Consider the following 230,686-nt stretch of genomic DNA (forward strand, 5'->3'; position numbering starts at 1 on the left):
AGCAGTGCCTCCCTGCTTTACCTTCGTATACATAGCTTCATTCGAATCAAAGGTTTCATAAATTACATGATAGCCAGTTTGCTTTTCGAATTTTTTTATCAGCTTAGGGTCAATATAGTCGCCCCAATTATAAATAATTAGATTCTTACTATTGGCGCTAACACCACTATTATCTAGCTTCTTAGCCCAGGCCTCTAACCCCAAGCAAACTGCTAAAATAGCTAAAATTCCAATCAATAACTTTTTCATTGTGCACGCCCCTTACCGATATGGGATTTGTGATTAGTAATTACATAATAAATTAATACCAAAACCATTACGAAGATAAACATTAAGGTACTTAAGGCATTGATCTCTAAATTAATCCCTTGCCGTGCGCGTGAATAAATTTCTACAGATAATGTTGAAAATCCATTTCCAGTTACAAAAAAAGTAACTGCAAAATCATCTAATGAATAAGTCAAAGCCATAAAAAAGCCAGCCAAAATTCCCGGTGTAATAGCTGGAATCATTACTTTGCTATAAACTTGCCAAGTCGAAGCACCCAAATCTCTAGCAGCATCGACTAAAGAGTAATCAAATTCTTTTAAACGCGGTAAAACCATTAATACAACAATCGGAATTGAAAATGCGATATGACTTAATAATACTGACCCAAAGCCCAAACCAATTCCTAAAAAAGTAAAGAAGATCAAAAAACTGGCACCAATAATTACATCTGGTGAAACCATCAAAACATTATTTAATGCTAATAAAGTTTTTTGTCCTTTTTTATTCTTAGTCTGACTAATTGCAATTGCACCAAAAGTTCCAATTACTGTCGCAATCAAACTAGATAAGAGAGCTAATAAAATTGTTTCTAGAAAAATTGCTAGTAGTCGATTATCGTTAAATAAATCCTGATAATGACTTAAAGTAAATTTTTCAAAATGATCCATATTATGACCACTTGAGAAAGAATAATATATTAAATAAAAGATGGGTAAATACATCAAAACAAGGACAAAAGCAAAATAAATCCGAGACCATTTTATTTTTTTCATAGCTTGATCTCCTTTTTACGACGATGATCAGACGAAGTAAATAGCATAACAATTACCATTAGGACTATTAATACAACCCCAATTGTCGATCCCATTGACCAATTCATTGTGGTCATAAAATATTCTTCAATTGCAGTACCAAGCGTAATTACTCTGTTTCCGCCAATTAATCTTGTCAACATGAATAAAGAGAGTGAAGGAATAAATACTGCTTGAATTCCTGACTCAACTCCAGATTTAGAAAGTGGCCATAAAACCTTCATAAATGTTTGCCACTTACTTGCACCCAAATCATAAGCTGCTTGAATTACAGCCGGATTAATATCACAAATTGCATTATAAATCGGTAAAATCATAAATGGAATTTCAATATAAGCCGCTACAAAAATAAAAGCGAAATCAGTAAATAAAATATTTGCCGGTGCTATACCAAAAAGCTTTAAAAAGTTATTTAGCAATCCATGCTTGCCGAAAATTCCGATAAATGCATAGGCTTTTAAAAGCAAATTAATCCAAGTTGGTAAAATAATCAAAAGTAGCCAAAATTGCTGATTTTTCATTTGACTTAAAATATATGCAATCGGATAGGAAATTAACAAGGTAATTAAGGTAATTAAAAATGCATACCAAAATGAATTTAGCGTCATTCTCAAAAAAGTTCCATTAACAAAAAATTGTTGGAAATTTTTCAAGGTAAAACCATCATCACCTTTAAAGGCATTAATAGTAATTAAAATAATCGGAGCAATAACAAATAAACCAAGCCAAAGTACATAAGGCACAAGAAAAAATAGCCTACTCTTTTTCATATCTTACTCTTCTCCTTCATATGCCTCTAAACGTTTATCAAATTCTGCTTCGCTTTCACCAAAACGCATCACATGAATGTCCTCAGGATCAAAATATACCCCTACTTCTTTTCCAATGCTAGTTGGATTAGTCGAGTGAATCAGCCATTCATTTTCATCACTATCAATGGCCTTAATTTCAAAATGATCTCCCAAAAAGAGCTGACTTTCAACCATAACTCTTAACTTTCCATGTTCAATATCAGTAATATCTAGATCTTCAGGCCTTAAAACGACCTCTACTTTTTCTCCTGGTTTAATTCCTGCATCAGCACATTCAAAACGGTGATTACCGAATTCCACTTCATAATCTTTAATCATTCTTCCGCTCAGAATATTTGAATCACCTATAAAGCGAGCTACGAAATCATTAACTGGTTCATCATAAATATCAACTGGACTTCCACTTTGTTGGATTTTTCCTTCATTTAAAACAAAAATTTCATCACTCATAGCCAAAGCCTCTTCTTGATCATGAGTAACAAAAATAAAGGTAATTCCTAACTTTTTTTGGATTTCACGCAATTCAAATTGCATATCTTTTCTTAAACGCTTATCTAAAGCAGATAAAGACTCGTCTAAAAGTAGAACTTTTGGCTGATTCACAATTGCTCTTGCAATTGCAACACGTTGTTGCTGCCCACCACTTAATTCAGAAATTTCGCGATTTGCAAAGCCATCTAACTGAACCATATGAAGAGCTTCTTTAACAGCTAACTTTATTTCTTGCTTATCTTTTTTCTTGATTTGCAAACCAAAAGCAACATTTTCAAAAACATTCATATGCGGAAATAAGGCATAATTTTGGAAAACCGTATTAATTTTTCTCTTGGCTGCATCCAAGTTGGTAATATCTTTTCCATCAAAAAATACTTGACCACTTGTTGGTTCACTAAATCCAGCAATTATTCTTAAAATAGTTGTCTTGCCTGATCCTGATGGCCCTAATAAAGAATAGAATTTCCCTGATTCAATCGTTAAATTAATATCTTTTAGAGCCACAAACCCATCGTCATACTCTTTACGCACATGCGTTAATTTAATAATATCGCTCAACTTTTTCACCATCTCATCAAAAAAGCTACAAGCCGTTACTTGTAGCTTTGTCGTAGTATCTAATCTTTTTCTTTTCCTATAATTCTTACTTCAGTTTGCAAATCAACATCAAAATCTTTTTTGATCGTCTTTTGAATTAAATGAATTAAATCTAAATAATCAGTAGCTGTAGCACCACCAACATTAATAATAAAGCCAGCATGCTTCATTGAATCTTCGGCACCACCAATTCTTTTTCCCTGAAGACCCGCTTTAATTATCATTGGACCCACAAAGTGGCCTGTTGGACGCTTAAAGACGCTTCCACATGAAGGATATTCAAGTGGTTGCTTTGCTCTACGTAAGCCATTAAAGTATTCCATTTTAGCCTTAATGGCCCACTTATCTCCTGGTTCAAGTCCAAAAGTAGCACTGATTACTATATCTCCAGTTTCCTGAACTAGTGAATGACGATAGCCAAATTCCATTTCATCGTGAGTATAAGTTTTAAATTCGCCTTCACGAGTTAAGACCCGAACAGATTTAATGACAAATTCTGTCTCGCCACCGTAAGCACCAGCATTCATGAAGACAGCTCCACCAACACTACCAGGGATACCAGCTGCAAACTCTAAACCACTTAAGCCGGCCTCACATGCTGCTTCAGATGTATCAATAATTCTAGCGCCAGCATCTGCAGTAACTGTTGCTTCTTCTTGGTTAGCAACAATTTCATCCATCTTAGTAAGAATTAAAACTAGACCTGAAATTCCTCCATCTCTAATAATTAAGTTAGAAGCATTTCCAATAACAGTCAAAGGTAGGTTATTAGTTTTAACTGTTTCCACTAAGATTTTTAATTCATCTAAATTTTTAGGAAAAGCAAGATATTGCGCAGGTCCACCGGTCTTAGTAAACGTAAAGCGGCTCAATGGAATATTTTCTTGAATATCAATTCCCTGTTTTTTTAAGTCCATTAGTTGCATTTTCAATCTCTCTTTTCCTTAAATAATCGTCCCTTTAATCATACCGCAATAAATAGCTAGTTTTCTACCTTAAGTGTTATACTAAAAAGAAAAATAATATTTTATTTAGGGGATAAAAATGAACTTTACTGCAATGGATTTTGAAACGGCAAACAGTCATCCTGAAAGTGCATGTTCTCTTGCCTTGGTTATGGTTAGAAACAATGAAATTGTCGACCGTTTTTATACAGTTATTAATCCGCAAATGCCTTTTGATGGTCGAAATATCAGAGTTCATGGTATTACTGCCGAAGACGTTAAAAATGCACCAACAATGGCTGAAGTTTGGCCTAAAATAAAAAAATTGTATCAACCCGGAATGTTAGTAGCTGCTCATAATGCACGGTTTGACTGCCGGGTAATGGAAAAGTCGCTCGCCCGCTATAATATTCCAGCTCCTCACTACTTTGCAATTGATACTTTAGCAACTAGCAAGGCGTTCGAACCTGATCTTCCTAATCACAAATTAGACACAGTGTCAGAAGCTTTAAATATTAACTTATGGCATCACCATAACGCTTTAAGTGATAGTGAAGCTTGTGCGGGAATTTTAATTGAAGAAAATAAACGTGTTGGAGATGATCCAATCAAAAAAATGGTTAAGCCAATCTAAGCTTAACCATTTTTATTATTCAAAAGATCTTTTTATATCTGATAACCAAGCTTGGTTTCTCTTACCAACAGCTTTAAATTCAACTATTCGTTTGGTTGAATCCCATGAATCATCAATCCGCTTAATCGTTACTTCAAGATAATCGTTTGGCAAATCACCAATAATAAATTGTGGCCACTCAATTACCACTAATCCGTCTTCGGCTAGATATCCAGGCATATCAATACTTGATAAGTCACCATCTTCTAGTCGATACATATCCATATGAAACAGTGGCATTTTACCTTCACGATATTCTCTAACAATTGTAAATGTTGGGCTTTTAACAGGACGTCTAATACCTAATGACCGAGCAATTCCTTTAGTCAGAGTGGTTTTTCCAGCACCTAAATCACCAGATAAGAGGAGCAGGTCATGTCCCTGGCTACTTTTTCCAATTGCCTGACCTAATTTTTGCATTTGTTCATCAGAATTTATTTCTAATGATTCCATTTTACTTCTCCATGTTTGCTTGAGCAGCAGTTAAAATAGCTAATAAGTATACATCCTCTGTTTTACATCCACGTGATAAGTCGTTAATTGGAGCAGCTAATCCTTGCAATACAGGCCCAATTGCACTAAAGCCACCTAAACGCTCAGCAACCTTATACGAAATATTACCTGACTGAAGTTCAGGGAAAATAAAAACATTAGCATGTCCAGCAACTGCAGAACCTGGAGCTTTTGCTTCTCCTACGCGCGGAACAATAGCGGCATCAAATTGTAATTCGCCATCACAAACTAAATCTGGATATTTTTGATGTACTAAATTAGTCGCATCTTGGACTTTAGTTACCATTGCTCCTTTTGCTGAGCCCTTAGTCGAAAAACTAAGCATTGCAATTTTAGGATCAAGCCCAATCATTTCAGCTGTTTTACTGGATTGATAAGCAATTTCGGCTAATGTCTCACTATCAGGATCAATATTAATTGCGCAATCCGCAAATATATATTTTTCGTCTCCACGTTCCATAATCATCGCACCTGAAACACGGCTCATTCCCTTTTTAGTTTTAATAATCTGCAGAGCTGGACGAACAGTATTAGCTGTTGAATGAGTAGCACCAGAAACCATTCCATTAGCTTTTCCTTCATATACTAACATGGTACCAAAATAAGAAACATCTTGTAGAATTTTTTTTGCTTCTGCTAAAGTATTCTTTCCTTTTCTTAATTCCACAAAATCTTGGCACATTTTTTCAAAATCTGGGTAGACAGCCGGATTAATAATCTCAATTGAACCTAAATCAACATTTAATTTTTCAGCAGATTTTATCACTTCATCGGGTTTTCCTAACAAAAGTGGTTCAACAATTCCCTCTTCTGCAAGACGAACAGCAGCCTTAATTATTCGCTCATCATTTCCTTCAGGAAAAACAATCACTTTTTTTGATTCTTCTGCTTTTTTCTTAAGTGAGTCAAATACTTTCATAACAAATTAAGCCTTTCTTTTTATCTCTAGCTAATATTTTACAATTTCAAAGCTTTTTCTCAAAACAAAAACTATGCCATATCTGATTGGCTTACTTCCTGTGGCAATTGCCAATCAATTGGACTCTCACCAAATTTAGTCAAGGCATCATTACATCTCGAAAACGGACGGGAACCAAAGAAACCACGGTCTGCTGAAAAAGGACTAGGATGCGCAGACTTGATAATGACATTCTTTTCTTCATCAATTAACGGAATTTTATTTTGAGCAAATCTTCCCCACAAAATAAATACAACTTTTCCGCGATCGCTAAGAGCTTTAATAGCTGCATCAGTGACTATTTCCCAACCTTTTCCCTGATGTCCATTGGCATTTCCATAAGGCACTGTTAATACTGCATTAAGCAATAAAACTCCCTGATCTGCCCACTTTTTCAAATAACCATGATTTACTGGAATGGCACCAACATCATCATACAATTCTTTATAGATATTTTTTAACGATGGCGGCAAAGCAACACCAGGATTAACACTGAAACTCATTCCCGTAGCTTGTCCTGGGTTATGATAAGGATCTTGGCCTAAGATCACAACCTTAGTATCTGCAAAAGAAGTCAATTTAAAAGCAGTAAAAATATGATACATATCTGGAAAAATCTGCTTTGTTTGATATTCACTTTTTAGAAAATCATGTAATTTTTGATATTGTTCACTCTCAAAAGCGGGTGCTAAAATTTCATCCCAATCATTTCCAATTAATTTTTTCATATTTATTCTATCCTCTTGTATCTCTAAGAAATCCAAGTTCATGATATCATATAGATAAAAGATCGGAGGACTTAAAATGATTAAACTTATTGCAAGCGATATGGATGGCACACTATTAAATAAACAAATGCAAATTTCATCTGAAAATATTTCTGCTATTAAAGAAGCACAAGCTAAAGGAATCGAATTTTTAGTAGCAACTGGGCGGGCACCTTCTGAGTCGCAAGGAATATTGGCAAAAGCTGGACTTCACACTGGTTTCATTAACTTAAATGGTGCAATGGTTTTTAATACGGCGGGCAAATTAATTGTAAATGAGCCAATACCTAAAGAAGAGAGCTTCAAGATTAATAAGTTACTTAAAGATTCTGGCTTCTATTTTGAGATAGTGGGAGCAGATCATGTTTATTCTGATTCTCGTTTGCGAAGGATTGCTAACTTTTCTGATCTTTTAGTTGACCTTAATAAAAAACTAACTTTCAAAAAAGCAGTTTCTTTTGCTGCTGGCTCCGACGAAATCATGAAAATCAAATACGTCCCTGATTTTAAAGACCTACTTAAAAAGCCATCATTTGAAGTAATGAAATTTGTCGCTTTTCATCCAGATGGTCCAAAAGTCTTTAATCATATTCGCGAAGAAATTAAAAAAATTGGTGATTTAATTGTTACTGCAAGTTCTTCAACTAACATTGAAATAAATAATATTAAGGCTCAAAAAGGAATTGCTTTAATGGATTACGCAAAACTGCAGGGCTATCAGCCTAATGAAGTGATGGCTATTGGTGATAATCTTAATGACGAATCAATGATTCAAATGGCCGGTATTGGTGTTGCAATGGAAAATGCCGCACCTGAAATCAAAAAAATTGCTAATTTTATTACTAAAACCAATAATGAGAATGGTGTTGCATATGCAATTCGCCATTTCTGTAAATAAACATAATTTTCCCTAAAGGCAGATGAAATTATGCGTTATACTGTCCAACTTACCCAAGGTCAAACTTGTGGTCAAATCCCGGTCAAAAACCACCAGGGAGAGATTGTCTATATTTTAAAAGGAAACCTTAATGAGTTTAATCAACCGATCATTCTCACTGATATTAATCATGTTGAGATTGGGCGGCTCTATTTAGACTCTAATCTTCTTCTAACTAGCTATAGCGTTGATGTAATCAACCACTCCCTAGTCAAAGTAAAAAAAATAAATAGTCGGTTTGCAAATTTATTCTATATTACTAGATTAAACTATTGGATTAAAGGAAGTTTAAAACAAGGCAGATATAGTTTTTATTCAGGCATTAAAAAAGTGGCTAGCGTTTGTTCGCTAGTCACTGATGCTGGACTTACTTGGAGCTGTGATATTTCACGTCCCGAAGATGTCCCTTTTATTATTTTAATTAGTCTGCTCTTCACACAATGGCATACTAAACCTTTATTCCTACCAACTTTTAATTTTCAAAATAGAGTTAACGCTCTCTCTTAGTCGTAGTTTAAGTAGTAGTGTGAGAAATTAAAGACTTGAAATTTATGAGAACAAATTTGTTTTTGAAAATCAATCAATTCAATAATAATCGCTAATTCTTCCAGTAAGAAACTATAGTTTTTATTACATCCATGGCTAATCCAAAAACAAATTCGATCATATAACAAGTTGGTCAATTGTTTAAGTATAAGTTCTGAAAAACTTCCTCTTTTATAAACATAAGATCGAATATACCGAAAGAAATGCTCTTTCATCTTTTCACACATACAATCTTGTTCACTTAAATGATAAGCATTATAAAAATACTGTTTATTTTTCTGAATATATTCACATAAAACATTAAGAAGTTGATTTAGACTTTCTTTTTTGTTTTTGCGTAATTCTTTTCTTAATTCAAACAAAATACAGGCTTCGATACAGTTATTTATCTTTCCATATCGTAAGTAAAAAGTTTTTCGACTAATTTTTGCTTTACTACAAAGTTTCGAAATATTTACTTTCTTTACATTTGGTTCAGATAACATACTATGTAAAGCTATTTTAACTCTTTCCAATTCTGCCAACATCTCATTTTTATTTCCTTTCTAAAAAAAGGATCACGCTACCTTTCTATGACTGACAGTTTTATTACTTTATCAGGTTTTATCAATCTAGACAATAGTAATAATGTAAATAGTGTTATTTTTAAATATTTCTTTAAATTTAATAATCAAAAAAGAGAATTAATCTATTTAACCTACGATTAATTCTCTTTTGATTTAATTAACTTTTTTAACCATATGATTATACATACGGTCTCCTATCGTCATTGTCGAAGTTGTTTTAAAGCCCATGTAATCATACAGACGAGCTGCTCTAGGATTATCTTGATCAACGTTCAAACTGATCTTTTTATATCCCTTCTGCTTAGCAACTTCAGGAGCAAACTTAATTAATTGCTGTCCAATACCTTCTCCCCAATGTTTGGGAGAAACTGCAATAGCATCCAGATACCATTCATGTGGCAATGCTTCTTTATCTGAAAAAATGATTGCATCAAGAGGCAGTCCGACCTTAGGATATGAACTTTTTAATGAAATATCAATTAGTCCTTGATCATCATAACCATACATTACCATTATCCCAACTGGACGATCCATTTCATCTGCTTCTACCCACATTCGATTATGAGAATACCGATAATGAGGTGAATAGAAGCCATGCTTCATCAAATCATAGAATTGACTTTCTGGAAGTGCTTTAATGGTATCCATATCCATTTCATCAAAAATTTGTTTTAAAATTGGAAAAACTAACGGGAAATCAGTTAATTTTGCCTTTCTAATCATTTTACCTACCTACTTAATTAAATTCCATACTTGCGGTGAATTTCTCGATCTTGATCACGTTTTTTAATTGTTTGTCGCTTATCGTATTGCTTCTTCCCCTGACCAACGCCTATTAATACTTTGGCAAAACCATGCTTCAAATAAACTTTCAAAGGAATAATTGTCATTCCTTGTTGAGCTTGAATTCCAGCTAGACGAGCAATTTCTCTTTTATGAAGCAATAAGCGCCGTGATCTCAAAGGATCATGATTGTAGCGATTACCTTCTTTATATTCACTAATATGAACATTTTCTAAAAAAGCAGATCCATTAATTATTTGAACATATCCATCACGTAAATTAATTCTGCGAGCACGAACTGATTTAATCTCGGTACCAGTTAAAGCGATTCCTGCTTCAAGAGTATCTTTAATAAAATAGTCATGATTTGCCTTTTTATTCTGAGCAATCAAGTTATCTGCTTTTTGTTTCATCGTTTTCTTCCTAATTACTTTTTATTAGTTTTAACAGTTGTATTCTGACGATGGCGAATCTTAAAATTATGACCATTATTTACATGGAAAGATTTATTATTCTTACCATTATTATTTCTATGTCCCTTATTAAAGCTACGCTTACCGCGACTATAACCTCTTTGTGGACGTTTTTTGGCATTTGGATCATAAATTTCAAAGTCTAATTGATGTTGCTCAACATCTGCATTGATTAACTTAACCTTAATTGGCATTCCAATCTTAAATTGCTTGTGAGAATTGCGACCTGTTAAAGTCAATGACTTTTCATCAAAGTTGTAATAATCATCGTTTAAGTTAGAAATATGAATCAAACCTTCAACAGTATTTGGCAATTGAATAAACATCCCAAAACTTGTTACTGATGAAACAATAGCATCAAAAGTTTGACCAACTTTATCAGCCATGAATTCCGTCATCTTCAAATCATTTACACCACGTTCAGTATCAATTGACTTTCTTTCTTGTGTTGAAGTTTGTTCAGCAACATCAGGAAGTTGTGACTTGAAATGCTTTTGGACATCCTTATCCATCTTTTTATCAGCATATTCATGAATCATTCGGTGGACCATTAAGTCAGAATAACGACGAATTGGAGAAGTAAAGTGAGTGTAGTATTTAGCCGCCAAACCGAAGTGACCAAGTGGTTCTGGAGAATAATGTGCTTGTTTCAAACTACGAAGCATCATCATTTGCACAACTGCTTCTTCAGGTGTACCTTCAGTCTTAGCTACCACCTTCTGTAAATCTTTTGGTTTTACATCATTTGGATCAGCTTTTACATTTAAGCCAAATGCACTTACAAATTCAAAGAATGATTGCATCTTTTCTTGATCTGGAGTTTCGTGAACACGGTAAAGAAAAGGAACATGCTTCTTGTAATAATCTTCAGCAACTGTTTCATTCGCCATTAACATAAATGATTCAATCATTTTTTCAGCAGTACCACGTTCATGAAGAACAATATCAGTTGGCTTACCTTTATCATCAACAATAATCTTAGCTTCTGGTTCTTCGAAATCAATTGCACCGCGTTGATGCCGTTGCTTATATAAAATACTGTGTAAGTCAGCCATATCATGAAGCATTGGAGCAACGTCTTCATATTTTTGTTCTAGTTTTTCATGATTATTTGGATCAAGAACTTTATTAACGTTGTTATATGTTAAACGACCATGTGATTTCATAACTGATGGATATATTCTATAACCAACACGCTTACCTTCTGGTGTAATCTCCATATCACATGAAAGAACCAAACGTTCAACGCCTTCATTAAGCGAACAAATACCATTTGATAATCTGAATGGAAGCATTGGAATAACACGATCAACTAAGTAAGTACTATTGCCACGAGCAAAAGCTTCCTTATCTAAAGGACTTCCTTCTTTTACATAATGGGACACATCAGCAATATGTACACCTAGGTGATAATTACCATTAGGAAGCTTCCAAACTACTACAGCATCATCAAAGTCTTTCGAATCGTCCCCATCAATTGTTACAGCAGGTTGATCAGTAATATCAACACGTTTTGCTTTTTCTTCCTCTGTTACATGATCTGGAATATTATTTGCCTGATCCATAGCATCTTCAGGCCAATCAGTTCGAATATCATTGTCAACTACAATTGACATGATATCAACACCAGGATCATTCTTATTACCAATAGTTAAAAGAGCTACACCTTGCATTTCATCAGGTTGATCTTCGTTAGGATATTTGGTAATAGCAATTTTTACCATATCACCCATTTGTGGCTTAACACCGTTATCGGTGATATTAATCTTATATTTCTTTAACTTACGATTTTCACTAACAACATAACCGTAAAAGCCACTTGATTTTACTACTTCATCAGCATACGGATGAAATTCACCAACTAAAGTTTCAACTCCACGTTCAGTAATTTCCTCAATTTTACCCTCGGGTCCTCTGCCATTCCATGGATTTGCACCTGCGATGATCTTTACTTTAACATGGTCTCCATCAATTGCAAACTTAGTATTGTGCTTATCAATGAAAGCATCTTCCATACTTTCATCATCAAATTTAACAAAACCAAATCCTTTATCATTTGCTTTAAATGTACATTCAGCAACAGTATTCAATTGATTCAACTGATATTTTCCTTGACCATCAGTTACAATTTTTTTACTGTGCTCTAAAAAAGTTAAAGCTTTAACTAAATCTGGAAAATTTAGTCTTTGATTACGGCTAAGATCATTTTCAAGTTGATCTACATCGTATTGCTCTTGAGGATTATGTCTGAATGTCTCATAAACATCAGCTAAAACTCGTTCATTTTGTGTCATTATCTAATTTGCCTCAATTTCTTTATAAGATAAGTTAAGCTAAAAGAAATTAAAAAGCCCTCCTATGACCGGAAGGCTTTTTTTACTTGGATGAAAGTATTGCCAAGATCAAAGCAAGAGCGAAAAAGAGAACCAACAATACAGCGGTAATTCTTTCCATTAATGCTTCAAATCCACGCTTTTTTGTCTGGCCACTAAATACTGCACCGCCGGACAATGCGTTTAAGGCATCTTGTTGCTTTTGCGGCTGCATCAATGTAGCAATAATAATTAAAAAGCTCACAATGATGAGTAGCGTCATGACGATATTATACAAAGCGCTGCCTCCATTACCTAAATTTCTTACTGTACTGATTTTACCATATTTAACTAACGAATGCTAAAAGAAAAAGGGAGCCACCTTAAGCGACACCCATTTTTCTTTCACTTTAAATATTAATTAAAATTGTTTGTGTAAATTATAGAAACTGTGAATTCCCTTGTATTGAGCAGTTGAACCCAAAGCTTCTTCAATTCTCATTAATTGGTTGTATTTAGCAATTCTGTCAGTTCTTGACATTGAACCAGTCTTAATTTGACCAGCATTAGTTGCAACAACTAAATCAGCAATTGTAGTATCTTCAGTTTCACCAGAACGGTGAGAAACAACAGCAGTGTAACCTGCTTCCTTAGCCATTTCAATAGCTTCAAAAGTTTCAGTTAAAGTACCAATTTGGTTAAGTTTAATTAAGATTGAGTTGGCAACACCCATCTTAATACCTTTTTCAAGGTAACTAGTGTTAGTAACAAATAAATCATCACCAACAATTTGTACCTTATCGCCTAAACGTTCAGTAAAAGTCTTCCAACCTTCCCAATCGTTTTCGTCCAAAGGATCTTCAACGGAAATAACTGGGTACTTATCAACTAAATCTTCAATTAATGAAGTCCATTCTTCAGCAGTGTATTCACGACCATCAGCAACAGTTACATACTTCTTAGTATCCTTGTTGTAGAATTCAGAAGCAGCACAGTCAAAGGCAATAGCAATGTCTTGACCTGGTTTGTAGCCAGCACGTTGAATAGCTTCTACTAAAATTTCAAATGGTTCTTCGTTGTTCTTCAAGTTAGGTGCAAAACCACCTTCATCACCTACGGCAGTTGATTCACCACGTTCTTGCAATAAGCCCTTCAAAGTATGGAAAGTTTCTGCACCCATACGAACAGCTTCATGAAGTGATTTAGCACCAACTGGCATAATCATGAATTCTTGAATATCAACGTTGTTATCTGCATGCTTACCACCATTGATAACATTCATCATTGGAGTTGGTAAAACATGAGCATTTGGACCACCTAAGTATTCGTATAAAGGCAAGCCTAATTCATCAGCTGCAGCGCGAGCACTTGCTAATGAAACAGATAATATTGCATTAGCACCTAAACGACCTTTATTTGGAGTACCATCTAAATCGATCATAGTTTGATCGATTAAACGTTGATCAGTAACATCTAAACCGATAACAGCTTTAGCAATTTCGCCGTTAACATTTTCAACAGCAGTTAAAACGCCTTGACCACCAAAGCGAGACTTGTCACCATCACGTAATTCTACGGCTTCATGTTCACCAGTAGAAGCACCAGATGGAACAATAGCACGACCAAAGCCGCCTAATTCAGTATAAACTTCTGCTTCAACAGTTGGATTACCACGAGAGTCAAGAACTTCACGTGCGTGAATATCAGTAATAACAGACATGGAGATTCTCCTTTTTCTAATTCCGTTTAAATAAATTGTTAATTAATCTTGGTAGTTTACTAATGCTAAGAATGATTCTGGATCAAGTGAAGCACCGCCAACTAAACCACCATCAATATCAGGTTTAGACATTAATTCTTTAACGTTAGCTGGTTTTACTGAACCACCGTATTGAATACGAACGTTTTCAGCAGTTTCTTCGTTGTACAAGTCTTTTACAGTTTCACGAATAGTCTTGCACATTTCTTCAGCTTGATCAGCAGAAGCAGTCTTACCAGTACCAATAGCCCAAATTGGTTCATAAGCAATAACAAGCTTAGAAACTTGTTCTGCAGTCAAACCATCTAAAGCAGCTTTGATTTGAGCAACTACCCATTCTTCTTGCTTATTAGCTTCACGAGTTTCAAGAGATTCACCACAGCAAATAATTGGAGTTACGCCATTAGCAAATAAAGCTTTAGCTTTATTGTTAATGTCTTCATCAGTTTCGTGGAAGTAGCCACGACGTTCTGAGTGACCAATAATACAGTAGTCAATACCCATTTCGTTTAAAACTTTTGGTGAAGTTTCACCAGTAAATGCACCTTCAACTTCAAAGTATGCATTTTCTGCACCAGTATGTAAGTTTGAGCCTTCAGCAGTTTTCTTTAAAACATAAAGATCAACTGCAGGTGCAGCAATAACTGATTCAACTTTACTTGGATCTGGTAACTTACCCTTAACTGCATTTACAAATTCAACAGTTTGTTCTGGGTTCATATGTAATTTCCAGTTACCAGCAATAATTGGTGTACGCATTTAAAAATTCCTCCTAATTTTACTTGTCAGAAACACAAGCGATTCCTGGTAATTCTTTACCTTCAAGGTAGTTAAGTGAAGCACCACCACCAGTAGAAATGTGGCTGATCTTAGGAGCAATTCCCAATTGCTTAGCAGCAGCAGTTGAGTCACCACCACCGATAATAGTTACAGCATCCTTCAAGTCAGCTAATGCACGACCAACTTCCAAAGTACCTTCTGCGTAGTTTGGCATTTCGAATGCACCCATAGGTCCATTCCATACAACAGTCTTAGCATCCTTTAAGATGTCTCTAAATTTTTCAACAGTCTTAGGACCAATATCAAGACCCATTTCATTGTCAGGAATATCATCACCAACAACTTCGTGAGGAGCATCGTTTGAGAATTCAGTTGCTGCAACATTATCTACAGGCAATACAATCTTATCGCCAGCTTTTGCTAATAATTCTTTTGCGAGTTCAACTTTATCAGCTTCAAATAATGATTTACCAATCTTGTGGCCTTGTGCAGCTAAGAATGTGTAAGCCATACCACCACCAATTAAAATGTGATCTGACTTAGGAATTAAGTTTTCAATAACACCAATCTTATCTGATACTTTTGCACCACCAAGGATAGTTACAAATGGATGAACTGGGTTTTCAACAGCATCACCTAAGAACTTGATTTCCTTTTCAAGTAAGAAACCAGCTGCTGCAGGTTTACCAGCCTTCTTCATAGCAGTTGCAATACCAACATTTGAAGCGTGACTTCTGTGAGCAGTACCAAATGCGTCGTTTACAAATACATCGCCAAGACTTGCCCAGTATTCGCCAAGTTTTGGATCGTTCTTAGATTCACGTTTACCAAAGTCATTGTCAATATCTTGGAATCTAGTGTTTTCAAGAACAATAACGTCGCCATCTTTCATTTTATCGATGGTTTCTTCAACTTCTTTACCTTCATTTTCTGGTACAAAAGTTACAGGCTTCTTTAATAACTCACTTAAGCGTTCTGCTACTGGACGTAATGATAATTCCTTCTTGTCAGCATCTGACTTTACACGGCCCAAGTGGCTCAGCAAGATTGCTTTACCACCATGTTCAATAATGTACTTAATAGTTGGCAAAGCAGCAACGATACGGTTGTCATCACCAATAACACCATTTTTAATTGGAACATTGAAGTCAACACGAACTAAAACTTTTTTACCTTTAAGATCAAGGTCTGAAACGATTAATTTAGCCATTTAAATTAATTTACCTCCGATAGATTATTTGAAAAAAGGCGGAGGAAGTAATTCCCTCCGCCTTCTCTCGTCTGCTTACTAAAATCAATAATTAATTAATGATTAAAGAGTAGCAAATTTCAATAAAGTACGAACCATTTGGCAAGTGAATGAGTATTCGTTGTCGTACCAAGCAACAGTCTTAACTAATTGCTTGTCACCTGCAGTAGTTACCATGGTTTGAGTTGGGTCAAAGATTGAACCAGCAGTCATACCTAAAACGTCGCTAGAAACGATGTTGTGGTCGTTGTATGCAAATGAAGGACTTTCGTACTTCTTAACTGCTTCGTTAACTTCGTCAGCAGTTACATCCTTGCTTAAGATTGAAACTAATTCAGTTACAGAACCATCTGGAACTGGAACACGTTGTGCGTGACCGTTCAACTTACCGTTCAATTCTGGAACAACAAGACCAATAGCCTTAGCAGCACCAGTTGAGTGAGGAATAATGTTGATAGCTGCAGCACGAGCAGAACGTAAGTTACCACCACGTACAGGACCATCCAAAAGCATTTGAGTTGAAGTGTAAGCGTGGATAGTAGTCATAGTACCAACTTCAATGCCGAATTCCTTTTGTAAAGCATTAACCATTGGTGCTAATGAGTTAGTAGTACATGAACCAGCTGAAACAATCTTGTCGTCAGCAGTCAAAGTATCATCGTTTACGCCGTAAACAATGGTCTTCAAGTCTGAACCAGCAGGTGCAGAAATTAATACACGCTTTGCACCAGCCTTAAGGTGAGCTTCTGACTTAGCTTTGCTAGTGTAGAAACCAGTACATTCAAGAACGAAGTCAACGCCATCATTCTTAACCCAAGGAATGTTTTGTGCTTGTGGTTCAGCGTAAACACGGTACTTCTTACCGTCAACTACGATTGAGTCATCAGTTGCTGAAACTTCGTGGTTGAAAGTACCATGAGTTGAGTCATACTTAAGTAAGTGAGCTAAAAGTGCTGGAGTAGTCAAGTCGTTGATTGCAACAACTTCAATATCTGAAGACTTTTCGCCTAAATCCATAATACGACGGAATGCTAAACGACCAATACGGCCGAAACCGTTAATACCAATTTTAACTGTCATATCCTATATTCCTCCTTAGGAAATATGTAAGTAACAATTTATTTTAAACGGGAATTACTTCCCCTTTAAAACCAAGTTTGAGGCTCCTTCATCCGTGATCAACCACGTCTGTTTGGGAGCATGATGCATGTAAGCCGCAATTGCTGCAGCCTTGCTGGCACCAGCAGCAATTGCGAATACATGAGGTATTTTATCTAAATCTTCTAGTTGAAGACCAATACGTGGGATACGTTTAACAAGTCTACCTTGTTGGTCGAAGAAATACCCGAAACATTCGGCCACAGCTCCATCATTTCGAAGCTTAGAATTAGTCATAACATCTAAGCCACGTCTCTTTGACATGACATCTGCTCTACCAATTCCATGTATCACCATATCACTATTATAAATGTTTGAAATCGCATTCGCAATATCTGTGTCTTGAAGTAATAAAGTCAAGGCTTCAGATGATACATTTTCTGGTAGATATAGGCCTTTATGCCTACCTCCCGTTTCAGATGCCATCATCTGAGCTACAGTATTGCTTTGAATTTCAACACTTTCTCCAACTGCTCCCCTTCCAGGAACAAACAACAAATCGCGATAGCGACTTAATTTAGGAGAAAGATGACGAGCTACTCCAGCAACGGTAGTACCACCCAATACGGTAATGATACTTTTTCCTAGCGGTAAAAGAAGATCCAGGGCAGAATTAAGTTGTTCACCCATCAAATCAACTACACGCTCTTGCCGATCCATATCACCAGGAACAATAATTGCTCGATCAATACCCAACTTCTGTGCCAATTCAATTTCAGTTTGGCTTGCATTGAATAAACGATCAATTAATGGAGCAGCTTCTTTTAAAGTTCTCTTTCCTTTATCAGTTAATTCCATCCCATAGCTCTGAATATTGATCAGACCTAATTGTCGCAAATAATCAGTTTCAGTTCGCACATTGCGCTCGCTTAATCCTAATTTTTTAGCAACAACTCGTCGCCCAACTGGAGCTAACAGCGAAATCTGTTCAAGAACAAGAAAACGTTGCCGAATTATTTTTAAAACATCAGGAACTAAGCTTTGCAACAAGGTTAAATCCGAGTCCATTGCTCGCTCCCTCTATTGGGTCAAAATTGATACCGCCATATGACGGTCAGCGACCCAAAAAGCTTAAAAATATTAGAGAGACGCGAATTGATTAACTTCAGATTCACATTTCTCTCTCGACATTTTTTAGTATAGCAATATCTTTTTTTAAATTCAAGATATATCCTTCAGAATAATTAATTTGTACTTTCTTCTTTTTTTGATATACTTATTTTAGTTTGTCGTGCCCTTAGTGTAATGGATCGCACGTAAGATTCCGGTTCTTAAAATCTGAGTTCGACTCTCAGGGGGCGCATAGTACGAGACAGTCAGTCAATCTGGCTGTCTTTTTTTGTATTTTGTCACTTTATTTAGAAAAAATCTATCATCTGTAAGCATTTTCGTTATAATTAAATTTGATGTTAATTATGTACATAGACAGAAAGGTTATTTTATGATCGAAGAAGAAAAAAAGTCTAATGCCAAAAAAATGCTCTGGCCAACGCTAGCGATGATGGCATTTTCAACTGTCTGGGGCTTCGGTAACGTTGTTAACGGTTATGTTTACTTTGACGGTACCAAAGTTATATTCAGCTGGATATTAATGTTCCTGTTATATTTTGTTCCCTATGCATTAATGGTTGGAGAACTAGGTGCAACTTTTAAAAATGCTAATGGTGGTGTTTCCTCATGGGTTAATGCTACTATGGGTGCAAAGTGGGCCTATTACGCTGGGTGGACATATTGGGCATGCCACGTAGTATATATTTCAAGTAAAGGTACTGGTGGCTTAAGAGCCATGGCTTGGGGAATCTTCGGCAACACTAAATGGTATGATGGTCTTCCAACTGCTTGGACTCAATTTGCCACTTTAGTGGTCTTCCTCTTTTTCTGCTGGGTTACTACTAAAGGTATCCCAGTACTTAAAAGTTTAGCCACTATCGCTGGATCATCAATGTTCATCATGTCAATTTTATTTATTATTATGATGTTTGCTGCACCAGCAATTAACCCCCATGCTGGTTATTACTCAATCAATTTTAATTGGAAGAGTTTAATGCCCACATTCAACCTTAAATATTTAACATCTCTTTCAATTTTAGTTTTTGCTGTCGGTGGATGTGAAAAGATATCTCCTTATGTAAACAAAGTTAAAAATCCAACCAAAAACTTTCCTAAAGCAATGATGGCTTTAGCAATTATGGTCATGGTTTCTGCAATTTTAGGAACTTTTGCTATGGCTTTAATGTTTGATCCTAAAGTTGTTAACAACAATCTAAACGAATATATTTCAAATGGTGCTTACATGGCCTTTCAACGTTTAGGCGAGTATTACCATGTTGGTGGTTTATTTATGTATATTTATTCATGGTGTAACGTTATTGGCCAATTCTCTACTTTAGTTATTAGTATTGATGCTCCTTTAAGAATGCTACTAGGTAGTAAAGAAGCTAAAAACTTTATTCCTAAGAAGCTTCTTAAGATAAATAAACATGGTGCCTACATTAACGGTATCTGGATGGTTGTAATTCTTTCAGGTGGTTTAATTGCAGCACAAGCTTTATTACCTGATGCACAGGCAGTTATGGCTCAATTAGTTAAATTAAATTCAACTACAATGCCAATGCGTTACTTATGGGTATTCGCAGCATATATTGCACTTAGAAAGCAACAAAAGAAGTTTGATACTTCTTACCAAATGACAAAGAATCAAGGATTAGCTTATACAGCTGGGATATGGTGTTTTATTGTTACAGCAGCATGTTGTATTTTAGGAATCTACTCACCAGATCCATTTACCCTATTTCTTAACATCATTACTCCAATTATCTTGATTGTTTTAGGCTTAATTTTGCCAGCAATCAAAAAAAGAGAAGATGGAACTAACCCATTAATGAAGTAACTTTAAATGAACGATATGCTTGCTATATCGTTCATTTTTTCTACATAAAATTAAGTTTGATTAGTTGACATGATTAAAAGTAAGTGATTTAATTAGCACTGTACTTATTAGAGTGCTAATTTTGTTTAGGAGGTAAAATTAATGCTCGTACCTACAGTTATTGAACAAACTGCACGTGGTGAACGTGCTTACGACATTTACTCAAGATTATTAAAAGATAGAATTATTATGCTTAGCGGTGAAATTAACGACCAAATGGCCAACTCAATCATCGCTCAACTTTTATTCTTAGATGCACAAGACAATACTAAAGATATTTCTCTATACATTAACTCTCCAGGCGGTGTTATTACTTCTGGTCTCGCAATTATGGATACAATGAACTTTATTAAGTCAGATGTATCTACAATTGCAATTGGTATGGCTGCTTCAATGGCTTCAATTCTTTTGACTAGCGGAACTAAGGGTAAACGTTTTGCATTACCAAATTCAACAGTTCTTATTCACCAGCCTTTAGGTGGTGCACAAGGTCAACAAACCGACATTCAAATTGCAGCTAATGAAATCTTGAAGAGTCGTAAGAAGCTTAACCAAATATTACATGAAACTACTGGGCAACCTCTTGATAAGATCCTTAAAGATACTGAACGCGATAATTACTTATCTGCAGAAGAAGCTAAAGACTATGGTCTAATTGATGAAATTTTGGTTAACCAAAAGAAAGACTAGTTTAATTTAACAAAAAATAGAGCTCACGATAGATGTGAGCTCTATTTTTTTTGACTAATTTTCTTCTTTTAACTGTTGCGCCATTTCACGAATTTTTTGAAAACGGTGGTTAACTCCTGACTTTGAAATTGGGCCATCTGGAACCTGAGCTGCAACTTCTTTGAGTGAAAGTTCAGGATGCATTAATCTAAAGTGTGCTAGGATTGCCAATTTTTCTGGCAAATTTTCTAACCCCACTTTTTCTTCAATTAATTGAATATCCTCAACCTGCTTAGCTGCTGCATTCGCGGTTTTCTTCAAATTTGCTGTATCGCAATTTACTAACCGATTCACCGAATTACGCATATCCCGCATAATTCTTAAGTCTTCAAATGCTAACATTGCATTGACGGCACCTACAATATGTAGAAAATCACCAATTTTTTCAGCTTCTTTTAAATATACAATATATCCATTACGTCTTTTTGTAGCTTTTGCATTTAAATAAAAGAAACTATTCATTAATTCCAGTAAATCATTATTATGATTTTCATAAAGAGAATAGATCTCTAAATGATATCGACTCGTTTCAGGATTATTCACACTTCCAGCTGCTAAAAAAGCTCCTCTTAAGTATGACATTGCCCTTTGTTCCGATGTCATAATCTTCTCAGGAATTCCGGTAATCAAGCCATTATCACTGTCAAATATCTCTAGATCACTTAAAATTTCATGAACTTGTTTTTGAAGCCTAACTAAATATTGATAATTTTTCTTTAACTTCATTTTCTTAGAAACAATTAGCAGCGGCTCGATTCCATAGGCTGTTTTAATTAAAGAAAATATTCTTCTAGCAATGGCTGGATTTTCAGTTGTGATATCTAGACTAAATTGATGGTCATGAAGACTAAGTACTCCGTTCATTCGCAAAAAAGCTGCTAATTCTGCCTTAGCATGTTCTGGATGAACTGGCAGACTAGTAAGTTCTTTTTTTACATCACTTGCGTATGAAACCATTAACTAATCCTGTTCCTTTTTTCTTCGGCAATATGCTTCAAAAGCCAAATTTAAAATTTCATCGGCTACTTTTTTACCATCATGAAAAACTAATCCACTATGCTGATCAATAAAGTCAGCCGTAATTACGCGGCAATCTTGAGCCCGTAACCCAGCAAAATCATTTCTTACCGGTTCAAGATAAGCATCATAATCTGCCGGATTAAACTTACTCATATCAATTTTAGCTCCGTTAACTAAGGCAGTATTAATATAATGACCACCTAAATGATCATTAATAACTTGAACATGTTCCGCTGCTGTGAAATGATCTGTTTCACCTTGCTGCGTCATGATATTACAGATATAAATAACTTCAGCCTTAGTTTGTCTCACAGCATCACCTAAATTAGAAATCATCAAATTAGGTAAAATTGAGGTAAATAAACTACCTGGTCCTAAAACCACTGCGTCTGCTTGCATAATTGCAGCTAAAACAGGTAAAACTGCCTTTGGCTCATCGTCAGAATCAGTATCAGTTACCCATACTCGTTTAATGCGCTTATCCTTTGAAGTAATTTCTGTTTCACCAGCTTCAGTTGTCCCATCAATAAATTCTGCATTTAAAGTTAAGGGTTCGTTTGAAGCAGGGAAAATTCGCCCATCAATTCGCATCATTCTTGATAACGATTGAACAGCATCAAAAATATTCCCTTGCATTTCATCTAAAGCGGCAATAATTAAATTTCCAATTGCATGACCTGCAAAAAATGAGTCAGATGAATTAAAACGGTATTGAAAAATATCTTTTTCTTCCTGTGGTAAGTCGGATAAAGAAACTAGCACATTTCTAATATCGCCTGGCGGCACCACATTAATATAATCTCTAATTGCACCTGATGATCCACCATCGTCTGCCACAGTTACAATAGCTGTTATATCGGCATTTTGTTCCTTTAAAGCATTCAAAATAACAGGTAACCCTGTTCCACCACCAATAACAACAATTTTAGGGCGACGTCCGCGAATGACACGTACAATTTTATTTTCTCCGTACGCCATCTCCCAACAATCTCCTTTATTGTCCAATATAACGACTAATTTCTCGATGAGAAATATCAACAGGATATTTCTTAGCCAAATCAACTGCTAATTGGCGAGCGATTGAAACGCTCCGGTGTTGACCACCAGTACATCCAATTGCAATAGTTAATTTTTCTTTTCCTTCCGCAATATATCCGGGAATAGCCGTCTCTAACATGTCTAAAAACTTAGCATAAAACTTTTTAGTTTCTTTCTTGCTCATTACATAATCAAAAACTCGACGATCTAAGCCAGTAAATGGTTTAAGTTGAGGAATATAGAATGGATTCGGTAAAAATCTCACATCCATTACAATATCAGCATCAATTGGAATACCATACTTAAAGCCGAAACTCATTACTTCAATTGAAAAAGTCCGAGTTTGATTATCTCCAAACTTATCTACTAATTTAGCTTTTAATTCCTTAGTAGTTAAACGGGAGGTATCAATAATTATATTTGATATATTTTTAGTTCTTGATAAAATAGCTCTTTCTTCTTGAATTCCATCCAATAAGCGTCCTGTATGAGCTAATGGTGGCAAACGTCTTGTTTCCTTATACCGAGATACTAATACATCATCTGAAGCATCTAAAAACAAGACGGTCGACTGAACATTTTGACTATCTTCTAAAGATTTAATTTCGTCAACCAAATCTTTGTAGAAGCTTTTTACTCTCAAGTCAACAACTACTGCTGCCTTACTAAAATCTGATGAATTGTTAATTAATTCCCAGAAACTTCCCAATAATTCTGGTGGTAAATTATCTACCACAAAATATCCCATATCTTCTAAAGCTTTGATTGCCACAGTTTTACCTGCGCCACTCATACCAGTAACAATCAATAATTGTTTCTTTTGTTCAGCCATAGCTATCCCTCCTTAATCGCTATTATAACATACCGGGTGTTTCATTTTTTGAATAAAATAAAAAGTCGTTGTCACAAGTAGTTATCACAATCAACTACTTTAAAAACGACTTTTTATTTTATCTGTGCATCCATGAAACAAAAATTTCATTGATTCCAAATACCATTAACCAAAATGCTACCAAATAAACCAAAGTAATAGCAGCAAGCACTGGATTAAATAGCAAAGCAAAAGCAATAATCAAACTAACAATATTCAAAATTAAGCAGAGAACAAAATAGCCAGTTGAATATTCGCGCAAGTGCCATGAAAAGATAATACCGATAATTGAGTCGGCTAAGAACCAAATAGCAAATAAAATAGCTAAGGTTAATCCACCAATTTCACGTGAACATAAGAATAAAACTCCGATTACAATATCGACAATTGCTGAAATTAACGTAACCCAGCTTAAATCAAAAATATTATGGAATTTTACATATGCGGAAATCCAAATAATTCCTTGTAAAATTGACAAAATACCAAATACAAATACAAATGCGCTTAAACCACGACCAGGGTAACGTAATAGTAAGAATGATGCAACAACAAACAAAATTCCTGCTATAAATGAACCCCAATCAAAGCCTTGGTGTCTAGAATTATAAATATCGTTCATTTTTATATCCTCCTAGATAATATTCTACACTTAATTTTCTAAAACACCATTAACTTTATTCCTGCTCATCTTTGCTATTCATTAACTTTTTAGTTAACTTAATATCTCGCTTGAGAACTGGTTTTAAGTATTGTCCCGTATAACTTTCTTTAACTTCAGCAACTTCTTCTGGAGTACCAGTAGCCACAACTTGACCACCGCCATCTCCACCTTCAGGGCCTAAATCAATCAACCAATCAGCGTTTTTAATAACATCTAAGTTATGTTCAATAATTAAAACAGTATTTCCCTCATCGACTAAGCGCTGCAATACTTCTAATAACCGCTTAATGTCATCAGTATGTAAACCCGTTGTTGGTTCATCTAAAATGTAGAAATTATTACCCGTGGAAAGCTTCTGTAATTCAGAAGCTAATTTCATTCTCTGTGCTTCCCCACCAGATAAAGTTGTGGCTGACTGCCCAAGTTTTACATAACCCAAACCAACATCAACGATTGTTTGTAGCTTACGATGAATTTTAGGAATATTTTCAAAAAATTTGCAAGCTTCATTAATTGTCATATTCAAAACTTGCGAGATATTTTTTTCACGGTAAGTTACTTCAAGAGTTTCTGAATTGTATCTTGTCCCATGACAAACTTCACAAGGTACATAAACATCAGGTAAGAAATTCATTTCGATTTTAATAATTCCATCACCATGACAAGCTTCGCATCTACCGCCCTTAACATTAAAAGAAAATCTCGCTTTAGTATATCCACGCATTTTTGCTTCATTAGTTTGTGCAAATAAAGCTCGAATATCATCAAATACACTAGTATAAGTTGCAGGATTACTACGTGGTGTCCGCCCAATAGGGCTTTGATCAATATCGATAATTTTTTCGATGTTTTTATATCCCTTAATTGACTTATACTTTCCTGGTTTAGCTGAATTATTATTTAATTTTTGTGCTAAAGCACGCTTCAGAATCAAGTTTACAAGAGTTGATTTTCCAGAACCTGAAACGCCGGTTACTACAACAAATTTCCCTAGAGGGAAATCTACTGAAATATCCTTCAAGTTATTTTCAGCAGCACCAGTAACAGTAATTTTTTTACCATTACCCTTTCTTCTCTCTAACGGTACAGGAACGATCTTTTTACCTGATAAATATTGTCCAGTTAAAGATTTAGGATTCTTCATCACTTCTTCTGGTGTACCAGCAGCCATTACTTTTCCGCCATATACACCTGCTCCTGGTCCCATATCAACTAAGTAATCGGCCTGTTTCATCGTTTCATCGTCATGTTCGACTACAATTAAAGAATTACCAAGATCCCGCATCTTTTTCAGCGAAGAAATAAGTCGATCATTATCTCGCTGATGAAGACCAATTGATGGCTCATCCAAAATATACATAACGCCAGATAAATTAGAGCCAATTTGGGTTGCTAGTCTAATTCTTTGTGCTTCTCCACCGGATAAAGTTCCAGCAGAACGAGATAAAGTCAGATAGTCTAAACCAACATTCTTTAAGAAAGTTAATCTATCACGTACCTCTTTCAAAATTGGTTTAGCAATCATCTTTTCTTGTTCACTTAATTTTACTGAATTAAAAAAGTTCAATGACTTAGAAATTGACAGATCAGAAGCTTCAGCAATATCTTTGCCATTTACTTTTACTGCTAATGCCTTTTCATTTAATCGCTTACCGTGACAAGTTGAACAAGTAAGTTCAGTCATATACTTACCCATTGCATCACGCATAAATTTTGACATTGGATGATGATAACGACGATTGATATTATTTAAAATTCCTTCAAATTCTTGAACAGTATCATTTACACCAAAGTCACCTTCAAGATGAAATTTGATTTTTTTCCCTTTAGATCCATTTAAAATTAGATCTTTTTGCTTTTTAGTTAATTTTTTATATGGCTTGTCCACAGGTATTTTTAAAGCCATACATGCTTGCTCAAGCATGGCAGTATAGTATTTTGAATTAGACCATGGCACTAAAGCTCCCTCTGCTAAAGTTTTATCCTTATCAGGAATAACTAAATCTTCATCAACTGATAATTTCATCCCCAATCCATCACAATCAGGACAAGCTCCAAAAGGCGCGTTAAATGAAAATAAACGAGGCTCCATTTCGCCGACCGTAAAGCCACATATTGGACAGGCATAGTATTCAGAAAAGTTAATACGTTCACCCTTAATCACATCAACATCCATGTAGCCATCTGCCAAACGAAGAGCAGCTTCAACAGAATCAAATAAACGACTTCGAATATTTTCTTTAACAATTAAGCGGTCAACAACAATATCAATACTGTGCCGTTTATTTTTGTCTAGGTCAAAATCATCAGTGATTTCATGCATTTCACCGTCTACAATTACCCGTACATAACCCGCACGCTGGATTCGTTTAAATACTTCCTTATGTTCTCCTCTTTTAGCGCGAATAATTGGAGCTAAAATCTGAATTCTGCTTCTTTCAGGTAAATCCATTACGCGATCTACCATCTGATCCACGCTTTGTCTCTCAATCAAAGTTCCATCATTTGGACAAATTGGATGACCAACGCGTGCCCACAATAAACGCAAATAGTCATTAATTTCTGTTACAGTTCCAACTGTTGAACGCGGATTATGAGACGTCGTCTTTTGATCAATGGAAATTGCGGGATTTAAGCCATCAATTGAATCAACATCAGCCTTATCCATTTGGCCTAAAAATTGTCTAGCATAACTTGATAGTGACTCAACATATCTTCTTCTACCTTCAGCATATAAAGTATCGAAAGCTAATGAACTTTTTCCTGAGCCTGATAAGCCGGTAATAACTACTAATTTATCTTTTGGAATCGATAAACTTATATCTTTTAAATTATGTTCACGCGCTCCATGAATTACAATTTTATCATTTGCCATTTAGCTTTCCTCCTCTACTTTTTCTTTTCATGTACTTGCTTTTGTAAATCCATAATTGCATCACGTAAGTTAGCTGCTTCTTCAAAATCTAGTTTCTTTGCAGCTTCTTGCATTTGAGCAGTCAAAGTTTTAATCATGGTTTGCTTTTGTTTCTTAGTCAATTCATCAAAGTTTAGATCAGCAAAACTTTCTTTATTTTCCTTCTCATCACTATCTTTAGTAATTGAAATAACATCCCTGATAGGTTTAACAATAGTTTTAGGTGTAATGCCGTGTTCTTTGTTAAACTTCATCTGCAAACTACGTCTTCTTTCTGTAGCATCAATTGCTTCTCGCATCGAATCCGTAATTGAGTCTGCATACATAATTACCTTACCATTTGAGTTTCTAGCAGCACGTCCTATCGTTTGAACTAAAGGTCTAGTTGAACGTAAAAATCCTTCCTTATCTGCATCTAGAATTGCAACTAATGACACTTCCGGTACATCGATTCCTTCTCGCAAAAGATTAATTCCGATTAAAACATCAAATTTACCAAGCCTTAAGTCTCTAATAATCTCTAAACGTTCTAATGTCTTGATATCTGAGTGTAAATAGCGAACTTTGATCCCCAGGTCTTTCAAATAATCAGTTAAGTCTTCTGCCATCTTTTTAGTTAAAGTCGTAACAAAAACACGTTCATCACGATCAATTCGTTTATTAATCTCACCAACTAAATCGTCAATTTGTCCCTTAATTGGTCTAACTTCAATTTCTGGATCAAGCAGTCCAGTAGGACGAATAATTTGTTCAACTTTATGATCAGTCTGATTTAACTCATAGTCTCCAGGAGTTGCTGAAACATACATAATTTGGTTTACATGCTTTTCAAACTCTTCTAATTTTAGTGGTCGGTTATCCAGAGCTGAAGGTAATCTAAAACCATAATCAATCAAAGTTTGCTTACGAGCTCTGTCTCCGTTATACATCGCCTTTAATTCTGGCATTGTAGCATGCGATTCATCAATTAAAATTAGAAAATCATCAGGAAAGAAATCAAGTAAAGTATGCGGAGGCTGACCAGCTTTACGTCCTTCCATGTGCCTAGAATAATTTTCAATTCCGTTAGTGTAGCCAACTTCACTCATCATTTCCATATCATAGGTAGTTCTTTGATTAATTCGTTGAGCTTCTAAAAGCTTACCTTCTCCCTCGAATTTTTTAACTTGAATATTCATTTCATCTTTAATTGAAGCCAAAGCTCTTTGCATAATTTGTTCATTAGTAACAAAGTGTGTTGCCGGGAAAATAGAAACTTGTTCGCGTTCACCAATTACCTCACCAGTCAAAGAATCTACTTCAACAATCCGATCAATTTCATCACCAAAAAATTCAACTCTAAATGCATGATCAGAATAACCAGCAGGAAAGATCTCTACCACGTCACCGCGGACTCTAAAACGACCACGTTGAAAATCAATATCATTACGATCATATTGAATATTCACCAAGTCCCGTAGTAATACATCACGGCTAATTTCTTGGCCTTCAGAGATAGATACTACACTTGCTGCATACTCTCTTGGATCACCTAAACCATAAATACATGAAACTGAAGCAACGACAATTACATCATTTCTTGACATTAAATCACTGGTAGTTTTATGACGCAACTGGTCAATTTCATCATTAATTGATGAATCCTTTTCAATATATGTGTCCGACTGTGGCACATAAGCTTCAGGCTGATAATAATCATAGTAAGATACAAAATAATCAACGGCATTTTTAGGGAAAAACTCTTTGAATTCACCATAAAGCTGACCAACAAGAGTTTTATTATGCGAGATTACTAAAGTAGGTTTATTTAATTTAGCAATTACATTCGCCATAGTAAAAGTCTTACCTGTCCCAGTAGCACCCTCTAAAATTTGGGCCTTTTCACCGTTTTCAAAACCATCAGTCAACTTTTTAATTGCTTGCTCTTGATCACCTGCTGGTTGAAATTTAGAAACAAGTTCAAATTTTTTGTTTTTTTGTCGTCTAATCATTTTCGATCCTCCGCAAAAAAAGTTGGACTAAAATAGCCCAACTTCTATTAACGTATTCATTTTACTACAGCGAACGTATTTTCGCACTATTTTTGCATTACTTTAATAAATTTGCTAATGCATCTTGATATTCTTCAGCTGCCTTTTCCGCAGTTTCAATATCCTTCTTGTTTACACCAACATAAGCCTTAATTACAGGCTCTGTTCCAGATGGACGAAGAGCAACCCAAGTTTCATCATCTAAGAAGTACTTCAAAACATTAGATTTAGGGAAGCCAGTTAATGGAGTCTTTTTGTTTCCTTCAATGGTTTCTTGAGTTTCAAAGTCTTGGATTTTTACAACTTTGGCACCATTAATTTCAGTTAAGTGCTCTTTACGTAATTTACTCATTAATTCAGCCATTTTCTTTTGACCACCAATACCTGGCATTTCAATAGCCTTGGTAATTTCGTAAGCCACACCATACTTTTGCCAAATTTCTTGCAAACCATCAAAAACAGTCATGCCTTTAGATGCATAGTAACTTGCTACTTCTGCAAACATCAATGCACCTTGCATAGCATCCTTATCTCTAGCAAATGGTTTAAATAAGTAGCCGTAACTTTCTTCAAAGCCCATTAAGAATTTACCGTCATTTTCTTTGTTCATGCGGTCAACTTCTTCACCAATGTACTTAAAGCCAGTTAACACATGCTTGGTCTTAATACCAAAATCATCAGCAATCTTAAATGGAAGTGCACTAGAAACTACTGAGGTTACTAATTCATAATCAGATGATAAAGTTCCGTTTTCTTTCATGTGAATTAATAAGTAGTATGCCATTAAAGTAGCAATTTGATTACCAGTTAGAACTTGGAAGTCACCATCTGATTTTCTAACAGCAGCACCCATTCTATCGGCATCTGGGTCGGTTGCAATAATAACATTTGCATCTACTTCATTAGCTAACTTAAAGCCTGGTTCAAACACATCACGGTATTCGGGATTTGGCTTAATAGTTGTAGGAAATTCAGGATCAATAATTGATTGACTTGGAACTGGAATGACATTGTCAAAACCGCCTTGTCTGAATGCGCGATCGTAGAGCATTTTACCAGTACCATGCAATGGAGTATAAATAATCTTTAGCTTATTAGCGTTAGCTTTAACCATTTCAGGATCAACAGTAACATCCTTCAAATGAGCTAAGTAAGCTTCATCCACATCTTCACCAATTAATTGTAATGTACCCTTAGCACGCAATTCTTCTACTGGAGCAGCTTTAACGCCAAAAATATCATCAACTTTTTGAGCGTAAGCAAACAAGCGATTTGCATTTTCTGGAGCCATTTGAGCACCATCTTCACCATATACCTTGTAGCCATTATATTGCTTAGCATTATGGGAAGCAGTGATATTAATTCCAGCAAAAGTATTTAAATGACGAACAGCAAATGACAATTCAGGAGTTGGTCTTAAATCATCAAATAAATAAACATGAATTCCATGTGCACCTAAAATACGAGCAGCATGCTCAGCAAATTCTCTTGAGTGATAACGTGAATCAAAAGAAATTGCGACACCACGTTTTTTAGCTTCTTCACCATTTTCATCAATTAATCTTGCAAGTCCTTCGGTTACTCTTCCCACAGTAAACAAGTTAATTCTGTTAGTACCTGGTTCAAGCCGTCCTCTCATTCCAGCAGTACCAAAATTAATATCTTGTCCGAAAGCATCTTCAATCCACTTTTCATCTTTACCTAATTTGTTTAATTGATCTTTTAAATAATCAGGTAAATTATTTGCATTAGTCCATTGACTATAAATTTCTTTTGCGTTCATAATTTCCTCTTTACGTAAATTTTATGGTTTCATCTGCTATTTTAACGCAAGTTATAATGAAATTGCTATCATAATTAACAATTTAATTATTCTGCTCGCAAAAGATTTAACGTCTTCTTTTCTATTCGATATTTGAAAAAACTCTTAATTAACTAAAGTTCCAGTTAATCTTTCGCTCAAACTTTTCATAAGGAAGTAAAGTGATTTCACCTAAGTTTATCCCTTCTGCTGGTGGGCATTGTGCTTCTAAAGTAATTCCGTCATATTGACCAATATTGTTTGCAATACCAGTATGATTAAAGTGGTTAGCTGTATAGGTAACAATTGCAGGAGCATTAGTTGTCATAACCATTTTATGTTTATCAGATGTTAAAACTGCTGCTGGTTGCATCCCATTTAAGATAAAGGGATGATCTAAGCCATTGCGTAACTTAATTTGACTATTATCACTGTTTAATGTTTCAGCTATTCTCTTACCTTTTCGAAAATCAAAAACTGTATTTTCTACGCTTTGCATTCCTTGATTTGGTAGTCCATCTTTACCAACTGGTAAATAGTAATCGGCTGCAAGTTGTAATTGTAAATCAGTTGCTCGTTCACCTAAATTAAAATAAGTATGGTTTGCTGGATTAAAAATAGTTAATTGATCACTAACCGCTTCAAGCTTATATGACACATTATTTTCATTATCTAGCTTGTAAGTTACATGTAATTTCATATTGCCAGGATAGCCATTATCACCATCTGAATCAAAAAGGAAAAGATCAGCTTGAGATTCTTGATTGGAATTTTTTAATTTAAAATTCCAAACTTTCATGTCAGTACCAATACCACCATGAATATGATTTTCTCCATCATTTTTAGGTAGTTGAAAAATATGATTTCCATGTTTCCATTGTCCTAAGCGAACACGACCACAAATTCGACCAACTGTTCCACCTAGAAAATTTCTCTCTTTTGAATAGTCTTCCGGACTGTTTAATGACAAGATCATATTTTCACTATTGAGTAGAACTTTTTCTAAAGTTGCTCCGTAATTAAGAAGCTTAACTTGCATCCCATGATCATTTTCAAGGCTAATCTCGCATAGATCTTGCCCATCTTTTACACCATATTTTACAAAACTTGTTTTCATTTTATTTATCTACCTCGCTTACTAAAGCCTTGGTAAATTTTTGCCAACCAGCTTCTCCATCTTTATTATTTTTAAAGACACCAGCACATTCAAGAACTTGATCAAACACTTCGACTAGAGCCTGTTGCAAAATACTATCTACATTCTCTCTAGTAATCTGATGCTCTGCTTTGATTTTCTTGGCCCAATCAAGATGGCTATCAGCTATTTCATTATCTTCATTAAGTAAATATTTTTTAACTTCTTCTAGTTCTTTCTTAAGTCTTCCTGGGAGAATGGCTCTTCCCATAACTTCGATTAAGCCAATATTTTCTTTTTTAATGTGCCAAAGCTCAGCATGTGGATGAAAAATTCCTAATGGATATTTAGCACTAGTATTGTTATCACGAAGAACTAAATCTAAAACGAAATCTTCTCCTTCACGATGCATAATTGGAGTAACCGTATGGTGTCTAGTTTCACCATCAAAGGCTTTAATTTGACGATCTTGGTCACTATAGTGATCCCAAAAATCAATAATTTTACTGCCCAAATCAATTAAATCTAAGGAATTTTTACTAATTAAGCGTAAATCACTCATAGGCCAATCAACTACTCCAGCTTTAACTTCTGGGTATTGATCAAAATTAATCACTTTTTTTATTTTCGCCTTCATCATTGGAAAGACGTGACGACCACCTTGATAATGCTCATGAGCAAGCATCGAGCCACCAACAATTGGCAAATCAGCATTTGAACCAACAAAATATTCTGGTAGTTGTTTCTCAATATCTACTAAATTAATTAAAGTCTGCTGATTAATGATCATCGGAATATGCTTTTGATCTAAGAAAATACAATGTTCATTAAAATATGCATATGGTGAATATTGAAAGCCCCACGGACGGCCACCAATCATTATACGAATTATTCGCAAATTACTACGTACATTCTTTCCATATCCGCCAACATAGCCTTCATTTTCAAGACAAAGTGCACATTGAGGATATTTATTACCGGTACTATGAGCTGCCGCAGCAATCGCCTTAGGATCTTTTTCAGGTTTTGAAAGATTAATCGTAATTTCTAATTCATGATTCTTAGAGCTCTTTCCTGAAAAGACAATATTTTTGGCAATAGCTTCTTTTTTTACATAATTATTATCAACGCAAAGCTTATAAAACCAATCAGTTGCTGCATTAGCAGATTTTTGCATTTTTTGCCAGAAAATTTCATTTACTTTTGAAGGCGTCGGCGTTTTTAAATCATATAACTTATCATTTAAAACTTCGCGTGAAGTATTGTCATCAGGAATAATTTTGCGATCAACGGCTATTTGAACAAGTTGTTTTACTGGAGATTGTTTTCCATCATATTCTTGATCTTCATCACCTACTAAAGCTTTGATCTTATTAATTACATATACACGATCTAATTCTTTATATGCTCCACTCGCAATGACTTCATCTGCAAATTTCTCAATAATTTTCATTTCTGTAGCTCCTTAAGCTTAAATTCTTTTTGTTCCATCTACAATTTCCGCATCATAGAAACTTGCATCGTACCCAACTGCATCACGATAAATTTTTCCAATATTTTGCTTAAATTTTTCAGCTTCATCCTTTTTTACAATTGCAATTGCGCTACCGCCAAAACCGCCACCAATCATTCTAGCGCCTAATACACCATCTTGTTTCCAAGCTGCTTCAGCTAAAGTATCAAGTTCTTTACCAGTTACTTCATAGTCGTAATGAAGAGAAATATGAGATGCATTGATTAAACGCCCTAGCTTTTCTAGATCATTATCTTCCATTGCTTTAGTTGCTCTGATAGTTCTACCATTTTCACTAACAGCATGGCGAGCACGTTTTAACTCTGTTTCGTCATTAATTAAGTATGAATATTCATCAAAAGTATTATCGTCAAGTTCACCTAAAGCTTTAATATCTAGTTTAGTTTGTAATTTTGCTAAAGCGTTGTGACATTCGCTAACACGATCGTTATAAGCAGAGTCTGCTAGGGTATGCTCTTTGTTAGTCGACATAATAATAATTTCATAATCACTTAACTTAAGTGGTTTATATTCGTATTTCATTGTGTTGCAATCAAGAAAAATAGCACTATCTTTTTTTCCCATAATGCATGCAAATTGGTCCATAATTCCTGAGTTTAATCCCACGAATTCATTCTCAGTTTTTTGACCCAGTCTTGCTAAGCTAGGACGATCCACATCTAAATCAAATTCATCCTTCAAAATCATTCCCATTAACATTTCAATCGCAGCACTCGAAGATAAGCCAGATCCTGATGGTAAATCAGCTTTAACATATAGATTAAAACCATGATTAATCTTTTCTCCATCTTCTCTTTGACGAAGATAGGTGATCATTCCCTTAAAGTAATTAGCCCAAAAGCGATCATCTTTTTCTACTGAATCATCATTTAAATCAAATTCGACAATATCGCCATCGACATTACCTGAATAAAGACGAACTTTATTATCAGTCCTTGGACCATAGACACCATAAACACCTAAACTAATTGCTGCTGGAAAAACATGACCACCATTGTAATCTGTATGCTCTCCAATTACGTTAATTCGACCAGGTGAGAAAAAGACATCCTTTCCTGCTTCACCAAATATTTCTTGATAATCTTTAAGTAATTCATCTTTATTCATAATTTTTACCTCGTAAATCAATTATTTATTTGTAATCGTTTTCATAAACGATTATAAAACTATTTATTAATTTAGTAAATATATTTACTGGTTTTCATAATAAAAAGTGTATTGAACTAGTTCAATACACTTAGTTAAAGCTCTTTCTTATAATTAAATTAGTATTCATCGTAACGTGGACCTTGGGCAAATCTGAGTTGGTTATTCTCATCAATAAAACAGAAATGGCTAACTTGCTCAAAGCAGTTTGATCGATATTATATGAAGTAAGCGGGGGTGAGATGTATTTAGCTACTTCACTATTATTAATACTAATAATAGCAGTATCTTTTGGAACCCTAATTCCTACCTCATTGAAGTATTGTAAAACCCCAACACTTAAGGTATCCGAAGCAATAATAAAGGCATCTGGTAAATTTCTACCTAATTTTTTAACTACTTCTTTTGCTAATTGATAACCATTTTTTACACTAACAATTCCTTTAGCAAAAACTTCAGTCTTTTTTATTCCTTGTGTTTTACAGAACTCTGTAAATGTAATTTCACGAATATCACGTTGAGGTTGATGGTCTAAAGTAAAACTTTCAGCCCCAATATAACCTAAATTTGTATATCCTTGAGCAATTAATTTCTTAACTGCATCTTGTACAGTCAATTCAAGATTAGGTTGAACCGAATCAAATAATTGCGGTGCTGGATTGATATCAATAAATACACCGCTTGGCAAAACATTATGCAGTCTTTTCAGTTCCTTATAGTTAAGTTCAGCCGTACCTACTCCAAGAAAGCCCTGAAAAAGTGAAGCTTGCTTTATCAATTCATCTACTTCTGTAAATAATGTTAGCTTAATCTCTTTCTCTATCGCTACCTTTCTAATGGCATCACGCAAGAAAGAAAAATACTCATCCTGCAGTTGCTCATTTCCATTTACACGATAGAGTACAGCAATTTCTGGTTTTAGGTTATTAACTTTATTGCTGTTCTTTTTAAAATATCCTAGTTCATTTGCAACCCTTAAAATTTTACTTTTTGTTTCAGAAGTAACTGAAAGACGTGGATCATTACTTAATAAACGCGATACAGTCGCTGGGGAAAAACCGGATTTAGCAGCGATTTCTTTAATTGTTGTCATATTTCCACCACTTTTCTCTATTCACAATTACTTTATCACAGTCTTAATAATTGTGCTATTACTAAATTATTTACTAATTAAATAAAGCATTTATTGATTTTCGTGCTATAATGTAATCGATTTCAAATAAATAATTAAGTAAAGGAGCACACCATGCGAGTATTAGTTATTGGTGGGGCCGGTTATATTGGTTCTCACGCTGTTAGAAAATTAATTGAAGAAGGTAACGATGTCGTTGTCCTTGATTCTCTCTATACTGGCCACAGAAAGGCTGTTGACAAGAAAGCCAAGTTTTACCAAGGCGATATTGAAGACACTAATTTAGTAAGCAAAATCTTACGTGATGAAAACATTGATGCTGTAATGCACTTTGCCGCTTACTCATTAGTTCCTGAATCAGTTAAGAAACCACTTAAGTACTACGACAATAACGTTTCAGGTATGATTTCTCTTCTGCAAGCAATGGATGACGCGAAAGTTAAATACTTAGTATTCTCATCTTCTGCTGCAACTTACGGTATTCCAAAGACTTTACCAATTACTGAAGATACACCGCTTGATCCAATCAACCCATATGGCGAAACCAAGATGATGATGGAAAAGATTATGCACTGGGCTGACAAAGCTGACGGCATTAAGTCAATCGCTCTTCGCTACTTTAATGTGGCTGGTGCTTCAAGCGACGGTTCAATTGGTGAAGACCATGGTCCTGAAACTCACTTAATTCCAAACATCTTAAAGAGTGCTATTTCTGGCGATGGCAACTTTACTATCTTTGGTGATGACTATGACACTAAAGACGGTACTAATGTCCGCGACTACGTTCAAGTTGAAGACTTAATTGACGCTCACATCTTGGCACTTAAGCACGTGATGGGAACTAACAAGTCTGACGTCTTCAATCTAGGTACTGCTCAAGGCTACTCAAACTTAGAAATCCTTGAAGCTGCTAAAAAAGTTACTGGCATTGACATTCCTTACACTATTGGACCAAGAAGAGGCGGAGATCCTGATTCTTTAGTTGCTGACTCAAGCAAGGCTCGTAAAGTCTTAGGCTGGAAGCCAAAACATGAAAATGTTGATGATGTAATTGCAACTGCTTGGAACTGGCACAAGAGCCATCCAAAGGGCTACGAAGATAAGTAAAGGTAATATTTTATAACATATATTTTAATTTTACATACACAAAAAGCTGTCTATCAACAAACTAATGATAGACAGCTTTTATTTGATAATTTACTTTTCATTCAAGCCTTGGTAGTAATTATATACTTCTTGACCAGCAATACTTCCCTCACCAACTGCAGTTGCAATTTGGCGAAGTTCCTTAGCACGTACATCACCCAAAGCAAAAATACCCTTAACTTTAGTACGCATATTGTTATCTGTCAAAATCCAGCCTTGTTCATCTGTAATACCAAGATCTTTAAAAACAGCAGTTTGTGGTTGAATACCAACATAAATAAACACACCAGCTACTTTAACTTCTTTTTCTTCACCAGTTTCTTTATCTTTGTATTTAACTGCAGTTACTTTATTGCCATCGCCAACAATTTCTTCAGTTTGAGCATTCCAGATAAACTTCATTTTCTTGTTTTCAAAAGCCTTTTGTTGCAATTCGGCCTTGGCACGAAGTTGATCACGACGATGAATAACAGTTACAGACTTAGCAGATTGAGCCAAATATAGCCCTTCTTGAATAGCTGAGTCACCGCCACCAATTACTGCAACATCTTCGTCTCTAAAGAAAGCAGCATCACAAACGGCACAATAAGATACACCTTTTCCAGCATATTCTTCTTCTCCTGCAACGCCAAGATGCTTATGAACAGCTCCGGTTGCAATAACTACTGCACCTGCTTCATATTCACCTGAATCAGTCTTAACAATCTTTTTATTACCATCCTGCTCAATACTTTGTACATCGCCATAAGCAAATTCAGCCCCAGCGTTCATAGCAGTTTGATACATCTTTTCACCCAATTCAGGTCCTTGAATATCAACAAAGCCAGGATAATTATCAATACCAGCCGTATTATTCATCTGACCGCCATAAATCCCGCGATCAAGAATAACAACTTTTAAGTTAGCCCGAGCAGCATATAATGCAGCAGTTAATCCACCAGGACCTGCTCCAATCACAATTACATCATAATTTTTTCTCTCAGACATATTTTCGCCTCTATTCTTACTTTTTGTAAGTATATATTACTATGAGAAAATAAAAATTGCAATCCTTTTGCTTAAAGTTGAATTTCTGGCTTTGGAGTTCTTCCCATCATTTGTTTAATTTCATCTTCAACATTGGCATTTTCATATAAAACACGGTAAATTGCTTCACTAATTGGCATATCAATTTTCTTTTCTTGAGCCAATTCGTGAACAGCTTTAACAGTAGTAGCTCCTTCGACAACTTGTCCCATATTTTCTAAGACATAATCTAAGCTCTTGCCTTCACCAATTTGCTTACCTGCACGCCAGTTACGAGAGTTAACTGAGGTACAAGTAACGATCAAATCACCGATACCAGACAAGCCTGAGAATGTCATTGGTTTTGCACCAAAATAATTTACTCCTAAACGTGTGATTTCTGCTAAACCACGAGTCATTAAAGCTGCCTTAGCATCATCGCCATATCCTTGCCCAACCAAGATACCAGCCGCAATTGCAATAACATTCTTAACTGCTCCGCCTACTTCAACACCTACTAAATCGTCATTAGTGTAAAAACGAACATAGTTATTTGAAAATACTTCTTGGATTCTCTTTGCATTTTCTTCGCTAGTTGATGCACAAGCAATTGCAGTCAAATCTTTTTGAGCAACATTTTCAGCATGACTAGGACCTGAAATAGCTACAATTTTTTCACTATTATTAGGATAAATTTCTTCAGTTAAAATATCTGAAATTAATTTTTTGCTTCCTGGTTCAATTCCTTTAGTTGCAGTCACTAATAAAGGAGTTGCCCCACTTTTATCTAATACTTTACGTACATTTTTAGCAACAATTCGAACTGCTTTAGTTGGTAAAACAAATAAAACAATCTCTGCACCTTCTAATGCTTTTTCTAGATCTCCAGTAGCTGGTACATTAGGATTAAGTTTCCAATTTTTCATATAATGAGTGTTCGTATGGTGCTCGTTGATTTCCTGATTAACACTATCAATATTTCCATATAACACTACATCATTTCCATTATCAGCTAACATTGAACCAAGAACTGAACCCCATGATCCATTACCTAAAACTGCAATTTTTGCCATTTTCTTACTCAAACTTTCTATAAAAAATATTTCTTTCAATCTCTATTATACGGGTATTTTAATCCGCTACCAGCTAAATACCACTTCGGCTTTATAACCTTTCGACGATAAATCCAAAGAATAATCGCCCCAAAGAACAAAATCAAGCTTAATGCCTGTGAAACTCGAATCGTATTAGCGATATATAAACTATCCGTTCTCATTCCTTCAACAAAGAATCGGACAGCAGAATACCAAATTACATAACTTAAAAAGATTTCCCCCCGCTTAAACAAATGTTTTTTATGCCTTAAACTCAAAATTAAAATTAAACCAATCAAATTTAAAGCCGATTCATATAAATAAGTTGGTTGATAATATGAACCATTAATATACATTTGTTGAATAATGAAGTGCGGTAAATGTAAACTTTCTAAAAATGATAAGGTCGTTTTAGCGCCATGTGCTTCCTGATTCATAAAATTGCCCCACCGTGCAATTACTTGAGCAGCCATCACGCCAGGAGCAATAATATCAAGCATCAAAAACGGAGGAAGCATTCTTTGATGACAAAAAACTAATAACACTATTAAGCCAGCTATCAAACCGCCATAAATAGCAATTCCACCATTCCAAATAGCAATTATTTGATCAGGATGTTGCGAAAAATATCCCCATTCAAAAACTACATAATAGATTCGAGCACCAATAAAACCAATTGGAACTGCCCAAAGAAGGAAATCAATGAAGTCATCAGGCATAATTTGTCTTTTTTTTCCTTCATTAATTGCCATTAAAGTGGCAACCAAAACACCAGTAGCCATTAAAATGCCATACCACTTAACCTGAATTGGTCCCAAATCAAAAGCCACCGGATTTAAAGCTAAACTCATTTCTTGCTTTCACCTTCGTCTTTTTTAGAATTATCTGAGATTAATTCAGTAAGATTTTGTTCAAATTTTTGGCTTGCGTCATATCCCATCTTCTTAGCTCTAAAGTTCATCGCAGCAACTTCAATAATAATTGCTAAGTTTCGTCCAACTTTAACAGGAACCGTTACTTGAGGAACGTCTACTTCAAAAATCTCACGTGTCTTTTCATTGAATCCCAAACGATCATAGTTAGCCTTAGGATCCCAATTTTGCAAGCAAATTATTAATTGTATTTCAGTACTATCCTTAACCGCGCCAGCACCAAAAAGATTCATCACATCAATAATTCCAATTCCTCGAATTTCCATTAAGTGCTTCAAAATTTTGGGAGCTTCCCCAACTACAGTCTTATCATCTTTTTGGTAAACATCAACTCGATCATCCGCAATTAAACGGTGTCCTCTTTTAACTAAGTCTAAGGCAGTTTCTGACTTACCAACACCAGAATTTCCAATAATTAAGACACCCATTCCGTAGATTTCTACTAAAACACCGTGAATACTCTTTCTTGACGCTAATTTTTCATCTAAAAACTGAGTAATCACACTTGATAAATGCGTTGTAGCCATATTGCTAGAAAAAACAGGGATATTCTCTTTCTCAGCAGCCTCAAGCATTTCGGAAGGAATTGGTAAACCACGAGACACAATAAAACAAGGGGTCTCAGGAGTAGCCATCTTATTAAAAACCCGCTCGCGTAAATCATGGTCTAAACGTGCACTATAAGAAATTTCGGTTCTTCCTAAAAGTTGAATTCGATTTTTAGGATAAAAGTCAAAATATCCTGTTAATTCTAACCCTGGTCGCGAAATATCTGAAGTATCAATTAACTTTTGACTTAAATATTCTTTTCCTTCAATAATCTTAAGTGAAGGTACATCTTTTACTAATTCGCTAACTTTAACTGCTTCAACCATTTTTGTTGTCCTCTTTATCTTCTACATCTTTGACTGAAACATCTCGTGCTTTCTTTCGCTTTTGATTATTGCTAGTTGGCTGCACTGGATTATGAATACCAGAATCAGTTGAATCTTTCTTATTACCTGAAAACTTAGCTATCAACCAAATTATCAAGGCAACAATTAATGCGGCCGGTAAAAGTCCAATAAAGAACTTAAACACGGAAAATAAGATACTTAAAATAACTAATGCAGCTAATACTAATATTAAAATAGTTACAAATCCCATAAGCTTTTTTCCTTAACATTTAGTTTGGATTTTTTTGACTTAAAAGCCACTGTAAATAAGCATAAATAAAATTATCTAATTTTCCATCCATTACGCCATTCACGTCACTTGTTTCAAAATTAGTTCGATGATCTTTCACCATATTATAGGGATGGAAGACATATGAACGAATTTGAGAGCCAAAACCGATTTCTTTTTGATTGCCTTTGAGTTCTTCTGTTTGCTTCTTTTTCTTTTCCTCTTCCAGCTGGAACAATTTAGCACGCAGCATATTCATTGCAGTTTCTCGATTTTGTAATTGAGAACGTTGAGCTTGTGATGATGTAACAATTCCAGTAGGCAAGTGAGTGATTCTAACAGCACTTGAAGTCTTGTTAATATGCTGACCACCTGCACCGCTTGAACGATAAACATCAATTCTTAAATCATCTGGATTAATATCAACCTCAATGCTCTGATCAATCTCGGGTATAACCTCAACCGAAGCAAAAGAGGTATGGCGTCTTTTAGCGGAATCAAAAGGAGAAATTCTGACTAGCCGGTGGACGCCATTTTCTGACTTAAGTAAGCCAAAAGCATTCTTACCTTGAATTCTGACACTTACACTTTTAACTCCCGCTTCCTCACCAGGCTCATAATCTTCAATTTCAAATTTCAAATCATGATTAGCTGCATAGCGTTGATACATTCTTAAAAGCATATCAGCCCAATCCATGGCCTCTGTGCCACCTGCACCAGGATGGATTTCCATCAGAGCATTATGTTGGTCATATTTATCTGATAACAATAATGATAATTCATAATCATGAAAACTTTGTGATAATGAAAACATCTCTTTAGCTAATTCTTCACTTAACTCAGGATCTGGATCAGTTTTAAGCAATTCTAAGGCTGTTTGAGCATCTTCAAACTTTTCTTCAAGTTGCTTGAAATTTTCGCTCTTTTCTTTCATCCGATTAGTTTCATTAATTAAACTTTGTGCTTGTTCTTGATCATCCCAAAAACCGGGTTCCGCCATTTTCTGCTCATTGATTGCAATCCCCTCGTTTAATGAATCAAAGTCAAAGAGACCTCCTAAAATGTTCTAACTTAGGATTTAATTCATTTAGTTTTGCTTGAATTTCACTAATCTCCATTTTTATATTCCTCACATCATCTAAATCACTTTTACTTTAATAATAGCAAAAAAGAGAGACATTATCTGCCTCCCTTTGTTTTATCGACTAATGTTTTGTCGTATTTGAGCCTTCATGAATAGACGGGTGGCATCAAATTCGATATCACTGATCATTTCTTCAAACATTCTATAGCCTGCTTCTTGATATTCAACTAATGGATTAAGTTGTCCATATCCTCTCAAACTAATAGATTGACGTAGTTGATCCATCGCATCAATATGATCAGTCCAGCGTTCATCTACGACACGCAAGATAACAACTTTTTCAAATTCTAGCATTTGCTCAGGATCAGCCAGTTGTTTTTCTTTTTCGGCGTAATTATCTTCGGCAATCTTGTAAAGACGCTTTTTAAGTTCTTCAGCACTTAAGTGCTTAATATTAAGTTTCTTAGTAGTTTCTTCATCAGTAATAGCAGATGAAATAAAGTCCCTTAATTGATCGTTGCGCCAGTCCTTTTTATCGCCTTGCGTATACATATCAACTTGATGATCGATAGTTCGTTTAATCATTGGCATCAGCACAGGTTTTAATGATTTTTCTTCAGAAATAACCTGCATTCTTTCCCCATAGATAATTTCACGTTGAGTACGCATAACATCATCATACTGCAAGGTCTGCTTACGAGTATCGTAGTTGTTACCTTCAACACGTTTTTGAGCTGATTCAACCTGCTTAGTGATCATCCGTGATTCAATTACTTTATCATCATCATTATCAGAGATTCGATCAAGGAATAATTTTACACGGTCCCCACCAAAACGCTTCATCAAATCGTCTTCTAGAGAAAGATAAAATCTTGTTACACCAGGATCTCCTTGACGACCAGATCTACCACGTAGCTGATTATCAATACGACGAGATTCATGACGTTCAGTACCAATAACTGCCAAGCCACCTAACTCTTTTACACCAGGCCCTAACTTGATATCTGTACCACGACCGGCCATGTTAGTAGCAATAGTTACTGCTCCTCTTTGACCAGCATTCATAATAATTTCTGCTTCTTTAGCATGGTTCTTGGCATTCAAAACAGCATGCGGAATACCAGCTTGATCAAGCATCTTACTTAAACGCTCAGAACTTTCAATTGCCACAGTACCAACCAAGACAGGCTGTCCTTTAGCATGACGTTCCTTAATTTCTTTTACTACAGCTTCAAATTTAGAATCTAAAGTTGGATATAGGATGTCAGGCAAATCTTTACGAGCAATTGGTCGGTTAGTTGGAATAGTAATTACTTCCATGTTGTAAATTTCACGGAATTCTTCTTCCTCTGTTTTAGCCGTACCAGTCATACCAGCAAGTTTTTTGTACATTCTAAAGAAGTTCTGGTAAGTAATGGTTGCTTGCGTTTTTGATTCTTCTTGAATCTTAACTCCTTCTTTAGCTTCGATTGCTTGGTGAAGTCCATCAGAATAGCGACGTCCTTCCATTACACGTCCAGTAAAGGAGTCAACAATCATAACTTCGCCATTTTGAACTACATAGTCAATATCTTTCAACATAATGTAGTTAGCTCTCAACGCTTGGTCAATGTGGTGAACTAAAACCTGATTATCAATATCATATAAGTTCCTTAAGCCGAAATGTTCACAAGCTTTTTTAATTCCTTGGTTGGTCAAATTAATAGTTTTAGTTGGCCAATCAATCTTGTAATCACCGTGATCTTCATCGTCATCCGCATCATCATCACTTTTATCTTCAGTTAAAGTCTTAACAAAGCGGTCTGCACGAATATATTCACTATTAGCCTGCTCTGCTTGTCCAGAAATAATTAAAGGTGTTCTAGCTTCATCGATTAAAATTGAGTCAACCTCATCGATAATTGCATAGTTAAGTGGACGTTGCACCATTTGATCCTTGTAGACAACCATGTTATCTCTTAAATAATCAAATCCTAACTCAGAGTTAGTGGAGTAGGTAACGTCGCAGTTATAAGCGTCTCGCTTTTCATCAGCAGACATAGAATTAAGGTTCAAACCCACAGTCAAGCCAAGCCACTTATATAGTTGACCCATTTCACTTTCGTCACGGCTTGATAAGTACTCGTTAACTGTTACAACATGAACGCCTTTTCCTGTTAAAGCATTTAAATAAACAGGTAGAGTAGCTGTTAAGGTCTTACCTTCACCAGTCATCATTTCTGCGATATTCCCGTAATGAAGTGCAATACCACCAATGATCTGAACGCGGAAAGGATATAATCCTAAAACTCTCTTAGCTCCTTCACGTGCTGTCGCAAAAGCTTCTGGCAAAAGATCGTCTAACGTCTCGCCCTTTTCTAAACGTTTGCGAAATTCGGGCGTTTTTGCTTGTAATTGTTCATCAGACAATTTTTCATATTCGTCTGCTAAAGATTCTACCTTAGTTGCTAATTTTTCAAATTTTTTTAATTCTCTTCTGTCATTGTCATAAATTTTTTTAAGAATATTAGCCATTTAATCGGTCCTTAAGTTTAAATTTTGTGCACAAATCTAAAATAATACTATGTAATTTTAACATTAATTTGGAAAAATGAGAAACCTACTATTGCAAGAAAAAGCCTCTTAAGCTAATTCATTACTTAAGAGACTATCAATTAATAAAATTGTTTTAATTATTCGTTAGTTTCAATTAAACCGTAACGACCATCATTTCTGCGATATACAATACTTGTACCATTAGTATCTGCATCTTCAAAAACAAAGAAGTCATGACCCAATAAATCCATTTGCAAAACTGCTTCTTCTGCGTTCATTGGTTTCAAATCTAAGTGCTTATTACGAACAATATCAAATTCCTTAGGTGTCTTCTTTTCTTCTTCTAAGTCTTCATAGAAGAAGTCTTTCAATCCCTTTTCACGGCTCTTTCTATTAATACGAGTCTTGTATTTTCTAATTTGACGCTCTAATTTTTCAGAAACGAAATCAATGCTCTTGTACATATCATCAGTTGTATCTTCAGCACGTAAAACTAAGTATGGAAGCGGAATTGTCACTTCAACTTTAGCAGTGTGATCTGGATAAACTTTTAAATTGATATGAGCAATTACATCGGAATTAATTTCGAAGTACTTTTCGAGCTTATCCAATCTCTTTTGAACATAATCTCTTAAGGCATCAGAAACTTCGATATTTTCTCCACGAACATTGTATTTTAACATTGTAGATTCTCCTTCCAACGTCTTATGACGTTTTTCTTTACACATCTAGTATAGCAAATTGTAAGCGGTTTTACTAATCATTTATCTACTAATTGTAAAACTATTTATTTTACAATTAGGATAAGCTTCTAATACCGCATCCCGAGCATGATATAAGGTCCGTCCCGTTGTATAAATATCGTCTAACAACAAAATTTTTCCTCGGACATTCTTGTTTCTAATTGCTGAAAATGTCTGCTTAGTTAGCAACCGCTCTTGTCTATTTTTTTCACCTTGGGCTTTTTCAGTCTCCGCCTTAACCAATAAATCTGTTAAAGGGACAAATTTTTGATAAATAGAAGCAATTGTTTCAAATCCTCTTTTTCGTAAATGGCTGGGAGAACTAGGAATCGGGACATAATAATCTGCTTTTGGCAAAGAATTAACTAATTCAGCTAGTACATAGCTCAAAACGTAGTCGCCATAGCGTTTATACTGCACCATCAAGTCATGAAAAGCTTCATTATATTGATATATGGCTTTATTGTCTAATATATTGCCTGCGTATTTTTGCTGCCATTTAATACAATCAGAGCACAATCCTTTTTTATTTATTTCTTTGTTGCAGCCTGAACATACGATGCCTTTCTTTTTGACAAACTTTTGTAAACAATCAGAACAGGCATACTTTTCTTTAGATTTAACAAATGAAAAAATTATTTCGTAATTAATTTGTCTCTTAAAATTAGACTTACACAGTAGACATTTACTCATCTATTCATCATCCTAATCTGTCTCATTGCTTCTCGGATACTTTTAGTATATTTGTGATAACAAAACAAAACTAATCCATCTCGATCATCAGCACTTCTCCCAACTCTTCCTGCAATCTGAACTAAGCTTGGCGTATTATAAATTGGATCATCGGCAGCAAGCACAATTACTTGAACATGCTTAAAAGTTACCCCTCGTTCTAAAATTGTTGTCGTCAGTAAAATATCTATCTCTCGCTTGCGAAAGCTAGCAACTTTTGCCTGTCGATCCTTATCACCTGCATACACACTAATAATCTTACTTGCTTTAAAAATCGAGCTTATATATTCTTCATAAGCCGGTAATTCTTTAATTCGAGGAACAAATATTAAAAGTGGCTTTTTCATATCAAGAATTTGCTTAATTTGTTTAATCAAAACCGGATGAACTTTTCCCTTATTTGAAATAAAAGACTTAAAAAAATATTTTTCTTTGGGGACTGGTAACAAACCTTGATGAAATCGCCTCTTAAGTAAAGAATAATTTATTGTTTTATTTTTCGCTTGCCTTAATAACTTTGAATCTGGCGTTGCTGTTAGAAAAAAAGTGCAGCCTGCTTCCTTTACCGCGTTTTCTGCCGCAAAATGCAACATCTTATTTTCATAAAAAGGAAAAGAATCTACCTCATCAATTACAATTAAGTCAAACGCATGATAAAACTTTAAAAGTTGGTGCGTTGTACAAATAACAAATTGTTCATCACTTATCTCATGATGTTCACGTCCATGGTATTTGCCAATTTCTACTTTTTCAAAAGCCGCTTGAAAACGTGGAAACAATTCATCAACTACGTCAATTCTTGGAGTAGCAATTGCTATTCGAAAACCGCCTTTTAAAACTTCTTCTACTACCTTAAATAGCATTTCAGTCTTACCAGCCCCAGTTACTGCATGAATCAGATGATTACGCCTATCTTTAAAAGAATTCACTAATTCCTTGGAGATCAATTCTTGCTGTTCAGTTAGCGTGCCACTCCAGCTTAAAGGCATAAGTACTTTAGGATAATTGACATTCTCAACGTTTCGTTCTAACTCATCCCCTTCTGTTATTCTTCCTAGCCCAATACACTCTCGGCAATACCGTCGCCCATCTGGTAATTTCGATACTGCTTTGGTGTTACATCGCTGACAAATTCCATTTATCATTGCAGGAACTTTTGTAGTTTCGCCGTTTATGTTATGGTTATTCTGATCAGATATCCATTGGCGTCCTTTTAATTCGGTCATCAATATCACCCTATGTTAATTACGCATTTGGAGGCGATTTTTTGTCATCAAAACCATTAAATTATTTAACAATTGGTAAAACTGGGCAGCATGAGCTAATTATTAAGAAAAGTAAATTTATTTGTTCTTTAGCCCGGACTGAAACAGTAGAAGAAGCTCAAGAATTTATTGAACAAGTTTCTAAAAAATATCATGATGCTACACACAATACTTATGCTTATACTCTTGGATTAAATGATAACCAAGTTAAAGCAAGTGACAACGGTGAACCTTCAGGAACAGCTGGAATTCCAGAACTAAAGGCTCTACAACTAATGAAGTTAAAGAATGTAACAGCCGTTGTCACCCGATATTTTGGCGGCATTAAGCTAGGAGCTGGTGGCTTAATTCGTGCTTATTCGAATTCAGTAACCGAAGCTGCGCAAAATATTGGCGTTGTTAAGTGCGTTATGCAGCAACTAATTCAATTTTCAATTCCATATAACCGAATAGATGAAATCAATCATTACTTAGAAGAAAATCGAATTTCAATCGCCAGCCAAAAATATACTACAAATGTCACTATTCAGATTTATTTAGACTTAGATCAAATTCAAAAAGTTGAAGACAGCTTAATTAATCTATTATCTGGAAAAGTAGAATTTAATAAACTAGATCAAAGATTCAACGAAATTCCTGTTAGTGATTTTAATTTTCATGAGCAATAAAAAAAGATTTACGTTAATATCAACGTAAATCTTTTTTATCTGGATTCTTTTTATTTAATCGTCTAACCTTTACTTCAGGATCTGCACGTTCCATTTTATTAATAGTTCGTTGCAAAAAATGCAAAAGTGGCTTATATTTTTCACCTAATAATCCAATAGTTTCAACAAAAAGTTCAACTGCAAACAACAAGCCCAAAATTAATAACCAAATCCCCCATCTAGGTGAAACTAATGAAAGAAGTGACACAAAAGAAAAAATAAGTGAAATTCCATAAATGGCTAAAACCGTTTGACGATGTGTCAGTCCCATTCGCATTAACTGATGGTGTAAATGGTGCTTATCAGCCTGAGAAATATTCTTTTTATTCAATTTCCTGCGGATCATTGCATATACTGTATCAGTAATTGGAACACCTAAAATAAGGATTGGTACTAATAACGATACAAAAGTTACATTCTTTAGTCCCTTTAAAGAAAATACCGAAATCATAAAGCCAATATACAGTGCACCTGTATCTCCTAAAAAGATCTTAGCAGGATGGAAATTATATGGTAAAAATCCTAATAAACAAGCTGCGAGCATAATACACATAATTGGAACATAGTGCTGCCAACTCTTTAGGAAGAAAAAGCCGACAATTCCCATCGTTACAAGAGAGATCAAAGTAACTCCTGTAGCTAGGCCATCGAGCCCATCGATTAAATTAACGGCATTAGTTAAAGCTAAAATCCAAAAAATAGTAAGAGGAAAACTCCACCAACCTAGTTGAAGATGACCTAATAATGGCAAACTTAATTCTCTAACTTTAATTCCAGCTAAAAAGTAAACAACTAGGGATGCTATAAAGATTCCAAACATTTTTTGTCTGGGTTTTAGTTCTAAAATATCGTCAATCAATCCAGTCAAAATAATGACACTAGATGCTAGTAATACTGAAAAAAGCTCATGTGTGGGAAAATCTTTCCTTAACAAAACAAACTCTCCAATATTAAAAGCTACAAAGATCGCTAAGCCGCCAATAGTTGGCATTGGCTTTTTATTAATTCGGCGAGCATTTGGATTATCAACTGCACCTAATACGAAAGCTAATTTTCTAATAAAAGGAGTTATAGCAGCAGTAATAATTACTAATAAGAATATTTTTACAATTGTCTGAAACATAACAATCTACTTTCTTAAACTTCTTTTTCTCATTATACCTAGACCCCAATCCAAACACAATAAAGCAATAAACAAAAAAGACGAATCTTAAGATTCGTCTTTATTTTGCTATTGCAACAGCACGTTTTTCTCGAATAACTGTAACTTTAATGTTACCAGGATATTCCATATCTTGTTCAATTTGGTTTCTAATATCATGAGCAAGAATAGTAGTTCGAGCATCTGAAATTTTATCAGGTTCGACCATCACTCTTATCTCACGACCTGCTTGAATTGCATATGCTTGTTTTACGCCAATATGTCCTTTAGCTATTGTTTCCAGTTGCTCTAAACGACGAATATAATTCTCTAGAGATTCGCTTCTAGCACCCGGACGAGCTGAAGAAATTGTATCAGCGGCCACAACTAGTTCTGCAATAAATGATAATTTAGGAACATCATCGTGGTGAGCAGCAATCGCATTCACAACCAAATCTGGTTCATGATATTTCCGTGCAAGTTCAACACCAATTTCTACATGGGAACCTTCAATTTCATGATCAATTGACTTCCCAATATCGTGTAATAATCCTGCGCGTACCGCTATTTTTTCGTCTAAACCAAGTTCAGCAGCCATCACACCAGTTAATTTGCCTACTTCAATAGAATGAGACAAAACATTTTGTCCATAAGACGTACGATACTTTAAGCGTCCCAAAATTTTTACTAATTCTGGATGCATCTTATGAATTCCAAGTTCCATTAAAGCACTCTCTCCAGCTTCGTAAATGTCATCATTCACTTCTTTACGAGCTCGATCAACCATTTCTTCAATCCGTGCTGGGTGAATTCGACCATCCTTAATCAAACGCTCTAATGCTCTTTTTGCAATTTCACGTCTAATTGGATCAAAACCACTTAGGACTACTACATCCGGTGTATCATCAATAATCACATCTACACCAGTTAAAGCCTCAAATGAGCGAATATTTCTACCTTCACGGCCAATGATACGACCTTTCATATCATCATTTGGTAAATTAACTACTGAAACAGTCTTTTCCGAAACTGTATCAGCTGCACTACTTTGAATTGCATCGACAATTACTTTACGAGCAAAATGATCCGCTTTTGCTTTAGCAAGTTGATTACTTTCTTCAATCATTTCTGCTCTCTCTTTAACCAGTTGGTCGGAAAGCTTGTCTAAAACGATCTTTTTAGCATCTTCTTGACTTAACTCTGCAACTTCATAGAGCTTTTGCTCTCGCTCGGTCACTAATTGATCAGCTCTTTTTTCTTTTTCTAAAACTTGAGCCTGCAATTTTTTAATTTGGTTTTCTTTTTGTGTGAGTTGTGAATCTTTTTGATCCAGCAAACTATCTTTATGATCAATAGCATCTTCACGTTGCAGTAAGCGATTTTCTTGTCTAGAAACTTCTTGTCGCCGCTCATTCAATTCATTATCTACTCTTTCACGATAATGATGAATTTCTTCTTGTGCTTCCAAGATCTTTTCTTTTTTGGCATCAGCTGCAGCTTTTCTCATCGCTTCTTTTTGAGAAGCAAGATCAGCCTCTACCGCTTTAGCCTTACTTTCTGCATCTGCCAAGATGTGTTTTGCATCATGGGCTGCATTCTGAGCTTGAGTCTCCCATTTATTCTTACGAAGACTATAACCCGCACAACCTCCAACTAAGACAGAAACAATAGCGACAGCAACAGGAACTAAAATTGTATTTATCATATCTTTTACTATCGCCTTTTTTATAGAATTATTTCACACATTATTAATAATAAAAGTATCCGGAAGTGATGTCAATCATACAAAAAACCTTGACTTTTAAAAGCCAAGGTTTAACTGTATTTGTTTACTAGTTTTTTTTACTTTTCTCATTGGAAGCATCATCTTTTACCGCTGCTGCTTCCTTCTCCTGCTTTATTTTTTCGGGGTTTTCACGCTCTTCAATAGCTTTAGCATCAATTCCATATGCTTTACGCACTTTTTCTTTTACTTCATCATACACATCTGGATGTTCTTCAAGGTACTGCTTAGCATTCTCACGTCCCTGACCAATTCGATCATCACCGTATGAATACCATGAACCAGCCTTCTTAATGATATCCTTGTCAGCAGCCATATCAATTAATTCACCAGTTTGAGAAATTCCTTTACCGTACATGATATCAACTTCTGCCACTTTAAATGGTGGAGCAACCTTGTTCTTAACAACCTTTAGCTTAACACGGTTACCAATTACATCGGATCCTTGCTTGATCTGTTCTGCGCGACGAACTTCTAATCGAATAGTAGAGTAGAACTTTAAAGCGCGACCACCAGGAGTAGTTTCTGGATTTCCAAACATCACACCAACTTTTTCACGAATTTGGTTAATGAAAACGGCGATTGTCTTCGTCTTAGAAATATTTCCAGAAAGTTTCCGCAAGGCCTGACTCATTAATCTCGCCTGTAAACCAACGTGAGAGTCTCCCATATCACCATCAATTTCAGCTCGTGGTACTAATGCAGCAACTGAATCCACAACCAAAATATCAATTGCACCACTGGCAATCAAAGTATCTGCAATTTGTAATCCTTCTTCACCAGTATTTGGTTGAGATAAAATTAATGAATCAATATCTACACCTAATGCCTCAGCATAAGCCGGATCCATAGCATTTTCAGCATCAATGTATGCAGCCGTTCCGCCACGCTTTTGAACTTCTGCAACAGCATGAAGTGCTACTGTAGTTTTACCAGAACTTTCTGGTCCATATACTTCAATAATTCGTCCACGTGGATAACCACCAACTCCAAGAGCAGCATCTAAAGCTAGTGAACCGGAAGGAATAGTGGAAATTTGAGTGTCTACTTTTTCACCCATACGCATAACTGCGCCTTTTCCAAAGTCTTTTTCAATCTTCTTTAAGGCAATGTCTAAGGCCTTCTTTTTATCATCTTTAGCCAAATCTCTTCCTCCTTATTCATTTATAATAATTATACTTGGTTTGACTACCTAAAAGCAAGAGAAATACGAACTAGCGTTCATATATATTTCTCTAATTTTTATTACGCAAACTAACTTTATTTTTTTCAAAAAAAAGAAGCATTTCTGCTTCTTTTCATTTTAAATTTCACCTTTAAATACATCGCCACTTTGCTTAAAGTAATCATAACCTGAGTAAATTGTAAAGATTAAGCAAATATACAATAAAATGGTACCGATGCAGTAAACGTCACCAAGCAATAAGAAAATGATGGACAACATTTGCGTAGTTGTTTTAATCTTACCTGGCATTTTGGCAGCTAAAACTTGGCCTTTATTCTCAGCTAAAATCAAGCGTAAGCCAGTAACAGCCAATTCACGACAAACAATAATAGCCACTACCCACGCAGGTGCTAGATTTAAAGAAATTAAAAATACAAAAGCAGTCATTGTTAGCATCTTGTCTGCTAATGGGTCAGCAAATTTTCCAAAATTGGTTACCAAATTTCTTGAACGAGCGATATGACCATCTAAAAAGTCAGTTATTGATGCCACTGCAAAAATCACTGCAGCTAATACATGAGACCAGTAAATATGTGCACCTAAAACAATTGCACCACCAGCCGGCCAGTTAAAAATTAAAACTAGCATAAAAACTGGAATCATAAAAATTCTAAACATAGTTAATTTATTTGGTAAATTCATTAACGGTTACTTTGACCTCCATTATTTTGATTGGTATTCGTTTGCCCTTGAGTATTTTGAGTGTTTTGAGTGTTTTGAGTACCTTGTTGATTTTGCTGTGTCTGCGTATTCACATTATTCGTAGTAGTAGAACTTTGAGTAGTTGCGCTACTTTGTTGAGTACTAGTAGTTTGACTATTTTGTCCACTAAAAGTAAATCTGACAGTCATTGGTGAAGCAGGATTCGTTGAATTATGGACATTCACCTTCTTACCAGCTAAAGTCAAAGTAGTCGAAACGCTATTACCCATTTGCACAGAAACACTATTTACATTCTGCGGTAATTGAACTGAATGCTTACCGTTTGCCTTTAATGTTCCTTGCCAAACTGAAGAACCATTAACTAAAATTTGTGCCCAAACTTCATTCTTAGTGGTGCCTAAAGTTAAAGTACGGTCATCTTTCATCCCGCTAACACGATAACTATTATTACCTAAACTAGCAATTTTAACTTCTGAAGTCTTAGACTTTGGAGTTGATTTCTTCTTTGATGAAGTTTTAGATTTTGAAGATTTAATACGAGAAGAAGAAACAGTTACGTTCTCAGCTTGATTTGCTGATTGCTGATTAGTTCCAGTAAAGAAACGAGTATAAACAATATAAACTACCAAAATTACTAAAACAACACCAACTACGGTTGCAATCTGAGGTAGGTAACTACGCCACATTCCTTTACGACTATTTGTAGTTTCTTTAATTTTCTCACTTTTATTGTCGATGGAGTTTTCAACGTATTCCTCAGGCTTTGCTTCAGGAACCTCTGATTTATAGTCCGCTAATAGTTCTTTACCATTAAGACCAACCACATCGGCGAATTGTCTAATAAAGGCTCTAACATAAAAATCTCCTGGCAATTGATCAAAATCATTATTTTCGATTGCTGTAAGATATCTACGCTGAATCTTTGTTATTTTTTCAACATCTTCAATTGACATGCCCTTTGCCTTACGAGCACTGCGTAATTTATCTCCAATATCTGCCATAATATCCTCTCAACTTTTTGCAATAATTCAAATATGAGTATACCAAACTAATCAACCATTAAACAAGCCAGCCACCATCAACATAAATAGTTTGGCCAGTCAAATAGTCTGAACGTTTATCAAGTAAGTTTTCTACCCAAAAAACTATATCACTAGGTTCAGCTAATCTCCCTGCGGGAATTTCATTTTTTACTTCATTTAAAGTTTCTGCATCAAAAATTGCATTCATTGGTGTATCAACTGCCCCAGGAGCAATCACGTTTACCGTCAAATGAGCTGATGCGACTTCACGTGCATATCCTTGTGCAAAGCTAGATAAACCACCCTTACTGGCACTATATACGCTTTCTAACGCACCTGCTTGGCCGCCATATACCGAGCCAATGAAGATAATACGTCCATGTTTTCTTTTTAAAAGCTGTGATTCTAAAAGAGAAGTGATCTTTATTGGCACTAATAAATTAATTTGCATAATTTTTTCTATTTGAGTCAATTCTTGACTACCAAGGAATTGATAGTTAGTTATCCCTTGAGTGAAAATAGCCGCATTTAATGGTAAAAGGCTAGCGACTGTAGTTTTAATTACTTCATCTTCAGCCAAGAAATCTAACTTTAAAGGAAAGAATTCTTGACTTGGATATTTATCAATAAACTCTGCCACCATTTTTTCAGCTTCTTGACTGCTATGATTAAAGTGAATGTATAAAGACCAGCCTTTTGCAGCAAGCTGGGCTGCAATGGCCTTACCAATTCCTCCTGTTGCACCAAAAACTATTGCACGTTTCATTTAATCAGCTTCCTCTTTGCCTTTTAAAATTGTAGTAAATATATCACTTTTAGCTAAAATATTATCAATTGCTGTATAAAATTCATTAAAACTTAAGGATTGAATTACGTGAGCTGCAGTATTAAAGTCTTCATTTTCTAAACCATATTCAGCTTCTTCGATTGCAACTGTACTTAAATCATCAAATTCTCTAATCGTCTGTGCCAAGACCTCTTTCTTTTGGAATACGAATGCCTCTTTTGATATTGGAACTTCTAGTAGCTGATTTTTGGTATTTTCTAAAAATAAATCTGGCTTATTCGAAGCGCCAATAATCGTAGCAAAATTTCCTTCAGTAGTATAAGAAACTTGAAGCTCCATCGGAGAATTTAAAATTCCCTGCTTTTGCATTTCTTCAAACCAGGGACTGGTTACTCCCAACTTAGCTTGGAGCATCATTTCAAGAATTGTTTGTGCAGTACTATTTTTTAGACCAACTTTTTCAAAGTTAGGCAGCCTGATCCCTATACCAACGCGTGAAGTAGCTAGATCAGAATCAATAATGGTATTATGCTGTTTTTTTGGACTTACAAGAGTTAATTTTTTAGGAGCAACTTTTTTAGAAATTAAATATTTACTCTCAAGTTTCCCTACTTCACGCAGGACTTCTCTTGTTTGATTTTCGCTAAATCCACCACATGCGACAAATTCCATTCGACCACTAACATAATTATTATCATAAATTTCCTGTAAAATTTCTGGCGTCATCTTTTTTAAACTAGCTTTGGTTCCAGTTAAATCCTCCGCCAAATTTGTCTTAGGAAACATCATCTGCATCAGTTCATAATTTACTTGCCAATTCGGATCGTCTTGATACATCGCTAACTCTTGAGCAATGATCTTTGCCTCTTTTGTAACGTTGCTTTTAGTAAAATACGTTGTTCCTACTAATTCAAAAATCAGTGGCAACACTTGCCGCCAATGTTCAGTAAAACTAGCATAAAACATTGTTTCGTTATACGTAGTAAATGCATTAGTAGAAACACCAACTGCTTCAAATTGCTGCGATATATCACCATTCTTTTTGGCAAATAATTTATGTTCCAAAAAATGAGCTCCGCCACACAACTTCTGAGGATCACTTCCACCAAAATCCACAATAATTCCCATAAATTTTTGTGCAAATAATGGCCTTCTAATTACCTTTGCTCGAAATCCAGACTTATAATCTCTGGTAGTTACATCTAATTTTTTCATTTTAAACAATAGCTTTCATTAAAGTACAATTTTTGACTAAAGTCGATTAACTTATCTATTTTAAATTGCTCAACATCATTAATTCGTTGTACAAAAGTATAGTCGCGACCTCTTAAAGCATTTGCCAGCATTTGAATTAAAATTAAATCCTGTCGATCAGCACTTATTTGATAATTACGCTTCAAAGCAGCTTTAGCTTTATTAAAAACATCTTTGTCCACTTTTCCTTCTTGGACCGCCTTCACACCGTTTTTAATTGCCTTAGAAGCAACTGCAATCTTTTCTTTAGAAATTCCTGTGCTAATTAAAAAAAGTGAATTATTAACATAATTAGTTGCATCAATGGCATACGCTGCTCCTAATTTTTTTCTGACCTCAGTAAACAGCTTAGATGACTCATCCCCAGCAAGATATTCTCCTAAGAACAGACCTCCAAATTGTTTAAAATACACTGGCAAGGACTGATCATAACCATAACCAATTAAAAGCTGCGCTTGTTCACTCTTAAATTGTACTTCTTTTTCTACTGGATCTTCCGTAGTCGCTAAAGATAATGTTGGCACAACAAAATCATCAAAATAACCGGCCCAATCAATTCGATTTTGAACTAAATCAGTTAAACTATCAGGATCTTGTGCTTGTCCCAAACAAAAGGCAGGCGCATTTTTTAGTGTATTAAAAAATGACTTAATTTCTTCTAAGCTAGCATCTTTTAATGTCTTCTCATCGCCAAAAACACTATCTTGATAATTAGGTGTATTTCGATACCAAGTATTAAAAAAGCCGTTCAAAGCAAAGTTTGCAGGTAGTTCATAGTATTGTTTTCTTTCCTGTTCAAGCTGTCTTTTGGCTAGCTCTAATAACTGACCATCAAAAAGCGGCTCCTTTACCACCTTGAAAAAGGCATCCATTACTACTTGATAATTATAGTCTGGATCAAGAATTTCACGAGGCTCAACAAAATTTATAGTGTAAAAAACTACAATTTGATTTCCAAATACTTCAGGAAAAACTTGTAAACTCGCATTATATAGATTAGAAAAAGTCCTTGCCTGAATATTTATACCCGGAAAACTTTTACTAGCATTGCTCTGCATACAAGCTAAAATATTTGCCAAAGCCAATGTCTTCTTATCTAAAGGCAAACGCAAAAAACAGCCTAAAGTGGCTGTTTTAAATTTTAAATTATGGTCAATTCTAATATTCGTCATAATTACTGATCATCATCCTTTTCTGGTGGAATAAGTACTTGTCTCGGTTTAGATCCTTCCGAAGGTCCTACAATTCCCTTTGCTTCCATTGCATCCACAATTCTTGCTGCTCGATTATAACCAATTCTAAATCGACGCTGAAGCATCGATACGCTTGCTGACTGCTGTTTTCTGACTAAGGCTACCGCTTGATCATAGAACTCATCTTCAGGCTCATCTTCGCCATCAGTTTGATTTTCAGAATCATTCTTTGAAGGAATCATGTCTTCGTTATACACCGCTTCTTGCTGCTCTTTTACCCACGACACTATTTTTTCTACTTCATTTACAGAAATAAATGCTCCTTGAACACGCTCAGGCTTAGCTGCTCCAATTGGTAAGAAAAGCATATCTCCACGTCCTAAAAGCTTTTCAGCTCCAACTTGATCTAAAATAGTCCGTGAATCTACTCCACTAGAAACAGCAAATGAAATTCGAGATGGAACATTTGCCTTAATTAAACCTGTAATAACGTCGACACTTGGTCTTTGCGTTGCCAAAATCATGTGAATACCAGCCGCACGCGCCATTTGTGCTAAACGAACAATTGCGTCTTCTACATCATGACCAGCAACCATCATCAAATCGCTTAATTCATCTACAATTACTACAATATAAGGCAATTTTTCCATTACTGTATTAGTCTTATCGGCATTATTTTCAGCTACCTTTTGATTATATTCAGTAATATTGCGAACTCCCCCAGCTGCAAAAAGCTGATAACGTCTTTCCATTTCTTTAACAGTTTTACGTAAGGCATTTGTAGCTAGCTTTGCATCTGTAACAACTGGAATTAATAAATGAGGAATCCCATTATATACAGAAAGTTCAACCATCTTCGGATCAATTAAAACTAGCTTGACATCCTCTGGGTAAGACTTCATTAAAATACTAGTAATAATTGTATTAATTGCTACTGATTTACCAGACCCAGTAGAACCAGCAATTAATAAGTGCGGCATCTTGCGTAAATCTGCCGAGATTACTTTTCCTTCAACGTCTTTACCTAAAGGTACATCAAGTGAAATATCTTTTGCTTTTGAGTCTTGATGAAGCATTACGTCTTTAAAAGAAACAGCCGAGGTAGTTCGATTAGGCACTTCAATCCCAATTAATGGCTTTCCTGGGATTGGGGCTTCAATACGAATATCTTTAGCAGCCAAAGCTAAAGCTAGATCATCTGCTAAGTTTACAATCTTGCTTACCTTAACTCCCACTGCAGGCTGTACTTCATAACGAGTAACAGTTGGTCCTAAGACTGCTTTTTTGACAATAACATGTACACCAAAACTCTTAAAAGTAGATTCTAAAACTTCAGTATTTTTCTGAATTAAAGATTTATCTTGACTCTGATCAACGCTTTTTATCGGTGCTAACAAATTAATTGGAGGCTTCTGATAATTAGCATTTTTTGTTTGAGCGTGTTGCTTAGTCTCTAAATCACCATGATCAACATCCTGAAGTTCCTGCTTCATCTTTTGATCTTCTTCGGCATAAGAATGTGAAATTGGCAAATCATCAGTTAAATTATCTCCAACTTCTGTCTCTGACGCAGCTGTATTTTCTTGAGAAACCTCAATTGGAGGATCAAAATGAGGTGTTTCTTCAAGATCTTGAGTTTTATTTGAAATAGGTGCATCTTCCGTGAAATCAGCTGTACTTGGGAAAGTATCATCATGATTATCTAACGGATCCGTCAATTTTTCACGATTATTTAATTTTTCTTGCTTACTCTGCTCATGCTTTTCGACTAAATCATTATATTTATTCTTTAAAGCATCTCCAGCATCTTTATTTTTCTCAATTACTAATTGTGAGCCTTTTTGAAAACCAGATAGTAAAGTAGCAAACTTGACATTACAGATCATCAAGACCCCAACCAGCATCATTAGTAAAGATATTACTTCTGAACCTACGGTACCTAAAATTGGAAAAATAAGTTGATAAAACATACTTCCAATAAAGCCGCCACCAACTTTGGTCGTGATTTGAGCACGAGAAAATTCTTCACCAATTGATGTTAAAAAGGCGTTGACAAATCCTTGATGGATCATCATTTGATTGAAAACACGAGAACTTTCCCAAAGGAGTAAACCTAAATAAAAAATCCCTAATCCGCTTCCTCTTTTTAGGCCAAAACGAGGTGGCTGATTATAAATTACCATGACCAAACCAACTAAACCTAAAACAATACTAGCTAAATAGTGACTATCGCCAACAAAAAAGCGAATTAAGTTAATTAGTTGTTGACTAAACAAGCCGAAATGAACGCAACTTAAAACTGCTATTAAAACAAGTACGATTCCAGTGATGACCCATTCCATACTTTGCTTTTTCTTCTTAGTAGTTGTCTTTCTCTTTCTTTTTGTCCTGCGTTTTCGCTTTTTAGCCATCAAGACACCTTCTCAATCTTTTTACTTATCATCTTTGTCCTTTTGGTTGTCTCTGTTTAATTCGTTAAAGTTTGATTTAAAACTAAGGTTAACTGGATGATCTAAAGTTAATTGGGTAATTTCATAAGTTAAAGTTTCAATTTGTTCAACTAATGGTCTAGAGAGTAACTGGTAATCTGATGGTTCCAAATCAGTCCCATCGCCAAAATAATCAACAAATTGAACAACTCTCGTAATTACACCACTAACAGTAAAATCACCAGGTGCGGGAGAAACCTCGAATGGAACGGCAATTTCAAAATACTTACCAGTTTTCCCCTCATCTTGGCTACCATCATCTAAATCTTGGTAAACCTGTCTTAATGAAACATTAACTTCATTTTTTACCTTTTGTTCATCATTTAAATCATAATGAAAAGAACGAACAACAATTGGAGTCATATTTTTAAAATCCATTTTAATTCTCTCCTAAATTTCTTTCATAACGTTCAGGACGGTTGTAATTATCTTTTAACTTATCATTTTCATAATGATGGCTCGTTTCCATATTTGGAAAGCCTTGCTGTCTCAAAGCTTCTAAAAGGACCATTGCTACTGAATTTGATAAATTATAACAACGAATATTATCGGACATAGGGATTCTAAGATTACGATCATAATATTCTCGCATGAAAGTTTCTGGTAAACCAGTCGTTTCTTTTCCGAAAACGAAATAATAATCTTTATTAGGATCAGTATAGTCTACTTGAGCATAATTTTTTGAAGAAAATTTTGAAATTAAGTACATTTCATCATTTGGACCAAGAGTCTTTAAAAAGGCATCTAAGTCATCATGCATTCTAATATCAACTTTATCCCAATAATCTAATCCTGCACGTTTCATTTTTTTATTATCAATTTGAAAGCCGAGCGGTTCAATAAGATCTAAGACTGTATTCGTACCCGCACAAGTTCGAGCAATATTTCCCGTATTTGCAGGCATTAATGGCTCATAAAGTACAACGTGGTTTGTCATAAAAAAGCTCCTCTTGTAAAAAAACGTAGCACCTGTAATGAGGCAAGTACCACGTTTAATTTTCTACCTAATTCTACTCTTTAGACTTTAGATTTGCATCATCTGATTCCGATATCTCATCATAAAGAGTTGAAATCTTACGATAATAATTAAATAGTCTAGTCACAATAATCTTAATTACAGCATAGACTGGGATCGCAAAAATTACGCCCCATAAGCCGGCAACAGCGCTTGCGCCAATTAATAGCAAAATAGTAGTAACTGGATTCATGTTCATCTTATTCCCCATTACCAATGGCGAAATAACACGTCCCTCAAGCGTTTGTTCAATTGCAAAAACGATTAAAACCTTCACCAGCATCATGGGTGAGCTAATTAATCCCAAAATAATTGCTGGAATAAAGGCAATAAAGGTACCGAAATAAGGAATCATGTTTAGCACACCAGCTAGAACAGCTAATGTTATACCATAATTTAGGCCAATTACCGAATAGCCAATCGCAAACATCACTCCAACCCAGAAAGCAACTGTAATTTGTCCTCTAATATATGATGCTACAGCTCCATTAATATCACTAAGTAAACTTGAAAAACTAGGTTGTAATTTTTGCGGAGCGAATTTAGTCACATAAGGATTTAGACGATGACCATCTTTTAACATAAAGAATAAAACAAAAGGTGCTGTTAATAACGTCATAAAAATCATTGTAATAACATTAACAGCCGACGACAAATTACTCAAAGCTAAGTTAAAACTATCTTGACCAGTTTTAAACATCTTTGTCTGAGCATCAGAAATGACCTGATTGATTCCACTACGAACTCCATTTAAACGAGGATCGTGGATCATCTTTTCAAAGCCTCTTTGTGCATCTTGCCAATAAGCTGGCCAGTTCTTAATTAAAGAATCAGTTTGATGTTGAATAATTGGGATCAAAGTATTAATGATCCAAATTAATCCTCCCAAAACAATTACAAATAGCAAAATAATTGTAATTATACGTGGTACTTTTAGCTTCTTTTCCATCCAGTCAACAACTGGATCCATTAAGTAATATTGGATTGATGCAACCAAAACTGGTGGCAAAATTGCATTAAAAAATGTCCAAAAGGGATTTAACACAAAAGAAATTTGGTTAAACACCCAAATAATTAAGAAGAATAATAAAATATTAAGTAATACTATGCTAAAACGATTATTTAAAAACCATTTAACAAAAAAATTATTCTTCTGATGATGTTTTTCTACTTCCATAGCTTCCCCTCTTATCTATGTTCGTAGGTGATCCAGTCTCCCACTTTAAATTCAGGCATTTCTTCTTTTGGATCTTTATCTAAATAAATTGCATTAGTCATCGGCTTTTTCGGAACTTCATTAGTAAATACTAAAGTTGCATGTCCAATAGCCTGCATGTTCATTTGAACCATTGGACCAACGTACAAAGCTAAATAAGTAGTGCCGTCAATTGTAATTGAGTCGTCTTTTTTAAAAACAAACTTTTCAACTGGCGTTGCCTCATCAAATTTTTGTAAAACAGCAACATCTCGCAACTTATCAGTTGCTTTATTATCAAATAAAATTACGATATTATCATTTGGATCTAACGCTTCTGATCCAATAGCAGTAATTGTAGAATTCCACTTCATTTTTATCAACCTCTTTACTAAATTTTACCATATCACTTTGCCTAGCTGATAACACTTAATAACAATTGCCTATTCTAGCCAAAAGGTAGAGAATAAATATGTTACGGAAAGCTTTTATCAGGAGGTAAAACTATGAAAGTTTGGTTTGGTGGCTATACTAGCCATGACTCAAAAGGAATTTATACTGCTAATGTAGAAAAAAAAGAGGATGATATTAAACTAGTTGATGTTAAAAATATTGTTGAAATTGATCGTCCAACTTATTTTCAACTAGTTGGTGACTTATTATTTACCATTATTCAAAATGGTGACCAAAGTGGAATCGCTACTTACCGCATCAAAGATGGAAAAGCAAAACAGTTAGATACCTATTTCCATGAAGGAGCAGCACCTTGTTATATCAGTGTCGACTCACAAAAGCACTTAGTCTTTACTGCAAACTATCACTTAGCCACTATTAACGTTTTTTCTTACGATGAAAATGGAAAATTAACTTTTATTACTAACGATACACATGAAGGACATGGACCAAGAGCAGAACAAGATCAAGCCCACCCACATTTCTTTGATGAAACTCCAGCTGGTAATCTAGTTTCATGTGATCTAGGAATTGATGCCGTTGATTTTTATAAATTAGATGGAGATAAATTAAAACATTTAGCTCGCTATCAGATGGAAAACGGCTTTGGTACTCGCCACCTCGTCTTCTCACCTGATGGAAAAACTATGTATATTGTTGGTGAGTTATCAAGTCAAGTTAACGTTGCTCGTTTAAATGAAAATACTTGGAAATTTGAAGATGTTGCAACTTATAAGACTATCCCTGACGACTTCAGTGATCACAACGGCGCGGCAGCTATTAGAATTTCTAAAGATGGTAAGTTTATTTATATTTCTAATCGCGGTCATGATTCAATCACTGTCTTCAAAGTTCTAGACGATGGAAAACTAGAATTAGTACAAAGAATTTCCGTCTTTGGATCATTCCCACGCGACTTTAACTGGGACAAAGACGAAAAATATCTTGTAGTGGCTAACCAAAATACTAATAATGCCACCTTATACCGTCGTAATTCCGAAACAGGTAATCTAACACCTATCCAAAAAGATATTCCTGTGCCAGAAGCTACACGCGTTTTATTTGAAGAAGATTAGTCTTATAAATAGTTATCATAAATTATTAAAATTCTATTTTGCCATGATTTTCATGGCTTTTATTTTATCCTACTTAGAAGGCAAATTTTACATGCAAAATAATGCTACTGATAAACTTTCACCATTAAAAAAATTAACCACTGAGCAACAAGATTTAGTTAATCAAATTATTAATTTTACCAATCAACATCTTCAAAATAACTATCCCGCCATTTTTACTATTTATGGCGACGCTGGAACTGGAAAAAGCGTAGTTCTTTCTGCACTTTTTGATCAAATGCAAAAATTACGTCACGATAAGAATAGCAATTTTTATCAAACTAATAATTATTTTCTAGTAAATCATCCTGAAATTCTTAAGGTTTATAAACAAATTGCAGGTTCTCTTCCAGAATTACTAAAGAAAAATTTTCAAAGACCAACTAGCTTTATCAATCAACTAGATAAAAAACAAAAAAAGGCAGACATTGTCATTATTGATGAGGCACATTTACTTCTATCAAAGCCAGACCACTACAATAATTTTTATCATGATAATCAATTAGTTGAAGTTATTAAACGAAGTAAGGTAGTCATTCTAGTTTTTGATCCCTATCAAGTGCTTAAAATGAAGACACTTTGGACCAAGGACCGACTAGAAAAAATTACTCATTCTTATCCATATAAAAAATACTACTTAAAGCATCAATTTCGAATGAATGCTTCCTCAGATCTGATCGATTGGTTTAATTCTTTTACTGAAAATATGATTATCAAACCAATTCCAGATAATGCAACAAAGAATTATGACTTTCGTATTTTCGATGATGCAGAAAAAATGCGGAAAGAAATTGTCAAACGTAACAAAGAAGTTGGATTAAGCAGAATTCTTTCTACGTCTGGTTATCCTTCAACATTAGATGGTGGAAAACACTATATTCAAGAAGGAAAGTTTAAAATGCCATGGGATCAATATAATTACACCTCAACGCCTTGGGCAGAAATACCTGAAACAATTAATGAAGTTGGGTCAATATATACTTGCCAAGGTTTTGATCTAAATTACACAGGTATCATTATTGGACCACCAATTAGTCAGGTCCCTGGTCAAAATAAAATTCAAGTTAATTTAGATAAAATTACCGATATTGAAATGTTTAAAAAAAGAAAGGATTTGACCGATCCAACTGAAATTAAAAAGCTAGAAGAAAGAATGGTACTTAATTCTTTAAACGTACTTTTTAAACGAGGAATTATGGGAACTTATCTTTATGCACATGATCCTTTACTTAGAAAAACGCTAGTTTCGCTATTTAAAAATAAGTAAAATAAGTCAAAATAAGTAATAAATTATTACTTTCGACACAAAAAAGGTTACGGCTTCAAAGCGCCGTAACCTTTTTTCTTAATTCTCATTCAAATAAATTGTTACAATTTTAAATCAAGTTTGCTTCTTCAAGCAATTCCTCAATCCATGTTCCCTTAATCTTCTTCATCCCTGCTTTAACGGCAAGTTTTTCAGGAAGAGGCATTTCTTGATCTGCTAGCTTCTTCTTGTCAGCCATATAGTACATTGCACGGAGCAATTCACGAATATCATAGACAGAATCCCAAACTTCTGGAACTCCGCGGTCTACATTAAGTAAGGTGTAAACTGACTCCATCGCAGTTCTAACTGAATATTCAGTAGTAAAGACAGTATCTCTAGTAGGACTTTCAGCAAAGTTACCAATAAAGGCTAAATTCTTTGAACCTTCTGGTACAACTGCTGGACGGTCACCATCATGACGAGGCATGAAGTAACTAGTGATATAAGGCATATATACTGGAACAGTATTCATATTTTCTTCTGAAGAAAGTTCTTTAATTTCACTTTCTGGAACACCTAAGTGATACAGCATTTCTTCAGCAATTTCTTGTCCGGTACAGTCAACTACTTTTTTCTTAATATAATTTCCTTCAGTATCTGAATATAAAGCATAAATCCAAACTACGATTTCGTTTGGTTTTTGCGTTGGGAAGTGCGGTTGACGGTGGATAGTAAAGCTTAAGCCCCAGTTAGAATCAGTAACTGTGATAATACCACCAGTATTTACTTTGCCATCATACAAACTACGTTTAGTTAATCTTTCAAAGTAAGGTGCAACCTTTTTATTCTTCAAGGTTGTAGTTGCAGAAACAAACCATGATCTTTCTGGAAGATTTTCACTAAAGACATCAGGATGACCAAATGCTGGGTCTTGCTTAGCTAAGTTCTCCCATAATCTCCATGAACCACCTTTAGCATGAGTAATTGGTGCTGGCGTAGTTTGATTACCATAAGTTGAACTTTCAGTAATCGAACCGTTAGTCACAAAGACAAGATCATTTTCAGTTAAGTCGATATCTTCTTGCTTACCGTCTTTCTTCATAACAATCTTTTTAGCAACTTTTTCGTTACCTTCATGATCGACTAGCACGTTTTCAACTTGAACGCCGTACTCAAACTTAACGCCATGATCCTTTAAGTACTTAAGTAGTGGCTTTACCATCGAATCATATTGGTCATATTTGTTGAACTTCAAAGCAGTAAAGTCTGGCAAACCATCAATATGGTGAATAAACCGCATGCAGTAGCGTCTCATTTCTGCAAGAGAGTGCCACTTTTCAAAAGCAAACATTGTTGACCAATAAGTCCAGAAATTAGATTCAAAGAATTCTGGAGAGAACCATTCTTCAATAGTCTTTCCTTGAATTTCAGATTCCGGTGTCAAAACTAGTTTAACTATTTCACTAGCATGTGAACCTAGTTGATACAAACCATCAGTTGGCAATTCATTACCACGTTTATGAATTAAACGGCAATTTGATGAGTTCGGATCTTCTTTATCAAGCCAATAATACTCATCTAAATAGGATGCTCCTGGTATTCTCAATGAAGGAACAGAACGGTACATATCCCACATACATTCGAAGTGGTCTTCCATTTCACGACCACCACGAACTACAAAACCAGCATTAGGACGCTTAGTTCCGTCTAAAGAGCCCCCAGCAACATCTAATTCTTCTAAAATATGAATCTTGTCACCAGCCATTTTAGCATCTCTAACTAAGAAAAATGCTGTTGAAAGACCAGCTAATCCACTACCAATAATATAAGCAGATTTTTTATCTACATCTGCTGGCTTTTTTGTGTCTGCAAAAGCTTCATAATTTCCCTTTGAATAATACATACAAGTGATCCTCTTTTCTATATTAGGATAGTATTAACACTTCTTATATTCAATTCTATGTAAAGCGGTTACAATAGTCAATGTATTTGACTATTATATTTATAATTTATTACTTATTAGCCTTTGCCACAAACATTTCATATCCACTGGTTCTGAAATAGTAACCTCCTGCTTACGTTCCGAAAAAGGATCATCAAACTTAAGATAAAAGCAATTCAAAGCTTGTCGTTTAAAATTATCTTTAATCCCATACAAGGGATCACCAAACAAGGGATGGTCAAGATACTGCATGTGAACTCTAATTTGATGAGTTCGACCAGTTAATAACTGTAATTCAACTAAGCTTGCACCATTAACTTGGTCTAAAACACGGTATTTTGTAATTGAGCGTTGACCATTAGCTACTATTCCGCGTTTAACGCTGGCATCTAGTTTACCAATTGGCGCATCGATAATCCCTATTTCTTGTTCTTTACTAAAATTGCCATGCACAATTGCATGATATTTTTTAATAAAACAATCCTTCCCCATTTCGCTAAATCGAGCATGAGCAACTGCATTTTTTCCAACTAAAACTAACCCTGATGTATCACGATCAAGTCTTGTAATAACATGTGGCTTAAGATCTTTCTGCCCATTTTTCTGAAAATAATATAGCAATCTGTTAACTACTGCATCATTATCTTCATAGCGAGATGGGATTGACAAAACGCCAGCTTCTTTATTAATGACTAAATAATCATGCTGTTCAAGAACAATATTCAGCTGATTAGTAGATGGTTTTAGCCATTGATTTTTCTTCTCTTCACCTAAGATAAAGATTACTTCATCCCCTGAATGTAAAAGATAGCTAGTATAGCGGCGATGGTGATTTACCAAAATCATCCCACCATTATGCTGGCTATTAGTTAAAGCTCTTTTAGAAAAACCATTTCTTAACAAAAAACGCCCCAATTTTTGAGGTGTTTTATTTTCAAATTTTAATTTAAAATATTGCATAATTATTTATTTTTAGGTTGCCCAATAAAGGCATCCTCTACCCGATTCCAAAAATGAGTATGTTGATACTTATCAAACCGAATAACATGTTGAGAAATACGGTATTCAATTTTCTTAATATGCTTATGATTAAATTCATATCCATCATAGGTTACTACGTAGTGATCATCACTTTCTGGTTTAATAGTTATCCATTCATCTGGAGCAATAACTATTGGCGATGACAAAGTTCTGAAAACACGGTTATTAATCGAAGCTATTTCAGTCATCTGCAGGGCTTTTAAACGGGGGTGAATAACTGCGCCGCCTAAAGATTTGCTATAAGCGGTAGAACCTGTAGGCGTTGAAACACATAAGCCGTCTCCTTTAAAGCTCTCAAAGAATTGATCTCTAATATAAACATCAGCCTTTAAAGTCTTTGAAACTCGTTTAATTGTTGCTTCATTCAAAGCGAGCAACTTTTTCTTTTCACCTGAACCAGTAGTAATAATTAACTCTAGCAGTGGATAAGAAGCGGAAGAGGGTTGCTTCTTAGTTAAATTATCAACCATCTTGCCAATTTCAAAGTTACGCCAATCAGTATAAAAGCCTAAGTGTCCTGTATGTACACCAATAAACCTTATTTGATCAACTAAATTTTGATATTTGTGAAAACCCGAAATTAAAGTTCCATCTCCCCCAATTGTGATTACCACATCAGGATTCTCAGGATCAATTTCAATCTTTCTAGAATCAAGTAATTTTTCTAATGCCTTAACTACTGCCAAGGTTTCAACTTTTTCATTATAAACGAGTGCGACTTTCATTATTGTTCTTTTCCTTTAGATTTAGTAAAAATTCTCTGTGCTTCCTGCACTTCATCTTTAATTGATGACATTTCTTCATCTAACTTATAAGCAGCTTCAGCTGTTGATTTAAGTCGCTTAGAAATATCTTCTGGGTACTTCCCTTGATATTTATAATTTAAAGTATGCTCTACTGTTGCCCAAAAATTCATTGCCAAGGTCCGAATTTGAATTTCGGCAATAATCTTTTTTGGTCCATCAGGTAAAAAAACAGAATATTCAATTACCATATGGTAAGAACGGTATCCAGATGGTTTTGCGTTTTGAATATAGTCCCTTTCTTCAATTACCTGCATATCTTGACGCTGGTGAATTAGGTCAACTACTCGATAAATATCATCCACAAATTGACACATAATTCGAATGCCAGCTATATCTTGCATATCGTTCTCAATGACATCAGGAGCAATAACTCGCCGCGTCATTTTTTCTTTAATTGAATCGACGGTTTTTACGCGTCCGACCACGAATTCAATCGGCGAATGCTCACCCTTGTTTAAAAAACTTTGTCTAAGTGATCGAAATTTAACTTTTAATTCAGATACAGCCTGTTGATAAGGCCATAAAAATAAATCCCAATCTTTCATGTATAAATCCTTTCCGTTTCAAACAAAATTATTCTACCATAGAGAGGGATAACATTAACTAGTGAAAGGATAAAATTATGAGTAAAAATTTAGAAATTGAATCAAAAACACTCCTAGATAAAGATACCTACGAAAAAATGCGTGATGCATTTACCGCTAAATCAGATTTTATTCAAAAGAACTACTACTTTGATACACCTGATTTTGACTTAAAAAATAGTGATGCCAGTTTAAGAATTAGAATTCTAGTTGATCACGCTGAACAAACTATTAAGGTTAAGGAAACCAAACCTAAAGAAAATAAATATAGTGAAAGAGTAGAAATTAATGATCTTTTGTCAGTAGCCCAAGCCGAGCAAATGGCTCAAAGTGCATATGAAGGTACTTTTTTCTTATTTGGCGGTGATGTTGGTAATTATTTACAAAAACATTATTCTAAAGAATCCATTCACTCTTTAAAATTAATTTCTTGGAGTCAAACACGGAGAATATTAGCCGTTGGACCAGAAAATTGTGAATTAACTCTTGATTTAACAGAATTTCCAGATGGCTATTATGACTTTGAATTAGAAATTGAAAATGATGATCCAGCAACTATAAAAAAAGTACTTGCTGAATTAGAAAAGCAGTTTGATTTCAAAGCTAACAAGGAAAATACTAACCAAAGTAAAGTAAAACGTGCTTGGGAACACAAAAAATAAAACAAATTTTTTCCCATTTCGTTCATTTTCTGATACAGTATTCATGAACTTGGACGGAGGAAATAGCAAAATGTTTGAAATATTTTTCTTTGTTAATCCGATTGGAATTAACTGTTATCAAAATGAACAGGAAATAATTGCTGCAGTCAGTGTTTATAAACAAAATATTTCTTACCACTTTATTCCCATGACTACCATGAACACAATTCGTAACGATATCAGAGCGAGACATCTTTCATCAAGTAATGTCGAAATTTTTAACACTTTTAGTCAAAGTGCTTACAATGCAACCAAAGATTATCACACCCTAAAATTAATAGTAGGTAATAAAAAGGCTAGACAATATATCATTAAATTGCAACATGCTATTAATGATATGGGCAAAATTTATTCATCAGAGCTTATTAATGAAATTTTGAGCTCACTAAATGTTTCGATTAAGAGCTTCAAAAAGAATCGAGAATCGAATTACATCAAGCTTTCAATGGATAAAGACTTAAAACTTGCCGATGACTTGAATGTTGTAACTACTCCAACTACGATTATTTTTAATTATGATAATGACCGTGGAGACTCAGGAATGATGATTGAAGGTTGTGCAAATCGAGAAGAAATTGAGTCAGCAATTACTGGGGATAGACAAACTAGTAGTGATAATAGTTTACGCTTATTATAATTTATTGAGCTAACTGGCTTTTAAGTCAGCTAGCTTTTTTTGTAGAAAAATTATTATTGGACTTTTTTCCTTCGGCTCTCGTAATTTTAAGAAGAGTTCATCTGGAATATCTGCCACAGAATAATGTAACTGATATAATAACGAAGCAATTTTCAGTCCCAGTTTACTTTTTTGATTAATTTGCTTTTGTAGATATATTTTTTGATCTTGAATATAGCTTATTTTATTTTTTCTAGTAGATGGAATGAAAGTAAACAAGCTTGCCACGCCTCTTTCATCTAATGAAAAAGTTTTAATTTCATAACTTAGTTCAGAACTAAGTGCTGCCATTAAAATATTATATTTTAATGTAATCACACAACTAAATGGATTAATTTCTAAATAATACCATTGCCATTGTGTACTGTATCTTAAAAAGATTTTTTGAGAACGATTAATTTTATTTTTCAAATAATGCCTTTTCCCGACAATCCAAATATCTTTAATCTGCAATTTTTTATATAAGGCATGGCGATGTGCAAATTCTGCCCCACTCAAGGGTGCGCATTGCACTTCAAAAGATAATCTATTTTCTACTAATACATCTGCTCTCAATTGTTGATCTAAAAGTGGAACTTCAATATCTGCTCGAAGTCCATTTGCTTTTAACGCAGTGCACAATAACTGTTTTGCCTGTAAATGCTCTTCCTTTTCCCCTGTTCCCTTTACCTGATAAAAATGTTTAAAAAATGGCTTTTTTTCTTCCGATAAAATCAGAATCATTCGATGCCGACAAGATGGACAAAGATAAGATTCTTGATTCAACTTTTTTAATCCCTTACTAACTTGTTCTGCTTCATTAATTGCTAAGACTAATTTTTGATTTAAAATAGCAGCATACATTTTATCGCCCATTATTATATACGCAAAAAGGAGATGATTTTTTTCATCTCCTTTATTTTTTAATCAAAATATTGTCTTAGATTTCCTAACGCGTCTTGCCTAATCAAACACTTTGCATTTTTCTTTATTTTTTGGAATTGCTTTTCTGTCATTCCATTTCCATATTCATTAGCAATTACCCACGTATCTTCAGGCTTTAATTCAACATAATTGTCATCTAAGTAGGCTAAATCTAAATAATATTCATGATGGTAAGTATATAAACTAGATGCTAAGCCATCAACTTTTAATGCATCCGCTAAGGCGGCAACTAAATCAATACTATCAATCTTAAAGACTCGGCGATTATCACTAATTAATTTATCTTGATTATTAATTTTTGTTTTACGATCATCATTATCCGATCCGGCGCCTAATCCCTTTAACAGATCACGTAATTGATCGTTAGGGTTATCACCGACATCTTCATCACTATCAGGTACTTTAGAAATTAGTAACTCTAATCCAGAACTACTTGGCATAACTTGAAAAGTAACTGGATCGCCTTTAGCAAAAGTATGATCTGTATCGACTTCACTTAAAATTTGATAGAAGAAATGTTGAATTTGACTTTTATTTCCTAATAAATCGAGCATTGTTATTCCGCGCTCTTTAAGTTCATCTGCATCCATTGTTACACGAATGGTGTTCTCACTTATTCTGTGTACTTCCACTTGTTATCACCTCGAAGTCTCTTGTCTTTAATACATTGTAACCTATTTTCTTGCTCATACAAAAACGCTAGCTTAAAAAGGCTAACGTTTTTACAATTTTTAATTAAAGATCAGCTGTCATTGCTTGGATTTCTTCAAGCTCTAAACGACGAACCTTTCGAGGAAGAAATCTTCTAATTTCATCTTCGTTATATCCTACTTGCAAACGTCTGTCATCCATAATGATTGGACGTCTTAATAAACTTGGATTTTTTTCAACAAGATCAATTAATTGATCAATTGATAAGTCATCTAAATTGATTTTTAAATTTTGGAAAGTACGAGAACGAGTAGAAATTATTTCTTCCGTTCCATTTTCAGTCATACGTAAAATTTGCATGATTTCTTCTTTGTTCAATGGATTAGCAAAAATGTTTCTTTCCTTAAAAGGAATATCGTGTTCTTTTAACCATGCTTTTGCCTTACGACATGACGTACAACTTGGTGATGTATATAAATTTAACACTTAACTCCACACTCCTTTGCGTGTAGAAAAATAACTACTGTTTCACTTACAATTATTATTGTATCACAAATACTTGTTTTTTGTAAGTTGTAATTAGATTTCTTCTTATTATCTTACAAATATTACTTTATCAGTAAATAATGAAGTTTGTGTGAAGTTTTGAAAGAAAAAAGAGTACTTACGTACTCTTTTTCTATTAATCATTAATGTTAAGCTTCTTCATAGTTTCTTCAACTAACTTCTTGTTTTCATCGGCAGTTTCTGAAACAAAACAAGCTTTATTAGCTAATTCTTTAATATCTTCAGTATTGATCTTCTTCATCAAACTTCTGATACGTAAGATTGAAGTTGCACTCATCGAATATTCATCAAGTCCCATTGATAAAAGAATTGGGAACATGATATCATCACCAGCAGCTTCACCACACATACCACACCAAATACCGTTTTCATGAGCACCATCAATAGTGTGCTTAATCAAACGTAAAACAGATGGGTTATATGGTTGATAAAGATAAGAAACATTATCGTTACCACGATCGGCAGCCATAGTATATTGGATTAAATCGTTAGTTCCAATTGAGAAGAAATCAACTTCTTTAGCAAATTGGTCAGCTAACACTGCAGCAGCTGGAACTTCGATCATCATACCAACTTGTAGGTCGTCACCGACCTTCACGCCTTCTTTAACAAGTTTATCTTTTTCTTCAGCTAAGATTTGCTTAGCTTCACGTAATTCTGCCAAAGTACCAATCATTGGGAACATAATTCCTAATGGACCATATGCAGAAGCACGAAGTAAAGCTCTTAATTGAGTTATAAAGATATCCTTGTATTGCATTGAAAGACGAATAGCACGAACACCTAGGAATGGGTTCATTTCTTCTGGAAGATCCCAATAATCTAAGTGCTTGTCACCACCGATATCACAAGTTCTAATGATAGTTTGCTTACCATCCATATCTTTGATAACTTCCTTATAAGCATCGAATTGAGCTTCTTCAGATGGGAAGTCTTTTGAATTCATGTATAAGAATTCAGTTCTGTACAAACCAATTGCTTCAGCACCGTTTTCTTTTACACCCTTCATATCATTAGGAGTACCAATGTTAGCGGCAATGATAAACTTCTTATTATCTGCAGTTACAGATGGTTCATTCTTTAACTTCTTCCATTCTTCCTTTTGCTTAGCAAAGGCTTCACCTTTCTTGGTGTACTCTTCAACTTGAGCATCAGTTGGGTTAACAATAGCATCACCATCTAAACCGTCAGCAATAAGCATATCACCATCTTTAACGTCTTTAGTAATGCTTTCAGTACCTACAACAGCTGGAATTTCTAATGAACGAGCCATGATTGCTGAGTGAGCAGTTCTACCACCAATATCAGTTACAAATCCCTTAACATACTTTTTGTTAAGTTGAGCTGTATCACTTGGTGTTAAATCATAAGCCACAACAACAACTTCATGGTCAATAGCTGCAGGATCTGGTAATTTCTTACCAAGAAGGTGTGCCATAATACGTTTTGAAACATCACGTACGTCAGCTGCACGTTCTTGCATATATGCATTATCAGTCATGCCTTCAAAGATGGTAATAAACTTTTGAGCAGTTTCATCTAATTCAGCTTCAGCATTAACTTTTTGATCTTTGATTTCTGTTTCAATGGCACCAGTAAATTCTGGGTCACTTAGGAAGAGAAGGTGAGCATCAAAAACTTGTGCTTCTTCTGCTCCTAAACTTTCCTTAGCCTTATCACGAACTTTTTCCAGTTCTTTAGTTGATTCTTCAACAACTTTTTTAAAACGAGCTACTTCAGCATCAACATCGCTAACTGAGGTTTTAGAAAACGAAAGGTCAGGTTCTACCAAAAGGTAGGCTGGTGCAACTGCAATACCATCACTGGCAGCAATTCCCTTTAAAGTTTTCGACATTATTCAGCTAAACCTTCCTTTTTCATAGTGTCAGCAATAGCTTCGATTGCTTCTTTAGCATCGTCACCATCAGCAGTAATAGTTACATCTGCACCTTGGCCAACACCTAAAGACATAACACCCATAATTGACTTCAAGTTTACTGATTTACCGTTGTATTCCAAGTTAATATCTGAATTAAACTTAGATGCTGCTTGTACCAACAAAGTAGCTGGACGAGCATGAATACCAGTTTCAGCAACAATATGAAATTCGCGTTTTTCCATTTTAAATTATCTCCTTTAAAATCAAAAATAATCGGGAGTTTTATACCCACTCGTTTATTAGGTTATCATGTTTTTTAAATGAAAACAACACAAATGTAAATGTTTACATTATAAGTTGCTTAATTTTCATTATCAGATAAGGTATAGATTATATCCCCACCACGTTGAGCAATTCCAGTTATACTTTGCCTTTTACCATAGCTTCTAAGTGCCAATTGAAATTGAAAGGCATCTTTAGGACTAACTCTATATTCTTTTAGTTCGCCACTCACGATTTGATCTAGTATTTTTTTATAATCCATATCTTATAAATTTCACTCCTTAAATTTTGTTAGTCTAGTAAAAAATTAATTCTTCACCTATTGTAGCAATTATTCATCAAAAATCTAATCTAACTACTTGCAATTAGTAAGTATCCGTACTATGATATTACCAAGTTAGCACTTGAGTATCAAGAGTGCTAAAATAACAATATAGCCTGTATATTATAAGAAAGGCGGAAATATTAATGCTATGCGATAACTGTCATGAACGTCCTGCCTCAATTCATCTTTATACAAATGTTAATGGGCAAGATCGTGAAATATCATTATGCCAACAATGTTATCAAGAATTAAAAAATCAACAAGGACAAATTAATAATATGAATAATAACAATGCTTTTTTTGGCGATTTTGATGATTTATTAAACGCCTTAAACAATAGTAATAACGAACAAAATAACTCTCAAGAACGGGATCCACGAATGCAAATGGGTGGTGGACGTCGCGGTGGTAATAACGGTGGTCAAAAATCATTATTAGACCAATATGGAACTGACTTAACTGATCTAGCAAAGAAAGGAAAAATTGATCCAGTTATTGGACGTGATAAAGAAATCGCTAGAGTTATTGAGATCTTAAACAGACGTACCAAAAACAATCCAGTTCTAATTGGAGAAGCCGGCGTTGGTAAAACAGCCGTTGTTGAAGGACTAGCACAACAAATTGTCGACGGATCCGTTCCTGCTAAGCTACAAGATAAGCGTATTATTTCACTAAATATGGTTTCGATGGTTCAAGGTACTGGCATTCGTGGTCAATTTGAACAAAGAATGCAGCAACTAATTAAAGAACTTGAACAAAATGACAATATCATTTTATTTATTGATGAAATTCATGAATTAGTCGGTGCGGGTAACGCTGAAGGTGGTATGGACGCTGGCAATATTATCAAACCAGCCTTAGCTCGTGGAGATTTCCAACTAATTGGTGCAACTACCATCAAAGAATATCGAAACATTGAGAAAGATTCTGCTTTAGCACGTAGGTTTCAACCAGTTGAAGTTAAAGAACCAACTACTGAAGAAACAGTTAAAATTTTACAAGGTATTCGTAAACGCTACGAAGATTATCACCATGTTCATTATACTGATGAAGCAATTCAAGCTGCCGTTGCCCTTTCATCTCGTTACATTCAAGATCGTTTCTTACCTGATAAAGCCATTGACCTTCTAGACGAAGCTGGTTCAAGAATGAACCTTACCATTCCTTATGTCGATAGCGAAAAAATCAAAGAAAGATTAGATGCAGCTGAAAACTTAAAGCAAGAAGCCTTGAAGAATGAAGACTATGAAAAAGCAGCATACTATCGCGATCAAATTGAAAAATATGAAAAATTAAAAGATCAAAAAGTAGATCCAGATCACACACCTCAGATTACCGAAAAGATCATGAATAAGATTGTTGAAGAAAAAACTAATATTCCTGTTGGCGACCTACAAAAACAGGAAGAAACTCAATTAAAGAACTTATCAACCGATCTTAAAGATAATGTAATTGGTCAAAATAAAGCTGTTGAAACTGTTGCTCGCGCAATTCGTCGTAACCGTGTTGGTTTTAACAAGTCCGGCCGTCCAATTGGCTCATTCCTTTTTGTAGGACCAACTGGCGTTGGTAAAACAGAGTTAGCTAAGCAATTAGCTAAACAAATCTTTGGTACTGAAGATGCGATGATTCGTTTTGACATGAGTGAATATATGGAACAATATTCAGTATCTAAGTTAATTGGCTCTGCTCCAGGTTACGTAGGATACGAAGAAGCAGGTCAATTGACTGAGAGAGTACGTCACAATCCTTACAGCTTAATTCTATTTGACGAAATTGAAAAGGCTCATCCGGATGTACTTCACCTTTTCTTACAAATTCTTGACGATGGTCGCTTAACTGATTCACAAGGTCGTACTGTTTCATTTAAAGACACAATTATTATTATGACTTCTAATGCTGGTCAAGGAATTAAAGAAGCAAACGTTGGTTTTGCTGCTGAAAACAGTCATCAAGAACAATTTAAGAATACCCTTGGTCAATACTTCAAACCTGAATTTTTAAATAGACTAGATGATATTGTTGAATTTAATTCACTTGATAAGAAGGACTTAATTAAGATTGTCGACTTGATGCTTGCTAATACTAACAATATGGTTAAAGATCAAGGTCTTCATATTGAAGTTACTCCAGAAGCAAAGGAACTACTTGTAGAAAAAGGCTATGATCCATCTATGGGTGCTCGTCCTCTTCGTCGTACAATCCAAGAAGAAATCGAAGACAAAGTTGCAGATTACAAGTTAGACAATCCTGCAGCTAAAAAATTAAAGGCTAGTGTAGTAGATAACAACATTGTAATCAGTGAAAATTAAGTCTCCCAATACTAAGTAAGAGCCACATAAATGTGACTCTTTTTTTATTTATTTTTATAAATCTTCTAAAAAGGTTATACTTAAGTTGGGATTTTAAAGACACATTTATATTATCGAGGTTATAAATATGATGCATTTAATTGATATTACAAATAGCTACCGTGATTTAGTTCAAAGACAGCTAGCAGCTACCAATAGTCAATTCGTAAAGGTTTACTCTTTAGGTAATACCACAATAGTATATAGCGAAACTACTGATAAAATCGAAATCGTAATGGAAAATCATAAACGTCCTATTAGACAAGACGAAGTAGAGTTTGTCATTAAGCGTTTAATTCATGAAGATCGCATTTACGATATAACAGTTGATAAGAGTAGAAAGATTATTTCTATTACTTGCGATCGATAAAATCGCATTTAAAAAGCCATGGAAAATTCCATGGCTTTTTATTTGGGCTTTATTATAATCTTGAAGTTAATTCAACATCTGGATATTTATCTTTAAACCATCTTTCTGCAAAAGCATTTTCAAACAGAAATAGTGGCTCACCATTTCTATCTTTTACTAACAAGTTACGCGAAGATGACATCTTAGGATCTAACTGATCTGGATTAATCCAGCGTGCTACACGATTACCTAAAGTATGAAGCTCTACTTCTGAATTATATTCGTTCTTCATTCTAAAAGAAAAGACTTCAAACTGTAATTGACCAACTGCACCTAGGATATAATCATCAGTTGCATAACCACGATAAAGCTGAATTGCACCTTCTTGAACCAGTTGGTTCATCCCTTTATGGAAAGACTTTTGCTTCATAACATTCTTAGCAGTCACACGCATAAAGATTTCTGGTGTAAATTGCGGCAAAGCTGGATAAACAATCTTTTTCTTACCAGCGTAAATTGAATCACCAATTTGAAAGTTACCTGTGTCATATAAACCAACTATATCGCCAGCAACCGCATCAGAAACTTGAACTCGTTCGCTAGACATAAATTCAGTTGCATTATTTAATCTAACTGGCTTTCCAGTTCTAGCTAAAGTTACGTCAATCCCCTTTTTAAATTCCCCGCTTCCGATTCTTACAAAGGCAATTCGATCACGATGGTTAGGATTCATATTAGCCTGAATCTTAAAAACAAACCCAGAAAATTCAGGATCGTCTGCAGCTAATTTTTCATCATCATTAACAACATGTTCTTGAGGAGCTGGGGCTAAATTAACAAAACTATCTAAAAAAGTCTCAACACCAAAATTAGTTAAAGCAGATCCAAAGAAGACTGGAGTCTGGTCTCCTTTTAAGATTTTTTCTTTATCAAAAGTATTTCCTGCTTCTTTTAACAAATCAATGTCATCTAAAGTTGATTGATATAAACTATCTTGTGCTAAAGGTTCATCTTCTGATAATTTTCCATTTTTATCTAATGGTAAATAGCGATCATCATCATCTTTTCGATAAAGTTCAACACGATTATTTGCAATATCGTATAATCCTTTTAATTGCTTTCCCATACCAATTGGCCAGTTCATGGCTACGCCTTCAATACCGAGCAAATCTTCTAATTCAGCAATTAAATCTAGCGGTTCGCGTCCATCACGATCAAGCTTATTCATAAAAGTAAAGATAGGAATGCCACGCTTTTTTACAACCTTAAATAACTTTTTGGTTTGAGGCTCAATACCCTTAGCTGAATCAATAACCATTACCGCAGCATCAACTGCCATTAAAGTCCGGTAAGTATCTTCAGAGAAATCTTGGTGTCCAGGAGTATCAAGAATATTGATTCTCTTTCCCTGATATTCAAACTGCATTACTGAACTAGTTACTGAAATACCACGCTTCTTTTCAATTGCCATCCAGTCACTAGTTGCATAATGTCCACTTTTACGTGCTTTAACCGTACCTGCACTTCTAATTACTCCACCAAAAAGAAGCATTTGCTCAGTAATTGTTGTCTTACCCGCATCAGGGTGAGAAATAATCGCAAATGTGCGTCTTTTTTTCACTTCATCAGTTAACTTTGTCATTAATCTTTAGCTTCTTCCTTTTCTTGTTTTTCTGGAATTGTAAGTAACAGCGTTAATAAACGCGAACCCTTCATGCGTCTAGTTGTTAAAACCATCCCATTATCAAGTTTGACGCTTAGCTTTTCTCCTTTAGCTGGAATCATCCCTAATTTAGTGATTACGTAACCAGCAACAGTATCCACGTCTTCCATTGCTAAATCGGTTCCGAATTCTTCATTAAAATCAGCTAAAGGCATCTTCCCGTAAATTACATATTCTCTTGGAGAGATTTTTGAAAATAGGACTTCAGCCTTATCAACCTCATCATCAATGTCACCAACAATTTCTTCAATTAAATCTTCAATTGTTGCTAGTCCTACGACACCACCATATTCATCAGTTAAAATTGCAAGCTGCCTTTGAGTTTGCTGCATCTCAACTAACAATTCACCCAATTCAATTGTTTCAGGTGCAAATAAAGGCTTAAACATTACCTGATCGTAATCTAACTTATCAAAACCGATCTTATGGGCTTTTCGTAAAACCGTTCTAATATGAATGACGCCAACAATCTTATCCTTGTCACCATCATAGACCGGTACTCTTGAATAAGGTTCTTTTAAGATTTGATCTAAGTTTTCTTGAAAATTATCATTGATATCAACCATAAAGGCATCTGTTCTAGGAACCATTACTTCTCGAGCCATTTTTTCTTCAAACTCAAGAATACCTTCCATCATTGAAAATTCACGATCACTAATCTCTTTTTGTTCATGTAATTTATTTAAAATTTTATTTAGCTTGCGTTGTCCATCAATATCTTCATCGCCGCGAAATTTAGCTCTTAATTTGCTAAATATATCACCCGCACCGGGATCACTACTCATCTTAAATTCTCTCTTTCTATTACTGCCTTAATCCCTATTTTAATCATAATTATCGGTAATTATATCATACGGTAATCTATGATAAAATAAGGGACAAGAAATGGGGTCTTATAGATGAAAAAACAAAATATCTACTTGGTATTTACATTCTTATTATTAATTCCGTATCTTTGCAGTTTAACCTTAATCGGCATCTGCTACAATGCTTTAGTTAGACACTCTAGCGATCTTTTTCGAAGTTTTATTGGTGCCTTAGTTGGAACAATTATCATGTTTGCTATCAAGGCAACCATTCAACGACCACTTGATTTGGTCTCCGCTAAAGTACCAGATAACTTCTTTAAGCAAATCCTACGTTTCTACAGCATTCGTAGACGTAAACTTTTTCTAATTGGCAACTGTTTAGTTGACTTTGTGCTTTGCTGGCTTGCGATGGATCTTGTGAGAAGTTGTTTCTCATTATCCTTTATTATTGGTAACTCGGTTGGCATTGTTTTATTAATCATGCTAATTTCGACATGTATTGGTGCTTATATCGAATATGACAACCTATCTATTGACCCCAAGCAGAAATAATTATTATTTAGCATTACCGTCAGAACTGGCATCCAGATATAAAATCTGTGCCAGTTCTTTTGTTTCTAAGTTCAACTTTGCTAAAACATACGGTTTTTCACTATCTCCCAGATTCTCATACATTGTAATACCATCTTTAGATAATTTATCTAAAAAAGTCGGAATCACAAAATTTAAAGGTTGACTAAAGAAAGCCAAATTACTATTAGGCGTATCAATTTCCGCAATTTCTGAAGCGGGCAATTCAAATTTATTTAATCCAGCACCAGGCATCTGCTTATCATCAGCTAAAACACCATACCAAAACATAAAGTTCTCTGGTCCAAACACCACCAAACTTGCACGTTCATTTTCATAGCCATTGTCTTTAATAAACTTTTGAAAGCCTGTATCATTTTCCATTTCTTGAATAGCTGCTGTATAAGTTTTATTTTCATCAATTTGGTTTGGCATAAAAACCTTACCAATAAAATTATGTGCCGAGTATTTTTCTTTCTTCATTTTCTCTCCCCTTAAAAAAACTACGATCTAAATCAGGACGTAATTGGTTATATCTTTCATACCAAATTTGTGCGAATTTTTTAGCAAACGGGCCCTTCCTTTGATCAATCCAATCTAATAATTCAAAACTAGTACTACGCAAAATACTATCAATCTCTTCACTATAATGCCAGCGTTTTTTGTTCATTGCATACTCGTCCGCATCAAGCAATCTAATCTCCCCATCAGGAAACACCTTAATATCTAAATCATAGTCAATATATTTCAGTGCTTCTCGATCTAATATAAAGGGACTAGCTAAATTAGCATAATATGCAACTCCATCAGGTCTGAGCATTGCAATCACATTAAACCAAAGTTTACGATGAAAATAAACAATTGCTGGTTCACGGCTAATCCACTTTCTACCGTCTTCTTCTGTAATCAAAGTTCGATCATTAACGCCAATAATAATATTTTGCTCTGTTTTAACTACCATAGTGTCACGCCAATTTCGATGCAACGTGCCATTATGCTTATAACTTTGAATTGCGATATAATCGCCTTCACGAGGCATTTCCATAATGTGCGCCTCCTCACTAAACATTATACCAGCAAATTAATATTCATCTATTTCTTCTAAATCTACTACTTCGCCATTTAAGAAACTATCAATTTCACTACTTGAAAAGCCATGTTGAAACAGATATCTTTTAACCTTCTGCTTCCTTTTAAAATCTTCATCTCTGCGATAGCGACGCCATGCCTTACTTCCTTGTCTTTTTAAAGCTTCGATTTGTTCATCCTCATCGTTTTCTAAATCTAATTTCTCAATTACTAATTCACCTAGCTCTTGATCAAATCCGTGAGCTCGCAATTTGGTCAACGCCTTTTGCTTAATATCCTTATATGAAAGTTTACCTACTTGATGAATAAGTGAGTGCACTAAGCGAAGACCAGCATCAATCCACTCTTCATCTTCAATTTCATAAAGTGCCTCTTGAATAACGTCAGCTGCAAGACCTTTTTGCTTTAATTTTCTATCAACAGCTCTTGGTCCATCTTTTCCAACTCGAAGATTATTCTTGATAAACAAACGAGCAAAATTGTTATCATTTAAATAATTCAACTTAATCAAATTCTTAACGGCGGCTTGACTAGCATCCTGACTAATTTCATGTTTATTTAAATACTCTAAAATTTCATATACACTACGTGGCTGATAACTTAAATAAGACATCGCTAGCTGAATAGCATGACTATCTGATTCAGCTTTTTTAATTTCTTTAATGTCTTCAGTACTTAATTCTGTTCCCTTTAAAAGTCTTTTTTCCGCTAGGGTCCTTTCACTTACGCTAAAAGCATACTCATTATCAATAAAAATATTATAGCGTCCTTTACGTTTTTGCGTGCTTATCTTAGTTATAATTGGCATTATCGCACCTTCTTCATTTTTTGGTTTCTTCTATATTATAATAAATTAAATACTTGTATCACTTGAACATAACGCTTATGCTTATTGTGACACTTTTTTCATGAATCAATCGAAATGAGGGCCTTATTTTGACAAAATTTATTAAAAACAAGCAAGAAAAAGATATTATTATCACTATTAAACGGCTAGGTATTAATGGTGAAGGGATCGGATATTATAAAAAGAAAATTATTTTTATTCCCGGTGCTCTTCCAGGTGAAGTTGTTGTTGCAAAAATCATTGATAGACACCCACATTATTTAGAGGGCGAATTAGTTCGAATTAAAGAAAAGTCTCCAGATAGAGTGGCTTTCCCGAAGGGCGTAAATCCGGCCGTTGGCGGCTTAGAATTAGCTCATCTTTCTTATCCAAAACAACTTGAGTTTAAGCAACACCTAATTCTAGAATCTCTTAGAAAATATCATCCAAGAGACTACATTAAGTATAAAGTCAAAAAGACTATTTCAGCTCCAAATGCCTGGCACTATCGCAATAAAGCTCAATACCAAATTGAATTCAATAAAGGAAAGAGTAAACTTGGCCTGTACGCTCCTAACTCACGTCGTTTAATTGATCTTCCTGAAATGCCAACTCAAACAAAAGAAACACAAAAAACAGAGCGTGAAATTAAAAAGTTAATCGATAAACTTCATATTCGAATTGCTGACTTTAGACGTCATAATGATGGTATTAAAACTATTGTAGTTCGTCAAAGCCATGCTAGTGGGGAAATCCAAGTAACTTTAATTACAATTGGTAAAAAAATTAGAGACCTTAAATTACTAGCCAGCCAAATTATGAAACTTCCTAATGTAGTTTCTGTTTTTCAAAATGAAACACAATGGCAAAATCCTCAAGTTTGGGGCAACAAGACAATTAAATTGTTTGGAAAATCACATATTATCGAAGAAATACTAGGTAAGAAATTTAAACTCTCACCTCGTGCATTTTTCCAGTTAAATCCAGAACAAACTAGTACGCTTTATTCAGAGGCACTTAAATACCTAGACTTAACTCCAGATCAAACTTTAATTGACGCTTATGCTGGGGTTGGTACTCTAGGGATTCTAGCAAGTGACCAAGTTAGACAAGTCATTGGGATTGAATCTATTCCTGAAGCTGTAATTGATGCCCAAGAGAACTGCCACTTGAATCATGTGAGAAATGCAGAATATATTCAAGGAAATGTTGAAAAGTTACTTCCTGAATTAAAAAATCAAGGTGTCCCAATTGATGCTTTGATCGTCGATCCTCCACGTACAGGATTAAGCAAAAAGTTAATTAAGACTCTACTTGAAGTAAAACCAGAAACCTTTGTTTATGTTTCTTGTAACCCAGCTACACTTGCAAAAGATTTAGTTCTTTTAAGCGAAGCTTACGACGTTCGCGTTATTCAACCAGTTGATATGATGCCTCAAACTCCACGCTGGGAAGGTGTTACAAAATTAGTTTTAAGAAAAAATAAGTAAGTAAAATAATATTATTTTTAGCAGTCCTAGGGACTGCTTTTTTTGCTCATAAAAAAAGGTTGTAGACTGCCTGGTCTACAACCTTTTTTCAAGTGGATGAGGTAAATACTATCTAGCGCCATAACATCAGTATCTGGGTTCAATATTATGACTTGATCAACATCACTTGTTTGCATCTGTATTGAATAACGACTATTTGATCTTACTAAGAGAATCTTGTCTTTAAAACACTACAATCTGGAGATAAAAACTTTTTACAATATTATTCTACCTCTCCACATGTCTTATTATAACAACTATGTAAGCGAATACAAGCTATTTAACTTTATATTGACGAATATCATCACAAATTCCCGCAAAATAATATCTCCCTTTTTCTTCATCACTAGTAAGTTCAACATTATTTTGGGGATCTACTAAACTCGCTGAAAAGATTTTCTCATATTCAGGAACACTTAATTTCTTTCTTTTATCTAATAAAGCCTCATCAGCATCCTTATCAAGCTCATTCTCATATCCTTCAACTACATTTGCTGAATAAAATTCGGCCATGGCACCTGAGCCATAAGAAAATAACCCAATTAAATCGCCAGCTTTTAAACCACCATTTTCAAGTAAACTAAGTAAACTCAAATACAAAGATCCAGTATAAATATTGCCAACATTAGCATTTAATTCTTTAGACGCAGTAAACCTATCCATTAAGCGGGCATTTGTTTCTTCATCTACTCCCTCAATGGCTAAACGATTAGCCTTCAACCCCATTTTAGTAAAAGGTAAGTGATAAATAATAGCAGCAAAATCTTTTGTTTCAAGTCCCTTTTGCTTCTTATAATCAGAAAAAGTATGTTTAAAAAAATTTAAATAAACTTGAGTTGAATATTTTCCGTCTACTTTGGCAGTTTTAGAATAATTTGGTCGCCAGAAATCATTAATATCTTCACTATAAGCGCTATGGCCTTCATTAATTTCTAGAATTCTTGGATTGCTAGAGATTAATAAACTAACGCTTCCTGCTCCCTGAGTTACTTCGCCAGCAGTATTGATTCCATAGCGAGCAATATCACTACCAATAACAATTGCAGTTTGATCAGGATGAAGTCGTACAAAATCTTGAGCAATCATTACCCCTGCTGTTAATCCAAAACATGCTTCTTTAACTTCAAACGCTCTAACGGTTGGATCAAGTTTTAAAGCTGATTTTACAAATAAAGAACCTGATTTAGATTGATCAACACTACTTTCAGTACCAAAAATCAAAAGCCCAACTTTAGATTTGTCAATTTTGTTTATATACCGTAATGTAGCATTAATTCCCATTGAAACCGCATCTTGAGTTGGATCAGCCACGCTCATCCTTTTCTGCCCAATTCCAATTAAAAATTTATTTGGATCTTGGTTTCGTGCATGAGCCAAATCTACCATATCTACATACTTATTTGGAGTAAAATATCCAATTTGATCAATTCCAACCTTCATTTAATTCTTTTCCTTTCTTATTTCATCTAAAAATCTCACAGCGGCTTCTTGAGTATATTGTTTACTTTCTTGCAGCTTTTCTAAAACCTTTGCCTTCTCATCTTCATTAGCCTTTAAAGTAGCAACCAAGTTTCTTGCTTGCAATTTCATATGACCAGCCTGAATTCCCTTAGTAGAAATTGCTAATAGTGCTGAAAAATTATTGGCTAAACCAGTTGCCGCAATGATCTCGGCTAATTGTTCAGCAGACACCTTACCTAATAAGTTAAAACTCTGCTGAATATCTCGACGAGCCTTGATAGAACCACCAACTACACCAATTGCTAAGGGGATCGTTACTGTTCCAATTAATCTATCATTTGCGATGCTCCACTTACTAAGTGAAGTATAGCTACCATCTTTATTCGCCCATACGGCAGTTGCTGCTTCTACTCCGCGATAATCATTACCTGTTGCTACTAAGACGCTATCAACACCGTTCATTATTCCTTTATTATTAGTTACGGCTCGATAAATATCCGTTTGACCAATTTCACTAAGTAAAACTATTTTTTTAGCTACCTTGGGTCCACCAACGCTATTAATATCCAAACTTACTTTGGCTGTAGTTAATTGAGTCGGATAGTTAGATAAAATCGCATACATGGTTTGTTCAACATTTATCTGCTTTTCTAACTTGTTTCCTAAGAATTCTAAAATAGCATTTGTTTTATTTGCTCCCATTGCTTCTGCAGGATCAACTAATACTTTAAGAAAAACCAAATTATCTTTTCTAGAAGCTTCAATTTTTCGAACACCGCCACCATGCTTAACTAAACTAGCAAATTTACGATTAGCTAATTCAATTAACTCAGGAAATTCTTCAGTAAATCTAACTAAATCAAAATCATGTGCCACTTCTAAAACGATTTGCCCGTAGATTCCATTTCTAATGCTAACTGCTTCTACTCCACCATTTTGATTAAAAATTTTACTTGCATGATTAGCTGCTGCAACAACTGATGGTTCTTCCACCGCCATTGGCACACAATAACTTTTTTCATTGACAATTAACCTCGGTAAAATTCCCAAAGGAAGTCGAACCTGACCAACTACATTCTCACTGAGTGTATTCAATCTTGTTAAAGTATCAGAAGCTATTTTACTTAATTCAATTCCTTCTTCTTCAAGAAAGTTTCTTCTCTCTTCTGGCAACCATTGATAAAACTTCTTTTTAGATAATTCTTCTGATTTCATATGCAATTCCTTGACCGCCACCAATACATAACGAAACAATCGCTCTTCGACCATTGATCTTGCGTAAACTATTCACTGCACTTATTACTAACCGCGTACCTGTCGCACCCAATGGATGTCCTAAACTAATTGCTCCACCAGCAATATTTAGCTTTTCTTTTGGAATATTCAAATCACGAGCTACAGCATAAGCTTGCGCCGCAAATGCTTCATTAATTTCAACTAAATCATAATCATCAATTGTACTATTAGTTTCTTTTAGCAATTTTTTAATTGCAAAATATGGTGCATATCCCATATAAGCAGGATCACAGCCAATTTCCGCATAAGCACCTAAATAAGCTAATGGCGTTAAGTTAAATTCATCTAATTTTTGTTGATTGGCAAGAAGCACCATACTTGCTCCGTCAGTCAATGGAGATGAATTTCCTGCTGTAACACGACCATTTTCTTTAAATACAGGTTTAAGCTGTCCCAAGGCATCTAAACTAGTATCTGGTCGAATCGTCTCATCATGATCTAGTACTTTCCCGTTTAACTTGATAGGGGCATACTCTTCTTCAAACCAATTATTCTCTTGAGCCGCATAAGCCTTGGCATGAGAATCACGTGCGAATTCATCCATATCTTGACGAGTAACTTGGTATTTATCAGCAACATTTTCAGCAGTAATTCCCATTGGCTTTTCAGAATAGGCGTCACCAATGCCATCTATCATTAAACTATCTTGATATACTGGATTTTTATCATGCTTTTTACTCTTATTGAGTAAAAGAGGAGCATTTGTCATGCTTTCAGCTCCGCCAACAACAGCAATTTCATAATCACCAAGTAACATTTGCACTTGTGCAAACCGTAAAGCTTTTAAACTAGAACCACAAACATCGTCAATGCTTGTAGCAACAATAGACTCAGGTAATCCTGATTTTAAAGCAATTTGACGTGCAACATTTTGCCCTAAACCAGCACTTAAAACATTGCCAATTAGAATGTTATCGATTTTATCTTGCGATACTATATTCTTTTTTAATAAGCCTTTCAGTGCTAAGACACCTAAATCAACAGCATTTTCATCCTTATAAAATCCACGATATTTGCCAAAAGGAATTCGATTCATTCCTACAATATAAACATCTTGTAACACGCTTCCACCTCTTAGTAAAAATTATTACAATAACTATGATAGCTCACAAATCTAAACAGAAACAAAAAGCGCTATATTTTTTAATTAATTCTAAAAAAAGATTGCTAATCAATCTTAGCAATCTTTTACAAATATCTATTTAGAAAAGCTTTGACCTTTTTCTGATACTGAGCAGGCTCAGTTGCAAATGACTTTGCATGTTTAGCACCTGGAACAATCCAAAGCTCTTTTTTACCTTTAGAAGCTTGGTAATTATCATATACCATTTTAGTTGGAACAAAAGTATCCTTTTCTCCATGAATAAAAAACATTGGTCGCTTATTCTTTGCGACTTGTCTTATACTGCTACCATCCCCTAAGAAATATCCAGCTCTAAGTCTAGTAATTCCGCTTAACACTTCAACTAATGGAAAACGTGGAAAAGTTGGTAAATGGTACAAGTCCTCTGCTTCGTGTTCAACTTCATCCTTAACATTAGTATAACCGCAATCTTCAATATAGGCTTTTACTTGTCTCGGCATTGTTAATCCGCTTGCCATCATGGTTGTTGCTCCTCCCATACTGACACCGAAAATAGCAATTTTACTATCAGAACCATTCTTTTGAATAACTTCTTTAGCCCATTTTTTAACATCTACTTTTTCACGCCAGCCATATCCAATATAGTTTCCTTGACTTTGTCCATGTCCACGAGCATCAGGTAAAAGCGTATTATAGCCAAGTTTATGAAACATAGCTGCATAAGCTCCCATTGTATCTTTATTATTCATAAAACCATGTAGAATAATCACTGTCTTTTTAGAATTTGCAGCTGGAATATAATTTGCATCTAACTTTAAATTATCATCCGCTGACTTTATAACCCATTTTTGTTTATGAACATCTTGATACCATTTTTTCTCCCTGTAAAGCGGATCAGACTTTACTATCTTAGTATCATTACTGATAAACGACTTATGACCAGGAACGACAGCAACCTGATAAAAATATAGCCCTGCAGCTATAAAAATGCCGCAAACTGCTAAAATAGAGATAATAATAATTTTTATTTTCTTACTCTTTATCTTCATTGGAAGACCTCTATTTCAAAAATATAATCTATATTATCTCTAGTAAATATAGAAATCAAGAGCTGGTGAAATATTATGTATCTAGATGATCTTTTAACTTTAATTTCTGATCTTCATCCAAACTTTCAATTTTTTTACCAAACCAGTAAAACTGGTCCTTTATACCCTATCAGTAAAATTCAAGTCGAAGGAGATCAATGTTTGTTATTTATAGGGAAAAAGGCAAAGACAGTTACCCAAATCATGCAACTGCTTGGTAAATTAAAGTCTACTCATATTCCAGTATATGTTTATTTAAATAATTCAAATAAAAAAGCAAAAATTTTTGGTGTGCAAATTAACTTAGAAAAGGGACAAGCTTATACACTATAAAACTATATAAAAAAAGAATGAGGCTCAGCTTGACCTCATTCTTTTAGTTTTTATCTAGGTATCTATTTAAGACCTGCAATACCCCATTATCATTATTGCTAGGAGCAAGATATCTTGCATGCTCTTTCGCGATCTCCATGCCATTCTCCATCGCATAACTATATTTGGCAAAATCAAGCATCTGAATATCATTACCACTATCGCCAAAAGCAATCAAATCTTCACTAGTCAAATTAAAACGAGCAAGTAGATTCCTTAATCCAGTAGCCTTATTAATCCCATACTTAACTGCATCTATAGCTATCGGATTAGAAGCGAACGTAGTGACAAGATTTCCGTATTGTTCATTAAAATCTTGCTCAATATCTTTTGCAATTTTACTATCATAGTGAAAAGTTAATTCAATAAAAACGTCATCAGGTAAATTCTGCCAGTCACTAATTTCAGTACTTTCCTTAGCAAAATATTGCAGAAATTCTTTATCTTTTGCAGGCGCTTCAGTTCCAATATAGGCCTTTTTTCTGCCATAGGCCATTGTTGCCATACTGCCATATTTATTATGAACAAAATTAATTAAATTGATAGCTTGTTGTTTACTTAATCCTTCAACAGCAACTTCTTTCCCTTCGACAATTAATCTAGAACCATTAGCAGTTACAAAATCCATTCGATCAATAAACTCTGGAAAATCATTTTTTAACCGAGCAAATGGTCTTCCACTAGCTACAATAAATCTAATATCATGTTTTTCAAGTTTAGTTAAAACTTGATCAAATAATTGATGATCATAACTTCTCTGGTCATTCAAAAAAGTCCCATCCATATCAACAGCAACAGCTTTAAAAGGAATCTTCATCTTTTTCTCCTTACTAACGACGGCTCAAAGCACCATTCAATTTCTTACGATATACAAAATAAACAATTAAAATTATTGGCACAATAACTAATAAGACAGGATAAAAGTAAGCTGGAGCTAAATTTTGAGCAGTCACGCCACCAATCATTGGGCCAGCAGCCATTCCAATATCAAGTCCTAGATAGAATGTTGAACTAGCTAACCCCTGTTCTTCAATTGGAGCTAACATCAGAGCAGTTGACTGATTAACAGAATAAATAACCCCATAACCAATTGAAAGCATAATAGCTGCGAAACCCATCAACCAATTATTAACCATAAAAGCTGCAACAATTAAAAATAAAATTGTTGCTATTAGGCTTAGCCAAAACCAAAATCCAAAGCGAATTAAATCGAAATATTTTTTTAAACCAATTCTAATCAAGAGTAAAGCAATTGCATAGATAACAAAGAAATACCCTACCGCAATTGAAAAATGTTGTCTTTCAACATACACGACAATATCAGCTTGCGTAATAAAATATGGGATTGCAAAGAAAGTCGTTAGCAAAGCAATAGGAATAGCATCTTTTTGAATAATTTTAATTTTTCTTTTCTTGCTACTATTAATCTTAGGCTTAGCGTGATCTCCAACAAATTGGATAGAAATAATCATTAAGATTGCAGCGACTACGGCAAGCCAAAGGGCGGACTTATAACCAATAACTTTATATAGATTGATTGCTAAAGCAGGCGCAAGAGCCATTGCTAACGCATTCATCAGACCATAAAAGCCCATTGCCTCTCCAACATGACTACGCGGTACTAAAAATGCTAACCAAGTTGTCATACAAACAGTTGCTAAAACAAAGCCAGTACCGTTAATTAATCTAAAAATTAGCAACCAATTACCTGACGGAGAGAGGCAATACCCGGCAACTCCGATCAAAATCAATACTCCGCCAATAAATGATAAGCTATACTTTGAAAAACGGTCAGTTAAATTACCAGCTACTGGGCGTAAAAACATTGACACTACACTCATAATTCCAGTTATGATGCCAGCAAATACTGCACTTGCACCTAAACTGATTGCATAACCATTAATTAGCGGCGTTACAAACATTACTGAAAACATAAAAAAGAAAGACGCTGCCATAACTAAAATAACGTCTTTAGTATAAATCGATTGCTTTTTTTTCAATCACTTAACCCCTCTCTAACATACCCCTTAACTTTATCACATTTTTCAAACAATCAAAAAAGCCAGTTGAAATTACTCAACTGGCTTGATTATCTTTTTCAGTTAATTAATAACCCATGTAGCGATCTCTTTCCCAATCAGAAACTGATTGATTATATTTAGCCCATTCAAGATTCTTAGAATCAATAAAACTTTGAGTTAAATGTTCACCTAAGGCTTTTTGAATTAATGGATCAGCCTTAAATGCCTTAACAGCATTATGCAAAGTAGATGGAAGTGGTTTAATACCACGTTTAGCTCTTTCTTCTTCAGACATTTCAAAAACATTAGAAGTAATAGGTGCCATTGGTTTCTTTGCTTCTTTAATACCATTTAAACCAGCACTTAAGCATGCTGCAAGCAAAAGATATGGGTTAGCTGTTGGGTCAGCTGAACGCATTTCAAGACGAGTATTAATCTCTTCAGCATCAGGAATTCTAACAAGTGGTGAACGGTTCTTTGAAGCCCATGAAATATAAACAGGTGCTTCAAAACCTGGAATAAGACGCTTATATGAGTTAACAGTTGGATTACCAATTGCTGTAATTGCACGAGCATGTTCCAAAATACCGTTTAAGAAGTAAAGAGCAGTATCTGATAAGTGGAATTCACCATCTTTATCGTAGAAGACATTCTTGCCATCCTTAAACAAGGACATGTTAGTGTGCATCCCGTTTCCTGCTTGACCTTCTACTGGCTTAGCCATAAATGTGGCATATAAACCATGCTTTCTTGCTACTTCACGTACAACCATCTTAAAAGTTTGAACACGGTCAGCAGTTGTTAAAGCATCATCAAATCTAAAGTCAATTTCTTGTTGACCGTCTCCTACTTCATGGTGAGCTGCTTCAACTTCAAAGCCAATACTTTCTAATGTTTCAACAATATCACGACGGCATCTTGCACCTTCGTCATCAGAGGTCATATCAAAGTATGAAGCATGATCAGGAACTTCAGTAGTCCAGTTGCCATCTTCACCTAACTTAAATAAATGAAATTCTGCTTCAAAACCAATATCAAAATCAGTAAAGCCCATATCATTCATTTCTTTAAGGATACGCTTCAAGTTATTTCTTGGGTCACCTTCAAATGGTTCACCATCGGTCTTATGAACAGAACATACTAAACGACCAATCTTTCCGCCCTTTTCATCTCCCCAAGGTAAAACTGCCCAAGTTGAAAAGTCGGGATATAAAACCATGTCACTTTCTTCTAGACGAACAAAGCCATCAATTGAAGAGCCATCAAAACGGATATCGTTAGTTAAAACTTTATCTAATTGACTAGTTGGAACCTCAACAGCCTTAGAAGTTCCATTAATATCAGTAAAAGCTAATCTTAAGAAACGAACATCGTTATCCTTAACACTCTTTTTAATATCTTCTGCAGTAATAGTTTTACTCATTGTACACACCTATTCTAAAGGATTATACCTGTTCCAAGCGATTGGTATAGTCCTTAAAAATCTATTAACTACTTGTGCTAATGCACACTGAAAACAATAACAAACTAGATTGGTCTCGTCAATCAGTATTAATATTTTTTTAGATATATTTTAAACCGTTTGTTATGAATATACCAGTAATATCCTATCATAACCATAACTTTTTTATTTATTTAAAAAACTTTTTATTTCATTTAGAGCTTTTTCTGGCGTCTCCCTATCATGTAGAGGATCTAACCAGACAACAGGCAATTGATGTTTAAAATACGTTAGCTGACGTTTGGCATATTTTCGCGATGCTTGTTTTAGTTTATTTACGCATTCATCAAGCGTTTTTTCACCTGAAAAATATGGGAAAAATTCTTTATAGCCAATCGCTTGAATTGCTTGATGCTCACGAGCACGGTTGTCATAAACAAATCTTGCTTCTTTAAGTAACCCAGCGGCCATCATTTTATCTACACGTTTATTTATTCGCTGATAGACTTCTTCTCGATCACTATTTAACCCAATAATCAAGGCATCATATCTAGGAGAAATTTTTGCTTGCTGCTGACTAAATAACTTACCTGTTCGACTAATCACTGTTAATGCTCTAAGAGTTCGACGACTATTTTGTGGAGCTATTTTTTTAGCAGCATCAGGATCCTTTTCATTAAGAAGCTGCCATAATTTTTCTGCACCATTTTCTTTTAAATATTTTTCCCACTTAGGATCTACACTTGTTTGATAATCTCCAGGTTCACCTAATTGCAGCTTATTTACTAAGGCATTAATATAAAAACCCGTTCCGCCAACAACTAGTGGAATAGACCCCTTAGCTACAATTTGATTAACAGCTTTTGTACCTTCAGCAACGAAATCTTTAACAGAATATTCTTCAAAAATGGAACGCTGGTTAACCAAATAATGTTTTACTTGTCTTAGTTCTTCAGCTGTTGGCTTAGCAGTACCAATACTTACCTCTTGATAAATTTGCATTGAATCTCCAGAAATGATTTCTGCATTAATTTTAGGGGCAAGTTTCAATGCTAGGTCGGTTTTCCCAATTCCAGTGGGTCCAATCAGGACAATAATTTTTTGCATAAATAATTCCTCTTATTTCTTGATATCCATTCTAACAAAAAACTACTATTTCTTCAGACTTAATATAGCAAAAGGCTTTATCGAAATAAGAATTATTGCTAAAATTTGAATTGATAAAATAATTTTTAGGGAGGCATTAACCATGGCAAAGAAATTTGGTGCTGGTGTCGTAACTGGCGTTTTAGCAACTGTTGGCGCACTTGCTGCAGGACTTGCTACTTATAAAAAAAAGGTAGTAGAACCTGAACAAAAAGAAGCTGATAGAATTGAACAAAATAGAATTAAAGCCAATAGAAAGAGTTACTCAGCTCATCAAGGTTAAATAAAAAAGAGAGATTAATCCCTGTAATAAGGATTGATCTCTCTTTTAGTATTTAGAAGACTTAGTTTGGCCATCCCATTTTTCAAAGCCGTCTTTCAGCCAATATACTTTTTTATAGCCTTTTTTCTGCAAAAAGCGTGCTGCTCTTACAGTTAATGCACTTGAATCAGAATAAAGATATACGGGTAAATCTGGACGGATTTCTTGATATTGATACTTAAACATTGTGTAAGGAATGTTACGTGCTCCTAGAATATGTTCTTTCTTAAATGGGCCCTTTTCACGTACATCAATAATTTGTGCTTTTCTCTTACCCTTTTCAAACTCTTCATTAGTTAGCGCACCACCGACACGCTTCGATTGAATCCATGTCCAAAGCCAGCTTAAAGCAAAAGCCAAAATAATGATAATTAAGACAAAATTGCTGATCCCAAAAATATTCATTAATTACTTACTCCTAATATAAGAATTTCTATAGTACTATAATAATCCATTACTATCTTTTGTGCTAGTTTCCTTTTCTTCTTCAATTTCATGCTCGTGACTCAAAATTAACTTAGCATTCATGTATTCTTTTTTAGAAACTACACCGGCATGATATAAATTATCTAATTCTATTCCCATTAATTCAATATCCCATTTACGTTTACCAACATAAACAATAATATTAAACTTTTTAAGTAGCTTTTGAACATCGTGTAAATTTTTCATTATTAATTATTAATCACTATTCCTTGATGTAAGCAAAATACAACATAAATAATTGTAATAACGGCTGCAATAACTCTTAATTTATGATGGTATTGTCTTAAGTGCGCACTACCAAAAATTATTCCCAATAGAAAACCAGATACTAAACCACCTAAATGACCTAAAATATCAATATGACTTGCAAATAAATCAAGTGCCAAATTGATAATAGCTAGGGCTAAAGCCTGCTTTCCTAAATAATTAATTGCAGGAATTGCACGGTTAGCTAAATAAAGTGCGATGACTACTCCAAAAAGTCCAAACAACGCTGTTGAAGCGCCAGCACTAACTACAGAATCACTGCCATACGCATAGCTTAGTAAATTTCCACCAATTCCTGACAGCAAATAGACGCTTAAAAATCGCCAATGCCCTAACAAAGGCTCCATAAATTGCCCAATATAATAAATCATCACAGCGTTAGAAGCAATATGTAGCCATCCAATGTGTAAAAATTGAGCAGTAAACAGCCTCCACCATTGATGTTCAACGGTAACTAGCTGATTATTCATTGCACCTAAGCGAAGCAAAGTATTAATATTAGTCGATCCACCCATTATTGTTTCAAGAATAAACACAATAAAGAGCACTATTAAAATAGCATTTGTAATAAATGTGCTAGAAAATCGACTAAATTTCAATTTTTGCATCTCGTCTCCTCTTTCTTATTTAACTAAAATTAACTTCTCAATCGGAATATCATGTTCTTCAACCTGCCATGAAGTTCGCTTAAAAAGTTGGACTGAATTGACTAAACTAAGCGTTCTAGTTGGATACTTTTCTAAAAAGCGATCATAATAGCCCCCACCAAAACCAAGACGACTATTTTTATCTAAACCGTAAGCTAGACCGGGAACAATCATTAAATCTAAGTTATTATTCACGATAGCTTTTGAATCACGATTTTCTAAAACACCAAACTTAGTTTTAACTAATATCGTATTTTTATCATAAAGTGTAAATTCCATCTTCCTCTTTGGCAAGCATCGCGGAATATATACTCTTTTACCCATCTTCCATAAAGAAGCAATAATAGGCACTGTACTGACTTCTAGAGGCATTGAAACAGAAATACCTATCGATTCTGCGCTAGCTAAAAGTGAATTTCTAAGTAGCTTTTCTTTTAAGATCTTATCTTCAGATAATTTTTGCGTACTATTCGCAAATTCAGTTAATCTCTTTATTTGTAATCTTCGTAATTCGTTTTTACTAATTAAATGCATTAAATAATATCTCTGGATACAAAAAAACAACAGGAATTGCCTGTTGCTTTGATTACTTAGTTTCGCGGTGAAGTGTTACCTTTCTTTCAACTGGGCAATACTTCTTTAAAGCTAAACGTTCCGGATGCTTACGCTTATTCTTTTCAGATAAGTAACTTCTATCGCCACATTCGGTGCATTCAAGGATAATATGTTCTGCCATCTTTTCCACCACCTACTTATTTAGTTAACTGTTAAACTATACCATGTTTTGCGTACTTTTACCAGTACTTTTCTATTTATTAAGCTTGAAGTAGTCTTCAACCATTGCCTTGGCAACTTCAAGGGTATATTTACCTTCCTTATCAGGATCAAGTCCTGGGAAAACAACCGCAACAGCAAGTTTAGGATCCTTTGATGGTGCATAACCAACAAAAGTAGCGTTAATAACTTCTGGAGCTTTAGGATTCCCCGGGTTATCTTCATCATAATAGAAAGTCTGAGCAGTACCAGTCTTACCGGAAATTGAAGGCTTAACATCCTTCAATGAGTGAGCTGTTCCCCATGAGTTAGTACCATGAACAACACGATAAAATCCTTGATGAATAACATCAAGTTGATCTTGCGTCCAAGGAATACGCATTTGAACCTGTGGCTTATTGTTATAGAGAATAGAAACTTTGTTTCCTTGAGCGTTAGTTTCACCAACCGATTGAACTAAATATGGACGCATACGATATCCACCATTAGCAATAGTTGAAACATATTGAACTAACTGAATTGGAGTATAAGCATCATAGTTTCCATAAGCTAAGTCAAGCACAGAACCACTAAGTAGTTGCCCCGCCGAATTATATGAGCGACCTTGAATACCAGATACTTCACCTGGAAGATCAACTCCTGTCTTCTGCCCTAAACCAAACATTGCAAAGTTACGTCTTAACTTTGTAAATGCATCTGAAGGCATAGAGATAAAGCTATGTGGTGTATATTTTGCATTAACCCATCTTAGAGCAAGCTGCATCATATAGATGTTACTTGATACTTCAAGCGCCGTTGGAGCATCTAAGCTACCAAACGTACCAACTGGATAAACAGATTTTTTAATTGGTGACCCTGGTAAGTAAATTGGCGTATCAGGCATCACACTGTTAGTCGGCGAAATAATACCATTCATTAATCCACCTGCAACAGTAGCACCCTTGATTGCAGATCCCATAACAAATGATTTATTAATTACACCTAACGCATCATCTGTATTCTTACCAGTTTTCGCATTATGATCAATACCTGCAATTGCTAAAAGCGCACCAGTTTTAGGGTTCATTGCCACAGCATATGCACCGTTAGAGTACTGAGTAGCGCCAGCAGCTTGAGCAGAAGCATATACTTTTTTCAGAGTCTTTTCAACTTCTTGCTGGTACTTGGCATTCATTGTCAAAATTAGGCTTGCGCCGCTTTGGCCCTTATATACAGTTTTAGTTTGTTCAACCCCATCTTTAGCCTTAGTTACTACTTGTGACTTAGATTTTGTACCCTTCAAAAGTGGTTCATACTTTTCTTCAAGGTAACTAGTACCAACTCGGTCGTTACGTGAATAACCTTGAGTTAAATAGTATTGTAAGTTATCGCTTGGTAGACCTGCTTTTTCTGAAGAAACTGAACCAATAATACTCTTAATCGATTTTCCGTTTGGATAGCTTCTTGACCAGTCTGTTCCAATACCTACACCAGGTAATTCAGACAAGTGTTCTCCAACCAACGCCATTTCACGATCAGTTAAGCCCTTGTTTTTAATATAAATAGTCGAAAGTGTATATGCACCGGAAATCTTATTAAAAATTAAAGCAGCTGTTTTTTGACGCTTAGTAAAATGAATATTTTGTTTTTCTACACGTTTTAAGACATTATTATATATTTGACTTGAACTTAGCGCATCACCATTACTGTCATAGCGTTCAGATTTAGGTAATTTTGCTGTTTCCTTTTCTGAAATTTTGCTATTAGCTAAGTAATAATCATATAACTGCCTTTTTGTAGGTTTTTCATCATCAAGTGTTATATATTGACTTAAATGATTAGAAACTTTATATATTTGACTAGACGTAATGCTAGAATTTTTGGTATAAGTAATTGCGTTATTGGCTTTATTACCTACCAAAATCTTGCCACTGCTGTCATACATCACACCACGTGGTACGTTATTAGATACAATTTTTTGGTCTGTTTGTTGCACTTCCGCTTGAAAACGACCACCATAGAAGAGTTGCAAGTAAGCTAATTGACCAATTAATAATAAAAATAAAACTAAAATGACGCCCAAAATAATTTTCATTCTTAGGGGCGTCGAAGTGGAATTTCTATTCGAACCTTTACTTTGTTTTAAATAATTCAAAATTCTAACCTCACTAAACTAGAATTGATTTTAGCAAAAAACGGATCTAAATTCTATTTTTCTATCAATGAAAATCGCAATAATTATATATTCTTAAGAAGTAGGGACTCTATCAATGTTTACCAACCAAGTTAAAACATATTTCAAAAACAATTATCTATATTGGCTTTCCTTTTTACTACCTGCCTGCATTTTTGCAAGCTACTTTATCTATCGCAATTATGAAATTCTAACTGTTGATTTAGGGCAGCAATATATTGATTTTCTAGCTTTTTATAAAAACAACTTATTTTCTAATCCGCTAAATCTTATTTTTACATTCAGTAGTGGCTTAGGTAATTCCTTTATTGGAACCTGGGCTTATTACTTAACTAGTCCCTTCAACTTTTTATTATTTATTTTTTCCAAGTCGCAATTACCCGAAGCAATTCTTTTAATTATTAGTTTAAAAATTGGAAGCATCGGACTTAGCAGTTTTTATTATTTTCAAAAATTCTTCAATGGCGATAACAAAGTTTTTGCTCTTGCAGCTAGTCTAGCCTTCTCATTAAGCGGATTTGTTGTTAGTTATAACTTAAACTTAATGTGGCTTGACAGTTTAATTTTGCTACCTCTGTTGCTTGACTCTATTGATAAATTAGGAAACAAAAGGCAACACTACTTCTATCTTACCATGATCACTTTTTTATTATGGTTTACTAATTTTTATACTGGTTTCATGGTGCTTTTCTTCGGCTTACTTTACTTTATTAATACGCTATTCAATTCTTCTTTTTCTAAGAGACAAATTATCTTTCAATATTTTACTAAAAGTTTTCTTGGCACCAGTTTAGCTGCAATCATATTACTACCATCTTTCTTTGAAATATTAAATGGAAAAATTCATTCAGATACTACTTTATCAATGGGGTTTCAATTTGCTCCATATCAAACATTTTATAAATTAACTGTAGGTGCTTTTAACTTTACTGAAATGGAAAAAGGGTTGCCTAATATCTTTTTAACTAGTATCTTTACTCTTCTTTGCATCCTCTATTTCATCAACCACCATTTTTCTATTAAAGAAAAGGTAGCCTCCGCGTTATTACTAGTATTTTTATTCTTTTCCTTTAGTTTCAATCCTCTTATTTTACTTTGGCACTTAGGTCAATACCCAGTTTGGTACCCAGCTCGCTTTAGCTTTATCTTTTCTTTTTACGCAATTTATCTCGGAGTTCAGGTTCTTGCTCACACACATAAATTTAATATTAGCAGCAAAATAGTGTCTTTTCTTCTAGTAATTAGTTTAAGCTCATTTCTTTCTCTAAATCTTCATCAAAAAGAGTTTTTAAATCAAACAAATATTACTTTAACTATTCTCTTTTTATTATGTAGTTTGTTAATTCTTTTGTTTTTCAACTATAAATGGATCCCAGTAATTTTCTTTGGCATTGTTGGTCTTGAAGTAAGTATCAATTTGTTAGCTAGCCTTGATAATATTTCTTATCAAAAAAACTTTGACTATACCAATTTCACTAAAAACATCTCTGAAAGTACATCATATTTACACAAATATGATTCTAGCTTATATCGAACCGAAAAAACTTTTACGCGTTCAGATGACGATCCTTTAAGCAATAACTATTATGGTATTAGTAATTTCAACTCCATTTCTGACCGTTCAACTATTAATTTGATTGAGTATTTAGGTCTTGAAAATAATGACAATTCTTTTACTAATAATTTTGCTACTCCCTTATCTGATAGTATTTTAGGCGTTAAATACAATATCGTTCCGATTAAGAATCGGCGAAGCCTTCCTTCAAAACAACAAATAGTTTTTACAAGTGCATTTTATCGACCCGATTTAATTACGAATAAGGTTGTCAAAAGTTTTAAACAAGTACAAATTAGAAAAAATTCTTCAGCTTTACCTCTTATTTTTATCTCTCCATCACATAAGAAAACAAACTTTTATGCCAGTATGCCATCTGCTAATCAAAATACTCTTTTTAATAGCATTGTTGGTAAAAAAATTAATCTCTTTAATAGCTTGTACCTAACAAATCCTAATAAACTAGAAAATATCAAATCCACTAAAAATATTAATGAATATCAAAAAATTAACAAAAGCAGAATTGCAACGATTTCTTTCAAAATTTCTTCCTTTCAAAAAGGACCTTATTATTTAGAACTTCCTTCAAATTTAGATGCAAATTCTGTTTCCATTACTGTCAATGGACATCATCTTAATAATCAAGATTTAGGAATTTCAAACAAATTATTAAATATTGGTTATTATTCTCCAAATGCTCCAATCAAAATTACTTTTAATTTACATAATGAAAAAACTAATCTGAGTGGAATTCGAGTACTACAATTTAAAGAACATGAATTTATCCAAATTATTCGTAAATTTAACAAAAAACAGCCTATTACTTGGCAAACTAGTCCTATTTCTTTAAAGCTCACTTACATTGCTAGAAGAAATAAACTGCTTAATTCTACTATTCCTTATTCAAAAAACTGGCTAATTTTAGATAACGGCAAATTTCTAAGAACAGAAAAATTTGCTCATAATTTTTTGAGTGCCAAATTAAGCAAAGGAAACCATCATTTAATTTTGATTTATATTCCCTTTGCCTTTCTAATCGGTCTTATAATTTCACTCATTTCACTTATAATTATATTTATTTTCAAACCAAAAAATGCTTAACTTGCAAGAGAGCAAGTTAAGCATTTTTATAAACGATTCAGAGTTAGTTCAATGTTTTAACATCATTGATAGTTACATCAAATGTTCCACCAGGAGTGTTAATAGTTACCTTTTCACCCTTTTTCTTGCCAAGTAAAGCTTGAGCAATTGGTGAATCATTAGAAATTTTTCCGTTAAGCGGATCAGATTCATCAGATCCAACGATAGTATAGGTTTCTGGATCATCAGTACCTACTTCAGTGTAAGTAACAGTCTTACCGATAGAAACTTCGTTAGGATCAACGCTATCTGCATCAACAACTTGTGCATACTTAAGCATTTGTTCAATTTGAACAATACGTTGTTCTACAGCACTTTGCTCATCTTTTGCAGCATCGTATTCAGAGTTTTCTGATAAGTCACCGAATGATCTAGCAACCTTAATTCTCTCAATAACTTCTGGACGTTTTACTAATTTTAAGTTTTTTAATTCCTTCTGAAGTTTTTCCTTACCTTCAGCGGTCATTGGATAAACTTTTTCTGCCATACTAAAAATTCTCCTTACCTATACCTATTATTCTTTGCACCAACCAGCTTATGTTTTCTACTAAAAAAAGTCAACCATTTTTACTGGCCTAAACTACTATTCCGTTTCAAGTGTTCGTCATAGTTTTCATTGTAGTAAACCTTACCAGTCTTAAGATTTGCAACAAAGTAGAGATAGTTAGACTTGATTGGGTTTAATACAGCACTAATTGAATCTAAACTCGGATTATTAAATGGTCCCGGACCATATCCCTTGTGAACATACAAGTTATATGGAGATTTTACCTTAATATCCTTTAGGGTCAAAGAATGTTTATGCTTATTCAGCGCATACATGACTGAAATATCAGATTGAAGTGGCATATTTGCTTTAATTCGGTTAAAGAATACCCCAGCAATCATGCGGCGATCCTTAGACTTAACACCTTCACGCTCTACTAAAGAAGCTAAAGTTAAAACTTCCTGCACAGTCAAATGTTTTTTCTTGATAGAACTATAGTAAGGTTGTAAAACTTGATCAGTCTTATCAACCATTTGGTTAACTAGTTCTTTCAAAGAAGCACCTTGATAGACATCATACTTAGCCGGAAAGAGATATCCTTCTAAGTGATAGCGAACACCTTTACTGTTCATTGAACTAGTTAAGAGCTTAGGATATTGCTTTTCTAGACTCTTCATAAAGCTTTGATCTTTCATTAGCTTCAAGAAGTCTTGACGGCTATATTTCGTATTCTTACCAACTGTCGTAGCAATACTATCAATCGTTTGTCCTTCTTTTATCAAAACGTGACCGACAACTGGACGACCGCCTCCACCTTGCAATTGACTAACGATTTCCTTGTTATGCATTGAAGGTGAAAGATAGAAATTACCTGCCTGAAAATTGGTTGCACTATGACTCTTTAACCAAAAGTTAAAGATGATCGCATTTCTAATAATCTTTTTCTCCTGTAAAATCTGAGCAATCTGACTATTAGTTGCACCTGCAGGAATATGAACACTAACGACATCTTCATCATGACGGTTGGCAGGCTGAAGTGCATAGCCAACATAACAGCCTCCAATTAAGATAAACAAGACTAAAATAGCACCTAATCCACTAAGAATCCAACGGGTAACTTTTTTAGATGCCTGTTCTTCTAACTCATGATTTTTCTTTTTGTCCTGATTTAGCAAACGCTTTTCCTCCGAAAATCACAAAAATCTAAGACAATTATAGCAAAGCTCCCTAGAAAAGAATTAACGAACTTTAATCTTTAGACTTTCTTTCAGATCTGCTTCAATTTTTTCCATTGCTTTAGTAACTACTTCATCAGTTAATGTATCTTTTTCATTCAAGAAAGTTAATGAATAAGAAATTGACTTATGGCCTGCTTCAATTTGACTACCAGCATAAACGTCAATGACTTGTATACCATGAAGATACTTGCCACCATTTAATTTAATTTGGGCTTCAATTAGGGCATTAGTTACTGCATTAGGTACTAATAATGATAAATCACGTTCAATTGCTGGGAACTTAGGAGCAGCTTTGGCCTTCATTCCCTTATGAAGCATTGAAACAATCGTATCTAAATCAATTTCGTAGCCATAAATTTCACTTCCACGCAATGCCTTATCAAGGGTAGTAACTGTATGAGCAATCATCCCAATTAAACCAACATATTGATCATTAAGGTAAATACCAGCTGTTCTAGTTGGATGCATACCAACTATGATTTCTGGACGATACTCAATATCTGTATCCTTAATTCCAATTGCTCTAAATAAATTAGTTAATTGGCCTTTTACAAAGTAGAAATCAATCTTTTGATCTAAATGTTGCCAATTTGCTGACACAGTATGTCCTGAATAAAGAGCAGCTAAATGTTCATGTTCATTAAAAGTATTATTTTCATGATCATAAACTCTACCTTGTTCAAATAAGGCTAATTCCTTTTGCTTACGTGCCATATTATAGCTTGCAGCATCAACTAAACCAGTTAATAAGTTTTCTCTCATCGTTGAACGGCTTGAATTCAATGGCCATTGAACTTCTACAACTGGCTTAGGATCTTTGGTAAATGAAATTGCTTTTTCCGGAGAAGTCAATGAATAAGAAATTGCTTCCATCATGCCTTGCCCTTGAACAATATCTTTGATTCTGCGCATAGCAGTTTCTTTTTCTGAATATCCACCATGAGTTTCAGCTAAAAGAGGTTGAGTAGACTTTAAGTTATCATAGCCATAAATTCTACCTACTTCTTCAACTAAATCTGCTGGAATAGAAATATCCCATCTTCTATTCGGAACTGTAACAATTAATTCATCTTTTGATCCATCAACAGTAAAGCCTAAGCGATCAAAAATCTTTTCCATTTCTGATCTACTTAATTCTGTTCCTAATACCTTGTTAATGTATGAAACAGTAGTTTTAACTACTGAAGGATTTCTTTGCACATCAGCTGCCTTAATTTCACCTTCGTTAACAGTACCATTTGCATCATTACGTAATAACAGAGCAGCAATATCTAAAGCTTTTTGCGTGTTATCCCAATTAACCCCTTTTTCAAAACGACTTGAAGCTTCAGTACGATTAGCATGACGTAAAGCAGATTTTCTAACACTAGTTCCATCAAAAATAGCAGATTCTAAAATTACATCAGTCGTATCATCTTCTACTTCTGAATTTTTACCGCCCATCACACCAGCCATCATTACTGGCTTTTGACCATCGGTAATAATAATATCGTTTGGATCTAAGTCAACTTCTTTATCGTTTAGTAAAGTAAGCTTCTCACCTTTCTTAGCTTTTCTAACCTCTAATTTACCATCTTTAAAAGTACGAGCATCATAGGCATGTAGTGGTTGTCCAGTCAATAGCATTACATAGTTAGTTACATCAACCACATTATTAATTGGCCGCAATCCTGCATTCCAAAGACGTCTCTGCATCCATAATGGACTTTCGCCAATTTTAATATTTGAAACTTTTCTTAAGTAAAACTTAGGCGCTAATTTTTCATCAACTTTAACATCTAATTCATTAGTCCATTCAGGACCATCTGCTTTAAGAACTACTGGTTCAACCTTAGGCTTTTTATCGACAATTGCACCAACTTCATATGCTGCACCTTCCATTGATAAAGTATCAGCACGGTTTGGGGTAATATCAAAGTCTAAAATGTAGTCATCCATACCAAGTGCTTCATAAACTTCTTCACCTGGTTTTACATCGGAATCTTTAGGGAAAACAAAGATTCCATCAATATATTTTTGAGGAACAGTCTTATCTGCAAAACCAATTTCTTGAAGACCACAAATCATTCCATTTGATTTAATTCCGCGAATTTTACCACGCTTAATCTTTTCATTGCCTGCGATTCTTGCACCGTGTAAAGCAACAATCACATCTTCACCCGCTGCAACATTTGGAGCTCCACAAACAATTTGAATTGGTTCATCTTCACCTACATCAACTTGACACTTATGTAAGTGAGTTCCCTCAATATCTTCACATTCTAAAATGTGACCAACTACTAACTTCTTTAAGCCTTCTGCTGGATGGTCTACTGATGCAATTTCGACACCAGTTCTAGTAATTTTTTCTCCTAAATCTTTAGGATTTTCGTCTAAATCAAGAAAATCTTTCAACCAGTTATATGAAACAAGCATTAATCTTCCTCCTTACGGAATTGTGCTAAGAAACGAACATCGTTGGTGTAAAAATCACGAATATCAGAAATACCGTATTTCAAAATTGCAAAACGGTCCAAGCCTAAACCGAAGGCAAAACCACCATAAACTGTTGAATCAACGCCAGCATTTTCTAAAACGTTAGGGTGAACCATTCCAGCACCAAGTACTTCAATCCAACCAGTATACTTACAAATTGGACATCCCTTACCGTTACAGTTGAAACAAGAAACATCCATTTCAACAGATGGTTCAGTAAATGGAAAGTAGGATGGACGAAGACGAGTTTTACGATCCTGACCAAAGACATGCTTGGCAATCATTTCTAAGGTACCTTTAAGGTCCGACATAGTAACATTTTTATCAACTACTAAACCTTCCATTTGTTGGAATTGGTGAGAGTGAGTCGCATCATCATCATCACGACGGTACACCTTACCAGGACCCACCATCTTTAATGGTCCTTTAGAAAAATCATGCTTTTCTAAGACTCTTGCTTGATCTCCTGAAGTTTGAGTTCTAAGCAAGTCTTCACTATCAATATAGAAAGTAGCTTGCATATCACGTGCTGGGTGATCCTTAGGTAAGTTCATCATCTCGAAACAGTAGTGATCTGTTTCAATTTCTGGACCTTGTACTACCTTATATCCCATACCAATGAAGTAGCTTTCCAAATCATCCAAGATAATATTGATTGGGTGCTTTGAACCTAAATGTCCTTCACGTCCTGGTAAAGTCACGTCAATCTTTTCTTCTTCTAATTTTTGAGCAATTACTGCTTGTAAGAAATGATCTTTTGCCTCATCTAATTGCTTTTGAAGAATATCACGAACTTGATTTACTTCTTGACCTACTTTTGGTCTATTTTCAGGTGCGATATCTTTCATTGAGTGTAGAATTTGAGTTAATTCACCCTTACGCCCCATTAATTCAACTCTAATCTTATCAAGCATCTTTTGATTTTTAGCTTGCTTGATTTGATCTAATCCTTCTTCTTTTAACTTATTTATTCTATCGAATAAGTCCATCTCATTTTCCTTTCCAACAAAAAAAGCTCCGTCCCAAAAGGGACGAAGCTTCGCGGTACCACCCTAGTTTGAACTAGCACAAAAAGTGCGTGTTCACACTCTCTTCATATAACGGTGAAATACCGGAATTGATTAGATTCTGCTCCTAAGATGAAATTCATGCTTCTATCTTAAGTTTTTTCCACCAATCAAACTCTCTCTAAAAAGATATCTACATTACTAATCTTAATCATTGCATTTAAGTATAATAGTATCTTAAATCTTTTTACTTAACTTTGCAATTATCTTTAGGCCCATTTATCTGCCCAATTATGAACTTGTTCAAAAACAGGTTGTAAGTCTGCTCCTTTTTGAGTCAGAGTATAGCTAATAATACCGCTCTTTTCATCAACTGTACGATTAACAATACCGTCCTTTTCTAGTTCTTTCAATCGCTCAACTAAAACTCGATCAGAACACTTACTAATACAACGTGCTAAATCTTTAAAACGCATTGCATTAGTATCGCACAAAGAGCTAATAATTAAACCATTCCATTTTTTTCCAATAATTGCAAAAGCATCAATAAAATGCGAACACAGTGAGTAATCTTCTGGATCTGGACAGTCACCCATTTTAGTTTTGCTTTCAATTTCTTGGGACATTTATAATTCCTCCTAAAAAATCAAAATATTTTTAGATCAATCTATACTAAAGATTATAGTAATATTACTTACTTAAAACAAGCTGTAAGCTTATGAAAAATGATAAATCATGATTCCAGCTGCTACTGCTGCATTTAATGACTCTGCCTTACCTTTTATTGGAATATAAATCTTTTTATCTGCTGTTTCAATTACATCTTTACTTGCCCCATGAGCTTCATTGCCAATTACTAAGGCTAATTGAGGAACAGAAATGCAATTATTCAATGATTTGGCTGTTTTATCTAGAATACTTACATAAACTGGAATTCCATTTTCCTTAAAGCTACCAATTGCTGCTAAGATTGGATTCTGAACAATTTGAATGTGAAATTGACTGCCCTGCATACTACGCTGAACTTTGGGATTATACAAGTCTACACTTTCTTCAGATAGAACAACTCCATCAAATCCAGCTGCATCAGCTGTACGAATAATAGTGCCTACATTTCCTGGATCAGTTAAGTTGTCCAAAACAACCCATTTTCCATATTCAAAACTAAATGATTTAGGCTGATTAATCGGTAAAACCATAAAAATATCTTGACTATTCTTAGTACTGCTCAAATGCTCTGCAATTGCATCAGTAATTTGAATTACCTTGTCATCCTTCAACTTATAATGAGCAGTAAGTTTTACTAAAGCTGCTGAAGTTCCTAAAATATATAGATAATTTTCGTGATTCTTGAGTGCTTCTTCAACTAAATGAAAACCTTCGATTAAATAAGTTTGAGTCTTTTTACGATATTTTTTCTGTTCTAGCTTTCTAAGACTCTTAATTGTGGGATTGTTTACTGAATTAATTTCTATCATAATTTCTACTTCCTTCTAATCTAATATTTTAAATTACCTCGCTCAAAATTAACATGTTAAAATTTAAGTTAGAAGATAAAGAAAAGAGCGATATTTATGAAAACTGTCACAATGAAAGTTACCGGTCTTGTCCAAGGTGTTGGCTTTAGATGGACCACGCAAATGATTGCACAAGAATTAGGAATTACCGGCACTGTTAAAAATAATCCTGATGGATCAGTTTCTATTGTAGCTCAAGGGGAGGAGCTTCCTTTAGAACATTTTATTAAAAAAATTAAAGCTTCACCATCAGTAGCTGGACATGTGGATCATGTTGATTTAAATACAATCTCCAATGCAGAAAAATTTACTCGCTTTAGTGTGGTTTATTGATACTTTAACAAATAACTAGTAAACTTTATTCCAGTAACAATAAAGTAGGAAAGGTTATAGTTAATGAAATCAAAAACTAAATATTTTAGTCTATTTGCCATGCTAACTATCTTGGCATTAGTCTTAACTGGTTGTGCTAACAATAGTCAAAGTATCTATCAAGCACCTACTAGTGGACCATATGCTTGGGTTTTTAGTCTTTTTGGTAAGCCAATTCAAAATATCATGTTAGCTGTTGAGCATCAAATTGGTGGCTCAAATGGTGCTGGCTGGGCAATTATTATCATTACTTTTGTTGTTCAGTTAATTGTTATGCCGCTTCGTCTTGCATCTCAGCGCAAAATGACTACACAGCAAGAAAAGACTCAAAAACTTCAACCACAAATGAAGTTGATTCAAGAAGCACTGAAAAAACCTGGCTTAACTCAACCGCAACAAATGCAAATTAGCCAACTTCAAATGCGAGTTTATAAAGATAACAATATGTCCATGATGGGTGGAATGGGATGTTTACCATTACTTATCCAACTGCCGATTATGATTGGGATCTATCAAGCAGTAGCTTATTCTAAAGAATTAGCTGCTTCAAGTTTCTTTGGTATTTCTTTGGGGCAGCGCTCAATTGTTCTAACCATCATTGCTACCTTGCTTTATGTAATTCAAGGTTATCTATCAATGGTTGGAATTCCTGAAGAACAGAAGAAAGCCATGCAGATGACTTTGATTTTGAGTCCAGCAATGACTTTCTTCATCAGTATTTCAGCTCCTGGCGCCTTAGCTCTTTACTTCTTAGTTGGTGGTTTAATTGCTATCTTGCAACAAGTAATTACTACATTCATCATCATGCCAAAAGTAAAAAAGGATGTTGCAGCTGAATTAAATGAGCGTCCACTTAAGGTGGTAGTCACTCAAGAAACAATCGATAGTATTCTTAATACTACTACTTCATCAAATACTAATAACGAAACAGAAAAAGATCTTCATCAAGATTTACGTGCACGAAATGCTGGTAAGCAAAAACGTCCTCATAACTCTGATAAAGATTAATAAGCAAATAAAAAAGGAATCCAATTTTTGTAGGTCACTACAAAATGGATTCCTTTTTATTATCATTTATTTTCTTGTTTAGACTTTAACAAAGGAAATTCAATCATAAATTTACTACCTGAACCAAGTGTCGAACTAACACTAATTTTTCCATGGTAGCTTTCAACTAATTTTTGAGCAATAGCTAAACCTAGACCATTACCACCTTTTTCACGAGTTCGAGCTTTATCTACACGATAGAAACGATTGAAGATCTTATCTTGCTCATCAGGCGCAATACCTTCACCAAAATCTTGGACGGAAATTTTAACTTTATCTTTTTCGGTAGCTGCATCAACTAATATTTCTTTACGATCCGTAGAATACTTAATTGCGTTGTCAATTAAAATAATCAAAATTTGCTCTAAGTGATTACGATAGATCTTGATAATTGTATCTGGTGCTAAGTCACTGTCATCATATGTAATTGTAAAATCTTGATGAATCATTCTCATATCATTAACTGTTCGATTAAGAACTTCGTTAACATCAGCCGTTTTATCAGGATACTGTAAATCAACTTGTTCAGCCCTAGTTAAGTCAAGCATCTCCTGAATTAAATGTTTCATCCGTTTGCTTTCTTGAAGAGAAGCTTGAATTGATTCTTCTAGGACCTGCGGATCATCTTTTCCCCATCGTTCTAGTAAGTTCAAGTGTCCTTCAATTACAGCCACCGGTGTACGTAACTCATGAGATACATCCCCAACGAATTGCTTCTGTTGCTGCATATACGCCTGCATTCGATCTAGCATTTCATTAAATGAGGTAGCTAATTCACCTAACTCATCATTTCGATGGAGATCTGGAACTCTTCGTTTATTAGTTGGATCTTCATTAATATCATGAGAAATCTGTGACATCTTTTTGATCGGTTGGACAACACTATTAACAATCAAATATGATAAACCGACAAAAACAATAATTGCAATAATCGACAGACCAATCATCCAATTACGAATTGATTTCAAAACATGATTTTGTTGATCCATCGAATTATCAACAATTAAGTATCCAGTTAATCGATGTGTTTTATCAGAAAAAATCTTCTGATAAATTTTCATATGGATTTTTCCTTTTGTGTTTTCTACCTTTAAAACATGATTCTCTGTCTTGCTAAAATGAGGCATTCCATTATCAGGAACATTTCCATTACTAAAGACCACATCTCCGCTTGGATTATAAATAGTAATACTTGTATCTCGATTCGACAAAGTCGCTAAAACATCATCATTAAAGACATTTCCCCCATCATTTGAAGTAATAGGGGTTTGCCCTTCCAAAATTCGATTAGTATTAGGCGAAAGCTGAGGAACAACATTTGAAATCTGGAGACTGGTCGGAATTTCGACCAATCTTCTCTGAAAGGTGGTGGCAACACTTTCAGTCAAATTTCTTTCCTGCGAAACAATTTGCTGCTTTACTAAAGAATAAATTGCAATTGAAAATATAACAAAAGAGACCGTAATTGTCGCTGCAACTAAGCTTACCCACTTAAAGGTTAGCGAGGACTTGGGGGTCTCTTTGGTCGATTTATTTTGCTTCTTCACGTGCTTCATCATTTTCATCCGTTCTTACCATATAACCGGTACCACGAACAGTCTTGATGTATGAAGGACGGCCCGGTACATCGATCTTATTACGTAAATAACGTACATAAACTTCGACAACATTAGTTTCAATTTTAGATTCAGGTCCCCAAATCTTATTTAAGAGTTGCTCTCTAGTAACAACGTTATTTTTGTTTTCAATTAATGTCATTAACAAGTTGTACTCACGCTTAGTCAGATCGACTGTACTATCTCCGCGATGAACGATTCTATTGGCTGTTTCAATGGTTAAATCATTAAAATGAACAACTTTTTGAACCCCCATCGTGTCGCCCATAGCTCTCTTTTCAATTTGTACTCTTCTTAAGACTGCACGTAAACGAGCCAATAATTCTTCGATTGCAAAAGGCTTAACAATATAGTCATCAGCACCATGATCTAAGCCAGAAACTCGATCAATCACTGAATCTCTTGCAGTCATCATAATAATTGGAGTATTTTTTTCTTGGCGAACGCGACGAGCAATTTCTAATCCATTAAGATCTGGCAACATTAAATCAAGTAAGATTGCATCAAAATCTTCGTTTAATGCTAAATCTAATCCTTTTCGACCATTTCCTTCAACTTGAGTTTCATATTTCTCATGTCTTAATTCTAGTTCTACAAAACGGGCAAGATTTTTTTCATCTTCAATAATCAGAATTTTACTCATTATTTTCTCCACACTATAATTAATCTGGTTAAAAATTTTATTAATAAATTAATATTAAATTTAAAAATACATTAATGCAAGGGTTTATTCCTTGTTTTTTTCATCTTTGAATAAATCTTTAAGCTTAGCAAAGGCTGGATTTTCCTTATTTGATTGTTCTTCTTGATAAGCCGCTTGAGAAATAACCTTCCATCCCTCTCCTTCAGGGAAATCACCTTCACTTTTTTCTTGGGGCGTTAGAATAACTGATGGTAAGCTTAATAATAAATTGTCTTCTACAGCTTTTTGAAGATCAATTTTATCATCCTTAACAGTTACGATAGTATCTTCTTCATCAAGCTGCTCTTGAGTTGGCTCAACTTCACTATAATTTTCAGTAAAATTAAACTCTTGATGCAGTTTTACCGGCTTCAAACTTCGAGTAGATGGGGCAATTACATCTGCTTCTACAGTGAAATTCCCAGTTACAAAGGGTTCATCATAAAAGAAATCGCCACTAACATGCACATTTTTGGCATCTTCAAGTAATTCTTTACTTCTATCAAAAAAATCTTTACTTAACTCGACATCTTCATCAACGTGAGTCAAGGGATTACGGCTATTTTTAATTTGTGAATATGAAAAATTTAACATTATTTTACCTCGATTGGTCTTCGACCAAAGTTTTGATCTTCACCCATAATTTGTTCAAAAAGTCGATCTACTCTTACTTGCAGACCTAAAGTTCCACTCGCTGCATTTTTCTTATCGACTTTAGAAATAATTGGGAGTTCAACATCTTTCCGAATTTTCTTAAGATAATTTCTTCCACGACTATTATAGCCAAGCAATAGCGTTGAAACATCTTGATATGAAGTCTGTATTTCCTTTTCGGTTACGTTTAAAAGAGTGTAGAGACAAAGTCTTCTTAGGCGCGCATAAGTATAGCGTTTAGACTTAATCTGGCGTAAAAATGAAGTAAAATCTTCCGCAGTATGAATTTCTTCTTTCATTTTGTACTCTAAACCCTCGCTCATTTGATAGATTGAGCGTAATTCTTCTAAACTGGCGCTTTCAATCCGATACTTTAAAAAATTAAATAAAAGATTCCAATTGGGGTAGACTTTTTGTTTTTCTAGTGCTGCTAGTTCTCCTTTAGGAAGATACTTTTTCAATTCAGTTAAATCATTTGGGTGATGTAAACAATAGTTTCTAATTGCAGTAGCAGAAGAAATAATCTTGTCTTGCAAAAGTGGATCATCGTGCCCACTCCCTAGTCTTGTCACGGGATGCAGATGAAGCGGAGTTTCTAGTTGTTCACTAGCTACAGCATAAGCAACAGCTAACATCATGTTAGGCTGGTTTACTTCATGACCTACTTCTCTAGCAACCATTTCATTATATTGCGTAGCATAAGTTTGAGTATAATCTCTAAAATCCATTCGATTTTTAGGAATTTGATTTATTTTTTGTCCTAAATAAGAGAAATTTAAATTAGCATCTTCCACTCCAAAAAATAATTCTGATACTCCTAAATTGCTTAACATCCTGATGCTACCGTTAGCAAAAATATCAGCTGGTTGAACTGCAAAAGAAAAAGGTAGTTCAAATACCAAATCAGCACCTGAATTTAAAGCTGCTTTGGCTCTTTGCCACTTGTCCATAATCGCCATTTGTCCACGTTGAACATAATTGCCTGACATTATAACAATTATTGGATCATTTTCGGCAACTAAACGTGCTTGATTTAATAAAAATTCATGTCCACTATGAAAAGGATTATATTCGGCTACAATGCCAATTACACTCATACGTCTTCCTTTAATCTAAGTTTAATTCTAACTTCTTACCATTGCTCCAGAGCTTTTCCAAGCCATAAAAGTCTCTAGCATCCGCAGTGAAGACATTTACAACTACATCTCCCATATCTACTAAAAGCCAGTTAGAATCACGTGTTCCTTCAATACGGTAATCTTCTTTTCCTTGTTCATGAATTTTATCAATAATGCTATTAACAATTGCATGAAGTTTACGATTTGAGCCTGCAGTAGTTACAACATAGTAATCTGCTAAAATACTAATTCCTTGCATATCATATGCTTCAGTATCTTCACCATGTCTCTCATCAATTGCTTCTACGGTTAAATCTAATAATTTCTTGCTATCCAATTTTATTTTTTCCTTTCAAAATTCTAATCTTTCACAGCCCATTTATTATATGCGGCAAAAGTCTTAGGATATATCTTTTTTCTATTAGTTATTAAAAAGTCAAGCGTATGAGCTAGTTCAAAACCTACTCCATCATCTAAATTAGCAAAAGCTACTTTTCTGGCTTCTTCTACTCCAGGAAAATCACGTCCAGGTTCAATAAAATCAGCCACAAAAACAATTTTATCCAAAGTAGACATTTCAACATCTGCTGTTGTATGACGTCTAATTGCAGTTAAAATTTCAGGATCAGTTATCTTTAACTCTTTCTCAATAAAATATGCCCCAACAATGCCATGCCAAATAGCACGATTATAGTTAAGTAAGTCCTGATCAAAGTGTTGTTCCTTAATTACCTTAATAAATCGTTCTGGAGGTACTTGCTTTGCATAATCATGAATAAATCCAGCTAAAGCTGCTTTATCCGGATCATAATCATTAAGTTCAGCTAACTTACGGCTCGTTTCACTTACACCAATACAATGCTTAAATCTTTTTTCATCCATGTTGCTTTTTTCTTGAGCAACAATTTCAGCAGAAGTTAACGGGGAATATGTTTTTGCAAAATTAATTTCAGTCACGATATAAGCCTCTTGATTCAATATATAAACGAACACTTTCAGGCACTAAATACCGAATAGAATTACCGGTAGCTACATTTTTACGAATTAGAGAAGACGAAATATCTAAATTTGGAGCATCTACCCAAATCATAGGGAATCTCGGATTTTGTGGATAGTTTGGTCTTCTAACTCCTACTAATGTCGACAAAAGGGCAATTGTTTCAGGTTCACGCCAATTTTCAAAATCATTTACTTCATCACTCCCCATAATCAAATAATATTGATTACGTGGTGCTCTTTTTTTCAAATAACGCAAGGTATCAACTGTATATGAAGTACCGCCCCGCATTATCTCAAAAAGTTTAACATGAAAATATGGATTATCATGCGTAGCTAATTCAAGCATCGCACAGCGGTCTTTAGCACTGACATTACCTGCTAATTGTTTATGAGGTGGAGTATTATTGGGGATAAACCATATTTCGTCTAAGTGAAGTTGCTTTCTAACTTGCTCTGCCATTACTAAATGAGCAAGATGGACTGGATTAAAAGTTCCTCCCATAATTCCAATTTGCTGAGCAGAACTTGTAGCTGGTTCAAATTTTACTTGTGGCTTTTCTTTTACAACGCACTGCATTATATCAACGCTCTTCTAATTCCTAAACCAATGCCTTCCGGCGTATAAGCCTTCACTACAACATTAGCTGGTGTTGTAATAAATCCTACGCCTCCAAACAAAATATCGCTTTTTTCTTTTGGTGAAAATGTTTGTCCTTTTAATGGTCCTAAATTATCTTCCTTACTTGGTGGAAGTAATAAGTCATCTTTATGCTTTTCATAAAATGTATCAGCATTCTCAGTCTTGGTTCTATGAACATAAAGGTCTCGTGCCACATAAATTGTAAAACCAGCTGATGGGCCATCAACATAATCAAAGCGCCCGAGGCCAGCTAAGAAAATTGTTTGTCCCGGTAATAACTGGTAAGTTGCAGGCTTTAATGGTTTCTTTGGTTCAACAACTTCTAATTCTTTGCCACTCAAGTGACTAGCCAATTGATTAGCGTTCAGGATTCCTGGGGTATCAATTAAATAATGACCATTAGAAAGAGGTATTTTAATTTCATCTAAAGTTGTTCCAGGAAACTTAGACGTAGTAATGACATCTTTTAAATCACTATTCATATTGATAATTGCATTAATTAAAGTCGATTTACCAACATTAGTAGTTCCAACAAAATAAATATCTTTCTTTTCACCCTTTTTTGCTAAAAAAGCCATCAAATCAGCTAAATTTTTCTTTTTAGCAGCTGAAACTAAAAAGATTTTTTCTGGCTTTAAACCATTTCGGTTGGCTTCTTGACGCATCCAGTCTTTGATTTTTGACTCTTTAGAGTTTTTCGGAAATAAATCTACCTTATTACCAACTAAAATATATTCATTACCGCCAATAAAACGTTTAATCGAAGAAATTAATGAATTGCTAAAATCAAATAAATCAACTACGTTAACAACCAAGGCTTTTTTTTGACTAATTGAATTGAGCAATGCCAAGAAATCATCGTTATTTTCTTTAACTGGCATAATTTCGTTATAATGTCTTAATCTAAAGCAGCGCTGGCAATATACCTCATTGTCATCACTTGTTAAAGCTTTTTTTAAGGCAGAAGTTGGTAAATAGCCTGACTTTTTAGGATCTTGATCCTGCAATATACTTCCACAACCAATACAACGCAATTCTTCACTCATTCTAATTTCTCCTTAAAAACTACTGGCTTTCTTAAATTCAAAAAGAAGAAGATAAATTTTTCAAAAAAACGATTAATTCTAGTATTCCACTTATCGGTTTCAACTAATGGCTTTACCAAAACTGTAGCTACACCAGCTAAATTACCAGCCTGCATATCAGTAATCAATTGATCGCCAACCATTAGAACCTGATCTTTTTGTAAATTTAGTTCTTTTAATTCCTGATTAATTCCGATGGGAAGAGGCTTTCTAGCCTTTGCAATAAAAGAAATATGATATGGATTCAAAACTTTTCCAATCCGTTCAGCATTATTATTCGAAATAACAACTAAACGAATTCCAGCTTTTGCTAAACGGCGATTAAGTTGATCCATTTCAACTGCTGTATCAGCTTTGTTCCATGCAAGCAAAGTATTGTCTAAATCGCTAAAAACAGCCTTAATCCCCATCTTTTTTAACTGTTTTGGATCTAAATGATAGATAGTATCTATTGTACAACGAGGTCTAAATAACATTAAAAAATCTCCACTTTTTTCTCACATCTATAGTATCAGAAATCTTTAATCTTTAGAAACATTTGCTGATTAAAAAATTAAAATTTTACTTTTCTTTAGCACAAAAGATGGTAAAATAAGAACAATTTAAACTTTTCCACCGTATTACACAAAGGAGTTAAAAATGAAGAATTTTATTGATCTCCATCTTCACCTAGATGGTTCTTTGCCATACACTACCGTTAAAAAGTTAATGGAAGTACACAATTTTTCCAATTTAACTGACTCGCAATTGAAAGAAAAGTTATCTGTTTCTGAAAGATGTGCTGATTTACAAGAATATTTAACTAAATTCGACTTTCCATTGTTATTTCTGCAAACAAAAAAAGATCTAGAAACAGCAACTTTTGATCTTTTACAGAAACTCCGCTCTCAAGGTTTAGTTTATACAGAGATCCGTTTTGCTCCACAGCTCCACACCCAAAAAGATCTTACTCAAGAAGATGCAATTAAGGCCTGTATTTTAGGATTAAAGAAATTCTACAACTGGCAAAATAACCATGAAGATAATTTTTATCCTCTGCACGCCAACTTAATTCTCTGCCTTATGCGCTTGCCTGATCGAGAAAAAGAAAACTACTTAACTGTTAAACTAGCTGCTAAATATGCTAAAGAACACGTTGTTGGTATTGATCTAGCAGGGCCAGAAGGACCAATTCCAAATAAAAAATTTAAGCCTTTCTTTGATGATGCTAAGGAAATGCACATTCCTTTTACAATTCATGCAGGAGAAGCTGCAGGTCCTGAATCAATGCAAGAAGCATTAGACTTAGGCACTAAAAGAATTGGTCACGGAATTCGCTGCTTAGAAAGTGAGCAACTAGTTCAAGAATTAATTAACCAACATATTACCCTAGAATGTTGCGCCACTTCTAATCTTAATACTAAAGTATTTAAAAAAATCGACTCATATCCGATCAAAACTCTGCTTTCAAGAAAAATAAAAGCAACTCTAAATTGTGATAACATGACCGTTTCAAATACCAATTTACCTAAAGAGTTTAAATTACTTGAAACTAAAACTAATCTTACAAATTTAGATGATCATCAATTATTATTAAACTCCATTAATGCCGCCTTTGCTTCTAACCAAGAAAAAAGTCGCTTATTACATATCTTCAATCAAATTTGAGAAAAAAATGCTCCGCTTATGCGGAGCATTTTTAATATTTTTAGTTCAAAGCTTTCTTAGCAGCATCTGCTAAATCAGCAAAAGCTTTTTCGTCGTTGTAAGCAATATCAGCTAACATCTTACGGTTCATGTCAATACCAGCTACCTTTAAGCCGTGCATTAACTTAGAGTATGAAAGACCATTTTGTCTTGCAGCAGCGTTGATACGAGCAATCCATAATTTTCTGAATTCACTCTTACGCTTCTTACGGTCACGGAAAGCATATTTACGAGAAACAAATACTTGAGTACTTGCAGCTTTAAATTGTAAGTGTTTTGAGCCACGGTAACCCTTGGCTAACTTCATGATCTTCTTACGACGAGCGCGTGTTACGGTTCCACCTTTAGTTCTTGGCATCTAAAATTCCTCCTCAAAAAGTCTTCTAATAATTAACGCATTTGGGAAAGCATCTGTTTGATGCGCTTTAAGTCACTTGCTGAAACCATAGCAGCTTTTCTCAAATGACGACGTTGTTTCTTAGTCTTACCGTGGAAACGGTGTCCAGTGTAAGCATGGTGACGCTTTAAACCACCATTAGCAGTTCTCTTGAAACGCTTTGCTGAAGCGCGGTGTGTTTTTTGCTTTGGCATATCTATTCCTCCAATTAACTACTTTTTCTTTTTATCTTTCTCACTTAATGGAGCAAGCATTAAGAACATTGAACGGCCTTCCATCTTAGGCTTAGTAACTACATTAGATAAGTCACTAGCTTCATCAGCCATCTTCTCTAAGACCTGTTTACCTAACTCCTTGTGAGTAATTGCCCGGCCTCTAAAGCGAATAGAAACTCTAACTTTAGCGCCCTTGGTCAAGAATTTACGAACATGCTTTAACTTAGTGTCAAAGTCATTGCCTTCGATTGTTGGACTTAAACGAATTTCTTTGACAGCCATAACCTTTTGATTCTTACGGTTTTCTTTGGCTTTCTTTTGTTGTTCAAAACGGAATTTACCATAGTCCATAATTCTAGCAACAGGTGGCTTAGCATTAGGAGAAAGCAAAACCAAATCAAGGTCAGCGTCAGCTGCTTTACGTAAAGCTTCATTCTTAGAAACGACACCAATTTGTTGGCCATCAACTCCAATTAAACGAACTTCACGAGCACGAATATCTTCGTTTAAGATCATATTTCTTGGTATGAGTATTCACCTCCACGTTAATTTCGAGGACAAGAAAAAAGCGGGCAAAGTTAACGCCCGCTTTTAATCAACAGATATTATCGATCAGCCCAGAGGTAATATTAACTTAGGCGAGAAGCGGGAGCTTCTTCTTGTTCTCAACTTCTAAATTATACCATCTAATTAATCTACGTCAAGAACTAATTGAATGCAACTGCTTATTTTAATAAAACTAATAGAAAGAAAGAGAGCCTTGCTTCTTCACAGCTTTATTAACTTTTTCAAAAATAAATAGTCCAAGCAACAACCAAAATATCGAATTAAAGGCTGAAAAAGATAAATAATATTTAAAATTATAAGCTGATCCACTGATAATCATTCTCATCCAACTCACCATTGGTACAAGCGGTAAAAGATTGGCCATATCCTTTACTAACACTTCCGCTTTTTCAAATTGCGTTAGTAAAATTCCCAAATACAAATATTGACAAATTGCTAAAAAACTTCCTATTCGTTTAAATTTTAAAACTAAACTAATTATCAGATACCCCAGGCCAAAAAGAGTGACTAAAGAAAAAATAATCGGCCAAATAATCCTAATTGTAAAATTTATCCATTGTCCTGTAAAAAGCATAAGCGCTAAACACACAATGATAGACTGTCCAAGTGAAATAGTAATATTTACCATGCTTCTATTAAAAAATAATTTTTCACTTGAAATTGGCATCAAATATAATTGCTGTAAAATCCCACTTTTCGCATTATTCATAGTATTACTGCCTAACATTGATACTGTATTTTGAATTGTTGTCCACAATGTGAAGCCAATAATTAAAGCTGAAAGTGATTGTCCGATAATACCCTTACTAATTGAGTTACTACCCCAAAAGATACCCATAAACATTAAAATAGTTAAAGCTAAGTCTGAGACAGAGCTAAATAAATAGCGTCGGTATATGATTAATTCACGCTGAAATTCCGCTTTTAATGCTACCATCTTCATTCTTTCCTTTCATATAAAAATCAACCACTTCATTTAAACCTTTATTTTTAGTTTTTAGATCCATCAATTTAAATTGAGTTAAAAATTTTAATAAATGCGATAAATTTTTTCGATTAGATAAAATCAATTGATAAGTAGTATTATTAATCGAAATAATCTTAGCAATACTTTCTAAAACTGCTCGTTGATTGTTTGACAGAGCTTGTGAAAATTGAACTGTGATAAATTTTTCTTGATTGAATTTATCTAAACAATCAGCTTTACTACCGCTATAAATTAACCGTCCTTTCTTTATTAGGAGAATCTGATCTGCAATTCTTTGAGCAAATGCCAATTCATGCGTAGTTAATAAAATTGCAACTCCTTCAGAAGCTAATGTTTTTAATATTCGTTCCACAGTTTCTACCGCTTCAATATCTAAACCAAGAGTCGGTTCGTCTAAAACTAAAAATTTAGGCTTAGAGATTAACGCACAGCAAATAGTAATAATCTGCTGCATCCCTCGACTTAATTCAAAAATAACCGTATCCTTTTTAGACAAGAGATCAAATTTTTCTAATAGTTCTAAGCCATTTTTTCGTGCTACTTTTTTATTTAGTCCACGTTGAGCTCCCCAATAGATAAAATTTTCCATTGGTGTCAAAGCATAAAACATATTACGTGCACTCTCTAAAACTACCCCGGTTTGTTTTAATAAAGGCGTAAAGTCATTTTTTAGCAATTTATTTTCAAAATATATTTTTCCTTCATCAGGAAGCAATAAGTTCAAAATTATTTTTAAACTTGTCGTTTTTCCCGCTCCATTAAATCCTAAAAAAGTAGTTATTTTTCCAGCGGGAATATCAAATGATAAATCTTCAATTGCCTTTGTTCCATTTTGAAAACTTTTGCTTAAGTTTCTTACTTTAAGTAACATTTTAAGTCCTCTTAAATTTCTTTCAGTTTCTTATTAATTCGCTTAACCTCATGCCATAAATGATAAAAATAAATTCCGTATGCTAAAGCATACATAATAATAAAATCAACAATCGCTTTTAGTAATGCTGATCCAGAATAGTTAAACTTATTTAAAAAGAGATAAAAGCTTAACCATGCGCCAAGACAAATGAAAAAGTTTATAAAGATTTGTTTTTTTAAAGACCAATTATCATGCTCAAAAACCAAACTGGCAAAATAAAAGAAAATTCCAATCAAAAACGAAGACCCTAACCAGAAAAGAAAATATTTTACCGAAATAGTTGTCTCTAATCCATTCTTGAAAAACTGATTTTGTAAAATATCAATTCCCAGCCAAGTCATCCCAATTCCTATTCCTACTAATCCACTATTAATTAAACGTACAATATGTTTCATAATCCCAGTCTCTCCTTTAATTTTTTTATTTTTCGACGGGCAATTTGCACACGTAATCCGTTTTTCATCAAGGCATCGATATTACCATTACTGATAATTTCTAAATGATCGATAAAACGATAATTTAGAATTGCACTTCGGGATGCTTCAATAAAATCAGTTGGTAAGTTAATGCTGGCTTGATAAAGTCTACCTTTAAAAAGATATGTTTTATCCTGCGTATAAATTATTGTCTTTTCATTTTCTACTTGAATTAAATATATTTTTGAAACTTCAATCGCATATGCTGTTTCTTTTCGATATCCCCATAAAATTTGAGGATCAGACTGCAATTCTTGAGTGATTTTTCTTATCTTGTCTGTCATCTTCTTTAGCCAAAATTCAGCTTTTTCTTTTTGTAAATCTTTATCGATATTAAACTTTATTTCCATATGCTCACTCCTTATATTGCCTATAAGTATACTCATTGCATTTTCTAAAACCAGTAATTTTCGGTAAACGGTTAAAAACTTGTGGTGAATGGTCATATCTCAAATAAATTTGAAGTTTTTGATAATATAATGATTACTAATTGGACTAACTGGGAATATTTAGTACCTACTATTCTTAAAGAATATACTGACAACGAATCAGCAGACTCTATCTATCAACGCAGTCATTCATTACCCGAACAAATTCTTGATAACATTATTAAAATCATCAAGAATACAAAAAAGCGAGAAGACCCAGTCTTCTCGCTTTTATATTAAAAACTATTATTTTAATTATTTTTCTCTTGAGTATGACTTAACATCTGCATCAATTTCAGCAATAAAGTCATCTAAACTCTTAGAAATTTGTTCTTCAGTACCATAGCGACGAACATTAACACCATTGGCATTCATTTCATCGTCACCCAAAACTAAAGTATAAGGAACTTTTTGAGTTTGTGATTCACGAATCTTGTAACCAAGTTTTTCGTTTCTGTGGTCTACTTCTGCTCTAAATCCGCGCTTAGCTAATTCTTCACGAACCTTATCAGCATATGCGCCATGAGCTTCCTCGTTAACTGGGATAATTTCAGCTTGAACTGGAGCAAGCCAAGTTGGGAAGGCACCCTTGTAAATTTCAGTTAAGTAAGCAATGAATCTTTCCATAGTACCAACAATACCACGGTGGATCATAACTGGACGGTGTTCTTCACCATCTTGACCTACATAAGTTAAGCCAAATCTTTCTGGAAGCATAAAGTCAAGTTGGATAGTTGACATAGTTTCATCGTTACCTAAAGCAGTCTTAGTTTGAATATCAAGCTTAGGACCATAGAATGCTGCTTCACCTTCTGCTTCAACATAATCAAGGCCAAGATCATCCATAGCTGCCTTAAGCATTGATTGAGATTTCTCCCACATTTCATCATTTGCGTAATACTTATCAGTGTTCTTTGGATCACGGTATGAAAGTCTGAAGTAGTAATCAGTAATATCGAAGTCTTTGTAAACATCCATGATCAACTTCAAAACTTTAGCAAATTCTTCTCTGATTTGGTCAAGTGCAACAAAAGTGTGACCATCATTCAAAGTCATTTCACGTACACGTTGTAAACCTGATAGAGCACCTGACTTTTCGTATCTGTGCATCATACCTAATTCAGCGATACGGATTGGCAATTCACGGTATGAACGAATGTGGTGCTTATAGATTTGAATATGTGAAGGACAGTTCATTGGGCGAAGTTCAAGCATTTCACCATCACCCATGTCCATTGGTGGAAACATGTCATCACGATAGTGTGCCCAGTGACCAGAAGTCTTGTATGCATCTACGTTCATCAAAACTGGAGTATAAACATGTTCATAGCCATCAGCAACTTCTTTATCAACAATGTATCTCTCGACAACGCGACGAATAGTAGCACCCTTTGGCATCCAGTAAGGAAGACCTGCACCAACTTTAGGATCAACAAAGAATAAGTCTAAGTCTCTACCAATAGTTCTGTGATCTCTTTCCTTAATTTCAGCGCGACGCTTTAAATCTTCATCTAAAGCTGCCTTCTTAAAGAATGCAGTACCAAAAATTCTTTGAAGCATTGGGTTAGAAGATTTACCTAACCAGTATGCACCAGCAACTGATAAAAGCTTAAAGTTCTTAATCTTACCAGTATTTGGTAATAAAGCTTCAAAACCAAAGTCAACAAAGTCACCTAATTTGTAAACTGCAACTTCGTCTTTTTCGTCCTTTAAAAGATCTAATTTGAATTGGTCATCTTTAAAGATATCTTCCAATTCACTCTTTTTCATTGAAGTATATTCGATCTTTTCGCCATTCTTGATTGCCTTTTGCATTTCTTTTTCAAGTTCTGGCAATTCAGTAATTTTAATTTGATCTTCCTTATCAGTATCTACAAAGAAGCCACCCTCATCTGCTTCGTGCATTCCCAAACGTAATTCTGGATACTTACGCTTAGCAATAGCTTCAAGCAAAAATGCAGCAGTAGCACGTAAAATGTCTAAACCTTCTTCATCCTTATCAGTGATGATAGCTGCTTCTACATCTTCATCAACAACGTAATCTAAAGGCTTCATTTCGCCGTTAATTTTTGCACCAACAGCAGCTTTTCCTAGAGAAGTAGCAATTGAAGATGCTAGTTCTTTAACAGAAACTGCCTTGTCAAAATCTTTCTTTGAGCCGTCTGGCAAAGTTACAGAAAAACTCATAAAATTTTACCTCCAAATAAAAAATCCCAGCACTAAAAGTAGCGCTGGGACGTTAAAATACGTGGTTCCACCCGAAATTCGAATTAATTACCAAGAATTAATTCCTCTAAAGGTCGTTAATGATACCTAACCAAATTATAAAAATTTCAGGAATGAAATTGGGGTTTTCCTCTAATCAGGAGCTTCCAGAACTAGGCTCCTGTCTCTGAGTTGAAGAAAATCATGTCTTTCATTGACTTTCATTATACTAGCTCATCAAATAGATGCAAGCAAAATTTGAAATTAATTTCTACGATTTTTACCGCCAACAAAAACCTCTTTACTCAAGAAACGAACCCGCTCCATTAAGCGTCTTGCCTTAACCTCATCAACATTATTTCTTGTTTCAGCAAAATGTTCAGCCAAATCATCCATTGTCATATTTGAACTAAAAAATGTTGGTAAAACATTATCCATGCGTTTTTGCAAAATAACGCCTAACACGTCATCACGTGACCATTCACTTAGAGTCTCTGCTCCAATATCATCAAAAACTAAAACAGGAGCTGATGCAATACGATCAATCTCGTCACTTAAGCTATTATCTTGAAAATGGCTCCCCAAACTGGCAATAAAAGAAGGTACATGTAAAAAGACTACTCGACTTCCTTGACGCGCAATAGCGTTAGCTAACCCAGCTAAGATATACGTTTTTCCTACACCAAAATCACCAGTTAGATACAAACCTTTGATATGTTTGTTCTTCTTAAAACTGGCTAAAAACATAGCTACTTCATTTAATGCAGCATCCCGTTCAGGAGTTGAATCAACATTTTCTAGTTCAACATGACGTAGTTTTCCTGGTAGATCAATCAATTCAATCCTGCGTTCTGCCCGCATTTTAGCTTCTGAGTTTAACTTTGCCTCAGTTGGAACATAGGTAATATCAATTACCTTTCCATTAAGAAAAAGCTTTGGCGTATATCCTTCCATCACAGGGTTTGGCGCCTCAATTTGCTCAACATAGTTAAAAATCGTAGGAAGAGAAGCCTGCACAATTTCTTTATTCAATTTGTCTTTATTTTGTGCGAGAAAGGCTTGAACACTGGGATGCTTTATTGCTGTTTTAGCAATCTTTTTTCCATCTTCGCTCAATTTTCTTTTCTTGATAATACGTGTGATTACTTCAGAAATATCTTCCACCAGTACAACACTTCCTATTCATTTTTACCAAATTCACGAAAGATTCGATTTCTTTCCTCAGCTGACATGGTTGTTTTCTTATTTTGATGCTGTTTTTCATACTTCGACCAATCAGTTGTCTTACGAATATTCTTTTTGGGAGCACGATAATATTGATGACTACGTTTATTCTTTCGTTCCTTAAGATATGCGATAGCTTCAGTTGGCGTGGTTATTCCTTGCTGAAGCCAATCATTAGCAATTCGATCAGCTAAATTATTAGTCAACACAGCATCATATTCAAAACAAGTATGAACAATCAAATTAATTAAAGGTGGTGTTAACCCCATTTGATCTTGCAAACGAAAGATAACTTTCTTTTCATTTGCAGTTACATAGCCACCTTTTTTCTCTTTTAATTCGTATAAATAATCAGTTGGCACCTTACTATCTACTTCACGAATTAGATCTGCATCTGCTTTTGATAATTTTTTAATTGCATGATCAGCATCTTTAGGAGTTTGACGTAACTGCTTTTTAACCATTTCTTTATTGCGATTAAGTCCAAAGTTTTCATTAACTGCATTTTGAATTGCATACATATTGAGTTTATCTGTCCCAGCTGACATCGTAATCAGCGCAGTTTCGACAAATTCTTGCTCAGTTAAATGGTAAAAATCAATAATCTGTTTAATTTCTACCTGGTGCTTTAAAACTTCTTCTTTCTTAATATGATAGCTCTCAAACAAATCAACCAAAAAGCTCCAGTCAACTTTTACCGGCTCATTACCTAACTTAATTTCACCTTTGGCATCCTTAGGAACTTCACCAGCCGCTTCTTTAACTTCAACTGGTGCATCAATCGCATTTTCAGCACTCAAGTGAAAAACATCAAAAAAGCCACTAGTAACTTCCTTAGCATCTTTTAAACCGACAAAAGTTCGCGGAGTAAATTTTTTTACCAAACGATCAAAAGCTACATTTCCTACTCGTTCAAGCAACAAACTTGAAAGTAAAAAGGTGTGAAAGAACTCACCTGCTGAAGGAACTTTTTCTACTTCAAAAATCAAAACCTCGCCTAAAACAGGATTTGAACCTAAAAATGTCTTAATTAAGCCTGTTGCCTCTAAATGATGCAAAGTTTTAAATAAGTCCTCTAATTTTAAGTTTGTTTGATCTTGAAGTTGATATAAAGTTTTATAATCTTTGGCAAAAGGTACTTCATCAAATTCTTTTGTCAATGTTATATATAATCCTACTCCACGAATACCCACAAGAGGCTCAAAAAGAGTAGTTAAAACTTTTATATTTTCTTCACTAACAGCTACTTGATTAGCCACATAAAAAGGCTGCTTAGGGTCAGCACTTTCAAACACAGGCTACCTACTCCTTATCATGTTTAGCCATCATATCTTCCATGGCTTCCATAAATCCTGAAACATCTTTAAATTGGCGATAAATACTTGCAAATCGAATGTAAGCTACATCATCTAAATTAGCCAATTCCTTCATCACCAAATTACCAATGTCTTTAGATGAAATTTCATTAAGACCTTGCTTTCTAATTTCATTTTCTACATGATCTACTAAAGTATCTAGTTGTTCGCTTGAAATTGGTCTCTTTTGCGCAGCCATCATTACGCCATGCAAAATTTTATCGCGGTTAAAGGCCTCACGAGTCCCATCATTTTTGATTACCAATAGAGGCGAGCGCTCTACTCTTTCAAAAGTAGTAAAGCGAAAACCACAATTTTCACATTCTATGCGTCGTCTAATTGCTCTATTTTCATCGCTTGGACGAGAATCAATTACTCTTGAAGCATTCTTGTGGCAATTTGGACATTCCATCTTCTCTACCTGCCTATCTTTTGTAATAAATCAGATAATCTTTTCTCTAAGTCATCTATTGTACCAGTATTAGCTACCACATAGGTAGCTCTTTTTTCTTTTTCACTTAGTGGCATTTGATTATTTATTCTAACCAAAGCTTCTTCTTTAGTGAAATTATTTCGTTTCATCAGACGTTTAACCTGCAGTTTTGGTGAAATAGAAATAACCAAAACGCCATCGCATAAGCTTTCAAAACCAGATTCAAATAGTAAAGGCACATCAACTACAACTAATTTTTCTTGATTTAAACGGTATCGCTCCATTTGTTGTTTAATTTCCTGATGAACAAGTGGATGAGTTATCTCATTTAATTTTTTCAGCTTAGTTTTATCATTAAAAACTATTCCACCTAATTTATGACGATTAATTGTTTGATCATCATTAAGAATATTGCTGCCAAAATAATTAACTATTGCCTGATAACCCTTTTGGCCTACTTCCATTATCTGATGAGCAATTAAATCGGAGTCGATAATCGGAATATTTTGCTTTTCAAAAAATTCATCAGCTGTACTTTTACCACTGGCTATTCCGCCAGTTAATCCTAAAAAATATGTCATTTATATAGTACCTGACAATGCGGACAGAAAGTAGTTCCGCGTCCATTTACTTTGATCTTCTCTAAAATAGTGCCGCACTTACTACACTCTTCACCAGCATGTCCATAAACCTGCAGCATCTTTTGATAACCACCAATTTGGCCATTAGCATCTAAATAAGTATGAACAGTAGTTCCGCGTTCCTTAGTTGCTATAGCGATAGTACGGTTGATATTTTGATATAAATTCTTCACCTTATCAGCAGGAATAGCTTGAGCGCTACTTAGGGGATGAATTTTACTCTTCCAGAGTACTTCATCTACATAAATATTTCCTAAACCACACACAATTGTCTGATCCAATAAAGTGTTCTTTATATTCTTTTTCTTCCGGCTCAAAGCATTAATGAAATAGGTTAAGTTAAATTCAGCAGTATTAGGTTCAGGTCCAAGATGCCGAATTCCAGTCGTCTTTCTTTCAGTTCCTGTTTCAACTAAATGCATCCTACCGAATTTGCGCACATCATCATAACGTAAGGCAGTCCCATCAGTAAAAATAAATTCTACATGTTCATGCTTTCCCTTAGGTGTATCAGGACTAACTAAATGATATTTTCCTTCCATGCGCAAATGCGAAACCATTGTTAAGTCGCCATTGAACCTAAAGAGTAAATACTTGCCATAACGATCAATTTTCAAAATCGTTTTATTTGTCAATTTTTTAATAAATTCAGCTGGATCGTTAACTATAATTTTAGGATACCAAATATTTATTTTAACAATTGTTTTTCCCTTTACTAAGGGAGTTAAAGTCCGTCTAACTGTCTCAACTTCTGGCATCTCTGGCATTAAATCACCTACTTTTTACTTAGCATCATACCAATTATGACCCCAGTTAGAGTCAGCTATCAGTGGAACATCTAGTGTTACAGCTGACTGCATAACTTCTGGCACAATTTTCTTAATTGTATCTAATTCAACCTTAGGTACATCAAAAATAAGCTCATCGTGTACTTGTAGAACCATTTTAGTCTTTAAATGCAATTCATCAAGTTTCTTTTGCATATTAATCATGGCAATTTTAATAATATCAGCAGCTGAACCTTGAATAGGAGAATTAATTGCAGTTCTTTCAGCAAAGCTTCTAACGTTGAAATTTTTTGAATGAATATCTGGTAAATAGCGTCTTCTATGCATAATAGTTTCTGCATAGCCTTTTTCGCGAGCTTCCTTAATTGCCTTATCCATGTAATTCTTAATTTGCGGATATTGTTCAAAATAATTATCAATAAATGTCTTTGCTTGTTTACGACTGATGCCTAAGTTCTTAGACAAACCATAATCAGAAATACCATAAACTATTCCAAAGTTGACCGCCTTAGCATGCCGACGCATTAACGGCGTTACTTCATCAGGTGAATCCAAATGGAAAATCTTCATTGCAGTGTGGGCATGAATATCGTAACCAGATTTAAATGCCTCCTGCATATGTTCATCCCCGGAAACATGTGCCAAAACTCTTAATTCAACCTGTGAGTAGTCGCAAGAAAAGATATAGCCGTCTTTAGTTGAAGGTACAAAAGCCTTCCTAATCTGTTTTCCTTCATCAGTTCTAGTTGGAATATTTTGTAAATTAGGATCAACCGATGAAAGACGACCTGTTGCAGTTAAAGTCTGTAAATAACGGGTATGAATTCTTCCATCTGGTTGAATACACTCGAGTAGTCCCTTAACGTAAGTATTTTGAATTTTAGCAATTTGACGATAATCTAAAATTTCCGAAACAATTGGACTCTTCATTTTCAATTGCTCTAATACTTCAACAGAAGTTGAATAGCCAGTTTTGGTCTTTTTAATTGGTGGTAAGTTTAATTTTTCAAAAAGAATATGACCTAGCTGTTTTGGCGAATTTAAATTAAATTCTTCACCAGCTTGTTGATAAATCTTATGTTCTAGTTCTTGTAATTTAAGTGCAAAGTCATTGCCTAATTGATTTAAAACTGATGCTTCAACCTTAATTCCAGTAATTTCCATTTTAGCTAAGACAAAAGCAACTGGAATTTCAATTGTTTCATATAAATCATCTTGCTCATGATCTTTTAATTTCTCTAGAAGTGGCTGCTTTAACTTCTCAATTACAACGACTTTAGCTGCTAAATGTTCAAAGAACTCATCATCCTCAGGTACAGCTTTCTTTTTACCTTTACCATAAACTTCCAAGTCAGTTTTTACTGAATAATCGCCATATAAATGCGCTACTTCACCAAGATCGTTAGAATTATTCTCATTATTAACTAAATAAGAAGCTAGAAGCATATCATAGTCTAATCCTTCTGCATCAATATCTAGCCGATGTAAACCTACATAGGTTCTTTTAATATCGAAAACATTTTTCTTAATCTTCTTATCTTCTAGCATTTGACGAAGTGGAGTTTCTTGCAGTAAAACCACATCTTTAGAAACATAGATTTTATCGCCAACTTTTAATGAAAATCCTTCAAGTGGAGCTAAATGGTAGTTATCACCCAACATTGCTAGATAAAATGTTACTTCTTTTTCATTAGTTTTACCTAGTTCAGTGATATTTTCTTTTGTCAGCTCTTGATACTCGTACTTCTCGCTTTCTTGCTTGTCAGCACTCACTCCACTTACGCCTAACTCAGCTAAAAACTTCTTAAATCCTAATCTTTCATATAAATTACGTAAGTCTTCAATATTAGGTTTTTCCAGCTTAGTATCAGCAAGGGTCACTTCTACTGGAGAATCACGATCAATTGTGGCCAGTTTTTTAGCTAAAAAAGCCTTATCTTTATCATTAATTAAGTTCTCTTTTAACTTGGATTTTTTCATTTCATCCACATGTTCATAAAGTTTTTCAACAGAACCATACTTCTGAATTAAACGTGAAGCTGTCTTCGGACCAACTTTCGTTACACCTGGATAATTATCAGAATTATCTCCCATCAGAGCTTTCATATCAATAAATTCAGTTGGAATTACGCCATTAACTTCTTTCATATGTTCTGGCGTATATGCCTCAGTATCACCAACTCCATTCTTAGTTATTAAAACCGTGGTTTTATCAGAAGCAAGCTGTGTTAAATCACGATCCCCAGTTACAATATCAACAGTATAACCAGCTTCTTCTCCCATTTTAGAAAGTGTGCCAATAATATCGTCTGCTTCATAATTCTTTAGTTCATAGCTCTTAATACCTAAGTCTTTAAGCATTTCACGAATTACAGGCAGTTGCTCTGATAATTCACTTGGAGTTTTTTGTCGACCACCTTTATAGTCTTGATACATTTTAGTTCTAAAAGTAACTTTCCCTGCATCAAAAGCAACTAATACATTGCTTGGATCAGTCTGCTTCATAATCGCATCAAGCATATTTTTAAAAGTAAAAATTGCATTTGTATGCAAACCATCTGGGCTAGTAAAGCGATCCAGCTGACGGTACAAAGCATAAAAGGCACGAAAGGCCACAGAGTTACCGTCAATTAAAAGTAATTTCTTTTGTGCCATCTTTTTCTCCTTAAATAAAAAACTGTCAAATAGTCTCTTACCTATTTTAGCAGTTTTTCTTACATGATTTAATTATCTACATTTGTTTTGAACTTTAAATCCTAAAATGGATTGTTTTCGTCAACAATTTTATGGTAATTATCAGGATCAGTATTACCTTCTGTACTTAAAACAATAATGCGTGAATTTTGGTCAAGACCTAATTCGGCGCGATCCTTGGCTAAAACTGGATTAGATAAAATTTCATAAACATAGGCAAAACCAGCAGCACCAGATTCACCAGAAACGACTTTAGGATCTCCTTCAAGAGGATGACCTAAACGTGCCATTCCTTCTGCATCAACGTCTTCACTCAATGTTCCATAAAACTTTGCACTATCACGAATTATTGGCCATGCAGTGATACTTGGAGTCTGACAGTTTAAGCCAGCCATCATTGTCTTAGTTAGTCCCTCTAAGTGGTGACGCTTACCATCAGCTTTTTGAGCTGAGAGATAGTAACAAGCTACTGTCTCAGGTTCAACAATTGTAATGACTGGTAATTCTTCAGGTTTCATTCTTTCTTCTAAACCTAAAATAATCCCAGCTGCAAGAGAACCCACACCAGCTTGTAAAAAGATATGAGTTGGTTTTTCTTTCATTTGATGTAAAAATTCATCAACAATTAAGCCATAGCCCTTAATAATCCAACCTGGGATCTTCTCATAGCCTTCCCATGCAGTATCTTGAATCATAATTCCATTAGGATCTTTTTCGCAGAGTTCTTTAACTTCTTTGACGGTATTGTCATAATTTTTATCAGTAATCTCAACTTCTGTATTTTGAATCTTGCGGATATGATCAGCACGAATTTCTTTTGAGCCTTTAGGCATCTTGATTACTGCATGAGTTCCAAGCTTACTTGCTGCCCAAGCAATTCCACGTCCGTGATTACCATCAGTAGCAGTATAGAAAGTAATTTTTTCTGCTACCTTTCTAACCTCAGGCTTCATTAATTCATTATATGTAAGCTTATCTACATCAAGACCAGCTCTTTCAGCAATGCAGCAAGCCATAGCATAAAGACCACCTGCACCTTTAAAAGAATTAATGCCAAAGCGACTACTTTCATCTTTAACAGCAATTTCTGCAACATTTAAGTGCTTGGCCAAATTAGTCAAATCTTTAAGTTCAGTTGGCTTGTAATAATGAACTGAATTAAAGAAAGTCTCTACTTCATGGTCATCTTTTAACTCTGGAGCTTTAAATGAGAAAGGTGACTTTAATAACTGAATATTTTTCATAATTACACCTCATAAACGTTAACTAATAACTTTAAGTCCAGTTTATCATTCTTTATTTACGCTTAATCATTTTTATTGTGTGCTTGAGTATATTTCATAAAAATAGCAATGATGACTAACACGAGGACTAATAAAAAAATATAAGCTAAATGGGTACCATGAGCAGTAGGAATTGTGCCTTTTGATCCAGCATTTCTTTGCGCAAATGCCACAAAAGCAGCAGTTATTGACGTACCAACCGCACCAGCAAATTCTTGCAAAGTATTCAAAATTGCATTTCCTTGGGTTACTTCACTTTTTTCAAGATGATCTAGCGCATCTGTCATAACGCATCCCATCATCATTCCCATTCCACCCATATAAAAGATGTAAATAAATAGAATAAGAAAATTACTTAAATTACTTGTGAAAATAGTAAAAATAAGCAATTCTAACAACATAAAGCTAGAACCAATTAAAATCGGTCTTCTTGCACCATATCGATCAAGTAAACTCCCACCAAATGGAGCTAAAAATGCACCAGCAAATCCTGCTGGTAAAACAACTAATCCAGCAATCAAAGCGGAACTGCCATTAACTAATTGAATATAGTTTGGTAATAAAAATGCATTTCCTAATGAAATAATCTGAATTAAGAAAAATCCAACAGCGTGAGCAGCAAAAAACTTATTTTTAAACAAATTTAAATCTAAAACTGGGTCGTTAATTCTATTTGACCGATAAACTAACAATCCCAAAGAAATTAAAGCAATTAAAATAGCTCCTAAACAATTGAAGGCAAAATAATTTCCAGTGCTTAAATTGCTAAATCCTAAAATCATTCCAATAAAAAAGACTGCGATTAATAGAATACTTAAAAGGTCAAATTTAACCTCTCTCAGTTGTGATTTTTGTCTAATTCCTCCAATTCCAAATACCAATGAAATCAAGATAAAGGGAATCATAATATAAAAGATCCAGCGCCAACCTAAGTGAGTTACAACGAGACCACCAAAAGTTGGCCCTAAAGCTGGTGCAATCCCAGTAATCATATTTCCAACGCCCATCATTACGCCAACTCGACTTTTTGGAACTTGCTCCATAATGATATTAAACATTAAAGGAAGAGCAATCCCAGTTCCTAGTCCTTCAACAATTCGACCAATTAATAAAAATTCAAAATTAGGTGCACAGGCACCAATAATTAAACCACTTAAATATAATAAATTAGCTGTAATAAACAGCTTTTTTGTTTTAAAGTGCGCCTTTAAATTTGCTGATAAAGGTACAATGATCGAAATAGTTAACAAATAAATTGATGTCAGCCACTGAACTGTATTAGTAGCTAAATTAAATTCTTTCATTAAAGTTGGAAAGGCAATATTCATTGAAGTCTCAATAATTACCCCACTAAAGGAGAGGATGCCCGTCGCAAAAATTGCTGCAAGTACATGCTTAGGAATTTTTTCCTTAGTCATTTGCTTTTCCCTCCTTTATGCCCCTTAGAAACGCTGTAATGGTATTTACATCTTTCATCGATAAATTGTCTAAAACTTCTTCATTATCTTGTTTCATATACTGCCTAATTTTAGGCACTATTTTTAAAGCAGATTCGGTTAATTGCGCCTGCTTTTTTCTTTTGTCTTTAGGATCATCAACTCTAACAATTAATCCACGTTTCTCCATCCGTTGCAACATGATTGTAGTTGTTGATCGTTTAATATTAAATTCATGTTCAATTTCATTTTGCGAAGCAAGATTGTTTTGATGATTAGATAAGAAATCAATTACTGACATTTGCACGCCCGTTACGCCTAAACTATTAGCAAAGTTTTCACGTTCACGATCAATTTGAGTAGTTGCTTGTTTAATTAATTTTTTCAGTGTCTCCATATTTATCTCCTTAATTTAGTTAGCTGTCTAACAAATATATTATAAAATAAAATTGTTAGATATCAAACATATTTCAAAAGATAAAAAAAGAATCACATTGTCCGCTATCAATGTGATTCCTTTAAGTAAGTATCTAAGTAAAAATTTTATACGGGGGAAAAGGTTTTTATTTAGATTCTACATTTTTCGTGAAAAAAGTTACTTTTTGTTGATAATCATCTATCAACAAGTTTAAATTCTGTCGACCCTTCCATTGTCCATAGCCAAAGATCGACATACCTAAAGCTCCTAAAACAAAGAGAACTATACCAGTAATAAACAACCAAAGAGTTTTTGCATGGTAGTAATAGATTAAAACAACTCCGATTGTACTAATCATAAAAAACAAATTAAACCAAGACTTCAAATTCTTTAACATCTTTTTTTGATAATTAACTTCGTTGACATAGCCTTTTTTTAATTCTTCAATTGTCATTACTAATCCCCTCCGAGCTTTTAATTAGTATGATAAACCTGGGTTGAAGAAACCAACTAATACACCTAAGAAGGCAACTCCAATTAAAATGATCATCGTCCAAATAGCTGAAACATGCTTTTTAGCCATTAACCACCAACATAAGAAGGTAACAATAACAGTAAGCAAACCAGGATAAATATTATCAAGTTGCTTTTGCAAATCCATAAATACACGACCACTTGAGTCACGTAGTTTCAATGAAGTCGTTACACTTACCCAGCTTGCAAGAACACCACCAACTACCATTCCACCGACAATGGAAATAGCTTTACGAATTGCCTTACCTTGAGTACCAACTAAGATATCAACAGCTTTATCACCTAATTTATATCCACGGAAGTATAAGAAACGTTGACCAAAGTAAGCAATTAAACTCCAAGCAATAATGTAGAAAATTGCACCAACTGGTGAACCATTTCTAGACATACCAAGGGCAATACCCAAAAGGATAGGAATTAAAGTACCATCAATTAATGAATCACCGATACCTGCAATTGGTCCCATCAAACCAGCACGCATATCATTGATAGTTTCGCCGTCAATCCCCTTACCATTTGCACGAGCTTCTTCCAAACTAGCTGTCGTACCAATAATAACTGAACCTAACATTGGGTTAGTGTTAAAGAATGCGGTATATGCATGAATATTTTCTTGTTGCTTTTTCTTATCAGGATATAGTTCCTTAATAATTGGCAACATTGAAGCTAAATAACCAAATGTCTGCATTTGTTCTTGAGAGAAACAAGTTAATGCTCCCCAGAACCATAAGTTAAAGGATTTATTTAAAGTCTTTTGACTAATCTTTTTCTTATCCATCATTAAATATCCTCGTCTTCCTCATCGTCATCATCTACTGGTGTATTCGTATTAGCAGCTACTGGAGTAGTCTTACCCTTGCTCATTTCAATTTCGTACATAATTACGGCGAAGAGTAAAGATACTACAGTAATTGATACCAAGTTTAACTTTAATGAAGCAGCTAATGTAAAACCAACTAAGAATGGAATAAAGTCTACTGACTTATTAACAATCTGACGAAGTAAAATAGCAATACCAACACATGGAAGCATAGCACCTACAGTGAACAAGGTTTTCATTGGAATACCATCCATTGGAAGTGCGTTACGTAAAGCAGTAACACCTTGTGCTCCAAAGTGAGTCATTAAAACTGTTGGCAAGAATGAAAAGATTAAGTGAGAAACCCATGGCCAACCAAAGTTAACTGCGTATAATCTATCTAATTTATTGTTTTCAATATCTTTCCAACCAAATGATTGCCAAACCAAGTTAAGGAATGCAACTGAGTAGAACAAAACTGAACCGATAGTACCAACTAAAGTACCTAATGATTTAGCCATGTTAGCTGCTTGGCTACTGAAAGGACTTAAACCTCTAGAACTAATCGCAACCATTGCTAAAGGAATACCAATATAAGAAATAGCACGTACATCGGCTGAAACAGTACCACCTGGAGTTACCAAGGCAATGTAAACAAGCTGTGTAGCCACACCACAGGCAATACCTAATGGAACATTCCCCATTACGAGTCCACAAATTAATCCTCCGACTAATGGACGACCAATCATATAATTACCAATGGCTTGTCCAGCCATACAAGAGTTTGAACATAAACATGCTAGCAAGCCAAAAATACAAGCTTGTAACCAACTTATAGTCATTTTTCTACCTCTTTTACTTTTATCTATACTTATAAATTATTTTTAATAACCAAACTTGCCTTTAAACTTATCCCAGTAACCAATTTGCTTATCAGGAAGAAGTGCAAAGTGGATCTTATATCCCTTATCGGCGATTGCTTCAAAAGCATCTCCTTCTTCTTGAGTAAATGATTGGTTATCACCTAATTTAATAGCACCGGGACGGTCGTTACCTGGTCCAACAATCACTTCATTTACATCACTCGGCTTAAATCCCCAATCAACTAAAATAGTTTTCATATCAAGTGGGTTTTTAGTAATTAAAAAGTAACGAGTGTTTGAAGCTAAAACTTTGTCTTGTACTTTCTTAAAGTGATCCATTGTCCAAACAAAGCACTTCTTACCTTGACCTTCAGCTGCTGATTTATAAGCTTCTTTCAAGATTGGATTATCGTGGGCTTTATCATTTACAGCAATAATTCCATCACATGGAACTTCCTTTGCCCAACGAGTAGTGATTAATCCATGAATCATACGGTCATCAATTCTAACAAGTGATACAGTCATTTTTATTTCCTCCTAAATATCGTCATCATCATCTGAACTATTATCTGATGTGATTTCATATTGCTTTAATGCTTGTCTAGCTTCATCTAAAGCATTTTTAGCAATATCTTCTTTACTCATTGCGTCTAAAGAAACAGTTGCAGTTAAAGCCATAGTGAAGTTCATTCCACCCAAAACAACACTTTTATCCATTAATCCTTTTTCAGAAAAAACACTTAAAAATGTTGTTAACGGACTTCCACCAATAATGTCAGCTAAAACTATAAATTCATCTTCTGAATCAAAGTTTTGTTTATCGAAAAAGTCATTAACCTTTTTCTTAAAATCATCAGCTGACTCTCCGTTATATAGACACAAAGTATGGACTCTGTTAATTGCGTCTCCAGCAAACATATCTAATGAAGTTTTAAGACCTTCAGCGAATTTACCATGAGAAACTAAAATTAGATTTTTCACTTTTGCACCCCTTCTCTTGATTACAGGTATAATTTATCATTATGAAAGCGTATGCATAAGTGCCAAATGTAATCGTTTTCTAGCTAGGTAATATGACATTTGTCACATTTTTTCAACTTAACTTATTTTTAAAATTTTTATAAAATAAGCATGATACAACATATGTAATAAAATATGGCTTAAAAGGATTAAAATGAAGAAATTATATGGAATAAGTAAAGTAATCTTTCCACTACTAATCATCGGATTGATTATCTACCTCTTTTACGCGCAGCCATTTGGTCATAGACCAATTAAATTTGGTAGCACGTATATGACAATGAATAACGATTTTTATCAAACTTTAAATGAACCGATTGCAAATGAAATAGATGATCATAACGACATCCTTTACAGTCGAAATCCAGAACTGAGCGTTAACAATCAAGTTAATGAAATAAATAATTTCATCAAAAACGAAGTTAAGGTTATTTTTATTAATCCCGTCGATGGAACATCTACTAAGCTAATTAGAGCATTAAAAAAAGCCCACCAAGCGGGCATTAAAATTATTGTTGTTGATAGTCAGCTTGAAAATTCAAGTAATTATGTGGACTGTACTATTCGCTCAAACAACTATCAAGCCGGCGTCCTTTGTGCTAAAGAACTAATGTCAAAGCAAAAAAGCGCTAACATTCTAATCTTGCAGCAGCCAACTGCTATTTCTGTTGTTGATCGAATCAAGGGATTTGAAAATACAATTAAAAATAATAAAAATTTCCATATTGTAGATAAAATCAATACCACTGGACAATCTGAAAATAGCTATCCAAAAGTTCAAAAATATCTTAAGCAGGGTAAAAATTTCGATACTATTATGTCTTTGAATGATAAAACTGCCGTTGGTGCTTTAGCAGCAATTAACGCCAATAATAAAAGCTCTAAAATAGCTATTTACAGTATTGATGGGTCGGAAAATATTAAAAAAATGCTTAGTACTCAAAATGCTAATGTCAAAGCAACGGTAGCTCAATCGCCACTCCAAATAGGTAAAGTTGCTATCAAGGTTGCTTATAAACTCATAAACCATCAAAAAGTAAAAAAAGAAATCATTTTACCTGTTAAACTTATTACGTCTAAGAATATTAAGAATTTTAACATCACGGGGTGGCAATAATGAAATTCAAATATTTAGTATCTATGCGCCACTTCATGGTAACTTTAAATTTTATTATTATCTCTTTTATCGGTGCACAATTTTTATTAATCACGCAATATATCCTAAATCACCAATTAAGTTCAGAACTCTTAACTACGCTAGCTCGCGTTCCAGCTTCGCCCATGATTTTATTTAGCGAATGTATTATTTCTTATGGTCTACTAGTACTAGTTATGTATGTTCTCTACCATTACCATTTTTCTACTCAAAATACGCTTTTATTACTGATCCTTGAGTTTATACTTGCTTTTGCAATCTTTTTTGCTGTCAGAATGAATTATAATGGGATCTTTTTATTAGTATTTATTGATTTATTACTTACTTATCGAAATCTACCAACTATTCAGAATTATTGCTTTTGGGGTATTTCTGGGATTATTTTTCTTCTTTTATTTTCATTTTCAAATTACTCTCTTTTATGTGTCTTTTTCAAAATGCCTAGTTTAAATACATATCTTAACTTTCTTCCTACACAATCTCGTTCGCTCCTTGTTTTCTTTAACAACTTCCTTGTTTCCTTAAATCTAATTACCTTTATTTGCATTTGCTTGGGATACGTAATCTATATCTTAAATCGTGCGCATACGGTTCAATCAAAATTACACAGTATGCAAAAGGCTAATGATGAACTTAAAAGTTATGCAGCAATATCTGAGAAAATTGCCCAGGAACATGAAAGGAAAAGAATTGCTCGTGATATTCATGATACGGTCGGCCATACTCTAACTGGAGTAGCTGCTGGAATTGATGCTGCGATGGTTTTAATTGATATTGACCCTAAAGCAGCTAAAACTCAATTACAAAAAATTTCAGTTGCAATTAAGCAAGGTATCAAAGAAGTTCGGGAAGTTTTAAATCAGCTACGCCCAGATGCGTTAAAAAGTTATACATTAGCATCCGCATTAAATAAGATGCTAAAAGAATATAGTGATATCTCTCATATCAAAATTAACTTTAACTATGCTTGGGGCGACGCAGATTTTCAAAAGACAACTGAAAATATTATTTTTCGTGTAATTGAAGAAACAGTTACCAATTCTTTGCGTCATGGTCATGCAACTGAGATTTGGATTGACTGTACTAGTAATGATTCTTTTTATGTTTTATCTATTCACAATAACGGAAAAAGTGCAGCCAAAATTAAGCCTGGATATGGGATAACCCAAATGAAAGAAAGACTGGCAATTATAAATGGGACAGTTGAGTTTGATGGTGAAAAAGGTTTTACTACAATTGTAAAGTTTCCTAAGGTAGGTGTTTAAAATGATTAAAATATTAATTGCGGATGACCAACAGCTAATCAGAGATTCAATCAAAATTATTCTTGAAAGTAACAAGGACTTTTCTGTAACTGATACAGTCGGTAATGGTAAGGAAGTGCTAGCTAGTATTGAGAAAAATAAACCTGATATCATCTTAATGGATGTTAGAATGCCCATTATGGATGGGACAGTTTGCACTAAATACGTTAAAGAAAAATATCCCGATATTAAGGTAATAATTTTAACTACATTTGACGATGACGATTTTATTTTCAGCGCTTTAAAATATGGAGCATCTGGATATTTGCTAAAAGGTGGCTCACCTGCGGACTTGTTCACATCAATTCGCACAGTTGCTCAAGGTGGTGCAATGATCAATCCCGATATTACAGAAAAAGTTTTTAGATTATTTTCAAAAATGGCCCAATCAAATTATGCTATTTCAGTTAACGACAAGGAAACAAAAGACTTTTCAAAAAGTGAATGGTGTGTAATTCAACAAGTTGGATTAGGATTATCAAATAAAGAAATTGCAGCTAAACTATTCCTTTCTGAAGGAACAGTTAGAAATTATATCTCCAAAATCTTAGAGAAGTTAGATTTGCGTGACAGAACTCAATTAGCAATTTGGGCAGTTCAAACAGGTGTTACTAGTGAAAACATTGATCCGAAATAAAAAAATACTATGTTGTATGCTCTTCTTATTTATCGCAGTTTCAGGCTTATTTATTTTCTTTAAACTTAAATACAGCAAACCCACTTTAACTATTGGAGTTTATACAGATAGTAGTTGGGAAGTGCCTAATGGGGATGCAGACCGTGTTACTAAAATAGCAATTAAAAAATTTAAAGAAAAGTATCCCAATGTTCAAATTAAATATGAAGCTGGAATTCGTAAAAATGATTATAATAATTGGTTAACTGAAAAAATTGTCAGGGGAACTACGCCTGACGTAATGATGTTACCCGAAGATATTTTCAATTTATTAGCAAGCAATGGAACGCTCAAATCATTGAATAGTTCATTAAAAGATGAAAACATCTCCTCTTCCACTTTTTATCACAACGTTTTTAAAGCGGGAGAATATCATGGTACTCAATACGCTTTACCTTATGAAACTAATCCTACTCTAATGATTGCTAACAATGATTTATTAGATAAAAACGGCTTCTCTAATTTAAACAGCCACCTGTCCCCGACTAAATTTAAGAGTATTTGTCACACTGTTAGCCTTAACAAAAATAACACTGGAATTACATCAGATTATTCCTGGCAGGATGCTCAATTTGCTTATGGCAATTCAGTTTTTGAAAATTCATCTGTTAATCTTACTTCAAATAAAGCACGAGCAGGTTTTTCATTAATTGAGGATCTAACCAATGAGAATGGTTATCAATCAGTTAGTTCAAATCAATTTGATCAAGGTACAGTTGCCTTTATGCCACTATCACTAGCTAAATATCGCACCTATACCTCTTATCCTTATCACGTGACGCACACTTCATCTTTTAAATGGAAAGTATTTCAAATGCCTTCTATAACTAACGTCAATGCTACTCCAGCATCAACTGTTTGCTTAGGAATATCTGCCAAAACTGCTCACCCTACTCTTTCTTGGGAATTTATCAAATTAATGTGTACTGATAAAGAAATACAACAAGAAGTAATAAAAAATAGAATGGGTTCTTCAGTTTTGCCCAAGGTTATCAATAGTTCTTTTACCAAAAAAATTTTTCAAAAAGAACAGAAAAATACCCTTACTCCTAAAATGCTTAATGCAATTTTAGAAAACATCGTTATTACACCCAAATTTAGAAATTATGACCGTCGATTAGACGAGCTAAACTATCTAATTCAAAATGCGTTGAAAAATAATCAATTGAATCTTCAGCTCTTTAATATCCAACATCAAATTAATAAAAACGAATATTAGAAATAAAAGATAACTTCACTTGTGGTTATCTTTTATTTTTTAATTTGACAAAGCGTTTTCATAATCCTACGATATGTCTGTAATATGTAATTACATATTTGAAAGAAGGATAAAAATGAAATACACTATTGATAACTTTGCTCGCTTAATTGACCATACTAATTTACATGCGGATGCTTCTAACATGGATATGAAAAAACTTTGTAATGAAGCAAAAAAATATCATTTTAAAATGGTAGCCATTAATCAAGTACAAGCTAAATTTTGCTCAGAACAATTAAAAGGTACTGATATTGATACTGGTGCAGCTATTGCCTTTCCATTAGGTCAACAGACTATCGCATCTAAAATTTTCGACACGGAAGATGCAATAAAAAATGGCGCCAACGAAATTGACTATGTAATTAATATTACTGAACTAAAAAATAAGAATTACGCCTATATCAAAGATGAAATGAAGCAAATGGTTGCTCTTTGCCATAAGTATCATGTTCCCTGCAAAGTAATCTTTGAAAATTGCTACTTAACTAAAGATGAAATAAAAAAGTTAGCAGAAATTGCTAAAGAAGTTAAACCTGACTTTATTAAAACTTCTACAGGTTTCGGTCCTTCAGGTGCAAAAGTTGAAGATGTGAAACTAATGAAGTCAATTGTTGGCGAAGATGTAAAAGTTAAAGCAGCGGGTGGAATTAGAAATAGCGATGATTTCCTCGCTATGATCCGCGCAGGTGCTGATCGAATTGGATGTAGCGCCGGCGTTAAAATTATCGAAGCTCTAAAACAACGGATGCAAGACGACAATGTAACTACAATTGAGATTAATAGATAAATGACTGAAGCAAAATATAAGAAAATTGAAACTATCCTAAAGCAAAGAATTATTGACCAAACCTACCCTCTTAATAGTTTATTACCTAAGGAACTGGAGTTAGCACAAGAATTTAAGACAAGTCGTCCAACAATTAATCATGCTATCCATAATCTTGTTCAAGAAGGCTTACTAGAACAGCGCAAGAGATTAGGTACTATTGTTAGGAGAAATAAAATTCAGCAGGAATTTACTCACCTTATACAAAGCTACAATCAAGAAATGAGTACCAAAGGACTTAAAACAAAAACAAAAGTACTCTATTTTCAAAAAGTCGTTCCTAACTCAGAGGTACAAACAGAATTTAACATATCTACATCTGATTCCGTATTTAAATTAATTAGATTACGATACGTTGATAATCACCCAATTGTTAAAGTAACTACTTATGTCCCCGTTTCACTTGTTCCTGATTTAGAAAAAATCAATTTTTCAACTGCATCTTTATATCTTGAACTTAAGAAAAGAAATTTAGCTGTTACCCATGTTGTAAGAAAACTAGAAGTTAAAAAAGCCTCTTCTGAAATTGCTCAAAAGTTAGCTATTAAAGAAAATGATCCTGTATTTTGTTTTCGTACTCGCGGATACACAAACAAGGATCAAAAAATAGAATATTCAATTGCTACTTACCGCGGTGATATGAATTCTTTTATCATCGATCTTAAACGCTAAATAACAAAAGGGATTGATTATTCTTGTAATAACAAGATATCAATCCCTTTTTTCGACTTTAAAATTTTTAATTAAAGTAATTTTTCATATGCATCTTCGTACTTAGGAATGTCACCAGCACCCATAAATACAACAACTGCATTTTTATGCTTAGTTAAGTCAGCAATATTATCTAAATCAATTACTTCTGAGCCAGGAATATTTTTAACCAAGTCTTCACTTGAAATATCACCACTAGCCTCACGAGCAGAAGCATAAATTGGAGTGACGTAAGCCTTATCTACATCACGTAAGATCTCTTCAAAATCTTTTTGATATTTCTTAGTTCTTGAGAAAGTATGTGGTTGGAAGACAACAACTAATTCTTTATCTGGGAACTTTTGACGAGCGGCTTGGATAGTTGCACGCATTTCTGTTGGATGGTGAGCATAATCATCAATTACCGAAACATCGCCAAAGTCTTTTTCAGCAAATCTTCTCTTAGCACCCTTGAAAGTGAGCAATCCTTCCTTAATATCTTCCATTGGAACTTTTTCAGTATAAGCAACTGCAATTACAGCAGTAGTATTCAAAATACTGTGGTCACCAAATAAATGAATTTCAAAACGTCCAAGATCCTTACCATGGGCTAAAACGTTGAATTTAGAACCAGTAGTAGTCTTTTCAATGTTTACTGCTTGAAAGTCATCAGTGTCTTTAAAGCCGTAAGTATACTTAGGAATATCAGTCTTTAAGCTTTGAAGACGCTTGTCATCTCCCCAAACAAAGAGAGCTTTCTTAGTTTGATCAGCAGCACTTTGAAAAGCACTAGTATAGTCGCCTTGATCTTTAAAGTAATCTGGGTGATCAAAATCTATGTTAGTCATAATTTGGTAATCTGGATGATATGCCAAGAAGTGACGACGATATTCATCTGCTTCATAAACAAAGAAACGAGAATCGGCAACACCTTTACCTCTTCCGTCCCCAATTAAGTATGAAGTAGGTGCTACTTCACCTAATACGTGAGCTAAAAGACTAGTAGTTGATGTTTTTCCGTGAGTACCAGATACCCCAATTGAAGTATGCATTTGTACAATTTCTTCAACAGTATCAGGATAGCTTTGCCATTCAACATTCTTATCTAAACAAGCTGCTACTTCTGGATTATCTTGTTTAAAAGCATTTCCCTTAACAATTACTTGTTCATCATTACTCTTAATATTTGCTGGGTCAAAATCTTTTACTTCAATACCGGCTTTTTCAAGTGGAACTTGAGTGAAAGTATACTTCTCAATATCTGAACCAGCAACGTTATAACCTAAGTCATGTAAAACTAAAGCTAATGAAGCCATGCCAGTTCCTTTAATGCCAATGAACCAAATTTGTTTATTTTTGTCTAACATATTATTAATATCTCCATTGTTTATGCCAAAATATTCGCTTTAATTCTACCATTTTTAACACAAAAAAAGAACATAACACAACGTTATGTTCTAATTCAGAAAGTAGTAGGCTCATCCATGCTTCCTACTTTCTTTAATTTTGTTAATCTCAACCAAATTAATTATATCGAACCCTAAAAATATTAAGCAACTTTGATCATCAATTCGCGCCAAAACCTTTTCTTACATCCTCACTATAACACTTTTTCTAATTAAATAACATAATAAAGATATTGAGTATACATGATTTTTGATTTATATATTCGTAGTTTTACTACTGTGCAAGACTATTAGCAAATAAAAGCTGACATATAACTTATCAAAAGAAGTTTAAAATTACACTAGTCTAAATTTTACCTAATATTTTAGTACCATGAGCTTGAGTTACACCAACTTTTTCTATAACAGAATTTACATTTTTATCTGTTATGCCACCACCAGGTAAGATCTCGATTTTTCCCTCGGCCTGTTTATTTAATTTTTTTAAATTTTCAAGACAATCAGTAATTGAACGATCTAATGACCCACCATGAGTAAGAACACGTGCAACCTTGTTTTTAGATAACCATTCTAAGGCTTCTTTCTGCTTTGAAGCTGTTAATTCATCAAAAGCCATATGCATTACAACTTCTAAATTTCCAGCATGAGCAGTTGTAATAAGCTTTTTCATTGCAATTTTATCTAGCTGTTTATTATCAGTTAAACACCCAAAAGCTATACCGTCTGCTTTGAGTAAACTACACATTTGAATATCACTATTCATGATTTCTAACTCATCAGCAGTGTAAACAAAGTTTCCGCTACGTGGCCTAATCATTACAATTACTGGCACATTATACTTATGAGCATACTCCACTGTCTTTTTAATTACACCAAATGATGGTGTGGTCCCTCCATTAGCTAAGTCATTATTTAATTCTATTCGTTCAGCACCTCGCTCAATCATCAATGGCACATTAGTAAAATTCTCAACACATACTTCTTTAAGCATTTGTTATACCTCACTAAAGTCAATATCTAGGTCTTTCTCAGCAGCAGCTTTTTCTTCTTTAAGATATTGTTTATCTAGCATTTTCACAAATGGATAATAAATTAAAATATTTAAAATAATCTCTACAATTTGTAACGCAGATCCTGTCCAGCTTCCTGTTGCCAACCATCCAGAAATAATTGGTGGAGTAGTCCAAGGTAATTGAACACCATTTGTCCAAGCTACCCATCCCAATTTCATTACAATTCCTGAAATCAATGTATTTAAAACTGGACATAAAATAAACGGAATAACTATAACAGGGTTTAAGACTACTGGTAAACCAAAAATAACTGGTTCATTAATACCAAAAACTCCAGGCAAAATTGCCAACTTACCTAACTCAAGCAATCTTTTTGATTTACAAATTGCAAATACAACAATTAATAAAGCAAGTGTACTACCACCGCCGCCATAGGTTGTAAATAAATCAATAAAAGGTTGAGTATAGATATGTGGTAATGGAGCATGATTTTGAAATGCCTTCAAATTATCTTGCGTTGAGACAAAGAATATAGGTTGCCATACTGAATTGGTAATTGAAGGTCCATTAATACCAAAGAACCAAAAGAAACTTGCTAAGAAATTGTATAGCAAAACTGATGGTAAAGAAATACCCACATGCTTCAATGGTGTCTGTAAAATCGTGTAAATAAAGCTATACGCTGTATGAAAACTAGTTAAAGAGAATAGAATTCTTATTAGAAAGAAGAAAACAACGACTAATGCACTTGGAATCAAAGCATCAAACGATTTAGTAACTGCAGGGGGAACACCATCTGGCATCTTAATAGTCCAATTACGTTTTATTGCAAATCTGTAAATTTCGACAGATATTAAGGCAATAATAATTCCTAAAAAAATACCATTAGGCCCTAAAAACTGAGTTTCAACTGCAGAAACAGTTTTCTTTCCTAAAACAACAGAAGTAGGTGTCAAAATTAGAAATGATATAAATGAAACCATCCCTGCTTGAATGGGATCCAGTCCTCTATTCTTACCATATGCATATGCAATTGCAATTGCTGATAAGATTCCCGTAAAGCTAAATACGGAATTAGATACAGCACTAAACCAATCAGGAAATTGCGGCCCACATAATTTAATCCAAAATTCAGACCAGCCTGGAATCGGAAAATTACCAATAAGTAAAAATATAGAAGTAACTATGATCAAAGGTGTAATAATTAAGAAGCCATCACGCAATGACATTAAAACGACATTATTTCCTAGCTTCGAGGCAACTGGCATCAGCACCTTTTCAAATTTCTTTTGCATTTTAAAGCCTCCAACTGAAAAACTAATAGCAGCAACTTCCCTTAAATCTTGAAATATCTTCTTTATTTGTTAGAATTTGACAACCCTTAGCCAAATTATCTAAGGATTCAGCAAGACCAGTACCACCTTTTTTAGGCATCTTAACAATCGGAAATCTGTCTTTATATTTTTCAATAAGTTCTTGATTCTTTTCCTTTGCGACAGCTCCAATTACTGGAATACCAGTGTTTTCTGTAATTGCAACTCCAATTTCTACCGCCATTTCAGCAAAATCATGATAATCAAATGTTGGCCCAACGATAACTACATCAGCCTTCATTTTTTCAGCCATTTTTGAAAATTTTCTCTGTACAATGTCTTTATTTTGTTGATAATATTTCGGCCCACAGTAGAATGTACCAATAATCTCTCCGTGCACAGCCTCTAAAGCTTTCTCAACATTATCAGCACTTCCCATTGCAATCTTCTTACCGCCTAGTGGTGTATCGCTTCTTTCATCTCCGCCTAACCCAGCTTGAATCTGATCAAGAATAATAATAGTTTTCATAATATATCACCTTCCTACTCTATAGGTGCATGAATCCTTTTTTCGTAAGCATCAAGCCATTCCTGACTAACAGGTTCAATTTTAGTCTTCATATTATCTATTGGGTTGGCCATCAAAATTACAGGTTTTTGTTTATCAGTTGCAACACAAAATGTAAATTCAACGTTAGTAGCTACTCCCCATTCTCCTTTATTATTCATTGCAACTAATGAAAATTCTCCAGCTTTACCATAGCGCTTCTTTAGATCTTCTATAAATGGATAAACTGCATGATCACAAGCATCTTGTGGTAATTCACCATCCCGCATTCTCCTAACAATTTCATATGATAAACAGCCTTTCATAATATCTTCTCCAAGACCTGTTGCCGCAGCGCCACCAACTTTACTGTCAACATAAAAACCTGAACCAGATAATGGAGAATCACCCACACGGCCATCTTTTTTCATAAATAAACCTGACGTTGAAGTTGCAGCTGCCATTGAATTATTTTTATCTAAAGTAATGGCACCTACAGTATCATGCCCATCATATGGATTCAAATTCTGCTGTTCGATTTCTTTACACCGCTTTTGCCAGCGCTTTTTAGCACGTTTTGTTAACATATTTGTCATTTCAAATCCATGCAAACTAGCAAACTTAGTTGCTCCCTTACCGACTCTGAAGCTATTACAATGTTCATGACTCAAAGCCCGAGCGACAGATACAGCATGCATTACATTTTCAATTGCACCAACAGCTCCTTGAGCTAGCGTATCCCCATTCATGAAAGCGGCATCCATTTGTACAATACCTTCTTCGTTTGGAAGACCTCCATAACCAACTGACTTATAATACGGATATGCTTCAACTGTATTAATTAATTTTTCGACTGCATCTCCAGCAGTACCATTTTCTTCTAAAATTGTACTAGCTTTTTCGACTCCTTCATTTGCCATTCGCCAAGTTGCAATTGTTCCCCATGACATAGCAAATACTTCCTCTCTATTCTAAAGAACCTAATCTTTCTAAGCTTCTCATATATATTTTGATACTTAGTAATAGATCATCTAAATCCATCCATTCATTTTCTTTATGTGCTATTCCCTTTTGTCCTGGAAAAGATGGTCCAAAGGCAATGATATTTGGCATTACTCGAGCATAAGTGGCACCTGTTGTTGTAACTGGTGTGCCATCAAGTCCAGTAACTTTTTCATATACTTCAGATAGAATTTGGATAAATTTAGAATTTTTATCGTGCATTACGCTTGGAATACTACGTATAACCTTAATATTACTGTCTACTGGAATATTATTTTTGATCCCTGCTGTAATTTGCTTCTCTTGATATGACACTGGATAACGAATAGCTATTTCTATTCGCATGCCATTATTTTCAATATTTAAACCAGTAGGAGTCATAATTAATTTTCCAGAATCATTATCGTGAAATTCAATTCCTAGGCCTTCTCCATAATGCTTTTGATGGAGGGCTTTAACAATCCATTTAAAATAATTATTCAATTGACCAGAAACTAAGTTTTCATCAACTATTTTTTTAGCTAAATATGTTATTGCATTCTTTCCCATTTCCGGAGCATTACTTGGAACTCTTATACCATGACTCTCAACCTTTTTGTTTTTAATTTCTATACTTAATTCATCAGGAACATGATCTTTTGACATATCCCCTTGCAAATTTTTGATTTGGCTTAAACTTCCATCTAAAATCAGCGTAAAAATAGAATAGTTGACAATTCCACGTTCTCCATATACTACTGGATATTTACAATCAGCTGTCCAGCCAAAAATTGGTGGTTTTTCCTTTTCTAGATATAAAGGCACATCTTTAGAACCATTTTCCTCATCTGATCCAAAAACTAGCCGAATCGTTCTTTTTGGTCTATATCCTAAATCTTTAAGAATTTTCATAGCCCATAATGTTGCTAATGCAGGCCCTTTATTATCTAATATTCCTCTACCATACAATCGGCCATTCTCATCGGATAAATCCCACGGATTAAACTTCCATTTGTCACCCACTGGCACTACATCTAAATGGTCAATAATACCAATATAATTTTCATCATCATCTCCCCATTGCGCATATGCCATCGCATTATTAACAACTTTTGCTTTAAATCCACATCTTTCAATAATTGGAACTATAGTTTCTAATGCTTTTTTAGGTCCTTTACCAAATGGCGCATCTTTTTCTGAACTACCTTTAACGCTTGGAATCTGCATAATTGTCCGTAAATTTTCCAAAAATGCCTTTTCATTTGTACTTATAGCTTCGTTGATTTTTTCTTCTGCTATCATTGTCTTAACCCTTAAAACTAAACTATCTCAACCTAGTCAGCGTTGACTTAAATGAATATTTATCAGCTCGATAGAATGATGTATCAAAGAAAATTGGAATTGCATCCGGCGTATAAGTTATCGTCTTAACTTTAAATATTGGTTGCTGTCTTTTAATGTTCAAATATTTAGAAATTTCATCAGTAACCATAATTGCTTCAATTTCTTGATGTGCATAACCAATTTCGATGTTTTCATTTAAAATCTTAAACAAAGATTGTTCAAAATCAGTTAATGTCTTATTTTTTATATATTCATCACAAATAAGAATTTTTTCGAGAGTCATCGGATCATTATCCCAATAACGTATTCTTTTTAACTCAAAAACTTGTTTATCTAATCTATCGTCCAACGCTAATATTTCACTAATTTTCCTGCTCGGATTTCTAATAGGAGCAAATTTTAATACTTTAGTGTGCGCAGTTTTTCCATGTTCTCTAGCAACTTCAGTAAAACTTTGTAATCCTCCCCTACCAGACTCAATTTTTGAATTTCTTTCAGCACCTAGCATTACATATGTGCCTTTACCCGGATCTTTTACTAAAATTTTGGCATTTATTAAACGACTAATTGCTTTTCTAATAGTCAGACGTGAAACATGAAATTCTTGCGCTAATTGATATTCAGAAGGGAGTCGCTGACGGCTGGTATATGTTTCATTTCGAATTCTTTCTCTGATTATTTTTACTATCTCTTCAACTTTTGTCATCATTTTCACCAGCTCTTACTTATTTAAGGTTCTTTTCATAGTATATACTATGCTGTATATTTCTAAATGTAAACGCTTTAATAAAAAATCTAACTAAAACTATTGATTAATTCTTAGTGAGATTAAAAAGAGAGCCCATTAACATTAATGGGCTCTCTTTATATAAAACATATTAAAATCTATTACAAACTAATTTGACCACTAGCTAATAATTCATCGCATTTAGTTGGTTCAAATTCATCCCCCGCATTAAAGTCATCAGGAACAACCATAATACCACGCTTTTGAGGAGCATGAGCTAATCCTAATTCACGTGCTGAACAAATCATACCGTATGAATCAACCCCGCGAAGTTTACCTGGCCAAATTTGTTGACCATTTGGCATCAAAGTCCCAGGAAGTGCAACAACTACCTTTTGACCTTGAGCAATATTTGGTGCACCACAAACAATTTGGTGTTCTTCACCATTTCCAACATCAACAGTAGTTACATGCAAGTGATCAGAATCTGGATGTGGTTCACAAGTCTTAACATAGCCATAAACAAGAGTTGGTTTACCAATTTCTAATTTAGTATCAAAACCAGCTTCAGATAATTTTTTATTCAAAGCATCAACTAAATCTTGTGTTGGTTTAATTTCACCATTTGGTAACTTATCGTAATCTAAAAAGCTACTTACGTTAAAGAAATTAAATCCAATAACTTCACCATCTTCATTTTCAACTCGCGTAACTTGATCCTTTTCTGTAAACTTACTACGACCCTTATCTTGATCAAGAATTACAATCAAAGTATCAGGATAACTTGTTTTATTGGTAGAAACAATCATTTCTAGTAAATTTCCTTTCCTAGACTATTTGAGAGAGTTAAGGAAGTTTTCTACTTCTTCTTTAGTCTTTCTGTCCTTATTTACTAGTCTACCAATTTCTTTGCCATCTTGGTAGACAACAAAGCTAGGAATTCCAAAGATATTTAATTCTTTTGCTACATCGACTGACCCATCACGATCAACCTTATAGAATTTTGCATCAGAATTGTCTTTTTCAATTTGTGGTAAAAATGGATCTAAAAAGCGGCAATCTGGGCACCATGCAGCTGAAAATAATAGTACTACCTTGCCATTCTTTGTAATTTCTTTTAATTTTTCAGAAGTTAATTCTTTGATTTCTTCCATCCGTTTCACTCTTTTCTTACTTTTTATAAGTTATATTTATTCTACAACCTTTTATTTTAAAAATCTAGTCCAAGATCTTTCAGTTAATTTTAAAAACGGACTACAGTAAAAGGCAAGAAAGAAGATATGGTTGATATGAATAGAGAATTATTGCGAGCTGGCTATCGTTTACACTTAGTTTTTGATGACATGATTCAAGAGATTAGAAAAGATGCTGATAATTGGATGAAAAAAGTGTCTAAGAAAATTATTTTTTCCTAGACGCTTTTTATTATTTATAAAGAGCAATTATTTTTTCTAATTCTTTGTTAGAAATTAGCTTTAAACTTTTCACAAATTCTGTAGCTTGTTCTAAGGAGCTTCCATTATTCAGTTGGTTCTCGAAAATAACTTTAGCAGAATCTATTTTTCCTTGTTCTACTCCTTCTGCATATGCGACTTTTCCAGCAGCTTGTTCACGTTCTAACATTCTTGTTTCGTAAAGCATAATCTTTTCCCTCGTTTCCGAATCTTCATTAATTTCTTTGATTCTTCTTTGCGCGTAATCGAAATGTTTATTTAATTTAACTGGCTCATTATTCATCAATTTAGCTAGAGCCTTTAAGTCTTCACTCTGCCCCTCAGCTGAAACTTGTGAATTAATGATAATCTTTGTTACGCCATCCTGCAATTGTTTTGACCTATCTTGATCAGAATAAGTATGATAAGATTCATAAAATTTGTCATCTTTCTTGGGTTTGAAATTACAGAGAAAAATAATGAAGGCGTCTTTCAAATTTCGATATGTCTTTCCTTTATTTAAAGTATAGCGTAGATCAAGTCTTGAAAGATAGTAGCGCATGCGTCTACCAATATCATCCTGATCCGTTGTTTGCATTTCGATGTTAAACACGCGTCCTTCATGGTCAGTGACTAATACATCAAGTCGAACTTCTTTAGCCCCGTTCTTGCGCTCAGAATTATTAATCTCAACTTGCTTATCTAGCCAATCTATCTTTTCAATTTTCAGATCTGGAATAATAATTTCAAGCAAATACTTGCAGAATTCTTTGTTTTCCATCACCATCCCAAACACTTTATCTTCCGTGAACCCAAACCAGGGTTCAATTTTCTTTACCATATGAGCAAATCCTCTCTAAAGATATTTGAGGAAGTAATCCCATATGTTTATTACGCATTCTAAGGATATTTTTTGGAGAAAATAAAAAATGCTTCTAACAAAAGAAGCATTTTCAACTTATTCAAAATGTGCATGCAGACAATAAATCGGATTTCCTTTTGCTGCAAATTTATGTTCATACTCAGTCTCAACATTTCTTTCGAAAATTTCATTTTCTGCATGATGTAAATCTAAACTGACATAGTCAAATTTCATCCCATAATTGTTAAGACTTACCAAACTGTACTCAAATAATCCTTGATTATCTGTCTTAAATTCTAAATGTCCTTTTGGCTTTAATATCTGTCGATACTTGTCTAAAAAGCTCTTATAAGTCAATCTCCGCTTCTCATGACGCGTCTTTGGCCATGGATCGGAAAAGTTCAAGTAAACAACATCTACACTATTTTCAGGTAAATACATTGCTATATTAGCTGCATCAGCACACATTAACTGTAAATTATCAATCTTTTCTTCTAGTTTAGTTCTCAAAATCATCCCTGCAGCTGTTGTTTGCAGCTCTACGCCAATAAAGTTCATTTCAGGATGTTTCTTAGCCAAAGTAGTAATAAATCGTCCCTTACCTGAGCCAATTTCAATTGCCAAAGGTTTAGAAAAGTCATCAAATCTCTCTTCCCAGTTAATTTTCTTTTCTGGATCTGGCTCATTCAAAATAGCTTCTGGATGTTCAACTACCAATTTTTGAGCCCAAGGCTTATTTCTTAATCTCATTTTTTCACAACCTAATATCTAACTTTTTTAAATAACTGTTCAATTTTACTTGGTAAATAGAAATATAGCAACAAGAATGTCAAAGCAAGCAAACCAATAATGCCACCAACTGCTTCTAATTTTTGCGGAGAAAAAATAATTATTGCTAAACTGATTAATCCCCATTCAAGTAGCACTCCTTTTTGCAAAACTTTTCTTAGTGCTTCTCCTCTTGAGGTTAGCGGAATTGGCATTACATGATACATCATATTATGTTCATAAACGGTTCCTAGAGGAATCAGCTGATAAAGCGTTAAGAAAATAATCAAAGCACCACTAGCAATTGCCCAGCGTGCATCTTGCAAACAAGCAATTAATAAAATTGAAAAGAGCACCATTCTAATCAATAAATTGCTATATTCTGGATCCCTTAATAACACTCTTTGATAAATAAAAGTATTCGGTGTCTGATCTTCAGTTTTAATTAAGAAGTCTAAATACTTTCTTCTAGCGATTCGAACTTTCTTATCTGGTACATCAGTAAACATACTGTAGAAATTATTTAGCAAGTCAACTCGTCTTTCTTCATAGTCTAAAGCTTTGTACCAGTCAAACATTTTACCACGTGGTAAATAATCCACTCCAATCCAACCTGCAATTGCTAAATTCGAATAAATAATTGGATTTGGATAATATCCTAAAAAAGATAAATAGAGTATTAAAAAGTTAATCCCTAAAAAAAGCCAAGTATTGTAGTAATCATGCTTATTAAAATAAAAACTTCTGACAATCAACTTAAATTGTAAGTCTTTACTTGCAATCAATCCTATTACTATAAATACAAGGTCGCCAACTGAAAAATTAGCTCTCATTGTCGCAAATGGCAATAAAATGCCTGATATTAAAATGATCAAAACCGTTGGCAGAATCATATTATGCATATACAGTGGCTTGAAATAATTCTTCATTTCACTATCTTGATTAAAAAGGAAATGCTCATCAGCCCTATCAAATAAAGTCGCAAAATGACCAATTCCTAAAGTTGTAGTCCAAATCAAGGCTAAAAGCGGCTTATAAAACCAAAGATTATTCGGCCACTTTTTAATATTCTGCGCATACCAAAACATTAAAGCTCCAAATAGGAAAATTAGAGCTAAAATAAAAAAGTCATTAAAAACCAAAGTTAGATAGTGCATCTGCTTTTTAAAGTTTTTATTGAGTCTATTTTTAATTAAATCAGTCATGCTTCTTCACCGTTTTCTGATTTAAAATTTGATATAAACGATCAAATGAATCACTAGGCTTTAAGCCATAAAACTGCCTAATTTCAGTTAAACTACCTTCAGTTTCAATTGTGCCATTATTGAGTACCGCAAATGTTTGCACAGCTTCTTGAGCTTCAGCTAGAACATGAGTAGTCATTAAAACCATTTTCTGATCAGCAACAGCTTTTTTAACTAGATCAATAAAGTTAGCTACAGCTAACGGATCAAGACCCGTAAAGGGCTCGTCAATTACTAACAAGTCTGCATTTGCCAAAAAACTGGTTACAATCATTACTTTTTGCTTCATTCCTTTAGAAAAGTTAATTGGCAACCAATCAAGTTTATTTTCCAGACGAAACATCTTACATAATTCTTTTGCTCTTACCCATGCTTGATCATGATCTAAACCATAAGTAAGCATCACTAACTCAAGGTGCTCTTTCAAAGTTAATTCTGGATATAAAATTGGCGTTTCTGGAATATAAGCAACCATCTTTTTAAATTCAGCAGGATTTTCAGTTAAGCTGATACCATTTAAAGTAATCTTGCCTTTTTGCATTCTTAGTAATCCCAGCAGGTGCTTAATCGTCGTTGATTTACCGGCACCATTTAGTCCAATTAAACCAACAGCTTGACCAGGTTCTATTGTTAAATTTACATTTTTAATGACATTAATTCCAGAGTAACCCCCGGTTAAATTCTCAATTTTAAGTGTCATTACTTTTTCCTCTCTACTGCAATAAGATACATATTTATGATAGCATGAACATAAGTTAAACTAAATTTTCTTTTCATTAAGAAAGGGGTCTTATTCATGACAGAATTAGAAAAGGATTGTTTATTTTGTAAAATTATTAGAGGAGAAATTCCTTCTTACACAGTTTTTGAAAATGATGACGTCAAAGCTTTTCTTGATATTTCTCAAGTAACTAAGGGACATACTCTAATTATTCCTAAAAAGCACTTGGTTAACTTCTTTGACTACAGTCAAGAAGACGCTGCTCGCTTTTTACAATATATTCCAGTTGTTGCACAAGCAATTAAAGAGTCTGATCCGACTATTAAAGGATTAAATGTTGAAGTAAATAATGGTGAAATTGCAGGACAAGTTGTTATGCATTCCCACATTCACTTAATTCCACGTAGAAGTGAAAATGATCCAATCTCTACTCCTCATGTAAACAATGCAGATCAATATTCAGAAGCAGACTACCAAGCAGTTGCAAACGCTATCAAAAACAATCTATAATATCAGTAATTTTTCCTTTAATGCGGTACAATAAAGATGGTTATTAAGTTAAAAATTATTGAATAGATAAAGAGGTATACATTATGTCTGGATTTTTATTAGGAATTCTTACTGGTACAGTTGCAGGTGGCTTATTATCATACGCCAAGAATCCATTAAGTGGCAATTCAATTAGAAGCGATGTAAAGGATTCTGCAGATAACTTCAATGATTCAGTTCACCGCGTTAAAACAATTTACGATGAATTAGAAGAAAAGAGAATGGAACAACCAGAAAAAGAAAAGTCTGAAGACACTGACGCAACTGAAAGCCCAGTTGAAGATGAAGAAGTTGAAGTTTCAGATCGTCCTTCACTTAAAGATAAGGCTCATGATTTAGTTGATGCCTTCTCTGCAGCATCATTCAAGGCTGTCGACCATGATCGCGTTTTTGCCGCAGTTAAGAACAAATTAAATGAAGCAAACGAAGATCTTGAAGATGTAAACGACGATGTTAAAGATGCTACTCAAGATGAAGAAAAAGTAGACAGCAATTCTGGTGCAAGCGAAGAAGAACATAAGGAAGAAAATTAATGAAATTTTTTGGAATTGGCTTAGGATTAGGTAGTTTAGCAGGATTAGGAATTTCTCTTCTTCCTAATCCACAAACTGATCATAAAGTTAAAGATGATGTTCGTCTCTTTTTAAATGATACTAAAAATGACGCTACTTCATTAGCCACTAGCACAAAACAAGCTAAAAGTGCTGCTGACCAGTTGATAAATGACTTACCACAAGCTGAAAAATCAGTTAAAGACATTCAAAACAGCTTAACTAATTTTCAAAGTTCAATTAAGCCAGAAGTAGATCAAATGAAAGAAAACGTTTCTACACTAACCAAGGAAGCAGAATCTACAATTAATGGAATCAAAAATGAACTTTAATTTTAAGATTTGTTAGTCTTTTTTATAAATATCAAGAAAACTCTTATTGTCCATTGGGATAATAAGAGTTTTTATGTTATATTTGAACTTGTAATTAAGCAAAGGATGTGCAAATTAATTTATGAAAAAAACATGGAAGAAAGCAGCTACTGTTTTAGCTTTTGCAGGAATTGCCTTAAGTGCTACTGCTTGTTCTGGCGGTAAAGCTGTCGTTACTTATAAGGGCGGTAAAATTACCGAGTCACAATACTACAACAAGATGAAAGAATCTCAAGCAGGTCAATCTACCCTTGCTAGCATGATTGTTTCTGATGCCCTAGAAAGTCAATACGGCAAAGACGTTACTCAAAAACAAGTTGATAAAGAATACAACAAGTACAAGAAACAATATGGTAGTCAATTTGACTCAGTTCTTGAACAAAATGGAATGACTGCTTCAACTTTTAAGGATAACTTGAAGACTAATCTTTTGACTGAAGCTGCTTTAAAGCACATCAAGAAGATTACTCCAGCTCAAGAAAAGAAAGCTTGGAAGAATTATCAACCAGAAGTTACTGTGCAACACATTCTTGTTTCAAAGAAGAGTACTGCCGAAGATATCATTAAACAATTAAAAGATGGTGGCGACTTTAAGAAGTTAGCTAAGAAGTATTCTACTGATACTGCGACTAAGAATGATGCCGGTAAGTTACCTGCATTCGATTCAACTGATTCCACTTTAGATTCTAGCTTCAAGACTGCTGCATTTAAGCTTAAGACTGGTGAAATTACTACTACTCCAGTTAAAACTCAATACGGCTATCACGTAATTAAGATGATTAAGCACCCTGCTAAAGGTACTCTCAAAGAACACAAGAAGCAAATTGATAACCAAATTTATCAATCAATGTCTGAAGACCAAAGCGTTATGAGAAGTGTAATTGCTACTGTTCTTAAACGTGCTGATGTTTCTATCAAAGACAAAGACTTAAAGAACGTTCTTTCCCAATACGTTTCATCAGATAGCCTTTCAAAATAAAACTTTTATCCACTAAAAAATACCGAGATCAATTTTTACGATCTCGGTATTTTTTTATTCTAGTTTTGGTGCTTGATCTAAAGCCTCATCATTTTTAGGACGGTAAAATCTACGATTATCTTGTGACTTAATTGTTTCAGTGAATTCTCCTGGTTTAGTTTGCTGCAAAGCATTAGTAATTGCATAAACTGTAGCATCTAAATCATCGATCTTATGCAAAACTTCAGCTTCTAAAACTACTGGTCTGTGAGCGGCTCCATATTCTGGCAATCCATGATGTGATAAAACTAAATGTCTCAAAAGCATTAAGTCCTCACTATGTTCATCAATTTTTAGTTCATGTGCTGCTAGCATAATTTGTTCATCAATTAAAACTAGGTGACCAATCAAATTTCCTTCAGTAGTGTATTTAGTAGCAACAGGACCAGATAATTCAATCACCTTTCCCATATCATGCAAAATACACCCAGCATAAAGGAGCGAACGATTGATTTGTGGATAAGTATTAGCAATTCCTTCAGCATCCCTTAACATTGAAACAGTATGAAATGCTAACCCATTTCTAACAGCATGATGGTTAGACTTACCTGCTGGATATGAAAAGAATTGCTTGTTCCACTTTTTAAGCAAGTAACGCACAATTCGATTCCAAGTTGGATTCAAAATTTCAAAAACACGTTTATTAATTTCTTCTTCAAGATCTTTTTGCTTAATTGGAGCAGAATGAACAAATTGATTTAAGTCATACCCTTCATTTGGTCCTACTACTCTTAGGTCATAAATTCTTATCTGCGGACGATCTTGATACTCTTCTCTTTTTCCGCTCAATTCAACAATAGTGCCTGGGCTAAAAGTATCAGCATCTTGCTGACTAGCATTCCAAAGGTTTCCCCTAATTGTGCCGCTTGAATCGCTAAATTGTAAAACTAAATATTGTTTACCATTTTTACTAGTGCGAAGACTTGAATCCTTTAATAGTAAAACCAAATCCATATCTTCGCCATCATTATAATCAAGTAACCTTTTTATCATGATTATTCCTTTTCTATCATTATTGGCTTCATCTCAAGACTAGTTACTAAATCTTGACGTGCTGTAAAAATCAAAACTTGCGTCTTCTTAGCCAATTCTTTTAATAATTCAACAATATAATTCGTTCTTTGGGCATCAAAGTTTACAAAGGCATCATCAATTAAAATTGGTAACGCAATCTTATCAGCAACTTGTTCAACGAAAGCTAATTTCAAAGCGAAATACAATTGCTCACTAGTTCCCCTCGAGAGATATTCAACTTCAAATTTTTTACCATCTGCCCGCTTAACTTTAAGCTTTTTATCTAGCTCAATGTCTATATATCTACCACCAGTTAGTAACTTAAAGTACTTTTTAGCATCTTCAAGCATCTTAGGAAAACGCTCATTTGAAGCTAAGTCTAACCCTCGTGCAATCCAGTTACTAGTCAACAGATTTGCTAGATATTCTTTAACATTTTCATTTAACGATGATTCAAGATCAGCTAGCTTTTGCTTTTCTGCAAAATACTTATCTGAGTTTGCTAAAACATTCATTTGATTCTCAAGCTTAGCATTTTCAGCATGTAAATTGTTAATTTGATCTTGCTTATGAGTAATTTGTTCTTCTAATTGAGCTTTATTTTCTGTCAATGCATCTGGATCTTGAGCGATCTTTTCTAACTGAGCTAGATCAGCTTGGAGATCATTTTGCAATGCTGCGATTTTCATCTTCAACTGTTCTTGCTCTTCTGCTTTTTTCCTCAAATCTGTAAATTCAGCAAAGTTAGCAACTTTATTTGCTGCAAACAGCTTAGAAAGCTCAATCTTGTTTTTAGCCAGTTGATTCTTTTTATCTTGTAATTGAATTGTTAAATCACTTAAGTGCTGCTTAGCTAAATTACTTTGATCAAGTACTTTTTGCAGTGAATTTAATTGACTCACAATCTCAGAAAAAGTTTGTATTTTTTTCTGAGTAAGAGGATATAACTTTTGAACAAAAGCTTGAACCTTTTCATTTAAAGATTTTTCCTCTTGATCTAATTGGACTAACAATTGCTTCTTAGACTCAATTTGAACTACTTCATTCCATAAGCTATTTAAATCAACTGTATTTGGATTAAGACCATACTTTTCAATAAATGCTTGTTCTCTTTGACCAGCTTGAGCATTCTTTTGTCTTGTCCAAACAAATAAACCAAGGCCACCTAAAGCAATCATCACTCCTAAAAAGCGAACAAATAAGTTACTGATTGCAATTGCGCTAAAAATTCCCGCAACTAACAAGATTAATGACACAATCGCTGGTAAATTATTAGCTTCTTGTTTTTGGCTATTTAAAGCTTGATAATCAGACTTTATTTGCCCTCTTGCTTCACTAGACAACTTACTTAATTTAACAGCTTCTGGTTGAAATTGGTCATAAGACTGTAAATCTTTCTTAGCTGCTTCAATTTGTCTTTGCAAGTCTTTGCTTTCACTCTCCCAATGAAGAACTTCTGCCTTATGATCAACCAAAGCTTGAATCTTCTCTTTATTAGATAGTTCACTACTTGTCTCAATTTCTTGTAGTTGCCTATTCAAATTATCAACATCATTAGTTAAGTCCGCAATTTTACTCCGAATAGCCTGAGCTTTTTCGTAACCTTCTTTAGAAAAAGAGAGCGGTTTTAATTCGCGTTTTAGTTCTTGATATTGTTTAAAATTGGTTAATTTTTGCATCAAAAGACTAATTTTTTGTTCTTGCTCATTTAGCTTAACTAACTCAGTCTGAACTTTTTTTAAATTTTCTTTTTCTACAATTAGTTTCTTTTCAAGTTCACGATAATCTTTAAATTCATTATCTGTTTGAGCCAAAACTTCTTTTTGCTTTTGAATCTGATTAATTAACTGGTTAACTACAGGTTTACGGCCGCTCTTTTTAAAAAGCTTTTGCGCATTATTTGAAAATTCATCCCTTAAATCGAGTAATTTATGACTTTGCGAAGCTCCTAAAAAATAAATCTGTTCCATCAACTCTGCTTGAGATAGACCAGTTACTTCACGCATCATATCTTGGTTGAAAATAAAGCTATCAGTGTAAAAACTACCATCAATATTTTGAATTCGATCAAAAAATACGCTTTCTGGTACGACTTCATCATTTAAATTGACAGTCAAAACACCCTTTTTAGGATCGCCTTTAGCATATAAGCGACTTAAAACAAAAACATCATTTTTATCTTCAAAGGTCAAACTACCACCCATCGGACTTACATGATCTAGGGGTTGATAATTCTCAAAAAAGGGGGATTTATTAGTTCTCAAGTGAAAGCCAAATAAAACCTGCTTAACAAAAGCAACTGTCGTACTTTTACCCGCTTCATTTGCACCTAAAAAGATTGTTAAATCTTTGTTCAAATTAAAAGTTACATCATTTAATTTTCCAAAGTGAATAATTTTAATTTGGGTTAGTTTCATCATCCATATCCTTTAACTTTTGTCCCAATTTAACTTGTGCTAATTCTTTTACTTCGTCAATAAATTCTGGCTGTTTCAACAGATCAGCAACATAATCGCTCTTTTTGCTTAAATCATTAGCTAAAGAATAAATCTTATCTAGTTCAAAAGTTTCATTCTCTGCTTGATCAAAAGCTTCTTTATCAGCCGTCTTAAGTTGAAGTTTTTCATTATTGGTCAAATAAACTTTCACAAGTCGCGAATTAAATTTTAAAGAATTAGCAAGCTGAAGCCAATAATCACTATCATTAATTAATTCTAGCTCTTGTTCACTTAAGTATTGGGCACCTTGAATTGTCAGGCCAAATAAAGTTCGCTGCGTATTCTTTTTAGTTAAAACTTCAATTATTTGCTTTGTTAAATCTGTTTGAGAAATTGCTTGATCTAAATTCAAAGTCACCATTTGCCAGATAATTGGGGCTGTTTCAACAAAATCAAGGTTTATTTCTTTGGTGGATTCATCTACTGTACCGATATAAACACCCTTAGCTCCCTGCTCATTAATGTGTCTACCTTGTAAATTACCACTATAAACAATTAGTGGCTTCTCACTCAAAGTCTGACGCAAATGAATATGCCCCAAGGCAAAGTAATTATAATTGAGGTCTTTAATTTCTGCAGTTGTAAATGGAGCGTAGACATTTTGATAAGTTGCTGTTGTCTTAGCCCCAGCATGCATCAAACCAATAGTAAAATTGTCGCCCCTTTTTGAAAATTCGCTAATTTTGTCAACTTCAATATGGTTATGTTGATAAGAAAAGCCAGTGACTGTATAAGGAAACTCAGACTTAGTCTTAAAGTCTGCGGTTTCTACCTGTTCATCAGGACCTAAAAGCTTAAAATACGACGTTTGTGGCAAAATCATTTCGTCTGGATTTAAATAATCGTGATTTCCCAAAATCATCACAACTTGTATTTCTTGATCAGTAAGTCTTTTAACTTCACGATTAAAGAACAACTGACTTTGCGGACTTGGATGAACTGAATCAAAAGTATCACCCGCAATTAAAACTAAATCTACCTTTTGATCTAGTGCTGTATCTATTGCTTTAGTAAACGACTTTTGGGTTGATTGCTTAATATTATTAAACTCATTAGATGGCAAAAAAGATAGTCCTTGAAAAGGACTATCTAAATGCGCATCGGCTAAATGCATAAATTTCATATTAACTATTTTGCCTTTAAATCATCGTATAAATCACCAATTGGCTTAGTCATAGCTTGTTGAACATCATTAATCATTTGGAAGAGAGCTTGTTCCTTAGTAATCATGTCCTTTAATTCGTCGTTATTACGAACTTCTTCATTAATCTTTTGGTATTCTTTCTTAACATCGTCAGAAAGTGGTTGACCTGAATTTTGAGCAGCCAAGATTTGTTGTTGAAGCTTATCCATTCTTTGGTATAAGTCTAAACTTTCTGGCTTGTTCTTCAAATTTTCAAGAGATTTCTTTAAATCCTTAAATTGTTCAGTTTCTTGTAAGTCCTTTGCCATTTGGTTGGCATTATCATAAATATTAACCATTTTTATAATTAAATCTCCTTTATTTTTACTGACCTAAAAGTCCTTTAAGATTATTATACCATTCGTTAAACTTAGACCCAGTATCATTGATTCCTTTTTGTACTTGTTTTCCAATATTACCAAGCCAGTCCGAATTTGCACCTGTATCTTGAGAAATTTGTTGAGCGCTCTTTTCTTTAAATTGCGTTTGCGAAGTATATGGAAGCAGGCGTTCTAATTCAGACTTATAAAGGTGCGTAATTCCTGTTTCAGAAATTCCCTCCATATAATGATTTTGATCCGTCTTATCAAAACCAACCCAAGTTGACAAAACAACATCTGGAGTATAACCAACAATCCATTGATCCTTAGTACCAAAACCATAACTATCTGGCACTTCTGTAGATCCAGTTTTACCAGCTACTCTAAAGTTTGCTGGCTGTGCTGATCTACCAGTACCAGAAGTGAAAACACCTAAGAGCATAGAGGTCATCTCTTTAGCTGTATTAGTAGAAATAATTCGATGACTGCCAGGATTTTTATTTTGAACAATTACATTTCCGCTAGCATCAGTAATTTTAGTAATGCAGTAAGACTGATTTGGTAAGTTTCCTTCATTAGCAAAAGCACTGTAAGCTCTCGCCATCTGCATTGGAGAAACTCCTGTCGACAAACCACCTAAAGCTAAGGCCAAGTTTTGGTCGCTCTTATTAACATGAATGCCGAAGTTTTCAACAGATTGAACACCCTTGCTGACACCAATTTTGTCTAATAGCCAAACAGCTGGAACATTTTTACTTTGTGCTAAAGCCTCATACATTGGGATCTTATTTGAGTATTGATTATCAACGTTCTTTGGCTCATAACCATTTTTGCCAAATTTTTGTAATTTATTAGAAAGCTCCGAATCGTAGTGATAGCCACTTTGAAGAGCTGGTGAATAAACAGCCAGTGGCTTCATCGTTGAACCAGGCTGACGCTTCATCTGCGTGGCACGATTATAGCCTCGAAAGACATGTTGACCTCTTCCGCCAACTATTGCCCGAACGGCTCCCGTCTTTGGATCCATCGCAACGCTTGCTCCCTGAACTTTAGTTCCATCGCTTGCATTTGATGGGAAATTCCAGCTTTCTTCAAAGCTATCTTGTAAAGCACTCTGATAACCTGTATCAAGAGTAGTGTAAATCTTTAAGCCCTTGTTCATTACATCTTCTTCTTTTAAGCCATAACGATCAATTGCTTCATCCACAACTGCGTCAAAGAAGTAAGGATAGCGATAACCATCTTCTTGAGAAAATGTATCTTCTAAAGTTAATGTCGTCTTTTTGGCATTATCAGCTTGAGTTTCTGAGATCTTCCCTGTATCAGCCATCAAGCCCAGAACCACATTGCGCCGTGAAATTGCATTATCCATATGGTCAATTGGATTATAATAGCTTGGACTTCTCAGCATCCCGGCAATGGTAGCTGCTTCACCTACAGTTACATCACTTGCATTTTTACCAAAATACCGCCTTGCAGCATCTTGAACTCCCCAAACACCATTACCAAAATAAGCGTTGTTTAAGTACATCGTTAGAATATCTTTTTTAGAGTAAACACGATTAATTTCAATTGCAAAAAAGAGCTCTTCTAACTTTCTAGAAAAAGTCTGCTTTTGTGTTAATAAAGCATTCTTAGCTAATTGCTGCGTTAGTGTTGAACCACCACCAACAATACCATGGTGAATTACACTACTTATGGCTGCTCTAGCCATTCCCTTAACACTGAAGCCAGGATTTTTATAAAAAGTTCGGTCTTCTGTCGCAATAACGGCATCCTGAATATAAGGTGAAATCTGACTTAATTCTACAAAAGAACCTTTTTGCGAATAAAGTGACCCCGCCTTTTGATTTTTATTGTCATAAATAGTAGTTGTAGTAGAAAGAGCTGCCTTCATGTTAGAGATGTTTGAAGTTTTTACCTTAACGGTATAATAAGTACAAACGAACAAACAACACGACAGCAATATTAAAATTAACCAACGCCAAATTTGAAAGCGGTGGTTGAAGTTTTTAATCGCTAAATGTACGCGATGCCAAAACTCATGATTTTGGGAATGCATAAAATTAAAACTCCCTTTTCGTCAATAAACCTAATATGACGATTTTAGCATATCTTTATTTGAAAAATAGTATTTTAAAAGTTAAAAATTAGATAAGGTGGAAAAGATGACCTCATACCATTATTTTCTTACATATCCTGCAAATTTAGGACCAATAAGCGTTGACGAATTAATGCGCAAATTATTAATTCCAAGAAAATGGCGTCATTTTTTACGTACTGAAAATCAGATTTTAATTAATGGACATTACTTACCACTTAATTTCTTAGTAAAAGCTGGTGACAAGATTGATATTTATCTAGATCATGTCGAAAGTGAACAACAAACTTATACCGCTAGTGGAAGTTTACCTGAAGTTGTATATGAAGATTCAGATATTCTAATAATTGATAAACCCGCTGGGCAAAAAACACACCCGAATTTAAATGAAAAAGACACTGCATTAAATGATTGTGCTACTTATCTAGGCTACAGTCCCTTTATTGTTCACCGCCTTGATATGCTTACAAATGGCTTATTATTAGTGGCTAAAAATCCTGCTGTTGTTCCCATCTTAAACCGGCAATTAACTAATAAAACCTTGCACCGAGAATACTTAGCATGGGTTTCTAAATCAAATCAGTTAAAACAAAGTGGAACAATTTCTTTGCCCATTGGACATGATCCTAATGATCAAAGAAAAAGAATGGTACGACCCGATGGTCAAAAGGCTATTACTCATTATGAAATAGTTAAAGAATGTGAAAATAAGGCACTGGTAAAACTTACTCTAGAAACGGGACGCACACACCAAATTAGAGTTCATTTAGCAGCACTTAACGCCCCTATTATTGGTGATCCTCTGTACAATCCTAATTATCAAAAAGGAGAGGGTTTACAACTAACTGCTTATCAACTTACTTTTATGAGGCCTTTTAAGTTTGAAAGTAAAACTGTTAAATTGAAACAAAAATAAAAGAGATACGCAAAATGCATATCTCTTTTTTCATGTGCCTCAAACAGGAGTCGAACCTGCACTCACTTACGTGAACAGCGACCTGAACGCTGCGCGTCTGCCAATTCCGCCATTGAGGCAACCTCTAGAACATATCTATCATACCAAAAAGTTGGCAAAATTGAAAAGTCAAATAATTTAAAAATAATCTAAGTTGCATTTGCGAACTATTGTTCGTATAATATTAATCAACAAGAACAAGTGTTCAGCTGGAAGGTAATTATTATGTATGACTATCGCTACGAACCGCATCGCTTAATTTTTATGATTGACAATAAAAGTTTTTTTGCCTCTTGTGAGGCGCTTCGTTTAGGTCTTAATCCGATGGAAGCTTGTTTAGCCGTTGTATCTAGGCAGCCAGACAGTTGCTGGGGATCTGGCTTAATTATGGCGGCTTCTCCTTTAGCTAAGAAAAAATATGGTTTGCATAATGTCATGCGTGTTCGCCAGTTGCCACCTAAATGGAAAGCTCCCGATTTAAAGCTAGTTGAACCACATATGAATCTTTATATTAAGCGCAGTATCCAAGTCCTAGATATTTTTAGAAAATATGCAGCTAACGAAGATATCCACATGTATTCTATCGATGAAGGGATAATCGACATGACTGATTCCTGGAGGCTCTTTGGTAATGATCCCTATTATGTTGCCCGTAGAATTCAAAAAGATATCCATGATACTTTAGGCCTTTACACTACTTGCGGGATCGGTGAAAATCCTCTTTTGGCCAAACTAGCAATGGATAATTCTGCTAAACACAAGAAATCAATGCTTGCTTTTTGGCATTATCTTGATGTTCCCGATACTATCTGGAAAATAGAAAAATTAGAAGACGTTTGGGGAATTAATACTCGCACTGCTAATCGTTTAAGAAAAATCGGAATTAACAATATGTATGACTTAGCTCACTCCAAACCCTATCTTCTAAAAAAAGAATTTGGGATTATTGGCGAGCAGTTATTGGCAGAAAGTTGGGGCGTCGATCGTAGTATTATCAGACAAAAATACCACCCCAAAAGTAAAAGCTATGGTAACTCTCAAACTTTAACGCGGGATTATTTCAATCAACGTGAAATAGAACTGGTTATTAGAGAAATTGGTGAACAAGTTGCCGCTCGTATCCGCGCCCATAATTTACGAGCTGGCAAAGTTAGTCTATATATTGGCTTTTCTTTATTTCAATTGGCGGAAACTACTAAGCGCGGTGGTTTTGGCGTTCAACGTAAAATTACCCCAACTAATGTAAACCATGACTTAGTAAAAGAACTGATCGCCCTATTTCGTGAAAACTGGCATAGAGAAAGTGTTCGAACCATTAGTGTTAGCTATACTGACTTATCACCTGATGGTACTCAACAATTAAATATGCTTGAAGACTTTGATCTGCAAATTAAAAGATATAAATTAGACCACATTGTTGACCAAATACGAAAAGAACATGGTTTTACTTCGCTAGTCAAAGCTTCTAGCCTCCTTAAAGGCGCAACTGCTATTGAACGCAGTAATTTAGTTGGCGGTCATAATGGTGGTAACGCCTATGAATAATGCAAATTTTGATAAAGAGATCCAAAATTTCTTCAAAAACTATCACGACCGCGGGATGCAAAAATGGGGTGGTTTTTTCTTAAGCGATCATACTGTTCAAATAAATAAAGATAATCAGAAAGCTAATACTACTTATAAAAAAGAAACAGAAATGGACTTGCAAGAAATAAGTAGAACATTATTGAAAGCTTTTAGCAACCATTATAAAATTCGACTGCAACTTAAAAATCGTAACTATAATAACGAATTTAGAAAAGATATTACTGGTTTTGTTAATGGTTATCATAATAGTCAGATAATTATTTCAGGTTACGCAGTTGAAATTGAGGATATCAATCATGTTGACATATTAAGACCAAATAAAAATGGAATATGAGCTTAACAGCGTTCATATCCCATTTTTATTTATAATTGCTTATTAGTTTTTCCGCTTGTTTGAGAATTGGTAATTCTCGATTAGTAATTAATTGTCCTAATTTGGCATTAGTTTGCTTTTCATACGCATCAACTGCTTCATCATAAGTTAGTTTTAGAGTTGATAAATGAAAATCTTCAATTTCTGCTTGTGTTAAGTGCTTTTTACCAAAAGAATTTATTTTACATAGAAAATAATTATTAATGTTGTGCCGATGAATTAAGTTATAGTAGTCACTTACCACGCCGATTTTACAAAGAATGTCAACATTTGCGCCCAGTTCTTCTTTTAGTTCTCTTTTAAGCGCTGTAGTTAGATCTTCACCTGCTTCAACTCCGCCACCAGATGTTTCAATAAAAGTACCTTTACCGAAATCATCGTCTCTTTGTACTTTTACAAAATAAAAATTCTGTTCATCATCAACCACAATTGCACGAACTATTTGCCGATCATGATCGATATAGGTTTTCGGCCATTGCGTGTCTTGCAATTCGAAATTTAGTTCTGGCATTCTTTCTCCTAATAGTTTATTTTTCAATTTTAATCTTAATTGGCCAAGACAATTTAAAATTCTTGATACTCTTTTTCAAAATTGCCATCACTTCTGAAAAATTATAAATAGTTGCAGAAGCTTTAAAATTCTTATTTTTATTTTGATATTCAAACTTTTTCATACTTTTTCCTTTTCAAACTTCATTTCTACAATCCAAATCCTTCACCCATATAATGATGAAGCAGATAATCAGAAGCCTTCTTCAATGTTAAGTAATTAATATTATTAGAAAACAACATAATCATTTCCTTAGTTTTGTAGTTAGCTACAAAGCAAGAATTATAACCAGGGATACTACCTTCTGCACGAATAACATCCCCTTTAAAGTAAACTCCACCATAGTAAGCTACTGCCTGACGTCTAGCTTGCTGAGCATACTCGTTAATCATCTTAGGATCTTTCAACACTTTGTTATACACAAACTTCCAATAATCATTAGGTGATATAAACAAGTTTCCAGCTCCAAAATCAGATGATGTAGTCACAACTACCTTATGCCAATCGACATTGCTGCTCATTGGTTGAGGAACCTCATTTTGCTTAACTTCAGAATAATCCTTAATTTGACGTAATTTTAACTGCTTAGCAAAATTTTTTTGAATATAGTCGTTATAGCTTATGCCACTTTCTTTACTAATAATCGCTGCTAACAATTCATAATCCACATCTTGATAATCCCAAGTGTGTAAATGATCATTCTGCATGTATTTGAGCATATAAGCAATCTGCTCTTCTTGATTTTTAAGCGGCTCAGACGGACGAGCATTATTAATCAATCCACTTGTATGATTCATTAGTTCATGAATTGTTATATCGCTGCTACCTGAAACTTGTGGATAATATTTAGATAAAGGCGTATTCCAATTTAGCTGACCTTTTTGTTGCAAATTATAAATCGCAGTTCCTGTCATAATCTTTTGAAGAGAAGCAGTTGGAAATAGCTGATTCGCATTCACTATGTCATTTTTGCTAGACGTTTCATTATTTTGAATGACAATTGGCTTGCCATCTTTTCCACTAACAAGCATCACTCCATTGATATGATTTGATTTCATATAATCTTTGAGCAGCTTTTGTGAATTTTTTAATCCAGGATCTATCCTGCTTCCCGAAGGCACAATAAATAAAAACACTGAAAACATACAGAGCGCCAAAAAGATATAGACAATAATTTTTTTATGATGCATAACTATTCCTTTCATTTACCGCGCAAAGTACAATGATGATATTTTTTGCAGAATTTCCTTTTATCACTTTTCTTTAATTGTATGCCTAATCTATCAGTCTACTCAAGCAACCAGCATAAATAAAAAAATGTACTAATCCGATCATTTATGGAAAAGTACACTTTCTACTAGTAAATTTTATTTATGATTTTTTCTCAAGCACCGTCACTGCTTCAACATGAGGAGTTTGGGGAAACATATCCACAGGATCAATCTCGTTAAAATCATAGCCTTGCTCACGGAATAATTGCAGATCTCTAACCATTGTAGCTGGGTTACATGAAATATAAACAATCTTCTTAGGATCAGTTTCAACAGCTGCATCAATAAATTCTGGCGTTAATCCCTTTCTTGGTGGATCAACGAAGATAACATCAGTCTTAAGCCCCTCTTTAGCCCAACGCGGCATTACTTCTTCTGCTTTACCAACAACATATTCAGCATTCATGATCCCATTTAATTTTGCATTTGCATTAGCATCATCAACAGCTGGCTTGATAACTTCCATCCCCTGCACTGCCTTAACATGCTTAGCAACTGACAAGCCAATTGTTCCAATTCCAGAATAAGCATCAATTACCACATCATCTGGTTTAAGATCAGCCTTTTGAATTGCCAAGTCATACAAGCGCGGAGTTTGCAATGAATTAATTTGGAAGAAACTTTGCGGTGAAATTTTAAAACTAACATCTCCAATTTTGTCGGTAATTTGAGGCTCGCCCCAGAGCAAATAGTCTTTTTTGCCCAAAATCACGTTAGTCTTCTTAGGATTATGGTTCAAAACTACGCTTGTAACGCCTTCAATTTCGCTAATTTCTTTAGTTACCTTCTTTAACTGTGGAAAATCCTTGTGTAAACAAACCAAAATTACCATGATTTCCCCAGTAGCCTTTGAACGACGAACATCAAGATAACGCACTTCACCCTTATTGTGGATTTCATCATAGGCTGGGACATGATTCTTTCTTAAAATATCATGAACTTTAATTAAAACTCGGTCAATCTCTGGATCAGTGGTAAAAAAGTTAGTTAACGGAACTAAATCATGCGAATGCTTTCTAAAGAAGCCAATATCAAGCTTGCCGTGAACCTTACGAACTGGTACTTGCGCTTTATTACGATAGCCAGTTTCTTCTGGACTAGGTAAAGTCTGACCAACCTTAATCTTATCTAAATCAGCCTTATGCAATAAGTTCACTACTTGATTGCGTTTAAAATCAAGCTGCTTGTCATACTTGATATGAGCAAGAGATGCTAGACCTGTTTGAACCCATTGACGAAGTTCAACGTTAATTCTATCTGGACTTTCTTTCTTGATTTTTTCAATTTTAGCAAAGGCAAAATTCTTCTTTACCTTTAAAATTTTAGCTGAAACAATTTCACCTGGAAGAGCATTATTTACAAAGACAGTCATACCGTCTAAGTGAGCAACCCCCATTGCTTCATAAGATAGGTCGGTAATTTCTAAGTCGACAATTTGATTTTTTTGCATAATTTCAATCCTTTTTAGATACTTGCTACTATTTTACTAAAAAATATTATTGCTTTTTAAAAGAATAGGCACTAAAGATACTTAAAATAAACCCTAAAATCAAGCTACAAATAATTAAGCTCCAAGTTCCGAAAGCAAAATCACCCTTAAGCCACATATTATTTAAAAGCATTCCCCAATCAAACGGCCACCACATACTAAAAGCTGTCCGACTTAAGAACATTGCCAAAATTGAACTTAAAAATCCAATTCCTAGGGCAAAATATAAGTTAGTAATGCGGCACAGCCATGAATAAAATGGAACTAGCCAAATAGAGGTGAGCAAAATTCCAACTATAGAGCCAGCTATTAATCTAATTTCTTCACTACTTGAAAAAATAAATCGTACACAAATTACCAAAACCAAGAAAACTGCACTCATTAAAATTGTTTGCAACATTCCGTGAATAATGCGACCAATTTCATAAGTAAAAAGATCTTGCGGCGAAGTTAAAATTTCTTTGAATTTTGTAGCTTGTTTTTGATAATACGTACTAATTCCGATTACGAGAGCAATTGACATATTTAACCAAAAATAACTCCATTGTCCCATCATTAATTGCACTGAATATTGATTATCCCAGAAGACAGCAGTCATCATCAAAATGGCAATTAATGGCAAAAGCCAAACTAGTGAGCGAACAACAGTATGCTTTGTTTTTAAAAACTCAACTTTTAAAATATTAGTCATGCTTTATGCCTGCCTTTTCTAGAGTTGAAATAAATAGGTCCTCTAAATCTGTCTTCTGGTCATAATCCTCTTCCAGCAACAGCTCACCATTACCCAAGATTGCAATGCGATCAGCTACTTTTTGAATTTCAGAAAGCATGTGACTAGCAATAATGATTGTTTTACCTTGCTTTTTTTCTAGCATTAAAAGTTCACGTAATTCATGAATTCCAAATGTATCAAGGCCATTTGTTGGTTCATCCAAAACTACTAAATCTGGGTTTCCCATAAAAGCGAGCGCAATACCAAGCCGTTGGCGCATCCCTGTTGAAAAGCCTTTAACCTTTTCCTGATTATGATCGCCAAAACCGAGCATGTTCAAGATTTGCTCTTGATCCTTATTTTCAACATGGTGCAGCTTTAATTTCAATTTGATATTATCTTCAACAGTTAAATTATCAAATAAGCCTGGTTCTTCGATTAATGAACCAATAGTTTTTAAATCTTCTCGCTTCCAGTTTTCACCCTTAAAATTAATATCGCCTTCAGTTGGCTTTTCAATTCCACTAATCATTTTCAAAAGAGTTGACTTACCAGCTCCATTTGGTCCCATAATGCAGTAAATTTTTCCTTCAGGAACATGAATATTGATTTGATTCAAAACATGTTTATTTTTGAAGTTTTTGCCTAATTCTTTGGTGGTTAAAATATCAGTCATCTTAATCCCTCAATTTATATTTATACTTTTTCTATACCTATCTATTTTACCGCTCAAAGTGCATAATTCGAAATTCTAATCATTTTTATTAATAAATTCATTGACATCTTTTTTTAAGCTTGTTATCATAATTGCAACAATTATCGTCACAGTAGTGCTTATGTTAAGCGTCAGAGAGCTGGTGGTAAAGTGCGAACCAGTCAGGCATAAGTTACGAATTACAGCGATCAATCTTTTATTCGGCCACAATCAGTGCCGTTATCACCTGATGAGAGTGCTGCAAACATGCAGTAGATAGGTGGTACCACGGTAATGCGTCCTGTTGATTAATTTCAACAGGGCTTTTTTTATGGAGGATTATTTATGAAAAAGAAAGTATCTTTTCTAGAAGCAATTATTATTTTACTTTTGCTTTTAATTATTCTAGGCATTTCAGTAATTAAATTTGGTTTAATGCCAGAAGTTCCAGTTTTATTCACCGTTTGCTTATTAGTCTTCTGGCTCAGACTACGTGGAAATGACTGGGCTTCTATTCAAGATGGAATCAAGGAAGGAATTGGCGTTGCTATTATTCCAATCTTTATTTTTATCCTAATTGGGGCCTTGATTGGCTTATGGATCAAGGGCAGTATCATCCCTTCAATTATGGTTCTTGGCTTTCACTTAATTAGCGGACAATTCTTCGTTCCTTCTGTCTTTATTGTTTGCTCAATCGTGGGGCTAGCGATCGGAAGCGGCTTTACTACAATTTCAACCGTTGGAATTGCCCTCTTCGGAATTGGTGCCAGCATGAATGCCAATCCTGCTCTTGTTGCTGGAGCAATCATTTCTGGAGCCGTATTTGGCGATAAAATGTCTCCTTTATCCGACTCTACCAACCTTTCTTCTGCTGTTGCAGAAAGTGAATTATTCGCCCATATTAAAAATATGATGTGGTCAACAATCCCTGCTTTTATCGTTTCTTTAATTCTTTTTTGGATTTTAGGAAATAGTGGCTCAATTGATGCTTCAAAGATTAATCATACTGTCGCAGTTTTACAGCATAACTTCATTATTACTTGGTGGGCAATCATTCCAATTATCTTAATGTTAATTTGTGCCTGGAGAAAAATCCCCGCTATTCCTACTTTATTTTTAAATATTGCTGTTACTGTCATTATGATTTTTATTCAAAATCCTCATCAATCTCTTACTGACTTAACTAACCTCATTATGAAAGGGTTCGTTGCCAAAACTAGCGACTCATCAGTGAACGCTTTGCTGACTCGGGGTGGTATTTCCAGCATGATGGATACGGTTGGCTTAATTATTGCTACCTTATCTCTTGGTGGTTTATTAATGAAATTTAACATTGTTCAAACTGCCATGGAGCCTCTAGTTGAACACCTTAAAAAGCCTGGTCGTTTAGTAATTACTACCATTCTTTCAGGTATCTGCATTAATTTATTTGTCGGTGAACAATACCTATCTGTTATCTTGCCAGGACGCGCCTTCAAGCAAGCATATGACAGAATTGGTCTTGCACCCCTTGCTCTCAGTCGTGTTCTTGAAGATGGAGGCAGTGTAATTAACTACCTAATTCCTTGGGGAGTAGCTGGTTCTTTTGCAGCTTCTACTCTTGGAGTTCCAGTTTTAGCCTTTATTCCATTCACATTCTTTAGCTTACTTTCTCCTGTCTTTTCAATTCTTTCTGGGGTCACCGGAATTGGTTTAAAATGGCAAAATAAGGCTGAAAAATAATTTATCGTTAATAAAATCCGTACTATATGCGCTTACATAGCAAAATAGTACGGATTTTTCATTGACGAAACTTTTAATACATTGTAAATTATTAGTAATTAAAAACATATTAAAGGAGGAATTTGATGGAAACAAATCATTTTCTAGTACTACAAACCGACTTCGGCTTAAAAGATGGTGCTGTTAGCGCCATGCACGGCGTAGCTCATTTGGTTGCTCCGCACGTTGTTGTTTCAGATTTAACTCATGAGATTCCGCCTTATGATATTTGGGCTGCATCTTACCGCCTCTATCAGACAATCAAGTATTGGCCAAAAGGCACAACTTTTGTTTCGGTAGTTGATCCAGGTGTTGGTTCAGATCGAAAGAGTATTGCAGTTAAAACCAAAAGCGGACATTTTATTATTACACCTGATAACGGCTCATTAACTCATGTTGCAACTTATATGGGACTTGAAGAAGTAAGAGAAATCGATGAACAAAAGAATCGTCTTCCTTATTCTTCAGAAAGTAACACCTTCCACGGCCGTGATATTTATGCTTACAATGGTGCCCTTCTAGCTGATGGTGAAAAATCCTTTGAAGATCTAGGAGAGCCATTAGATCCAGCTTCAGTTGTAAAATTACCACTTACTGAAGCTATATTAGAAAATAATCATCTAAAGGGATCAATTGATGTATTGGATATTCGCTTTGGTTCTTTATGGACGAATATTCCTTATGACTTAGTTAAAAAAGCTGATATCAAACGCGGCGACAAACTTACCGTCACAATTACTTATCAAGGTCAAACTTATTATCATGATACAATACCTTTTGTTACATCATTTGCTGATGTAGCAATCAAAGATCCTTTGATGTACATCAATTCATTAGTCAATGTAGGTATTGCGCTAAATCAAGCTTCATTTGCCGATACCTACAAAATTGGTACTGGAAATGATTGGAAAATTGATTTAACTAGAGAATAATTTATTTACGGGGGAAAAATTATGAACAAGCAAAAAGGTTTATCAGTAAAAAGCGTCGTTGCAATTGGTATCGGAGCAGCAATCTATGTTATTTTGGCACGTTTCACATCAATTCCAACTGGAATTCCAAACACTAATATTGAAATTGTCTACCCATTCTTAGCTTTACTTGCCACTATTTACGGACCTGTTGTCGGCTTTTCTGTTGGTTTCATCGGCCATGCACTAGGTGACTTCTTAATGTATGGTCAAACTTGGTGGAGCTGGGTTTTAGCTACAGCTGTTTTAGGTTTGATCATCGGTCTTTACGGTATGCGCCTTGACTTAGATAATGGTGTCTTCACTGTTAAGCAAATGGTTGGCTTCAACGTGGTCCAAATCATCGCTAACGTTATTTCCTGGTTAGTAATCGCACCAGTTGGCGATATCTTAATCTACAGCGAACCTCAAAACAAGGTCTTCTTACAAGGAGCCACTGCAACCATCACTAATTCACTTGCTATTCTTATTTTAGGAACCATCTTGCTTAAAGCTTACGCAGCAACTAAAGTTAAGAAAGGTAGTTTACGTAAAGACTAATCACGAAAGGTTACTCAATTAATGACAGAACCGATTATTGAATTTAAAGATTTTTCATTTAAATACAATAGCCAAGCTGAACCCACTCTTAAAAAGATTAATCTCAAAATTAATAAGGGTGAGAAAATTCTCTTGGCCGGACCTTCAGGCAGCGGCAAATCTACAATTGGTCGCTGCCTTAATGGTCTTATTCCAAATATTGATCAAGGCAACATCACAGGTAAATGCTTAGTAAACGGAAAAGATATTACTAAAACTAGTCTTTTTGACTTTTCATTTACTACTTCCACAATCTTACAAGATGCGGATAGCCAATTTATTGGTCTAACAGTTGGCGAAGATATTGCTTTTGCTCTTGAAAATGATTGCCAGCCTAAAGCCAAAATGCATCACACTGTAAACCAATGGGCGGAAGAACTCCAAATTAAAGAGCTTCTTAAACAATCGCCGCAAAGCCTTTCTGGCGGTCAAAAACAAATTGTTGCCCTAGCCGGCGTCTTGGTCGATGAATCACCAATTTTACTTTTCGACGAACCGCTTGCTAACCTTGATCCTGCTTCCGGACTCAAAACAATGGCTATTATCGATAAAATCCAAAAAGAACTTAATGCCACAGTTATTATTATTGAGCACCGTGTCGAAGAAGTTTTGAGTCAGCCAATTGATAGAATAGTTTTAGTTAATGATGGTCAAATTGTCGCCGATGAGCCTACTAATCAACTTCTTCATGAGAATAGTTTAGAAAAAATTGGCGTTCGTCAGCCGCTTTATTTAAAAGCGATGACAGCCGCAGGTATTAACTTAAGTTCAATTAAAAAGCTAGATAAAATTGCAGACTTACCTACTTCTGACTCAATTAGCCAAGAATTAGAAAATTGGGTTGATCAAGTTCCAGTTAAAGAAAGTACAGCTACTCATCAACCTTTATTAAAACTAGACCATGTCGGCCACCAATATAATAAAAATCAGCCTTATCCTTTAAAGGACGTTTCTGCTACCATCAATCAAGGCGATTTTATCTCAATTGTCGGTCAAAATGGTGCCGGTAAAACCACTTTATGTCGCATCATTTGTGGTTTTATTTCTAATGAAGGCAAAATTACACTTAAAGACCAAGATCTAGCTAATTTATCAATTAAAGAAAGAGCCGAAAAAATTGGCTATGTAATGCAAGATCCTAATCAAATGATCTCGCAAAAAATGATTTTTGATGAAATAGCTTTAGGATTACGTCTGCGTAACGTAGATGAAGAAACGATCAAACAAAAAGTAAATCAAACTTTAAAAATTTGCGGTCTTTATCCTTTCAGGCACTGGCCAATTTCTGCTCTTAGTTTTGGGCAGAAAAAACGTGTAACAATCGCTTCAATTTTAGTCTTAGAACCAGAAATCATTATTCTAGATGAGCCAACTGCTGGTCAAGATTGGAAGACATATACCGAAATTATGGGCTTTTTAAAACACTTGAACAAGCTAGGCAAGACCATCATTATCATCACGCACGATATGCACTTAATGCTCGAATATACTACACGCTCGCTTGCCTTCACTAAAGGAAAACTAATCGCTGATACAAGCCCGATTGAATTACTAACTAATCCTAAACTAATTAAAGAAGCGTCTTTAAAGAGAACGAGCTTATTTGAACTTGCGCAGCATTACGACTTGCCTGATCCAAATAAATTTGTGCAAGCCTACATTAATTCTGAACAAAAGAACTGGAAGGATGAAGATTATGAATGATAGTAAAATTTTAGGCTACCAGCCAGGGAATAGTTTTATCCATGCCTTGAATGCTACTACAAAGATGATCTTTTTAATTCTAGTTTCAGTTGCTTGCATGGTTACTTATGACACTCGCTTCTTAATTGCAATCTGTATCCTATCCTTGATCTTACTAAAAATAGCAGGTATTAGATGGAAACAGGTTTCTTTCATTGTTAAGTTCATTATTGTTTTTGCCATAATTAATATCTTGGCGGTTTTCATCTTTCAACCCACTTATGGCGAAAGCTTATACCATTCAAGAACAGTTTTAATCAATGCGGGATACTTTACCTTAACTGCTCAGGAATTATTTTATTTGCTTAACGTTAGTCTGAAGTATATCTGCTCTATTCCCCTAGTTCTGCTCTTTTTATTAACAACCAATCCTAGTCAATTTGCTGCTAGCTTAAATAAAATTGGTGTCAGCTACAAGGTTTCTTATGCTGTTTCTTTAGCCTTGCGCTATATCCCTAATATCCAGGAAAGTTACTGGTCAATTTCTGCTGCTCAACAAGCACGGGGAAATGAACTTTCTAAAAAAGCATCTCTTGGCAAGCGAATCCATGGAACATTAAACATTGTGACCCCGCTTATTTTTTCAAGTCTTGACCGTATTGATACGATCAGTACTGCCATGCAGCTTAGACGTTTCGGCTCAAAGAAAAAGCGGACTTGGTATGTAGCCGAAAAATTTAGCTTAGCTGACTATTTAGTTACTAGTCTAGCTTTCATTCTTGTTTTAGTTGTTATTTTGCTCTTTAAAGTCAATTCAGGACGCTTTTACAATCCATTTGTGTAAAAGTTTCTTTTACTGTTAAGATACGTTAAAATATATTAATAATAATGAAAGAGGGAGAGCTTATGAATAACTTTTCACAAGAACCAGAACGTCGTACAATCGTTGACGTAACTGGCTTAAATAGATTCTTAAGCAGAATGTACGGTATGATGACAATTGCCGTTTTAGTTTCTGCTTTAAGTGCTTACTTAACAATGACTGTCTTTAGAACTCAAGTAATGACTTTATTTGCTAGCAACCCAGCAATGACTTGGATTTTATTGCTAGTTCCACTTGCATTAACTTTTGGAATTAGCTTTAGAGCAACAAGAAATCCCGTAGCTAGCTTCGTCATGTTAATGATTATGGCAATTGTTTACGGAGTTGAATTCTCATTGATTGCTGGTGCCTATACTGGTCGCAGCATTGCTTCCGCATTCGTTGCTTCATCAACTGTTTTCATTACGATGGCAGTAATTGGTACAACTACTAAGAAGAACTTAAATAATCTCGGCTCTTATGCTTCTGCTGCCTTGATTGGTTTAATTGTTGCCATGCTTATCAACATGTTCTTAAGAAATCCAATGGTTTCTTACGTCTTTTCATTCATCGCAGTTATTATCTTCACTATCTTAACTGCTTGGGATGCACAAAGAATGAAGCAAATTTACGAAAACTACGGTGGTCAAGTTTCAGTTGATGGTTTGGCTGTTGCAGGTGCTTTAGCACTTTACCTAGATTTCGTTAACCTATTCTTACAATTCTTACAAATCTTTGGATTTAGCGACAGAAATTAATAATATTTATGAAAAATGCGAGGTGCTTTTGAAAGTTACCTCGCATTTTTGTTTTGTGTTCAAATTTACAAAAAATTTCAAAATTTTTTTGTCCCTCTTCCTCCCCATTCTCATGCAATTTTTCCCAATACAAATAACAATCTATAGTGTTTTTATTCAAGAAAAATACTAGATATTGTGTTATCCTCTTAAGTGTCGACAAGATATTGTACTTAGGGAGAGATAAAAATATGTCTGATTTGAGAATCACACTTGATCCAGATTTCATTGCACAAACTAAAAAAGAAGTTACTCCTCACTGGGGTGAACTTGGTTGGGTTACTTATAAACGTACTTATGCTCGCTGGCTTGATGATAAAAATCGCTCTGAAAATTGGGACGAAACTGTTAAACGCGTGATCGAAGGTAATATTAATCTTGACCCACGTTTAAAAAATGATCCTAGCGAAAAGACCATTCATGAATTAACAGCTGAAGCTAAACAGTTATTTCGCCTAGTCTATGGTCTAGCTGCTACTCCATCTGGTCGAAATTTATGGATTTCAGGAACTGACTATCAAAAGAGAAACGGCGATTCACTAAATAACTGCTGGTTTATTGCCATTCGTCCACAAAAATATGGTAATAGCCACATTGTTCCTGCTTATCTTACACAAGACCAAATTGCACCATCAATGCCTTTTTCATTTTTATTTGACCAACTAATGAAAGGCGGCGGCGTAGGCTTTTCTGTAGTTGACGAAAACATTAACCAAATTCCAAAACTTGATCAAAAAGTAGATTTGGCTATTGTTATTGACAAGAAGAGTAAGTCCTATGACGCATCCCTTAAGTTAGGCGCTACTGATCTTGATGAATGGAAAAAAGCTAATCAAGGAACAGAAGATTACATTTACTACAAGCTCCCTGATACTCGTGAAGGTTGGGTCTTAGCGAATGCTCGTTTAATCGACATGCATTTCAATTCAACTAATCCTGAGAACAAGAAAAAACTAGTACTTGATATCAGCGATATCCGCCCTTACGGAGCTAAAATTCATGGATTCGGTGGTACAGCTTCTGGTCCAATGCCACTAATCGAAATGCTCTTTGACATTAATCAAATTCTTAATGATCGTGCTGGTCAAAACTTGACTGCAGTTGATGCAACAGATATTTGCAACTTAATTGGTAAAACCGTCGTTGCTGGTAACGTTAGAAGAAGCGCAGAACTAGCACTTGGTTCAAGCGATAACCAAGACTTCATTACTATGAAGCAAGATAAAAAGAAACTTTACCACCACCGCTGGGCATCAAATAATAGTGTTGCAATTAATTCTGAGTTTGATAATTATCAACCAATTGCTGACAGTATTCTACACAACGGTGAACCTGGTGTTGTTAATTTAGAATTATCTCGTAACTACGGCCGCATCAAAGATGGTTACCAAGCTGGAATTGATGGTGAAGTTGAAGGAACTAACCCTTGCGGAGAAATCTCCTTAGCTAATGGTGAACCATGTAACTTGTTTGAAGTCTTTCCTTTCATTGCTCAAAAACAAGGCTGGGATCTGAAAGAGGCCTTTAAACTAGCTGCTCGCTACACCAAGCGTGTTACCTTTAGCCCATATGATTGGGAAGTATCTCGTAGGATCATCAACAAGAATCGCCGGATTGGTGTTTCAATGTCTGGAATTCAAGACTGGATTTTATCTACTTTTGGTCACCGCGTAGTGACTGGCTTTAAGACTGCTACTGATTCAGAAACTGGTAAAGAAATTAAAGATCCAGTTTACGACCCTGAAATTATTAAAACAGTCGATGGTCTCTACCAAGCTGTTGTTGATGCTGACAAAGACTATAGCCAAGAACTAAACTGTAACACCTCAATTAAGCACACTACAGTTAAGCCATCTGGTACTGTTGCTAAACTTGCTGGCGTTTCTGAAGGGATGCACTTCCACTATTCAGGTTACTTGATTCAACGCATTCGTTTCCAAGAAACTGACCCACTTCTTCCAGCACTAAAAGCCTGTGGCTATCGAACTGAACCTGATATTTACACACCACATACCATCTGTGTTGAATTTCCAATTAAGGCTGCCAATGCCGATAGTAGCAACTTTGCTTCTGCTGGAACTGTTTCAATTGCTGAACAATTTGCTACTCAAGCTTTCTTACAAACTTACTGGTCAGATAATGCGGTAAGTTGTACTATTACATTTCAAAATGATGAAAGCGATCAAATAGCTCCATTATTACATCAATATCGTCATGCGATTAAATCTACTTCACTTCTGCCTTACTATGGTGGCTCCTTAAAACAAGCTCCAAAAGAACCGATTAGTAAAGAGAAATACGAAAAAGCAGATAACCACATTACTGGTAATGTCGAAATAGTCTTTGAACAAACTAATGATGATCAAAAGGGTCTTGAATTAGTAGATCAAAGCGATTGTGATAATGGTGCTTGCCCAATCAAGTAATAAGAGGAGAATTCTAATAATGAAAAACACTAAAAAGTTAAGTATTTTTGCTGCAATTATTTTATTTTTTACCTTTAGCCTAACTGGTTGTCAAAATAATCAAGAAAAAGCTAAACCCAAAACTGACCAAATTACAGTTACTTACACACTAAAAGATAATAAAAAGACTTTTGCTAATAAAAAAGTTCACCTTAAAAAGAACTCTACTGTAGCTACTGGTCTTAAGAAAAACTGGAAAGTAAAGAGCCAAAAAGAATTTATTACTGCTATTGATGGTAAAAGTCAAAATCCTCAAAAAAAGATTTACTGGACTTATACAGTAAATGGCAAAATGGTAAACAAAAGTGCCTACCAACAAAAGCTTAAGAACAAGGATAAGGTAGTCTTTACCCGGAGTAAATATTAATGGCTACCGAAGAACTAGCTGGAACTAAGAGGCTCGCACTCTTAGGAGTTTTGACCGCCTTATGCGTTGTTTTGAGAATTTTCAAAATTATTCCGGTTCCTAATGTTCAACCAGTTACAACAATTATTATGCTTACTACTCTCTTTGTAAGTGGAGGGATGGGATTTGCCCTAGCTATCTTAACCATGATTATTTCTAATATTTTTCTTGGTTTTGGTATTTGGACAATTCCGCAAATTCTAGCTTACGGTGGTTGTGTTTTAACAATTCTACTATTTAAAAAGCTAACTCCCCTAACGAAATGGTTCTGGCTGCAATTAGCTCTGGTCGCATTTTTAGGAATTGAATATGGTATTTTAGTAGATTTAGGAATGACGATTTTCGGTGGTTTACCAGCCTTTATTGCATACTGGGCAGGTAGCATTTTATTTGATACCTATCATGCAATCGGCAATGTTGTTTTTTACTTACTTTTATATAAACCTATCTCTTTAGCACTTAAGCACTTTTTTGAGGATTAATATGACACTTAAAATTTATACTAAAGTTGGCGACCAGGGAAAAACCAAGCAAGTTAGCGGTAAGATGGTCCCAAAATATGACTTACAAATTGAAACTCTCGGCAATCTTGACGAACTCCAATCTTACTTAGGCGTAACAATCGCCAACTTATCAGATAATTGCCAGGTCTTAAAAGATGAACTACAAAAAAGGCAAAAAGAACTATATCAATTCCAAGCTGATATTGTCGTCAGACGGCATCAAGAAATTACTCCAGATAAGGTAAAAGAATTGGAAAGTAGAATTGATAAGATTACACAGCAATATCCTAGGATTCCAGCTTTTATCCTTCCTGGTGGTTCACCCACCGCTGCCAATTTGCAGTATAGCCGTACATTGGCACGGCGCGCTGAACGGTCATTAGTTGAACTAAATGATAAAAAGCAGCCAATTTCACCTTTTAATCTGGAATATATTAATCGCCTATCTGATTATCTCTTCACGCTAGCACGCTACGCTAATGTCTTAGATGGATATCAAGAAATCAAAAGCAAATAAAAATGAACTCCGTTAGAATAAGATCTAGCGGAGTTTTTTTGTGATAGTTAAATTTGTAAATCAATTTTGCCTGCCCTATACTTAATTTATAAGTTTATATAAGGAGTTATTTATGACAGTTCATATCACGAATTTATATGGCATGGCAATGAATAGTGTTGCGCAATTAGCACAACAAATGGTCGCTAAAATCGGAGTCCAAATGGGAATGAACGAACTCGGTATTTACGCATACCATTGGAAAGAAGAACCAGACCAAGCTAAGAGTACTCGTTTTGACGGCATTATTGCCTCCTTATCAGTCGGCGATACTGTTATCTTCCAATCCCCTAATTGGATAGCAATTGAATGGGATCAAGCTTTGATTGATCATGTTAATATCTATCCAAATGTCAAAAAAATCATTTTTATCCACGACGTTATTCCCTTAATGTTTGAAAGCAATCGATACTTGCTTCCTCAACATATTGACTACTACAACAAGGCAGATGTCTTAATCGTACCTTCTAAAAAAATGTACGACTTTTTAAGAGAAAATGGTCTAAAAGAAAAACCTTATGTTGTACAGCATTTTTGGGATCACTATCCTTGTCAAATTAATTATTTTGTTACCCCGCAAAATAACAAGGTAATTAATTTTGCTGGTAATGCAGACAAGTTTGACTTTGTTAACAATTGGGGAAATCCACGCGTTAAGTTACAAGTCTTCTCAGATCCATGCAAAAAATTTGAAGATCAAAACTTAGAATTTATGGGTTGGAAAAATGATCCGATCTTACTTGAAGAACTACGCAGATCTGGTGGCTTCGGACTAGTTTGGTCAGAAGAACCATACTGGTCAGAATATATGACAATGAACACTTCTTATAAACTAAGTACCTATCTGGCTGCAGGAATTCCAATTATTGTAAATAGTAAAACGCCGGAAGCAGAAACTATTAAACGTAAGAAACTAGGAATTATTGCTGATAGTTTAGCTGAAGCACAAGCCAAGGTTCTTCAGATCAATGACGATGAATACAAAGAACTAACTGATAATGTAGAAAGTTTTGCTAAGTTAATTCGTGAAGGTTATTTCACCAAGAAAGCATTAGCAGATGCCGTAGTTAAAGCCAGATACGAATAAATTTTGTTCATTGTATGCCGAATTTAAATTAATCCATAATCTATATACAAAAGGGTTGCTAAGCTTTCAAATGCTCAGCAACCCTTTTTATTAGTTTTTCCACTTTTCAAGAATAGCCAGTTTTTGTAGTGTATCTCTGTATTTCAAATATTCTCCCTTATCTAACGCATGATTTTTCCATTTTTCTAACCGATACCGATAAGCAGATTCTTCATTACTCGTATCAAAACCAATTAAACGTAGAATTGTAATTCTTTCCTCAATTGATCGTAAAGGAAAGACATCAGTTTCACTTACACTGGCTGATACGCTTGATTTTAAAATACGATGCGTATAAATCGCTTTATTTTCATACGCAATTTTATTTGCAAGTAAATATATCTTCCATGTAGTCAAATCATCTTCTACTGGAACATTTTCAGGATAAACTATATTTTTAAATAAAGAGCGTTTATACAATTTATCCCATGGAACGGTAAAAACTAAAGACATATTGTAGTAATCAGTGCGATACTGCAAGCTAAACCATTCTTTGATTGAATAATCTTTTTCAAAATAGCTATCTTTATTTAGCCAATAAGCAAAAGTCGACTTATCATCATAAAAAATGTTGAAATTCCCTGCTGCTATATCAGCCTTATTTTTTACGGCTAAGTTATACAAGTCTTCAATATGATGTTGATCAAGCCAATCGTAATGATCGACAAATAAAACGTATTCGCCAGTTGCTAGGGCAAGGCCTGCATTTCTGCTTGAACCAACCCCCCCATTTTTCTTATGAAGAACTCTGATTTGATTATATTTTTCACGATATTTTTCACATATTTCTGGCGTATGATCAGTTGAACCATCGTCTACCAAGATAATTTCTAAATCAGAATAAGTTTGAGCCAAAACACTGTCTACACACTGTCTTAAATATTTTTCATCGTTATACACAGGGATAATTACAGAGACTTTTTTACTATTTTCCATCTTAAACCTACTCAATTCTCTCTATTATTTGATTACTATACATTTTGTCATGAATTGGTGTGATATTTACATCTCGATTAAATTCGGCCGTGTGCTTATTCTTTAATTTTACTTTATCAGTAACTCCCATTTTGAACCATTCATATTCTGAATCAATATGACCAATGTCAATCTTTTGATTATTAAGATCTTGCAAATCATCTACAATAACCTTAGCTGTAGGTCCAAGCATTAATAAGATCAACCGATTTTGGGCATTATTTCTAATTGCCTGTTCAATTTGATCAATCTTTTCATATGAATTCTTAGCTGGACACAAAATTCTCTTAATTGAATTTGCATTATCAAATAAATTGTTTCCTACGCCAGAACGTGAATATTTTCCTTCAACAATTAAAACATCACGTTGATTCCAAATCCGTCTTAACTTTTCAAAATAACCAGGACTTTCGCTTTTATCGACTAAGTCAATATATGGTCTTGATACAAAAGTAGAGCCATACCAATTCTTAGTTTGTTCTATTCGCTTCAAGAAAGAAGCATTTTGCGGGAAAAAGCGCTTCTTATAAGTTCTTTGAGCATAGTCATTGTAGCGTGCCAAATCTTCAAATACATCTGGCAAACAAATCAGCGTATTGTCGTAATTGCCGCTTAAAATAATACTTTCTAAGCGTAGAGCTAATTCTTTATTGTAATCTTGATAAAAAATGGATTCACCGCGAATAATATTAAACTCGCCATCTCCAAAACGAATGACTGACTTATGTTTATTCAAAATTAAGTCTAATGATTCATCAATATCTTTTACTTTAATGTCAAAAGCAGAAGTTTCCTTTTTCTTATCAATTATTTTTTTAATTGCCTCTACCATTTCATCTTGAGCGTCATTTGCGAAAACATAATATTTATCATAAGAAATATTATTATTTTTCGTTTCTTCAAAAGAAAGAATTGGCTTTTGCTGGTTAATAATTTTTTCGGTAACATCATCTTCCTTAAGATAGTTAATATCTAAAGAAAAGTCAGCATTGCTAATTAAATTATCTAAAGTTGGATTCATGACAAATGGATATAATTGGACATTGTCATACTTTACCAACTTTTCTAGGAGCCACGACATATTAGTATATGAAGCAATATTAAAACGTACATTAGATAATTTTTGAATTAATAATTCTAAATCTTTAGTTTCAGCAACACGAGCAAAAATAAATGCTTCAGCGTCAAATTCTGGTCTTCTAACCTTGCTCTTATCGAATTTACCATAGCGCTTAACAATATCTGACCATTCCAAATTATGATATTGCCACCAATTATTTCTTAAATCTCCTGTGGAAACCAAATTAAACGGGTTATCATCACCAGAATAGTTAATAATTCGAGGAATAGGCACCCTATTGTAATTATCAAAAACTACTTGTTTATTATTCCAATAAGCATTCTTTTCAAGACCAATCTGATAATTGTATGATAAGTTTAATTTTCCAATTTTATCTTTAAATACTTCATTAATAATTGCTTGATCATTTGCTAATCCTTGCTTTTTACTCATTTCAATGAGCTTAGAGCTCATTTTTTCTTCACGCCAGCGTTTATTATTGATTAGCATTACACTCGAGTTAAATTGGTCTGGATTTTGATAATCATGTACAGCAAACAGCATCTTATCATCAAAATTCATTTGGAAAATGCTTTGAAGATTATCAGTTACAATTAAGTCTGAATCAAGATAGAGAACCTTATCAGCTGAAATTAAATCAGGAATTAAAAAACGACCAAAAGAAATTTTCTTAATTTGATCAGAGCTAAGCTGAACATCACCTAAAAAATTAGGATCTATTTTTTCATCAATTATCTTACTTCCAAATTGGTTTACGTATTGATTAACGTTAACAAACCATTCATGTGGAATATTAAAGTTAATAATATGAATTTCTACATGTTGATTATGAAGAAAAGTTGACTTAAGCGTTGTCTCAATTTTATTTAAATCGTTAACATCAGCATCTAATGCAATAGTATCCATTCATTCTCTTCTTTCTATAAGACTAGGTATCTCATAACTACTTGGCTAATTGTCTAATTCTTTGCACCATTTGATTTACTTGATCATCACCAAATACCTCATACCTTGAATATTTATTATTTTTATCTGCTGTTGATTCAAATGATAAGATTGGAATGTCTTTTTCTTTTATTTGTTCAACAATATCTTTTTCTTTATTTCCTTCATTTATATCTAGATAAATATTTGTATTCTTAAATAAATAATCCAGACGTTTTCCAATTACAAAAGGATACAAAGTAATATTAGGATATTTAGCCAAATGCTTTAAATTCCAAGCCATATCACTCCAAGCCGCAACATTAAAATGAAATTCTGGTAGCTTTTGTACTAATTCTTCTAAATGATCAATAATAGCTGAGTTAGTAAAAGTAAATATTTCTCCAGCAAAATGTCTTTCTTTTAGTTTATCCAAATTTAATGGCTTATACTTTTCTACTACTTGGCTTAACTCTAGATTTCGATAAAACCACCAAGTCTCCCTCATTCTTCCTTCAGAAAAGATATTGAACGGTTTATCATCTGAAATATAATGAATTATTTTTGGATTCTTTACTTTATCCAATATTTCAGTTGCTGTTTCTGTATTAGAATTATTTGACCAAAATAGAAATCTATCCGCACCAATTTGATAATTATATTTAAAAGATAAACTTCCGATTTCATCCTTAAACCAATTGTTAATTGTATCTTGGTCATCTTGCGGAAAATTATTTTTCCGAGCAAAATCTAACAGTTTTTCGCTCAAATTATGGTCTTTACGCAATTCCTGATTATTAATTAGTAAAACACCTGCATTTATCGAAGGTACAGGAAGATCTACTCTACTTTCATTTTTATTTCTAACATCAAAAATATGCGTGACTGCTAAAATCTTTTTTCCATTAAACTTGCGAGAAAATAGTTCATCAATTTCATCATCTACAACAAGATCGGAATCTAAATATAATACTCGATTTGCTTTAATTAATTTAGGTATTAATAAACGAGCATAAGTCATTTGATTAATATGTTTGAATCCAGAATTCAAATCATGCAATTCTTCGGGATCAAATTTCTCGTCAATAATTTTGGAATCAATTTGATTTGCATAACGATTAATATTTGCGAACCATTCTTGGGGAATATCATAGTTTAAAAGATATATCTCTACGTTTTTTACATTATATAAAATTGATTTTATTGTTGTTTCAACTTTATCGATATAACCATAATTAGCGCTTAAAGCAATTACTTTTTCCATTACTCTTACTCTTCCAAATTTTTAATCTCTTGCACCATTCGATCTACTTGGTCATTTCCAAATACCTTATAATTTGAATATTTACTATCTTTATTTGCAGTATCTTCAAAAGATAAAATTGGAATACCTTTGTCTTCGATTTGCCGTAAAACATTTTCATCTTTTTGATAATGATTAATATCTAAGTACAACTCACATTTTTTAATCAGTTCTTCTACACGGGCATAGATTATTGCAGGGTAAACAGTGACATTCGGATATTTCATTAGATTCAATAATCCTGTTGCAACTTCTGTATAAGCTGCAATATTGAAGTGAACTTCTGGTAATGCCTTAATTAAGCTTTCAAGATTTTGGATATTAGCAGAATAAGTAAAAATTAAAGCTTCCGTAGCAAACTTAGGTGCTCCTATTTTCATCGAATCAAAGATCGTAAATTTCTGGACAAGCTTTGATAACTCTAAATTACGATAAAACCACCATTTTTCTCGCATTATTCCCAAATAACAAAAATCTGATGGCTTTCCTTTCATAACATAATGGATGATTTTAGGGTCTTTAACTGAATTAAGAAGATTGATCATTCGCTGATCATTTCTAGAGTAAGCAAAATATGTCGCACCCACCTGATGGTTGTATTTATGAGGAAGCAAGCCAATCTTATCCTTGAAATATTCATTAATTATTTGCTGATCGCCATTGACGTAATTTTTACGACTCATTTCAATTAAGTCGCGACTTACATTGTTCTTTTTTAATGCAGCATTATCTAAAACTAAAACTCCGGAATTTATCAAACAGTTAGTCGTTGCATCTCCTTGATCGTCTGAATCAAAGATATCGCCTACTCCCAATATTTCTTTTCCATTAAAAGGAATTGTAAATAAGTCATCAATGGCATCATCCACAATTAAATCACTATCTAGGTATAAAACTCTATCTTCTGGTACCAATTCCGGAATTAAAAATCTAGCAAATCCCATTTCATTAATACCCGGTCTTGGACCCTGCGAATCGTTTAAAATTCCATGATCAAACTTTGCATCAATTACTTCAGAGCCAATCTGGTTAACATACTGATTAATATTAACAAACCATTCCTGTGGAATATCACAATTCAAAAGATAAATCTTTACATACTGGTTGTTATATAAAATTGACTTAATCGCAGTCTCTGCTTTATCCAGATACCCATAATCTGCGCATAAAGCGATTACTTTCATAACCTACTCCGCTTTCTATCTTTGTTTTATAACTATTATCTATTAATAATTATAATACTAATTATTAGTTATATATTTCAAATTTTAAAATAATTCACACACATGTTATTAATAATAAAAATAGCTCTCTAAAGTGTAGTGACCCACAAAAATTGGACACTTTATTAATATTATGCAACTAAGGATTGATTCCGATATTGAATCGGAGTCAGTCCTTTTAGTTTACTCTTTGTTCTTTCGTAATTATAAAAGTGAATATAATCTTTAATCGCTTGTTCTAATTCATTCAGATTGGCATAGTTTGATTCTTTGCCATAAAACATCTCTCTTTTAAGTATGCCAAAGAAGCCTTCCATAAGCCCATCGTCTGGAGAACAGCCTTTCCTAGACATACTTTGTTCAATGCCACGTCTTGCAAGTTCATATTGATAAGTCTTATGTTGATATTGCCAGCCACGATCTGAATGAAATACTAATCCATTCAATGAATCATTAACTTTAAATGCATCATCAAGCATAGTCAGTACCTGCTGCAAGTTGGGACGACGAGAGATATTATAAGCGACAATATCTCTCCCACAGCCATCGATAATAGGCGATAGATAAAGCTTTTGTCCTCTTAAGTTGAATTCAGTAATATCCGTGTACCACTTCATATTTGGTCTAATAGCAAAGAAGTTGCGTTTAATTAAGTTAGGTTTAATTCTTCCTTCAATTTCACCCTCAAAGCTGTTGTAGCGTCTTCTACGTTTCATACGATATCCAATCAAATTAAGTTTACGCATTAAACGATAGACTGTTTTTCGATTGATTATAAAGCCTTCACTATGTAAGTGATCAGTTATTGTTCGATAACCTGGAGCAGTGTATCTATCTTTAAGTTCAAAGAATATTTCTTTAATTCGTTTAATTAGACTGTGGTGCTTTATCTCATCTTGATCTTCGCGCTTTAAAATATTGTAATAATTGCTTCTGGATAAGCTAGGTAAAGCATTATTCGGATCATTTAAAATCGACAAGATAGTTTTAACACCCAACCCAAGTTCTAGCCTTAATTCTCTAACAGCTTGTGCTATTTCTGTTTTGGTTGGTTTTTTCTCTTTTGAACCAAGGCATCCAATTTTTTTATAAATGCATTCTCGACAGTAAGCTTTAAATTCTGGTGACGCAATTCTTCGTTTTCTTTCTTCAATTTCTCTAGCTCTTTGTTCACGGGTTCGTCGTCCTTTCCTCTTGATAACGACATTATACCCGTTTTCTTTATAAGAGCGAATCCAGTTAATAAGCATCCCTTGACTTTTCAAGCCCAATTCTAAAGATACAGAGTAAGCAGCTTCATGATTGACTAAAACCCGATTGATAGCTTCTAGCTTAAATTGGGCTGAATAATAAGTATGGGGCTTATCTAATATATCCATTCCATGCCTATGAATGAGTGAAACTAAGTACTTAATACTAACTGAGCCTATTCCATACTTTTTACTTAAATATGTCGATCTTTTATTTTCAATAGTCCATTCTTTATAAATATTCAATTTATCTTTTTTAGTTAATTTAGACATAGTAAAACCCCCGAAATCCGTGTCCGAATTTCGGGGGTCACTACAAAGCTTTTAAAGGCCTTAGAGAGCTATTTTGGTATTTATTTTGAACAAGAAAAAGCCATAGCAAACAAGCTATGACCTTTTTCTGTTATCTTCTTCTCTTTCTATTCTTTTTACGTCTTAAACCAAGTAAACCACCAACAGCAGTTGCAAGTAGACCAAGTAATGATGACGAATTCGTAGAAGCACCAGTTTGTGGCAACTTACGACGAGTATTCGTTCTTACCCGATGTTTCTTAGCACTAACTTGTTGTTCAGTTGATTCTGCTGGCTGTTTTTCTGGAGTAATGTTTACGCTAGTTTGTTCGCTGACAGATTCAGCAGGACGTGAAATAGATGGATTCGTAGTACTATTAATTGATTCTGAATTATTAGTATTACTGTTCGTTTCAGAAGTACTCTCAATTACTTCTGAGTGAGTAGAAATTGAAGTTGATTGACTAATTGAATTACTAATTGAAGCTTCACTTTCACTTAATGAATTGCTTAGGCTTCCACTCTGGCTTGTTGAACCTTGTGAATGTCTTGGAGTATTAGAACCTGAATTGCTTAAGCTGTTACTCAAACTCTCGCTTTGGCTCAATGAGTTACTCAAGCTTTCACTCTGACTTAATGAGTTACTTAAGCTTTCACTTTGACTTAAGGAGTTAGACAAGCTTTCGCTCTGGCTCAAGCTGTTGCTCAAACTCTCGCTTTGGTTCAAGCTGTTACTCAAGCTTTCACTTTGGCTCAAGCTGTTGCTCAAGCTTTCACTCTGACTTAAGCTTTCGCTCTGGCTGAGTGAGTTACTTAAGCTTTCGCTTTGACTCAAGCTGTTACTCAAGCTTTCACTCTGGCTTAAGGAGTTACTCAAGCTTTCACTTTGACTCAAGCTGTTGCTCAAGCTCTCACTCAAGCTGTTGCTCTGGCTTAAGGAGTTACTCAAGCTTTCACTCTGACTCAAGGAGTTGCTTAGGCTTTCACTCTGGCTGAGTGAGTTGCTCAAGCTCTCGCTTTGACTCAAGGAATTGCTTAGACTCTCACTCTGACTCAAGGTGTTACTCAAGCTTTCGCTCTGGCTGAGTGAGTTACTCAAACTCTCGCTTTGACTTAGTGAATTACTTAAGCTCTCGCTTTGACTCAAGCTGTTACTCAAACTCTCACTTTGACTCAAGGAGTTACTTAAGCTCTCGCTTTGACTCAAGGAGTTACTCAAGCTATTGCTCAAACTCTCACTCTCACTTAAGGAGTTGCTTAAGCTTTCGCTCTGACTTAATGAATTACTCAAGCTCTCGCTTTGACTCAAAGAGTTGGACAAGCTCTCACTCTGACTTAAGGAGTTAGACAAGCTCCCACTTTGGCTCAAGCTGTTGCTCAAGCTCTCACTCTGACTCAAGGAGTTAGACAAGCTCTCACTTTGGCTGAGTGAATTACTTAAGCTTTCGCTTTGACTTAAGCTGTTGCTCAAACTTTCACTCTGACTGAGTGAGTTACTCAAGCTCTCGCTCTGACTTAGTGAATTACTCAAACTCTCACTTTCGCTTAAGGAGTTGCTTAAACTTTCGCTCTGGCTTAAGGAGTTACTCAAGCTCTCGCTTTGACTTAAGGAATTGCTTAGGCTTTCGCTTTGGCTGAGGGAGTTACTCAAGCTTTCACTCTCACTCAAGGAGTTACTCAAACTCTCACTCTGACTCAAGCTGTTAGACAAGCTTTCGCTCTGGCTGAGGGAGTTACTCAAGCTTTCGCTTTGGCTCAAGCTGTTACTCAAACTCTCACTCTGACTCAAGGAGTTAGACAAGCTTTCACTCTGACTCAATGAGTTAGACAAGCTCTCGCTTTGACTCAAGCTGTTACTCAAGCTTTCACTCTCACTCAAGGAGTTAGACAAGCTCTCACTCTGGCTTAAGGAGTTACTCAAACTCTCGCTCTCACTCAAGGAGTTACTCAAGCTCTCGCTTTGACTGAGTGAGTTACTCAAACTCTCACTCTGACTCAAGCTGTTGCTCAAGCTCTCGCTTTGACTGAGTGAGTTACTCAAACTCTCACTCTGACTCAAGCTGTTGCTCAAGCTCTCACTCTGACTCAATGAGTTACTTAAACTTTCACTTTGGCTCAAGGAGTTACTTAAGCTTTCACTTTGGCTTAAGGAGTTGGACAAACTCTCACTCTCACTCAAGGAGTTGCTCAAGCTCTCACTTTCACTCAAGCTGTTACTCAAACTCTCACTTTGGCTCAATGAGTTACTCAAACTCTCACTTTGGCTGAGTGAATTACTTAAGCTTTCGCTCTGGCTCAAGGAGTTAGACAAGCTTTCGCTTTGACTCAATGAGTTACTCAAACTTTCGCTCTGGCTCAAGCTGTTACTCAAACTCTCGCTTTGGCTTAGAGAGTTGCTTAAACTCTCACTTTGGCTAAGCGAGTTACTCAAACTTTCGCTCTGGCTCAAGCTGCTGCTCAAACTCTCACTCTGGCTCAAGCTGTTGCTTAAACTTTCACTCTGGCTCAATGAGTTACTCAAACTTTCGCTCTGACTTAGTGAGTTACTTAAACTCTCACTTTGGCTTAGTGAGTTACTCAAACTCTCGCCCTGACTCAATGAGTTACTTAAACTTTCACTTTGGCGCAATGAGTTACTCAAGCTCTCGCTTTGACTCAAGCTGTTGCTCAAGCTTTCGCTCTGGCTCAAACTGTTACTTAAGCTTTCGCTTTGGCTCAAGCTGTTGCTCAAACTCTCGCTTTGGCTCAATGAGTTAGACAAGCTCTCACTCTGACTCAATGAGTTACTCAAGCTTTCACTTTCGCTGAGGGAGTTGCTTAAGCTTTCGCTCTGACTTAGTGAGTTACTTAAACTTTCACTTTGGCGCAATGAGTTACTCAAGCTCTCACTCTGGCTCAAACTGTTGCTCAAACTCTCACTTTGGCTGAGTGAGTTACTCAAGCTTTCACTCTGGCTCAAGGAGTTAGACAAGCTTTCACTTTGGCTAAGTGAGTTGCTTAGGCTTTCACTCTGGCTTAAGCTGTTGCTCAAACTCTCACTTTGACTCAAAGAGTTGGACAAGCTCTCACTCTGACTTAAGGAATTACTCAAGCTTTCGCTCTGGCTCAAAGAGTTGGACAAACTCTCACTCTGACTCAAGCTGTTGCTCAAACTCTCGCTTTGACTTAAGGAGTTAGATAAGCTCTCACTCTCACTTAAGCTGTTGCTTAGGCTTTCGCTCTGGCTTAATGAATTACTCAAGCTCTCGCTTTGACTGAGTGAATTACTTAAGCTTTCGCTCTGGCTGAGTGAATTGCTTAGGCTCTCGCTTTGACTCAAGCTGTTACTCAAGCTTTCACTCTCACTCAAGGAGTTACTCAAGCTCTCGCTTTGACTCAAGCTGTTGCTCAAGCTTTCACTCTGACTTAAGGAGTTGCTTAGGCTTTCGCTCTGACTGAGTGAATTACTCAAGCTCTCACTCTGGCTCAAACTGTTGCTCAAACTCTCGCTTTGGCTTAGAGAGTTGCTTAAACTCTCACTTTGGCTAAGCGAGTTACTCAAGCTCTCGCTCTGGCTCAAGCTGTTACTCAAACTCTCGCTTTGGCTGAGTGAATTACTCAAGCTCTCGCTTTGACTTAAGGAGTTAGATAAGCTCTCACTCTCACTTAAGCTGTTGCTTAGGCTTTCGCTCTGGCTTAATGAATTACTCAAGCTCTCGCTTTGACTGAGTGAATTACTTAAGCTTTCGCTCTGGCTGAGTGAATTGCTTAGGCTCTCACTTTGGCTCAAGCTGTTGCTTAAACTCTCACTCTGACTTAAGGAATTACTCAAGCTTTCGCTCTGGCTTAGTGAGTTAGACAAGCTTTCACTTTGACTCAATGAGTTACTCAAGCTCTCGCTTTGACTTAAGCTTTCACTCTGGCTCAAGGAGTTACTCAAACTTTCGCTTTGACTCAGTGAGTTACTCAAACTCTCACTTTCACTCAGTGAGTTACTTAAGCTTTCACTTTGGCTAAATGAATTACTCAAGCTCTCGCTTTGGCTTGTTGAATGACTTAGACTCTCACTTTGACTGAGTGACCTACTGGTACTTTCACTTTGTCTAATTGAATTACTTAAGCTTCTACTTATACTTCCTGAAGTAGCTTCACTAATACTTAATGATTCACTTCTACTTTCGGATCTTTGAATTGAATAACTATTTGAAATACTATTAGATACACTCTGACTTGCGCTAATGCTTTGGATATCTGTGTAATGTAAATAAACAGTGAACTTATTAGGACTGTCAATTAAATTACCATAAGGATAAGCAGTTAAATTCTTAAGATCTACTCCTTCTGGGGGGGGTAATTACCTTTCCTGTTTGGTTATTAACAACTTTCTCAAGGCTATAACCTAACTTTTCCAAATATGCCAAAGTATCAGTAGCATTTGAAAAATCAATTTTACTATCGGCTGTTCCTTGAGCAGTATTTGTTGCAGACACAATCGTAATTGGATTAGCAGGATCATTGTCATTAACAAATTCTAGAGTTGCAGTTCTTGTATTAGTTGGATCTACGGCATTTTTAACATCACCACTAGTGTCATACCGAATTAGAGCTGCCCATTTTTGTCCCTGGACTCCAGTAGAATCTTTACCAGTTGTATTATTAGTAACTTTCATTAAAGCAATAGGTGTTTTTTCTAACGCATTTAGAAGAGTCTTGTTAGATGTATCTGCACCATTAAAATTATCAGCATCTATTAAATGATCGTAATCTTCTTGATAAGTTTTAATATCAGATGGCATCGTAAATTCATTAGAAGAAACAGTTAATGGGCTAATGCTTCCATCCAATCTGGCATTTGGATTAGATAATTTAATATGATAAACTCTTTGAATTCTACCACTCGCATCAACTGGCGTATCAGTATGTGTAACCGTTACTTCAGAGTCAACTTTATCACCATTTTTTTCGTTATTATTCAAATATACATTTGATTCTGAATCTACTGTATTACTTAAATCATTCGTTACATATTTAGCAAGGTGATCTTTTATTTGAGTTGCTAGATCTTCATCTGTAGCCCATTGATAATTAAAGACATCATTTTTCCCTACGCTAACGGTAATGTCAAAATTATTACTAGTATTTTGATTAGAATTTTTTGCCCCATTTGTAGCAATATTAACAGTTACCCTGTTGTACCAGTTAGTAGCGATTCCAACTTTATTATCTGGATACCAAATACGATTGTACGGTTCAACCATACTTGAATAAGTTTGATCATTTCCTTTCAGGTATTGTCCATCATAGACATATTGTCCTTGAATATGCAAACCACTAGCATAGCGTTGTCCATTTATTGTGACATCGTTAGTTGGAGTATAAGCAAACTTTGTACCATTAAGAGATAGATCATTGGTATATTTATAAACAAAGGTAGTACCTAAGTTAGTAGTATTACTGCTACTTTGATCAGTACTAATTGAAGGAGTTTGTGAACCCGGATTACCCCAACTGAGCTTTAAATTCCAAGAAGGATGGTTATTACCAGTCGTATATTTAGCTGCATTTGCGTTAAATACTATCCTATAATACGTTCCCATATTATAAGCTGTTCCGACTTGAGTACCATCTGTAGTAGTTATGGCTAAATTATTTCCAAGCTTAGTATCATATTCTTTAATGGAACCATCTGCATTAGGTAAACCTAGTTGTACATCAAAATAATCTCCACTCTTTAATTGAGTAGTTGGAGTAAAGGTAAAATGAAGTTGTTCATAACCTGCATCATTAATTGTTTCTCCTTTATAAGGAGTAACCTTAAGATTGCTGATATTATATGAAGTAGTATCTAGTTTAGTACTACCAGCTTGAACGGTATAAGAAACCGATCCGTCATTTTGCTCGTTTACTGGATACTGACTTTTCACTACATTTATAGGTGTTTTATCATTTCCAACTTTAAAAGTATATGTGAAGTCACTTCCAGCTGCGCCTTGGTTGGCATCTCCAGCAAGTTCAGATACTAATGGAGCTGTATTATACGAATATTTATACGAGCCACCATTTTGAGGATCCAATGTTAATTTAACAGTGTTAGTAGGAGAACTCCAAACCGGATTACTGCTTAAAGTAATTTCAAATAGCTTTTCTCCGTTTGGCCCATAATTTCCTAAATCTTGAACATTTGTAGGATTTACTCCAGCTCCAAATGTTATATCATCTTTTGTAGCTGTAAAACCTGCAGGAATCATCAAAATAAACTTAGGATTTTTTATAGTGGAATTTCCATAAGTTGATAAACGAAAAGTATAAGTAGGAAGCGTAGCACTATTACCATTGTATACTTTTTCATTTGCGTCAAACCACGCAGTACCAGAGAAAGTCGGTGTTTGTGTGTTGTTTATATAGTAAGTTACATCTGTTGCATTGCTACTTCTTACAACATCATAAGTCTTGCCATTAGCAGTAATCGTAGCAGTGCCTGCTGTACTTTGACCATCACTTGCAAGTTCAGATACTAACGGCGTACTACTACTATTATATGTATAGCTTCCTTGTGCAGATGAATCTAAAGCTAACTTAAATTGTAAGCCAAGATCTTTGTTATTACTTTCTGATGGATTAAAGTTCAGCTTTACAAGGTATAGTTCTTCACCATTACTATTAGTTCCAATAGATTCAACACTGTAATCACTGCTACTGAAACTGTTAGTTCCTTTAAAATTATCCCCGAAATATTTACTTACAGTATCTGAAGAGATTAGACTATTGCCTGTTGCTGTGAATCCTTTAGGAATTGCAACAATAAATTGTGGCTTATCGACCGTCGTAGTACCGTTTGTTGACAACCGAACGTTTAAAGTAGGCAAATCAGTCGTTGGAGTATCAGCTGTATAGTTAGTGCTATTTGCTGAAACAAAAGTTCCATTTGAAAGATTACCCAAAGTAGCAGTACCAGTGAATGTTGGCTTAAGTGCTTGATTTACAGCATATTGGATTGAGGAAGCATATCCTTCAGTATTTACAACATCAACATGTTTTCCATCTATTGTAAAGCCCGTAAAGTTCCCGTTATTCCAACCTTGTCCATCACTTGCAAGCTCAGACACTAAAGGTGCAGTATATTCGTTATAGCTATATTGCCCCGTGACAGTAGGGTCTAATGTCAGTTTAAATTTTCCACCAAAATTATTGCCCCAATTAGGATTAGCAGTTAGAGTTATACTAAAAAGCTGTTCGCCATTAGGTCCTACTTCACCTAAATCTTTAACAGAATATTCACTAGAAGAAAAGCTCTCAGGGCCACTAAATCCAGCGTTAAATGGATAAGTATAACGACTACTTCCAAGTTGACTAAAGTCATTGACACTTGATTTAAATCCCTTGGGGATCATTACAAAAAATTGTTGACTATTAGTAGTGTCATTATTTGCCGTAGAAAGTCGAAAAGCTAAGTTAGGAAGACTTGATGCAGATGTTGAGCTCGTATATGAAATATCACTACCTGAAACATATTTTCCATCAGTACCTATATATCCTAGGAGCGCAGTACCTGTAAAATCTGGCTTAGCAACCGTAGCATCAGTAGCTGCCAAAGTCATAAAGTTAGCAGCTAAAGTAACTGGTAATTGAGAATTTGAATTATTCGAAGTGGAATTATTACTAGAAACACTATTAAAGGCTAATGGTAAGTTAGACAATGAAGAAAGATCATTACTTAAATTAAGACTTGCCTGTAAGTTGGTCGTAATATCATTAGAAGTAGAAGCATATGTAGAACTCTGTTCTTGATTAGCAGAAGTAGAATTATTTGAAAGAGAGTTTTCGGCACTCCGTCTATTATTTTGTCCACTCTTCTTTACATTTGCAGTTTCAGATTGACTCGCTTTATTGTCTGATTTATGTGAAGTACTCGTTGCTTGCTTATTAGACTTAGCTTCTTTTTCTTTACTTTTAGCTAAGCTTAATGAATTAAGCGCACTTTCAGATTCACTTAATGAATGACTTAAAGATTCCGATTGGCTAATTGACTGACTCAAAGATTTTGAAAGACTTTGAGATAGTTGTGTACTTTTAGAAGCTGAAGTTGATTTAGTTTTATCTTCAGAAGCGCTAATACTAAAAGTCTTACTATCAGACTTGCTACCAGTAGTATCTGACGCACCACTCTTGATAAAGTCAGAAACTGATCCAACAACTTGTGACTTTGGATCAACGGAAGTTTGAGCCGCATATACTCGCCCATTCGGAAGCAGGGCTCCACCAGTTGCTCCAACGCCAAGAATTGTAGCTAGACCTGCAATATCCTTCAGATAAGAAGTTGCATCATCTTTGTCATCTCTAATTGCATTAGGATCAACATAATGTTTAACATGTTTTTGAAGTTTTCTATTTTTAAAATATCTTCTCATAAGTTATGCCTCTAATGTATTTATTCCTAGTAGTAATATTTTAATCATAACTAAGTTATATAACTATTAAATTAATAGCAGTATCTGAATCTATAATACATCATTTGTTATTAAATGACACATAAAATTTAATATATTATTTGATGATATTTGTTAATTTTTAGCGAGCTTAAATATATTTAATTAATATTTTTATTTTTCGAGTTCTTCACACCGTTATATTATCTTCTTTCTTGCAAACATAACATCGAACAAACCATTTTTATAAAAAAACGACAAAAAATAAGGCAAAGCACTTTTTTCGATACTTTGCCTTATTTAATACCTGTTTTTCTTTATCTAACAAAAGTCTGCAATAAAATCATTACCAAAATAATTGTAAAACATACCCCCATAATGATTGTTTTCCAAGGAATTTCTTTTGGCTTTTTTTCGTATGCCTTTTGTTTATTCTTTTCTACTTTTGCCAATCTTTTTAATGCATGTCTTTCAACAAGCGTTTTACCTTTTTCACTCATTATTCAGCGCTCCAATTACCTTTTGATAATTTTCAACTGTCGTGTCTCCAGCAGTCAACCGCTGGTCATCAACAAATTTTTGCATCTTTTTTGCGTCTTCTAGCGCTTCATTAACTCGATGAGCCATATCATTCACTTGATCAACTTCAAAAATACTATCTGGACTTACAAAATTAGGATTATGCAAAGTATTCTTAAAGCCAACAATTAACATATTTTGCTCAAATGCGCCACGAACAGCATCAAGAATTTCATTACCATGATTAATGTCAAAATAGATGTCGCAAGACTGATATAGATCCTTCATTCTCTTTGGTGTAGCATTTGGATACAAGTGAACATTGTTATATTTATCAAAAGCTAAAAGCTTAGCCGACATTTCTGTTATCGCTGCAATATGGAAATTAATATTAGGAAGAGCTTCAACTATTTCCTGCAAGTGTTCTATTTGGTCAGAATTAGTCAAAATGACAGCCTCTGGTCGTAATTTATTCCCACGCGCATGCGGATAAATCATCCCTAAAAAGCGAAAATCTAGCTTACCACCCTTAGGTAACTTATTTTTCCACTTCTCCCAATCCAAGTAATTCTCAAATACTACATGCTTAGTACGTGTGCCATTCTTTGAAAGATAAGTCATATTACCCGGCAGCTCTTCACCTAACTTTTCATGCCAAAACAGCGTATCCGAGCCTTTTTCACCCATGCCTAAGCTAACAAACATTGATTGGTTCAAAGTATTATAGAAAATATGATCTACCTTATAATGGCGTGCTCTTAAATAATATTGCATAAACTGGACTAAATTAGAGAAATGTCTTGTTTCATCATCATCAAACAATAAAATATCTCCAGCTACTAAATAATGAACAATTACAGCTTTTCCCTCATTATCAAAGTACTTTCGTAAAACTTCTTGTCCATTATTCACATAAGTTTTGGCAAAAATTCTGCCTTCACGATTATAATGATCAATCCAGCTTAATTGCCCCTTGTCATCTAACCATCTTACTTCTTTAACTAACCGATTATTATCCGTTGCAGCAAAGACAATATCAGCTTTCTTTTGATGAAGATCGAAAATTTCACCTTTCTGCGCCGTAGCAACGATACGATAGAACTTAGGTATTTTAACTTTGTCAAAATATAAGGGAGTATTTTTATCTGTAACCTTACAATAAAATTTGATTGGCGAATCTACTTCTTTAGGTAAGAAACCATCATCATGAATCACGACTGAAGGAATATTAAGCCCAGCGAAAAGTTGCGATCTCAAAAAATCAGTTGATGCAACATCTAAGTTTTCAAATAAGTTAATCATTTGTTAATTCTCCCAATACTTCTTTCCATTGCTTAGCTACGCGATCAGTTAGATAAGGTTCTGCAATTTGATATGATTTTTCATTAAAGGCTTTTAGATCACTTTGCTTAAACAATTTAATAATTGCCTTGGTCAATAATTCCACCTTGCGATATTCATTCCAATCTTCGTCATACGGCAGTAAATAACCATTTTCATTATTTTTAATAAAGGTTGGATCTCCATAAGGAACGTCAAAACCAATCATAGCTAATCCCGAGCCAATTGCCTCAAGTAGTGATAACCCAAATCCTTCACTAGTTGAAGCAGCAATATAAGCCGGATATTTAACATAAATATCTTTTAAATCATGCTGTCCTTTTAAATGAATATAATCCTCAGCCTGGTGATTCTTAATCATTTCGTCAAGAGCTGCTCCTTCGCTGCCTTTGCCATAGATATCAAGCTTCAGTTCTGGAATTTGATTCTTAGCAGCAATCACAGCTTTAACAATCCAATCAAGATGCTTTTCTTTAGCTAAACGCGATGCAGTAATAAGTGAAAATGGCTCACGTTTCTTAACCGGATACGTTAACTTCAAAAGACTACCAACCGGGATACAATCAACACGCGGTGTAATATGATAATATTTTTGAAATTGCCCTTCTAATACTTTCTTTTGAGCTGGAGTAGCTACCACAAAACTTGCTACTTCTGAAGCATGTGAAAATTGATACTCATAAAAGTTATTCCACAAAACATGATGATCATTAGTAAAGTGCTTATCATAGTGATCAGCATGAACCACAACGACAATTTTAGCAGGACCATGATTTTCAAAGATTAGTTGCCCATTAATTAACGACTTATCTTCATCTTCACGATCTAAGATAATAACATCTTTTTTAGTGAAACGAAGTGCTTTAAGCATCTTCAGATATAATTCATCTTTAGAATAAATAATTTCGCCATTTGTAAATTCGTACGTTTCTTGATCATTATTTAGATGCTGAGTATAAGCAACTGAACCATCTTCATTGTAAAATTCTCTAAAAACTACACGATTATTTTCAGCTGTTCCTAGATAGTACTCAGCCGCATACCTAGTATAAGAATAAAAATCACGTCTTAAAATGGTATTATTTTTTCGATAAACAACTTGATCAATAGTTTCTTTTTGGCGATCATGTAATCTTGCAACAGCATAAAAGTCATCTTTTAATTTATAAACAACTTCTTTGCCATCATTATTAGCCTCTTTAGTGAAATGCTTAAATTTCAAGCTAGCTTCAAAGGCTTTTAAGGTATAAGAAGTTTTAGCAATCTTAATATCAGTAAAAAAGTTATATAGCCAAATAATGCTTTGATCCTTAAAGCCCATATTAGCAGTCAGATCACCAATATTATTATCTAAAATTAAGTCAGAAAAAATAAATTTAGCGTCAATTCCAGTTTTTCTAAAACTTTGATCACGATACTTCTGTGCATACTCAACACCAGAACTTGCCCAACCTATTCCTAAATTTACATTATAAACTGTCATTATTTACCTCTAATTAAATACAACAACCAATTGACCTTTTTCATTTATATTAATTTGGCTCAAAAGCAAATTATCAAAAATTGCTAGAGTAATCTTATCCCAAAACTGTAAATACATCTTAAAGGCTGCTTGGTGTTGCAACAAATCTTGTGGACGACCTGAATTCGTCCAACCATGCGCCTCAATTTTTAATTTTGAGATCTTATCCACTTCATCAATCCAGCAACCATCCATTGCAGCAATCATTATTTGACGATAAAAATTATTAAGCTGTTCCTTATTAATTAAAGTTTTCTTTTTCTGGTTAATAACTTTATTAATAATTTCATGCAAATATTTTTTATAGTCTTGGATATTTTCTAAATCTTCTGGAAGTATAACTTTATTATAGGTTACATGTTCATTAATAAAATACTTCAAGTCGTTCTTGTTTTTTATTTTTTCTTTCTTAAAATATAGCTCGATCCCTCTATCAATTGCCTGATCAATATCTGCTTGCAAATCTTTCTTTGCCATCACACGATCACGCATATCGTAATAATTTTTTCGCTGCAGAGATAAAATTAATTCTTCCTTATTTGTTTCAGTTCTCTGGAGAGCGCTCATTGCTGCTACTCGATCGCGAAGCATATGTAAACTGAACTTAGTAATTGGCGACTTTAATGTTACTAGATCTTTTCCATTTTGCTTTTTTCTCATTAACCGGCGATAATATTTTTTCTGTCTGCCAGTGTTGTTACTAGAAACAAAATCATCCTCTAGTGAAATAAAGAATTGACTTGAGCCAGGATCTCCCTGTCTTCCTGCTCTACCAGCGAGCTGCAATTCAACTCGTTTAGGAAGCATTTCAGTACCAATTACTGCTAGGCCGCCTAATTCTTTTACGCCCTTGCCTAACTTAATATCAGTACCACGACCAGCCATGTTTGTTGCAATTGTTACTTCTCCCTTTTGACCTGCACGTTTAACAATTTGTGCTTCATAAGCAACACTATAAGCATTTAAAATATTATGAGGTATTCCCATATTTAGCAGCAATTCAGAAATAATTTCTGAATTTTCTACTGAACCTGCAACTAGTAAAACTGGCCGACCTGTCTGATGAAGTTTTACGACATAATCGATGGCAGCCATTAATTTATCTCGAGTTGTTAAAAAGAGTACAGGCTTTTTATCTTTTCTGATAACAGGACGATTAGTTGGAATACGGGTAACTTTTAAATTATAAATATCCAAAAATTCTTCTTCATTAACTTTAGCAGTGCCACTCATTCCACTTACCTTATTAAACAAACTAAACAAGGCTGGAAAAGTAATTGACGCAGCAGTTTTTTGGATATTTGTTAATTCAACTTTTTCTTTAGCTTCAATGGCTTGGTGCAAACCAGTACTTACCTGAACTCCACGCTTTAAACGACCACTATCTTCATCTAGTAGGATTACTTTTCCTTTAACAACTAAATAATCATGGCCCTTACGCATAATTAGATGAGCGGTCATTGCTAAGACAATATGTCGATAAACTGCCCTACTTTGCTCATCAAATAAATCTTTCAACTTAAAAAAGCGCTCTGCCTTTTCAATTCCATGAGCGGTTAGCCAAAAAACTCCATCGTCTTTACGGAATTCATAATCCTTCTCACTATCTAGTAAATTAACAAACTGATCAGCTAAACCATATAAGTTTGATTGAACACTTGGTTTAGATGACACCACAAATGGTGATTCAGCTTCATCCAGTAAAACCTGGTCTACTTCATCAATAATGACGAAATTAAATGGTCTTAAATATTGTCTATCTTTTGTACTACTCAAATTATTAAATAAATAATCAAAAGCTAAAGATGAAGCAGTAGTATAGGTAATATCGCTTGCATACCATTTACGCTTCATTTGCGGCGTTGCTTTTTGCTCTTCATCATCAGTACTCAAGAAAGCTAAACTAACTGTTAAACCTAAGAACTTATAAACTGGCGCTAAATCTTTTTCATCCCGGGCAGCCAGATAGCCATTAGGCGTAACTAACATCGCTCCCTTTCCAGTTAGGCCATTTAAATAAAGCGGCATCGTGGCTACTAAAGTTTTTCCTTCGCCAGTTTTCATTTCTGCAATTGAACCCTGACTCAGCATAATGGCACCTAGAACTTGAACATCATAAGGATAAAGACCTAACACTCGATAATCTGCTTCTCGAACAGTTGCGAAAGCTTCAGGTAAAATATCTTCTAGCGTTTTTCCTTTTTTAAGAAGCTCCCTAAAAATCTGGGTTTGATTTTGTAGTTGCGCATCACTCATTTTTCTCATTCTAGGAGCTAGTTTATTTATTTTTTTGAGAATCTTTCTTGGCTTTCTTAGCCTAAGAGTATCTGTCAACACGCTTTATCACTTCCTCAAATATCGTTCTACATTATTGAGAACCTGTTGTTGATCAAGCTTAACCATCTCTGGAAGAAACCAAGGCTGTTGCCCTTGATTTTCTAAAGTATAATTCGAAGTTATAAATTCAAAATCACATTTTTTTGCCAATGAATCTTCCAAAATTTGATCTATTTTCTTGTCACTGCTAAAGATAAGTACTGTCTCTTCTTCATGTTTTTTCAGCCACGACTCTAATCTAGAAACCGGGTTAAATAATTCTTGCCAACTAATATAACCCATAAAAATTTGCGTATCTGTAATAGTCGTCTTTAACTCTTCTGGAAGTTCTCTGGCTCTTTTATTATCTGCCACTAAAATTAAGGCTACTTTCTTTACTTCTTTCAGTTGATTTAATGGCATTACGAAAAATTCATCAAAGGCTTTTTCAGGTAAATCAGCTCTTCCAAGTTGAACTTTAGCAAAGTTAATTTCACTGCATCCCCCATTAATGATTTCAAAAGTATATGACACAGCTTGACTAGGATAAATAAATTCTTTTTCCATGGATGAAAACACGACTTTACTAATTTCATCAGCTTGTATATCAAAGAAACGTAAGCAAAAAATTGCAGTATCTTCAGGATTTACTTTCATATTTATTTTTATACGATATTTTTTGCCACTTAATAAAATTGGTAGACGTGGAACTTCTTTATAGGCCTGATAATTAAGCCTAGACGACCAGCGCATAATCTTCTCACCCGACGCCATTAAATTATTTTGGAAAGTAACTGTTTCATCGATTCTTTTACTTAATTTTGTTCCATACATATAGGTCTCATTAACTCGATCCCAATATATTTGATTAATAATTTTCATTATTCATACTTTCGTCCAAAATTACCCATAATTTCATACAAACGATAAATAAACCAATAGTTAACAGCTGGATCATCATTATGTCGCCCATCAAATCCTTTAATTGAAAACTGAATAGCATTTCTTACAGCGGGTGACTTTTTTAGTTCAGCCACTGCATGGTCATCATAATCATCATTTTTCATATAAGCTACAAAAAGTCTAGTCTGAGATAAATCACTTTGACCAAGTTCGTTCATTGTCTTTTGATCTAATTCTTTTAACTTTTCAAAAGATAAAGACCGGTTAATTGCCCCATCAACGTCGAAAATGGTATCAAAACCACCTGGTCTATCTAAAGCAGCTCGACGTGCTATATAGCCTAAATTCAATAAGGGCTTAGCTACATTGATTGCGTATGGCTTAAGTTTGGCACCATATTTTATTGCTGGATAAGTTCCCATGGAAATTCCAGTCATTACTAACTGAGATGGATCAAATCCTAATTTTTTTAGAGTTTGCTTAATTACTTCAATAATCTTTTTACCAAAGTAACCTTCTGCATCATCATAGAAACCACCAACAGCTAACCGCATATCCGTAAACAAGAGCATTGGAGCATTTAATCTTTTCATTAAGAAATATCCTTCAAAACCTTCTCGTTCACGTGCACCTGAAAAGTAAACATTTAGTGGCGGTTTTAAATCACCGGGATTAAAGTAATATGCAATATCTTCACGAGTTGCTGGATCAACGATTCGTTTTCCACCACTGATAAAATCACCAGCTCCATCTCGTCCCCAACGTGCGTGAAGTGTACCAATCGTCAACTCACCGCTTCCCTTTACTTCAAGGCTAATAGTTGCATTTCGATAATATTCAAGCACCTCAAGTTGAGAAAAATACTCATCTTTTTGAAACTTAGTTAAGTCAATAACAACTTGATCTTTCACATCACCATCTGAACCAGGATTTTGAATAAAAATTCTCATCCGAACTTGGAAGTTATTATTTTTCATCGTTAGCCAAAAGTTAATCCGCTTACCCGGGTCAATATAAATACCGGTTTTGTATACTCCAAGATTAATCCATTCGTTATTGGTATCTAAATTCAGCTTCAATTCACCATGACCTAAATATTCAAAGCTGTGTACTTGCCGATCATTAAGCTTAAAATTAACAGCTGCAACACGCATTCCTGTTTGACCCACAAAGTAGCGCTCTTCTAATTTATTAATTAGATATTGAGGATCTTCAGTAATTTCTTGAGCAGCAATACTTTTCAAAAAGTAGCTTTCCTCGGTATCAGCAATTTCTAGAACTTTAGGTAAATAAAGAACCTGATATGGTGGGACTAAACCTTTTAAATCAGCCCAATTTTTTTTAGTCAGATTCGTTGGGCCTGTAATCAAAATTACATCATAATTTTTTATTTCAATCTTTTTCTTCTTAGGATCCTTTTCATCAACCTTTTCAATAGGTGGAAAATCATTGAAATGCCACTCTAAGTTTTTAGTTAATTCATACTTTTTAGACCAGTCTATTGATCCTAATTGTAAGACTCTCATTTTGCATCACCTAGTAATTTTTCCCAACGCTTCATAATATTTTCTTCTGAATAACGATTTAGCATTTTAACGTTATATACAATTGCATTGTTCCAAGCAGTTAAATTATTTAAATAATCATTAAGTGGCGTATCAATTTCCTCAGCCGTTTGGCAAACATATCCATTTTTTTGATGGATTACTGTTTTTGAAGCGAAATTTTGAATTTGCGGTATTCCAATGCTTACAGCTACCATTTGCATTAACTCATCCACGCTGCCCCAGCTAATCAATACACGAGTTTTATCCAATGCCTTAAGCAACTGAGAAATATTAGTCAAACGCAATTCTTTTATTTTAATTTGTGGCAACCCTTTAGCTTTACCTAAACCAGCAATTTCAATATTTTCGACTTTTTCCTTTTCATCGCCACTACTAATAATCCACTTTCCTTTACTGTCTTTCTTAATTTTAGCTATTACCTGATTTACCCAGTTATCTTTATCAAGACTGTAAGTGAAAACTTGGATACTTTTATTCTTAAAATCATGACTTACATATTTGCACAAATGCTTGATAATTTTTTCAATGTCTGCTTGATTTGCATTTTCTGCAAAGAAGGCAATTCTTTGTACCCGTTCTCTAGAACTATGCCCTAATCGAAATTCAGAATTATAAGCTGGAATTACATTAACGCTAAATTTTTCAGGATATTGCTGCTCTAATTTATCAGCCAAGTCCGTTTTGCTAACTAGTAAATTTCCTTGATTCAAATTTGACAGCTCTTCTTGATAAGGCTGCCTTGGATTAATCATAAAAATTGCATTTGAATGATTAAGTTGGTTTAAATCTACTAAACTATCGTTATCGAGGGTCACAATCAAATGATCAGACTTTTTTAAGTTCGTTTCCAAGTATTGCTGTAAAACCTCATTAATTAAATCTTTAATATTAGAATAGGTCGTTTTTTGATAAAAATTAAAATTAGGATTAATTGTTACCACACCAGTATCCCTATCCTGCTTAAAACGCCAATTGCCGTACGGGTCATAAAAAATAGCTTCATGGTCTGTATTTTTAGAAGAAATAAATCCCCGACTATCCATGATCAATGTATAGTTTTCAGACGGCGTATCTCCATGATGCTCAACACGAATAACTTTTCCAGCAAAATCATAAAAGACTTTGGCAATGAATTTATCTTTATCTGCTATTATCGTTCTAAATGGAGTATAATCAAAAATTGCATTTTTCGGCCAAGCAAAATCATTTATTTCAACGACTCTACTTTCTAAATTGTGGATACCTTGCAAATAATCATAAATTGAAAATAGCTGATCTGGATAATAATTCAATTGATTTAGACGTGTCATTAGTCCGGGCTCATAAGTAGAAATAATAATTCCTACCTGATGACCATTATTTTGTAAAATACGCATATGACTTGTAGCATCTAAAATAGTAATCGATGGAATTGCAACAGCCCAATCACTATTGTCTTCATGCCAAGCTGGGATAAAGTATTCCATTTTATTTTTCTCTTTCTAAGCGGTCATACTTATATGGGAACAAGAGAGTTGCCACTTGATCACGAATTCCGCTCATAAACATAACTATCATTACAACATTCATTGGAATAACTGCAAAGCCTGCATATCTCCCCATAAAGCGCGAGCCATATAATCCTAATACCAATTGTGCAGCATTCAATATAGCTCCAGGAAAGCCCAGAATCCAAATTAATTTTCGAAGATATGTTTGAGTTGGCCTACCTGGTGCGATTCCTAAGATATAATTATGATTATTTCTCATCGCCTTTGCCTGATCTTTAGGATTGAAAGCAACAAACATGAAAAAGTAAAATAGTAAAATTGCCATTACAGTTGAAAAAGTAGCTGAAAATTGCCAACTATTGAGTAATTTATTAGAACTAAAATATGGTGCAATCATCACCGGCAAAGTTAAAATGGCCATTCCAACCATGTACATCATCATTGCTGCCATGTTTAAACCAATTGGAACAAGCATAGCTTTGCTTTTCGACGGTAAACTCGGATTAATAACTCTTAATGGATAGTAAGTTTTATTAAATGCCATCCAAAATAGAATAAATAGCAAAATAAACATAAGTAATAAAGTAATCCAGATCCAAGAGTTTTTAAACTTTAGCAACATCTTAATATTATTAAAAATATTTGGAATGGCGCCGGTCATAATACTAGTCAAAATAATTGGAGCACTTGCACCAACTCCATATTTAATATTCCGATAGCATAGCCAAACAACTAGACAAGATCCAGCAATTAAAATTACAATCATCTCAAAGTCCCGCCAGAAATCCCTTTGTGGCGTCATACCAAAGACTAAAAGAACTGCTTGTAAAATTGTTAAAGCAAGTGTAATCACCTGCATAAAAAATTCAATTTGCGGCTGAGATAGTGCATCAAAACCGAAAAGCTTGGTCATCATTAACAACTGCAAGATCAACATTGAAAACATAAGTGGATTAAGTCCCACAGAAAAAATTGATATGCGAGCATAATTGGCTCCGCTAAATACTCCTAGCAAGGTAATCGGAGTGTGATTCATAGTTTGTGCATATTGCTTCGTAATCTCTGCAAACGGCAATGGAATATATGTCCCCATGACATAGATAATTACAATTCCTAAACTGAAACTAACTCTTTTAATGACATTCAAGAGATTTTTGTTTTTTATCAAAATAAAATGCCTCGTTATTGTATGTTGGAACTTAACTTATTTGTTATACAACTATAGTCTATCATTTTTTAGAGTTAACATTACAACTGTTTTGTTTTTTAATATATTAAAATAATTTTTTTGTAAAAAAATACCCCTGGCTGCTGTGCCAGAGGCTTTTGAATTAAATTACGAATTTTTTAAGTGCTTTTGCGATGCCATTATGGTCATTATCATCTGTAACAAAATCTGCTTTTTCCTTAATATCTTCAATTGCATTGCCCATCGCAATTTTCTTAAAGCTCGGATTTTCAAACATCGAAACATCATTACCTTGATCACCGAAGACCATGACATCTTCTGGACTAATCTTCAAGCGCTCAGCTAAGTTCATTAGAGCATTCCCCTTCGAAGCTCCAATTCCATTTAATTCAATACAGTTATCTAAACTACGAACAATATCATAAGATTCAAAGGCCCAGTAAGGAATAGAATTCCAGAGCTTTTCAATTTGGTCGCTATCTTTTGGACAAGTAAAGCCAACTTTATTGAAGGTAAAGTCTTGCGGAATTTCTTTCCGTTCACGAACTCTAATTTCATTATCAGTTAAGGCCGCATTAATTTGCATTTGTACTGAAAGATCACGATCTAAAGTCCAAAAACGTTCAGTCGTTTCAAAGTGCAAGTTCACATGAGCAAGTCGTTGCAAGCGAAGCATTACCTCAAAATCATGATAATCCATCTCTTGACTCATTAAAACTTTTCCAGACAAGTCTTGAACAACAGCTCCGTTAAAAACAACTGCATACTCTTCTGGCCCTTCAAGTCCTAACTGCGTCTCAAATGGCATTACTCCAGAAAGAGGACGTCCTGAAGCAAGAACAACTTTAATTCCCATACCATGCGCTACTTGCAAGGTTCTTAAGGTCTCAGGTGAAATTGCATTACCACTAGTAAGCAAAGTGCCGTCTAAATCTACTGCAATTAATTTAATCGCCATACATACTCCTATCTTCCAAATATCATATAGAAAATTACATTTAACACAAGTCCCAGCAGTGCCCAGCAAGCTGCTGCTTGAGCCTTGACTTTCTCTTTCCTTACTAAATATACCAAACTAGCAATGAACCCTACTAGAGGAAAAACTACATAAAAGAATAATATCCATTCACTAATTCCATTGACGTCTGTACTCAAATTACGAATAATCTTTTTCATTTTTCTCCCCATAAAAAATAGAGACTAACAAATTATTAGTCTCTATTTTTTATTAACCAACATAAAATTCAATATGCTGCTTCAGATTTTCAAAATCAATTGGTAGATGTCCACCAATTTCGCCATCTAAATTAACGGGAATTGGTTCTTTATCTTTACTGTTATCTAGTAATTCAACTTTTAAGTACTTAGTCTTAGTATAGATAATTTGAGGATCATTAACATGATTTCCATTTAAGGCCATCGCCATTAAACGTAAAACATCTACCGGATTTGCGGTTTTAACCACGATTAACTGGAACAAACCATCAGATAATTGTGCATCAGGCATAATACGCTCAAAACCACCGATTGAATTAGTCATCCCTAAAAGAAACATTGATAAGTTTCCTTCATAGACACCATCATCATAGGTTAATCGCATCTTGTTACTGCTTATTTTTGGTAACATTTCTGCACCCTTAAGCAAATATGCACTATAGCCAAGAACCGATTTCACTTCTGAAGGAACGCCATAAGTTAATTCGGTTAATGAACCACTGGCCGCAATATTCATAAAATATTGTTTACCAGCACGACCGATATCCATCTTTTGCGTTTTACCCGTCAGAATTACTTTAGCTGCATCAACTAAATTATCTCTTGGAATTTTTAAAGCTCGAGCAAAATCATTCGTTGTACCGGCTGGAATAACTGCAAGTTTTGGTCTTTTTTCTAATGGAGCAACCCCATTAACTACTTCATTAATAGTTCCGTCTCCACCAGCACCAACCAGTAAATCGAAACCAGCTAGGGCACATCTTTTTGCTTCATTTTGAGCAGACAAAGGTTCTGGCGTAGTTCTAAAGGCACTCGCTTCAAAACCAGCCTGTTCTAATACGTTTAAAATATCTGCGACATTTTGAAGCATCTGCTCGTGACCTGAAACAGGATTATAAATTAATCTTGCTTTTTTCGTCATCGCCTTTCGCCTCCCTAAAATGATTAACGACTTTGAAGTTCCTTATTAAGCAACTGGTTAACGACCTTAGGGTTAGCCTTACCACGAGTTTGCTTCATGATTTGACCAACTAAGAATCCAATTGCACGATCCTTACCATTCTTGAAGTCTTCAACAGATTGTGGATTGTCATCAACAACCTTAGTTACCATTGGCCCAAGAACAGAAACATCTGATAATTGGACCATGCCCTTGTCTTCAACATACTTCTTAGGATCAGTACCATTTTCAATAGATTCTTTGAAGACCTTCTTAGCAATCTTAGATGAAATAGTTCCATCTTTGATCATCTTGATCATTTCAGCTAAGTGTTCTGGCGTCAATTTAATATCTGCAATACCAACTTGGTTTTCATTCAAGTAACCATTAACTTGAGTGTTCAACCAGTTAGCAGCTAAAGTTGGATCAGCACCGGCAGCTACTGCAGCATCGTAGAAATCACTTGATTCCTTAGTTTGTAAAATAACGTCAGCATCGTATTCCTTAATACCATATTCTTCAACGTAGCGTTTGCGACGTTCAAATGGTGATTCAGGTAAGCTTTCTGCAATTTCATCGATCCAGCTTTGCTTAATGTGGTAAGGTGCAATATCTGGTTCTGGGAAGTAACGATAATCTGCGTCACCTTCCTTAACACGCTCTAAGACGGTCTTACCAGTAGCTTCATCAAAACGACGAGTAGAAAGTTGAACTCTGCCACCAGAAAGAAGTACTTGTTGTTGACGTTTTTCTTCATATGCAAGAGAACGACGAACGTGGTCAAATGAGTTCAAGTTCTTCATTTCGACCTTAGTACCCAGCTTTTCTTGACCAGCAGGACGGATAGAAATGTTGGTATCAACACGCATTGAACCTTCTTCCATCTTAACGTCAGAAGCACCAGTAAATTGAACGATTTGACGTAATTTAGTCAAGTATGCGTAAGCTTCTTCTGGATCTTCCATATCAGGTTCAGAAACAACTTCAAGAAGTGGAACACCCTGACGGTTTAAGTCAACGTATGAATAACCATTAGCTCCGTGAGTGTTCTTACCAGCATCTTCTTCGATGTGCATTTCGTGAATACCAATACGCTTCTTCTTACCGCGAACTTCAACTTCGATGTAACCATCGCGAGCAAGTGGTTGGAAGAATTGCGTAATCTGGTAAGCCTTAGGGTTATCTGGGTAGAAGTAATTCTTACGGTCAAAGTGAGTTACAGGCAAGATATGTGAATGAGTTGCTAAAGCAACCATAATACCAAGACGGTAAACATCTTTATTTAAACGAGGTAAGACACCAGGCATAGCCCAGTCGATAACATTAGTTTCAGTGTTTGCTTCAGCACCATAAGTAACTGGTGATGGAGAAAAAATCTTACTCTTTGTTTTTAATTCGAAGTGGACTTCTAGACCAATAGTCGATTTAAAATTCATTAATTAATCCTCCATTCCTGTAGGTGTTTTTTCGTAGAATTTGTTATTACGTTCAATGAAATCAGCAACCTTAAATACAGTACCTTCATCAAAACGTTTAGCCATAATTTGAAGACCAGCAGGCATACCATCAACTAAACCTGCAGGTACACTAGCGGCTGGGATACCAGCTAAGTTAGCGGAAATTGTTAAGATATCGTTGTTGTACATCTTAATTGGGTCTGAAAGTTCTTCGCCAATGCCAAATGCTGGCTCAGTAGTTGTTGGTCCAACGATAACATCATTTTCTGCAAAGATCTTTTCAAAGTCGCGACAAATTAAAGTTCTAACTTGAGCAGCTTTCTTGAAGAATTCGTCATATGCACCTGCTGATAAAGCAAATGAACCAAGCATAATACGACGCTTAACTTCGTCGCCAAAGCCTTCACTTCTAGATTTTACGTAAACATCTAATAAGTTCTTAGTATCCTTTGCACGGTAGCCATAACGAATACCATCGTATCTTTGAAGGTTTGAAGAAGCTTCACTAGAGGCAACAATATAGTAAGTAGGAACAACATATTTAGTATGTGGCAATGAAACTTCATTAATAACTGCACCAGCATCCTTCAAGACATCAGTTTGCTTTTGGACAACATCGCACATTTCACCATCAACAGCATCCATGTATTCCTTAGGAACAGCTATGCGTAAGCCTTTAACATCTTGACCTAAGAAACTAGTAAAGTCAGGTACTTCTTTTTCTGAAACAGTTGCATCATGTTCATCAGGACCAGCAATTACGTTTAATACTTCTGCTGAATCCTTAACACGTTTACTCATAACACCGATTTGATCTAATGAAGAACCAAAGGCAATCAATCCCCAACGTGATACACGCCCATAAGTTGGCTTAATCCCAAAAATACCATTGAAAGCAGCTGGTTGACGAATAGAACCACCAGTATCAGAACCAAGAGCTGCTACAACTTCACCACTAGCAACTGCAGCTGCAGAACCACCAGATGAACCTCCAGGAACTTTTTCTAAGTTCCATGGGTTATGGGTTGCACCATAGTAAGAATGTTCAGTAGATGAACCCATTGCGAACTCATCCATGTTAGTCTTACCAACAAAGGTTGCTTGAGCTTTCTTTAACTTGCTAATTACAGTGGCATCATAAACTGGCATGTAATTGTAAAGAATATGGCTAGCTGCAGTAGTCTTCATACCATTAGTAATGATGTTATCCTTAATTGCAATTGGGATACCAGCCAATTTATTTTTAGCAAAATCTAAATCTTCTGCTGGCTTTGCGTCATCGTCAACAGTAATCCAGGCATTAATTTTTTTGTCTGTTTCTTTAATATTTTTAACTGTTTCCTTAGCTAAGTCTTCAGCTGTTATTTCGCCATCTTGTAATTTTTTATTTAATGAGTCAATGTTTTCATTTAAGTAATTCATTATTCATTATCATCCTTATCAATAATTACTGGCACCTTAATGAAGCCATCAGCTTTTTCAGGAACATTCTTCATTAATTCTGCGCGACTTTCCCAATGTTCAGGCTTGTCTTCTCTAAAGTCAGTCTCTCGATCAACAACTTGAACAGTTTCAGGAACTCCTTCAGTATCAACTTCGGCTAATTGATGTGCCATATTGATAATGTCACCCATTTGTTCAGTAAACTTATCAATTTCGTCTTCACCAAACTCAAGTCGAGATAGTGTTGCAACGTGATTGATTTCATCTTTTGTAATTTTCACCGTTTGCCTCCTATTCACCGCCAAAGACGTGGACATAATAACTATCGTCTGCGGAATTCTTAGCAATTAATGCCTGCGTATCATTAACAGAATTAATCTTAATTTCTATTGGTGCATCTTTAGGTAAGTACTTCTTAGCAGCTGAAAGCACAAGTCTTGAGAAACTCTCGATCTGTGCATAGCCAAAGAATTGCGTAGTTACAGTAATGTTCATTTGCGTCAAAGTTTTATTTTGATAGCGAACAGTTGCTGTTACCCCACTAATATTAGGGAAGTATCCTTGAATAGCAGCCTTAAAATCACTAAATGAAGCTGCATCAGTAGAATTAATTGCTTTTTCGCTTCCAACAGTCGGTAGTACTTGACTACGATTATTGACTGTTTTCCAATCATTTATTTTACTACTATTTGCATTAGCAATTCCATATGCAAAGTAATTTCCGCCAACTAGGGAATCTTTACTAGTCTTACTAAATAGTCCAACTAGAATCGGGATATCCTTTAATCCCTTCTTTTTACGCAAGTAAGAAACCAACTTGTTAGCTGCTTCCTTACCAAAAGTCTCCTGCTCTGCGCGAGAAATATCCTTATGATATTGTGGACCATCTTTAACTTTTTGATAGTAATCAACTGAGTTAAGGGCTAAGCCTACACTCATACCACCCATTTTGTAACTAGAATTAGATTTAGTCAAAAAATCTTGTTCCAAAATTTGGTCTAAAATGACTGGATTATAAGAATCTTTCTTAGTACTCTTTTCCGCATTTAAACCATCTGCATTGCTCTTAGACTTTCTTCCTAGCCAATCAGTCGCATCTGCAACAGAAATCTTTTGCCCTTCTTGGAAAACATACTTACTACTTGAAAAAGTATTTTGGGATAAATTTATTAATCCAGATTCTAAAGCACGACCGTCAACATTATTATCACTAGTATTTTCAGTTGTACCTTCAATTGGACTAGTTACATATTCACCATCTTTTAAGAGGACATTATAACCATTCTTACTTGTACTAGTCGTTTGATAGCTTTTCTTCTTGGTTGTCGAAGTTGTGGGATTATTGGCAAGATCGGAATTTTTTAAATTGCCACATGCACTTAAGCTCAAACCAGTTGCCACTAGCAGTGCTATTTGCAAAAATCTTTTCAATTTATTTTTCCTTCTTATTTCTTTATTTTTCAATTTTTGCAATTGCTTCTTGTTCAGTTAACATTGGAACTTGAAGTTTCTCAGCCTTATCTTTCTTAGAGCCGGCATCTGCACCATAGATCAGATAATCTGTCTTCTTAGATACTGATCCAGTCACTTTAGCTCCAAGATCTTGAAGTTTCTTAGTAAATTCACTTCGAGTAAAGTCTGATAACTTTCCAGTTAAAACAACAGTCTTTTCTTTAAAGAAATTATCTGGTGCTTCTTCTTCAACTGTTCCTAAATATTCCATATTTAATCCACTGTCACGCAACTCTTGCAACAACTTTTGCGCACTCGGCTGATTAAAATATGCTGTTAACGATTCCGCAATCGTCTCTCCTATTGTATCGATACTTATTAATTCTGGCACTGTTAATTGACTAACCTTTTCCAAATTTTTATATTTTTCCAAAATTAATCTAGCAGCTTTAGCACCAACGTGATCAATTCCAAGACCAAATAGTAATAATTCAGCTGAATTTTGCTTACTATTCTCAATTGAAGTTAACAAATTAGTAATTGACTTATCTTTAAAATGATCTAACTGACTTAATTGCTCATTAGTTAAATGATACAAGTCAGCTACATCGTTGACAAATTTTTTATCAATTAGCTGTTTTACGATTCTTGGACCAAGTCCCATAATGTTCATCGCGCCGCGTGAAGCAAAGTGAATAATTCCTTCTTCAACTTGAGCTGGACACATTGGATTGATGCAGCGGAGAGCCACTTCATCTTGCAAGTGAACCAAGTCTTGCCCACAAGATGGACATTTATTAGGAATCTCATAAGGCTCACTATCTTTAGGTCTTTTATTTAAAACGACACTAGAAATTTCTGGAATAATATCCCCAGCCTTGTGCAATTTAACTGTATCGCCAATCCGTACTCCCTTTTCTCTTAGGTAATCAGGATTATGCAAAGAAGCACGTGAAACAACAGTACCAGCAAGCTGAACGGGATTCATCACCGCAGTCGGCGTGACTACTCCAGTTCGGCCAACTGTCCATTCGATCTCTTTAACTATCGTTTCTTGTTCTTCAGGAGGAAACTTATAGGCAATTTCCCAACGCGGTACCTTGACGGTATTTCCTAATTCATTTTGTAAGCTCAAATCGTCAACTTTTAAAACGATTCCATCGATACCATAGCTTAAATCGTTACGCTTAGCAGTATATTCATCAATAAACTTAAATACTTCATCCATTGATTCTAGACGACGACCAGTTTGATTAGTGTGAAAGCCTAAGCGATTCATTTCATCAATTGCCTGGTGCTGACTAGTAATGTTTCTTGGTGGATTAACCCAAGTATAAATAAAAGTACTTAAATTTCTCTTTTTAGTAATCCGCGCATCTAATTGTCTCAAAGACCCAGCTGCTGCATTTCTAGGATTAGCAAATACTTGCTCGCCTTTTTCATCGCGTTCCGCATTTAGCTTGGCAAATGCTTCTTTTTCCATATAGCATTCACCACGAACCTCAGTTGTTAAAGGCTCAGGCAAAGTTTGTGGGATATCCTTAATGAACTTGGCATTAGCTGTCACATCTTCACCAACACGACCGTTTCCTCTAGTAGATGCGCGTGTTAATTTACCAGCTGTATATTCTAGCGATAAAGATAAGCCATCAATTTTTAATTCAACGTTGTAAGCCACAGGATGTCCAACTAGCTTTGTAATTCTGTCATCAAATTCTTTAAGCTCATCTTTTGAGAAAACATCCCCCATTGAGAGCATTGGAATAGGATGTTCCACTTTAGAAAGATCACTCTTAATTTCGCCACCAACTCGCTGCGTAATTGAGTCAGATGTTACTAAGTCAGGAAACTGCTTTTCTAATTCTACTAGTTCTTGATAAGCCTTGTCATAAACTGCGTCTTCAACTATTGGTGCGTCTTTTGCGTAATAATCTTCTGCCCATTCATCGAGCTTTTTTCTTAATTCATCGACTTTCTGAGAAGCCTGATTGTGAGTTAAAACTGCCATTATTTCAGTCCTTATCTAAACCAAACTACTTCAATCTCATTATATCTTTTTAATTGGTGCAAAGGCAGCTAAAAGGCGCTTTACTCCTTGACTAGCAAAAGCAATATCTAATTCCATATCTTCTCCGCTGCCGTTAACTTTGACGACAACACCCTTTCCCCAAGCCTTATGAGAAACTTGATCGCCAACATTCCAGGTCTTCTTATCTGCGCCAACTGCACCACTAGCCTTCTTAGCTGTTTCAATTCTAGTTTTGGGACGATAAACTTGAGAAGTTGCACGTTCACTACTTTTAGCAAAAGGAATCGACATTGAAGAATTAGATTGAACTGGATTAACAAATTCTAGATCCTTATCTTCAATTTCATCAATAAAACGAGATGGCTGATTATTTTGCGGACGACCATACATTGTTCTAGAAAAGGCATTCGTGATATAAAGTTTCTTTTCAGCACGCGTAATACCTACATAGGCTAAACGACGCTCTTCTTCAAGTTCACTTGGATCGCTTGCCGCTCTTGAAAGCGGGAATAGACCTTCTTCCATGCCAACTAAAAAGACAACTGGAAACTCTAATCCTTTAGCTGCATGAAGCGTCATTAAAGCTACTTGATTATCTTGATTTTCTAAATCATCTTGATCGCTTAAGAGTGAAATTTCTGAAAGAAAATCACCTAAGGCAGTCGAATCTTCATCTTCTGGCTCATAATTATCATCAAAACGCTTAGTAACAGTTAAGAATTCGTTCAAGTTTTCTAATCTGGTATCAGCTTCAATTGTATGTTCATTTTCTAGGGCTTCTTTATAGCCAAAGTCAGCTAATAATTTTTCAGTTAAACCAGTTACGCTATGCGTCTTACTGTACTCAATTGCATCTTTTAGGGCAGTCCCAAAAGTTGCTAAAGTCTTAGCTGGACGTCCTGTAATTGGTGCTAAGCTTAAGTTCTTAAATGTTTCTTCAACTGTGAAATCATTGTCATTAGCAAAGCCATTAAACTTAGCCATCGTTGTTGGACCTAATCCCCGCTTTGGTACATTGATAATTCGATTAAAACTCATCGAATCAGCAGGGTTTGCTACAACCTTCAAGTAGGCCAAAATATCTTTAATTTCTTTTCGATCATAGAATTTATGACCGCCAACAATTCGGTAAGGAATGTTTGATTTAACTAAAGCTTCTTCGACGTTACGAGATTGGGCATTTGTACGGTAAAGAACTGCAAAATCCTTGTAGTCTCTGTGATGCCCTTTTATTTCTTCGTTGATCTTTGAAACAATAAAGAGTGCCTCATCGTTACCACTTTGAGCACGATAATAGTTGATCTTATCGCCGTCGCCCTTATCAGTCCAAAGTTTCTTAGGTTTACGATTTTGATTATTCTTAATAACTGAATTAGCAGCATCTAAGATATGACCAGTTGAACGATAATTTTGTTCAAGTTTAATCGTATTAACTTCATCATCTTGATAGTCATGCTCAAAATTAAGAATATTTTCCATGTTAGCACCGCGCCAACCGTAGATCGACTGATCTGCATCCCCAACAACGCAAATATTTTTATATTGAGCAGCTAGTGCCACACAAAGTTGATATTGAGCTTCGTTTGTATCCTGATACTCGTCAACTAAAATATAGCGGAACTTATTTTGGTAATAATGAAGCGTTTCTTTATCTTTCTTAAACAAGACTAGCGTTTGCATAATCAAATCATCAAAGTCCATAATTTGATCTCGCTTTAAGCGGTGCTGATATTCTGCATAAACTTGCGCTGTTACTTTTTCAAAAGGACTAGCTGCTTGTTCTTTGAAATCTTTTGGCGTAAGTAAGTCATTTTTGCCGTTAGAAATAGCACCTAAAATAGCCTTAGGATCATACATCTTAGGATTAATATTAAGATCCTTTTCAATTCGCTTAATTAAAGTTAACTGTTCTGCTGAATCAGCAATTGAAAAGTTATTAGAATAGCCGATTTTTTCTGCATCTCGGCGTAAGATTCTCACACATAAAGCGTGAAAAGTTGACATCCAAACACTATCAGCAGCTGGCCCTAAAAGCTTTTGGACACGTTCTTTCATTTCAGTTGCAGCCTTATTAGTAAAAGTAATGGCTAAAACATTCCATGGCGCAACGCCCTTTTCTTCAATTAAATAGGCAATTCGACGTGTTAAAACTGATGTTTTTCCACTACCAGCTCCAGCAACTACTAAAAGTGGACCTTCAGTACACTGCACAGCTTTTTTCTGCTGCGGATTTAATCCTGCAAGAATTGTTTCTTCGCTCATTGCTTCTCTCTTTCCTGATAACTTAAACACTAAAATAGACCTGTCTATTATAACAAAAAACGACGATAGCTTTTACCTTAACTATCATCGTTTCGGAATTAATCATATTGCGTTAAATTGAACTCTTTAATTAAATCAATTAGCTTTTTAGCATAACCTGGATCAGTCGCATAACCATCCGTCTCTAAAGCTTGCGCTTGACTTGCATAATCTTTTGCAGCTAAAACATGCTGATATTGATCTTTATTCCAGCTAGTTCCATTCACAAATAACCGCGTATGTGCCTGAATAGATTCTTCATAAGAATTATAAACTTGAAAACGACCAGTTACAGTTTCCCAGTGATCATTAACAAATTCCGAAGTCGTCAGCTCTCGGCTAGTATTAGGATCGGTTCCCTTGACACCGAACAAATTATAATATTTTTTTGAAAGCTCACTTTGACCAAAATTACTTTCTAAGCATGCTTGCGCAATGGTAACACTTGGAAATAAACCATAAGGCTTATCTGCTCTTTGAGCAATTGGAGCTACTACTTTAATAAACCTTTCTTTACTTTGAAGAGCGCGTTCCTTTTCTAACTGCGCTTGCCTTAATTGTTCATTAACCGCGACCTCGTGACGCCAGTACAAAAAGCCTGATAAAATTACTACCAAAGTAAAGCAAATAGCAAAGGCTCTTGCAATTACATATTGAATATTTTTTTGGCGGCGTCTACGCGGCATTTTAACTCATCTTCCTTTTCATTACTTGCTTCAAAGGCATCGCAATTGCTGGCGTAAGGATAGCAGTAAAGATTGCTTCTACAACACCATTAACACCTAAAACACTTAATAAAATTGCAATTAAAGGAGCTGAATTTTGAGTTTGGCCTAGGCTTTGAAGCAAGGCAGCTGGATTATTCATAAACCATAAACTAGTAATACTAATCACCAGTAAAGTATTAGCAAGTGACGTACATAAGCCTGCAATTGTATAAACAACGGTCTTCTGAAGTTTTGATTCATCTTTTGCAGCTTGACCAATCATTCCAGCAATAAAGCCAGCTGCTGCCCGCGGAACTAACGCAATAAAGATATTTCGAAACAACAACATGCTGACAATATCGCCAGGTTGCGTATAAGCAATAAATAAACTTAATAAGCCCCAAAATAAGCCAATCGACGTACCGAACCCAGGTCCCATTAAGCAACCAGCTAAAGCCACGGTCAAAGGAATAGTTGTAATTGAAGGCAATCCCGGCAGAATTCTAATGTAGCCGATGTAAGGAACAAAAGTCTGAACTAAAATAATTGCAACAAAAATAGCACTAATAGCAATTCTAAAAGTCTTCTTATTAATCATAGTCTTTCCTACTTTTATCAAGTATATCTTTAACAAAAAAGGAAGCCGCATTTGCAACTTCCTTTTCTTAGTGGTGCGGGCGAGAAGACTCGAACTTCCACGATCTAAAAGCGATCACAAGATCCTTAGTCTTGCGCGTCTGCCATTCCGCCACGCCCGCGGTACTTAACTAATATACCAAATAATTTTTCTTTTAGCAAATGGAAATTTGTTTTTTTACTTATTTCTTCTAACTAATTTTAGTCTACCACCACATCTGCCGCAGCGATATTTTCTTGTATTTACTTTACGAACACGAGGATATTGAAAATGGCAGTCTTCACATTCATAAAGATAGTTTTTAACTTGCCTGCGTCTTAACCCAATGTCAGGTGTATAACGACTACCACCAACACGAGCTAATAAGTTCTTAAAATCACGATTGCGGTGCTGATAGCCTAGTCCCGCTAAGTGTAAATGATAATGCGTCAACTCATGCTTAATTATTCCCACTAAGTCTGAGCGATATTTTTCATCTAAAAAATGACCATTAATATCAATATGATGGTCATTTAGAAAATATCTTCCTCCAGTTGTCGTCATGCGATTATTAATCTTAACTTCATGCCTGAAAGGAAGGTAAAAATATTTTAATGAAATTTCTTCTACTAATTTTTGTAATTCTGTTTGATTCATTATTTTCGAATTAATTTTTGATATAAACTAGCCTGTCTTGGAGAGGATATTCTTCTCTTTAGACCGGTCACAATTTTTTGCTTTACTGACTGCTGCCCATCAATCCAAGTACCAGTAAATAAGTGAATAGAGTATGAATCTTTACTTGGATTACACAAAAAGCCATCTGGATAAACATGAACGCCATCTTTTAAAAGCTGCTCGCAGTTACCTGTTTTTAGCCCATACTTTTCTTTCAAAATATCAGTTACTGACAAACTATTCACGCCCGCCATTTGATTATTTTTGTCAAAAGTAAACTCTTTGTCTTGATAATAATCAAGAATATCTTTTATGAATGGATGATAGGCCTCTGCACCAAAAATAGCAGCTGACAAGTAGTCATTATTTTCAAAACCAATAAACGCCTGATTCTTTAAAAGTGGATCTAGCTTTTTAAGAATTCTAACATCTGTATCTAAATAGATTCCGCCCTGTTCATAAATAGCACGAGCGCGAATATAGTCAGACACAAAGGCCCATTTTTTAGCCCGATAAGCTTCTTCAAGATAGCGATTCTCATGCATATCAAAATTACTTTCATTCCACTCAATAATTTCATAGTCAGGCAACTTCTTTTTCCAAGTCGTAAGACACTCTTTAATTAATGGCGACTTGGGGTTATGTCCTACCCAGACGTAATGAATTTTTTTAGGAATCATCTTTTTACCTTTCTAAGAAAGCGAGTTATAAAGTCCATGATATCTTGATTAAAGTCTAACTTCATCATAAACATAATTCCAGCATAAATAATTAACATCAAAATTGATTTAACTGCCATGTTCAAAAAACTTGAACTAATTAGGTTAGGCATAAGCATCCCTGCAATTAACGTAATTATTCCAATTAAGAAATACTTTGGCACGTCGCTAAATGCATTTTTAAAACTATAATCATCTCTCACAATCCAAAGCCGCAAAATTAGAACTACAAATTCCGTAATTAGAATTGCGACTGTTGCTCCACTAGCTCCATATGGTCGATCAAGTAGCGCTGCTAAGACAACTTCGATAAGCGCCCCAATCACAACTGGAATGGCGTATTCCTTATCTCTTCTGTTAGCCAGCGCAAACTGATTAGCAAATACTCCCCCCATCGGAATCATGATGATCGTTAAGGCAAAAAAGAACATCAAAGGCGTCATTGGAATAAATTTCTTACCAAAGAAGAATGGCACAAATTGCTTAGTATTAGCCATAATAATGACTGCGAATAAGGTTCCAAGCATCGTCGTTGCTTCAAGCGACTTTTTTAAGACAATTTTCTGCATTTCTTTTTCTTCGCTAGCCATCTTCGGCATGATGACTAAAGAAATACTAGTAATTACTCCTAAGATCATATTAGAAATTCGCTGCGAATTATCATAAAAGGCAACTTGTGTTGAATTGCTAAAAAAACCTAGGATTGGCTTATCAAGCGAGGTATAAATCTGCGTTGCTATCTGCGGAATCATTAAGGTAATGATTGAAACAATCGTTGTCTTATATTTGTAAAAACGATTGACTGGTTTTCCTACATAGCGATGAATGTCAAGCCAAAAGACAAAAGATCCAAGCATTGTCGAAACTGACATAATTAAAAAATACTTCCAAAGATCAGCTGGTGACTTAATTAATAATAAAATCAAAACCACACTAGCTAACTTAACAGCAGTATTTTTTAACACTACCCGACCAAAATCAGCTAAACCTTGAAAGAACCAAGAAATATCGACCTGGGCAGAAATCAAATATGGAATCATTAAGATTAAGTAGTTCCAGTATTGAATATGAAAAATATTGGTAATCAGTAAAGTAATTAAAATAGTCACCAAACCAGCAATTGCTTGGAAATACCATAATCCCCAGAAAGCTTCTGTCAATTCCTGAGGCGTACCATAAGTTCTGGTTCGAGAAACAGTTCGAATTCCAATATAGGAAACTGACAAGGTGCAAAATACCATTAGAAATTGCACAGTATTATTTACACTACCATAAATACCATAAGTCTTAGGTCCTAAAACACGAGATAAATATGGAACTGTAATTAGCGGCACTAAAACTAGAAAGATTTGATAGACCGCATTATATAAAATATTAAGAAAAGTTCGCTTCACTACTTTTTCCTCTAAAATTTCTTTGTCATGTAATTGAAGATAGGCTCGCAAGAATCAAGATTATCAACTTCATCAATTAACTCACGCCAATAAAAACGTTGATTTTTGTATTGATGATCATCAGGATGCCTCAAAACTTGTAAAAATTCCTCTTGTGAATTAACACACGGACCGGGTGTAACATCCTCGTATGGACTCAATAATAAACCACGTACTTTTTCGTACTGTTTTAAATAATTGGTAATAAAAATAATTGGCTTATCTAAGTACAAATAATCAAAATAAATTGATGAAAAATCAGTAATTAAGAAATCAGTATTTCCAAGCAGCTCGTATAAGTCGAGATCATTTTTAAATAAATAATCATTATTTAAGAAGGCGATGTTTGAAAATTGACTGTTAAAGTCTTCAAACATCCGCATTTCATAAGGATGAAGCTTCACGATTAAATACTGATGCTTTGCTTTTAATGCATCATTTAATTTATAAGGATCAAAATCTTGAAAAGCAAAATAATTTCCTTGCTTTATTTTTTCCATAACCAATGGATCTTCAAGCTCATAACGAAAAGTTGGCATGTAGATTCCTATTTGAGCTTGATCATCCCTAGTTTTAAATAAATCTACTAATAATTTTTCCTTAGAGATTGCTGGATGATTAATGTAATCAATTCTAGGGAAACCAAGCTTTTGATATTTTTTACCTTCAATTGCCATACAGGCACTCATTAAACTTTCGTAGAGATCAGAGCTTGAAGCTACCAGGTCTGCATTTTTATGCCATAGCTTTTGGTTACGCTTATTATCACGATAGTGTGTATTGTGAGCCATAAAGCCCATACGTTTTAAAGGTACGCCATGCCAGAACTGAATATTAACTTGAGCAGAACGTGCTTTAAAAGGTTGATGAGTAGTAATCACATATTTAGCTGCACCAATTTTCTTCCAGGTTTCCCAGGATAAGTGAGAAGATGGCCAAGGTTCAACTAAGGTAATGTTGTAGTCTGGATGATTAGCCTTAATGTATTTATAAAATAAATAGCCGTTTGAGCCAGATCTGCCTGAGCCATTCAAGATAACAATATTCTTTTCTTTAATTGGGCGAAGACTTGCAAGTAAGCTTATTCCCCATAAGTACAAGCGAAAAAATAAACTTTTCATTTAGATGTTCCTCAGTAAATGGATTTATTGACAAATCTTAAACATTTGTCAATTATATACTCATTACTAAGGGTATAAAAAAAGCTTGAGTAAACTCAAGCTTTTTTTGATTATTTGATAAAACTTTATCTTCTTCCACTATCTCATTCCATTTTTATTTCTATATTTTCCATTTAAAATTTCATATAATTCATAACTAGATAGACTTTTATAGATTGGAGATTACAACATGAATATTGGCGAAGCATTAAAACAATATCGTACTAACGCAGGACTAACTCAAAAAGAATTCACTCAAAATATCCTTTCTCCAGCGCATTACTCGAAAATAGAACGTAATCTACATGAAATTTCAGCAAATGACCTGCTAAAACTGTTGAGTCAAAATAAAATACGTTATTCAGATTTTTTCTCATCCCTCGATCAAAACAACGTAAACGACCAAGATGAAAAACTTAGTGAGCAATTATTATCTGCTTACTATGATCGAAATCTTGATAAAGCAAAGGAAATCTATACTCAAATTAATACATCTAATGATGATTTACTTAAATTACAAGCTCAACTTATTCTCAATACTCTACAATCAGGTCGTCATAAATTTCCTAAAAACAAAGATAAAATTATACAAAAAGTCTTTTCAGGTACTCATTGGCTCAATGATTCTCACAAAATTCTGATATTAGCTACCTTTATTGAAGTTCTTGATCCCTTTGACTTACCTTTCTTTTTAAATCAAATTTATCAGAAATATCAAAACAATCTTGGTAAACAAACTCTAAAAATTCAAGAAAGCGTTGCATCTTTCTGTATCAACTATTTATATTCAGCATCCCAAAACAGAAATATTAGTTCAACTAATAAAGCTATTCAACTATTAACTCAATTAACAGAATATCCCGAATTAGGTATTGAGAAAATTATAGGTTATTACTATCATTGTTACTTTACAAATCAAAAAGAACAATTAAAGCCCATTATTACTATTTTAAAGAAAAGTAACTTAAGTAAAACAATAAATATCTTGCCACAATAAACTGCATATACGCAACTCGCTGATCAATTATGCAAAAAAAATCCTCTTCATTACGCAAATACCTTATCATTTATCTCATCTTAAATGAAAAGAGGAGTAACAATGAAGAAGTTTATCAACAAAAAATATTTTGCCTTAAGCATCTTGCTTTCATGCTTGAGTGGCTTAGAATTGCCTTTTGGAACTTGGTCATATTCAGAAATATTCTCTTTAATTACTGAAAAAAATATTCCTAATACTATCAGGATGGTAGCAGTTATTACTATTGCCCAAATTCTTTTGGTCATTATTAAGTATTTGAATACACGGATACTTAACAGAAATATCGCTTGTTTTAATCAAAACGTGCGTGAATTTCTAATGAAAAGCAACTTTATTGAAATCAGTGAAAACAATGTATCAAAGCAAATTTCTTTTCTTTCAAATGATCTTAACTTAATAGAAGAGAACTATTTGAAGCAACTTTTTCAATTAATTTCAATGATTGTAACAATTGTCGGTACTTCAATAGTTGCAGTTGGCAATAGTTTTTTATTAACTTTAGTTTTTATTTCATTCGCTATTTTTTCAAGTATTATCCCTAAGTTTTTTAGCAAGAAAACAGCCCAGCAGTCAAATAATTGGAGTACTTCTACTGGAACTTACATAACATTTATGTCCGATTTTTTAAAGAATATTAGGACAGTTTTAAATTACAATGCATTAGATACCTTTATTAAAAAAGGGCAAAAAATTATTACTCAATCTACTGAAAATAAGAGATTACGTGATAATACAATTGCTAAAAGCAATTTTTGGGTTAATATATTCGTTTATTCTTTTGACTTTTTACCTATTGGAATAGGAATAATTATGGTCATCAAAGGGATGCTTACTCTAGCCTCATTTGTAGCTGTCCAATACTCCAGTACTTGGATTATTAACAGTTTTTACAGTATTAATAGCTGCCGTAATCAAATGTCATCAGCCAAACCTATGATAGATAAGCTACTTTCTTTTAAACCAGAAGAATTTGACAAAAATATTCCTAATTCTAACCTAAATACCTTAACCCTTAACAATATTAGCTTTGGATATAAGCCAGGAGAATTAGTACTAGACAAAATCAACTTAAAAATTAAAAGAGGTGATAAATTATTACTTACTGGTAAGTCTGGTCAAGGAAAGTCTACCCTTCTTAATCTTTTAACTGGTCAACTAAAACCTACTAAAGGAAACGTGCTCGTCAATGGGATGACCAATCAAAATTATACATTTAGTGAGGTACAACAGACTTCTCAAATATTTAATGATACTTTACTTTTCAACCTAACATTAGGTAAAAAGTTTGATGATTTCAAAATTACAGAAGCTATCAAAAAGGCTGGACTATTGCCATATGTTAATCGGTATGGCTTAAATACGATTATAGAAGAAAATGGAAATAACTTATCTGGCGGTGAAAAGAAACGAATAGAATTGGCACGAGCTTTTCTATATGAAAGAGATTT

The 230,686-nt window shown here is 34.6% G+C and carries 221 protein-coding genes, 2 tRNA genes and 2 other annotated features (2 of these 225 running past the window's edge); of the genes, 49 read left to right on the forward strand and 174 right to left on the reverse strand.

Going from position 1 to position 230,686, the window contains the following annotated elements; all coding sequences use genetic code 11:
• The 5 genes in view from LpgJCM5343_RS06450 to murB are tightly spaced (at most 59 nt apart) and all read right to left on the reverse strand, a layout consistent with a single transcriptional unit that may run on beyond the window.
• A protein-coding gene (locus LpgJCM5343_RS06450; RefSeq protein WP_101890824.1) for an ABC transporter substrate-binding protein crosses the window boundary here: on the reverse strand, positions 1-249 show its 5' end (the start). 825 nt of this gene lie to the left of the window's left edge; the window shows 249 of its 1,074 coding nt (coding positions 1-249); it begins with the start codon at positions 247-249; its stop codon lies beyond the left edge, outside the window.
• Entirely contained in the window at positions 246-1,043 is a 798-nt protein-coding gene (locus tag LpgJCM5343_RS06455) for an ABC transporter permease (RefSeq protein WP_003647028.1), read from the reverse strand. Before LpgJCM5343_RS06455 ends, LpgJCM5343_RS06450 begins: the two co-directional genes overlap by 4 nt.
• Positions 1,040-1,852: an ABC transporter permease gene (locus LpgJCM5343_RS06460; protein WP_003648469.1), complete on the reverse strand. Its 813-nt coding sequence runs from the start codon at positions 1,850-1,852 to the stop codon at positions 1,040-1,042. Before LpgJCM5343_RS06460 ends, LpgJCM5343_RS06455 begins: the two co-directional genes overlap by 4 nt.
• 3 nt (positions 1,853-1,855) lie before the next feature.
• On the reverse strand, positions 1,856-2,947 hold the full coding sequence (locus tag LpgJCM5343_RS06465) for an ABC transporter ATP-binding protein (protein WP_020806681.1): 1,092 nt from the start codon (positions 2,945-2,947) through the stop codon (positions 1,856-1,858).
• 59 nt (positions 2,948-3,006) lie between these two features.
• Positions 3,007-3,912 (reverse strand): UDP-N-acetylmuramate dehydrogenase, encoded by a 906-nt coding sequence (murB, locus tag LpgJCM5343_RS06470; protein ID WP_020806682.1) that lies wholly within the window; start codon positions 3,910-3,912, stop codon positions 3,007-3,009.
• A gap of 118 nt (positions 3,913-4,030) precedes the next feature.
• Between murB and LpgJCM5343_RS06475 the strand changes: the two genes are divergently transcribed.
• Positions 4,031-4,564 carry a 3'-5' exonuclease gene (locus LpgJCM5343_RS06475; RefSeq protein WP_003648466.1) on the forward strand — a complete coding sequence of 178 codons (534 nt, stop codon included), beginning with the start codon at positions 4,031-4,033 and terminating at the stop codon, positions 4,562-4,564.
• 15 nt (positions 4,565-4,579) lie between these two features.
• Here LpgJCM5343_RS06475 and tsaE read toward each other — a convergent pair whose 3' ends face one another.
• The 3 genes from tsaE to LpgJCM5343_RS06490 all read right to left on the reverse strand — a co-directional run bounded on the left by tsaE (position 4,580) and on the right by LpgJCM5343_RS06490 (position 6,802).
• Positions 4,580-5,056, reverse strand: coding sequence for a tRNA (adenosine(37)-N6)-threonylcarbamoyltransferase complex ATPase subunit type 1 TsaE (tsaE, locus tag LpgJCM5343_RS06480; RefSeq protein ID WP_039156104.1), 477 nt, complete (start codon positions 5,054-5,056; stop codon positions 4,580-4,582).
• A 1-nt stretch (position 5,057) separates the two neighbouring features.
• Positions 5,058-6,035, reverse strand: coding sequence for a phosphate acetyltransferase (pta, locus tag LpgJCM5343_RS06485; protein WP_077958759.1), 978 nt, complete (start codon positions 6,033-6,035; stop codon positions 5,058-5,060).
• Between the two features lie 71 nt (positions 6,036-6,106).
• Complete coding sequence (locus LpgJCM5343_RS06490) at positions 6,107-6,802, reverse strand: uracil-DNA glycosylase (RefSeq protein WP_020806683.1); 696 nt, start codon at positions 6,800-6,802, stop codon at positions 6,107-6,109.
• A gap of 76 nt (positions 6,803-6,878) precedes the next feature.
• Between LpgJCM5343_RS06490 and LpgJCM5343_RS06495 the strand changes: the two genes are divergently transcribed.
• Both LpgJCM5343_RS06495 and LpgJCM5343_RS06500 read left to right on the forward strand, forming a co-directional pair.
• The gene (locus LpgJCM5343_RS06495) at positions 6,879-7,739 is read left to right on the forward strand and encodes a Cof-type HAD-IIB family hydrolase (protein WP_077958758.1); all 861 of its coding nucleotides are present in this window, start codon (positions 6,879-6,881) and stop codon (positions 7,737-7,739) included.
• Positions 7,740-7,769: 30 nt separating this feature from the next.
• Positions 7,770-8,285, forward strand: coding sequence for an LURP-one-related/scramblase family protein (locus tag LpgJCM5343_RS06500; protein WP_039156101.1), 516 nt, complete (start codon positions 7,770-7,772; stop codon positions 8,283-8,285).
• On the opposite strand, the gene LpgJCM5343_RS06505 is transcribed toward LpgJCM5343_RS06500, so the two are convergent.
• The 10 genes from LpgJCM5343_RS06505 to LpgJCM5343_RS06550 all read right to left on the reverse strand — a co-directional run bounded on the left by LpgJCM5343_RS06505 (position 8,282) and on the right by LpgJCM5343_RS06550 (position 18,412).
• Positions 8,282-8,851 (reverse strand): TetR-like C-terminal domain-containing protein, encoded by a 570-nt coding sequence (locus LpgJCM5343_RS06505; RefSeq protein WP_113576142.1) that lies wholly within the window; start codon positions 8,849-8,851, stop codon positions 8,282-8,284. The two genes, LpgJCM5343_RS06500 and LpgJCM5343_RS06505, sit on opposite strands and share 4 nt — an antisense overlap.
• Before the next feature lie 192 nt (positions 8,852-9,043).
• Positions 9,044-9,613 (reverse strand): GNAT family N-acetyltransferase, encoded by a 570-nt coding sequence (locus tag LpgJCM5343_RS06510; protein ID WP_003648458.1) that lies wholly within the window; start codon positions 9,611-9,613, stop codon positions 9,044-9,046.
• 17 nt (positions 9,614-9,630) lie between these two features.
• On the reverse strand, positions 9,631-10,086 hold the full coding sequence (smpB, locus tag LpgJCM5343_RS06515; RefSeq protein ID WP_003648457.1) for an SsrA-binding protein SmpB: 456 nt from the start codon (positions 10,084-10,086) through the stop codon (positions 9,631-9,633).
• Positions 10,087-10,100: 14 nt separating this feature from the next.
• Complete coding sequence (gene rnr, locus LpgJCM5343_RS06520) at positions 10,101-12,440, reverse strand: ribonuclease R (RefSeq protein ID WP_101890825.1); 2,340 nt, start codon at positions 12,438-12,440, stop codon at positions 10,101-10,103.
• Between the two features lie 82 nt (positions 12,441-12,522).
• Positions 12,523-12,756 carry a preprotein translocase subunit SecG gene (gene secG / locus LpgJCM5343_RS06525; RefSeq protein ID WP_003647016.1) on the reverse strand — a complete coding sequence of 78 codons (234 nt, stop codon included), beginning with the start codon at positions 12,754-12,756 and terminating at the stop codon, positions 12,523-12,525.
• Positions 12,757-12,879: 123 nt separating this feature from the next.
• Complete coding sequence (gene eno / locus LpgJCM5343_RS06530) at positions 12,880-14,178, reverse strand: phosphopyruvate hydratase (protein ID WP_003647015.1); 1,299 nt, start codon at positions 14,176-14,178, stop codon at positions 12,880-12,882.
• A 42-nt stretch (positions 14,179-14,220) separates the two neighbouring features.
• On the reverse strand, positions 14,221-14,976 hold the full coding sequence (gene tpiA / locus LpgJCM5343_RS06535) for a triose-phosphate isomerase (RefSeq protein WP_101890826.1): 756 nt from the start codon (positions 14,974-14,976) through the stop codon (positions 14,221-14,223).
• Positions 14,977-14,995: 19 nt separating this feature from the next.
• Positions 14,996-16,207, reverse strand: a complete 1,212-nt coding sequence (locus LpgJCM5343_RS06540; protein WP_003647013.1) for a phosphoglycerate kinase — start codon at positions 16,205-16,207, stop codon at positions 14,996-14,998.
• A 102-nt stretch (positions 16,208-16,309) separates the two neighbouring features.
• Positions 16,310-17,326 (reverse strand): type I glyceraldehyde-3-phosphate dehydrogenase, encoded by a 1,017-nt coding sequence (gap, locus tag LpgJCM5343_RS06545; protein WP_003647012.1) that lies wholly within the window; start codon positions 17,324-17,326, stop codon positions 16,310-16,312.
• A 54-nt stretch (positions 17,327-17,380) separates the two neighbouring features.
• A complete protein-coding gene (locus LpgJCM5343_RS06550) occupies positions 17,381-18,412 on the reverse strand; it encodes a sugar-binding transcriptional regulator (RefSeq protein WP_077958754.1) in 1,032 nt (343 codons plus the stop codon).
• Positions 18,413-18,845: 433 nt separating this feature from the next.
• Here LpgJCM5343_RS06550 and LpgJCM5343_RS06555 point away from each other — a divergent pair, with 433 nt between their 5' ends.
• Both LpgJCM5343_RS06555 and clpP read left to right on the forward strand, forming a co-directional pair.
• A complete protein-coding gene (locus tag LpgJCM5343_RS06555) occupies positions 18,846-20,294 on the forward strand; it encodes an APC family permease (protein ID WP_020806688.1) in 1,449 nt (482 codons plus the stop codon).
• Positions 20,295-20,435: 141 nt separating this feature from the next.
• Positions 20,436-21,023 carry an ATP-dependent Clp endopeptidase proteolytic subunit ClpP gene (gene clpP / locus LpgJCM5343_RS06560; RefSeq protein WP_003647009.1) on the forward strand — a complete coding sequence of 196 codons (588 nt, stop codon included), beginning with the start codon at positions 20,436-20,438 and terminating at the stop codon, positions 21,021-21,023.
• Between the two features lie 54 nt (positions 21,024-21,077).
• Here the strand turns inward: clpP and whiA are convergent, their stop codons facing one another.
• The 11 genes from whiA to LpgJCM5343_RS06615 form a co-directional block, all read right to left on the reverse strand.
• Positions 21,078-22,019 carry a DNA-binding protein WhiA gene (gene whiA / locus LpgJCM5343_RS06565; protein WP_003648451.1) on the reverse strand — a complete coding sequence of 314 codons (942 nt, stop codon included), beginning with the start codon at positions 22,017-22,019 and terminating at the stop codon, positions 21,078-21,080.
• Between the two features lie 3 nt (positions 22,020-22,022).
• Positions 22,023-23,060 (reverse strand): gluconeogenesis factor YvcK family protein, encoded by a 1,038-nt coding sequence (locus tag LpgJCM5343_RS06570; protein WP_003647007.1) that lies wholly within the window; start codon positions 23,058-23,060, stop codon positions 22,023-22,025.
• Between the two features lie 16 nt (positions 23,061-23,076).
• Positions 23,077-23,952 carry an RNase adapter RapZ gene (rapZ, locus tag LpgJCM5343_RS06575; protein ID WP_003647006.1) on the reverse strand — a complete coding sequence of 292 codons (876 nt, stop codon included), beginning with the start codon at positions 23,950-23,952 and terminating at the stop codon, positions 23,077-23,079.
• A gap of 118 nt (positions 23,953-24,070) precedes the next feature.
• A complete protein-coding gene (locus LpgJCM5343_RS06580; RefSeq protein ID WP_020806690.1) occupies positions 24,071-24,610 on the reverse strand; it encodes an HdeD family acid-resistance protein in 540 nt (179 codons plus the stop codon).
• 55 nt (positions 24,611-24,665) lie between these two features.
• Entirely contained in the window at positions 24,666-27,527 is a 2,862-nt protein-coding gene (uvrA, locus tag LpgJCM5343_RS06585; protein WP_003648448.1) for an excinuclease ABC subunit UvrA, read from the reverse strand.
• Positions 27,528-27,541: 14 nt separating this feature from the next.
• Complete coding sequence (uvrB, locus tag LpgJCM5343_RS06590) at positions 27,542-29,557, reverse strand: excinuclease ABC subunit UvrB (RefSeq protein ID WP_101890827.1); 2,016 nt, start codon at positions 29,555-29,557, stop codon at positions 27,542-27,544.
• 97 nt (positions 29,558-29,654) lie between these two features.
• Entirely contained in the window at positions 29,655-31,379 is a 1,725-nt protein-coding gene (locus tag LpgJCM5343_RS06595; RefSeq protein ID WP_077958752.1) for a phospho-sugar mutase, read from the reverse strand.
• Positions 31,380-31,527: 148 nt separating this feature from the next.
• The gene (locus LpgJCM5343_RS06600; RefSeq protein WP_039156077.1) at positions 31,528-32,514 is read right to left on the reverse strand and encodes an aldose epimerase family protein; all 987 of its coding nucleotides are present in this window, start codon (positions 32,512-32,514) and stop codon (positions 31,528-31,530) included.
• A 1-nt stretch (position 32,515) separates the two neighbouring features.
• Positions 32,516-33,985 (reverse strand): UDP-glucose--hexose-1-phosphate uridylyltransferase, encoded by a 1,470-nt coding sequence (locus LpgJCM5343_RS06605; protein ID WP_039156073.1) that lies wholly within the window; start codon positions 33,983-33,985, stop codon positions 32,516-32,518.
• A gap of 18 nt (positions 33,986-34,003) precedes the next feature.
• Entirely contained in the window at positions 34,004-35,173 is a 1,170-nt protein-coding gene (locus tag LpgJCM5343_RS06610) for a galactokinase (RefSeq protein ID WP_101890828.1), read from the reverse strand.
• 130 nt (positions 35,174-35,303) lie between these two features.
• A complete protein-coding gene (locus tag LpgJCM5343_RS06615; RefSeq protein ID WP_020806696.1) occupies positions 35,304-36,305 on the reverse strand; it encodes a LacI family DNA-binding transcriptional regulator in 1,002 nt (333 codons plus the stop codon).
• A gap of 153 nt (positions 36,306-36,458) precedes the next feature.
• Between LpgJCM5343_RS06615 and galE the strand changes: the two genes are divergently transcribed.
• The gene (gene galE, locus LpgJCM5343_RS06620) at positions 36,459-37,451 is read left to right on the forward strand and encodes a UDP-glucose 4-epimerase GalE (protein WP_077958749.1); all 993 of its coding nucleotides are present in this window, start codon (positions 36,459-36,461) and stop codon (positions 37,449-37,451) included.
• A 90-nt stretch (positions 37,452-37,541) separates the two neighbouring features.
• On the opposite strand, the gene trxB is transcribed toward galE, so the two are convergent.
• The 10 genes from trxB to LpgJCM5343_RS06670 form a co-directional block, all read right to left on the reverse strand.
• Entirely contained in the window at positions 37,542-38,477 is a 936-nt protein-coding gene (trxB, locus tag LpgJCM5343_RS06625) for a thioredoxin-disulfide reductase (RefSeq protein ID WP_077958748.1), read from the reverse strand.
• 71 nt (positions 38,478-38,548) lie between these two features.
• Positions 38,549-39,568 carry an NAD(P)H-dependent glycerol-3-phosphate dehydrogenase gene (locus tag LpgJCM5343_RS06630; protein ID WP_049161618.1) on the reverse strand — a complete coding sequence of 340 codons (1,020 nt, stop codon included), beginning with the start codon at positions 39,566-39,568 and terminating at the stop codon, positions 38,549-38,551.
• A 35-nt stretch (positions 39,569-39,603) separates the two neighbouring features.
• Positions 39,604-40,440, reverse strand: coding sequence for a prolipoprotein diacylglyceryl transferase (gene lgt / locus LpgJCM5343_RS06635; protein WP_077958747.1), 837 nt, complete (start codon positions 40,438-40,440; stop codon positions 39,604-39,606).
• The gene (gene hprK / locus LpgJCM5343_RS06640) at positions 40,437-41,396 is read right to left on the reverse strand and encodes an HPr(Ser) kinase/phosphatase (protein ID WP_020806699.1); all 960 of its coding nucleotides are present in this window, start codon (positions 41,394-41,396) and stop codon (positions 40,437-40,439) included. The genes lgt and hprK overlap by 4 nt, the downstream gene beginning before the upstream one ends.
• Complete coding sequence (locus LpgJCM5343_RS06645; RefSeq protein WP_003648437.1) at positions 41,389-41,667, reverse strand: hypothetical protein; 279 nt, start codon at positions 41,665-41,667, stop codon at positions 41,389-41,391. The genes hprK and LpgJCM5343_RS06645 overlap by 8 nt, the downstream gene beginning before the upstream one ends.
• Positions 41,668-41,686: 19 nt before the next feature.
• A protein-coding gene (gene prfB / locus LpgJCM5343_RS06650; RefSeq protein WP_113532452.1) for a peptide chain release factor 2 occupies positions 41,687-42,803 on the reverse strand; the annotation gives its coding sequence in 2 pieces (ribosomal slippage) (positions 41,687-42,730 and positions 42,732-42,803; 1,116 coding nt in all).
• 80 nt (positions 42,804-42,883) lie between these two features.
• Positions 42,884-45,283, reverse strand: a complete 2,400-nt coding sequence (secA, locus tag LpgJCM5343_RS06655) for a preprotein translocase subunit SecA (RefSeq protein WP_003648434.1) — start codon at positions 45,281-45,283, stop codon at positions 42,884-42,886.
• A 158-nt stretch (positions 45,284-45,441) separates the two neighbouring features.
• Positions 45,442-45,987, reverse strand: a complete 546-nt coding sequence (hpf, locus tag LpgJCM5343_RS06660; protein ID WP_101890830.1) for a ribosome hibernation-promoting factor, HPF/YfiA family — start codon at positions 45,985-45,987, stop codon at positions 45,442-45,444.
• Positions 45,988-46,068: 81 nt separating this feature from the next.
• A complete protein-coding gene (locus LpgJCM5343_RS06665; RefSeq protein WP_077958746.1) occupies positions 46,069-46,740 on the reverse strand; it encodes a ComF family protein in 672 nt (223 codons plus the stop codon).
• Positions 46,737-48,005 carry a DEAD/DEAH box helicase family protein gene (locus tag LpgJCM5343_RS06670; RefSeq protein WP_101890831.1) on the reverse strand — a complete coding sequence of 423 codons (1,269 nt, stop codon included), beginning with the start codon at positions 48,003-48,005 and terminating at the stop codon, positions 46,737-46,739. Before LpgJCM5343_RS06670 ends, LpgJCM5343_RS06665 begins: the two co-directional genes overlap by 4 nt.
• Positions 48,006-48,046: 41 nt before the next feature.
• Here LpgJCM5343_RS06670 and LpgJCM5343_RS06675 point away from each other — a divergent pair, with 41 nt between their 5' ends.
• Positions 48,047-48,712, forward strand: a complete 666-nt coding sequence (locus tag LpgJCM5343_RS06675) for a YigZ family protein (RefSeq protein WP_101890832.1) — start codon at positions 48,047-48,049, stop codon at positions 48,710-48,712.
• A 19-nt stretch (positions 48,713-48,731) separates the two neighbouring features.
• On the opposite strand, the gene LpgJCM5343_RS06680 is transcribed toward LpgJCM5343_RS06675, so the two are convergent.
• The 13 genes from LpgJCM5343_RS06680 to LpgJCM5343_RS06740 all read right to left on the reverse strand — a co-directional run bounded on the left by LpgJCM5343_RS06680 (position 48,732) and on the right by LpgJCM5343_RS06740 (position 62,892).
• Positions 48,732-49,874 carry a glycosyltransferase family 4 protein gene (locus LpgJCM5343_RS06680; protein ID WP_020806705.1) on the reverse strand — a complete coding sequence of 381 codons (1,143 nt, stop codon included), beginning with the start codon at positions 49,872-49,874 and terminating at the stop codon, positions 48,732-48,734.
• Between the two features lie 100 nt (positions 49,875-49,974).
• A complete protein-coding gene (gene rny / locus LpgJCM5343_RS06685) occupies positions 49,975-51,597 on the reverse strand; it encodes a ribonuclease Y (RefSeq protein WP_003648427.1) in 1,623 nt (540 codons plus the stop codon).
• Positions 51,598-51,724: 127 nt separating this feature from the next.
• A complete protein-coding gene (recA, locus tag LpgJCM5343_RS06690) occupies positions 51,725-52,819 on the reverse strand; it encodes a recombinase RecA (protein WP_048685210.1) in 1,095 nt (364 codons plus the stop codon).
• 159 nt (positions 52,820-52,978) lie between these two features.
• Entirely contained in the window at positions 52,979-53,542 is a 564-nt protein-coding gene (gene pgsA, locus LpgJCM5343_RS06695; protein ID WP_003648425.1) for a CDP-diacylglycerol--glycerol-3-phosphate 3-phosphatidyltransferase, read from the reverse strand.
• Positions 53,542-54,564: a helix-turn-helix domain-containing protein gene (locus LpgJCM5343_RS06700; protein WP_101890833.1), complete on the reverse strand. Its 1,023-nt coding sequence runs from the start codon at positions 54,562-54,564 to the stop codon at positions 53,542-53,544. The genes pgsA and LpgJCM5343_RS06700 overlap by 1 nt, the downstream gene beginning before the upstream one ends.
• 58 nt (positions 54,565-54,622) lie before the next feature.
• The gene (ymfI, locus tag LpgJCM5343_RS06705; protein WP_101890834.1) at positions 54,623-55,351 is read right to left on the reverse strand and encodes an elongation factor P 5-aminopentanone reductase; all 729 of its coding nucleotides are present in this window, start codon (positions 55,349-55,351) and stop codon (positions 54,623-54,625) included.
• Positions 55,352-56,587 (reverse strand): M16 family metallopeptidase, encoded by a 1,236-nt coding sequence (locus tag LpgJCM5343_RS06710; RefSeq protein WP_101890835.1) that lies wholly within the window; start codon positions 56,585-56,587, stop codon positions 55,352-55,354.
• Positions 56,584-57,798 carry a M16 family metallopeptidase gene (locus LpgJCM5343_RS06715; protein ID WP_039156050.1) on the reverse strand — a complete coding sequence of 405 codons (1,215 nt, stop codon included), beginning with the start codon at positions 57,796-57,798 and terminating at the stop codon, positions 56,584-56,586. The genes LpgJCM5343_RS06710 and LpgJCM5343_RS06715 overlap by 4 nt, the downstream gene beginning before the upstream one ends.
• Positions 57,799-57,800: 2 nt before the next feature.
• Positions 57,801-60,230 carry an FtsK/SpoIIIE family DNA translocase gene (locus tag LpgJCM5343_RS06720; RefSeq protein WP_101890836.1) on the reverse strand — a complete coding sequence of 810 codons (2,430 nt, stop codon included), beginning with the start codon at positions 60,228-60,230 and terminating at the stop codon, positions 57,801-57,803.
• 21 nt (positions 60,231-60,251) lie between these two features.
• On the reverse strand, positions 60,252-60,686 hold the full coding sequence (locus LpgJCM5343_RS06725; protein ID WP_003648419.1) for a DUF1149 family protein: 435 nt from the start codon (positions 60,684-60,686) through the stop codon (positions 60,252-60,254).
• Position 60,687: 1 nt separating this feature from the next.
• On the reverse strand, positions 60,688-61,245 hold the full coding sequence (locus LpgJCM5343_RS06730; RefSeq protein WP_020806713.1) for a tRNA (uridine(34)/cytosine(34)/5-carboxymethylaminomethyluridine(34)-2'-O)-methyltransferase TrmL: 558 nt from the start codon (positions 61,243-61,245) through the stop codon (positions 60,688-60,690).
• Between the two features lie 73 nt (positions 61,246-61,318).
• Complete coding sequence (locus LpgJCM5343_RS06735) at positions 61,319-62,500, reverse strand: AI-2E family transporter (protein WP_101890837.1); 1,182 nt, start codon at positions 62,498-62,500, stop codon at positions 61,319-61,321.
• Between the two features lie 11 nt (positions 62,501-62,511).
• Positions 62,512-62,892, reverse strand: coding sequence for a PTS glucitol/sorbitol transporter subunit IIA (locus LpgJCM5343_RS06740; protein WP_003648416.1), 381 nt, complete (start codon positions 62,890-62,892; stop codon positions 62,512-62,514).
• 132 nt (positions 62,893-63,024) lie between these two features.
• On the opposite strand from LpgJCM5343_RS06740, the gene LpgJCM5343_RS06745 reads away from it, so the two are divergent.
• A complete protein-coding gene (locus LpgJCM5343_RS06745; RefSeq protein ID WP_101890838.1) occupies positions 63,025-64,047 on the forward strand; it encodes a lactonase family protein in 1,023 nt (340 codons plus the stop codon).
• Between the two features lie 91 nt (positions 64,048-64,138).
• Positions 64,139-65,353 carry a DUF2075 domain-containing protein gene (locus LpgJCM5343_RS06750; RefSeq protein ID WP_077959217.1) on the forward strand — a complete coding sequence of 405 codons (1,215 nt, stop codon included), beginning with the start codon at positions 64,139-64,141 and terminating at the stop codon, positions 65,351-65,353.
• 109 nt (positions 65,354-65,462) lie between these two features.
• Here the strand turns inward: LpgJCM5343_RS06750 and LpgJCM5343_RS06755 are convergent, their stop codons facing one another.
• The 4 genes from LpgJCM5343_RS06755 to yjbM form a co-directional block, all read right to left on the reverse strand.
• Positions 65,463-67,238 carry an oleate hydratase gene (locus tag LpgJCM5343_RS06755; protein WP_049161595.1) on the reverse strand — a complete coding sequence of 592 codons (1,776 nt, stop codon included), beginning with the start codon at positions 67,236-67,238 and terminating at the stop codon, positions 65,463-65,465.
• 99 nt (positions 67,239-67,337) lie between these two features.
• Positions 67,338-68,237, reverse strand: coding sequence for an RluA family pseudouridine synthase (locus LpgJCM5343_RS06760; RefSeq protein ID WP_003648412.1), 900 nt, complete (start codon positions 68,235-68,237; stop codon positions 67,338-67,340).
• Positions 68,238-68,239: 2 nt separating this feature from the next.
• Positions 68,240-69,043 (reverse strand): NAD kinase, encoded by an 804-nt coding sequence (locus LpgJCM5343_RS06765; RefSeq protein WP_003646970.1) that lies wholly within the window; start codon positions 69,041-69,043, stop codon positions 68,240-68,242.
• On the reverse strand, positions 69,043-69,669 hold the full coding sequence (yjbM, locus tag LpgJCM5343_RS06770) for a GTP diphosphokinase (protein ID WP_003646968.1): 627 nt from the start codon (positions 69,667-69,669) through the stop codon (positions 69,043-69,045). Before yjbM ends, LpgJCM5343_RS06765 begins: the two co-directional genes overlap by 1 nt.
• Before the next feature lie 77 nt (positions 69,670-69,746).
• Here yjbM and LpgJCM5343_RS06775 point away from each other — a divergent pair, with 77 nt between their 5' ends.
• Both LpgJCM5343_RS06775 and LpgJCM5343_RS06780 read left to right on the forward strand, forming a co-directional pair.
• Positions 69,747-70,370 (forward strand): CYTH domain-containing protein, encoded by a 624-nt coding sequence (locus LpgJCM5343_RS06775; protein WP_039156031.1) that lies wholly within the window; start codon positions 69,747-69,749, stop codon positions 70,368-70,370.
• Positions 70,371-70,440: 70 nt separating this feature from the next.
• Positions 70,441-71,046: a DsbA family protein gene (locus tag LpgJCM5343_RS06780; RefSeq protein ID WP_174705300.1), complete on the forward strand. Its 606-nt coding sequence runs from the start codon at positions 70,441-70,443 to the stop codon at positions 71,044-71,046.
• A 9-nt stretch (positions 71,047-71,055) separates the two neighbouring features.
• Here the strand turns inward: LpgJCM5343_RS06780 and LpgJCM5343_RS06785 are convergent, their stop codons facing one another.
• The 6 genes from LpgJCM5343_RS06785 to LpgJCM5343_RS06810 form a co-directional block, all read right to left on the reverse strand.
• The gene (locus tag LpgJCM5343_RS06785) at positions 71,056-71,928 is read right to left on the reverse strand and encodes a competence protein CoiA (protein ID WP_065423754.1); all 873 of its coding nucleotides are present in this window, start codon (positions 71,926-71,928) and stop codon (positions 71,056-71,058) included.
• Positions 71,929-71,987: 59 nt separating this feature from the next.
• Entirely contained in the window at positions 71,988-72,641 is a 654-nt protein-coding gene (locus LpgJCM5343_RS06790) for an adaptor protein MecA (RefSeq protein WP_039156029.1), read from the reverse strand.
• Between the two features lie 103 nt (positions 72,642-72,744).
• The gene (gene spxA / locus LpgJCM5343_RS06795; RefSeq protein ID WP_003648406.1) at positions 72,745-73,146 is read right to left on the reverse strand and encodes a transcriptional regulator SpxA; all 402 of its coding nucleotides are present in this window, start codon (positions 73,144-73,146) and stop codon (positions 72,745-72,747) included.
• Between the two features lie 196 nt (positions 73,147-73,342).
• The gene (ptsP, locus tag LpgJCM5343_RS06800; protein WP_113576201.1) at positions 73,343-75,082 is read right to left on the reverse strand and encodes a phosphoenolpyruvate--protein phosphotransferase; all 1,740 of its coding nucleotides are present in this window, start codon (positions 75,080-75,082) and stop codon (positions 73,343-73,345) included.
• On the reverse strand, positions 75,082-75,348 hold the full coding sequence (locus tag LpgJCM5343_RS06805; protein ID WP_003646961.1) for a phosphocarrier protein HPr: 267 nt from the start codon (positions 75,346-75,348) through the stop codon (positions 75,082-75,084). Before LpgJCM5343_RS06805 ends, ptsP begins: the two co-directional genes overlap by 1 nt.
• 119 nt (positions 75,349-75,467) lie before the next feature.
• Positions 75,468-75,650, reverse strand: coding sequence for a hypothetical protein (locus LpgJCM5343_RS06810; protein WP_003646960.1), 183 nt, complete (start codon positions 75,648-75,650; stop codon positions 75,468-75,470).
• Between the two features lie 206 nt (positions 75,651-75,856).
• Here LpgJCM5343_RS06810 and LpgJCM5343_RS06815 point away from each other — a divergent pair, with 206 nt between their 5' ends.
• Entirely contained in the window at positions 75,857-78,025 is a 2,169-nt protein-coding gene (locus LpgJCM5343_RS06815) for an ATP-dependent Clp protease ATP-binding subunit (protein ID WP_101890842.1), read from the forward strand.
• A gap of 130 nt (positions 78,026-78,155) precedes the next feature.
• The gene (locus LpgJCM5343_RS06820; RefSeq protein WP_285020322.1) at positions 78,156-78,434 is read left to right on the forward strand and encodes a DUF1827 family protein; all 279 of its coding nucleotides are present in this window, start codon (positions 78,156-78,158) and stop codon (positions 78,432-78,434) included.
• Between the two features lie 52 nt (positions 78,435-78,486).
• On the opposite strand, the gene LpgJCM5343_RS06825 is transcribed toward LpgJCM5343_RS06820, so the two are convergent.
• Together LpgJCM5343_RS06825 and LpgJCM5343_RS06830 are read right to left on the reverse strand one after the other, a co-directional pair.
• Positions 78,487-80,055 (reverse strand): peptide chain release factor 3, encoded by a 1,569-nt coding sequence (locus LpgJCM5343_RS06825; protein ID WP_020806726.1) that lies wholly within the window; start codon positions 80,053-80,055, stop codon positions 78,487-78,489.
• The gene (locus LpgJCM5343_RS06830; RefSeq protein WP_003648401.1) at positions 80,055-80,921 is read right to left on the reverse strand and encodes a hemolysin family protein; all 867 of its coding nucleotides are present in this window, start codon (positions 80,919-80,921) and stop codon (positions 80,055-80,057) included. Before LpgJCM5343_RS06830 ends, LpgJCM5343_RS06825 begins: the two co-directional genes overlap by 1 nt.
• Positions 80,922-81,035: 114 nt before the next feature.
• Between LpgJCM5343_RS06830 and LpgJCM5343_RS06835 the strand changes: the two genes are divergently transcribed.
• On the forward strand, positions 81,036-81,497 hold the full coding sequence (locus LpgJCM5343_RS06835) for a hypothetical protein (RefSeq protein WP_020806728.1): 462 nt from the start codon (positions 81,036-81,038) through the stop codon (positions 81,495-81,497).
• A gap of 3 nt (positions 81,498-81,500) precedes the next feature.
• Here LpgJCM5343_RS06835 and LpgJCM5343_RS06840 read toward each other — a convergent pair whose 3' ends face one another.
• Genes LpgJCM5343_RS06840 through recX form a run of 3 tightly spaced genes read right to left on the reverse strand, consistent with a single transcriptional unit; the run spans position 81,501 to position 83,412 of the window.
• Positions 81,501-81,998, reverse strand: coding sequence for a hypothetical protein (locus tag LpgJCM5343_RS06840; protein ID WP_101890844.1), 498 nt, complete (start codon positions 81,996-81,998; stop codon positions 81,501-81,503).
• On the reverse strand, positions 81,970-82,560 hold the full coding sequence (locus LpgJCM5343_RS06845; protein ID WP_101890845.1) for a DUF402 domain-containing protein: 591 nt from the start codon (positions 82,558-82,560) through the stop codon (positions 81,970-81,972). The genes LpgJCM5343_RS06840 and LpgJCM5343_RS06845 overlap by 29 nt, the downstream gene beginning before the upstream one ends.
• Positions 82,561-82,596: 36 nt before the next feature.
• Positions 82,597-83,412 carry a recombination regulator RecX gene (gene recX, locus LpgJCM5343_RS06850; RefSeq protein ID WP_101890846.1) on the reverse strand — a complete coding sequence of 272 codons (816 nt, stop codon included), beginning with the start codon at positions 83,410-83,412 and terminating at the stop codon, positions 82,597-82,599.
• 128 nt (positions 83,413-83,540) lie between these two features.
• Between recX and rlmD (LpgJCM5343_RS06855) the strand changes: the two genes are divergently transcribed.
• Positions 83,541-84,920 (forward strand): 23S rRNA (uracil(1939)-C(5))-methyltransferase RlmD, encoded by a 1,380-nt coding sequence (rlmD, locus tag LpgJCM5343_RS06855; RefSeq protein ID WP_174705301.1) that lies wholly within the window; start codon positions 83,541-83,543, stop codon positions 84,918-84,920.
• 315 nt (positions 84,921-85,235) lie between these two features.
• Here rlmD (LpgJCM5343_RS06855) and LpgJCM5343_RS06860 read toward each other — a convergent pair whose 3' ends face one another.
• The 4 genes from LpgJCM5343_RS06860 to LpgJCM5343_RS06875 form a co-directional block, all read right to left on the reverse strand.
• The gene (locus LpgJCM5343_RS06860) at positions 85,236-86,399 is read right to left on the reverse strand and encodes a hydroxymethylglutaryl-CoA synthase (RefSeq protein ID WP_039156011.1); all 1,164 of its coding nucleotides are present in this window, start codon (positions 86,397-86,399) and stop codon (positions 85,236-85,238) included.
• Positions 86,400-87,635, reverse strand: a complete 1,236-nt coding sequence (locus LpgJCM5343_RS06865; RefSeq protein ID WP_101890848.1) for a hydroxymethylglutaryl-CoA reductase, degradative — start codon at positions 87,633-87,635, stop codon at positions 86,400-86,402.
• Positions 87,613-88,779, reverse strand: coding sequence for a thiolase family protein (locus tag LpgJCM5343_RS06870; protein ID WP_101890849.1), 1,167 nt, complete (start codon positions 88,777-88,779; stop codon positions 87,613-87,615). The genes LpgJCM5343_RS06865 and LpgJCM5343_RS06870 overlap by 23 nt, the downstream gene beginning before the upstream one ends.
• 125 nt (positions 88,780-88,904) lie before the next feature.
• Positions 88,905-89,849: an alpha/beta hydrolase gene (locus LpgJCM5343_RS06875; RefSeq protein ID WP_113532455.1), complete on the reverse strand. Its 945-nt coding sequence runs from the start codon at positions 89,847-89,849 to the stop codon at positions 88,905-88,907.
• Positions 89,850-89,924: 75 nt separating this feature from the next.
• Here LpgJCM5343_RS06875 and LpgJCM5343_RS06880 point away from each other — a divergent pair, with 75 nt between their 5' ends.
• On the forward strand, positions 89,925-90,221 hold the full coding sequence (locus LpgJCM5343_RS06880) for a hypothetical protein (RefSeq protein ID WP_003648391.1): 297 nt from the start codon (positions 89,925-89,927) through the stop codon (positions 90,219-90,221).
• Between the two features lie 43 nt (positions 90,222-90,264).
• Here LpgJCM5343_RS06880 and LpgJCM5343_RS06885 read toward each other — a convergent pair whose 3' ends face one another.
• The 4 genes from LpgJCM5343_RS06885 to miaA form a co-directional block, all read right to left on the reverse strand.
• Positions 90,265-91,077, reverse strand: coding sequence for a Cof-type HAD-IIB family hydrolase (locus LpgJCM5343_RS06885; protein ID WP_101890851.1), 813 nt, complete (start codon positions 91,075-91,077; stop codon positions 90,265-90,267).
• Positions 91,078-91,090: 13 nt separating this feature from the next.
• Complete coding sequence (locus tag LpgJCM5343_RS06890; RefSeq protein WP_101890852.1) at positions 91,091-92,260, reverse strand: MFS transporter; 1,170 nt, start codon at positions 92,258-92,260, stop codon at positions 91,091-91,093.
• Between the two features lie 106 nt (positions 92,261-92,366).
• The gene (locus LpgJCM5343_RS06895; RefSeq protein WP_039156000.1) at positions 92,367-93,704 is read right to left on the reverse strand and encodes a glutamine synthetase family protein; all 1,338 of its coding nucleotides are present in this window, start codon (positions 93,702-93,704) and stop codon (positions 92,367-92,369) included.
• A gap of 204 nt (positions 93,705-93,908) precedes the next feature.
• Positions 93,909-94,829, reverse strand: a complete 921-nt coding sequence (gene miaA / locus LpgJCM5343_RS06900) for a tRNA (adenosine(37)-N6)-dimethylallyltransferase MiaA (RefSeq protein ID WP_101890853.1) — start codon at positions 94,827-94,829, stop codon at positions 93,909-93,911.
• Positions 94,830-94,971: 142 nt separating this feature from the next.
• Here miaA and LpgJCM5343_RS06905 point away from each other — a divergent pair, with 142 nt between their 5' ends.
• Positions 94,972-95,151 carry a DUF3042 family protein gene (locus tag LpgJCM5343_RS06905; protein ID WP_004897769.1) on the forward strand — a complete coding sequence of 60 codons (180 nt, stop codon included), beginning with the start codon at positions 94,972-94,974 and terminating at the stop codon, positions 95,149-95,151.
• Positions 95,152-95,196: 45 nt separating this feature from the next.
• Here the strand turns inward: LpgJCM5343_RS06905 and LpgJCM5343_RS06910 are convergent, their stop codons facing one another.
• From LpgJCM5343_RS06910 to LpgJCM5343_RS06935, 6 genes are all read right to left on the reverse strand, one after another.
• Positions 95,197-95,595 (reverse strand): rhodanese-like domain-containing protein, encoded by a 399-nt coding sequence (locus LpgJCM5343_RS06910; protein WP_113576200.1) that lies wholly within the window; start codon positions 95,593-95,595, stop codon positions 95,197-95,199.
• Positions 95,596-95,631: 36 nt separating this feature from the next.
• Positions 95,632-95,862, reverse strand: coding sequence for a YqgQ family protein (locus LpgJCM5343_RS06915; RefSeq protein ID WP_003648384.1), 231 nt, complete (start codon positions 95,860-95,862; stop codon positions 95,632-95,634).
• A gap of 2 nt (positions 95,863-95,864) precedes the next feature.
• Positions 95,865-96,551, reverse strand: coding sequence for a rhomboid family intramembrane serine protease (locus tag LpgJCM5343_RS06920; protein ID WP_077958724.1), 687 nt, complete (start codon positions 96,549-96,551; stop codon positions 95,865-95,867).
• Positions 96,552-96,566: 15 nt separating this feature from the next.
• Entirely contained in the window at positions 96,567-97,124 is a 558-nt protein-coding gene (locus LpgJCM5343_RS06925) for a 5-formyltetrahydrofolate cyclo-ligase (RefSeq protein WP_003648382.1), read from the reverse strand.
• A gap of 52 nt (positions 97,125-97,176) precedes the next feature.
• A complete protein-coding gene (gene rpmG, locus LpgJCM5343_RS06930) occupies positions 97,177-97,326 on the reverse strand; it encodes a 50S ribosomal protein L33 (RefSeq protein WP_003646937.1) in 150 nt (49 codons plus the stop codon).
• A gap of 72 nt (positions 97,327-97,398) precedes the next feature.
• Complete coding sequence (locus LpgJCM5343_RS06935) at positions 97,399-99,498, reverse strand: peptidoglycan D,D-transpeptidase FtsI family protein (protein WP_077958723.1); 2,100 nt, start codon at positions 99,496-99,498, stop codon at positions 97,399-97,401.
• Between the two features lie 115 nt (positions 99,499-99,613).
• Here LpgJCM5343_RS06935 and LpgJCM5343_RS06940 point away from each other — a divergent pair, with 115 nt between their 5' ends.
• Positions 99,614-102,193 (forward strand): YfhO family protein, encoded by a 2,580-nt coding sequence (locus tag LpgJCM5343_RS06940; RefSeq protein ID WP_077958722.1) that lies wholly within the window; start codon positions 99,614-99,616, stop codon positions 102,191-102,193.
• A gap of 43 nt (positions 102,194-102,236) precedes the next feature.
• Here the strand turns inward: LpgJCM5343_RS06940 and greA are convergent, their stop codons facing one another.
• From greA to LpgJCM5343_RS06970, 6 genes are all read right to left on the reverse strand, one after another.
• Positions 102,237-102,719, reverse strand: a complete 483-nt coding sequence (greA, locus tag LpgJCM5343_RS06945) for a transcription elongation factor GreA (protein ID WP_003646934.1) — start codon at positions 102,717-102,719, stop codon at positions 102,237-102,239.
• Between the two features lie 80 nt (positions 102,720-102,799).
• Positions 102,800-103,894, reverse strand: a complete 1,095-nt coding sequence (mltG, locus tag LpgJCM5343_RS06950) for an endolytic transglycosylase MltG (protein WP_003648378.1) — start codon at positions 103,892-103,894, stop codon at positions 102,800-102,802.
• A gap of 63 nt (positions 103,895-103,957) precedes the next feature.
• Positions 103,958-106,372, reverse strand: a complete 2,415-nt coding sequence (gene pheT, locus LpgJCM5343_RS06955) for a phenylalanine--tRNA ligase subunit beta (RefSeq protein ID WP_101890854.1) — start codon at positions 106,370-106,372, stop codon at positions 103,958-103,960.
• Positions 106,372-107,421 carry a phenylalanine--tRNA ligase subunit alpha gene (pheS, locus tag LpgJCM5343_RS06960; protein WP_048685117.1) on the reverse strand — a complete coding sequence of 350 codons (1,050 nt, stop codon included), beginning with the start codon at positions 107,419-107,421 and terminating at the stop codon, positions 106,372-106,374. The genes pheT and pheS overlap by 1 nt, the downstream gene beginning before the upstream one ends.
• Before the next feature lie 35 nt (positions 107,422-107,456).
• Positions 107,457-107,663 (reverse strand) — a binding site (T-box leader).
• 45 nt (positions 107,664-107,708) lie between these two features.
• Positions 107,709-108,065, reverse strand: a complete 357-nt coding sequence (locus LpgJCM5343_RS06965) for a winged helix-turn-helix transcriptional regulator (RefSeq protein ID WP_003646931.1) — start codon at positions 108,063-108,065, stop codon at positions 107,709-107,711.
• A 90-nt stretch (positions 108,066-108,155) separates the two neighbouring features.
• Positions 108,156-108,917 carry a TrmH family RNA methyltransferase gene (locus LpgJCM5343_RS06970; RefSeq protein WP_077958719.1) on the reverse strand — a complete coding sequence of 254 codons (762 nt, stop codon included), beginning with the start codon at positions 108,915-108,917 and terminating at the stop codon, positions 108,156-108,158.
• A 96-nt stretch (positions 108,918-109,013) separates the two neighbouring features.
• On the opposite strand from LpgJCM5343_RS06970, the gene LpgJCM5343_RS06975 reads away from it, so the two are divergent.
• Together LpgJCM5343_RS06975 and yidC are read left to right on the forward strand one after the other, a co-directional pair.
• A complete protein-coding gene (locus LpgJCM5343_RS06975) occupies positions 109,014-109,289 on the forward strand; it encodes an acylphosphatase (RefSeq protein WP_003648374.1) in 276 nt (91 codons plus the stop codon).
• Between the two features lie 63 nt (positions 109,290-109,352).
• Entirely contained in the window at positions 109,353-110,336 is a 984-nt protein-coding gene (yidC, locus tag LpgJCM5343_RS06980) for a membrane protein insertase YidC (RefSeq protein WP_003648373.1), read from the forward strand.
• A gap of 62 nt (positions 110,337-110,398) precedes the next feature.
• Here yidC and LpgJCM5343_RS06985 read toward each other — a convergent pair whose 3' ends face one another.
• The 9 genes from LpgJCM5343_RS06985 to LpgJCM5343_RS07025 all read right to left on the reverse strand — a co-directional run bounded on the left by LpgJCM5343_RS06985 (position 110,399) and on the right by LpgJCM5343_RS07025 (position 117,645).
• A complete protein-coding gene (locus LpgJCM5343_RS06985) occupies positions 110,399-111,940 on the reverse strand; it encodes a HAMP domain-containing sensor histidine kinase (protein ID WP_077958718.1) in 1,542 nt (513 codons plus the stop codon).
• The gene (locus LpgJCM5343_RS06990; protein ID WP_101890856.1) at positions 111,906-112,634 is read right to left on the reverse strand and encodes a response regulator transcription factor; all 729 of its coding nucleotides are present in this window, start codon (positions 112,632-112,634) and stop codon (positions 111,906-111,908) included. The genes LpgJCM5343_RS06985 and LpgJCM5343_RS06990 overlap by 35 nt, the downstream gene beginning before the upstream one ends.
• A gap of 84 nt (positions 112,635-112,718) precedes the next feature.
• Entirely contained in the window at positions 112,719-113,267 is a 549-nt protein-coding gene (locus LpgJCM5343_RS06995; RefSeq protein WP_020806747.1) for a YceD family protein, read from the reverse strand.
• Positions 113,267-114,424 (reverse strand): nucleotidyltransferase, encoded by a 1,158-nt coding sequence (locus LpgJCM5343_RS07000; protein WP_003648369.1) that lies wholly within the window; start codon positions 114,422-114,424, stop codon positions 113,267-113,269. The genes LpgJCM5343_RS06995 and LpgJCM5343_RS07000 overlap by 1 nt, the downstream gene beginning before the upstream one ends.
• 10 nt (positions 114,425-114,434) lie before the next feature.
• Positions 114,435-114,782 carry a ribosome silencing factor gene (gene rsfS / locus LpgJCM5343_RS07005; RefSeq protein ID WP_101890858.1) on the reverse strand — a complete coding sequence of 116 codons (348 nt, stop codon included), beginning with the start codon at positions 114,780-114,782 and terminating at the stop codon, positions 114,435-114,437.
• A gap of 23 nt (positions 114,783-114,805) precedes the next feature.
• Positions 114,806-115,402: a bis(5'-nucleosyl)-tetraphosphatase (symmetrical) YqeK gene (gene yqeK / locus LpgJCM5343_RS07010; protein WP_101890859.1), complete on the reverse strand. Its 597-nt coding sequence runs from the start codon at positions 115,400-115,402 to the stop codon at positions 114,806-114,808.
• Positions 115,395-116,021 carry a nicotinate-nucleotide adenylyltransferase gene (locus tag LpgJCM5343_RS07015; RefSeq protein ID WP_003648366.1) on the reverse strand — a complete coding sequence of 209 codons (627 nt, stop codon included), beginning with the start codon at positions 116,019-116,021 and terminating at the stop codon, positions 115,395-115,397. Before LpgJCM5343_RS07015 ends, yqeK begins: the two co-directional genes overlap by 8 nt.
• Positions 116,021-117,130, reverse strand: a complete 1,110-nt coding sequence (gene yqeH, locus LpgJCM5343_RS07020) for a ribosome biogenesis GTPase YqeH (RefSeq protein ID WP_101890860.1) — start codon at positions 117,128-117,130, stop codon at positions 116,021-116,023. Before yqeH ends, LpgJCM5343_RS07015 begins: the two co-directional genes overlap by 1 nt.
• A complete protein-coding gene (locus LpgJCM5343_RS07025; RefSeq protein ID WP_101890861.1) occupies positions 117,127-117,645 on the reverse strand; it encodes a YqeG family HAD IIIA-type phosphatase in 519 nt (172 codons plus the stop codon). The genes yqeH and LpgJCM5343_RS07025 overlap by 4 nt, the downstream gene beginning before the upstream one ends.
• 163 nt (positions 117,646-117,808) lie before the next feature.
• On the opposite strand from LpgJCM5343_RS07025, the gene add reads away from it, so the two are divergent.
• Complete coding sequence (gene add, locus LpgJCM5343_RS07030) at positions 117,809-118,816, forward strand: adenosine deaminase (protein ID WP_049151033.1); 1,008 nt, start codon at positions 117,809-117,811, stop codon at positions 118,814-118,816.
• A 40-nt stretch (positions 118,817-118,856) separates the two neighbouring features.
• Here add and rplT read toward each other — a convergent pair whose 3' ends face one another.
• The 7 genes from rplT to LpgJCM5343_RS07065 all read right to left on the reverse strand — a co-directional run bounded on the left by rplT (position 118,857) and on the right by LpgJCM5343_RS07065 (position 122,761).
• A complete protein-coding gene (rplT, locus tag LpgJCM5343_RS07035) occupies positions 118,857-119,213 on the reverse strand; it encodes a 50S ribosomal protein L20 (RefSeq protein WP_003646918.1) in 357 nt (118 codons plus the stop codon).
• A 32-nt stretch (positions 119,214-119,245) separates the two neighbouring features.
• Positions 119,246-119,446 carry a 50S ribosomal protein L35 gene (rpmI, locus tag LpgJCM5343_RS07040; RefSeq protein ID WP_003646917.1) on the reverse strand — a complete coding sequence of 67 codons (201 nt, stop codon included), beginning with the start codon at positions 119,444-119,446 and terminating at the stop codon, positions 119,246-119,248.
• Between the two features lie 18 nt (positions 119,447-119,464).
• Complete coding sequence (infC, locus tag LpgJCM5343_RS07045) at positions 119,465-119,983, reverse strand: translation initiation factor IF-3 (RefSeq protein WP_003646916.1); 519 nt, start codon at positions 119,981-119,983, stop codon at positions 119,465-119,467.
• A gap of 38 nt (positions 119,984-120,021) precedes the next feature.
• Positions 120,022-120,134: a sequence feature (ribosomal protein L20 leader region), on the reverse strand.
• Positions 120,135-120,206: 72 nt separating this feature from the next.
• Positions 120,207-120,977, reverse strand: a complete 771-nt coding sequence (locus LpgJCM5343_RS07050; protein WP_049151031.1) for a phosphate ABC transporter permease — start codon at positions 120,975-120,977, stop codon at positions 120,207-120,209.
• Positions 120,940-121,893, reverse strand: coding sequence for an ABC transporter ATP-binding protein (locus tag LpgJCM5343_RS07055; protein ID WP_049151029.1), 954 nt, complete (start codon positions 121,891-121,893; stop codon positions 120,940-120,942). The genes LpgJCM5343_RS07050 and LpgJCM5343_RS07055 overlap by 38 nt, the downstream gene beginning before the upstream one ends.
• An 11-nt stretch (positions 121,894-121,904) precedes the next feature.
• Positions 121,905-122,330 (reverse strand): DUF3021 domain-containing protein, encoded by a 426-nt coding sequence (locus LpgJCM5343_RS07060; RefSeq protein ID WP_039155934.1) that lies wholly within the window; start codon positions 122,328-122,330, stop codon positions 121,905-121,907.
• On the reverse strand, positions 122,327-122,761 hold the full coding sequence (locus tag LpgJCM5343_RS07065; protein ID WP_020806754.1) for a LytTR family DNA-binding domain-containing protein: 435 nt from the start codon (positions 122,759-122,761) through the stop codon (positions 122,327-122,329). Before LpgJCM5343_RS07065 ends, LpgJCM5343_RS07060 begins: the two co-directional genes overlap by 4 nt.
• Before the next feature lie 129 nt (positions 122,762-122,890).
• Between LpgJCM5343_RS07065 and LpgJCM5343_RS07070 the strand changes: the two genes are divergently transcribed.
• Entirely contained in the window at positions 122,891-123,079 is a 189-nt protein-coding gene (locus LpgJCM5343_RS07070) for a hypothetical protein (RefSeq protein ID WP_049151097.1), read from the forward strand.
• Between the two features lie 15 nt (positions 123,080-123,094).
• Here the strand turns inward: LpgJCM5343_RS07070 and thrS are convergent, their stop codons facing one another.
• The 15 genes from thrS to LpgJCM5343_RS07145 all read right to left on the reverse strand — a co-directional run bounded on the left by thrS (position 123,095) and on the right by LpgJCM5343_RS07145 (position 138,493).
• Entirely contained in the window at positions 123,095-125,026 is a 1,932-nt protein-coding gene (gene thrS, locus LpgJCM5343_RS07075; RefSeq protein WP_003648357.1) for a threonine--tRNA ligase, read from the reverse strand.
• Between the two features lie 282 nt (positions 125,027-125,308).
• Complete coding sequence (dnaI, locus tag LpgJCM5343_RS07080) at positions 125,309-126,208, reverse strand: primosomal protein DnaI (RefSeq protein WP_003648356.1); 900 nt, start codon at positions 126,206-126,208, stop codon at positions 125,309-125,311.
• A 14-nt stretch (positions 126,209-126,222) separates the two neighbouring features.
• Positions 126,223-127,563 carry a DnaD domain protein gene (locus tag LpgJCM5343_RS07085; protein ID WP_049151028.1) on the reverse strand — a complete coding sequence of 447 codons (1,341 nt, stop codon included), beginning with the start codon at positions 127,561-127,563 and terminating at the stop codon, positions 126,223-126,225.
• Between the two features lie 7 nt (positions 127,564-127,570).
• Positions 127,571-128,035, reverse strand: coding sequence for a transcriptional regulator NrdR (gene nrdR / locus LpgJCM5343_RS07090; protein ID WP_113576199.1), 465 nt, complete (start codon positions 128,033-128,035; stop codon positions 127,571-127,573).
• A gap of 5 nt (positions 128,036-128,040) precedes the next feature.
• Positions 128,041-128,637, reverse strand: a complete 597-nt coding sequence (gene coaE / locus LpgJCM5343_RS07095; protein ID WP_049151026.1) for a dephospho-CoA kinase — start codon at positions 128,635-128,637, stop codon at positions 128,041-128,043.
• Entirely contained in the window at positions 128,634-129,464 is an 831-nt protein-coding gene (gene mutM / locus LpgJCM5343_RS07100; RefSeq protein ID WP_049151025.1) for a bifunctional DNA-formamidopyrimidine glycosylase/DNA-(apurinic or apyrimidinic site) lyase, read from the reverse strand. The genes coaE and mutM overlap by 4 nt, the downstream gene beginning before the upstream one ends.
• Positions 129,465-129,479: 15 nt before the next feature.
• A complete protein-coding gene (gene polA, locus LpgJCM5343_RS07105) occupies positions 129,480-132,140 on the reverse strand; it encodes a DNA polymerase I (protein ID WP_049151023.1) in 2,661 nt (886 codons plus the stop codon).
• Between the two features lie 101 nt (positions 132,141-132,241).
• A complete protein-coding gene (locus LpgJCM5343_RS07110; RefSeq protein WP_049151022.1) occupies positions 132,242-133,423 on the reverse strand; it encodes a diaminopropionate ammonia-lyase in 1,182 nt (393 codons plus the stop codon).
• Between the two features lie 62 nt (positions 133,424-133,485).
• Entirely contained in the window at positions 133,486-134,880 is a 1,395-nt protein-coding gene (locus LpgJCM5343_RS07115; RefSeq protein WP_077958709.1) for an MFS transporter, read from the reverse strand.
• A complete protein-coding gene (locus LpgJCM5343_RS07120; RefSeq protein ID WP_049151019.1) occupies positions 134,873-135,295 on the reverse strand; it encodes a MarR family winged helix-turn-helix transcriptional regulator in 423 nt (140 codons plus the stop codon). Before LpgJCM5343_RS07120 ends, LpgJCM5343_RS07115 begins: the two co-directional genes overlap by 8 nt.
• A gap of 166 nt (positions 135,296-135,461) precedes the next feature.
• A complete protein-coding gene (locus LpgJCM5343_RS07125; RefSeq protein ID WP_003648348.1) occupies positions 135,462-135,770 on the reverse strand; it encodes a hypothetical protein in 309 nt (102 codons plus the stop codon).
• A gap of 24 nt (positions 135,771-135,794) precedes the next feature.
• Complete coding sequence (locus LpgJCM5343_RS07130; RefSeq protein ID WP_049151096.1) at positions 135,795-136,628, reverse strand: PTS system mannose/fructose/sorbose family transporter subunit IID; 834 nt, start codon at positions 136,626-136,628, stop codon at positions 135,795-135,797.
• Between the two features lie 2 nt (positions 136,629-136,630).
• A complete protein-coding gene (locus LpgJCM5343_RS07135) occupies positions 136,631-137,491 on the reverse strand; it encodes a PTS mannose/fructose/sorbose/N-acetylgalactosamine transporter subunit IIC (protein WP_003648346.1) in 861 nt (286 codons plus the stop codon).
• A gap of 42 nt (positions 137,492-137,533) precedes the next feature.
• A complete protein-coding gene (locus LpgJCM5343_RS07140; RefSeq protein ID WP_003648345.1) occupies positions 137,534-138,037 on the reverse strand; it encodes a PTS sugar transporter subunit IIB in 504 nt (167 codons plus the stop codon).
• 12 nt (positions 138,038-138,049) lie between these two features.
• A complete protein-coding gene (locus LpgJCM5343_RS07145) occupies positions 138,050-138,493 on the reverse strand; it encodes a PTS sugar transporter subunit IIA (protein WP_049151018.1) in 444 nt (147 codons plus the stop codon).
• A 193-nt stretch (positions 138,494-138,686) separates the two neighbouring features.
• Here LpgJCM5343_RS07145 and LpgJCM5343_RS07150 point away from each other — a divergent pair, with 193 nt between their 5' ends.
• From LpgJCM5343_RS07150 to LpgJCM5343_RS07175, 6 genes are all read left to right on the forward strand, one after another.
• Complete coding sequence (locus LpgJCM5343_RS07150) at positions 138,687-139,649, forward strand: substrate-binding domain-containing protein (RefSeq protein WP_077958707.1); 963 nt, start codon at positions 138,687-138,689, stop codon at positions 139,647-139,649.
• Positions 139,649-140,953, forward strand: coding sequence for a sensor histidine kinase (locus LpgJCM5343_RS07155; RefSeq protein WP_113576198.1), 1,305 nt, complete (start codon positions 139,649-139,651; stop codon positions 140,951-140,953). Before LpgJCM5343_RS07150 ends, LpgJCM5343_RS07155 begins: the two co-directional genes overlap by 1 nt.
• A 1-nt stretch (position 140,954) precedes the next feature.
• Positions 140,955-141,629, forward strand: coding sequence for a response regulator transcription factor (locus LpgJCM5343_RS07160; RefSeq protein WP_035429555.1), 675 nt, complete (start codon positions 140,955-140,957; stop codon positions 141,627-141,629).
• Entirely contained in the window at positions 141,607-142,887 is a 1,281-nt protein-coding gene (locus LpgJCM5343_RS07165) for an ABC transporter substrate-binding protein (RefSeq protein ID WP_223891151.1), read from the forward strand. The genes LpgJCM5343_RS07160 and LpgJCM5343_RS07165 overlap by 23 nt, the downstream gene beginning before the upstream one ends.
• Before the next feature lie 115 nt (positions 142,888-143,002).
• Complete coding sequence (gene deoC, locus LpgJCM5343_RS07170; RefSeq protein WP_003648339.1) at positions 143,003-143,716, forward strand: deoxyribose-phosphate aldolase; 714 nt, start codon at positions 143,003-143,005, stop codon at positions 143,714-143,716.
• The gene (locus LpgJCM5343_RS07175) at positions 143,717-144,427 is read left to right on the forward strand and encodes a GntR family transcriptional regulator (RefSeq protein WP_048685066.1); all 711 of its coding nucleotides are present in this window, start codon (positions 143,717-143,719) and stop codon (positions 144,425-144,427) included. It begins immediately after the preceding gene.
• 71 nt (positions 144,428-144,498) lie between these two features.
• On the opposite strand, the gene murC is transcribed toward LpgJCM5343_RS07175, so the two are convergent.
• From murC to LpgJCM5343_RS07220, 9 genes are all read right to left on the reverse strand, one after another.
• Positions 144,499-145,812, reverse strand: coding sequence for a UDP-N-acetylmuramate--L-alanine ligase (gene murC, locus LpgJCM5343_RS07180; protein WP_049149841.1), 1,314 nt, complete (start codon positions 145,810-145,812; stop codon positions 144,499-144,501).
• A 385-nt stretch (positions 145,813-146,197) separates the two neighbouring features.
• Positions 146,198-146,842: a copper homeostasis protein CutC gene (locus LpgJCM5343_RS07185; protein WP_049149844.1), complete on the reverse strand. Its 645-nt coding sequence runs from the start codon at positions 146,840-146,842 to the stop codon at positions 146,198-146,200.
• Between the two features lie 3 nt (positions 146,843-146,845).
• Positions 146,846-148,159 (reverse strand): PTS sugar transporter subunit IIC, encoded by a 1,314-nt coding sequence (locus tag LpgJCM5343_RS07190; protein ID WP_049149846.1) that lies wholly within the window; start codon positions 148,157-148,159, stop codon positions 146,846-146,848.
• A gap of 22 nt (positions 148,160-148,181) precedes the next feature.
• Entirely contained in the window at positions 148,182-148,706 is a 525-nt protein-coding gene (locus LpgJCM5343_RS07195; protein ID WP_049149847.1) for a GrdB-related putative oxidoreductase, read from the reverse strand.
• A gap of 14 nt (positions 148,707-148,720) precedes the next feature.
• A complete protein-coding gene (locus LpgJCM5343_RS07200) occupies positions 148,721-149,674 on the reverse strand; it encodes a glycosylasparaginase (protein WP_049149849.1) in 954 nt (317 codons plus the stop codon).
• A 16-nt stretch (positions 149,675-149,690) separates the two neighbouring features.
• Entirely contained in the window at positions 149,691-151,007 is a 1,317-nt protein-coding gene (locus LpgJCM5343_RS07205; protein WP_049149851.1) for a Sapep family Mn(2+)-dependent dipeptidase, read from the reverse strand.
• A 22-nt stretch (positions 151,008-151,029) separates the two neighbouring features.
• On the reverse strand, positions 151,030-151,755 hold the full coding sequence (locus tag LpgJCM5343_RS07210) for a GntR family transcriptional regulator, LSA1692 subfamily (protein ID WP_049149868.1): 726 nt from the start codon (positions 151,753-151,755) through the stop codon (positions 151,030-151,032).
• A gap of 182 nt (positions 151,756-151,937) precedes the next feature.
• Positions 151,938-152,585 (reverse strand): YtpR family tRNA-binding protein, encoded by a 648-nt coding sequence (ytpR, locus tag LpgJCM5343_RS07215; protein WP_049149853.1) that lies wholly within the window; start codon positions 152,583-152,585, stop codon positions 151,938-151,940.
• Positions 152,586-152,609: 24 nt separating this feature from the next.
• The gene (locus LpgJCM5343_RS07220) at positions 152,610-152,930 is read right to left on the reverse strand and encodes a thioredoxin family protein (RefSeq protein ID WP_003648332.1); all 321 of its coding nucleotides are present in this window, start codon (positions 152,928-152,930) and stop codon (positions 152,610-152,612) included.
• A gap of 135 nt (positions 152,931-153,065) precedes the next feature.
• Between LpgJCM5343_RS07220 and LpgJCM5343_RS09680 the strand changes: the two genes are divergently transcribed.
• Positions 153,066-153,191, forward strand: coding sequence for a hypothetical protein (locus tag LpgJCM5343_RS09680; protein ID WP_257966004.1), 126 nt, complete (start codon positions 153,066-153,068; stop codon positions 153,189-153,191).
• Positions 153,192-153,201: 10 nt separating this feature from the next.
• On the opposite strand, the gene LpgJCM5343_RS07225 is transcribed toward LpgJCM5343_RS09680, so the two are convergent.
• From LpgJCM5343_RS07225 to LpgJCM5343_RS07240, 4 genes are all read right to left on the reverse strand, one after another.
• On the reverse strand, positions 153,202-154,050 hold the full coding sequence (locus tag LpgJCM5343_RS07225) for an Rpn family recombination-promoting nuclease/putative transposase (protein ID WP_049149855.1): 849 nt from the start codon (positions 154,048-154,050) through the stop codon (positions 153,202-153,204).
• A gap of 117 nt (positions 154,051-154,167) precedes the next feature.
• Positions 154,168-154,821, reverse strand: coding sequence for a tRNA (guanosine(46)-N7)-methyltransferase TrmB (gene trmB / locus LpgJCM5343_RS07230; protein ID WP_020806772.1), 654 nt, complete (start codon positions 154,819-154,821; stop codon positions 154,168-154,170).
• A gap of 11 nt (positions 154,822-154,832) precedes the next feature.
• Complete coding sequence (locus tag LpgJCM5343_RS07235) at positions 154,833-156,044, reverse strand: ABC transporter permease (protein ID WP_049149858.1); 1,212 nt, start codon at positions 156,042-156,044, stop codon at positions 154,833-154,835.
• Positions 156,037-156,783, reverse strand: coding sequence for an ABC transporter ATP-binding protein (locus LpgJCM5343_RS07240; protein WP_049149860.1), 747 nt, complete (start codon positions 156,781-156,783; stop codon positions 156,037-156,039). The genes LpgJCM5343_RS07235 and LpgJCM5343_RS07240 overlap by 8 nt, the downstream gene beginning before the upstream one ends.
• A gap of 96 nt (positions 156,784-156,879) precedes the next feature.
• On the opposite strand from LpgJCM5343_RS07240, the gene LpgJCM5343_RS07245 reads away from it, so the two are divergent.
• From LpgJCM5343_RS07245 to LpgJCM5343_RS07260, 4 genes are all read left to right on the forward strand, one after another.
• Positions 156,880-157,314 carry an HIT family protein gene (locus LpgJCM5343_RS07245; RefSeq protein WP_049149863.1) on the forward strand — a complete coding sequence of 145 codons (435 nt, stop codon included), beginning with the start codon at positions 156,880-156,882 and terminating at the stop codon, positions 157,312-157,314.
• Positions 157,315-157,397: 83 nt separating this feature from the next.
• Positions 157,398-157,886, forward strand: coding sequence for a hypothetical protein (locus LpgJCM5343_RS07250; RefSeq protein ID WP_048687258.1), 489 nt, complete (start codon positions 157,398-157,400; stop codon positions 157,884-157,886).
• Positions 157,886-158,236 (forward strand): YtxH domain-containing protein, encoded by a 351-nt coding sequence (locus LpgJCM5343_RS07255; RefSeq protein WP_049149866.1) that lies wholly within the window; start codon positions 157,886-157,888, stop codon positions 158,234-158,236. Before LpgJCM5343_RS07250 ends, LpgJCM5343_RS07255 begins: the two co-directional genes overlap by 1 nt.
• A gap of 121 nt (positions 158,237-158,357) precedes the next feature.
• Complete coding sequence (locus tag LpgJCM5343_RS07260) at positions 158,358-159,254, forward strand: peptidylprolyl isomerase PrsA (RefSeq protein WP_003648324.1); 897 nt, start codon at positions 158,358-158,360, stop codon at positions 159,252-159,254.
• 54 nt (positions 159,255-159,308) lie between these two features.
• On the opposite strand, the gene LpgJCM5343_RS07265 is transcribed toward LpgJCM5343_RS07260, so the two are convergent.
• The 5 genes from LpgJCM5343_RS07265 to LpgJCM5343_RS07285 are packed head-to-tail and all read right to left on the reverse strand — an operon-like array spanning position 159,309 to position 166,370.
• Complete coding sequence (locus LpgJCM5343_RS07265) at positions 159,309-160,286, reverse strand: 3'-5' exoribonuclease YhaM family protein (protein WP_003646883.1); 978 nt, start codon at positions 160,284-160,286, stop codon at positions 159,309-159,311.
• A gap of 2 nt (positions 160,287-160,288) precedes the next feature.
• A complete protein-coding gene (locus LpgJCM5343_RS07270; protein ID WP_065425296.1) occupies positions 160,289-162,724 on the reverse strand; it encodes an AAA family ATPase in 2,436 nt (811 codons plus the stop codon).
• Positions 162,705-163,928, reverse strand: a complete 1,224-nt coding sequence (locus LpgJCM5343_RS07275; protein ID WP_049150295.1) for a metallophosphoesterase family protein — start codon at positions 163,926-163,928, stop codon at positions 162,705-162,707. The genes LpgJCM5343_RS07270 and LpgJCM5343_RS07275 overlap by 20 nt, the downstream gene beginning before the upstream one ends.
• A gap of 5 nt (positions 163,929-163,933) precedes the next feature.
• Positions 163,934-164,287 (reverse strand): YlbF family regulator, encoded by a 354-nt coding sequence (locus LpgJCM5343_RS07280; RefSeq protein ID WP_003646880.1) that lies wholly within the window; start codon positions 164,285-164,287, stop codon positions 163,934-163,936.
• A 25-nt stretch (positions 164,288-164,312) separates the two neighbouring features.
• Complete coding sequence (locus tag LpgJCM5343_RS07285) at positions 164,313-166,370, reverse strand: PBP1A family penicillin-binding protein (protein ID WP_049150293.1); 2,058 nt, start codon at positions 166,368-166,370, stop codon at positions 164,313-164,315.
• A gap of 106 nt (positions 166,371-166,476) precedes the next feature.
• Here LpgJCM5343_RS07285 and LpgJCM5343_RS07290 point away from each other — a divergent pair, with 106 nt between their 5' ends.
• Positions 166,477-167,325, forward strand: a complete 849-nt coding sequence (locus LpgJCM5343_RS07290; RefSeq protein WP_049150292.1) for an RluA family pseudouridine synthase — start codon at positions 166,477-166,479, stop codon at positions 167,323-167,325.
• A gap of 35 nt (positions 167,326-167,360) precedes the next feature.
• On the opposite strand, the gene LpgJCM5343_RS07295 is transcribed toward LpgJCM5343_RS07290, so the two are convergent.
• A tRNA-Leu gene (locus LpgJCM5343_RS07295) sits at positions 167,361-167,444 on the reverse strand.
• Between the two features lie 145 nt (positions 167,445-167,589).
• Here LpgJCM5343_RS07295 and LpgJCM5343_RS07300 point away from each other — a divergent pair.
• Entirely contained in the window at positions 167,590-168,909 is a 1,320-nt protein-coding gene (locus LpgJCM5343_RS07300; RefSeq protein WP_049150290.1) for a Y-family DNA polymerase, read from the forward strand.
• The gene (locus LpgJCM5343_RS07305) at positions 168,902-169,285 is read left to right on the forward strand and encodes a hypothetical protein (RefSeq protein ID WP_039155883.1); all 384 of its coding nucleotides are present in this window, start codon (positions 168,902-168,904) and stop codon (positions 169,283-169,285) included. Before LpgJCM5343_RS07300 ends, LpgJCM5343_RS07305 begins: the two co-directional genes overlap by 8 nt.
• Positions 169,286-169,310: 25 nt before the next feature.
• Here LpgJCM5343_RS07305 and LpgJCM5343_RS07310 read toward each other — a convergent pair whose 3' ends face one another.
• The 6 genes from LpgJCM5343_RS07310 to LpgJCM5343_RS07330 all read right to left on the reverse strand — a co-directional run bounded on the left by LpgJCM5343_RS07310 (position 169,311) and on the right by LpgJCM5343_RS07330 (position 174,022).
• Positions 169,311-169,835, reverse strand: a complete 525-nt coding sequence (locus tag LpgJCM5343_RS07310; RefSeq protein WP_049150288.1) for an NUDIX domain-containing protein — start codon at positions 169,833-169,835, stop codon at positions 169,311-169,313.
• 16 nt (positions 169,836-169,851) lie between these two features.
• Entirely contained in the window at positions 169,852-169,998 is a 147-nt protein-coding gene (locus LpgJCM5343_RS09500) for a hypothetical protein (RefSeq protein WP_167435365.1), read from the reverse strand.
• A gap of 25 nt (positions 169,999-170,023) precedes the next feature.
• Positions 170,024-171,064, reverse strand: coding sequence for a serine hydrolase domain-containing protein (locus LpgJCM5343_RS07315; RefSeq protein ID WP_049150287.1), 1,041 nt, complete (start codon positions 171,062-171,064; stop codon positions 170,024-170,026).
• A gap of 181 nt (positions 171,065-171,245) precedes the next feature.
• The gene (gene rlmD, locus LpgJCM5343_RS07320) at positions 171,246-172,595 is read right to left on the reverse strand and encodes a 23S rRNA (uracil(1939)-C(5))-methyltransferase RlmD (protein ID WP_049150285.1); all 1,350 of its coding nucleotides are present in this window, start codon (positions 172,593-172,595) and stop codon (positions 171,246-171,248) included.
• Between the two features lie 46 nt (positions 172,596-172,641).
• A complete protein-coding gene (locus LpgJCM5343_RS07325; protein ID WP_049150283.1) occupies positions 172,642-173,325 on the reverse strand; it encodes a lantibiotic immunity ABC transporter MutE/EpiE family permease subunit in 684 nt (227 codons plus the stop codon).
• Entirely contained in the window at positions 173,318-174,022 is a 705-nt protein-coding gene (locus LpgJCM5343_RS07330; protein WP_049150281.1) for an ABC transporter ATP-binding protein, read from the reverse strand. The genes LpgJCM5343_RS07325 and LpgJCM5343_RS07330 overlap by 8 nt, the downstream gene beginning before the upstream one ends.
• 363 nt (positions 174,023-174,385) lie before the next feature.
• Here LpgJCM5343_RS07330 and nhaC point away from each other — a divergent pair, with 363 nt between their 5' ends.
• The 11 genes from nhaC (at position 174,386) to LpgJCM5343_RS07385 (ending at position 185,710) form a co-directional block, all read left to right on the forward strand.
• Entirely contained in the window at positions 174,386-175,762 is a 1,377-nt protein-coding gene (gene nhaC, locus LpgJCM5343_RS07335; protein WP_049150279.1) for a Na+/H+ antiporter NhaC, read from the forward strand.
• A gap of 125 nt (positions 175,763-175,887) precedes the next feature.
• A complete protein-coding gene (locus LpgJCM5343_RS07340; RefSeq protein ID WP_049150277.1) occupies positions 175,888-176,733 on the forward strand; it encodes an SAM hydrolase/SAM-dependent halogenase family protein in 846 nt (281 codons plus the stop codon).
• A 21-nt stretch (positions 176,734-176,754) separates the two neighbouring features.
• Positions 176,755-177,312 carry an ECF-type riboflavin transporter substrate-binding protein gene (locus tag LpgJCM5343_RS07345; RefSeq protein WP_003648303.1) on the forward strand — a complete coding sequence of 186 codons (558 nt, stop codon included), beginning with the start codon at positions 176,755-176,757 and terminating at the stop codon, positions 177,310-177,312.
• 21 nt (positions 177,313-177,333) lie between these two features.
• On the forward strand, positions 177,334-179,055 hold the full coding sequence (locus LpgJCM5343_RS07350) for an ABC transporter ATP-binding protein (RefSeq protein WP_039155854.1): 1,722 nt from the start codon (positions 177,334-177,336) through the stop codon (positions 179,053-179,055).
• The gene (locus tag LpgJCM5343_RS07355; protein ID WP_049150274.1) at positions 179,048-179,878 is read left to right on the forward strand and encodes an energy-coupling factor transporter transmembrane component T family protein; all 831 of its coding nucleotides are present in this window, start codon (positions 179,048-179,050) and stop codon (positions 179,876-179,878) included. The genes LpgJCM5343_RS07350 and LpgJCM5343_RS07355 overlap by 8 nt, the downstream gene beginning before the upstream one ends.
• 62 nt (positions 179,879-179,940) lie before the next feature.
• A complete protein-coding gene (locus LpgJCM5343_RS07360; RefSeq protein WP_035429542.1) occupies positions 179,941-180,654 on the forward strand; it encodes a Bax inhibitor-1/YccA family protein in 714 nt (237 codons plus the stop codon).
• A 230-nt stretch (positions 180,655-180,884) separates the two neighbouring features.
• Positions 180,885-183,119: a ribonucleoside-triphosphate reductase, adenosylcobalamin-dependent gene (nrdJ, locus tag LpgJCM5343_RS07365; protein ID WP_049150272.1), complete on the forward strand. Its 2,235-nt coding sequence runs from the start codon at positions 180,885-180,887 to the stop codon at positions 183,117-183,119.
• Positions 183,120-183,138: 19 nt separating this feature from the next.
• Complete coding sequence (locus tag LpgJCM5343_RS07370) at positions 183,139-183,525, forward strand: DUF4430 domain-containing protein (RefSeq protein ID WP_003648297.1); 387 nt, start codon at positions 183,139-183,141, stop codon at positions 183,523-183,525.
• Positions 183,525-184,046, forward strand: coding sequence for an ECF transporter S component (locus LpgJCM5343_RS07375; protein ID WP_003648296.1), 522 nt, complete (start codon positions 183,525-183,527; stop codon positions 184,044-184,046). Before LpgJCM5343_RS07370 ends, LpgJCM5343_RS07375 begins: the two co-directional genes overlap by 1 nt.
• A 1-nt stretch (position 184,047) precedes the next feature.
• Positions 184,048-184,584: a cob(I)yrinic acid a,c-diamide adenosyltransferase gene (locus LpgJCM5343_RS07380; RefSeq protein ID WP_049150269.1), complete on the forward strand. Its 537-nt coding sequence runs from the start codon at positions 184,048-184,050 to the stop codon at positions 184,582-184,584.
• A 112-nt stretch (positions 184,585-184,696) separates the two neighbouring features.
• Complete coding sequence (locus tag LpgJCM5343_RS07385; protein WP_049150267.1) at positions 184,697-185,710, forward strand: sugar transferase; 1,014 nt, start codon at positions 184,697-184,699, stop codon at positions 185,708-185,710.
• Positions 185,711-185,800: 90 nt separating this feature from the next.
• Here LpgJCM5343_RS07385 and LpgJCM5343_RS07390 read toward each other — a convergent pair whose 3' ends face one another.
• The 31 genes from LpgJCM5343_RS07390 to LpgJCM5343_RS07540 all read right to left on the reverse strand — a co-directional run bounded on the left by LpgJCM5343_RS07390 (position 185,801) and on the right by LpgJCM5343_RS07540 (position 228,160).
• Positions 185,801-186,685 carry a glycosyltransferase family 2 protein gene (locus LpgJCM5343_RS07390; protein ID WP_101890867.1) on the reverse strand — a complete coding sequence of 295 codons (885 nt, stop codon included), beginning with the start codon at positions 186,683-186,685 and terminating at the stop codon, positions 185,801-185,803.
• Positions 186,686-186,692: 7 nt separating this feature from the next.
• The gene (locus LpgJCM5343_RS07395) at positions 186,693-188,711 is read right to left on the reverse strand and encodes an SP_1767 family glycosyltransferase (RefSeq protein WP_049150265.1); all 2,019 of its coding nucleotides are present in this window, start codon (positions 188,709-188,711) and stop codon (positions 186,693-186,695) included.
• 37 nt (positions 188,712-188,748) lie between these two features.
• A complete protein-coding gene (locus LpgJCM5343_RS07400; RefSeq protein ID WP_049150263.1) occupies positions 188,749-189,993 on the reverse strand; it encodes a glycosyltransferase in 1,245 nt (414 codons plus the stop codon).
• A 5-nt stretch (positions 189,994-189,998) separates the two neighbouring features.
• Positions 189,999-191,216 carry a glycosyltransferase family 8 protein gene (locus tag LpgJCM5343_RS07405; RefSeq protein ID WP_049150260.1) on the reverse strand — a complete coding sequence of 406 codons (1,218 nt, stop codon included), beginning with the start codon at positions 191,214-191,216 and terminating at the stop codon, positions 189,999-190,001.
• A gap of 170 nt (positions 191,217-191,386) precedes the next feature.
• Positions 191,387-192,778 carry an IS3 family transposase gene (locus LpgJCM5343_RS07410; protein ID WP_324253539.1) on the reverse strand — a complete coding sequence of 464 codons (1,392 nt, stop codon included), beginning with the start codon at positions 192,776-192,778 and terminating at the stop codon, positions 191,387-191,389.
• A gap of 130 nt (positions 192,779-192,908) precedes the next feature.
• Complete coding sequence (locus tag LpgJCM5343_RS07415; protein WP_276527812.1) at positions 192,909-196,805, reverse strand: LPXTG cell wall anchor domain-containing protein; 3,897 nt, start codon at positions 196,803-196,805, stop codon at positions 192,909-192,911.
• A 295-nt stretch (positions 196,806-197,100) separates the two neighbouring features.
• Positions 197,101-201,183, reverse strand: coding sequence for an RHS repeat domain-containing protein (locus LpgJCM5343_RS09550; RefSeq protein WP_053090500.1), 4,083 nt, complete (start codon positions 201,181-201,183; stop codon positions 197,101-197,103).
• Between the two features lie 335 nt (positions 201,184-201,518).
• The gene (locus LpgJCM5343_RS07425) at positions 201,519-201,701 is read right to left on the reverse strand and encodes a hypothetical protein (protein WP_003648287.1); all 183 of its coding nucleotides are present in this window, start codon (positions 201,699-201,701) and stop codon (positions 201,519-201,521) included.
• Positions 201,694-203,022: an accessory Sec system glycosylation chaperone GtfB gene (gene gtfB, locus LpgJCM5343_RS07430; protein ID WP_020807843.1), complete on the reverse strand. Its 1,329-nt coding sequence runs from the start codon at positions 203,020-203,022 to the stop codon at positions 201,694-201,696. Before gtfB ends, LpgJCM5343_RS07425 begins: the two co-directional genes overlap by 8 nt.
• A complete protein-coding gene (gene gtfA / locus LpgJCM5343_RS07435; protein WP_101891087.1) occupies positions 203,015-204,544 on the reverse strand; it encodes an accessory Sec system glycosyltransferase GtfA in 1,530 nt (509 codons plus the stop codon). The genes gtfB and gtfA overlap by 8 nt, the downstream gene beginning before the upstream one ends.
• A 9-nt stretch (positions 204,545-204,553) precedes the next feature.
• On the reverse strand, positions 204,554-206,920 hold the full coding sequence (gene secA2 / locus LpgJCM5343_RS07440; protein WP_049148878.1) for an accessory Sec system translocase SecA2: 2,367 nt from the start codon (positions 206,918-206,920) through the stop codon (positions 204,554-204,556).
• Between the two features lie 6 nt (positions 206,921-206,926).
• Positions 206,927-207,781: an accessory Sec system protein Asp3 gene (gene asp3 / locus LpgJCM5343_RS07445; protein ID WP_049148876.1), complete on the reverse strand. Its 855-nt coding sequence runs from the start codon at positions 207,779-207,781 to the stop codon at positions 206,927-206,929.
• Positions 207,781-209,328, reverse strand: a complete 1,548-nt coding sequence (gene asp2 / locus LpgJCM5343_RS07450) for an accessory Sec system protein Asp2 (RefSeq protein WP_049148873.1) — start codon at positions 209,326-209,328, stop codon at positions 207,781-207,783. Before asp2 ends, asp3 begins: the two co-directional genes overlap by 1 nt.
• Positions 209,325-210,836: an accessory Sec system protein Asp1 gene (asp1, locus tag LpgJCM5343_RS07455; RefSeq protein ID WP_101891088.1), complete on the reverse strand. Its 1,512-nt coding sequence runs from the start codon at positions 210,834-210,836 to the stop codon at positions 209,325-209,327. The genes asp2 and asp1 overlap by 4 nt, the downstream gene beginning before the upstream one ends.
• 1 nt (position 210,837) lies before the next feature.
• Positions 210,838-212,028: an accessory Sec system protein translocase subunit SecY2 gene (gene secY2 / locus LpgJCM5343_RS07460; RefSeq protein WP_049148871.1), complete on the reverse strand. Its 1,191-nt coding sequence runs from the start codon at positions 212,026-212,028 to the stop codon at positions 210,838-210,840.
• A gap of 163 nt (positions 212,029-212,191) precedes the next feature.
• Positions 212,192-213,007: a Cof-type HAD-IIB family hydrolase gene (locus tag LpgJCM5343_RS07465; RefSeq protein ID WP_101891089.1), complete on the reverse strand. Its 816-nt coding sequence runs from the start codon at positions 213,005-213,007 to the stop codon at positions 212,192-212,194.
• An 8-nt stretch (positions 213,008-213,015) separates the two neighbouring features.
• Positions 213,016-213,225, reverse strand: coding sequence for a hypothetical protein (locus LpgJCM5343_RS07470; protein WP_048687374.1), 210 nt, complete (start codon positions 213,223-213,225; stop codon positions 213,016-213,018).
• Positions 213,226-213,277: 52 nt separating this feature from the next.
• Positions 213,278-214,186, reverse strand: a complete 909-nt coding sequence (locus tag LpgJCM5343_RS07475; protein ID WP_003648277.1) for a diacylglycerol kinase — start codon at positions 214,184-214,186, stop codon at positions 213,278-213,280.
• Positions 214,187-214,209: 23 nt separating this feature from the next.
• Positions 214,210-215,640 (reverse strand): Asp-tRNA(Asn)/Glu-tRNA(Gln) amidotransferase subunit GatB, encoded by a 1,431-nt coding sequence (gene gatB / locus LpgJCM5343_RS07480; RefSeq protein ID WP_003648276.1) that lies wholly within the window; start codon positions 215,638-215,640, stop codon positions 214,210-214,212.
• A 3-nt stretch (positions 215,641-215,643) separates the two neighbouring features.
• Entirely contained in the window at positions 215,644-217,083 is a 1,440-nt protein-coding gene (gatA, locus tag LpgJCM5343_RS07485; RefSeq protein ID WP_049148866.1) for an Asp-tRNA(Asn)/Glu-tRNA(Gln) amidotransferase subunit GatA, read from the reverse strand.
• The gene (gatC, locus tag LpgJCM5343_RS07490; RefSeq protein ID WP_003646851.1) at positions 217,083-217,385 is read right to left on the reverse strand and encodes an Asp-tRNA(Asn)/Glu-tRNA(Gln) amidotransferase subunit GatC; all 303 of its coding nucleotides are present in this window, start codon (positions 217,383-217,385) and stop codon (positions 217,083-217,085) included. Before gatC ends, gatA begins: the two co-directional genes overlap by 1 nt.
• A gap of 10 nt (positions 217,386-217,395) precedes the next feature.
• Positions 217,396-218,535, reverse strand: a complete 1,140-nt coding sequence (locus LpgJCM5343_RS07495; RefSeq protein WP_020807406.1) for a CamS family sex pheromone protein — start codon at positions 218,533-218,535, stop codon at positions 217,396-217,398.
• A gap of 22 nt (positions 218,536-218,557) precedes the next feature.
• Positions 218,558-220,564 carry an NAD-dependent DNA ligase LigA gene (gene ligA, locus LpgJCM5343_RS07500; protein WP_049148865.1) on the reverse strand — a complete coding sequence of 669 codons (2,007 nt, stop codon included), beginning with the start codon at positions 220,562-220,564 and terminating at the stop codon, positions 218,558-218,560.
• A 39-nt stretch (positions 220,565-220,603) separates the two neighbouring features.
• Positions 220,604-222,847, reverse strand: coding sequence for a DNA helicase PcrA (gene pcrA, locus LpgJCM5343_RS07505; RefSeq protein ID WP_101891090.1), 2,244 nt, complete (start codon positions 222,845-222,847; stop codon positions 220,604-220,606).
• 98 nt (positions 222,848-222,945) lie between these two features.
• Positions 222,946-223,572, reverse strand: a complete 627-nt coding sequence (locus tag LpgJCM5343_RS07510; RefSeq protein WP_020807408.1) for a glycoside hydrolase family 73 protein — start codon at positions 223,570-223,572, stop codon at positions 222,946-222,948.
• Between the two features lies 1 nt (position 223,573).
• Positions 223,574-224,191, reverse strand: a complete 618-nt coding sequence (locus LpgJCM5343_RS07515) for an ECF transporter S component (protein WP_020807409.1) — start codon at positions 224,189-224,191, stop codon at positions 223,574-223,576.
• A 71-nt stretch (positions 224,192-224,262) separates the two neighbouring features.
• Positions 224,263-224,351 (reverse strand) — tRNA-Leu (locus LpgJCM5343_RS07520).
• Positions 224,352-224,407: 56 nt separating this feature from the next.
• Positions 224,408-224,866, reverse strand: coding sequence for a SprT family protein (locus LpgJCM5343_RS07525; protein WP_049148860.1), 459 nt, complete (start codon positions 224,864-224,866; stop codon positions 224,408-224,410).
• Complete coding sequence (locus LpgJCM5343_RS07530; RefSeq protein ID WP_049148858.1) at positions 224,866-225,567, reverse strand: glycosyltransferase family 32 protein; 702 nt, start codon at positions 225,565-225,567, stop codon at positions 224,866-224,868. Before LpgJCM5343_RS07530 ends, LpgJCM5343_RS07525 begins: the two co-directional genes overlap by 1 nt.
• Positions 225,564-227,000 carry an oligosaccharide flippase family protein gene (locus LpgJCM5343_RS07535; protein ID WP_049148855.1) on the reverse strand — a complete coding sequence of 479 codons (1,437 nt, stop codon included), beginning with the start codon at positions 226,998-227,000 and terminating at the stop codon, positions 225,564-225,566. The genes LpgJCM5343_RS07530 and LpgJCM5343_RS07535 overlap by 4 nt, the downstream gene beginning before the upstream one ends.
• Positions 227,001-227,011: 11 nt before the next feature.
• Positions 227,012-228,160 (reverse strand): CDP-glycerol--glycerophosphate glycerophosphotransferase, encoded by a 1,149-nt coding sequence (locus LpgJCM5343_RS07540; RefSeq protein WP_049148853.1) that lies wholly within the window; start codon positions 228,158-228,160, stop codon positions 227,012-227,014.
• A 229-nt stretch (positions 228,161-228,389) separates the two neighbouring features.
• Here LpgJCM5343_RS07540 and LpgJCM5343_RS07545 point away from each other — a divergent pair, with 229 nt between their 5' ends.
• A complete protein-coding gene (locus LpgJCM5343_RS07545; RefSeq protein WP_101891091.1) occupies positions 228,390-229,196 on the forward strand; it encodes a helix-turn-helix domain-containing protein in 807 nt (268 codons plus the stop codon).
• Positions 229,197-229,298: 102 nt separating this feature from the next.
• Positions 229,299-230,686, forward strand: partial view of an ATP-binding cassette domain-containing protein gene (locus LpgJCM5343_RS07550; protein WP_049151016.1) — the 5' portion only. It continues 181 nt past the right edge of the window; the window shows 1,388 of its 1,569 coding nt (coding positions 1-1,388); the start codon lies at positions 229,299-229,301; its stop codon lies off the right edge, out of view.

The sequence above is a fragment of the Lactobacillus paragasseri genome (assembly GCF_003584685.1).
GTDB classification, from domain to species: domain Bacteria; phylum Bacillota; class Bacilli; order Lactobacillales; family Lactobacillaceae; genus Lactobacillus; species Lactobacillus paragasseri.

Excerpts from the sequence above, each read along its gene's own strand:
- LpgJCM5343_RS06455 (WP_003647028.1), bottom strand. The coding sequence starts at position 1,043 with ATGAAAAAAATAAAATGGTCTCGGATTTATTTTGCTTTTGTCCTTGTT.
- LpgJCM5343_RS06460 (WP_003648469.1), bottom strand. The coding sequence starts at position 1,852 with ATGAAAAAGAGTAGGCTATTTTTTCTTGTGCCTTATGTACTTTGGCTT.
- murB (WP_020806682.1), bottom strand. The coding sequence starts at position 3,912 with ATGCAACTAATGGACTTAAAAAAACAGGGAATTGATATTCAAGAAAAT.
- LpgJCM5343_RS06475 (WP_003648466.1), top strand. The coding sequence starts at position 4,031 with ATGAACTTTACTGCAATGGATTTTGAAACGGCAAACAGTCATCCTGAA.
- tsaE (WP_039156104.1), bottom strand. The coding sequence starts at position 5,056 with ATGGAATCATTAGAAATAAATTCTGATGAACAAATGCAAAAATTAGGT.
- pta (WP_077958759.1), bottom strand. The coding sequence starts at position 6,035 with ATGAAAGTATTTGACTCACTTAAGAAAAAAGCAGAAGAATCAAAAAAA.
- LpgJCM5343_RS06490 (WP_020806683.1), bottom strand. The coding sequence starts at position 6,802 with ATGAAAAAATTAATTGGAAATGATTGGGATGAAATTTTAGCACCCGCT.
- LpgJCM5343_RS06495 (WP_077958758.1), top strand. The coding sequence starts at position 6,879 with ATGATTAAACTTATTGCAAGCGATATGGATGGCACACTATTAAATAAA.
- LpgJCM5343_RS06500 (WP_039156101.1), top strand. The coding sequence starts at position 7,770 with ATGCGTTATACTGTCCAACTTACCCAAGGTCAAACTTGTGGTCAAATC.
- LpgJCM5343_RS06505 (WP_113576142.1), bottom strand. The coding sequence starts at position 8,851 with ATGTTGGCAGAATTGGAAAGAGTTAAAATAGCTTTACATAGTATGTTA.
- LpgJCM5343_RS06510 (WP_003648458.1), bottom strand. The coding sequence starts at position 9,613 with ATGATTAGAAAGGCAAAATTAACTGATTTCCCGTTAGTTTTTCCAATT.
- smpB (WP_003648457.1), bottom strand. The coding sequence starts at position 10,086 with ATGAAACAAAAAGCAGATAACTTGATTGCTCAGAATAAAAAGGCAAAT.
- rnr (WP_101890825.1), bottom strand. The coding sequence starts at position 12,440 with ATGACACAAAATGAACGAGTTTTAGCTGATGTTTATGAGACATTCAGA.
- eno (WP_003647015.1), bottom strand. The coding sequence starts at position 14,178 with ATGTCTGTTATTACTGATATTCACGCACGTGAAGTTCTTGACTCTCGT.
- tpiA (WP_101890826.1), bottom strand. The coding sequence starts at position 14,976 with ATGCGTACACCAATTATTGCTGGTAACTGGAAATTACATATGAACCCA.
- LpgJCM5343_RS06540 (WP_003647013.1), bottom strand. The coding sequence starts at position 16,207 with ATGGCTAAATTAATCGTTTCAGACCTTGATCTTAAAGGTAAAAAAGTT.
- gap (WP_003647012.1), bottom strand. The coding sequence starts at position 17,326 with ATGACAGTTAAAATTGGTATTAACGGTTTCGGCCGTATTGGTCGTTTA.
- LpgJCM5343_RS06550 (WP_077958754.1), bottom strand. The coding sequence starts at position 18,412 with ATGGACTCGGATTTAACCTTGTTGCAAAGCTTAGTTCCTGATGTTTTA.
- LpgJCM5343_RS06555 (WP_020806688.1), top strand. The coding sequence starts at position 18,846 with ATGATCGAAGAAGAAAAAAAGTCTAATGCCAAAAAAATGCTCTGGCCA.
- clpP (WP_003647009.1), top strand. The coding sequence starts at position 20,436 with ATGCTCGTACCTACAGTTATTGAACAAACTGCACGTGGTGAACGTGCT.
- whiA (WP_003648451.1), bottom strand. The coding sequence starts at position 22,019 with ATGGTTTCATACGCAAGTGATGTAAAAAAAGAACTTACTAGTCTGCCA.
- LpgJCM5343_RS06570 (WP_003647007.1), bottom strand. The coding sequence starts at position 23,060 with ATGGCGTACGGAGAAAATAAAATTGTACGTGTCATTCGCGGACGTCGC.
- rapZ (WP_003647006.1), bottom strand. The coding sequence starts at position 23,952 with ATGGCTGAACAAAAGAAACAATTATTGATTGTTACTGGTATGAGTGGC.
- LpgJCM5343_RS06580 (WP_020806690.1), bottom strand. The coding sequence starts at position 24,610 with ATGAACGATATTTATAATTCTAGACACCAAGGCTTTGATTGGGGTTCA.
- uvrA (WP_003648448.1), bottom strand. The coding sequence starts at position 27,527 with ATGGCAAATGATAAAATTGTAATTCATGGAGCGCGTGAACATAATTTA.
- uvrB (WP_101890827.1), bottom strand. The coding sequence starts at position 29,557 with ATGATTAGACGACAAAAAAACAAAAAATTTGAACTTGTTTCTAAATTT.
- LpgJCM5343_RS06595 (WP_077958752.1), bottom strand. The coding sequence starts at position 31,379 with ATGAACGCAAAAGAAATTTATAGTCAATGGACTAATGCAAATAATTTA.
- LpgJCM5343_RS06600 (WP_039156077.1), bottom strand. The coding sequence starts at position 32,514 with ATGAAAACAAGTTTTGTAAAATATGGTGTAAAAGATGGGCAAGATCTA.
- LpgJCM5343_RS06605 (WP_039156073.1), bottom strand. The coding sequence starts at position 33,985 with ATGAAAATTATTGAGAAATTTGCAGATGAAGTCATTGCGAGTGGAGCA.
- LpgJCM5343_RS06610 (WP_101890828.1), bottom strand. The coding sequence starts at position 35,173 with ATGAATAAAGATGAATTACTTAAAGATTATCAAGAAATATTTGGTGAA.
- LpgJCM5343_RS06615 (WP_020806696.1), bottom strand. The coding sequence starts at position 36,305 with ATGACAACAATTAAAGAAATCGCTGCTAAATCCGGTTTTTCCCCAGCG.
- galE (WP_077958749.1), top strand. The coding sequence starts at position 36,459 with ATGCGAGTATTAGTTATTGGTGGGGCCGGTTATATTGGTTCTCACGCT.
- trxB (WP_077958748.1), bottom strand. The coding sequence starts at position 38,477 with ATGTCTGAGAGAAAAAATTATGATGTAATTGTGATTGGAGCAGGTCCT.
- LpgJCM5343_RS06630 (WP_049161618.1), bottom strand. The coding sequence starts at position 39,568 with ATGGCAAAAATTGCAGTTTTAGGTAATGGATCATGGGGTTCAGTTCTT.
- lgt (WP_077958747.1), bottom strand. The coding sequence starts at position 40,440 with ATGAGTTTAGCTTTAAATCCGGTGGCTTTTGATTTGGGACCAATTCAG.
- hprK (WP_020806699.1), bottom strand. The coding sequence starts at position 41,396 with ATGGTTGAAGCAGTTAAAGTTAGCGAATTAGTAAAAGATGTACCTTCA.
- LpgJCM5343_RS06645 (WP_003648437.1), bottom strand. The coding sequence starts at position 41,667 with ATGGGATTTGTAACTATTTTAATATTAGTATTAGCTGCATTAGTTATT.
- secA (WP_003648434.1), bottom strand. The coding sequence starts at position 45,283 with ATGGCTAATATTCTTAAAAAAATTTATGACAATGACAGAAGAGAATTA.
- hpf (WP_101890830.1), bottom strand. The coding sequence starts at position 45,987 with ATGTTAAAATACAATGTTCGTGGAGAAAATATCGAAGTTTCTGATGCC.
- LpgJCM5343_RS06665 (WP_077958746.1), bottom strand. The coding sequence starts at position 46,740 with ATGAGTAAATGTCTACTGTGTAAGTCTAATTTTAAGAGACAAATTAAT.
- LpgJCM5343_RS06670 (WP_101890831.1), bottom strand. The coding sequence starts at position 48,005 with ATGACCGAATTAAAAGGACGCCAATGGATATCTGATCAGAATAACCAT.
- LpgJCM5343_RS06680 (WP_020806705.1), bottom strand. The coding sequence starts at position 49,874 with ATGTTTCAGACAATTGTAAAAATATTCTTATTAGTAATTATTACTGCT.
- rny (WP_003648427.1), bottom strand. The coding sequence starts at position 51,597 with ATGATAAATACAATTTTAGTTCCTGTTGCTGTCGCTATTGTTTCTGTC.
- pgsA (WP_003648425.1), bottom strand. The coding sequence starts at position 53,542 with ATGAATTTACCAAATAAATTAACTATGTTTAGAATTTTTATGATTCCA.
- LpgJCM5343_RS06700 (WP_101890833.1), bottom strand. The coding sequence starts at position 54,564 with ATGGCAGATATTGGAGATAAATTACGCAGTGCTCGTAAGGCAAAGGGC.
- ymfI (WP_101890834.1), bottom strand. The coding sequence starts at position 55,351 with ATGAAACGTGCAATAGTTTTTGGTGCAACAGGAGGAATTGGTAAGGCC.
- LpgJCM5343_RS06710 (WP_101890835.1), bottom strand. The coding sequence starts at position 56,587 with ATGAAAAAATTAGATGTAACTACCAGAGATTATAAGTCTGGATTTCGA.
- LpgJCM5343_RS06715 (WP_039156050.1), bottom strand. The coding sequence starts at position 57,798 with ATGACGAATATTAGAATTGACCATAATTTAAAATTTAAAACAGCCACT.
- LpgJCM5343_RS06720 (WP_101890836.1), bottom strand. The coding sequence starts at position 60,230 with ATGGCTAAAAAGCGAAAACGCAGGACAAAAAGAAAGAGAAAGACAACT.
- LpgJCM5343_RS06725 (WP_003648419.1), bottom strand. The coding sequence starts at position 60,686 with ATGGATTTTAAAAATATGACTCCAATTGTTGTTCGTTCTTTTCATTAT.
- LpgJCM5343_RS06730 (WP_020806713.1), bottom strand. The coding sequence starts at position 61,245 with ATGACAAACCACGTTGTACTTTATGAGCCATTAATGCCTGCAAATACG.
- LpgJCM5343_RS06735 (WP_101890837.1), bottom strand. The coding sequence starts at position 62,500 with ATGGAAGTAGAAAAACATCATCAGAAGAATAATTTTTTTGTTAAATGG.
- LpgJCM5343_RS06740 (WP_003648416.1), bottom strand. The coding sequence starts at position 62,892 with ATGAAGTGGAATTCTACAATTACTGCTATTGGATCAGAAGCGTTAGAT.
- LpgJCM5343_RS06745 (WP_101890838.1), top strand. The coding sequence starts at position 63,025 with ATGAAAGTTTGGTTTGGTGGCTATACTAGCCATGACTCAAAAGGAATT.
- LpgJCM5343_RS06750 (WP_077959217.1), top strand. The coding sequence starts at position 64,139 with ATGCAAAATAATGCTACTGATAAACTTTCACCATTAAAAAAATTAACC.
- LpgJCM5343_RS06755 (WP_049161595.1), bottom strand. The coding sequence starts at position 67,238 with ATGTATTATTCAAAGGGAAATTATGAAGCTTTTGCAGACACAAAAAAG.
- LpgJCM5343_RS06760 (WP_003648412.1), bottom strand. The coding sequence starts at position 68,237 with ATGCAATATTTTAAATTAAAATTTGAAAATAAAACACCTCAAAAATTG.
- LpgJCM5343_RS06765 (WP_003646970.1), bottom strand. The coding sequence starts at position 69,043 with ATGAAAGTCGCACTCGTTTATAATGAAAAAGTTGAAACCTTGGCAGTA.
- yjbM (WP_003646968.1), bottom strand. The coding sequence starts at position 69,669 with ATGAAAGATTGGGATTTATTTTTATGGCCTTATCAACAGGCTGTATCT.
- LpgJCM5343_RS06775 (WP_039156031.1), top strand. The coding sequence starts at position 69,747 with ATGAGTAAAAATTTAGAAATTGAATCAAAAACACTCCTAGATAAAGAT.
- LpgJCM5343_RS06780 (WP_174705300.1), top strand. The coding sequence starts at position 70,441 with ATGTTTGAAATATTTTTCTTTGTTAATCCGATTGGAATTAACTGTTAT.
- LpgJCM5343_RS06785 (WP_065423754.1), bottom strand. The coding sequence starts at position 71,928 with ATGTATGCTGCTATTTTAAATCAAAAATTAGTCTTAGCAATTAATGAA.
- ptsP (WP_113576201.1), bottom strand. The coding sequence starts at position 75,082 with ATGTCGAAAACTTTAAAGGGAATTGCTGCCAGTGATGGTATTGCAGTT.
- LpgJCM5343_RS06805 (WP_003646961.1), bottom strand. The coding sequence starts at position 75,348 with ATGGAAAAACGCGAATTTCATATTGTTGCTGAAACTGGTATTCATGCT.
- LpgJCM5343_RS06810 (WP_003646960.1), bottom strand. The coding sequence starts at position 75,650 with ATGGATTATAAAAAAATACTAGATCAAATCGTGAGTGGCGAACTAAAA.
- LpgJCM5343_RS06815 (WP_101890842.1), top strand. The coding sequence starts at position 75,857 with ATGCTATGCGATAACTGTCATGAACGTCCTGCCTCAATTCATCTTTAT.
- LpgJCM5343_RS06820 (WP_285020322.1), top strand. The coding sequence starts at position 78,156 with ATGCATTTAATTGATATTACAAATAGCTACCGTGATTTAGTTCAAAGA.
- LpgJCM5343_RS06825 (WP_020806726.1), bottom strand. The coding sequence starts at position 80,055 with ATGACAAAGTTAACTGATGAAGTGAAAAAAAGACGCACATTTGCGATT.
- LpgJCM5343_RS06830 (WP_003648401.1), bottom strand. The coding sequence starts at position 80,921 with ATGAGTAGTGATCCCGGTGCGGGTGATATATTTAGCAAATTAAGAGCT.
- LpgJCM5343_RS06835 (WP_020806728.1), top strand. The coding sequence starts at position 81,036 with ATGAAAAAACAAAATATCTACTTGGTATTTACATTCTTATTATTAATT.
- LpgJCM5343_RS06840 (WP_101890844.1), bottom strand. The coding sequence starts at position 81,998 with ATGAAGAAAGAAAAATACTCGGCACATAATTTTATTGGTAAGGTTTTT.
- LpgJCM5343_RS06845 (WP_101890845.1), bottom strand. The coding sequence starts at position 82,560 with ATGGAAATGCCTCGTGAAGGCGATTATATCGCAATTCAAAGTTATAAG.
- recX (WP_101890846.1), bottom strand. The coding sequence starts at position 83,412 with ATGCCAATTATAACTAAGATAAGCACGCAAAAACGTAAAGGACGCTAT.
- LpgJCM5343_RS06860 (WP_039156011.1), bottom strand. The coding sequence starts at position 86,399 with ATGAAGGTTGGAATTGATCAAATTGGATATTTTACTCCAAATAAGTAT.
- LpgJCM5343_RS06865 (WP_101890848.1), bottom strand. The coding sequence starts at position 87,635 with ATGAAATCAGAAGAATTATCTAAAAAGAAGTTTTATCAATGGTTGCCA.
- LpgJCM5343_RS06875 (WP_113532455.1), bottom strand. The coding sequence starts at position 89,849 with ATGAAGATAAAGAGTAAGAAAATAAAAATTATTATTATCTCTATTTTA.
- LpgJCM5343_RS06880 (WP_003648391.1), top strand. The coding sequence starts at position 89,925 with ATGTATCTAGATGATCTTTTAACTTTAATTTCTGATCTTCATCCAAAC.
- LpgJCM5343_RS06885 (WP_101890851.1), bottom strand. The coding sequence starts at position 91,077 with ATGAAGATTCCTTTTAAAGCTGTTGCTGTTGATATGGATGGGACTTTT.
- LpgJCM5343_RS06895 (WP_039156000.1), bottom strand. The coding sequence starts at position 93,704 with ATGAGTAAAACTATTACTGCAGAAGATATTAAAAAGAGTGTTAAGGAT.
- miaA (WP_101890853.1), bottom strand. The coding sequence starts at position 94,829 with ATGCAAAAAATTATTGTCCTGATTGGACCCACTGGAATTGGGAAAACC.
- LpgJCM5343_RS06905 (WP_004897769.1), top strand. The coding sequence starts at position 94,972 with ATGGCAAAGAAATTTGGTGCTGGTGTCGTAACTGGCGTTTTAGCAACT.
- LpgJCM5343_RS06910 (WP_113576200.1), bottom strand. The coding sequence starts at position 95,595 with ATGAATATTTTTGGGATCAGCAATTTTGTCTTAATTATCATTATTTTG.
- LpgJCM5343_RS06915 (WP_003648384.1), bottom strand. The coding sequence starts at position 95,862 with ATGAAAAATTTACACGATGTTCAAAAGCTACTTAAAAAGTTTAATATT.
- LpgJCM5343_RS06920 (WP_077958724.1), bottom strand. The coding sequence starts at position 96,551 with ATGCAAAAATTGAAATTTAGTCGATTTTCTAGCACATTTATTACAAAT.
- LpgJCM5343_RS06925 (WP_003648382.1), bottom strand. The coding sequence starts at position 97,124 with ATGCATTTAATTAGTAAAAACGAATTACGAAGATTACAAATAAAGAGA.
- rpmG (WP_003646937.1), bottom strand. The coding sequence starts at position 97,326 with ATGGCAGAACATATTATCCTTGAATGCACCGAATGTGGCGATAGAAGT.
- LpgJCM5343_RS06940 (WP_077958722.1), top strand. The coding sequence starts at position 99,614 with ATGTTTACCAACCAAGTTAAAACATATTTCAAAAACAATTATCTATAT.
- greA (WP_003646934.1), bottom strand. The coding sequence starts at position 102,719 with ATGGCAGAAAAAGTTTATCCAATGACCGCTGAAGGTAAGGAAAAACTT.
- pheT (WP_101890854.1), bottom strand. The coding sequence starts at position 106,372 with ATGCTTGTTTCATATAACTGGTTGAAAGATTTTCTTGATTTAGACGAA.
- pheS (WP_048685117.1), bottom strand. The coding sequence starts at position 107,421 with ATGGACTTATTCGATAGAATAAATAAGTTAAAAGAAGAAGGATTAGAT.
- LpgJCM5343_RS06965 (WP_003646931.1), bottom strand. The coding sequence starts at position 108,065 with ATGTCCCAAGAAATTGAAAGCAAAACTAAAATGGGTGACTGTCCAGAT.
- LpgJCM5343_RS06970 (WP_077958719.1), bottom strand. The coding sequence starts at position 108,917 with ATGATAGAAATTAATTCAGTAAACAATCCCACAATTAAGAGTCTTAGA.
- LpgJCM5343_RS06975 (WP_003648374.1), top strand. The coding sequence starts at position 109,014 with ATGAAAACTGTCACAATGAAAGTTACCGGTCTTGTCCAAGGTGTTGGC.
- yidC (WP_003648373.1), top strand. The coding sequence starts at position 109,353 with ATGAAATCAAAAACTAAATATTTTAGTCTATTTGCCATGCTAACTATC.
- LpgJCM5343_RS06985 (WP_077958718.1), bottom strand. The coding sequence starts at position 111,940 with ATGAAAATGATGAAGCACGTGAAGAAGCAAAATAAATCGACCAAAGAG.
- LpgJCM5343_RS06990 (WP_101890856.1), bottom strand. The coding sequence starts at position 112,634 with ATGAGTAAAATTCTGATTATTGAAGATGAAAAAAATCTTGCCCGTTTT.
- LpgJCM5343_RS06995 (WP_020806747.1), bottom strand. The coding sequence starts at position 113,267 with ATGTTAAATTTTTCATATTCACAAATTAAAAATAGCCGTAATCCCTTG.
- LpgJCM5343_RS07000 (WP_003648369.1), bottom strand. The coding sequence starts at position 114,424 with ATGAGTGTAATTGGCATTGTAGCCGAATATAATCCTTTTCATAGTGGA.
- LpgJCM5343_RS07015 (WP_003648366.1), bottom strand. The coding sequence starts at position 116,021 with ATGCAGTGCGTTGTAAAAGAAAAGCCACAAGTAAAATTTGAACCAGCT.
- yqeH (WP_101890860.1), bottom strand. The coding sequence starts at position 117,130 with ATGAGTGAAGAATTGCGTTGTATTGGTTGTGGAAGTATATTGCAGGAT.
- LpgJCM5343_RS07025 (WP_101890861.1), bottom strand. The coding sequence starts at position 117,645 with ATGTTATTTAGACCTCGTTGTACAATAGATACTATCTATCATTTAGAT.
- add (WP_049151033.1), top strand. The coding sequence starts at position 117,809 with ATGAAGAATTTTATTGATCTCCATCTTCACCTAGATGGTTCTTTGCCA.
- rplT (WP_003646918.1), bottom strand. The coding sequence starts at position 119,213 with ATGCCAAGAACTAAAGGTGGAACCGTAACACGCGCTCGTCGTAAGAAG.
- rpmI (WP_003646917.1), bottom strand. The coding sequence starts at position 119,446 with ATGCCAAAGCAAAAAACACACCGCGCTTCAGCAAAGCGTTTCAAGAGA.
- infC (WP_003646916.1), bottom strand. The coding sequence starts at position 119,983 with ATGATCTTAAACGAAGATATTCGTGCTCGTGAAGTTCGTTTAATTGGA.
- LpgJCM5343_RS07050 (WP_049151031.1), bottom strand. The coding sequence starts at position 120,977 with ATGAAGATGGTAGCATTAAAAGCGGAATTTCAGCGTGAATTAATCATA.
- LpgJCM5343_RS07055 (WP_049151029.1), bottom strand. The coding sequence starts at position 121,893 with ATGTTACTTAAAGTAAGAAACTTAAGCAAAAGTTTTCAAAATGGAACA.
- LpgJCM5343_RS07060 (WP_039155934.1), bottom strand. The coding sequence starts at position 122,330 with ATGAAACATATTGTACGTTTAATTAATAGTGGATTAGTAGGAATAGGA.
- LpgJCM5343_RS07065 (WP_020806754.1), bottom strand. The coding sequence starts at position 122,761 with ATGGAAATAAAGTTTAATATCGATAAAGATTTACAAAAAGAAAAAGCT.
- LpgJCM5343_RS07070 (WP_049151097.1), top strand. The coding sequence starts at position 122,891 with ATGATTACTAATTGGACTAACTGGGAATATTTAGTACCTACTATTCTT.
- thrS (WP_003648357.1), bottom strand. The coding sequence starts at position 125,026 with ATGAGTTTTTCTGTAACTTTGCCAGACGGCTCAAAGAAAGATTTTGAC.
- nrdR (WP_113576199.1), bottom strand. The coding sequence starts at position 128,035 with ATGGAATGTCCAAATTGCCACAAGAATGCTTCAAGAGTAATTGATTCT.
- coaE (WP_049151026.1), bottom strand. The coding sequence starts at position 128,637 with ATGACATATTTTTTAGGATTAACTGGCGGAATAGCCAGTGGTAAAAGT.
- mutM (WP_049151025.1), bottom strand. The coding sequence starts at position 129,464 with ATGCCAGAGATGCCAGAAGTTGAGACAGTTAGACGGACTTTAACTCCC.
- polA (WP_049151023.1), bottom strand. The coding sequence starts at position 132,140 with ATGGCACAAAAGAAATTACTTTTAATTGACGGTAACTCTGTGGCCTTT.
- LpgJCM5343_RS07110 (WP_049151022.1), bottom strand. The coding sequence starts at position 133,423 with ATGAAAAATATTCAGTTATTAAAGTCACCTTTCTCATTTAAAGCTCCA.
- LpgJCM5343_RS07115 (WP_077958709.1), bottom strand. The coding sequence starts at position 134,880 with ATGACTAAGGAAAAAATTCCTAAGCATGTACTTGCAGCAATTTTTGCG.
- LpgJCM5343_RS07120 (WP_049151019.1), bottom strand. The coding sequence starts at position 135,295 with ATGGAGACACTGAAAAAATTAATTAAACAAGCAACTACTCAAATTGAT.
- LpgJCM5343_RS07125 (WP_003648348.1), bottom strand. The coding sequence starts at position 135,770 with ATGACAATTGAAGAATTAAAAAAAGGCTATGTCAACGAAGTTAATTAT.
- LpgJCM5343_RS07130 (WP_049151096.1), bottom strand. The coding sequence starts at position 136,628 with ATGGATAAGAAAAAGATTAGTCAAAAGACTTTAAATAAATCCTTTAAC.
- LpgJCM5343_RS07135 (WP_003648346.1), bottom strand. The coding sequence starts at position 137,491 with ATGACTATAAGTTGGTTACAAGCTTGTATTTTTGGCTTGCTAGCATGT.
- LpgJCM5343_RS07140 (WP_003648345.1), bottom strand. The coding sequence starts at position 138,037 with ATGACTGTATCACTTGTTAGAATTGATGACCGTATGATTCATGGATTA.
- LpgJCM5343_RS07150 (WP_077958707.1), top strand. The coding sequence starts at position 138,687 with ATGAAGAAATTATATGGAATAAGTAAAGTAATCTTTCCACTACTAATC.
- LpgJCM5343_RS07155 (WP_113576198.1), top strand. The coding sequence starts at position 139,649 with ATGAAATTCAAATATTTAGTATCTATGCGCCACTTCATGGTAACTTTA.
- LpgJCM5343_RS07160 (WP_035429555.1), top strand. The coding sequence starts at position 140,955 with ATGATTAAAATATTAATTGCGGATGACCAACAGCTAATCAGAGATTCA.
- deoC (WP_003648339.1), top strand. The coding sequence starts at position 143,003 with ATGAAATACACTATTGATAACTTTGCTCGCTTAATTGACCATACTAAT.
- LpgJCM5343_RS07175 (WP_048685066.1), top strand. The coding sequence starts at position 143,717 with ATGACTGAAGCAAAATATAAGAAAATTGAAACTATCCTAAAGCAAAGA.
- murC (WP_049149841.1), bottom strand. The coding sequence starts at position 145,812 with ATGTTAGACAAAAATAAACAAATTTGGTTCATTGGCATTAAAGGAACT.
- LpgJCM5343_RS07185 (WP_049149844.1), bottom strand. The coding sequence starts at position 146,842 with ATGCTTAAAGAAGTATGTGTTGAGAATTTTACTAATGTGCCATTGATG.
- LpgJCM5343_RS07190 (WP_049149846.1), bottom strand. The coding sequence starts at position 148,159 with ATGCAAAAGAAATTTGAAAAGGTGCTGATGCCAGTTGCCTCGAAGCTA.
- LpgJCM5343_RS07195 (WP_049149847.1), bottom strand. The coding sequence starts at position 148,706 with ATGAAAACTATTATTATTCTTGATCAGATTCAAGCTGGGTTAGGCGGA.
- LpgJCM5343_RS07200 (WP_049149849.1), bottom strand. The coding sequence starts at position 149,674 with ATGTCATGGGGAACAATTGCAACTTGGCGAATGGCAAATGAAGGAGTC.
- LpgJCM5343_RS07205 (WP_049149851.1), bottom strand. The coding sequence starts at position 151,007 with ATGATAGCAGAAGAAAAAATCAACGAAGCTATAAGTACAAATGAAAAG.
- LpgJCM5343_RS07210 (WP_049149868.1), bottom strand. The coding sequence starts at position 151,755 with ATGACAAAAGTTGAAGAGATAGTAAAAATAATCAGAGAAAGAATTCGA.
- ytpR (WP_049149853.1), bottom strand. The coding sequence starts at position 152,585 with ATGATTGTTTCTACCAATAAAACAAGTTATCCTGATACTTTGATTGTA.
- LpgJCM5343_RS07220 (WP_003648332.1), bottom strand. The coding sequence starts at position 152,930 with ATGGAAGAAATCAAAGAATTAACTTCTGAAAAATTAAAAGAAATTACA.
- LpgJCM5343_RS09680 (WP_257966004.1), top strand. The coding sequence starts at position 153,066 with ATGAATAGAGAATTATTGCGAGCTGGCTATCGTTTACACTTAGTTTTT.
- LpgJCM5343_RS07225 (WP_049149855.1), bottom strand. The coding sequence starts at position 154,050 with ATGGTAAAGAAAATTGAACCCTGGTTTGGGTTCACGGAAGATAAAGTG.
- trmB (WP_020806772.1), bottom strand. The coding sequence starts at position 154,821 with ATGAGATTAAGAAATAAGCCTTGGGCTCAAAAATTGGTAGTTGAACAT.
- LpgJCM5343_RS07235 (WP_049149858.1), bottom strand. The coding sequence starts at position 156,044 with ATGACTGATTTAATTAAAAATAGACTCAATAAAAACTTTAAAAAGCAG.
- LpgJCM5343_RS07240 (WP_049149860.1), bottom strand. The coding sequence starts at position 156,783 with ATGACACTTAAAATTGAGAATTTAACCGGGGGTTACTCTGGAATTAAT.
- LpgJCM5343_RS07245 (WP_049149863.1), top strand. The coding sequence starts at position 156,880 with ATGACAGAATTAGAAAAGGATTGTTTATTTTGTAAAATTATTAGAGGA.
- LpgJCM5343_RS07250 (WP_048687258.1), top strand. The coding sequence starts at position 157,398 with ATGTCTGGATTTTTATTAGGAATTCTTACTGGTACAGTTGCAGGTGGC.
- LpgJCM5343_RS07255 (WP_049149866.1), top strand. The coding sequence starts at position 157,886 with ATGAAATTTTTTGGAATTGGCTTAGGATTAGGTAGTTTAGCAGGATTA.
- LpgJCM5343_RS07260 (WP_003648324.1), top strand. The coding sequence starts at position 158,358 with ATGAAAAAAACATGGAAGAAAGCAGCTACTGTTTTAGCTTTTGCAGGA.
- LpgJCM5343_RS07265 (WP_003646883.1), bottom strand. The coding sequence starts at position 160,286 with ATGATAAAAAGGTTACTTGATTATAATGATGGCGAAGATATGGATTTG.
- LpgJCM5343_RS07270 (WP_065425296.1), bottom strand. The coding sequence starts at position 162,724 with ATGAAACTAACCCAAATTAAAATTATTCACTTTGGAAAATTAAATGAT.
- LpgJCM5343_RS07275 (WP_049150295.1), bottom strand. The coding sequence starts at position 163,928 with ATGAAATTTATGCATTTAGCCGATGCGCATTTAGATAGTCCTTTTCAA.
- LpgJCM5343_RS07280 (WP_003646880.1), bottom strand. The coding sequence starts at position 164,287 with ATGGTTAATATTTATGATAATGCCAACCAAATGGCAAAGGACTTACAA.
- LpgJCM5343_RS07285 (WP_049150293.1), bottom strand. The coding sequence starts at position 166,370 with ATGCATTCCCAAAATCATGAGTTTTGGCATCGCGTACATTTAGCGATT.
- LpgJCM5343_RS07290 (WP_049150292.1), top strand. The coding sequence starts at position 166,477 with ATGACCTCATACCATTATTTTCTTACATATCCTGCAAATTTAGGACCA.
- LpgJCM5343_RS07300 (WP_049150290.1), top strand. The coding sequence starts at position 167,590 with ATGTATGACTATCGCTACGAACCGCATCGCTTAATTTTTATGATTGAC.
- LpgJCM5343_RS07305 (WP_039155883.1), top strand. The coding sequence starts at position 168,902 with ATGAATAATGCAAATTTTGATAAAGAGATCCAAAATTTCTTCAAAAAC.
- LpgJCM5343_RS07310 (WP_049150288.1), bottom strand. The coding sequence starts at position 169,835 with ATGCCAGAACTAAATTTCGAATTGCAAGACACGCAATGGCCGAAAACC.
- LpgJCM5343_RS09500 (WP_167435365.1), bottom strand. The coding sequence starts at position 169,998 with ATGAAAAAGTTTGAATATCAAAATAAAAATAAGAATTTTAAAGCTTCT.
- LpgJCM5343_RS07315 (WP_049150287.1), bottom strand. The coding sequence starts at position 171,064 with ATGCATCATAAAAAAATTATTGTCTATATCTTTTTGGCGCTCTGTATG.
- rlmD (WP_049150285.1), bottom strand. The coding sequence starts at position 172,595 with ATGCAAAAAAATCAAATTGTCGACTTAGAAATTACCGACCTATCTTAT.
- LpgJCM5343_RS07325 (WP_049150283.1), bottom strand. The coding sequence starts at position 173,325 with ATGACTAATATTTTAAAAGTTGAGTTTTTAAAAACAAAGCATACTGTT.
- LpgJCM5343_RS07330 (WP_049150281.1), bottom strand. The coding sequence starts at position 174,022 with ATGACTGATATTTTAACCACCAAAGAATTAGGCAAAAACTTCAAAAAT.
- nhaC (WP_049150279.1), top strand. The coding sequence starts at position 174,386 with ATGAAAAAGAAAGTATCTTTTCTAGAAGCAATTATTATTTTACTTTTG.
- LpgJCM5343_RS07340 (WP_049150277.1), top strand. The coding sequence starts at position 175,888 with ATGGAAACAAATCATTTTCTAGTACTACAAACCGACTTCGGCTTAAAA.
- LpgJCM5343_RS07345 (WP_003648303.1), top strand. The coding sequence starts at position 176,755 with ATGAACAAGCAAAAAGGTTTATCAGTAAAAAGCGTCGTTGCAATTGGT.
- LpgJCM5343_RS07350 (WP_039155854.1), top strand. The coding sequence starts at position 177,334 with ATGACAGAACCGATTATTGAATTTAAAGATTTTTCATTTAAATACAAT.
- LpgJCM5343_RS07355 (WP_049150274.1), top strand. The coding sequence starts at position 179,048 with ATGAATGATAGTAAAATTTTAGGCTACCAGCCAGGGAATAGTTTTATC.
- LpgJCM5343_RS07360 (WP_035429542.1), top strand. The coding sequence starts at position 179,941 with ATGAATAACTTTTCACAAGAACCAGAACGTCGTACAATCGTTGACGTA.
- nrdJ (WP_049150272.1), top strand. The coding sequence starts at position 180,885 with ATGTCTGATTTGAGAATCACACTTGATCCAGATTTCATTGCACAAACT.
- LpgJCM5343_RS07370 (WP_003648297.1), top strand. The coding sequence starts at position 183,139 with ATGAAAAACACTAAAAAGTTAAGTATTTTTGCTGCAATTATTTTATTT.
- LpgJCM5343_RS07375 (WP_003648296.1), top strand. The coding sequence starts at position 183,525 with ATGGCTACCGAAGAACTAGCTGGAACTAAGAGGCTCGCACTCTTAGGA.
- LpgJCM5343_RS07380 (WP_049150269.1), top strand. The coding sequence starts at position 184,048 with ATGACACTTAAAATTTATACTAAAGTTGGCGACCAGGGAAAAACCAAG.
- LpgJCM5343_RS07385 (WP_049150267.1), top strand. The coding sequence starts at position 184,697 with ATGACAGTTCATATCACGAATTTATATGGCATGGCAATGAATAGTGTT.
- LpgJCM5343_RS07390 (WP_101890867.1), bottom strand. The coding sequence starts at position 186,685 with ATGGAAAATAGTAAAAAAGTCTCTGTAATTATCCCTGTGTATAACGAT.
- LpgJCM5343_RS07395 (WP_049150265.1), bottom strand. The coding sequence starts at position 188,711 with ATGGATACTATTGCATTAGATGCTGATGTTAACGATTTAAATAAAATT.
- LpgJCM5343_RS07400 (WP_049150263.1), bottom strand. The coding sequence starts at position 189,993 with ATGGAAAAAGTAATTGCTTTAAGCGCTAATTATGGTTATATCGATAAA.
- LpgJCM5343_RS07405 (WP_049150260.1), bottom strand. The coding sequence starts at position 191,216 with ATGAAAGTAATCGCTTTATGCGCAGATTATGGGTATCTGGATAAAGCA.
- LpgJCM5343_RS07410 (WP_324253539.1), bottom strand. The coding sequence starts at position 192,778 with ATGTCTAAATTAACTAAAAAAGATAAATTGAATATTTATAAAGAATGG.
- LpgJCM5343_RS09550 (WP_053090500.1), bottom strand. The coding sequence starts at position 201,183 with ATGAGAAGATATTTTAAAAATAGAAAACTTCAAAAACATGTTAAACAT.
- LpgJCM5343_RS07425 (WP_003648287.1), bottom strand. The coding sequence starts at position 201,701 with ATGAGTGAAAAAGGTAAAACGCTTGTTGAAAGACATGCATTAAAAAGA.
- gtfB (WP_020807843.1), bottom strand. The coding sequence starts at position 203,022 with ATGATTAACTTATTTGAAAACTTAGATGTTGCATCAACTGATTTTTTG.
- gtfA (WP_101891087.1), bottom strand. The coding sequence starts at position 204,544 with ATGACAGTTTATAATGTAAATTTAGGAATAGGTTGGGCAAGTTCTGGT.
- asp3 (WP_049148876.1), bottom strand. The coding sequence starts at position 207,781 with ATGAAAATTATTAATCAAATATATTGGGATCGAGTTAATGAGACCTAT.
- asp2 (WP_049148873.1), bottom strand. The coding sequence starts at position 209,328 with ATGAGAGTCTTACAATTAGGATCAATAGACTGGTCTAAAAAGTATGAA.
- asp1 (WP_101891088.1), bottom strand. The coding sequence starts at position 210,836 with ATGGAATACTTTATCCCAGCTTGGCATGAAGACAATAGTGATTGGGCT.
- LpgJCM5343_RS07465 (WP_101891089.1), bottom strand. The coding sequence starts at position 213,007 with ATGGCGATTAAATTAATTGCAGTAGATTTAGACGGCACTTTGCTTACT.
- LpgJCM5343_RS07470 (WP_048687374.1), bottom strand. The coding sequence starts at position 213,225 with ATGAAAAAGATTATTCGTAATTTGAGTACAGACGTCAATGGAATTAGT.
- LpgJCM5343_RS07475 (WP_003648277.1), bottom strand. The coding sequence starts at position 214,186 with ATGACGAAAAAAGCAAGATTAATTTATAATCCTGTTTCAGGTCACGAG.
- gatB (WP_003648276.1), bottom strand. The coding sequence starts at position 215,640 with ATGAATTTTAAATCGACTATTGGTCTAGAAGTCCACTTCGAATTAAAA.
- gatA (WP_049148866.1), bottom strand. The coding sequence starts at position 217,083 with ATGAATTACTTAAATGAAAACATTGACTCATTAAATAAAAAATTACAA.
- ligA (WP_049148865.1), bottom strand. The coding sequence starts at position 220,564 with ATGGCAGTTTTAACTCACAATCAGGCTTCTCAGAAAGTCGATGAATTA.
- pcrA (WP_101891090.1), bottom strand. The coding sequence starts at position 222,847 with ATGAGCGAAGAAACAATTCTTGCAGGATTAAATCCGCAGCAGAAAAAA.
- LpgJCM5343_RS07510 (WP_020807408.1), bottom strand. The coding sequence starts at position 223,572 with ATGCCGCGTAGACGCCGCCAAAAAAATATTCAATATGTAATTGCAAGA.
- LpgJCM5343_RS07515 (WP_020807409.1), bottom strand. The coding sequence starts at position 224,191 with ATGATTAATAAGAAGACTTTTAGAATTGCTATTAGTGCTATTTTTGTT.
- LpgJCM5343_RS07525 (WP_049148860.1), bottom strand. The coding sequence starts at position 224,866 with ATGAATCAAACAGAATTACAAAAATTAGTAGAAGAAATTTCATTAAAA.
- LpgJCM5343_RS07530 (WP_049148858.1), bottom strand. The coding sequence starts at position 225,567 with ATGATTCCTAAAAAAATTCATTACGTCTGGGTAGGACATAACCCCAAG.
- LpgJCM5343_RS07540 (WP_049148853.1), bottom strand. The coding sequence starts at position 228,160 with ATGAAAAGTTTATTTTTTCGCTTGTACTTATGGGGAATAAGCTTACTT.
- LpgJCM5343_RS07545 (WP_101891091.1), top strand. The coding sequence starts at position 228,390 with ATGAATATTGGCGAAGCATTAAAACAATATCGTACTAACGCAGGACTA.